Origin of the sequence: Undibacterium sp. Ji22W, from assembly GCF_049340305.1 — a bacterium.
Classification (GTDB): Bacteria; Pseudomonadota; Gammaproteobacteria; order Burkholderiales; family Burkholderiaceae_D; genus Undibacterium.
In genome coordinates, this window is the sequence record NZ_JBMPOU010000003.1 from 831867 (window position 1) to 1062552 (window position 230686).

At 46.5% G+C, this 230686-nt stretch carries 207 protein-coding genes (2 of these 207 only partly in view); 117 read left to right on the forward strand and 90 right to left on the reverse strand.

The window, feature by feature from the left end:
• The 24 genes from ACO0KW_RS16125 to ACO0KW_RS16240 all read left to right on the forward strand — a co-directional run.
• On the forward strand, positions 1 to 2378 hold the 3' portion of the coding sequence (locus ACO0KW_RS16125; RefSeq protein ID WP_423054331.1) for a DNA translocase FtsK. It extends 658 nt beyond the left edge of the window; 2378 of the gene's 3036 nt are visible here — the last part of the coding sequence; the start codon falls outside the window, past its left edge; the stop codon is at positions 2376 to 2378.
• Positions 2379 to 2681: 303 nt separating this feature from the next.
• Positions 2682 to 3041, forward strand: coding sequence for a hypothetical protein (locus ACO0KW_RS16130; protein WP_423054332.1), 360 nt, complete (start codon positions 2682 to 2684; stop codon positions 3039 to 3041).
• 169 nt (positions 3042 to 3210) lie between these two features.
• Complete coding sequence (locus ACO0KW_RS16135; RefSeq protein ID WP_423054333.1) at positions 3211 to 3414, forward strand: hypothetical protein; 204 nt, start codon at positions 3211 to 3213, stop codon at positions 3412 to 3414.
• Between the two features lie 159 nt (positions 3415 to 3573).
• Positions 3574 to 3792 carry a hypothetical protein gene (locus tag ACO0KW_RS16140; RefSeq protein WP_423054334.1) on the forward strand — a complete coding sequence of 73 codons (219 nt, stop codon included), beginning with the start codon at positions 3574 to 3576 and terminating at the stop codon, positions 3790 to 3792.
• Between the two features lie 336 nt (positions 3793 to 4128).
• Positions 4129 to 4776, forward strand: coding sequence for a hypothetical protein (locus tag ACO0KW_RS16145; RefSeq protein ID WP_423054335.1), 648 nt, complete (start codon positions 4129 to 4131; stop codon positions 4774 to 4776).
• Between the two features lie 128 nt (positions 4777 to 4904).
• A complete protein-coding gene (locus ACO0KW_RS16150; protein ID WP_423054336.1) occupies positions 4905 to 5483 on the forward strand; it encodes a hypothetical protein in 579 nt (192 codons plus the stop codon).
• Positions 5470 to 7521 (forward strand): phage terminase large subunit family protein, encoded by a 2052-nt coding sequence (locus tag ACO0KW_RS16155; RefSeq protein WP_423054337.1) that lies wholly within the window; start codon positions 5470 to 5472, stop codon positions 7519 to 7521. Before ACO0KW_RS16150 ends, ACO0KW_RS16155 begins: the two co-directional genes overlap by 14 nt.
• Positions 7521 to 7724 (forward strand): phage head-tail joining protein, encoded by a 204-nt coding sequence (locus ACO0KW_RS16160; RefSeq protein WP_423054338.1) that lies wholly within the window; start codon positions 7521 to 7523, stop codon positions 7722 to 7724. The genes ACO0KW_RS16155 and ACO0KW_RS16160 overlap by 1 nt, the downstream gene beginning before the upstream one ends.
• Positions 7666 to 9177, forward strand: coding sequence for a phage portal protein (locus ACO0KW_RS16165; protein ID WP_423054340.1), 1512 nt, complete (start codon positions 7666 to 7668; stop codon positions 9175 to 9177). Before ACO0KW_RS16160 ends, ACO0KW_RS16165 begins: the two co-directional genes overlap by 59 nt.
• Positions 9178 to 9244: 67 nt before the next feature.
• Complete coding sequence (locus ACO0KW_RS16170; RefSeq protein ID WP_423054341.1) at positions 9245 to 11362, forward strand: prohead protease/major capsid protein fusion protein; 2118 nt, start codon at positions 9245 to 9247, stop codon at positions 11360 to 11362.
• Between the two features lie 93 nt (positions 11363 to 11455).
• On the forward strand, positions 11456 to 11935 hold the full coding sequence (locus tag ACO0KW_RS16175; RefSeq protein ID WP_423054342.1) for a DUF2190 family protein: 480 nt from the start codon (positions 11456 to 11458) through the stop codon (positions 11933 to 11935).
• A 44-nt stretch (positions 11936 to 11979) separates the two neighbouring features.
• A complete protein-coding gene (locus ACO0KW_RS16180) occupies positions 11980 to 12291 on the forward strand; it encodes a head-tail joining protein (protein ID WP_423054344.1) in 312 nt (103 codons plus the stop codon).
• Complete coding sequence (locus ACO0KW_RS16185) at positions 12288 to 12710, forward strand: hypothetical protein (protein ID WP_423054345.1); 423 nt, start codon at positions 12288 to 12290, stop codon at positions 12708 to 12710. The genes ACO0KW_RS16180 and ACO0KW_RS16185 overlap by 4 nt, the downstream gene beginning before the upstream one ends.
• A 24-nt stretch (positions 12711 to 12734) precedes the next feature.
• Positions 12735 to 12944 carry a hypothetical protein gene (locus tag ACO0KW_RS16190; RefSeq protein WP_423054346.1) on the forward strand — a complete coding sequence of 70 codons (210 nt, stop codon included), beginning with the start codon at positions 12735 to 12737 and terminating at the stop codon, positions 12942 to 12944.
• A gap of 68 nt (positions 12945 to 13012) precedes the next feature.
• Positions 13013 to 14179 (forward strand): hypothetical protein, encoded by a 1167-nt coding sequence (locus tag ACO0KW_RS16195; RefSeq protein WP_423054347.1) that lies wholly within the window; start codon positions 13013 to 13015, stop codon positions 14177 to 14179.
• Positions 14180 to 14274: 95 nt separating this feature from the next.
• Positions 14275 to 14694 carry a hypothetical protein gene (locus tag ACO0KW_RS16200; protein WP_423054348.1) on the forward strand — a complete coding sequence of 140 codons (420 nt, stop codon included), beginning with the start codon at positions 14275 to 14277 and terminating at the stop codon, positions 14692 to 14694.
• Positions 14695 to 14768: 74 nt separating this feature from the next.
• The gene (locus ACO0KW_RS16205; RefSeq protein WP_423054349.1) at positions 14769 to 15068 is read left to right on the forward strand and encodes a DUF1799 domain-containing protein; all 300 of its coding nucleotides are present in this window, start codon (positions 14769 to 14771) and stop codon (positions 15066 to 15068) included.
• A gap of 46 nt (positions 15069 to 15114) precedes the next feature.
• Positions 15115 to 20679: a hypothetical protein gene (locus ACO0KW_RS16210; RefSeq protein WP_423054350.1), complete on the forward strand. Its 5565-nt coding sequence runs from the start codon at positions 15115 to 15117 to the stop codon at positions 20677 to 20679.
• A complete protein-coding gene (locus ACO0KW_RS16215; RefSeq protein ID WP_423054351.1) occupies positions 20676 to 21740 on the forward strand; it encodes a hypothetical protein in 1065 nt (354 codons plus the stop codon). The genes ACO0KW_RS16210 and ACO0KW_RS16215 overlap by 4 nt, the downstream gene beginning before the upstream one ends.
• 1 nt (position 21741) lies before the next feature.
• Positions 21742 to 24021: a hypothetical protein gene (locus ACO0KW_RS16220; protein WP_423054352.1), complete on the forward strand. Its 2280-nt coding sequence runs from the start codon at positions 21742 to 21744 to the stop codon at positions 24019 to 24021.
• Entirely contained in the window at positions 24021 to 24626 is a 606-nt protein-coding gene (locus ACO0KW_RS16225) for a hypothetical protein (protein ID WP_423054354.1), read from the forward strand. Before ACO0KW_RS16220 ends, ACO0KW_RS16225 begins: the two co-directional genes overlap by 1 nt.
• Before the next feature lie 7 nt (positions 24627 to 24633).
• On the forward strand, positions 24634 to 25170 hold the full coding sequence (locus ACO0KW_RS16230; protein WP_423054355.1) for a hypothetical protein: 537 nt from the start codon (positions 24634 to 24636) through the stop codon (positions 25168 to 25170).
• 149 nt (positions 25171 to 25319) lie between these two features.
• Positions 25320 to 26297, forward strand: a complete 978-nt coding sequence (locus tag ACO0KW_RS16235) for a hypothetical protein (protein ID WP_423054356.1) — start codon at positions 25320 to 25322, stop codon at positions 26295 to 26297.
• Positions 26294 to 26809, forward strand: a complete 516-nt coding sequence (locus ACO0KW_RS16240) for a hypothetical protein (RefSeq protein WP_423054357.1) — start codon at positions 26294 to 26296, stop codon at positions 26807 to 26809. The genes ACO0KW_RS16235 and ACO0KW_RS16240 overlap by 4 nt, the downstream gene beginning before the upstream one ends.
• On the opposite strand, the gene ACO0KW_RS16245 is transcribed toward ACO0KW_RS16240, so the two are convergent.
• A complete protein-coding gene (locus ACO0KW_RS16245) occupies positions 26802 to 27893 on the reverse strand; it encodes a tyrosine-type recombinase/integrase (RefSeq protein ID WP_423054358.1) in 1092 nt (363 codons plus the stop codon). The two genes, ACO0KW_RS16240 and ACO0KW_RS16245, sit on opposite strands and share 8 nt — an antisense overlap.
• Positions 27894 to 28333: 440 nt before the next feature.
• A complete protein-coding gene (locus ACO0KW_RS16250; protein WP_423054359.1) occupies positions 28334 to 29845 on the reverse strand; it encodes a leucyl aminopeptidase in 1512 nt (503 codons plus the stop codon).
• Positions 29846 to 29997: 152 nt separating this feature from the next.
• Here ACO0KW_RS16250 and lptF point away from each other — a divergent pair, with 152 nt between their 5' ends.
• From lptF to ACO0KW_RS16265, 3 genes are all read left to right on the forward strand, one after another.
• Positions 29998 to 31158, forward strand: coding sequence for an LPS export ABC transporter permease LptF (lptF, locus tag ACO0KW_RS16255; protein WP_423054360.1), 1161 nt, complete (start codon positions 29998 to 30000; stop codon positions 31156 to 31158).
• Positions 31158 to 32288 (forward strand): LPS export ABC transporter permease LptG, encoded by a 1131-nt coding sequence (gene lptG / locus ACO0KW_RS16260; protein ID WP_423054361.1) that lies wholly within the window; start codon positions 31158 to 31160, stop codon positions 32286 to 32288. The genes lptF and lptG overlap by 1 nt, the downstream gene beginning before the upstream one ends.
• 89 nt (positions 32289 to 32377) lie before the next feature.
• Positions 32378 to 32758 (forward strand): sirohydrochlorin chelatase, encoded by a 381-nt coding sequence (locus ACO0KW_RS16265; RefSeq protein ID WP_423054362.1) that lies wholly within the window; start codon positions 32378 to 32380, stop codon positions 32756 to 32758.
• A 5-nt stretch (positions 32759 to 32763) separates the two neighbouring features.
• Here ACO0KW_RS16265 and ACO0KW_RS16270 read toward each other — a convergent pair whose 3' ends face one another.
• The 8 genes from ACO0KW_RS16270 to ACO0KW_RS16305 form a co-directional block, all read right to left on the reverse strand.
• On the reverse strand, positions 32764 to 33198 hold the full coding sequence (locus ACO0KW_RS16270; RefSeq protein WP_423054363.1) for a bacteriohemerythrin: 435 nt from the start codon (positions 33196 to 33198) through the stop codon (positions 32764 to 32766).
• A gap of 125 nt (positions 33199 to 33323) precedes the next feature.
• Positions 33324 to 34082, reverse strand: coding sequence for a uroporphyrinogen-III C-methyltransferase (gene cobA / locus ACO0KW_RS16275; protein ID WP_423054364.1), 759 nt, complete (start codon positions 34080 to 34082; stop codon positions 33324 to 33326).
• Entirely contained in the window at positions 34075 to 35400 is a 1326-nt protein-coding gene (locus tag ACO0KW_RS16280) for a sulfate adenylyltransferase subunit 1 (protein ID WP_423054365.1), read from the reverse strand. Before ACO0KW_RS16280 ends, cobA begins: the two co-directional genes overlap by 8 nt.
• Entirely contained in the window at positions 35400 to 36335 is a 936-nt protein-coding gene (gene cysD, locus ACO0KW_RS16285; protein ID WP_423054366.1) for a sulfate adenylyltransferase subunit CysD, read from the reverse strand. The genes ACO0KW_RS16280 and cysD overlap by 1 nt, the downstream gene beginning before the upstream one ends.
• A gap of 43 nt (positions 36336 to 36378) precedes the next feature.
• Positions 36379 to 37098 carry a phosphoadenylyl-sulfate reductase gene (locus tag ACO0KW_RS16290; RefSeq protein WP_423054367.1) on the reverse strand — a complete coding sequence of 240 codons (720 nt, stop codon included), beginning with the start codon at positions 37096 to 37098 and terminating at the stop codon, positions 36379 to 36381.
• 5 nt (positions 37099 to 37103) lie between these two features.
• Complete coding sequence (locus ACO0KW_RS16295; protein WP_423054368.1) at positions 37104 to 37631, reverse strand: DUF934 domain-containing protein; 528 nt, start codon at positions 37629 to 37631, stop codon at positions 37104 to 37106.
• 13 nt (positions 37632 to 37644) lie between these two features.
• Complete coding sequence (locus ACO0KW_RS16300; RefSeq protein WP_423054369.1) at positions 37645 to 39351, reverse strand: nitrite/sulfite reductase; 1707 nt, start codon at positions 39349 to 39351, stop codon at positions 37645 to 37647.
• Positions 39352 to 39453: 102 nt separating this feature from the next.
• Entirely contained in the window at positions 39454 to 40227 is a 774-nt protein-coding gene (locus ACO0KW_RS16305; protein WP_423054371.1) for a sulfite exporter TauE/SafE family protein, read from the reverse strand.
• A 515-nt stretch (positions 40228 to 40742) separates the two neighbouring features.
• Here ACO0KW_RS16305 and ACO0KW_RS16310 point away from each other — a divergent pair.
• Positions 40743 to 41303 (forward strand): hypothetical protein, encoded by a 561-nt coding sequence (locus ACO0KW_RS16310; RefSeq protein ID WP_423054372.1) that lies wholly within the window; start codon positions 40743 to 40745, stop codon positions 41301 to 41303.
• 91 nt (positions 41304 to 41394) lie between these two features.
• Here the strand turns inward: ACO0KW_RS16310 and ACO0KW_RS16315 are convergent, their stop codons facing one another.
• Positions 41395 to 41931: a DinB family protein gene (locus tag ACO0KW_RS16315; protein WP_423054373.1), complete on the reverse strand. Its 537-nt coding sequence runs from the start codon at positions 41929 to 41931 to the stop codon at positions 41395 to 41397.
• Positions 41932 to 42046: 115 nt separating this feature from the next.
• Between ACO0KW_RS16315 and ACO0KW_RS16320 the strand changes: the two genes are divergently transcribed.
• Positions 42047 to 42718 (forward strand): ribonuclease HI family protein, encoded by a 672-nt coding sequence (locus tag ACO0KW_RS16320; protein ID WP_423054374.1) that lies wholly within the window; start codon positions 42047 to 42049, stop codon positions 42716 to 42718.
• Between the two features lie 311 nt (positions 42719 to 43029).
• On the opposite strand, the gene ACO0KW_RS16325 is transcribed toward ACO0KW_RS16320, so the two are convergent.
• Positions 43030 to 45117: a prolyl oligopeptidase family serine peptidase gene (locus ACO0KW_RS16325; RefSeq protein ID WP_423054375.1), complete on the reverse strand. Its 2088-nt coding sequence runs from the start codon at positions 45115 to 45117 to the stop codon at positions 43030 to 43032.
• A gap of 366 nt (positions 45118 to 45483) precedes the next feature.
• Between ACO0KW_RS16325 and ACO0KW_RS16330 the strand changes: the two genes are divergently transcribed.
• Positions 45484 to 48285, forward strand: coding sequence for a M16 family metallopeptidase (locus ACO0KW_RS16330; RefSeq protein ID WP_423054376.1), 2802 nt, complete (start codon positions 45484 to 45486; stop codon positions 48283 to 48285).
• A gap of 141 nt (positions 48286 to 48426) precedes the next feature.
• Here the strand turns inward: ACO0KW_RS16330 and ACO0KW_RS16335 are convergent, their stop codons facing one another.
• Entirely contained in the window at positions 48427 to 49089 is a 663-nt protein-coding gene (locus tag ACO0KW_RS16335; RefSeq protein WP_423054377.1) for a hypothetical protein, read from the reverse strand.
• Between the two features lie 134 nt (positions 49090 to 49223).
• On the reverse strand, positions 49224 to 50465 hold the full coding sequence (locus ACO0KW_RS16340; RefSeq protein WP_423054378.1) for a CaiB/BaiF CoA transferase family protein: 1242 nt from the start codon (positions 50463 to 50465) through the stop codon (positions 49224 to 49226).
• A gap of 42 nt (positions 50466 to 50507) precedes the next feature.
• Between ACO0KW_RS16340 and ugpQ the strand changes: the two genes are divergently transcribed.
• The 8 genes from ugpQ (at position 50508) to ACO0KW_RS16380 (ending at position 60150) form a co-directional block, all read left to right on the forward strand.
• Positions 50508 to 51260, forward strand: coding sequence for a glycerophosphodiester phosphodiesterase (ugpQ, locus tag ACO0KW_RS16345; protein WP_423054379.1), 753 nt, complete (start codon positions 50508 to 50510; stop codon positions 51258 to 51260).
• Between the two features lie 153 nt (positions 51261 to 51413).
• Positions 51414 to 51749 carry a hypothetical protein gene (locus tag ACO0KW_RS16350; RefSeq protein WP_423054380.1) on the forward strand — a complete coding sequence of 112 codons (336 nt, stop codon included), beginning with the start codon at positions 51414 to 51416 and terminating at the stop codon, positions 51747 to 51749.
• Positions 51750 to 52057: 308 nt separating this feature from the next.
• Entirely contained in the window at positions 52058 to 52843 is a 786-nt protein-coding gene (locus ACO0KW_RS16355) for a substrate-binding periplasmic protein (RefSeq protein WP_423054381.1), read from the forward strand.
• A gap of 148 nt (positions 52844 to 52991) precedes the next feature.
• The gene (alaS, locus tag ACO0KW_RS16360; protein ID WP_423054382.1) at positions 52992 to 55604 is read left to right on the forward strand and encodes an alanine--tRNA ligase; all 2613 of its coding nucleotides are present in this window, start codon (positions 52992 to 52994) and stop codon (positions 55602 to 55604) included.
• Positions 55605 to 55872: 268 nt separating this feature from the next.
• On the forward strand, positions 55873 to 56100 hold the full coding sequence (locus ACO0KW_RS16365) for a sulfurtransferase TusA family protein (protein WP_186940835.1): 228 nt from the start codon (positions 55873 to 55875) through the stop codon (positions 56098 to 56100).
• A 347-nt stretch (positions 56101 to 56447) separates the two neighbouring features.
• Positions 56448 to 57200 carry an electron transfer flavoprotein subunit beta/FixA family protein gene (locus ACO0KW_RS16370; RefSeq protein ID WP_423054384.1) on the forward strand — a complete coding sequence of 251 codons (753 nt, stop codon included), beginning with the start codon at positions 56448 to 56450 and terminating at the stop codon, positions 57198 to 57200.
• A gap of 92 nt (positions 57201 to 57292) precedes the next feature.
• Positions 57293 to 58222 (forward strand): electron transfer flavoprotein subunit alpha/FixB family protein, encoded by a 930-nt coding sequence (locus ACO0KW_RS16375; RefSeq protein ID WP_423054385.1) that lies wholly within the window; start codon positions 57293 to 57295, stop codon positions 58220 to 58222.
• Positions 58223 to 58359: 137 nt separating this feature from the next.
• Positions 58360 to 60150, forward strand: coding sequence for an acyl-CoA dehydrogenase (locus tag ACO0KW_RS16380; RefSeq protein ID WP_423054386.1), 1791 nt, complete (start codon positions 58360 to 58362; stop codon positions 60148 to 60150).
• Between the two features lie 80 nt (positions 60151 to 60230).
• Here ACO0KW_RS16380 and ACO0KW_RS16385 read toward each other — a convergent pair whose 3' ends face one another.
• On the reverse strand, positions 60231 to 60650 hold the full coding sequence (locus ACO0KW_RS16385) for an NINE protein (RefSeq protein WP_423054388.1): 420 nt from the start codon (positions 60648 to 60650) through the stop codon (positions 60231 to 60233).
• Between the two features lie 253 nt (positions 60651 to 60903).
• On the opposite strand from ACO0KW_RS16385, the gene rpsP reads away from it, so the two are divergent.
• The 6 genes from rpsP to ACO0KW_RS16415 all read left to right on the forward strand — a co-directional run bounded on the left by rpsP (position 60904) and on the right by ACO0KW_RS16415 (position 64937).
• Entirely contained in the window at positions 60904 to 61155 is a 252-nt protein-coding gene (gene rpsP, locus ACO0KW_RS16390; protein ID WP_186890295.1) for a 30S ribosomal protein S16, read from the forward strand.
• Positions 61156 to 61755 carry a ribosome maturation factor RimM gene (gene rimM / locus ACO0KW_RS16395; protein ID WP_423054389.1) on the forward strand — a complete coding sequence of 200 codons (600 nt, stop codon included), beginning with the start codon at positions 61156 to 61158 and terminating at the stop codon, positions 61753 to 61755.
• A 49-nt stretch (positions 61756 to 61804) separates the two neighbouring features.
• Positions 61805 to 62560: a tRNA (guanosine(37)-N1)-methyltransferase TrmD gene (gene trmD, locus ACO0KW_RS16400; protein ID WP_423054391.1), complete on the forward strand. Its 756-nt coding sequence runs from the start codon at positions 61805 to 61807 to the stop codon at positions 62558 to 62560.
• A 189-nt stretch (positions 62561 to 62749) separates the two neighbouring features.
• Entirely contained in the window at positions 62750 to 63124 is a 375-nt protein-coding gene (gene rplS / locus ACO0KW_RS16405) for a 50S ribosomal protein L19 (protein ID WP_315483658.1), read from the forward strand.
• 57 nt (positions 63125 to 63181) lie between these two features.
• Positions 63182 to 63892, forward strand: coding sequence for a CoA pyrophosphatase (locus ACO0KW_RS16410; protein WP_423054392.1), 711 nt, complete (start codon positions 63182 to 63184; stop codon positions 63890 to 63892).
• 91 nt (positions 63893 to 63983) lie between these two features.
• Positions 63984 to 64937: a CobD/CbiB family protein gene (locus ACO0KW_RS16415; RefSeq protein WP_423054393.1), complete on the forward strand. Its 954-nt coding sequence runs from the start codon at positions 63984 to 63986 to the stop codon at positions 64935 to 64937.
• Positions 64938 to 65013: 76 nt separating this feature from the next.
• Here ACO0KW_RS16415 and ACO0KW_RS16420 read toward each other — a convergent pair whose 3' ends face one another.
• The 4 genes from ACO0KW_RS16420 to gloB all read right to left on the reverse strand — a co-directional run bounded on the left by ACO0KW_RS16420 (position 65014) and on the right by gloB (position 68239).
• Positions 65014 to 65262 carry a hypothetical protein gene (locus ACO0KW_RS16420; protein WP_423054395.1) on the reverse strand — a complete coding sequence of 83 codons (249 nt, stop codon included), beginning with the start codon at positions 65260 to 65262 and terminating at the stop codon, positions 65014 to 65016.
• A 238-nt stretch (positions 65263 to 65500) separates the two neighbouring features.
• A complete protein-coding gene (locus ACO0KW_RS16425; protein WP_186890291.1) occupies positions 65501 to 66076 on the reverse strand; it encodes an elongation factor P in 576 nt (191 codons plus the stop codon).
• A 145-nt stretch (positions 66077 to 66221) separates the two neighbouring features.
• Positions 66222 to 67379, reverse strand: coding sequence for an elongation factor P maturation arginine rhamnosyltransferase EarP (gene earP / locus ACO0KW_RS16430; RefSeq protein WP_423054398.1), 1158 nt, complete (start codon positions 67377 to 67379; stop codon positions 66222 to 66224).
• A gap of 59 nt (positions 67380 to 67438) precedes the next feature.
• Positions 67439 to 68239, reverse strand: coding sequence for a hydroxyacylglutathione hydrolase (gene gloB / locus ACO0KW_RS16435; protein WP_423054399.1), 801 nt, complete (start codon positions 68237 to 68239; stop codon positions 67439 to 67441).
• Positions 68240 to 68266: 27 nt separating this feature from the next.
• Between gloB and ACO0KW_RS16440 the strand changes: the two genes are divergently transcribed.
• The 4 genes from ACO0KW_RS16440 to ACO0KW_RS16455 all read left to right on the forward strand — a co-directional run bounded on the left by ACO0KW_RS16440 (position 68267) and on the right by ACO0KW_RS16455 (position 72968).
• Positions 68267 to 69058, forward strand: coding sequence for a class I SAM-dependent methyltransferase (locus ACO0KW_RS16440; protein WP_423054400.1), 792 nt, complete (start codon positions 68267 to 68269; stop codon positions 69056 to 69058).
• The gene (rnhA, locus tag ACO0KW_RS16445) at positions 69045 to 69479 is read left to right on the forward strand and encodes a ribonuclease HI (protein ID WP_423054401.1); all 435 of its coding nucleotides are present in this window, start codon (positions 69045 to 69047) and stop codon (positions 69477 to 69479) included. Before ACO0KW_RS16440 ends, rnhA begins: the two co-directional genes overlap by 14 nt.
• A 176-nt stretch (positions 69480 to 69655) precedes the next feature.
• Entirely contained in the window at positions 69656 to 71113 is a 1458-nt protein-coding gene (locus tag ACO0KW_RS16450; protein ID WP_423054402.1) for a hypothetical protein, read from the forward strand.
• 43 nt (positions 71114 to 71156) lie between these two features.
• A complete protein-coding gene (locus ACO0KW_RS16455) occupies positions 71157 to 72968 on the forward strand; it encodes a diguanylate cyclase (protein ID WP_423054403.1) in 1812 nt (603 codons plus the stop codon).
• Positions 72969 to 73066: 98 nt separating this feature from the next.
• Here the strand turns inward: ACO0KW_RS16455 and tal are convergent, their stop codons facing one another.
• Together tal and selD are read right to left on the reverse strand one after the other, a co-directional pair.
• Positions 73067 to 74002, reverse strand: coding sequence for a transaldolase (tal, locus tag ACO0KW_RS16460; protein ID WP_423054404.1), 936 nt, complete (start codon positions 74000 to 74002; stop codon positions 73067 to 73069).
• Positions 74003 to 74042: 40 nt separating this feature from the next.
• On the reverse strand, positions 74043 to 75122 hold the full coding sequence (gene selD, locus ACO0KW_RS16465) for a selenide, water dikinase SelD (RefSeq protein ID WP_423054405.1): 1080 nt from the start codon (positions 75120 to 75122) through the stop codon (positions 74043 to 74045).
• Between the two features lie 413 nt (positions 75123 to 75535).
• Between selD and ACO0KW_RS16470 the strand changes: the two genes are divergently transcribed.
• On the forward strand, positions 75536 to 76747 hold the full coding sequence (locus ACO0KW_RS16470) for a cation:proton antiporter (RefSeq protein WP_423054406.1): 1212 nt from the start codon (positions 75536 to 75538) through the stop codon (positions 76745 to 76747).
• Positions 76748 to 76911: 164 nt separating this feature from the next.
• Here ACO0KW_RS16470 and ACO0KW_RS16475 read toward each other — a convergent pair whose 3' ends face one another.
• Positions 76912 to 78354, reverse strand: a complete 1443-nt coding sequence (locus tag ACO0KW_RS16475; protein WP_423054407.1) for a DEAD/DEAH box helicase — start codon at positions 78352 to 78354, stop codon at positions 76912 to 76914.
• Positions 78355 to 78908: 554 nt separating this feature from the next.
• Between ACO0KW_RS16475 and modA the strand changes: the two genes are divergently transcribed.
• The 4 genes from modA to ACO0KW_RS16495 are packed head-to-tail and all read left to right on the forward strand — an operon-like array spanning position 78909 to position 81674.
• Positions 78909 to 79691, forward strand: a complete 783-nt coding sequence (gene modA, locus ACO0KW_RS16480) for a molybdate ABC transporter substrate-binding protein (RefSeq protein ID WP_423054408.1) — start codon at positions 78909 to 78911, stop codon at positions 79689 to 79691.
• Positions 79688 to 80101, forward strand: coding sequence for a TOBE domain-containing protein (locus ACO0KW_RS16485; RefSeq protein ID WP_423054409.1), 414 nt, complete (start codon positions 79688 to 79690; stop codon positions 80099 to 80101). Before modA ends, ACO0KW_RS16485 begins: the two co-directional genes overlap by 4 nt.
• A complete protein-coding gene (gene modB, locus ACO0KW_RS16490; RefSeq protein WP_423054410.1) occupies positions 80098 to 80781 on the forward strand; it encodes a molybdate ABC transporter permease subunit in 684 nt (227 codons plus the stop codon). The genes ACO0KW_RS16485 and modB overlap by 4 nt, the downstream gene beginning before the upstream one ends.
• On the forward strand, positions 80778 to 81674 hold the full coding sequence (locus ACO0KW_RS16495; protein WP_423054411.1) for an ATP-binding cassette domain-containing protein: 897 nt from the start codon (positions 80778 to 80780) through the stop codon (positions 81672 to 81674). Before modB ends, ACO0KW_RS16495 begins: the two co-directional genes overlap by 4 nt.
• Positions 81675 to 81699: 25 nt before the next feature.
• On the opposite strand, the gene fabI is transcribed toward ACO0KW_RS16495, so the two are convergent.
• The gene (gene fabI / locus ACO0KW_RS16500; protein ID WP_423054412.1) at positions 81700 to 82482 is read right to left on the reverse strand and encodes an enoyl-ACP reductase FabI; all 783 of its coding nucleotides are present in this window, start codon (positions 82480 to 82482) and stop codon (positions 81700 to 81702) included.
• Positions 82483 to 83585: 1103 nt separating this feature from the next.
• Between fabI and ACO0KW_RS16505 the strand changes: the two genes are divergently transcribed.
• The 6 genes from ACO0KW_RS16505 (at position 83586) to ACO0KW_RS16530 (ending at position 90324) form a co-directional block, all read left to right on the forward strand.
• Positions 83586 to 84254 (forward strand): energy transducer TonB, encoded by a 669-nt coding sequence (locus ACO0KW_RS16505; RefSeq protein ID WP_423054413.1) that lies wholly within the window; start codon positions 83586 to 83588, stop codon positions 84252 to 84254.
• Positions 84255 to 84347: 93 nt separating this feature from the next.
• Positions 84348 to 85235 carry a MotA/TolQ/ExbB proton channel family protein gene (locus ACO0KW_RS16510; RefSeq protein WP_423054414.1) on the forward strand — a complete coding sequence of 296 codons (888 nt, stop codon included), beginning with the start codon at positions 84348 to 84350 and terminating at the stop codon, positions 85233 to 85235.
• Positions 85236 to 85350: 115 nt separating this feature from the next.
• Positions 85351 to 85782 (forward strand): ExbD/TolR family protein, encoded by a 432-nt coding sequence (locus ACO0KW_RS16515; protein ID WP_423054415.1) that lies wholly within the window; start codon positions 85351 to 85353, stop codon positions 85780 to 85782.
• 12 nt (positions 85783 to 85794) lie between these two features.
• Entirely contained in the window at positions 85795 to 86220 is a 426-nt protein-coding gene (locus ACO0KW_RS16520) for an ExbD/TolR family protein (protein ID WP_423054416.1), read from the forward strand.
• A gap of 217 nt (positions 86221 to 86437) precedes the next feature.
• Positions 86438 to 87688 carry a hypothetical protein gene (locus ACO0KW_RS16525; RefSeq protein ID WP_423054417.1) on the forward strand — a complete coding sequence of 417 codons (1251 nt, stop codon included), beginning with the start codon at positions 86438 to 86440 and terminating at the stop codon, positions 87686 to 87688.
• Between the two features lie 134 nt (positions 87689 to 87822).
• The gene (locus ACO0KW_RS16530) at positions 87823 to 90324 is read left to right on the forward strand and encodes a DEAD/DEAH box helicase (protein ID WP_423054418.1); all 2502 of its coding nucleotides are present in this window, start codon (positions 87823 to 87825) and stop codon (positions 90322 to 90324) included.
• A gap of 218 nt (positions 90325 to 90542) precedes the next feature.
• Here ACO0KW_RS16530 and ACO0KW_RS16535 read toward each other — a convergent pair whose 3' ends face one another.
• The 3 genes from ACO0KW_RS16535 to ACO0KW_RS16545 are packed head-to-tail and all read right to left on the reverse strand — an operon-like array spanning position 90543 to position 92807.
• Positions 90543 to 91436, reverse strand: a complete 894-nt coding sequence (locus ACO0KW_RS16535) for a pirin family protein (protein ID WP_423054419.1) — start codon at positions 91434 to 91436, stop codon at positions 90543 to 90545.
• Complete coding sequence (locus ACO0KW_RS16540) at positions 91433 to 91840, reverse strand: OsmC family protein (RefSeq protein ID WP_423054421.1); 408 nt, start codon at positions 91838 to 91840, stop codon at positions 91433 to 91435. Before ACO0KW_RS16540 ends, ACO0KW_RS16535 begins: the two co-directional genes overlap by 4 nt.
• Before the next feature lie 28 nt (positions 91841 to 91868).
• A complete protein-coding gene (locus tag ACO0KW_RS16545) occupies positions 91869 to 92807 on the reverse strand; it encodes a DMT family transporter (RefSeq protein ID WP_423054423.1) in 939 nt (312 codons plus the stop codon).
• Positions 92808 to 93060: 253 nt separating this feature from the next.
• Here ACO0KW_RS16545 and ilvD point away from each other — a divergent pair, with 253 nt between their 5' ends.
• A complete protein-coding gene (ilvD, locus tag ACO0KW_RS16550; protein ID WP_423054425.1) occupies positions 93061 to 94935 on the forward strand; it encodes a dihydroxy-acid dehydratase in 1875 nt (624 codons plus the stop codon).
• Between the two features lie 318 nt (positions 94936 to 95253).
• Here ilvD and ACO0KW_RS16555 read toward each other — a convergent pair whose 3' ends face one another.
• Positions 95254 to 96201 (reverse strand): hypothetical protein, encoded by a 948-nt coding sequence (locus ACO0KW_RS16555; protein ID WP_423054426.1) that lies wholly within the window; start codon positions 96199 to 96201, stop codon positions 95254 to 95256.
• 1 nt (position 96202) lies between these two features.
• On the reverse strand, positions 96203 to 96559 hold the full coding sequence (locus ACO0KW_RS16560) for a PadR family transcriptional regulator (protein ID WP_423054427.1): 357 nt from the start codon (positions 96557 to 96559) through the stop codon (positions 96203 to 96205).
• Between the two features lie 787 nt (positions 96560 to 97346).
• Between ACO0KW_RS16560 and ACO0KW_RS16565 the strand changes: the two genes are divergently transcribed.
• From ACO0KW_RS16565 to ACO0KW_RS16605, 9 genes are all read left to right on the forward strand, one after another.
• Positions 97347 to 98987, forward strand: coding sequence for an AMP-binding protein (locus ACO0KW_RS16565; RefSeq protein WP_423054428.1), 1641 nt, complete (start codon positions 97347 to 97349; stop codon positions 98985 to 98987).
• Positions 98988 to 99131: 144 nt separating this feature from the next.
• Entirely contained in the window at positions 99132 to 101525 is a 2394-nt protein-coding gene (locus ACO0KW_RS16570; protein ID WP_423054429.1) for a bifunctional salicylyl-CoA 5-hydroxylase/oxidoreductase, read from the forward strand.
• A gap of 1 nt (position 101526) precedes the next feature.
• The gene (locus ACO0KW_RS16575) at positions 101527 to 102312 is read left to right on the forward strand and encodes an SDR family NAD(P)-dependent oxidoreductase (protein ID WP_423054430.1); all 786 of its coding nucleotides are present in this window, start codon (positions 101527 to 101529) and stop codon (positions 102310 to 102312) included.
• Entirely contained in the window at positions 102312 to 102833 is a 522-nt protein-coding gene (locus ACO0KW_RS16580) for a MarR family winged helix-turn-helix transcriptional regulator (RefSeq protein WP_423054431.1), read from the forward strand. The genes ACO0KW_RS16575 and ACO0KW_RS16580 overlap by 1 nt, the downstream gene beginning before the upstream one ends.
• A 7-nt stretch (positions 102834 to 102840) precedes the next feature.
• On the forward strand, positions 102841 to 103695 hold the full coding sequence (locus tag ACO0KW_RS16585; RefSeq protein WP_423054432.1) for an enoyl-CoA hydratase family protein: 855 nt from the start codon (positions 102841 to 102843) through the stop codon (positions 103693 to 103695).
• A gap of 460 nt (positions 103696 to 104155) precedes the next feature.
• Complete coding sequence (locus ACO0KW_RS16590; protein WP_423054433.1) at positions 104156 to 105343, forward strand: acyl-CoA dehydrogenase family protein; 1188 nt, start codon at positions 104156 to 104158, stop codon at positions 105341 to 105343.
• Positions 105340 to 105759 carry an acyl-CoA thioesterase gene (locus tag ACO0KW_RS16595; protein WP_423054434.1) on the forward strand — a complete coding sequence of 140 codons (420 nt, stop codon included), beginning with the start codon at positions 105340 to 105342 and terminating at the stop codon, positions 105757 to 105759. The genes ACO0KW_RS16590 and ACO0KW_RS16595 overlap by 4 nt, the downstream gene beginning before the upstream one ends.
• 39 nt (positions 105760 to 105798) lie before the next feature.
• The gene (locus ACO0KW_RS16600) at positions 105799 to 106191 is read left to right on the forward strand and encodes a RidA family protein (RefSeq protein ID WP_423054435.1); all 393 of its coding nucleotides are present in this window, start codon (positions 105799 to 105801) and stop codon (positions 106189 to 106191) included.
• A 394-nt stretch (positions 106192 to 106585) separates the two neighbouring features.
• Positions 106586 to 108193 (forward strand): sensor histidine kinase, encoded by a 1608-nt coding sequence (locus tag ACO0KW_RS16605; protein WP_423054436.1) that lies wholly within the window; start codon positions 106586 to 106588, stop codon positions 108191 to 108193.
• On the opposite strand, the gene ACO0KW_RS16610 is transcribed toward ACO0KW_RS16605, so the two are convergent.
• The 3 genes from ACO0KW_RS16610 to ACO0KW_RS16620 all read right to left on the reverse strand — a co-directional run bounded on the left by ACO0KW_RS16610 (position 108190) and on the right by ACO0KW_RS16620 (position 112501).
• Positions 108190 to 109650, reverse strand: a complete 1461-nt coding sequence (locus ACO0KW_RS16610) for a pyridoxal phosphate-dependent decarboxylase family protein (protein WP_423054437.1) — start codon at positions 109648 to 109650, stop codon at positions 108190 to 108192. The two genes, ACO0KW_RS16605 and ACO0KW_RS16610, sit on opposite strands and share 4 nt — an antisense overlap.
• A gap of 150 nt (positions 109651 to 109800) precedes the next feature.
• Positions 109801 to 112059 (reverse strand): sensor domain-containing phosphodiesterase, encoded by a 2259-nt coding sequence (locus ACO0KW_RS16615; protein ID WP_423054438.1) that lies wholly within the window; start codon positions 112057 to 112059, stop codon positions 109801 to 109803.
• Between the two features lie 178 nt (positions 112060 to 112237).
• The gene (locus tag ACO0KW_RS16620; protein ID WP_423054440.1) at positions 112238 to 112501 is read right to left on the reverse strand and encodes a DUF2164 domain-containing protein; all 264 of its coding nucleotides are present in this window, start codon (positions 112499 to 112501) and stop codon (positions 112238 to 112240) included.
• Between the two features lie 228 nt (positions 112502 to 112729).
• On the opposite strand from ACO0KW_RS16620, the gene ACO0KW_RS16625 reads away from it, so the two are divergent.
• Positions 112730 to 113293, forward strand: a complete 564-nt coding sequence (locus ACO0KW_RS16625; RefSeq protein WP_423054442.1) for a peptide deformylase — start codon at positions 112730 to 112732, stop codon at positions 113291 to 113293.
• Positions 113294 to 113350: 57 nt separating this feature from the next.
• Here ACO0KW_RS16625 and ACO0KW_RS16630 read toward each other — a convergent pair whose 3' ends face one another.
• Both ACO0KW_RS16630 and ACO0KW_RS16635 read right to left on the reverse strand, forming a co-directional pair.
• The gene (locus ACO0KW_RS16630) at positions 113351 to 114667 is read right to left on the reverse strand and encodes a beta-propeller fold lactonase family protein (RefSeq protein WP_423054443.1); all 1317 of its coding nucleotides are present in this window, start codon (positions 114665 to 114667) and stop codon (positions 113351 to 113353) included.
• 264 nt (positions 114668 to 114931) lie between these two features.
• Positions 114932 to 115843 (reverse strand): LysR family transcriptional regulator, encoded by a 912-nt coding sequence (locus tag ACO0KW_RS16635; protein ID WP_423054444.1) that lies wholly within the window; start codon positions 115841 to 115843, stop codon positions 114932 to 114934.
• A 206-nt stretch (positions 115844 to 116049) separates the two neighbouring features.
• Between ACO0KW_RS16635 and ACO0KW_RS16640 the strand changes: the two genes are divergently transcribed.
• Both ACO0KW_RS16640 and ribA read left to right on the forward strand, forming a co-directional pair.
• Positions 116050 to 116832 carry an SDR family NAD(P)-dependent oxidoreductase gene (locus ACO0KW_RS16640; protein WP_423054445.1) on the forward strand — a complete coding sequence of 261 codons (783 nt, stop codon included), beginning with the start codon at positions 116050 to 116052 and terminating at the stop codon, positions 116830 to 116832.
• 317 nt (positions 116833 to 117149) lie between these two features.
• Positions 117150 to 117782 carry a GTP cyclohydrolase II gene (gene ribA / locus ACO0KW_RS16645; RefSeq protein WP_423054446.1) on the forward strand — a complete coding sequence of 211 codons (633 nt, stop codon included), beginning with the start codon at positions 117150 to 117152 and terminating at the stop codon, positions 117780 to 117782.
• A gap of 37 nt (positions 117783 to 117819) precedes the next feature.
• Here ribA and ACO0KW_RS16650 read toward each other — a convergent pair whose 3' ends face one another.
• The 11 genes from ACO0KW_RS16650 to ACO0KW_RS16700 form a co-directional block, all read right to left on the reverse strand.
• Positions 117820 to 118638: a DUF2726 domain-containing protein gene (locus ACO0KW_RS16650; RefSeq protein ID WP_423054447.1), complete on the reverse strand. Its 819-nt coding sequence runs from the start codon at positions 118636 to 118638 to the stop codon at positions 117820 to 117822.
• A 212-nt stretch (positions 118639 to 118850) separates the two neighbouring features.
• On the reverse strand, positions 118851 to 119360 hold the full coding sequence (locus ACO0KW_RS16655; protein WP_423054449.1) for a DUF1993 domain-containing protein: 510 nt from the start codon (positions 119358 to 119360) through the stop codon (positions 118851 to 118853).
• A gap of 117 nt (positions 119361 to 119477) precedes the next feature.
• The gene (locus ACO0KW_RS16660) at positions 119478 to 120224 is read right to left on the reverse strand and encodes a peptidylprolyl isomerase (protein ID WP_423054451.1); all 747 of its coding nucleotides are present in this window, start codon (positions 120222 to 120224) and stop codon (positions 119478 to 119480) included.
• A 232-nt stretch (positions 120225 to 120456) separates the two neighbouring features.
• Positions 120457 to 121299 carry a hypothetical protein gene (locus ACO0KW_RS16665; protein ID WP_423054452.1) on the reverse strand — a complete coding sequence of 281 codons (843 nt, stop codon included), beginning with the start codon at positions 121297 to 121299 and terminating at the stop codon, positions 120457 to 120459.
• Positions 121300 to 121393: 94 nt separating this feature from the next.
• On the reverse strand, positions 121394 to 122125 hold the full coding sequence (locus ACO0KW_RS16670) for a LytR/AlgR family response regulator transcription factor (protein WP_423054453.1): 732 nt from the start codon (positions 122123 to 122125) through the stop codon (positions 121394 to 121396).
• A gap of 50 nt (positions 122126 to 122175) precedes the next feature.
• Positions 122176 to 123234 (reverse strand): sensor histidine kinase, encoded by a 1059-nt coding sequence (locus tag ACO0KW_RS16675; protein ID WP_423054454.1) that lies wholly within the window; start codon positions 123232 to 123234, stop codon positions 122176 to 122178.
• A gap of 35 nt (positions 123235 to 123269) precedes the next feature.
• Positions 123270 to 123977: a LiaI-LiaF-like domain-containing protein gene (locus ACO0KW_RS16680; protein ID WP_423054455.1), complete on the reverse strand. Its 708-nt coding sequence runs from the start codon at positions 123975 to 123977 to the stop codon at positions 123270 to 123272.
• A 74-nt stretch (positions 123978 to 124051) separates the two neighbouring features.
• On the reverse strand, positions 124052 to 124408 hold the full coding sequence (locus ACO0KW_RS16685) for a LiaI-LiaF-like domain-containing protein (protein ID WP_423054456.1): 357 nt from the start codon (positions 124406 to 124408) through the stop codon (positions 124052 to 124054).
• Between the two features lie 193 nt (positions 124409 to 124601).
• Entirely contained in the window at positions 124602 to 125252 is a 651-nt protein-coding gene (locus ACO0KW_RS16690; protein ID WP_423054458.1) for an alpha-ketoglutarate-dependent dioxygenase AlkB family protein, read from the reverse strand.
• Between the two features lie 89 nt (positions 125253 to 125341).
• Positions 125342 to 126073: a flagellar brake protein gene (locus ACO0KW_RS16695; RefSeq protein WP_423054459.1), complete on the reverse strand. Its 732-nt coding sequence runs from the start codon at positions 126071 to 126073 to the stop codon at positions 125342 to 125344.
• A 40-nt stretch (positions 126074 to 126113) separates the two neighbouring features.
• Positions 126114 to 126485, reverse strand: a complete 372-nt coding sequence (locus ACO0KW_RS16700; RefSeq protein WP_423054461.1) for a hypothetical protein — start codon at positions 126483 to 126485, stop codon at positions 126114 to 126116.
• A gap of 230 nt (positions 126486 to 126715) precedes the next feature.
• On the opposite strand from ACO0KW_RS16700, the gene ACO0KW_RS16705 reads away from it, so the two are divergent.
• The 5 genes from ACO0KW_RS16705 (at position 126716) to ACO0KW_RS16725 (ending at position 132295) form a co-directional block, all read left to right on the forward strand.
• On the forward strand, positions 126716 to 127570 hold the full coding sequence (locus ACO0KW_RS16705; protein ID WP_423054462.1) for an HDOD domain-containing protein: 855 nt from the start codon (positions 126716 to 126718) through the stop codon (positions 127568 to 127570).
• A gap of 217 nt (positions 127571 to 127787) precedes the next feature.
• Entirely contained in the window at positions 127788 to 128555 is a 768-nt protein-coding gene (locus ACO0KW_RS16710) for a class I SAM-dependent methyltransferase (RefSeq protein ID WP_423054463.1), read from the forward strand.
• A gap of 87 nt (positions 128556 to 128642) precedes the next feature.
• On the forward strand, positions 128643 to 129386 hold the full coding sequence (locus ACO0KW_RS16715) for a hypothetical protein (RefSeq protein ID WP_423054465.1): 744 nt from the start codon (positions 128643 to 128645) through the stop codon (positions 129384 to 129386).
• 156 nt (positions 129387 to 129542) lie between these two features.
• On the forward strand, positions 129543 to 130022 hold the full coding sequence (locus ACO0KW_RS16720) for a (2Fe-2S)-binding protein (RefSeq protein WP_423054467.1): 480 nt from the start codon (positions 129543 to 129545) through the stop codon (positions 130020 to 130022).
• On the forward strand, positions 130019 to 132295 hold the full coding sequence (locus ACO0KW_RS16725; protein ID WP_423054469.1) for a molybdopterin cofactor-binding domain-containing protein: 2277 nt from the start codon (positions 130019 to 130021) through the stop codon (positions 132293 to 132295). The genes ACO0KW_RS16720 and ACO0KW_RS16725 overlap by 4 nt, the downstream gene beginning before the upstream one ends.
• Positions 132296 to 132426: 131 nt before the next feature.
• Here the strand turns inward: ACO0KW_RS16725 and ACO0KW_RS16730 are convergent, their stop codons facing one another.
• Positions 132427 to 133221: a phasin family protein gene (locus tag ACO0KW_RS16730; protein ID WP_423054470.1), complete on the reverse strand. Its 795-nt coding sequence runs from the start codon at positions 133219 to 133221 to the stop codon at positions 132427 to 132429.
• Positions 133222 to 133490: 269 nt separating this feature from the next.
• On the opposite strand from ACO0KW_RS16730, the gene ACO0KW_RS16735 reads away from it, so the two are divergent.
• Complete coding sequence (locus ACO0KW_RS16735; RefSeq protein ID WP_423054472.1) at positions 133491 to 133856, forward strand: nucleotide pyrophosphohydrolase; 366 nt, start codon at positions 133491 to 133493, stop codon at positions 133854 to 133856.
• Positions 133857 to 133869: 13 nt separating this feature from the next.
• The gene (locus tag ACO0KW_RS16740) at positions 133870 to 134352 is read left to right on the forward strand and encodes a WbuC family cupin fold metalloprotein (RefSeq protein ID WP_423054474.1); all 483 of its coding nucleotides are present in this window, start codon (positions 133870 to 133872) and stop codon (positions 134350 to 134352) included.
• A gap of 4 nt (positions 134353 to 134356) precedes the next feature.
• On the opposite strand, the gene ACO0KW_RS16745 is transcribed toward ACO0KW_RS16740, so the two are convergent.
• On the reverse strand, positions 134357 to 134791 hold the full coding sequence (locus ACO0KW_RS16745; protein WP_423054476.1) for a hypothetical protein: 435 nt from the start codon (positions 134789 to 134791) through the stop codon (positions 134357 to 134359).
• 554 nt (positions 134792 to 135345) lie between these two features.
• On the opposite strand from ACO0KW_RS16745, the gene ACO0KW_RS16750 reads away from it, so the two are divergent.
• The gene (locus tag ACO0KW_RS16750; protein WP_423054477.1) at positions 135346 to 135924 is read left to right on the forward strand and encodes an outer membrane beta-barrel protein; all 579 of its coding nucleotides are present in this window, start codon (positions 135346 to 135348) and stop codon (positions 135922 to 135924) included.
• Between the two features lie 98 nt (positions 135925 to 136022).
• On the opposite strand, the gene ACO0KW_RS16755 is transcribed toward ACO0KW_RS16750, so the two are convergent.
• The 6 genes from ACO0KW_RS16755 to ACO0KW_RS16780 form a co-directional block, all read right to left on the reverse strand.
• Positions 136023 to 136517 carry a hypothetical protein gene (locus tag ACO0KW_RS16755; protein ID WP_423054478.1) on the reverse strand — a complete coding sequence of 165 codons (495 nt, stop codon included), beginning with the start codon at positions 136515 to 136517 and terminating at the stop codon, positions 136023 to 136025.
• A gap of 12 nt (positions 136518 to 136529) precedes the next feature.
• Entirely contained in the window at positions 136530 to 136847 is a 318-nt protein-coding gene (locus ACO0KW_RS16760) for a hypothetical protein (RefSeq protein ID WP_423054479.1), read from the reverse strand.
• Positions 136848 to 137109: 262 nt separating this feature from the next.
• Positions 137110 to 138615: an aminotransferase class V-fold PLP-dependent enzyme gene (locus ACO0KW_RS16765; protein ID WP_423054480.1), complete on the reverse strand. Its 1506-nt coding sequence runs from the start codon at positions 138613 to 138615 to the stop codon at positions 137110 to 137112.
• 312 nt (positions 138616 to 138927) lie between these two features.
• Positions 138928 to 139365 (reverse strand): DUF6691 family protein, encoded by a 438-nt coding sequence (locus ACO0KW_RS16770; RefSeq protein ID WP_423054481.1) that lies wholly within the window; start codon positions 139363 to 139365, stop codon positions 138928 to 138930.
• 37 nt (positions 139366 to 139402) lie between these two features.
• The gene (locus tag ACO0KW_RS16775; protein WP_423054483.1) at positions 139403 to 139843 is read right to left on the reverse strand and encodes a YeeE/YedE family protein; all 441 of its coding nucleotides are present in this window, start codon (positions 139841 to 139843) and stop codon (positions 139403 to 139405) included.
• 508 nt (positions 139844 to 140351) lie between these two features.
• The gene (locus ACO0KW_RS16780) at positions 140352 to 141008 is read right to left on the reverse strand and encodes a pyridoxamine 5'-phosphate oxidase family protein (protein WP_423054484.1); all 657 of its coding nucleotides are present in this window, start codon (positions 141006 to 141008) and stop codon (positions 140352 to 140354) included.
• 159 nt (positions 141009 to 141167) lie between these two features.
• Here ACO0KW_RS16780 and ACO0KW_RS16785 point away from each other — a divergent pair, with 159 nt between their 5' ends.
• The gene (locus ACO0KW_RS16785) at positions 141168 to 142649 is read left to right on the forward strand and encodes a PLP-dependent aminotransferase family protein (protein WP_423054486.1); all 1482 of its coding nucleotides are present in this window, start codon (positions 141168 to 141170) and stop codon (positions 142647 to 142649) included.
• Between the two features lie 80 nt (positions 142650 to 142729).
• Here ACO0KW_RS16785 and ACO0KW_RS16790 read toward each other — a convergent pair whose 3' ends face one another.
• The gene (locus ACO0KW_RS16790; protein ID WP_423054487.1) at positions 142730 to 144232 is read right to left on the reverse strand and encodes an aminoacyl-histidine dipeptidase; all 1503 of its coding nucleotides are present in this window, start codon (positions 144230 to 144232) and stop codon (positions 142730 to 142732) included.
• Between the two features lie 138 nt (positions 144233 to 144370).
• On the reverse strand, positions 144371 to 145087 hold the full coding sequence (locus ACO0KW_RS16795; protein WP_423054489.1) for a GNAT family N-acetyltransferase: 717 nt from the start codon (positions 145085 to 145087) through the stop codon (positions 144371 to 144373).
• A gap of 101 nt (positions 145088 to 145188) precedes the next feature.
• Between ACO0KW_RS16795 and ACO0KW_RS16800 the strand changes: the two genes are divergently transcribed.
• Positions 145189 to 145965, forward strand: coding sequence for a hypothetical protein (locus ACO0KW_RS16800; protein WP_423054490.1), 777 nt, complete (start codon positions 145189 to 145191; stop codon positions 145963 to 145965).
• A 48-nt stretch (positions 145966 to 146013) separates the two neighbouring features.
• Here the strand turns inward: ACO0KW_RS16800 and ACO0KW_RS16805 are convergent, their stop codons facing one another.
• Both ACO0KW_RS16805 and ACO0KW_RS16810 read right to left on the reverse strand, forming a co-directional pair.
• Positions 146014 to 146619, reverse strand: coding sequence for a YdeI/OmpD-associated family protein (locus ACO0KW_RS16805; RefSeq protein ID WP_423054491.1), 606 nt, complete (start codon positions 146617 to 146619; stop codon positions 146014 to 146016).
• 5 nt (positions 146620 to 146624) lie between these two features.
• Complete coding sequence (locus ACO0KW_RS16810; RefSeq protein ID WP_423054492.1) at positions 146625 to 147908, reverse strand: DEAD/DEAH box helicase; 1284 nt, start codon at positions 147906 to 147908, stop codon at positions 146625 to 146627.
• A 367-nt stretch (positions 147909 to 148275) separates the two neighbouring features.
• Here ACO0KW_RS16810 and ACO0KW_RS16815 point away from each other — a divergent pair, with 367 nt between their 5' ends.
• A complete protein-coding gene (locus ACO0KW_RS16815) occupies positions 148276 to 150426 on the forward strand; it encodes a S9 family peptidase (protein ID WP_423054493.1) in 2151 nt (716 codons plus the stop codon).
• Between the two features lie 207 nt (positions 150427 to 150633).
• Here the strand turns inward: ACO0KW_RS16815 and ACO0KW_RS16820 are convergent, their stop codons facing one another.
• The 5 genes from ACO0KW_RS16820 to ACO0KW_RS16840 all read right to left on the reverse strand — a co-directional run bounded on the left by ACO0KW_RS16820 (position 150634) and on the right by ACO0KW_RS16840 (position 156972).
• Entirely contained in the window at positions 150634 to 151116 is a 483-nt protein-coding gene (locus tag ACO0KW_RS16820) for a GNAT family N-acetyltransferase (protein WP_423054494.1), read from the reverse strand.
• Positions 151117 to 151225: 109 nt separating this feature from the next.
• Positions 151226 to 151939: a substrate-binding periplasmic protein gene (locus tag ACO0KW_RS16825; protein ID WP_423054496.1), complete on the reverse strand. Its 714-nt coding sequence runs from the start codon at positions 151937 to 151939 to the stop codon at positions 151226 to 151228.
• Positions 151940 to 152187: 248 nt separating this feature from the next.
• Positions 152188 to 153363, reverse strand: coding sequence for a threonine aldolase family protein (locus tag ACO0KW_RS16830; RefSeq protein ID WP_423054498.1), 1176 nt, complete (start codon positions 153361 to 153363; stop codon positions 152188 to 152190).
• A gap of 238 nt (positions 153364 to 153601) precedes the next feature.
• Positions 153602 to 154021, reverse strand: coding sequence for a hypothetical protein (locus ACO0KW_RS16835; RefSeq protein ID WP_423054500.1), 420 nt, complete (start codon positions 154019 to 154021; stop codon positions 153602 to 153604).
• A 242-nt stretch (positions 154022 to 154263) separates the two neighbouring features.
• Complete coding sequence (locus ACO0KW_RS16840) at positions 154264 to 156972, reverse strand: ATP-binding protein (protein WP_423054502.1); 2709 nt, start codon at positions 156970 to 156972, stop codon at positions 154264 to 154266.
• A 491-nt stretch (positions 156973 to 157463) separates the two neighbouring features.
• On the opposite strand from ACO0KW_RS16840, the gene ACO0KW_RS16845 reads away from it, so the two are divergent.
• Entirely contained in the window at positions 157464 to 158603 is a 1140-nt protein-coding gene (locus tag ACO0KW_RS16845; RefSeq protein WP_423054503.1) for a carboxylate-amine ligase, read from the forward strand.
• Positions 158578 to 159858, forward strand: coding sequence for a hypothetical protein (locus ACO0KW_RS16850; RefSeq protein ID WP_423054504.1), 1281 nt, complete (start codon positions 158578 to 158580; stop codon positions 159856 to 159858). Before ACO0KW_RS16845 ends, ACO0KW_RS16850 begins: the two co-directional genes overlap by 26 nt.
• Before the next feature lie 10 nt (positions 159859 to 159868).
• On the opposite strand, the gene ACO0KW_RS16855 is transcribed toward ACO0KW_RS16850, so the two are convergent.
• From ACO0KW_RS16855 to ACO0KW_RS16875, 5 genes are all read right to left on the reverse strand, one after another.
• Entirely contained in the window at positions 159869 to 160705 is an 837-nt protein-coding gene (locus ACO0KW_RS16855; protein ID WP_423054505.1) for an alpha/beta hydrolase, read from the reverse strand.
• A gap of 424 nt (positions 160706 to 161129) precedes the next feature.
• Positions 161130 to 162065, reverse strand: coding sequence for a phytanoyl-CoA dioxygenase family protein (locus ACO0KW_RS16860; protein ID WP_423054506.1), 936 nt, complete (start codon positions 162063 to 162065; stop codon positions 161130 to 161132).
• A gap of 239 nt (positions 162066 to 162304) precedes the next feature.
• Positions 162305 to 163078 carry a DsbC family protein gene (locus tag ACO0KW_RS16865; protein WP_423054507.1) on the reverse strand — a complete coding sequence of 258 codons (774 nt, stop codon included), beginning with the start codon at positions 163076 to 163078 and terminating at the stop codon, positions 162305 to 162307.
• Positions 163079 to 163207: 129 nt separating this feature from the next.
• Positions 163208 to 164215: a hypothetical protein gene (locus ACO0KW_RS16870; protein ID WP_423054508.1), complete on the reverse strand. Its 1008-nt coding sequence runs from the start codon at positions 164213 to 164215 to the stop codon at positions 163208 to 163210.
• A 652-nt stretch (positions 164216 to 164867) separates the two neighbouring features.
• Entirely contained in the window at positions 164868 to 167135 is a 2268-nt protein-coding gene (locus ACO0KW_RS16875) for a TonB-dependent receptor plug domain-containing protein (RefSeq protein WP_423054509.1), read from the reverse strand.
• A 447-nt stretch (positions 167136 to 167582) separates the two neighbouring features.
• On the opposite strand from ACO0KW_RS16875, the gene ACO0KW_RS16880 reads away from it, so the two are divergent.
• Positions 167583 to 168329 carry a hypothetical protein gene (locus tag ACO0KW_RS16880; protein ID WP_423054510.1) on the forward strand — a complete coding sequence of 249 codons (747 nt, stop codon included), beginning with the start codon at positions 167583 to 167585 and terminating at the stop codon, positions 168327 to 168329.
• Between the two features lie 303 nt (positions 168330 to 168632).
• Here ACO0KW_RS16880 and ACO0KW_RS16885 read toward each other — a convergent pair whose 3' ends face one another.
• Entirely contained in the window at positions 168633 to 169175 is a 543-nt protein-coding gene (locus ACO0KW_RS16885) for a sterol desaturase family protein (RefSeq protein ID WP_423054512.1), read from the reverse strand.
• Between the two features lie 186 nt (positions 169176 to 169361).
• The gene (locus ACO0KW_RS16890) at positions 169362 to 170045 is read right to left on the reverse strand and encodes a YceH family protein (protein WP_423054514.1); all 684 of its coding nucleotides are present in this window, start codon (positions 170043 to 170045) and stop codon (positions 169362 to 169364) included.
• 360 nt (positions 170046 to 170405) lie between these two features.
• On the opposite strand from ACO0KW_RS16890, the gene ACO0KW_RS16895 reads away from it, so the two are divergent.
• Positions 170406 to 170987, forward strand: a complete 582-nt coding sequence (locus tag ACO0KW_RS16895; RefSeq protein ID WP_423054516.1) for an outer membrane beta-barrel protein — start codon at positions 170406 to 170408, stop codon at positions 170985 to 170987.
• 455 nt (positions 170988 to 171442) lie between these two features.
• Here ACO0KW_RS16895 and ACO0KW_RS16900 read toward each other — a convergent pair whose 3' ends face one another.
• Positions 171443 to 172726 carry a PQQ-dependent sugar dehydrogenase gene (locus tag ACO0KW_RS16900; protein WP_423054679.1) on the reverse strand — a complete coding sequence of 428 codons (1284 nt, stop codon included), beginning with the start codon at positions 172724 to 172726 and terminating at the stop codon, positions 171443 to 171445.
• A 549-nt stretch (positions 172727 to 173275) separates the two neighbouring features.
• The gene (locus tag ACO0KW_RS16905) at positions 173276 to 174856 is read right to left on the reverse strand and encodes a dipeptidase (RefSeq protein WP_423054517.1); all 1581 of its coding nucleotides are present in this window, start codon (positions 174854 to 174856) and stop codon (positions 173276 to 173278) included.
• Between the two features lie 466 nt (positions 174857 to 175322).
• Here ACO0KW_RS16905 and ACO0KW_RS16910 point away from each other — a divergent pair, with 466 nt between their 5' ends.
• Positions 175323 to 175607 carry a hypothetical protein gene (locus ACO0KW_RS16910; protein WP_423054519.1) on the forward strand — a complete coding sequence of 95 codons (285 nt, stop codon included), beginning with the start codon at positions 175323 to 175325 and terminating at the stop codon, positions 175605 to 175607.
• A 572-nt stretch (positions 175608 to 176179) separates the two neighbouring features.
• Here the strand turns inward: ACO0KW_RS16910 and ACO0KW_RS16915 are convergent.
• Entirely contained in the window at positions 176180 to 176797 is a 618-nt protein-coding gene (locus tag ACO0KW_RS16915; protein ID WP_423054520.1) for a DUF3667 domain-containing protein, read from the reverse strand.
• Between the two features lie 6 nt (positions 176798 to 176803).
• On the opposite strand from ACO0KW_RS16915, the gene ACO0KW_RS16920 reads away from it, so the two are divergent.
• Together ACO0KW_RS16920 and ACO0KW_RS16925 are read left to right on the forward strand one after the other, a co-directional pair.
• Positions 176804 to 176995 (forward strand): hypothetical protein, encoded by a 192-nt coding sequence (locus ACO0KW_RS16920; protein ID WP_423054522.1) that lies wholly within the window; start codon positions 176804 to 176806, stop codon positions 176993 to 176995.
• Between the two features lie 365 nt (positions 176996 to 177360).
• Positions 177361 to 177858 (forward strand): DUF1203 domain-containing protein, encoded by a 498-nt coding sequence (locus ACO0KW_RS16925; RefSeq protein ID WP_423054523.1) that lies wholly within the window; start codon positions 177361 to 177363, stop codon positions 177856 to 177858.
• Positions 177859 to 178001: 143 nt separating this feature from the next.
• On the opposite strand, the gene rsgA is transcribed toward ACO0KW_RS16925, so the two are convergent.
• Positions 178002 to 179075, reverse strand: coding sequence for a ribosome small subunit-dependent GTPase A (gene rsgA, locus ACO0KW_RS16930; protein WP_423054524.1), 1074 nt, complete (start codon positions 179073 to 179075; stop codon positions 178002 to 178004).
• Positions 179076 to 179618: 543 nt separating this feature from the next.
• A complete protein-coding gene (locus ACO0KW_RS16935) occupies positions 179619 to 180608 on the reverse strand; it encodes an integron integrase (RefSeq protein WP_423054525.1) in 990 nt (329 codons plus the stop codon).
• 148 nt (positions 180609 to 180756) lie between these two features.
• Between ACO0KW_RS16935 and ACO0KW_RS16940 the strand changes: the two genes are divergently transcribed.
• The 4 genes from ACO0KW_RS16940 (at position 180757) to ACO0KW_RS16955 (ending at position 183435) form a co-directional block, all read left to right on the forward strand.
• Positions 180757 to 181206: a hypothetical protein gene (locus ACO0KW_RS16940; protein WP_423054527.1), complete on the forward strand. Its 450-nt coding sequence runs from the start codon at positions 180757 to 180759 to the stop codon at positions 181204 to 181206.
• 506 nt (positions 181207 to 181712) lie between these two features.
• Positions 181713 to 182153, forward strand: coding sequence for a hypothetical protein (locus ACO0KW_RS16945; RefSeq protein ID WP_423054528.1), 441 nt, complete (start codon positions 181713 to 181715; stop codon positions 182151 to 182153).
• 87 nt (positions 182154 to 182240) lie between these two features.
• On the forward strand, positions 182241 to 182921 hold the full coding sequence (locus ACO0KW_RS16950; protein WP_423054529.1) for a hypothetical protein: 681 nt from the start codon (positions 182241 to 182243) through the stop codon (positions 182919 to 182921).
• 58 nt (positions 182922 to 182979) lie between these two features.
• On the forward strand, positions 182980 to 183435 hold the full coding sequence (locus ACO0KW_RS16955) for a hypothetical protein (RefSeq protein WP_423054530.1): 456 nt from the start codon (positions 182980 to 182982) through the stop codon (positions 183433 to 183435).
• 565 nt (positions 183436 to 184000) lie between these two features.
• Here ACO0KW_RS16955 and ACO0KW_RS16960 read toward each other — a convergent pair.
• Positions 184001 to 185593, reverse strand: coding sequence for a GAF domain-containing protein (locus ACO0KW_RS16960; protein WP_423054531.1), 1593 nt, complete (start codon positions 185591 to 185593; stop codon positions 184001 to 184003).
• Between the two features lie 309 nt (positions 185594 to 185902).
• Here ACO0KW_RS16960 and ACO0KW_RS16965 point away from each other — a divergent pair, with 309 nt between their 5' ends.
• Positions 185903 to 186442 (forward strand): PH domain-containing protein, encoded by a 540-nt coding sequence (locus ACO0KW_RS16965; protein ID WP_423054532.1) that lies wholly within the window; start codon positions 185903 to 185905, stop codon positions 186440 to 186442.
• A 43-nt stretch (positions 186443 to 186485) separates the two neighbouring features.
• Here ACO0KW_RS16965 and ACO0KW_RS16970 read toward each other — a convergent pair whose 3' ends face one another.
• The gene (locus tag ACO0KW_RS16970; RefSeq protein WP_423054534.1) at positions 186486 to 187052 is read right to left on the reverse strand and encodes a hypothetical protein; all 567 of its coding nucleotides are present in this window, start codon (positions 187050 to 187052) and stop codon (positions 186486 to 186488) included.
• A 610-nt stretch (positions 187053 to 187662) separates the two neighbouring features.
• Here ACO0KW_RS16970 and ACO0KW_RS16975 point away from each other — a divergent pair.
• Positions 187663 to 188736, forward strand: coding sequence for an endo-1,4-beta-xylanase (locus ACO0KW_RS16975; protein ID WP_423054535.1), 1074 nt, complete (start codon positions 187663 to 187665; stop codon positions 188734 to 188736).
• Between the two features lie 134 nt (positions 188737 to 188870).
• Here ACO0KW_RS16975 and ACO0KW_RS16980 read toward each other — a convergent pair whose 3' ends face one another.
• Positions 188871 to 190709 (reverse strand): putative bifunctional diguanylate cyclase/phosphodiesterase, encoded by a 1839-nt coding sequence (locus ACO0KW_RS16980; RefSeq protein WP_423054537.1) that lies wholly within the window; start codon positions 190707 to 190709, stop codon positions 188871 to 188873.
• 688 nt (positions 190710 to 191397) lie between these two features.
• Here ACO0KW_RS16980 and ACO0KW_RS16985 point away from each other — a divergent pair.
• Positions 191398 to 191634, forward strand: coding sequence for a M23 family metallopeptidase (locus ACO0KW_RS16985; protein ID WP_423054538.1), 237 nt, complete (start codon positions 191398 to 191400; stop codon positions 191632 to 191634).
• Positions 191635 to 191677: 43 nt separating this feature from the next.
• Here ACO0KW_RS16985 and ACO0KW_RS16990 read toward each other — a convergent pair whose 3' ends face one another.
• Positions 191678 to 193357 carry a methyl-accepting chemotaxis protein gene (locus ACO0KW_RS16990; protein ID WP_423054539.1) on the reverse strand — a complete coding sequence of 560 codons (1680 nt, stop codon included), beginning with the start codon at positions 193355 to 193357 and terminating at the stop codon, positions 191678 to 191680.
• Between the two features lie 820 nt (positions 193358 to 194177).
• On the opposite strand from ACO0KW_RS16990, the gene ACO0KW_RS16995 reads away from it, so the two are divergent.
• From ACO0KW_RS16995 to ACO0KW_RS17035, 9 genes are all read left to right on the forward strand, one after another.
• Entirely contained in the window at positions 194178 to 195047 is an 870-nt protein-coding gene (locus ACO0KW_RS16995) for an ABC transporter ATP-binding protein (protein WP_423054540.1), read from the forward strand.
• Positions 195048 to 195058: 11 nt separating this feature from the next.
• Complete coding sequence (locus ACO0KW_RS17000; RefSeq protein ID WP_423054541.1) at positions 195059 to 196633, forward strand: hypothetical protein; 1575 nt, start codon at positions 195059 to 195061, stop codon at positions 196631 to 196633.
• Positions 196634 to 196816: 183 nt separating this feature from the next.
• Positions 196817 to 197749: a TraB/GumN family protein gene (locus ACO0KW_RS17005; protein WP_423054542.1), complete on the forward strand. Its 933-nt coding sequence runs from the start codon at positions 196817 to 196819 to the stop codon at positions 197747 to 197749.
• Between the two features lie 294 nt (positions 197750 to 198043).
• Positions 198044 to 198721: a hypothetical protein gene (locus ACO0KW_RS17010; RefSeq protein WP_423054544.1), complete on the forward strand. Its 678-nt coding sequence runs from the start codon at positions 198044 to 198046 to the stop codon at positions 198719 to 198721.
• Positions 198722 to 199439: 718 nt separating this feature from the next.
• The gene (locus tag ACO0KW_RS17015) at positions 199440 to 199649 is read left to right on the forward strand and encodes a hypothetical protein (RefSeq protein WP_423054545.1); all 210 of its coding nucleotides are present in this window, start codon (positions 199440 to 199442) and stop codon (positions 199647 to 199649) included.
• Positions 199650 to 199997: 348 nt separating this feature from the next.
• Positions 199998 to 200177: a hypothetical protein gene (locus ACO0KW_RS17020; protein ID WP_423054546.1), complete on the forward strand. Its 180-nt coding sequence runs from the start codon at positions 199998 to 200000 to the stop codon at positions 200175 to 200177.
• Positions 200178 to 200308: 131 nt separating this feature from the next.
• On the forward strand, positions 200309 to 201094 hold the full coding sequence (locus ACO0KW_RS17025) for an SDR family NAD(P)-dependent oxidoreductase (RefSeq protein ID WP_423054547.1): 786 nt from the start codon (positions 200309 to 200311) through the stop codon (positions 201092 to 201094).
• A 21-nt stretch (positions 201095 to 201115) separates the two neighbouring features.
• A complete protein-coding gene (locus ACO0KW_RS17030) occupies positions 201116 to 201754 on the forward strand; it encodes an oxidoreductase (RefSeq protein WP_423054548.1) in 639 nt (212 codons plus the stop codon).
• A gap of 223 nt (positions 201755 to 201977) precedes the next feature.
• Positions 201978 to 202643 carry a TetR family transcriptional regulator gene (locus tag ACO0KW_RS17035; protein ID WP_423054549.1) on the forward strand — a complete coding sequence of 222 codons (666 nt, stop codon included), beginning with the start codon at positions 201978 to 201980 and terminating at the stop codon, positions 202641 to 202643.
• 188 nt (positions 202644 to 202831) lie between these two features.
• Here the strand turns inward: ACO0KW_RS17035 and ACO0KW_RS17040 are convergent, their stop codons facing one another.
• The 3 genes from ACO0KW_RS17040 to ACO0KW_RS17050 form a co-directional block, all read right to left on the reverse strand.
• Positions 202832 to 203485: a CBS domain-containing protein gene (locus ACO0KW_RS17040; RefSeq protein ID WP_423054550.1), complete on the reverse strand. Its 654-nt coding sequence runs from the start codon at positions 203483 to 203485 to the stop codon at positions 202832 to 202834.
• A 106-nt stretch (positions 203486 to 203591) separates the two neighbouring features.
• Entirely contained in the window at positions 203592 to 204260 is a 669-nt protein-coding gene (locus tag ACO0KW_RS17045) for a hypothetical protein (RefSeq protein WP_423054551.1), read from the reverse strand.
• Positions 204261 to 204418: 158 nt separating this feature from the next.
• Complete coding sequence (locus tag ACO0KW_RS17050; protein ID WP_423054552.1) at positions 204419 to 204808, reverse strand: HPF/RaiA family ribosome-associated protein; 390 nt, start codon at positions 204806 to 204808, stop codon at positions 204419 to 204421.
• Between the two features lie 626 nt (positions 204809 to 205434).
• Here ACO0KW_RS17050 and ACO0KW_RS17055 point away from each other — a divergent pair.
• The gene (locus ACO0KW_RS17055; protein ID WP_423054553.1) at positions 205435 to 206787 is read left to right on the forward strand and encodes an alpha/beta hydrolase family protein; all 1353 of its coding nucleotides are present in this window, start codon (positions 205435 to 205437) and stop codon (positions 206785 to 206787) included.
• 539 nt (positions 206788 to 207326) lie between these two features.
• The gene (locus ACO0KW_RS17060; protein WP_423054554.1) at positions 207327 to 208148 is read left to right on the forward strand and encodes a hypothetical protein; all 822 of its coding nucleotides are present in this window, start codon (positions 207327 to 207329) and stop codon (positions 208146 to 208148) included.
• A gap of 106 nt (positions 208149 to 208254) precedes the next feature.
• Here ACO0KW_RS17060 and ACO0KW_RS17065 read toward each other — a convergent pair whose 3' ends face one another.
• Positions 208255 to 208383, reverse strand: coding sequence for a hypothetical protein (locus tag ACO0KW_RS17065; protein WP_423054555.1), 129 nt, complete (start codon positions 208381 to 208383; stop codon positions 208255 to 208257).
• Between the two features lie 482 nt (positions 208384 to 208865).
• On the reverse strand, positions 208866 to 209780 hold the full coding sequence (locus tag ACO0KW_RS17070; protein ID WP_423054556.1) for a LysR family transcriptional regulator: 915 nt from the start codon (positions 209778 to 209780) through the stop codon (positions 208866 to 208868).
• 133 nt (positions 209781 to 209913) lie between these two features.
• Between ACO0KW_RS17070 and ACO0KW_RS17075 the strand changes: the two genes are divergently transcribed.
• Together ACO0KW_RS17075 and ACO0KW_RS17080 are read left to right on the forward strand one after the other, a co-directional pair.
• Positions 209914 to 210948 carry an NADP-dependent oxidoreductase gene (locus ACO0KW_RS17075; protein WP_423054557.1) on the forward strand — a complete coding sequence of 345 codons (1035 nt, stop codon included), beginning with the start codon at positions 209914 to 209916 and terminating at the stop codon, positions 210946 to 210948.
• Positions 210945 to 211664, forward strand: a complete 720-nt coding sequence (locus ACO0KW_RS17080) for a hypothetical protein (RefSeq protein ID WP_423054558.1) — start codon at positions 210945 to 210947, stop codon at positions 211662 to 211664. Before ACO0KW_RS17075 ends, ACO0KW_RS17080 begins: the two co-directional genes overlap by 4 nt.
• A 191-nt stretch (positions 211665 to 211855) precedes the next feature.
• Here the strand turns inward: ACO0KW_RS17080 and ggt are convergent, their stop codons facing one another.
• Positions 211856 to 213553: a gamma-glutamyltransferase gene (ggt, locus tag ACO0KW_RS17085; protein WP_423054559.1), complete on the reverse strand. Its 1698-nt coding sequence runs from the start codon at positions 213551 to 213553 to the stop codon at positions 211856 to 211858.
• Positions 213554 to 213942: 389 nt separating this feature from the next.
• Here ggt and ACO0KW_RS17090 point away from each other — a divergent pair, with 389 nt between their 5' ends.
• Positions 213943 to 215283 (forward strand): amidohydrolase family protein, encoded by a 1341-nt coding sequence (locus ACO0KW_RS17090; RefSeq protein WP_423054560.1) that lies wholly within the window; start codon positions 213943 to 213945, stop codon positions 215281 to 215283.
• 458 nt (positions 215284 to 215741) lie between these two features.
• Positions 215742 to 216584 (forward strand): hypothetical protein, encoded by an 843-nt coding sequence (locus tag ACO0KW_RS17095; protein ID WP_423054561.1) that lies wholly within the window; start codon positions 215742 to 215744, stop codon positions 216582 to 216584.
• A gap of 254 nt (positions 216585 to 216838) precedes the next feature.
• Here the strand turns inward: ACO0KW_RS17095 and ACO0KW_RS17100 are convergent, their stop codons facing one another.
• Positions 216839 to 218494 (reverse strand): phage tail sheath family protein, encoded by a 1656-nt coding sequence (locus ACO0KW_RS17100; protein ID WP_423054562.1) that lies wholly within the window; start codon positions 218492 to 218494, stop codon positions 216839 to 216841.
• 99 nt (positions 218495 to 218593) lie between these two features.
• On the reverse strand, positions 218594 to 219445 hold the full coding sequence (locus ACO0KW_RS17105; RefSeq protein WP_423054563.1) for a transposase: 852 nt from the start codon (positions 219443 to 219445) through the stop codon (positions 218594 to 218596).
• Between the two features lie 560 nt (positions 219446 to 220005).
• Between ACO0KW_RS17105 and ACO0KW_RS17110 the strand changes: the two genes are divergently transcribed.
• On the forward strand, positions 220006 to 222615 hold the full coding sequence (locus ACO0KW_RS17110; RefSeq protein WP_423054564.1) for an Ig-like domain-containing protein: 2610 nt from the start codon (positions 220006 to 220008) through the stop codon (positions 222613 to 222615).
• Positions 222616 to 222695: 80 nt separating this feature from the next.
• Here ACO0KW_RS17110 and ACO0KW_RS17115 read toward each other — a convergent pair whose 3' ends face one another.
• Positions 222696 to 222869 (reverse strand): hypothetical protein, encoded by a 174-nt coding sequence (locus ACO0KW_RS17115; RefSeq protein ID WP_423054565.1) that lies wholly within the window; start codon positions 222867 to 222869, stop codon positions 222696 to 222698.
• Between the two features lie 598 nt (positions 222870 to 223467).
• Between ACO0KW_RS17115 and ACO0KW_RS17120 the strand changes: the two genes are divergently transcribed.
• Entirely contained in the window at positions 223468 to 223962 is a 495-nt protein-coding gene (locus ACO0KW_RS17120; protein WP_423054566.1) for a hypothetical protein, read from the forward strand.
• Positions 223963 to 224109: 147 nt separating this feature from the next.
• On the opposite strand, the gene ACO0KW_RS17125 is transcribed toward ACO0KW_RS17120, so the two are convergent.
• Positions 224110 to 224466 carry a transposase gene (locus tag ACO0KW_RS17125; protein WP_423054567.1) on the reverse strand — a complete coding sequence of 119 codons (357 nt, stop codon included), beginning with the start codon at positions 224464 to 224466 and terminating at the stop codon, positions 224110 to 224112.
• Positions 224467 to 224580: 114 nt separating this feature from the next.
• The gene (locus ACO0KW_RS17130) at positions 224581 to 225120 is read right to left on the reverse strand and encodes a TlpA family protein disulfide reductase (protein WP_423054568.1); all 540 of its coding nucleotides are present in this window, start codon (positions 225118 to 225120) and stop codon (positions 224581 to 224583) included.
• Positions 225121 to 225623: 503 nt separating this feature from the next.
• Here ACO0KW_RS17130 and ACO0KW_RS17135 point away from each other — a divergent pair.
• On the forward strand, positions 225624 to 226895 hold the full coding sequence (locus ACO0KW_RS17135; protein WP_423054569.1) for an SGNH/GDSL hydrolase family protein: 1272 nt from the start codon (positions 225624 to 225626) through the stop codon (positions 226893 to 226895).
• A gap of 377 nt (positions 226896 to 227272) precedes the next feature.
• A complete protein-coding gene (locus ACO0KW_RS17140; RefSeq protein WP_423054570.1) occupies positions 227273 to 228031 on the forward strand; it encodes a substrate-binding periplasmic protein in 759 nt (252 codons plus the stop codon).
• Between the two features lie 200 nt (positions 228032 to 228231).
• Here the strand turns inward: ACO0KW_RS17140 and ACO0KW_RS17145 are convergent, their stop codons facing one another.
• Positions 228232 to 229101 carry a hypothetical protein gene (locus ACO0KW_RS17145; protein ID WP_423054571.1) on the reverse strand — a complete coding sequence of 290 codons (870 nt, stop codon included), beginning with the start codon at positions 229099 to 229101 and terminating at the stop codon, positions 228232 to 228234.
• 425 nt (positions 229102 to 229526) lie between these two features.
• Here ACO0KW_RS17145 and ACO0KW_RS17150 point away from each other — a divergent pair, with 425 nt between their 5' ends.
• Positions 229527 to 229856 (forward strand): hypothetical protein, encoded by a 330-nt coding sequence (locus ACO0KW_RS17150; protein WP_423054572.1) that lies wholly within the window; start codon positions 229527 to 229529, stop codon positions 229854 to 229856.
• A gap of 243 nt (positions 229857 to 230099) precedes the next feature.
• Here ACO0KW_RS17150 and ACO0KW_RS17155 read toward each other — a convergent pair whose 3' ends face one another.
• On the reverse strand, positions 230100 to 230686 hold the 3' portion of the coding sequence (locus tag ACO0KW_RS17155; protein ID WP_423054573.1) for a hypothetical protein. 214 nt of this gene lie beyond the right edge of the window; the window shows 587 of its 801 coding nt (coding positions 215-801); its start codon lies off the right edge, out of view — the gene reads right to left on this strand; it ends in the stop codon at positions 230100 to 230102.

Here is a 230686-nt window from a genome sequence, read left to right on the forward strand (position 1 = left end):
GCCTGCCTGTGACTGTGGCGTATGACGCTGGCAATATTATCCACGTGGCGAAAGCGATTCGCGCTGCGCATCCTGATAAGCACATTCTATTTCTGGCAGACGATGACTACTTGCTTGAGGCTCGATTCGTTGCTTCGATGCTGAAACGGTTCAAGGTAGCTGGTGCTGAAGATATTCCTATCGATGGGCAGACACACGAGCGTATTGCTAGTGATGGCGAGAGCGTTAGCGTCATGGCTAAGTGGGTATCGGATGCGCATGGATTGGCGTATATCGTTACTGATATCCGCAAGGGACGCCAAATCGCGAGTGTGCCTTTTCGCAATGCTGGCCGAACCAATTGTTTAGATGCTGCGGTCGAGGTGGGCAATGCGTCTGTTGTGTACCCAGTCTTTGACGACCGTAAAGGCGAAAAGCTTACGGACTTTAACGACCTGCATGTTGTTCAATCCATTGACGCGGTAGCGTCACAAATCAATGCTGCACTCGCTCGTGCTTTTGCGCCTGTCGATGATGGCACAGCCGGTGCAGCGACCGATGGTTTTTCCTCAGCTGCGCAGCAGCTCCATGATGAATCTCCCTCTCAGGAAGATGTGTTGTTTGATCAGGCCGTATCGATTGTCGTCAAGAATCAACGCGCCTCGATCTCGCTGGTGCAGCGTCATTTGCGTATCGGTTATAACCGCGCTGCGAGGTTGATCGAGGTGATGGAAGAGAAGGGGATCGTGACACCGATTCGCTCTGATGGTGGGCGTGACGTGGTGGGTATGGACGCGCCTACGCATTTGAGTTTGGTTGTCTCGACCGATTCCCCCGCGCCCCCTTTTGACGAGGTACCGGATTTTTTAGATGTGCCAGTGGAAGATTTTTCTTCTCCCCCGCCCCCCTCTGAGGAAGGTTCTGAGATTGTCGGTTTGGTGCCATTGAAATGGGCGCTAAGGCATTGCGCGTTGATCCAAGGCTCAACGGACGTTTGGGACTCAATCAATCAGGTGCGTATGAAGAAAACGGGCTTTGTGGCTATGGTTGGCAAGGCTACCGCAAAGGTGTGGGAGGCGCATGAGGATCGGCGCTCTATCAGTCCTCGAAATCTACCTAAGCTAATTCGCGGCGTTGCAAAAACAACGGGGGGCACGGGGGAGGATAACATCGTCTGGATGCTGGATCGTTACACTTTGCTCTACGGAACAAAGACGATTTGGGATGCGGATAAATGCATCATCATTAACTACGATGCGTTGCTGATAGCGCGTGGCGATCTGGCTACACGTTGGTTGCAGCATTCATTGCGTCGTGAGATTGACCACGACAAGCTGGTGTTTGATCCAACTGAGAAGGTGGATTTGACAACGCACATCAATATGTTTGAGGGCTTCAAAATAAAGGCAGTACATGACTTTGATAAGGCGTCGAAGGCTTTACGACTGCTTGAGAGTTTGTGTGCGACCGAGGATAACGCTGCTGAGGTGTTTGAGTGGGTGTTGAAGTGGTTGGCGTATCCGCTACAGCATCCGGGCGCGAAGATGCAATCTGCCTTGTTGTTCTTTGGTGAGAAGCAGGGCACTGGTAAGAGTCTGTTTTTTGAGGGCATTATCAAGCCGATCTATGGCAAGCATGGCGCGACTGGTAATCAGACGCAGCTTGATGCGAATTACTCAGCATGGCGTTCACAGAAGCTGTATGTCTTGTTCGAAGAGATTCTATCTCGTCAGGATAAGTACAGTTCGTTTGGACTGGTGAAGCATCTGATCACTGGCCGCGATACACCAATCACACAAAAATTTAAGGATGATCGTTTTGAGGATAACCACTTGAACGTGGTGATGCTATCGAACGAATTTCAGGCTGTGCCTATTGAGCCTGAGGATAGACGCTTCCAAGTCGTTGAGTCGAAGCAGCCATTGGACGATGCGTTGCGAATAGAAGTTACAGCAGCGCTTGCGGATGGGTTGGTAGAGGCGTTCTATGACTTCCTGCTTCGCTACCCATTGGATGGTTTCAATCCGCACACCAAGCCTTTGATGACGAAATCTAAGCAGCGAATGATTGAGTTCGGTCGGCCTGATTGGGAAGTATTCCTACTGGAATGGTCGGCTGGCAATCTCAATGCGCCGTATTGCACTTGCTTGGCCACCGATCTGTTTCTGGTCTACGAGAAGTTCTGTTCGCTCTATAACTTCCGCGCTCTAAATATCAAGAAGTTTTCTGAATTGATTGCTGGCCGCCTTGAGCGTGATCGCCAGTGGATCACGTTGGGCGTGAAAAACAAGAAGCTGCTGACGATCTTCCATGTGCCTGATGACGGAAAGAAGAACCATTCGCAGAACTGTGAAAGCTTCCGCAAAGCTGCTGGCCTTAAAGAAGAGGATCAGTGCTGATGTGCGCTTTGACTTTAACAGTATTAACACGGTGCTTGTTTGTGCCTGTTACGCGCGAAGCTATATGTGGCGCTGGGTTAACAGTGTTAACAGGGTTAACAGGGTGCCCCGCGCACGCGAGTGTATGTGTGTTGTTTGATTCTTGGTAGTTCTTGTTTTTTGCGTTTTTCCTCGCGTGAGTGTTTTTACTACGTTAACCCTGTTAACCCTGTTAAACATAATAACCATGCGGGTTTCAACGTAACAGAGCCAGTTAGTGAAGCTGTAAGACCACGTTAACCGTTGAAATGTAGAGGTGTTTGAATGAATTTGAGATCAGTGATGCCAGCGACAGCAGTGAAGATTGACTTTATGCGAGCACGGATGGGTGTGGTGATTGCAAATGAATTGATTAAGCGAGCGATGGCGGGTGAGGTTGGCTGTTTCTTCTCGATGGAAAACTTGCATACGTTTGGTACGCCTGACACACGAGTAACCAGCTGCTACTCGTATGACCTTAATGGCATGCAAGTGCGTTCTGATCCTCCGTGGATGGTTGATGCGATTGAGTTTGCATTGACGCGGGGGATTGAGATCAAGCGTGATGATATGCAGGACTATGAAGAGGCGCGGGAAGTGGCAGCGCGATTAAGATTGATTTTAACGGAGGCGAAATATGGGTAATGTTAGAAAAATTCCGGTGTATGACCATCGTCCAACAACACCGCTGGATCAGTGCTTGGAGACGTGGATTGATTCGTATCGGCATGCTGATCTTGATGTTGGTTGTGGAAGTAGCTCGCGTCATTTGAATAGTGATGCGCCTCCGTGTTCTGATCATTTGTATTCAAACTTGGATAATAAAGTTGCTGAAGCGGTGGATGCTGAGGTCGGAGGTTTACCAGCCCACATGCGTTGGGCGATCAAGAAATGCTGCGGTATCACCAATGTTTGGCGCTTTCAATCATTGGATTTTGAAAAGGTTGTGGTTGACGCGAAACACGAACTTGAAAACAAATTGAAGAAAAACCTTGCAACAAGAATTTTCTTTGTTTAATATTCGTTTTGGGCGGGCGGAACTCGTCCAAACAAAAGTAAGCCTCGCAAATGCGGGGCTTTTTTGTTTGTGCTTCCACCTGTTATTTCTAAGCCTCGGTTCATCCTTGAACCGGGGCTTTCTCGTTTATACGATCAATCTATCGATAAGGAAATTGCTATGGGCGTCCGTGCAAAGTTTAAGGTCACTTCGATCACTGAAGTATCGGGTGGCGCTAAAGAGATTAAATTGTATCCAGTGACTTCGGGTAGTGATGAGAACAAAGAGTTCTTCAAGTACACACCGTCTGGCGAGATTCGTCTTAGTGTATTGAATGAAGCTGCATCAAAGCAGTTTGCTGTTGATCAAGAGTTCTTCATCGACTTCACGCCAGCGTAAGTTGGCATGCTCTGAAGCTGGCTTAGTGCGAGAGTAATCAGTCTGCGGACTAGCACGTAGCGTCCGGTGGCAACGGACTAACAGACCAATTAGCCTTAACTTATTCTGTATGTGATGCCTCGACTTAGCAATGAGTCGGGGCATTTTGTTTTTGCTCGTTCGGTTTGGTATCTCGCTCCCTGCATAGCTAGAAGATATTGAAGAACTCGTTGATGGGTTGAGAAATGCCCACTTAACTTCTGAAATCATGGAGCGACTTGGCGCAATACTAGTATCAGCTCCCTGCATAGCGAGATGCCAATCGAGTGCAGACGTATGTAAACTTGGGTGCTATTTATGATCATCATGCGCACAGTTGGTGTTGCAGATTTGCTGAAAGGATTCAACTCCATTACAGCTGATCAAGCGCCATTCGCTGTGGCTAAGGCTTTGACGATGACCGTCCGCGATGCGCGAGCAAAAGTGACAGAGCATATCAAGCGTGACTTTGATAATCCAACGACATTTACGCAGAATGCAATGGCATTCTCTCCGGCAAATAAGCAGGAATTGAAGTCTAGTGTATTCGTTAAAGAAATTCAGGGGGCGTATCTCTTTGAACAAATCAAAGGTGGCGTCCGTGGCTTTAAGAAGTTTGAAGAGAAGTTTGGCTTCAATGAAGTTGCATTGCCTGGGTGGGGAGCTAAGCGCAACCAGTTTGGCAATATGAGTAAAGCGGAAATCATGCGGATTGCCGCTAACCTGAAAGATGCAAACAAAGGCAAGACATACTTCCGTAGTGAGTCAAAGCATAATCCGAACGTCACTGTTGTCTATCAACGAAGTAAGGAGACAGCGAAGTTGATTCCTGATCTTATTTTTGTTGATAAGGCGACGTATCAAAAGCGATTCATGTTTCAAGAGGTCGCAGAGAAAACAATCAACAACAATCTGTCGAAGAACATGCAACTGGCATGGCACGAGGCCATGAAGTCCCGCCGATAGTGGGCGGTTCCTTCCTGGAGTTCTGAGCCTCGTGGGTAATTCGCGCACGTGGCTCAAAGGCATAGTGATTTTTTTTTGGGTGGTCACTTGGGTGGTCGGTGGTCACTAGTATCTTTCAGAGTATTCCAATGGAACCAAACGAACAGATCGATGACGAGGTCAGTCTTCGCGCTTACGCACGTCATCGCGGCGTTGCGTTAAGCGCGGTGCAAAAGGCCATTGAGTCCGGGCGGATCACGAAGCAGCCCACCGGGAAGATTAGCGTTCGCTTGGCAGATGCACAGTGGGCTGCTAATACCGATGTCGGCAAGCGGGGTATGGATAAGGCATCGGATCTGGACGGTGACGATCTGGACGATGAGGAGGAAGCGGTCGTTCCACAGAATTCTGAGTACCAGCGACACCGGACGATGCGAGAAGAAACTCGCAGTATGAAAGAACGAATCGAGCTCGACATGCTGATGGGCTCGGTCTTGAAATTAGAGGACGCTACACGCATGGTCTTCACATCGTTTAGAACGATACGTGATGCGATCATGAACGTGCCAGCGCGTACAAAAGACTTGCTTGCTGCAGAAACTGATCCGTATCGCATCGAAATGATGCTGGAGAAAGAACTGGCGGCCGCACTTGAAGCGATTGATTTGAAATCCATGTTTAAAGATCAAAGCCAAGACCAAGAGGAAACGGAGGATGGGAGCTTGTGATGAATTCCTGAAGACGATTGCTGCGGCCATCAAGCCAGACGAGCGAATCGGGATTGCAGAATGGTCGGCGCGTTATCGCATCTTGCCTGAAAATAGCCCTGAACCTGGCAAGTGGCGTAACGAACGGACACCGTATCTGGTTGGCATCATGGATGCGCTGTCTGGTATACCTAGTTCTGTCACTCGATACTCACACGATGACACTAGGCCGTTCGACAATTCGTTTGTCCGATTGGTTAGCATGCAGAAAGGTCACCAGCTTGGTGGCTCAGCACTCGGTGAAAACTTTGTCGGGAAAAACATCACATCAGCGGCGGGCAATATGCTCGCCGTTTTTGCAACTAAGGACGATGCCGAAAAATGGGAGATGGATCGATTCGAGCCTATGCGCGAATCGACACCAGAACTGCGCAAGCGCATCCCAGCGGCAAATAAGAAAGGCAGCAACAACACACGGCTGCGCAAGAAGTTCCCCGGCGGGATGCTTAACTTTGCCAGTGCTACCCGTGCTGGTCGATTAAAGTCTTCCACGATTCGTTACGTGCTGCTTGAAGAAGTTGACGAATACCAGCTCAACGTCGATGGACAAGGTAATCCAATTGACTTGGCGCTTAACCGCACAAGCAACTACGGTCGCAGAGCGAAAGTTTTTGCCAACAGCACGCCGACGATCAAAGACAAAAGTCAGATCGAAAAGCTATATGAGCGTGGCGATCAGCGGCGGTATTTTGTTCACTGCCCAGACTGCAAACATCCCCAATTCTTTAAGTGGGATCACTTGAAATGGATCAATGATGATCCAGAAACAGCGCTGTATCACTGCGAGGGCTGCGCGGCTGGAAGTCCCGAGCATCTATGGAAAACACGTGGGTACGATGAGGCCTACTGGATGCCAACCGCCGTCGGTGACGGCGAGACAGCTAGTTTTCATCTAAGCGCGATGTATGCACCTCTTGGTTGGCGTCCTTGGGCAAAAGCGGTAAAGGATTGGATTGAGGCACAGACAGATGTCGTCAAACTGATCGCTTTCGTCAACAACTTTATGGCGGAATGCTGGCAAGACAAAAGCAAGGAAGTGCAATGGGAAAAAATCAAACGTCGCGCTGAGCTGTATCCAGTTAAATCGATACCAGTGGGCTGTTTGGTTCTGACCGCAGCAGTCGATACGCAAGGCGACCGTCTCGAAGTTGGAATCGATGGTTGGGGCAGGGGGATGAAGAACTGGACGATTGACCACGTGATTATACGTGGAGATCCGACAACCTCTGCACCTTGGGAAGAACTGGATAAGTTAATCGACAAACCGATCACTAACTCGTTTGGCATAGACATGCGCATCCAGTTATGTGCTGTCGATTCAGGTGGTAGTGCAACGCAAGAGGTTTATGACTACTGCCGACTAAGGCAACATCGCGGCGTTTTTGCTGTTAAAGGTGCCAAAGAGAGTCACAAACCGATCATTGGTCGACCATCACAGCAAGACGTGACCATTAAGGGTGCGACGTACAAAAACGGGGTGCAGCTCTGGAGTGTTGGGACAGATACGGCGAAAGACAAAATCTACGCTGCCTTGCTGGCCGATGATGCCGAAGGCTTGCCGATGTCGGCATGGCGGATGCGGTTCCCGGATGGTCTGGATGATGAGTACTACAAGCAGCTGGTTGCTGAGTACTACAACCCAGCCAAAGACCGTTGGGAAAAAATCCGCACGCGAAACGAGGTGCTGGACTGCAAGGTCTACAACTTGGCTTGTGCATACCATCCGCGCTTGCGTATCAATGTGATGAGCGAGAGCAATTGGTTGGAATTGGAGAACGCACTGGAGCCACGCATCGCCGATCTTTTCAGTGTCATGACGCAATGCATACAGGCTGTTGACGAAGCTGCAAAAGACCTCGGCTTGGTGGAGGAAGTCCCACCCACACAGCAAATCGTAGTACCTCCACTGCAGCCCATAGTTGAACCACCCAAGGCTACGGTGCCAGCAAAACAACCGTGGATCGCTAAGCGTAAAAATTGGATTAATGGAGGTAGATAATGGAGTTCACACAAGCAAATCTTGCGACGCTTAACAAAGCCATTGCATCCGGTCGATTATCGGTCGAGTGCGATGGCGAAAAGATCGTGTATCGCAGCTTGAATGAGTTGCTAAAGGCACGTGATCTCGTCAAGGCATCACTCAATGAGCAGTCAAGTACACCACGCACGCGTGGATCAATCGCAAGTTTTAGTCGAGGTTAAGATGAATTGGGCAGATAAATTTGTTGGCTATTTCTCGCCAATTGCGGGAGTTCAGCGAGCGACAGCACGACAAACGCTCGATGCGATTGCTAAGCGCGTGAATCGTGGTTTTGATGCGGCAAAAACAAGCCGTCGATCATCTTCATGGCAACCAGGTGGTGGCAGTATTAATGCTGAGCTCAACAACGGCCTACGCACAATACGCAATCGCTCACGAGACCTGATCCAAAACAATGGCTACATGAAGCGTGCCTTGAAGATCATGGTCTCCAATATTGTCGGCACAGGCATCATGCCCAAGTTCGCCAATGATCGACACGCCAAGATCTTTAGGACGTGGGCTGAAGGTGAATGTGACGCAGCAGGCATGCTCAGCTTCGGAGCGATGCAAGCGCAAGTGGTGAGAGCGGTATGGGCAGACGGTGAAGTGTTCGTGCGGTTCCGAGTGCGCAAGCTAGAGGATGGTTTGACGGTGCCGCTGCAGTTGCAGATTTTAGAAGCCGATCATCTCGATACAGAGAAAACTTGTGAAGTGGCTGGTGGCTTTTGTGTTGCTGGTGTGCAGTTCAACTATCTAGGTCAACGCACCGGCTACTGGATGTTCGACAATCATCCGGGCGATCAAGGGTTTTTTGCATTGGGTAATTCAAGTCGATTTATACCCGCGTCCGAGATCCTGCATGTTTTCGATGGGACTGGACGACCTGGACAGGTGCGCGGCTTCTCTGAGTTTGCAGTGTCGATTTGGAAAGCACGTGATCTTGATGACTATCAAGAAGCACACAGCGTCAGAAAGAAAATTGAAGCTTGCTTTGCAGCCTTCATCACATCACCAGATGATGCGTTTCGTGCTGGTGTAACACAGGCATCAGATCAGGCTGGGCGCAGTGTAGAAGAGCTTAGCCCCGGCTTGATTCAGTACCTACGGCAAGGTGAAACAATTGAGTTTTCATCGCCAGTAGCCAGCGATGGCTACGAAGAATCTGTGCGAGTTGAATTGCGGGTGATTGCGGCGGGTACGGGTGTGACTTATGAGCAGCTGACTGGTGACTACTCACAAGTCAACTTCACCAGCGGTCGTATGGGTAAGATGGAATTCAAGCAGATGATTGAGCAATTCCAGTGGCTCACCTTCATACCTGGCTTTTGTGCGCAAGTTACGAAGCGCTTTGCTTTGATTGCTTACCTATCCGGGGTCTTCGAAAAGCCTAACGTAACGCCTGAGAACTGGACTGCACCACGTATCCCAATGCTCGATCCCTTACGCGAGGCGCAAGCGTATCAAGTGCTGGAAGAAATTGGCGTGATGAGTCGGGCTGAGATCATTCGTGAGCTTGGCTACGATCCTGATGCTGTCACAAAAGAGATCGAAAGCGATTCACTCCGAAGTGCCAAGACAGCAGAAACGAAAGCAGCACAGAAGCAGCAGCGGATGAAGACACTCGCTGAGTAGATTTTCTTAGAAGTTAAAACCGAAGGCCACATGCGATGCACGTGGCCTTTTTCTTTTGGAGGGCACCATGCCTCAACCATTAACTGTAGAACGTAAGGAAGTATCAAGCGAACTCCCGCTTAGTACTTGGTCAGCACCGATTGTGAAGGTTAAGGACAATCGTACCGTCGACGTTATTTGGACAGCCGGCGCATCAGTTCGTCGTTATGACTGGCTGCGTGACCGCTACTACATGGAGGAACTTAGTCAGGATGCGAACGCAACACGGATGGCGCGTTTGCAATCTGGGCGTGCGCCATTCCTAGATTGTCACAATCAATGGAGTCTTCAGAATGTCCTGGGTGTCATCGAAAATGCAACGGCACCTAGCGATGGCGGTACAGCCACGGTACGTTTTTCAAAGCGCGATGATGTCGAGCCTATCTATCAAGATGTTCTCGATAAGATTCTGAGCTCAGTTTCTCTCGGTGCACGCATTCATCGAATGGAGATGATTGCTCCAGATGTCGAGGGCAATAAGGAGTGGATCTATCGAGCGCTTGATTGGGAACCATACGAAGTATCGCTCGTGCCGATTGGCGCTGATGTAGATGCGATTGTTCGCAGTGAAGATCCGAACGCACCAAAGCCCAAAAAACCAACCATGTTCGCTTGCGAAATGATCGAAGTAACCCGCAGTATTTCACCAACAGACGAAGCAGCTGCAACGTCTACCACTACGAAAGGCAACACAATGAAAACACCAGAAGAAATGGCGGCATTGCAGCGCGCAGCAGATGCAGCGTTGGAAGCGTTAAACGTCGCACGTGCGCAGCAAGGTACACAATCACAAGCGCCAGCAACACCACCAAACAATGCATCCCAATCGGATGCCTCTAGCACTGATGCCGCAGCCACAGAACGCCAACGCGTTAAAGACATCCGTGACACAGTACGCGCAAGCACACTGTCCGACAAAGATAAATTGATCGACGGCTATGTTGATCGCGGCTTATCGATGGACGCTGTGCGCGAAGATATTCTCAAGCGCATGGCAGAAGCAAGCAACGCAAACACGTTGCGCACGCAAGGCGGCGTTCGTATCGAGACCGTAAGTGATCAAACCGAAGTGCGTCGTGAAGCAATGATCAATGCGCTTTCTCACCGCATCGCGCCAAGCGCAGTCACTTTGACTGATGCAGGTCGTCAATACCGTGGCTTATCATTGCGCGAATTGTGTCGCGATGGTTTAGAGGCAATGGGCATTAGCACACGCGGCATGAGCCCAATGCAGTTAGCCAGTGCAGCATTAGGTATGTCGGATGTGACACGTGCATTGGGGACAACTGACTTGCCGTTGATCTTTGGTGGCGTCATCACACGCACCATGCGCGGCGCTTACGCAGGGGCACCAAAGACATTCACGCGCTGGGCGAAAAAAGGCACATTGTCCGACTTCCGTCCTGTAACACGTGTGGCATTCGACGCTGCAACGCGCCTTGAAAAAATCAATCAAGACGGTGAATACAAGTACGGCACATTGATGGAAGGTGGCGAAGTAATCCAATTAGCGACTTACGGCAAGATTGTCCCGTTCACACGTCAAATGATTATTAACGATGATCTGTCGGCGTTGCAGCGTATGCCGCAATTCTTCGGACGTTCAGCAGCAAACATGGAATCCGACATCGTGTATGGCATTCTGACTGCCAATGCTGCGCTGTCAGACGGCAAAGCATTGTTCCATGCCGATCATAATAATTTGGCCGCAGCTGGTGCAAAAATTACGATTGATTCTTTGTCGGCTGGTCGTGCTGCGATGCGTACGCAGGTTTCGCCAGCTGGTGAACCAATGAACGGAGCGCCAAAATTCCTGTTAGCACCAGCAGCTTTGGAAACAACAGCGGCACAGTACACCAGCAATGCGTACACACCAACAAAATCGGCAGATCAGAATGTGTTCCAAGGTTTGCTGGAGCCAGTGATTGAGAGTCGCCTCGATGCTGCATCAACGACTGCATGGTATTTGATTGGTGATGCGGGGGCATGCGATACAGTCGAGTATTGCTATTTGGACGGTGAAGAAGGTCTATTCACTGAACAGTCAGTCGATTTTGATAGCGATGGTCTCAAAGTCAAAGGCCGCATTGACTTCGCAGCGAAGGCAATCGACCACCGCGCAATGTACAAAAACCCAGGCGCATAACCAGCGTCAACCCAAGCACTGTTTTGCAGACGTCTGCAAAATGAAATTATTAAAACCAGCCTGACTCCGGTCAGGCTTTTTTTTGAGGTTTGTATGAAAAATCAAACGCAAGCAGGTGGCACGCTCACCTTAGTTGCACCAAGCAATTTGACTGCAGGTCAAGGCTTCCTAGTCGGTGTCATCTTCGCAATCGCATCTCAGAATGCATTAAGTGGTGAACAAGTGGAAGGTAAACGTATGGGTGTTTATACGCTACCGAAAACAAGCGCACAAGCTTGGTCGGTCGGCGACCGTATCTACTGGGATGCTACAAATAATCGCTGCGACAATGTTGGTACCGTTGGCTTGCTGATTGGTGCAGCGACAGCTGCAGCGACCAATCCAAGTACGGTTGGTAGTGTCGTCCTGTCAGGAACCTTTGCAGGTCTCTTTGAAGGCGCACAAACAGCAATCGCCGACATTTCGACAGCCAACGCCTCCGACCTGCCGACCGCGCAAGCACTCGCCAATTCTTGCAAATCAACGATCAATACCTTGCTCGCTGAATTGCGCACCATTGGCGTGATCTTGTAACCAATCCCTAACCAATGGAGGGGCAGCCTAGCTGCCCTTTTTTTATGGCTCTCGACAAAGACTTTATTTTTGATGAGTTGGCAGAGGAAGGTTTTCTATCCGAAGTGTTTGTGAAAACAGGCGATTCAGCAAATAAAACGATCTATGCCAAGTACACCGCGCCATCTGAGGTGGTCTTTGATGGTGTAGCACAGTCAACCGACCACACGCTGCGCTATCGCATCCGCGATGCCGTCTTACGTCGAGATAATCAGGTAGAGATCGATGGCAAAACGTACCGTGTCACTCGCCAACCCGCTGTGGTCGGTGACGGCAGTACGTATTGCCTCGCATCGTTGGAGACTTACAAACCATGACAAGTAAGCGCGAACAGATCCTCGAATCACTAAAGAGCCAGATCGAGGTGGCGTTGTCGGCATTGGGTGTCACGGTAACGCGCTCATTAACAGATGCTTATGAAGTGGACGATGCTGATGTGATTGTCGTTCATCGCGGCGTCAACAATATCAGTGAAGACATGCTGTCAGTAGCGGATCACACGATGCAAGTCATGATCAGCGTCGTCACCCGATCAGCAGTGCCAGATCGTCAAGCTGACACCTACTTCGTACCGATTCACCCGCTAGTTTTGCACTTTAGCGATTTTGACATTATCGACGTCTCCGCTGGTAAGACTGACGAACCAAAATACGGCGGTTCAGACGGTCGCGTCGCGATGGTCACATCGCATTTCTTCATTCAATACCGCACGGACGCAAACAGCATCGAAGCGTAACCGGCACAACAATCAGAGGTCAACATGAACACTCAAAACCACGGCTCCGGTGGCAGCTATGTCATCGGTGAGGACGGCGCACGAAAATTGGTCGAGCGCACTAAGGAAGCCCATGATCAAGATCAGCAACCTGAACAAGCACAACCTGCAGAGCAAAACACGGGTACGCAAATCGAACAGGCGAATATCGGCGCGGATGAAGCGTCGAAAGCCAATCGCCACCGTCCTCGTTAAATTCGTTTCACGATCAAAGCTGAGATCGTGACTCGCTTATCAAATCTAATTTAAGGGGGGTACTCAGCATGGCTGAACCACTAAAAGCAAAGAAGAAAGCACTGCTTTCTAAGATTGAAACCACCTATGGCGTTGATCCAGTGCCGACGGTAGGATCGAATGGTGTCATTATCAAAAATATCGAATTGACACCGATGGAAATGGATGCAACAGCGCGTGAAATGTATAAACCCTATTTTGGGAATGACGAAGATACTCTCGCGTTAGTGTATGCAAAACTCTCTTTCGAGACTGAGGTAACAGGCTCTGGCACTGCTGGCACGCCTCCACCAATTGCACACCTGTTACGTTCATGCTGTATTTCAGAAACAATTCTGGCAACAGCACACACGGCCACGGCCACGGCTGGCACCATCAATACAATTAGTCTTGGTGTCGGCGCATCGGCGACTAACGGTGCCTATGTTGGTCTAACGGTCTACACGACCGCAGGCGCTGCATTAGGCCAGTCGGGTGTTGTGAAATCGTATGATGGTGCAACCAAAATTGCTACGATGACCGCGCCTTGGGCAACTGCACCGGACGCCACAACTGTCTACGAAATTCCTGCGCAAGTGTCGTATCGACGCATTACAGACAATCCTGAGTCGATTACTCACTACGCGTTTTTTGGAAAAGTCTTGCATAAGTTGACTGGTGCACGTGGAAGCGTATCAACCCAGTGGACATATAAAAAAGCGCCGATGGCGAAGTTCAGCTACACCGGCGTATATGTTCCAGTGACTGATGCAGACGCACCAGCCGTGTCATTTACGGATCGTAAGAAGCCTTTAGCGGTCAATTCGACAAACACCAAAAACATTAAGTTGCATGGTTTTGCTGGTGTAGTTTTGTCTGATCTCAGCATCGATATCGCCAACGAAGTCGTCTTCCGAGCCTTACCTGGCATGCCAGACAGCGTGTCTATCACGGACAGTAAGCCCTCAGGTTCTATTACTCAGCAAGCCACAACCGTGGCAACAAAAGACTGGTTTGCTGCAATTCGTAATATCGATATTGGTGCCTTCACACTGACGCATGGTGTCGAAGCCGGCAATATTATTAAGGTTGACGCGCCTCGTGTGCAATTGACGAAACCAAGCTACAGCGAGGAAGACGGCGTGCAGATGCTCCAGTCCCAAATGAAATTCCTGCCAGATCTTGGCAATGATGAAGTGATCTTAACGTTCTTGTAGAGCGTTAAACAAACGAGTGTGTAGCACCTTTGGGGATCGGCATTGTTTGTCGATCCCTTTTTTTTATGTTCAAAATTTTCTAGTTGGAGAACCCTATGTTTATCGTTGTTGATGAGATCGATGATGTAATTGATTGGCCAGTGGTAGTGAATATGCCAGCCTCAGGTGGGAAAGTACGCAAGTACAAGTTTGTTGGCTTTTTCAAGCGACTCAGCGATGAGCAAAAAGCCGCTTTGCGTAAAAGTGAAGAAAACAAGCAAGAAATAATTGATATTGAGACGAAAAAAGCGTCCGTCAATGAAAACGATGAAGAGTTCATTGAAGACTATTTAGACCGGACGATGGCTGTGATGTCGGACTGGAGCGGTGTCGTGGATAAAGAAAAAAATCCACTGGAGTACAACCGAAAGAATTTCAAGCGCATGTTAAAAGCGCCAAGCGGTACCGCGATTATCCACGCCATTACCCGCGCAATTGGTGAAATTGAAAACGGTATTCAAGTAAAAAACTTATAGCCGCTGCAACAGCTTGGGCAAGCAGAAAACCTGTCTCGGAAGAGGGAGATCAAGATGTGCTGGATGATCTCCAAATGCTGAACGTAAACCCAAGCGAGTTAGGTGACTGGTTGGACGAAGAGGACGATGATGAACCTGAACCGATCCAACTACATCGCAATAATGTTGCAGCAATTAATGTATTCATTGCGACATGGACGCAATGGCGAGCTGTAGCTCGTGGTGATAGTTTCGTCTTTCTCGGTATTGACTATGCCGCACTCAGTGAAGTGTGGCAGAGGTTGTCGATACCTGAGAAGGAGCGAAACAGTATCTTCGAGCAGTTACAGCAAATAGAAAGAAAAATACTCCCGATACGAAACGGGAAATCATGAGCGAGTCAGAGAGATCTGGCTCGCTTTTTTTTGGGGAGTGTCCGCAATGGCAAACGGTACAAAAGTAGGTGAGTTGGTCGTAGACGTGGACGGCAACATCGCTGGTCTGCGCACAGAGATGCGTAGTGCAGTGGGGGTCGTGAAAGCTACTGCAGACGACATTCAAGCCAAAGCCAACGCGATGAAAGCGGGGATGGATTCCGTCATCAGTCCCATCAAATCAATTACTGGGATGCTCGGACCACTTGCTGCAGGTTTCGGTGCGATTCTCAGCATCAATGCTTTTAGCAATTTGATCAATCAAACAGCCGAAGCAGCGGGCAAGTTGCATGACTTATCGATGGCGACGGGTATCTCAGTTGAAAACTTATCGGCGATGGCATCGGTAGGAAAATTGTCTGATATCAGTCTCGATCAGATTGCATCAACGGCAAACAAGATGAGCAAGAATATTGCCGTTGCTAGCGAAGAAAGCAAAGGGGCAGCCGGTGCCCTGAGAGCGCTCAATATTGATTTGGGTACTTTCAAGAAAATGTCCCCGGATGAACAAATGCTGGCAGTCGCCAAGGCAATGGATAACTTTGCAGATGGCGGCGGCAAGTCTGCCGCTGCAATGGCAATCATGGGCAAAGAAGGCGCTGCCATGATTCCCTTCATGAAAGACCTCGCTGCTAGCGGCGAGCTCAACGCAAGGATTACCAAAGAACAAGCAGCGATGGCGGACAACTATGGCGACAACCTCGTCAAGATCCGTGGTGCCAGTGAAGCATGGAAAAAGCAATTGGCGCTATCGATGCTGCCTGTGATGGAAGAAGTCACAGGGGCATGGTTGGCAGCAACCAATTCAAACGATGGATTGGGTGGATCGATCAAGCGGCTGTCAGCAGACGGTACGTTCACCACCTGGGCGCGTAATGCGGTTATAGGCGTAAGTTATTTGGTGGATGTTGGCCACGGCTTACTGTCTCTTTTGCCGATGATCGGCAAAGGCATTGCTGGTATGGCAGCGATGGGTTCTGCTGCTTTTGGCGCGATCTATGACGCCTACCTCAAGATTAAAGAAGGTGACCTGAGTGGTGCATGGGATTCGCTGAAATCTGGCGCGAATCAAGTGCGCGTGGTCGCGCAAGAAACTGGGCAAGACATCGCGAGCATCTGGAATCAAGATCTACTCGGCGCAAAAATTCGTAAAGGAATGGAAGAAGTTCGTGCTGCACGTAAAGAAGCGGGCGAGGCTGGTAAGCCACAGGTCGATACATCTAAGTTTAGTGTGGACGGGGATGAAGAAACCAAGGCGACTAAAGCAAAAATTAGCGCCTATGACAATTTGATCAAAACGATCAACGAAAAAATTGCAGTGCAGTCGCAAGAATTGGAAAGTGGTCAGGCGCTGACTGATGCGGAAAAACTAGCCAGCAAAGTAATGGTTGAAATCCGCGATGGTGTACTGAAGCTTACCGATAGTGAAAAAACACACCTTGGTGCTTTGCTTGAAAAATTGTTATTGGAAGAAAAATCCAATACGACTCGCAAAGAGACATTGAAGCTGGGTGCTGATTTACTCAAATCTGGTGCAGATCAGATCAAAAGTTTAGATGCACAAATCGAAGCAGCGATCAAACAGAATGAAGAAATTGGGCTGACAAAGGAGCAGATTGACCAATTGGCGGTATCCCGTCTATCAATGGCAGCGGCTGCGGACGAAGAATTGGCTGCTAACTTGCGCGTCGGCGCGAACTATGCCGGGGATCTTAAAGATGCTTATTTGGAGTATGCCAATAGCCTTGACGAGGCCGCTAAGAAAAAGCGTGAACTAGCGAGTATCAGGACTGACAGTGCTGAACGCCAGTCCGCATTTGATGAAGAGAAACGTCAAATGGCAGAGCGCGTCAGCTTTTGGGAGTCGCTGGATAAAACTGCCCACGATACGTTTGTCAGTATGTGGGATAGCAGCAAGGATGCTGCGCAACGTATGAAAGATACGTTCAAAAATGTTTTCTTCGACTATGTCTATCAGGCCGGAAAAAACATCGCGATTAATGTGGCCTTAAAAATGTCAGGCGGTGAGTCTGGCACAAGCGGATCATCTGGTTCATCGAGCATGGTTAGCGCTGGTAAGACACTGTGGGATAGTTTTAGCAATGCTAGTTCAGTGGGTGGTGGAATATCCAATTTCCTTGGATCGTCGCTCGGCTCACTTGGCTCATTGCTCGGCTCCCAAAGCATCTCAGCCTTCGCCTCTGGCTTAAGTGGTACAGCAGCAGGCACAATCGCAGGAGCCGGGCCGACTCTCGCAGGATCTGCGACCGGCTTGGGTTCTCTGTCCAGTGCAGCTGGCATTGGTGAAGGCTTTGGCGTATTGGCCACGGGTGCTGAGGCTGGTAGTGCAGCTGGTGCTGCAGGTATGGGCGCTGGTATCTCTAGCGCATTGGCGGCAATCCCGGTATGGGGTTGGGCAGCGTTGGCGGCGGCAGCGGTCGCGGCAAAGTTTGGCGGGGGGAAAGACCGTGTGCTTGGCGATCAAAGTGTCTCTGGCACCTTGGGCACCAATGACATCTCGCGTAATGTGAATTGGACTAAGGACGGCGGCTGGTTTCATGGCGATAGTGCGGGAACGTGGAACTACAACCTCGCCAACAGCACAGCAGTCGCAAGCAATGGCCAGTCGTACCAAGACGCAGCTAATTTGGGTAACGATCAGGCTTTGCTGGCACAACTGAATGCGACGTATGACGCCGTTAAAAAAAGCACCGTAGAGTTCGCCACGGCGCTCGGCATCAACGCCGACAGCATCGCAGCGCGTAAGGACTCGATGCGTTTTGACCTGGGCAAAACCCAAGAAGAAAACGCAGCAGCGATGCGCACGATGTTCGGCGGCATCGCCGATCAAATGGCGAGCGACTTGTTGCCGAACTTTTCCGAGTTCGCGGCAGTGGGCGAAACGTCTAGTCAGACTTTGAGTCGTCTAGCACTGGAGTACAAGGCCACAGACGAAGCGTATGCGGCGATGGGCAAGACCTTTGCATCAACAGGCTTAGAGTCAATCAAAGCGCGTGAAGAATTTCTCGCGATGAATGGTGGCATTGGCCTGATGCAGCAAAACATGCAGGTCTATAACCAGATGATGCTGTCTGACGCGGAACGCCTCGCGCCGGTGCAAGAAGCTTTGCACAAGCGCATGGTTGAGCTGGGCTTTGGTGCAGTGACAACGTGGGAAGGTTTTAAAGATCTGGTGACTGGATTAGACCGGACGAAAGTAGAGCAGGCTGCGCTATACATCGAGCTCATGAAGTTGGCACCAGCTTTTCAACAGGTTGCGCAATCTGCTGGCTCGATCTTGGGCGGTGTGGAATCTGCACGAATCGCGGTAGAAGGTGCGCAGCATACTTACCAAGCCGCGTTGAATGCGGTCAGCGAAGGCTTACAACAGGCTTCGCAACGGGCAAACAGTGCAAGGCAGGCTGAGTTATCCGTGCAGCAGCGTATCAGCACGGCATATTTCAGCGCACAAGACGCGGTCGCATCAGCTCAGCAACGCATCATTGACTTGAATCGCGAAGCTGCTGATTCGATGACGGACTATGCAAGCAACTTGCGCTCGTTTATTGCCGGATTGTCAGGTAGTACCACTGGCAAGTCTTTGGCGTCGGCACGTAGTGAATTTTTGACGACAGCCGATGCAGCGAAGAACGGGGACGCATTGGCGCGTGAACGATTGACGTCAGTTGCGCAAAAGTTCTTACAGTTGTCTGAGAAGCGATCAGCAACGGGCTTTGACTACACGCGTGACGAAGCGATGGTGAAGTCGATGCTCGGTGATATCGCCGATACCTTAGACAAAAAAGTCGCTGATATGAATCTGCCAAAACTGACAGATCCAATGCAAACAGCGACCGCAGACTTGGCGATTGCGCAAGCTCGTTTGGCAGATTATGCGCAACTTGCTCAGGCCACTGGTTCGTCAATGGATCGGTCGTTGATCAGCGTGTCAGATTCGGTCGTGTCGTTGCTCGGTGAATATCGTCAAACACACGCAGACAACGTGCGTGCGCAAAACGATTACGCCACCGCGCAGCAAATGGCATCTGGATTGCTGACAACAGCACAAAGTTCGCAGGCTGGCTTCTTGGGCTTGCTCGATCAAGCGTTGTCCGCAAAATCGGCGCTGATCAAATCGCAGGCAGATCTATCAGCAGCGATCCTCAAGGTCGCTGATAGTTCGTCAGCATCTAGCGACGAATTTGTGAAATCGCTGGGCTTGACTGGGGAGAGTGCAGCGCTGTTATCCAAAGCGATGGCAGAAGCAAATCTGAGTACCGAGGCTTACAAAGCACTCATGGCCAGCACCGGCTTAACAGCAGTGCAGCTTGCAACTGAGTTGACTAAATCCGGTGCATCGGCGGCAGATATGGCCGTGATCCTAGCGCGGGCAGGTCTGGATGGCGGTCGATTCATTGATCGCTTGGCAGCAGCTGGAATCACGGTCGATGGCTTTGCTGCACAGATGTTAACGGGTGGCTTGGGTGCTGAGCAATTGGCAGTCATCTTTGGTGTCTCACATGCGTCGGCAGCGAGTTTTGCTAACGCGATGGGCGCACCTGGCACGGCAGCGCATACGCTCGCGCAAACCTTGCTGGAAAGCTCTGTGAGCACTAGCGAATACCAGTTAGATCTGCAGCGTGCAGGTGTCTCTGCACAAAGCTTTGAAGCGGTTCTGGGTAAGGCGGGATTGTCCACGCAAGAATTTGACGATCTAGTTGGTTTATCCGGGATCTCCGTCAAAGCACTGATCGCGGCGCTCGGCACCAGCGATACAGGCTTACAAGGCGCGGCGTTGATTAGCGGTGTCTCACTGCAAAAGTTCATCGCAGCGTCTGATTCTGCAGGCTTAACGGTCGGTGGTTTTAACGACCTGTTAAGTCGCAACGGCTTGACGGCCACGTCGTGGGACGGTCTCAAATCATTGACCAATTCGGATTCTGGTTTGCTCGCTGAGTATCTGAACTTGGCAGCAGAGTCGAGCCTGAGTTTGCCAACGGCGTTAGACACTCTTTCGGCATCATCGGTGGCGATGGCTGATTTGATGAGCAAGTTTCAGCTACCGCAGATCGATATTTCTGCGAGTTGGACTGGTGGGATTACGGGGCAAGGCGGTGCAGGCTCGCTCAATCAACAGATTGTTGAGAGCTGGTACAAAACCAACGTCAACGCCAACAAGAGTCCAGATCTGCAAGGTATCGCTTACTGGGTATCAGAGATTGAAAAGTCCGGGCTGATTGCTGCAAAAACAGCTTTCGCCGATTCGGTCGCGACGAACTCTGGAACGAAAGCTGTTGACATTAAAGACTTTGGAAATGGGTACTTAACACCAGCTCAGCCCGAGGTAATCACTGCTAGGGCATATAGCCCACCGCCGATGGTTGGCGGTGGTGGTACATCGAGCGCGTCGAATAATGCTGAACTTGTGGCAGAAATTCGTCGGTTACGTGAAGACGTTAAAGAGCTTCAAAAAGTCGCTGAGGTCGGAAACCAAAACGTGAAGAAAACCTACGACGTTTTGAACTACGTAACTCAAGGAGGAAATGCAATGCGGACGGAGGCAATTAAATGAGAGTGACGCCACCAGTAACAATTGCGGCGGATAAGTTAGTCAGTAGCAGCGCAGTCGAGCCAGCGGCGTTCCCAGCATATGTCCCTGGCTCGACTTATGGATTTGGCGAAATCGTGACTGTCGCGGCGGATTACCGAGTCTATGAGTCGCTACTGCCTTTGAATGTGGGGAATACACCATCCATTTCACCAGTTTGGTGGCGCCCAGTTGGCTATGTCGAGACGCCGTATAACCCGGCAACGAACTATCCAATTAGTGCCACGGTGTCGCGGAATAATCGAGTGTACAAATCGCTGATTCCTAACAATCTCGGACAGCCATTGCCCGTCTATCCGTCTAAGTCAACTGCAGCGTGGTATGACATGGGCGCTACAAATCGTTTGGCAGCCTTTGATTTATATCGTAGTACGCAAACGATTTGGCCAAGCCCACTAACAATGGTGTTCGCGCCAAAACAGCGCGTGAACACTATTGGGGTTCTCGGGATCTCAGCCAATCAAGCAGTTGTGAGTGCAACCTCGGTATTCGGCGGCGGCACTGTCTACAACAGAGTGATTGATCTAAATACTCGACTTGTGTCCGATGGCTATGAATATGCGTTTGAGCCTTTTTCTACACAGCCGTCATTTTCACTTTTTGATTTACCGCCGTTTTCGGACATCGTTATTACGCTCACGCTAAGTAGTACAAGTGGCAATGTCAAATGCGGTTCTGTTGTTGTGGGAACGTATATTTATTTAGGCGATATCCAATACGGTTCGGATAGTTCCGATTTGAATTTTTCGGTAATTGAACGAGATGACTTCGGAAATGCTGAATTAACACCACGTCGAAGTGTGCCAAAAAATAAGCATGTGCTTGAAGCACCCTCGTACAGAGTAAACAAAATTCGTGCAGCAAAAGAATCGCTTAATGCAGTCCCAGCTTTATGGACGGGGTTGGACGATGGGTCAAACGATTGGTTCGATGCCTTCACCATACTTGGTATTTATAAAGTGTTTGAGGCAAATAACAAAGATGCAAAGACGGCAAAAATCACGCTTGATATAGAGGAAATTTAATATGACAGTTAATGCCTTAACGGTATTTCCAAGTTCGCTACGTCCTACGACGTTTGCGCCGGAAATGGATCAGCACCTCTCGGAGTTAGAGCTGTTTCAGCAACAGCTTAACGAGCAAGGTAATGCTTTTGCATTGGGTGTTGCATCAATTAGTTCATCGTCAATAGCGATGGCTCTCGGTATTGTTAACCTGACGGTAGAGCCAGAAAAAGGATACATCCCCGGTATGGATGTCGTCGTAGCATACACGGCGACGCCTACTATGCGTATGTTAGGTACTGTGTTCAGTTATGATATTGTAACCGGGGCATTAGCCGTTGACGTTTACAGTAAATCTGGTTCGGGGACGTATACTGACTGGTCTATTTCGATGACCTCTGCTGTTGATGCCGCAGCGTTTGTTACTCCTACGGGTACCCAAACGCTTACCAACAAGACTTTGACAAGTCCTGTAATGAACGGTAACCCAACAGCACCAACTCCAGGGGCAGGAGATAATACGGCTTCTGTGGCAACGACGGCTCATGTCTATGCTGAGCGATCAAACGCTTACACGATGACAAATAAGACCATCAATTGGTCTAACAACACAATGGCGTTGACCTCTGGTCAGCTGTTAGCGGCATTGGCAAATAAAACAGGGACATCGCTAGCGGTATTTAGCGATTCACCTACGCTTACAGGTACTCCAATAGTACCGACGGCATCACCTGGTACAAATACGACGCAAATGGCGTCGTGCGCTTTCGTTATGGCTGCACTCGGTGGTTATGCACCAATTGCTTCGCCTAGCTTTACGGGAGTGCCTTTAGCACCTACAGCGGTGCTTGATACAAATACGACGCAAATTGCCTCAACTGCTTTTGTTCTCAATCAATTTGCAAACGGTACCTTAGCTGCAGGTCGCTATAAGTTCACTGCATCGGGTGCGATCGCCAAAGGTGATATCGTGGCCTTGAACTCAAACGGCACTGTATCGCCAATAGCTTCGTTATTTAGTGCAGGCTCAATTGGCGCTAAAGCTGCATACAACGCTGTCAACCCAACAACGATATTGCAAATTGTGAATGTACCAGGTACCGATAAGGTAATTATTCTCTATAACGAGAATGGAACGATTAAATTGTTTGCAGGTACAGCGGTCGGCGCAACAACTAATACGTTTACCATTGGGACGCCGATCACAGCGCCAACAAACACTTCAATTACGTCATTTTCTATGACTTGGAATGTGACCGAGGGGGTATTGGTACTGACGTATATCAATACGACAATGTATGCAGTCACAGTGAGCCTTAGCGGCACGACGCTGACAGCGAATATACCTAACAACAGTACACTTACACCGAACCTAGGTTATACGTGCTGCGAATATAATACAGTTCAGAATAAGACTGTGGTTGCTTACACTACTGCCGGAAGCCAGTGGGCGCTATCACTTACAATATCCGGTGCCTCTTACGCATGGGGAACTGCCTTGCAGTTATCTGCGATAGCCGGTAACTACCTGCCTACAGGTGGAGTTCAATTAGCAGGCACCTCTATCGTAGCTTTTGGCTTCAGTCCTGGAGGATCTACCACTCCTTATGTCTACTTGGTGAGCATTAATGCTGGCACATGCGCACTAGTCCAAGCGTATGCTGCAACTACATATTTTGGCACATCTGTACAAACTATAAAGCTTGGCTACCATCAAACAGCAGGCTTCTTGTTTGTTGGTAGCAGCCTCGGCACCGCGTTCACTGGTAAGACCAGTGGAGCAACAATGACGAATCTAGCGTCAGCTACGTTTAGCAGCATGACAAAGATCCACGGATTCAGTTACGACACTGCAAAAAATGCATTGATTGTGACCGGTGCTGATGTCAATGGCTACGCTGTTGCAGCTAACTTAAGCATCGTGGCGAATGCCTCAGTCACCACTAACTATACAACGATCAACGGTACGTCATCGAACTCTGTCATAGGCGCTTACAACGCAGCCCAAGACCGGATGGTCATAGCTTTTATGGACATTGGCAATCTCAATTACGGTACAACACGGGTATGGCAAACAGGTGCGTCGTCAGCTGATCAATGGATCGGCATCGCACAAGCAGCAATTAGTAATGCTGCTGCAGGTTGGATCTGGACAATTGGAGGTTACTGTGATGCGTACACCGGATTGACTGTCGGAACAACTTACTACGTAGATGATTCTGGCGCGTTACAAACGACTGGCAATCGAAAAATCGGCGTGGCTTTGGCTACAAATCTGTTGTTTTTGAAAGGAAATGCATAATGAGAATCGTAGCTGAAAGAGCGACCGGATATGTCCTTTTTGCATTTGCTGATGATGTTGAAGTTGTTATAGATGGCTTTTTAACGAGACCATCAATTTGCTTTGACGTGACAAATGCTACGCACGAAATATTACAGGTAGCCGACAATACTGAGTTTGTTGCAGGCTATTGGCGCTATCGTAACGGCGCGTGGATTGTGATTAATCAAGCTGCTTTTGATGCCTATAAGGCCGAGCTTGATTCCGTAAAACTTGCAGAATCAAAATCCACGAAACTAGTAAAAATTAACGAATGGCGCTTGCAGGCCAATGAGATAAGTTTTACGTTTCAGGGAAAACACATCGCAGCAGATCTTATGTCGAAACTGGATGCCATCGTGACGCAGAATGAGATTGTGAATCAGGGTGGGCTCCCTCCACATTGGATCGGTAAATGGAAAGCCCTTGACAATAACTACGTCGATATTTTGGATGTGGCAACGTGGAAGCTATTTCACTCGGCACTGTTCAATCAAGGATTAACGAACTTTATTCATGCGCAAGGATTGAAAGAGCAAGTTCTCGCAGCCACTACGATTCAACAAGTTGAATCGATCAACTGGTAGGGGATTTATGAGAATCGCATTTTATAAAGGCACACGACCTGGCATCGCGGGTGTTTATAACCGTGGTGTACGCGTCGTCACCAAGGGAAAGTATTCACACTGCGAGGCGATTTTCAGCGATGGTATGAGCGCATCAGCATCGTTTGCGGACGGTGGTGTGCGTTTCAAGCGCATTGACTACGATCCTGCGCATTGGGATTTTATCGAGATGCCAGAAGTCTTCGAACGACGTGTACGCAAGTGGTTTGAAGACCACGAAGGCGATCTGTACGACTTGCTGGGTAACGTGCACTTCCTAGTGCCATTTGTCGGTGACAGTAAGTTCCGCTGGTGTTGCTCTGAGGCGTTGGGGGCGGCGATTGGCTTGGTCGATGCGTGGCGTTTTCACCCTAATTCGCTGTATGCAATCTTGAGTAGTTTTAATCAATTCAATCAGTTGGAAGGACTGGCATGTCAAACACTGGAAAACATATCATCGACGCTGCAAGCATTGGTGGAACCATCGCAACCCTTGCCGGTTGGCTGCCACCTATCGCAGCGCTAGTGTCGATCTTGTGGATCTGCTTTCAGTTCTATCACTCCGATCCTGTAACCAAGTGGCGTAAAGAAAAGCGGCGTAAGTCTTAACCATAGCAAACCAAAAGACGACCTCGACAGGTCGTCTTTTTTTATCAAAAACTTGAGAGGCACAAAATGAAAGACCTATTCAAAGAACTTCTAAAACGCCCGATTCTATGGGGCTTGGGCGTGGCTGCTGCGTTGTTTGTTGGCGTGTTGTTCTACACTGATCCTGATCGTGGCGAATCGACGCAAGGCATGCTGTTAAACCTGTTTAGCGTTGGTTTAGCATTCACACTGGCCGCGATCATCACCAAGTTCACCTTCGACAAAGTCAACTTTCGATTGCATGCGAAAAAAGCAGAAGATGGCAGTCTGCCCTCGGCAATCGTCATCGTCGGTTATATGGCATTTCTAGCAGCGGCGGCGTTCATCTTCTCGCCACGCGCTCATGCCCAAGATGTGCAGACGTATGTACCAGCGGGTGCTTTTAAGTATTGTCCGATGCTACAGGTGGAAAAGTCCAAGCTCTGGCCAACGCATATCGCACCGGCTGCACTGTGTAGTTTGGTTGAGCAAGAGAGCTGCATTAATCTCAAACATCCGCGATGCTGGAACCAAAACGCACGACTCAAAACAGATCGAGAAGAGGGCGCGAGCTTCGGCCAGATCACACGCGCCTATCGTGCAGACGGCTCGATCCGCTTTGATGCCCTAAGTGCAGCCAAGCAGCTCGATCCCTCGCTGCAAGAATGGTCGTGGGACAACGTCTACCAGCGACCGGAGCTAGCGCTACGCGCCATCGTCTTGATGAACCGCGATTGCGTCAACCGGCTATCACGCATGGTCAAAGATCCGCACCAAGTGTATCGAATGTGCGATGCGGCATACAACGGCGGCTACGCAGGCATGCAATCGGAGCGCCGTGCCTGCGGCCTGCGCACCGGCTGCGATCCGCAGATCTGGGACGGCCACGTCGAAAACGTCTGTCTAAAGTCGAAAACAAAGTGGCGCGGGTACGGCCAGTCAGCCTGCGAGATCAACCGTGAGCACGTCAAGATGGTGTTTGATGTGCGGTATGAGAAGTACAGACGTTTTGTGGTGCGAACATGATGACCGCAGTTTTGCCAGCGTGGGCGCGTCTCGGTTTCATCACAATGGCGCTGCTGATGGTATTTGGTCTTGGTGTCCGTCATGGTGAAAATCGAGAAGGGCAGAAGCACCTCGATTACATCAGCGAACAAGCAACGGCATCAATCAAGCTGATGCAGCGCCAGCAAGTGGTCGTCACGAAAATTGAGACCAAGTACCGCGACCGAATCAAAACGATTTACTTAAATGGAGAAGAAATTGAAAAATCAGTTAAAGACTTTATCTCGCCTGTCGCTGATGCTCGCTGCATCGTTAACACTGGCTTCGTGCGCATCCACGATGCAGCCTGGACAAACACCCCTGCCGGAGATGTCGCCAGTTCTGATGGAGAACCCTCCGGAGTTTCGCTTGTTGAAGTCGGAGAAGCAGAAGCCCACAACGCAAAAGCCTGTTTCGCTTGGCGAGAAAAAGTCTTTGGATTGAGGGAGACATACGAGAAGTTAAAAGCCTTACAGGATACTGGCATCAGGTAGAGCATCGATCGACAAAACTAGCCCAAGTTTCCAGTGCGTGAATACGCTCTGGAATTTCTTCTCGGACATCATAGATGCCCTCAATTCCAGTCATCTTATGGTTAAGCGCTAACTCTGACGCTTCGCGAGATATTCCTAAATTACGCATATGCCCCTTGGCCGTACTGCGGGTGTCATGCGGTGTGAATTTTCGAGTTTCAATTTGACCTCGATTGAAGGCGCGGTTGATTGCAGCCCATAAGGTCGTACCGCCGATATTAATGTCGCCACCATGCTTTTCTAATCTAGCTTCTGTTCTGGCTGGCAAGACAAATTTAGATTCACCGGCTAAAGACTTCAGTTCTTTAACCCAGCCCACAACTGTTGGTGTCATCGGCACTAAAATTCCAGTCCGAGTCTTTACGGTCGTGTCAGGGATCGTCCAGACTTGTTTTCCAAAATCGATATCCGTCCACTGCGCTTTTATTAGTTCAGATGTTCGTACGCAGGTCACTAATAAAATTTTAAATGCAAGCGCGTTTTCATGTCCAAGATCGTCAATATTAGCTAGCAGCGTTTTCAGTTCACTTTCGGTCAGCATGATCCGCTTCTTAACCTGGGGACGTGGTCCCATCAGTGCATTAAGCTTAATGCCTGCGGTTGGGTTAATCATGATCAAGCGCTTCGCAATTGCGTGATCAAAGACTTTCGATATCGATGTCAATATTCGTTTGTTAATCAACCAGCTGCGCTTAGTCGATTCAATCACTGATACGATGTCCATCGGTGTGACGGTTTGAACGTCAAGGCTTCCTAGCTTTGGTTTAATAACGTCATCGATATCAGCTTGTCTGTAGTAGATCGTGCCTTCAGCATAGCTTTCTTTGACTAGACTTTTTTCTCGGTAATCGGTAACCAAGTCGTTAACTGTCCAAGCATTGACCGTCCGCATTCGCTCGCGTTTCTTATCTGCGGCCGGGTCTTTTCCTTGGTCGATATCAACGCGCTTCTCCCTGGCTATTTTTCGTGCTGCCGCTAATGTGAGATCTGGGTAGTTCCCGATCGTTAGTTCCTTGGGTCGTCCACCGCGCATGTAGCGCAGCACAAAGGTTGCTGTGCCTGCTTTTGATAAAGTGAATGTGGACCGCCACCGTCTGATTTTGCAACAGGATCTGCTGCTGCAACCCAGCGCTTGATCTGTAGGTCGTCTAATAAGTTAATGCCGCGTTTTGCCATGTCTTGCCCTAAATATTTGTAGCTAGCCTTCAAAACTTCGGCTAGCTACAAACCTAGCTACAAATTAAACATGCGCTGCAGCGAGACGAAGTGAGACATTAAACTACAAACAGTGGCGCGGCGTATAGGGGAGAGCTGAAAAAATGAGACATCGTGAAACTGCGTGAGTCACTGTTTGAGATTGCAGGTCACTAATTTCATATTCTGTCTCACACAAAAGCGCTCTACGTTAAAAATGCGTTAAAAATGCGCTAAAAATAAAAACGCGCTCAATGCAAGCAAAGAGCGCGTCGCATTAACCCTGACAGCTTAGCCTGCGCGGTTCATCAAGAAAGTCGCCAACATCGGTACTGGGCGACCAGTAGAACCTTTTGCCGCACCCGATTTCCAAGAAACGCCAGCGATATCCAGATGCGCCCAAGTGTATTTCTTGGTGAATCTTTCCAGGAAGCAAGCTGCCGTAATCGAACCGGCCGCAGGGCCACCAATATTCGCGATATCGGCAAAATTTGATTTGAGCTGCTCGTTATACAGTTCACCAATCGGTAAGCGCCATGCGACGTCATTCGCCTGTTTACCGGCAGTGAGCAATTCTTCAGCCAGTTTGTCATGTGTATCATCATGGCGGGTGAACAGGCCGGTTGTGTGATGTCCGAGTGCAGTAATGATAGCGCCAGTTAATGTCGCAACGTCGATCACAGCAGCCGGTTTGAAACGTTCAACATAAGTTAATGCATCACATAAAATCAAACGACCTTCTGCATCTGTATTCAGAACTTCTATAGTTTGACCAGACATGGAGGTGACGATATCACCCGGACGCGTGGCGCTGCCTGAAGGCATATTTTCGCAAGTTGGTATTACGGCGATCACGTTCAATTTTAATTTCATTTCGCCGATGGCGCGCATCGTACCTAATACAGAACCAGCACCGCCCATATCGTATTTCATCTCATCCATGCCTGCGCCTGGCTTTAAAGAAATACCACCGGAGTCAAATGTAATGCCTTTGCCGACTAATACGACTGGCGCATCTTTGACCTTGCCGCCCATGTGTTTTAATACGATAAATTTTGGTGGTTCATCGGTACCGGCAGAGACCGACAAAAAGCTATTCATCTTCAACGCTTGAATTTGCTTACGTTCCAAAACTTCTACGCCCATTTTGAATTCGGTCGCGATTTTTTTCGCGGTATTTGCCAGATGCGTCGGCGTGCAGAAATTGGCGGGCATATTGCCCAATTCTTTGGTCAATTCCATACCATTGACCAAGGCGATACTTTGGGCTAAAGCGAGCTTAGCGTTTGCAGCTTCACTCGTAGCGACATAAATTGCCACTTTTTTGATATTCGCCGGAATCGTGTCTTTTTTACTCTTGTGAGCGTCGGTGCGGAACACGGCTTCTTTGAAGGCGATGACCGTTTGGCGGATCGTCCATGCCAAATCACGTCCATCAACCGCTGGCAATATGACACTGACGTCGCTACCACCCAGACTATTCAAAGCACGTGCTGCACTTTGTAATGCGCTGTTGTAGGCTTTTTCGGATACTTTGGCTGGATCATCGCCCAAACCAACCAATAACACGCGCTCGGCGCTGACATCGGCGATGTTGCGTAATAATATCGAAGAGCCGATTTTGCCAGAGATATCGCCGGATTTCAGCGCAGCATCAATTGCGCCTTTTTTGTTCAATTGCGTGGCGGCGGTCGATAATTTCTTGTTTTCAAATACCCCGACGACAATACAAGCGGTCTTGATGGTGCTGGCATTGTCTGCTGCTGTGCTTTTGGCTGCTAGTGTTTTTATGCTAAAGTCCACGTCTTGCTCCTTATTGTCGATCAGCGATGATCTTTTGAATTTCGCTTAAATACGTAAAACGACTATTATAACCCCTTGCTGGGGCGACATAGCTAGCCAAAGTGATGTCTAATAAACCTGCTTCTCTACTTACCTTTTAGATCAACTCAATTATGATTTTTCAACGTGCGCTCAGACGAGAATTATTTAGTGCTGCCAGCGCTGTGTTTACGACTCTCTTCACCATTACGGTGACGTTTATGCTGATCCGGATTTTGCGTGATGCCGCCGGGGGCAAAATTGCTTCTAGTGACGTTTTGATATTGATTGGTTTCTATTCGCTCGATTATTTTCCGATTTTGTTGATCTTGACTGGCTTCATTTCTGTGTTGCTAGTGGTCACTCGTGCATATCAAGATTCTGAAATGGTGGTTTGGTTTGCGTCCGGTTTAAGTTTGACGCGCTGGATTGCGCCGATTTTAAGTGTCGCTTTGCCCTTGACGATGTTGGTGGCGAGCTTGAGTTTAGTGGTGTCACCATGGGCCAATGAACAAATGCAAGAAGTCAGAAATCGCTATGAAAAGCGCGAAGATATCGCCAAAGTCGCACCGGGTAAATTTCAAGAATCACGCGGTGGTGGTCGTGTCTCTTTCGTAGAAGAAGTGTCGGGCGATTTGAGTAAAGTCCAGAATATTTTTACTAGCATGATGAATGATGGGCGTTCGAGCGTCATTGTTGCAAAAGAAGGCAAAGTTGAAATCGATGCGCACGGCGATCGCTTTCTGGTAATGAGCCAAGGCCGTCGTTATGACGGTTTGCCAACTGAAGGTGATTTTCAGATGATGCAATTTGAGAAATATGCAGTCTTATTGTCAGCGCAAAGTAATCTCGATGCGAACAACAAATCTGCCAAAGCTCTACCTTTGCGGACCCTGATTGATGACCCTAATCCCACACGCGATGGTGAATTATTATGGCGCGCTTCACTACCATTTATGGGCTTGTTGTTAATGTTGTTGGCAATTCCTCTCGGCTATGTGAATCCGCGTGTAGGGCGTTCGGCAAATATGATTGTGGCTTTGATTTTAGTGGCGGTTAATTTAAATATCTTGAATATGCTTCAGCTCGCTGTGGTTCAGGGAAAAATCAGTTTTTGGCGAGCGTCCTGGCCTATGCATGTCGCTGTAGCCATATTGACAGCACTCTTTTTCTTATGGCGCCTCAAAGTGAATAGTGTCTGGCACCCAAGCAGCGTGTGGGGTCGCATCAAATGTCGCTTGTATCGAAAAAAGAATCAGCAATGTGTTGATCATCAACAGATGGTGGGTAACTGATGAAAGTGCTGCAACGTTATTTTGGTAGCGAAATTATTCGCGCCGTCTTGTTTGTTTTGTTTGCGTTGTTGGTCTTGACTTCTTTTTTCGATCTGATGAAAGAGCTGGCGGCGATTAACAAAAATGGCTATTTGTTGAAACACGCTTTGTTGACTGTTCTATTGAATGTCCCAGGTAATGCCTATGATTTCCTACCAATTGCAGTATTGATTGGGACCATTTATGTGTTGGCACAATTTGCTAGCAATTCGGAATTTACGATTATGCGCGCGGCTAGCATGTCGTCTTGGACGGCCGCCAAAATGTTGGGAAACATCGCTATCGTATTTATTTTGTTGACCTACTTATTAGGTGAGGTGATCGCCCCAATGGCGACAAAATTATCGAAACAAATCAGCATGCAGGCCGCTTCGTCGCCTTTGACTCAAGGCTTTCGTAGTGGCCTGTGGACCAAGGACTTAATTCGCAGTAATGATGTGGGTGGCACTGTCATTGGGACGCGCTTTTTGAATGTACGTGAAGTTTCGCCTGAACGTGATTTACTCGGCGTCAAAATATACGAGTTTGATACCAACTTCCAATTGCTACGTGAAATCAATGCGAAACAGGCGGTGTATGTGCGTTCGCATGTTTGGCAATTACGTGAAGTGGTAGAAACCAGCTTTCCCAAGAATCTGGCAACTGAGACCATGATAGAGTCCGACACGCATAAGTTAGCGACTAAAGATCTGATATCGGAAATTACACCAGATATTTTATCGGTCCTGTTCACAGAAGTGGATCGTATGTCGGCATTCGAGTTGGCTTCATATACCAAGCATCTGGCAGAGAATAAGCAATCGACTGAGCGCTACGATATCGCTTTTTGGAAGAAATTGACGTATCCGGTTTCTATCTTGGTAATGATGGCACTGGCATTGCCATTCGCGTATTTGCATGCCAGAGATGGTGGGATTAGCTTGCGTATTTTTAGTGGAATTATGCTCGGGATGGTGTTCTATCTAGTGAACAGTTTGTTCGCCTATTTGGGGCAAATTAATACCTGGCCCGCGTTGGTGACCGCATTATTCCCTAGTCTTATTTTTTCTTTGCTGGCGTACGCCGGATTACGCTATGTTGAACGGCACTAGACGTAACGCCATCGTGCATCTTTAATTGATCGCCTCCAAATCTTCGCTTAAGTTTGGGGTTTTATTTTAGCCTTAGTTTGAATTTCAATATGTCGAAAAAAGCCTTAATCTTGTTTGCCCACGGCGCTCGTGCTGCTAGTTGGGCGCAGCCATTTCAACGTTTGCAGAAATTGACGCAGGAGAGTTTGCCAGACATTAAAGTGGAGCTGGCATTCTTGGAATTGATGCAGCCACAGCTGCCAGAAACGGTTGAGAATCTGCTTAGGCTCGGCTACGAGGATTTCACGGTTACGCCGATTTTTCTAGGACAAGGCGGACACGTTCTACGTGACCTACCTCTGATGGTCGAAGAATTGCGCAGCCGTTTTCCGCAGATACAAATTAAGCAAGTTGTTGCCGCCGGTGAAGATCCCGGTGTCCTGAATGCATTGCGAGATTATTGCTTGCGCTCGATTGAACAGACCATATAGCCGGTTTACGTTGACGACAGATTTTCAAGCCTTGTTTGTGTATTGAGTTGATGGAGCGTGTCAGCAAATTGTTTATCGCTTAATAATATATGCGATGTCAGCCAAAACCGTAGCAATTCGGCGGTTTCAAGTGCAACTAAAGTGCGCGCATTCTCTAACTCATGTTTAAGATCGTTTACGCGTTCCAATAATTTTCTATGTTGCTCTCGATGAGCTTTGAAGTCCGGATATGCACTTGCTCGCATGAGGTCTTCCTCCCGTTGAAAATGGTCTTGCGTGTAAGTGGCTAAGCGCGCGAGAATTTTCGACAGGCTAAGGTAATCTTGGCCCACATCAGCGGCATCATGCAATTCATTCACCATACCAATCAATGCTTGATGATCTTGATCTATCAGCGCATCTTGCACGCTTAAGTTGTCATTCCATTCAAAATAGCTCATGCACAGCCTTACGGTCATCAATTGATTTAGTCATTGAAGCCAAATATGTTAGTGAGTCGAGATTTTAAGGGAATTGTGGCTAGATAAACTTGTTCTATCGCAAGTTTTCACACATGTAATGTGATTTATTCCGCTAATTTTATTTGTCGTGATCGCATCGCTTCACCCATCATGACTAATACTGGGCCATCGCATTCAGGCAAGCCGTGTGCGAGCTCTGCTAGCGTTAGATGTAAATGCTGTTCATCCTGACGACTGCAACTTTGAACGATCACAATCGGCAGACTAGCAGAGAAGCCTTTTGTCAGCATCCTTTGTGCTGTGAGTGTGGCCTCTTTACCGCCCATGTATTGAATCAGGGTGTCGCAATCAGGAATGCGCGTTTCTGCAGTTTCGCCAGGCGCTGTGCTCGACGTGAAAAGGGCGACACTGCGTGCCACCCCGCGTTTGGTCAGTGGCAGTTGCACGCTGGCGGCAGCCGCCATCGCAGTCGTAATGCCAGGCACAATTTCGAAATGAATACCTGCTTGCTCCAACGCTGTCATTTCTTCATCGGCTCGGCCAAACAGCATTGGATCGCCACCTTTTAGGCGGATCACGATCGCATGCTCTTGTGCAGCCTTGACTAGTTGTTGATTAATATGTTCTTGTGCAGCAGAGCGTTGTCCGCTGCGTTTGCCTACTGAGACTTTAATAGCTTGCGGACAGAGCGCTAGCATTTCGGGAGTGACCAAGGCGTCGTGCAAAACGATATTCGCTTGCGCTAAGAGCTTGGCACCACGCACCGTAATCAAATCTACTGCACCCGGACCGGCACCGACTAAATAGACGATACCTGTCTTATTTTTAACGGAGGGTGTAGTTGATTCAGATGAATTAGCCAAGACGTATCATTCCCGCTGCGACAGTTTGATGGGTGACTTCGTCGATCAAAATAAATGCTCCCGTAGTGCGGGTTATGTCGTAAGCATCAGCTGCCAGTGCTTGCTGTACATTGATATTGACACGAGCGATGTCGTTCAATTTAAGTGTATCAGTTGCACGGCGTTCTTGGGTATTGATATCTAACAAAGTGTCGACCGATGCAACACGTGCTGCGACTTGACGTGTCGTATGTTTCAGCCAATATTTGCGACGTACATCTAAGGCGTCTTCAGATAACCAGCACAAATCGGCACTCAGGGATTTTAATACGGTCGCAGGACGATCAGCACCCGCTAACATATCGCCACGTGAAATATCCACGTATTCATTGAGCAAAATAGTGACCGATTGACCAACCACCGCGGTTTGCAAAGATCCATCTAAAGTTTGAATATCTTTGATGGTTGCAGTTTGACCAGACGGTTGTACCACGATGCTGTCGCCGACGCTGATTTTACCTGCTTCAATACGTCCCATGTAACCACGGAAGTCGTTTGCTTCGTGACCATTGTGGCGAGCCACTAATTGAACAGGAAAGCGGAAAGGTTCGTCATGGCATTCATCGTAGACGCTTAAGGATTCCAATAACTCGATTAAAGTCGGACCTTGGTACCACGCTAAATTTTCGCTATTGGTGACGACGTTATCGCCTGCCAATGCGGATAAAGGAATTGGATGTACGTCTTTCAATCCTAGTTGCGCTGCGAATTCTTGATAGGCACCGACGATACGGTTGTAGACGGTTTGATCGTAATTCACCAAATCCATTTTGTTCACGGCAACGATTACATGTTCGATTTGCAGTAAATGCGCAATGGTGGAATGACGCTTAGTTTGCGTGAGGAGTTCGACGCTGCCATCATCACCCAGTTTCACCTTAGACACGTCAATCAAGATGATGACCGCGTCGGCAGTTGATGCGCCGGTGACCATGTTGCGTGTGTATTGTTCGTGGCCCGGTGTGTCAGCGATGATGAACTTGCGTTTTGGCGTGGCGAAATAACGGTAAGCGACGTCGATTGTAATGCCTTGTTCGCGTTCCGCTTCCAAACCGTCTGTTAGCAAAGATAAGTCAATCGTATCGCCCACTGTGCGCTTGTGTTTAGCTTTAGAGATAGCATTTAACTGATCAGCAAAAATGCCCTTGCTATCGAAAAGTAAGCGACCGATGAGCGTACTCTTACCATCGTCCACGGAGCCGGCCGTGATGAAGCGCAGCAAGCCGCGCTCACGGGCGACATCGATAGTAGTGGCGGTTTGTTGTACCTGGGTGCTCATTAGAAATATCCTTCTTTTTTACGTTTCTCCATCGATGATTCAGATGTCTGATCATCCATGCGTGTTGCGCCGCGTTCGGTAATTTGGGTGACTGCGGTTTCTTCGATAATCGCTTCTACGGTGGCAGCATCAGATGAAACTGGGCAAGTGCAAGAAATATCACCGACAGTGCGGAAGCGCACGACTTGTTTTTCTACCGTTTCCCCAGCGCGTGGCGGCGTTAAATCTGTCACTGGAACCAACAAACCGTTGCGCGGAATCACTTCACGTTCGTGTGCAAAATAGATCGGCGGCAGCTCCAATTTTTCACGCGCGATGTATTGCCAGACATCGAGTTCAGTCCAGTTGGAAATCGGGAACACACGCATGTTTTCGCCGGGATGAACGCGGGTGTTATACAGGTCCCACAGTTCAGGGCGTTGCGCTTTCGGATTCCATTGACCAAATTCATCTCGGAAAGAAAAGATGCGTTCTTTGGCGCGGGCTTTTTCTTCGTCGCGACGTGCACCACCGATGCAAGCGTCGAATTTATGTTCTGCAATGGTTTCTAATAAGGTCACGGCTTGCGCTGCATTGCGTGAATCGGTTTTGGGATTACGCAAGCGCACGGTGCCTCGATTGATTGAATCTTCGACCGAGCCCACGATCAGACGTTCGCCTAATTCGGCAACGCGTTTATCACGGAAAGAAATCACTTCAGGGAAATTATGTCCGGTATCGACGTGCACTAATGGGAATGGGAACTTACCAGGACGAAAAGCTTTTTCTGCGATGCGCAATAACACCACGGAATCTTTACCACCTGAAAACAGCAGGGCAGGGTTAGTACATTCGGCAGCCACTTCACGCATGATGTGGATGGCTTCGGATTCCAGCCAATCGAGATGGCGATTGCTCGCGGCATCAATGAAGTGATTTTCGACTACGGTGTTCATGCTATACCTTTTAATTCGGTTTAATTCGGTTTTGATTTTCAATTTAAATTGATTTGATGCGGACTAATTTCCCATCCACTACATGCAAGCCACATTCTTTTGATTCAGGATTTTCCCACCACCAGCGTCCGGCGCGTACATCTTCACCTGGCTGTATCGCGCGGGTGCAGGGTTCACAGCCGATGGATGGATAGCCTTTGTCATGTAAAGAATTGTAAGGCACATTATTGCTGCGAATATAGTGCCAAACATCATCTTCCGACCAATCCGTTAAAGGATTGAATTTTTGCATAGCATGCGCGACATCATCTTCTTGCACTGCCAATTCAACACGAGTCGCAGACTGGGCGCGGCGTTGCCCTGTGATCCAAGCTTTGTTACCTTTTAAAGCGCGATTCAGCGGTTCTACTTTGCGAATTCTGCAGCATTCCTTACGCATTTCTACGCTATCGTAAAAAGCGTTCACACCATGCTGTCTGACATAATCTTCGACCGCTGCAACTTTTGGTTTGAATAATTGGATTTCAACGCCATAAGTCTCCTGAATGCGATCCAACATCGCTAAAGTTTCTTTGTGTAAACGACCCGTTTCCAAAGAGAAAATTTTGATATCCAGTTTGTTGCGCAAAATTAAATCTGTCAGCACCATGTCTTCAGCTGCAAGGCTTGAGGCAAAAACCGCTGGCGCATATTCGTTGGCGATCTTTTTTAAGATGTCTAATGTGTTGGCTAAGCGTGCCGCGAAATTACTCGTTTCGTCCATAGAAATTAACTACCTGTTCTTGCTACACGTCGGAACAAAGGGTTTTTTTCATCGACCGACGTTTGATATTTCTCGCTGAAATCGGTCAATCCTTTAATCGCATCAATGATGTTTTTATCTGCCCGCACGGCAAAAGAATTAAAGCCCACACGTTGCATATAAAATAGTTGATCACGCAGTACGTCGCCAATCGCACGAAGCTCGCCTGTGTAGTTAAAACGCATACGTAAATTATAGGCAATGGAGTAGCCGCGACCGTCTGCAAATTTCGGAAAATCGACTGCCAGTAAGTTGAATAATTGCAGATCTTGGTGCAACTCTTTTGCTTGTTCATTGCTGCTAAACCACACTGCGATATCGTGACGTTCTTTGGTGCGTTGGACCAATTTTTCGCGTTGAAATTGCCAGACTTTTAATGGCACAATCACTTTTCCTTCAGGTACTGCGATGGCATCAGCGGTATCGTCTTCGGACAGTTGTAGGATTTCCCAATCGTCGTTGATTATCGTTCTATCTTTAATAATTTTAGTCATATATTTCTCCCCCTTAGTACACTACTGCAGAGCCGGCATCCTCTCCGTGATGCTCGATCGTTTTTACTGGTGTTGCATAAACATATTCTTTGAATGGTGCAATGCCTAAGCGCGTGGCTGTATCAATAAAACGTTCGCCATCGATACGCTCGCGCAAATAGACTCGCACAATCCGATCTATCACCTCGGGCATCTGGCCTGCAGAAAAAGACGGGCCAATAATTTTGCCAATAGCGGACTGATTACCTTGCGCGCCACCGATAGAAACTTGATACCACTCACTACCATCTTTATCGACACCGAGAATGCCGATATTGCCCACATGGTGGTGACCGCAGGCATTAATGCAACCAGACATATTCAATTCCAGCTCGCCGATATCGTGCAGATAGTCAAGATCGTTGAAGCGGTCAGTAATATCGAGTGCGATCGGGATCGATTTTGCGTTTGCCAATGAGCAGAAATCACCGCCTGGACAACAAATTATATCCGTCAGTAAGCCGACATTTGGTGTGGCTAGGCCATGAGCTTTCGCTTCTTTCCATAATTCAAATAACTGACTCTGTTCGACATCGGCCAACACTAAGTTTTGCTCATGTGTTACACGAATCTCACCAAAACTATAACGATCTGCTAAGTCCGCAACAAAATCCATTTGATCCGCATTGGCATCACCAGGAGGTACTCCAGGTTTCTTAAGTGACAACACAACTGCATTGTAACCTGTGACCTTATGCTCTTTGACATTCCGCTTGACCCAATTAGAAAATGCCTTATTTTCTTGTTGTAATTGCACAAAATTGCTATCTGTTGCCGCTAAGTCAGCATAAGCAGGGGCTGTGAAGTAGGCAGCAACACGTTGCAATTCTGCTTCAGTCAGCGTTGCCGGACCATCCTTGATGTCTAACCATTCTTCTTCAACTTGACGGGCAAATTCGTCAGCGCCAATAGCCTTCACCAAAATCTTGATACGCGCTTTGTAAATATTGTCGCGACGGCCAAATTGGTTGTAAATACGCAATATCGCTTCGAGATAGGTCATCACGTGCTGCCATGGTAAAAATTCACGAATCACGCTACCTAAAATCGGTGTGCGACCCATGCCGCCACCAACCATCACTTTAAAGCCAACTTCTCCTGCTTCGTTGTGAACAACTGTTAAACCGATATCATGGACGGCAATCGCGGCGCGATCTTCTTTAGCACCGTTGATCGCTATCTTAAATTTGCGCGGTAAGTACGCGAATTCAGGGTGAAACGTGGTCCACTGACGCAAGATTTCAGCATACGGACGTGGATCGATAATTTCATCCGCAGCGACACCAGCGAATTCATCTGACGTGATGTTGCGCATGCAGTTGCCAGAGGTTTGAATTGCGTGCATTTCTACGCTCGCTAATTCAGCCAAAATGTCTGGCGTATCTTCCAAATTGATCCAGTTGTATTGAATATTTTGACGCGTGGTGAAATGACCATAACCACGGTCATACTTGCGTGCAATAAAAGCGAACTTACGCATCTGTGTAGATGACAGCAAACCGTAAGGAACCGCCACGCGTAGCATGTAAGCATGTCGCTGCATGTATAAACCATTTTGCAAACGCAAAATACGGAATTCATCTTCCGTCAGCTCATTGGCTATGCGACGGCTTACTTGATCGCGAAATTGAGCAACGCGCTCTTGAACGATTAAATGATCATGTTGGTCGTAACGATACATCTGCGAACTTCCTATTTAAAACGTCGTGCCAGACTATCTGGTATCGACATAATCAACGTATTGAGGTTATTGAAAGAGTGCCTGCTGGTTAGTCGAAATTTTTTACAGAACCAATTTGCAGGCGACCAGTGTTAGGGTTGTGGCCAAAATGCCCCGTAATAATTTTTCGGGCACTGCTTTAGCAGCGAGCGAACCGAGCGTGATGCCTGGTACTGAGCCCAACAATAAAGAGCCTAATAGTTCCCAATTGATGGAACCTAACCACCAGTGTCCAATTGCAGCGATCGCCGTCAATGGTACAGCGTAGGCAATATCAGTTCCTGCAACATGCGCGGCTGGCATTTTAGGGTAAAGTAAAACTAAGATCGTCGCGCCAATGGCACCGGCACCTATGGAAGAAATTGTCACTAATACGCCCAACACAGCACCTGCAGCGACAGTAGCAAGAGCCAGTTTTCTTCCATGCAATTGACGCTCTGGATGCGCATTAATCCACGACATCAATTTACTGCGATAAAGAATCGCGATTACGGTCAAAAAGACTGACGTAGCGATCGAGTAACGAATTATTTGACCGAGCTCTTTGCTCAATCCGCCGAAGTATTTGAGTGCTAATGTGGCGAGCAGCGCGGCAGGTAAAGCACCGTAACAAAGCAGACGTACGACATTCCATTCAACCGTGCCACGCAGTCTGTGCGTGAATGTACCTGCGGCTTTGGTAATTGACGCGAATGCGAGATCAGTTCCAACCGCGACGGCTGGTGAAACACCAAATAGCAAGGTCAGAAGAGGTGTCATCAATGAGCCGCCACCGACACCGGTTAACCCAACCAGGGTGCCAACTGCAAATCCAGAGATGATGTAGGTAAGTGTCATAGAGCCTCATACAAAGTAGCATGCATGATAAGTGCGAGCCACTTTATAACCAACTACTTAGTATTTATTTGCTTATATGCAGTTTGACTATATAGAAATACGGTTTTTCGACTTGAGTCTGATTGTCTGCACAATTTATAAAGGACTTAATTTTATATTAATTGCTAATATTAAAAGCTTCTTTTAAGTGACCATGTGGGCTGAGCCGATGTACCCGTTCCTCTTAGGGGGAAACTATCAGTTTTATCCTGTTGAAAATCTTCGGAAGTGAACTTGTCGTTTCATTTATTTTGTAAGCAATTGTAGTCAAGCAAAGAATCGTGGCCTGAGATTATTTTCCACAAAACAGCACGTTTTCATTCTGATTAGTTCGTTAGCGTGGCCCCTTACTACTGTATTGATTAGTACCTGTTAATGTTTCGGATTGTATCGTTTGGAACAAGGACGAATACTTCGCAATCATTTACCTAAGCACTTCCGCTATCATCGCGACGACTTATTTAATGGAGCGATTTATGTTTGGAAAATTACTGCCGTGCGCTAAGAGCATGATCAAGACTTCTATGGGAGCGGTTCTGATGGCATGCATGTTCTTAGGAGCTCATGCACAAGCGATCGATATATGGGATTTTCGAGCACAAGATGTTTTGCCTATTTTGGGTGAGTTTAAAAATAATGCGAATTTCACGCTGAATCAGCAAGGTTTGTGGCAACAAATCGAAGCGCGCACCAAAGCGATCTTACGCGTGCGGGAAGACAGACGCCATGAAATCCAACTCAGCATTAAAAAGCGATTGCAGACAAAAGCGCCTGAGCTACGTGATCTGGCGCAATTGATGGATCAGGATGACACTTTATCTAAGCGTGAAAATCAAGAGCTGCGAGAATGCTGGATGACGATGTACGACGCGTTGAGTGATGTACAACGTGATGCCTTAGTTGGGTTGATGAGCGATCAGTTAGCGCGAGTTGCGGATAGACCGAAGGAAATTCAGCATGCCGGTGAAAAAAACAATGGTGGAGCGCATCGTGGTGGAAAAGGTGGAATGGGTGGCGGCCGCCCGGGCATCAACTAAATGATTGTCAGCTGAGAGGAGCGAGCCCGAATCGCTCCATTTGCTTACTTGATTCGTGTGCTTGGGGTTGCATCTGGCCCCTCCTGATGCTCTAGATAAGTTCAGGAATAATTGCATTTAAATCAGTTACACCAATATCGATGTTCGCTTGACTTAACAGCGTCGTGATTTGGCCACGATGATGGGTCTGGTGATTAAATACATGCATCAATAGACTAAAAAATTCCTTTGTATGTGGATTTCCTTTTATATCGGTATAGTGCAGTGGCGCCATCAACGTCTGTTCATCGATTTTCTCACTGATTTGCAATAACAGGTGATCGACTCCTTCTCGATATTGGCGCAGTTCAGCAAGTTGATCAAATAATTGTGTGTCGAGAGCATGAATAGTTTGCAGATTTTCGATACCCGTGAGGTTCCATTGCGTTGGAAATAGGCCGCTCAGGCGTTTTAGCCATATGGTGTCTGCGACCGCGATGTGATTTAAGGTCGCAAAGAGGGAACCAAAAAATGCACCGCGTTCTTGCTTTAATTCGGCTTCATCCATTCCTGAAACTGCATCATAGAGTTTTTGATTCATCCATTGATTGTATTGCGCCATGATTTGCACATGCTTCGTGAGCGACATAGAGAAGTCCTTATTCTGTGGTGGTGTTAAATCAGCGATTTCATCATTCTGTATAGTCTACAATAGTCTACTTTGTAGCGCCTATCGACAAATTATTATGCCGAATTTCAAATCAATGGAGAACTTTTCTGTGCATCGGGAACGTGTTGCTGCGCGCCGTTTGGCACAACGCGAAGGTATCAGTGTGCCTCTGGCTTTAGAGCGGATATTGATGGAATCCGCGCATGGAGGTGATTTGGCCATGCTGTTAGAAAATCGGCGCAAGCAGGTGTCGCTTTTGAATGAAATCAAGCAGAAAAAACACGCAATCTCGAAACAAAAACATCGCTTGAAAATGGAAGCAAAACAAACATCGCAGAGCACTTGGTGCGGCTGGTTTGATGGTTCGGCAAAACCTAATCCCGGTCTTTGTGCCATCGGCGCAGTATTGTCGGCGCCTGATGGTCGACGTTGGGAAATCAACCGGACTATCGGCTATGGGAACAGTAGTACGGCGGAATATCATGCTTTGCTCGCATTGTTGGAATTAATGCGCGAACAGGCTTGTCAAGATGCGGTGATCTACGGCGATAGCCGGGTTGTAATCGATGATCTTCATGCGGATGCAATCAAGACGGCTCACAGCCTGACAGATTATCGGCTTCAAGCTAACGCACTCATACAGCAATTACCGGGAGTACGGATAGTGTGGATACCCCGCGCCAGAAATCACGACGCAGACGCGCTTGCTGAATTGGCATTCGCCAAGTCAATGCATAACGTAAAGGACGAGAAGGTCATAAATTAGCCGAGCGGGACTTTGGTTTGAACAATTCCCTGCGAAATCATCGATTTCAGTTTCAAATCACCAGAGAAAGGACATACGTGATGTGACTTATCTTTGAATATGCCATATTGAATGTTCAATGCAGTCTCTTTGTGGAAGGCTCAGCGCAACGACAAATAGAGTGTTCTTCGGAAGCGTCAAGCGACACCTTGTTACGGGCTTCATGAAGTAAGCTCAATGCAATGAATTGCCCATCTAGATATTGTTATCTGGGAAAAAAGCCAGGAGTGGCACAAGGCTTCCTGGCTTTTATTTTTGAAATGAATCGAGAATTATTTTTGCAAATATTTTCCCATCCAATCAAGCACGGTGTGATGCCATAACAGCGAATTTGCTGGTTTCAAGATGTGATGATTTTCATCAGGGAAAGTCAGTAATTGACTGTCAATGCCACGGCGTTGCAAGGCGGTGAAAGCGCCGAAAGATTGCGTACTTGGAATTCGGAAATCCATTTCACCTTGCGTGACCAACATCGGCGTTTTCCAGTTTTTCACATGACTAACCGGATTGAATTTCTCATGCTTGGCAGGAACGTCGTAATAAGTGCCGCCATTTTCCCATTCGTTAAACCACAGTTCTTCAGTGGAGTAATACATGGCACGGGTGTCGAATACGCCTGCATGATTCACAATACATTTGAAACCGTCGTTCCAATTACCCGCGATCCAGTTCATCATGTAGCCGCCATACGAAGCACCGAGTGCACAGGCATTTTTACTGTCAAGCCATGAGAACTGTTTGGCTGCAGCCGCCATACCGAGTTTCAGATCAACGAGTGGTTTACCACCCCAATCCTGGCTGATGGAATCCGTAAAGCTTTGACCATAACCGAGAGAGCCGTGGAAGTCGATAAACACCACCGCATATCCAGCCCCCGCATAGGTTTGCGGATTCCAGCGATAACTCCAGCTGTTGGCGAAACTGCTTTGTGGTCCACCGTGCACGATGAAGGCGACTGGATATTTTTGCCCCGCTTTTGCATTCCATGGCTTCATTACGTAGCCATACACTTTTTCACCTTTTGCTCCGGCGTAGCTAAACTGCTCGTATTCGCCGAAACGGACATCGGCTAAAGCTTGTTTATTGACATCGGTGATAGGCTTCCATGCGGCTTTGCTGATATCCGAATAGAAAAGTTGCGCGCCCGATCCGAGATCGGCTTTGGCAATCACCGCAACGTTGCCACGGACATCGTAGCCAGAGACTGAACCTTTATCGTTCAAAGCTTTGACGGTGCCGCTATTCGCATCAATCGCGAACAGGCGTAATTGACCCAGATCAAATGCGCTGGTGTAAAGTGTCTTGCCATCTTCCGACCAAGTCAGATTCGTTGCAGAACGATCCCATTTTTCAGCCAGCGCACGTTTTTTGCCTGTTTTTACATCCATTAGCATGATTTGGAAACGGTCTGCTTCAAAGCCAGGACGTTTCATCGCCAGATAAGCGAGTGTATTGCCGTCGGGTGAAAAAGCCGGTTTCGCATCCCACGCTGGGTTTTCGGCAGTGAGATTTTGTGGCGCAGCTCCGCCTGTTGCAGGCACTTTGAAAAGATCGAAGTTGGTTGACCAGGATTCGGTTTTGCCGGCGACGCGTGCTGAGAATACGACGTTATTGCCATCCGGTGTGAAGGCGTAATCTTCCTGATCGCCATCGGGTTTGGAATGCACATCGGCTTCTAAAGCACCCGATAAACTGACTGGCGTTTTGCTCGCAACATGATTTGCATCCAATGCTGCGGAATACAAGACATTACGGCGACCATCAGCCCAAGAATCCCAATGGCGGATAAAAAGTTTGTCATGAATTTTTCCCGTCGCTTTGACTTTGGATTTCGCTTCTAATCTATCTTTCGTGCAAGTCAAATCAGCGCAATCACGGAATACTTCTATCGACATAGCTATACGATTTTCTGTAGGCGCGACTTTGAAACTTTCTACGTCGAGTGGCAAGTCCGTGACTTTTTGTGCTTCGCCACCAGCGATGGGCAAACGCCATACTTGACCGCTACCAGAACGGCTGGAGACAAAATAAATCGCGTCACCTTTGGTAGACCATTGCGGACCTGAATTATTACCTTCGCTACTGCTCGCGACATTCGTGAGTTTTTTGGGTGTCGGTGTCGCATCAGTCAGATTGATCATCCACAAATCCCAGCGACCCCGATTTTTTTCCAAATCTGTCGTGCGTTGCGCATACACAACCAGCTTGCCATCTGGGGATACAACTGGACTGGTAACGCGCTCCATCTTGACCAAGTCTTCAACCGTGAAGCCACGCTGCTCGGCAAGGGCAACGGAACTCATGCTAATGCTAGCCAATGCTAGGGCGGCTGCGCTCAAAACAAAATTTCTTATTTTCATATTTTCTCCTGTGGGAATACTTGCTCGCCGCTTATAACAAATTGTGCGACGTCGAGTGCAAGATACAGCATTTTATCCCTAAGCCTGTTGCTTGTATTGTTGATTTCCAAAGTCGAAATAAGCGTGGATAATTATTTGTTCGTCGGATGATTCAAGCTGTTCGGGCATTGAATCGCTAGAAATCGCCGTTTGATCAGAGATTTTTGAGTTTTCGTCGCATGCCGCACACAAGGCATATCTATTTTGATATGCTGCCAACTTCGTTTTATTACTGTAACGATAAGAATTTTATTTATTGTTGTGAGGCAATAAATAAGTAAATACTCTATTTATTTTTGATGTGTGCCTTTCTTTTTTGGGAAAAACATGAAATTGAAACCTATTTGTGTCGCTTGTGCGCTTGCTTTTGGCACGATCGCTTTTACTGCCCCATCTTTCGCACAAGACGCGAAATCTTCCGCGGCTAAAACGGTGAAAAAAGCTGGTGCTGCGCCTGCGGCCAGTATCTATACCTCTGTTGAAGGCATTACCGAATATCGCCTCGCCAATGGGTTGCGTGTTTTATTAGCACCTGATGCCTCAAAGCCAACTACTACCGTTAACGTGACTTATCTGGTCGGTTCACGTCACGAAAGTTATGGCGAAACTGGGATGGCGCATTTGTTGGAACATTTGCTGTTTAAGGGAACCAAGACCAGCGGCAACTTAATGGATCAATTGAGTAAACGCGGCATGCAATTTAATGGTACGACTTTCTATGATCGCACTAACTACTATGAAACTTTCCCTGCGAGCGAAGATAATTTGCAATGGGCGTTGAGTATGGAAGCGGATCGTATGATCAATTCCAAAATCGCTCGTAGTGATCTCGATACTGAGTTTTCTGTTGTGCGTAACGAAATGGAAATCGGCGAAAACAATCCTTTCCGCGTGTTGTGGAAACAGTTGGCTGCAGTCACATTTGACTGGCACAACTATGGCAATAACACGATAGGTGCGCGCGCTGACGTGGAAGGTGTCAAGATCGACAATCTTCAAGGCTTCTATCGTAAATTCTATCAGCCGGATAACGCTGTGTTGATGGTTGCTGGTAAATTTGACACAGACAAAACTCTCGCGTTAATTGAAAAGACTTTTGGTGGTTTGGCCAAGCCTGGTCGCCAATTGGAAAAAACTTGGACGCGTGAACAAGCGCGTGACGGTGTGCGTGAAGTCACTGTGCGTCGCGTGACGGACCAGCAAATGGCAGCTGTGTTGTATCCAACTGCACCAGGCAGCCATGCTGACGCCGCAGCTTTATCCGCTTTGGGCGATATTCTGGGATCTGCGCCAAACGGCCGTTTACATAAACAATTAGTTGAAACTAAACAGGCCGTTGGCGTTGGTAATATCGTATTCCAATTGGCTGAGCCAGGTTATTCAATGTACCTGACGATGTTGAGTAAAGATCAAAGTGTTGATGCCGCGAAGAAGACCTTGATTGATACCGTAGAAGGTCTGAGCGCGAATCCAGTGACCGAAGCGGAATTGAAGCGCGCCAAAACGACTCTGTTGAATGATTTGGAAAAAACGATCAATGATCCACAGCGCTTGTGTGTAAGCATGTCTGAATCTATCGCATTAGGTGACTGGCGTTTGTTCTTCCTGCAGCGCGATCGCATTGAAGCTTTGACTTTGGCGGATATTAACCGTGTCGCGAAGAATTACTTTAAAGCGGATAACCGTAGTTTTGGACAATTCATTCCCGTCGCGACACCTGATCGTGCTGAAATTCCTGATGCACCAGACGTCGCTAAATTAGTCGAGGGTTACAAGGGGCGCGCTAAAGTCGCTGCTGGTGAAACCTTTGATGCAACGCCAGCAAATATCGATAAGCGTACGGAAAAACTCACCTTGGCAAATGGCGCGAAAGTCGCTCTGTTAAGTAAAAAAACGCGTGGTGAAACCGTTAGCGGTCGTTTAAGTTTGCATCTTGGCGATGAAAACTCTCTGTTTGGAAAAATGGTTCCTTCAGATCTTGCGGCTGACATGTTGATGCGCGGCTCCAGTAAATTCACCCGTGCAGAACTCGATACCAAATTAGGCGAACTGAAAGCCAAGTTGAATATTTCTGGATCTGGCCAGAATTTGACAGTCAGTTTTGATACTGTGCGTGCGAATCTGCCAGCCCTGTTGGATGTGTTGCGCGAAGTATTGCGTGCACCAAGTTTTGCGGCTAATGAATTTGACTTATTGATCAAAGAGAATTTGTCTGCATTAGAAAGCTCACGTAGTGAACCTCAAACAGCGGTTGCTGAAGCAATGAAGCCGAAGAAAAATGCGCCTTACAAGAAAGGTGACATTCGTTATTCTTCGACCATTGATGAAGGTATTGCAGAATACAGTGCGACCAAACTCGATGCAGTAAAAGACTTCTACAAGAATTTCTACGGTGCGAATGCAGCAGAATTTAGTTTGGTAGGCGACTTTGATGCTGCGGTGGTGAAAGCAAAATTGGCCAGCGTCATCGGTGACTGGAATAGTCCGGCGAAATTTACACGTGCGCCAAGCTTGCCATTAGCAGCAGCGAGTGCCAGCGTTAAATTGGAAACACCGGACAAGGCGAACGCCATTTATATGGCTGAATTGACGTTCGCGTTAAACGATCAAGCGCCTGAATATCCAGCTTTATTGGTCGCTGATAATGTCCTTGGTGGAGGCATCAAATCCCGTCTGTTTGGACGTATTCGCCAAAAAGAAGGTATTAGCTATGGCGTTGGTAGTTTTGTATCGATTCCAGCTTTGGATAAAACGGCAAATTTTGGTATCTCGGCGATGTTTGCACCGCAAAATTTGGAACGCTTGCAAAATGCAGTGAAAGAAGAATTGGCGCTATTTGTGAAAGACGGTATTACCGCTACCGAACTGGCAGATGCAAAATTGGCCTTGGCACAAACTTACACTTTGCGTCGCGCTCAAGATCCAGCTTTGGCGGGTGCTCTGCGTAATCAATTGTATTTAGGTCGTAGTATGGCATTTGACGCGGATATCGATGCCAAAATTGCGGCTTTGACTGTAGATCAGGTGAATGCGGCGATTCGTCAATTTATTAAGCCTGAAAATATGGGCCACTACTATGCAGGCGATTTTGCAGGTGCAGCTAAGAAAGCCGCGGCAGCTGCCAAGTAGTGTAAGTGCAGTTTTTAACAAAGTTTTAAAATAGTTGTAAATCAAATGAAAATGCGGTGTGAGAAATCACACCGCATTTTTTATAGACAACTGAAAATTAGCGTTTCTGTACATCAGTTGTTAATGCAAACTTCCGTGTTTTTACAAAATAATCCAACGGCCATTTTGCATACCAACTCGCACCCTGTCACCAATTCGAAATTGACCGGAATTATTCATCAATACAGTTTGTGTCCTGCCATTGGCGAGGCGTAGAGTAATTTCAGTCGCGTTGACCTGCTCGGTCGCTGAACGATCCACCTCATTACCGATGATCCCGCCCAAAATGGCCCCGCCAACGGTTGCTGCGGCGCGTCCGGCGTCGTTACCGCCATGGGAGCGAGTATCATACTGACGACCATAACCTCTACGCTCGTAGCGTGAACCGCGTGAACCGTTACTATCGTCACGTCCTAATTGATTACCAATAATGCCACCTAAAATGGCCCCAACAACTGCGCCACCGCCATTACTTTCACGAACTTGCGAAACATTTCGGATATTCACGATTTGCGCGACGTCGGTATTGTTATCGTAATTGGAATTGTAGTTATCTTGATACTGGTAGCGATCTTGGTATTGACCTTGTTGCGGTGTTTGTTGCGTATTATAGGAGCCAGCATATTGTCCATAAGCCTGATTCGAATAAGTCGAGCCGTAGTCGTTGTTGTAATTTCTTGCGTCAGAAGCACGATAACGATGTGCAACACAACCACCTAATTGCGTCAAGATAAGTGCGGCGGCAATAATGACAAGTTTTCGCATGATTTTTTCCTAAGAGAGAAGCGAGATAGCGCGATAAGCACATAACGCGCTCGCTATGACAGCAGTTGACGCGCACCTGGTCTTTCTCCCTACGCTAACTTGCACGGTACTGCGATACGCACCGCACGGTCTTTTCAAATAACCCCTATCGCCTTTAAATTGGCAATTTTCATATCATCGAAATGGAGCAGGGTGCGTAAACAATGTTCAGTATGTTGTCCTAGTAATGGGGGGGGCTGTACGTATTGGACAGGTGTTTTTGATAATTTCATCGGACTCCCGACTAAGCGCACGCTACCCGAGGAAGGGTGCGGCATATCAATTTGCATATGCCGCGCCTGTACTTGAGGATCGTGAAATACTTCGTCCAAATTATTGATGGCCCCACAAGGAACCCCGGACGACTCTAGCGTTGTGATCCAATCAGTTTTTGTTTTGGTCTTTACCATGTCAGCCAATATAGGCACTAGTACATCGCGATGTTGGACTCTCAATGGATTTGTCAGAAATCGTTCGTCATCAGCCAATTCTTCGCGACCGCCAATCTGAACAAATTTACGATATTGCGTATCGTTACCCGCCGCGACGATGATATGTCCATCGGAGGTGGCAAAAGTTTGATACGGGACGATGTTCGGATGCGCATTGCCCCATCTTTGCGGCGCTTTGCCGCTCTGTAGGTAATTGGCGCCCATATTTGCGAGCATGGCGACTTGAACATCAAGTAATGCCATATCTATGTATTGACCTTCACCCGTTTTGTCTCTGTGCGTCAGTGCTGCTAATACTGCAATCGTGGCATACATGCCGGTCATCAGATCGGTAATGGCAACACCCGCTTTTTGCGGTCCGCCTCCGGGCAAGTCATCGCGCTCACCTGTTAAAGACATTAAGCCTCCCATCCCTTGGATGATGAAGTCGTAGCCAGCACGCTGGGCATAAGGACCATCTTGTCCAAAGCCGGTGATAGAGCAATAGACGATGTCAGGTTTGAGTTGCTGCAAAGACCTGTAATCAAGGCCATATTTACTCAGCTGGCCTACTTTGTAGTTTTCCAACACAACATCAGATTGTTGTACCAAAGCTCGGATGATCTCTTGCCCTTCTGGTGTGGAAATATCGACGGAAATCGCCTGTTTGCCGCGGTTAGTTGCTAGGTAGTAAGCTGCTTCAGTGGTGTTATTTCCGGTACCGTCTTTAAGATAAGGTGGTCCCCAACTACGGGTGTCATCGCCGCTGCCAGGTCGCTCAACTTTAATAACTTCTGCGCCCAGATCCGCTAAATTTTGTGAGCACCATGGACCTGCAAGTACCCGACTCAGATCGAGTACGCGGATATGTCCAAGAGCAGTCTTGTGTTGAGGGGAGTTCTGCATATATGCTGTCTTTATTTCACTTGATAGTTAAGGGAGAATCTGATGTGGCCTTATCCTAAAATTGTAGCGCACCGTGGTGGCGGTAGTTTGGCGCCGGAAAATACTTTGGCTGCGATGCAGTGTGGCTTAAATTATGGTTTTAAGGCGGTCGAGTTTGACGTGATGTTATCAAAGGATGGGATCCCTGTGCTCATGCATGATCCAGATTTTGGCAGAACGATTGCCGGAACGGGTTCGGTGGCAACAACTTTAGCACGAGATTTATTTCAAATGGATGCGGGGTCTTGGTTTGATTCGCGTTTCGCGGATGTGCATGTGCCTAGTTATGAAGACGTTTTTTCGTTTTGTCAGGCACATCAGATATGGATGAATGTCGAAATTAAACCAGTACCCGGATTTGAACAAGAAACTGGACACACAGTTGCCCGTCTGACGCAAGAGCTATTTCGAAAGACTGGCGAGGAGGCAATTCCACCATTGTTTTCTTCATTTTCTCTGGAGGCCTTAATGTCGGCTAAAGACGCTGCGCCGGAGATTGCGCGCGGCTACCTGCTCGATGAGTTTGATCCAGGTTGGCGTGAAACTTTGGACAGCTTATCGGCGGTCGCATTACATACAAATCAAAAGTACTTAACACCAGTATGGGCAAAAGAAATCAAAAACGCTGGTTTCGGACTATTTTGTTATACGGTAAATGCGCCTGCACGTGGCCGAGAAATCTTGCAATGGGGCGTTGATGGGTTTTGTACTGATCGCATTGATTTGATTGGTGCTGACTTCGCTGAAGATAGTTGAAGTCGAGTAAAACTATCGATCTTTCGTGTGGTTACAAATGCTTACCATCCTTACATATTTAATGTCGTCAATTGTTTTTGCTTTGCGTTATATTTCCTGAGCACGACGCTCTTCTAGCTACATATTTTGATATTGATCATAAAAGGAATAAAGATGAAAACGATCTACATTAACGCCGCGTTAATTTCCATCATGTTGTCTGCAGCAATTGCTACGCCGGCGACTGCACAAAGTACGGCTACGCCGAACGTGAGTAAGCGTCAAGTGCTACAGCAAAAGCGTATTGCAGACGGAGTGCGGTCCGGAGAATTAACTGCTAAAGAGACGGCAAATCTGGAAGCGCGCGAAGCGAAAATTCAGGCGGATAAGCATGCAGCAAAAGCGGACGGCGTTGTCACGACCTCTGAGCGGGCGAAATTACAAGCAGAGGAAAATCGTGCGAGCAGAAAAATCTATCAAAAGAAACATAATGAACGGACTACCAAGTAGTTGCAGATAGGGTAGCCAGTGGAAACTAATTGCTTCCCCGGTATTAAAGTATTGGCTTTTATATTTTGCGGAGATTGTCCGCACCATCGAACACAAACCAGATCTCTTTGTCGTGGATCTGGCTTGTCTCGAGGCTCTTAATTGATTTTCCTTGATTAATATCAAGTGGAATACCATTTTCTATTTTTAAGAAAGTACAATAAATTTACAAGCTGTGGTTCTTTGATGCTCTCATGCAATATTTCGTTTGATAATATAAAAAAACAGTTCATACTCCCTGCGTCGCGTCAGATATGAACTTTTTTAATATGTCTAATTTTTGCTTTTTACGTGTCTGGCTATCTCTTCTATTTTGTATTTTGAGTCTCTCTTCACAAGCACAGTCTGTACGTCATGTGAAGTTGTTCTATCCAGAGAATATCGATACGAAGGGAAAGCAAATACCGCTTACGCCTGAACAAACTAAGGTATTTCAATATTTTGAAAAAGAAGCAGCGCTGAAATTTTCGATTGTTATCTTGCCTTGGAAACGTGCACAGTTGGAGGTGGAGCGCGGCAACGGCATCATCTATGGCTTTTCGAAATCGTTAGAACGCTTGGATCGTTATAGATTTTCTCTGCCTTTCCTGAATCTACCTGTGTGGGCAATTTCTTACGGGCCAGAAAATGCGCAGATTGCCGAACTAAAGGACTTAAAAGGGAAAATCGTTGCAACAAGCGTAGGGATTACCCATGGCATAGAATTTGAGCGGGCGCGTGAGACCGTGTTTACGGTGACAGAAGATTTTTTGTCATATCAAGAACGACTCAAGAAATTGATTGCTAAACGTAGCGATATAATTTTAGTGCCCTACAATCAGCAAGTTAGTCGCGAACAAGTCGAATTTACGATTAATCGTAAACTGATTCCCGGATTTGATGACCCTGAGTTGAACGGCCGTGTGTTCAATGTATCCATTAATCCAATTTTTATCGATACCATTCATTTTGCTAGTTCAAAAGAGCATTGGAGTGAGGTGGTAGACAGAATTGATAGTGCGATTGAACGAGGTTTGAAAAACGGCTCCCTATCAAAATTATTACTCAATTATTAAGATCGCGAAATGTAAGTTGACGATTTTCTCAACCCGCTTGTGTGACTGCACTAAGCGGGTTTTTGTTTTTAGCGCAAAAAAATCAGGCAGTCACGTATAATCAAAGGTTAAATTCACTTTTTGCATGGCCTTTACCTCTATATAAACTATGAACTCGTCAGAAATTCGCGAAAAATTCCTCAAATTCTTTGAATCTAAAGGGCACAGCATTGTCCGTTCTTCCAGTCTGATTCCAGGCAATGATCCAACCTTGTTGTTCACCAATTCGGGCATGGTGCAATTTAAAGACGTGTTCCTGGGGCAAGACAAACGTAATTACACGCGTGCAACGACGGCGCAACGCAGCGTACGTGCTGGCGGTAAGCACAACGATTTGGAAAATGTAGGCTATACAGCGCGCCATCATACTTTCTTTGAAATGTTGGGCAATTTCTCGTTTGGCGATTACTTTAAACGCGATGCGATTAACTACGCTTGGGAATTGTTGACGGTCGTATATGGTCTGCCTAAAGACAAACTGACTGTTACCGTCTATCAAGAAGACGACGAAGCTTACGACATTTGGAAAAATGAAATTGGTGTACCCGCAGAGCGTATCATTCGCATCGGCGACAATAAAGGCGCGCGTTACGCCTCAGATAATTTCTGGCAGATGGCAGATACCGGCCCTTGTGGTCCTTGCAGTGAAATTTTCTATGACCACGGTGCTGAAATTTGGGGTGGCCCTCCAGGTTCGCCTGACGAAAATGGTGATCGTTTTATTGAAGTATGGAACTTGGTATTCATGCAATTCAATAAAGATGAGCAAGGTGTCTTGCACCCATTGCCAAAACCTTGCGTCGATACCGGCATGGGTCTGGAGCGTATCGCTGCGGTTTTGCAACACGTACATTCCAATTACGAAATCGATACCTTCCAAGCTTTGATCAAAGCGGCTGCTCGTGAAACTGGCTGCGCTGATTTGAACAATAACTCTTTGAAAGTGATTGCCGACCACATTCGTTGCGCGGGCTTCCTGATTGTTGATGGGATCATTCCAGGTAATGAAGGTCGCGGTTATGTATTGCGTCGCATTACACGGCGCGCATTGCGTCATGGACATAAACTCGGCCAAACCAAACCCTTCTTCTTCAAGTTGGTAGCTGATTTGGTGAAAGAGATGGGCGTTGCTTACCCAGAATTGGCAGAAGCAGGTGAGCGCGTTGCACAAGTCTTGAAGCAAGAAGAAGAACGTTTCGGCGAAACGCTGGAACACGGGATGAAGATTCTCGAAGCAGCGCTGGCCAAAGATAGCAAGAATTTGGATGGCAATACGGCCTTCACTTTGTACGATACCTACGGTTTTCCACTCGATTTAACGGCTGATATTTGCCGTGAACGCAATGTGGTGTTGGACGAAGCTGGTTTTGATGCAGCGATGGCAAATCAAAAACAAATGGCGCGTGCAGCTGGTAAATTCAAAATGGGCACCGCGATTGAATACAACGGTGAAAAATCGAAATTCGTCGGTTACGAGCAATTGAGCTACGACAGTAAAGTGATTGCTTTATATGTCGATGGCGCAGCAGTGCAAAAAATTGAAGCAGGTCAGGCAGCGATTGTGGTATTGGATGTGACACCGTTCTATGCTGAATCCGGTGGTCAGTGTGGCGATGCTGGTATCTTGCAAGCCGCTAATGGCGTGGCTTTTGACGTCGCTGATACACAAAAAATTCAAGCTGACGTGTTCGGTCATCATGGCGTATTGAGTGCTGGTAGTTTATCCATTGGCGATGCCGTTAATGCACAAGTGGACAAAGTGTTGCGCGGACACACCATACGTAATCACTCCGCTACGCATTTGATGCACAAGGCTTTGCGCGAAGTGCTCGGTGCGCACGTTGCGCAAAAAGGCTCTTTGGTTGATGCGGAAAAAACGCGCTTCGACTTTAGTCATAACGCACCAATGACTGCCGAAGAAATTCGTCAAGTAGAAGTCATCGTCAATCGTGAAATCTTGGAGAACGTCGCGACACAAGCGCATTTGATGTCATTTGATGACGCCGTCAAACATGGCGCGATGGCCTTGTTTGGTGAAAAGTATGGCGATGAAGTACGTGTATTAGATATCGGTACTTCACGTGAATTGTGCGGCGGTGTACACGTGCATCGTACTGGTGATATCGGGTTATTCAAGATCGTCGGTGAGGGTGGTATCGCCGCTGGTATTCGCCGCGTTGAGGCAGTCACAGGCGAAGGCGCATTCAATCTAGTGCAAGATATGGATGCACGCATCAGTCAGGTTGCGGCAACGATGAAGGTGCAGCCAGAAGATATTGGTTCACGCCTGAATCAGTGGCAAGATCAAATGAAGTCACTGGAAAAAGAAGTGGCTGCATTGAAATCCAAATTGGCCTCTAATCAAGCCGATGCGATGTTGTCACAAGCGACAGAGATTAATGGTGTGAAAGTCTTGGTTGCGACCTTGGATGGTGCTGATGCAAACGCCTTGCGTGATTCCGTCACACGTCTCAAAGATCAACTGAAGACAGCGGTAATTGTTTTAGCCTCAGTGATTGATGGCAAAGTGAGTCTGACAGCCGGTGTAAGCGCAGATTGCACCGCCAAAGTCAAAGCTGGTGATTTGGTCAATTTTGTGGCGCAACAAGTGGGTGGTAAGGGCGGCGGTCGTCCTGATATGGCGCAGGCAGGTGGTACGATTCCAGAAGGCTTGCCAGAGGCTTTGGCGGCGGTTCCTGACTGGTTGGCAGCGAAACTGTAATTCTAGCTGTATGCCGAAGTGCCTAATGCAACGTTAAGGATAAAAAGGGGGGGGGGCTTGAAGAACGTGCGACCACAAGTATTCAAGTTGTTCCTTGCATTAATCGTTATTGTTATTACAGTTAATGTAGGGTCAAAGCAAAAGTAAAACATGTTTTGCTTGTTGCGTTGCACAATTCACAGAAATTTCCGGTAGAATTGCTTGCATTACGTTTTAGCAGTTCATTGTTTTCTTAGAAGCTATTATTACTCTTGTAACAGGTAAAATCATGCAATTCAATAAAGAACTGGATGCTCGTGGATTAAGTTGCCCGCTTCCTATCTTAAAAGCAAAAAAAGCTTTAGCCGAAATGATCACGGGCGAAGTTTTGCGCGTGATTGCGACTGATCCCGGTTCTGTACGTGATTTCAAAGCTTTTTCTAAGCAAACTGGCAACGAACTTCTGTCGCATTTAGAAGTCAGCAATGAATTTGAATATTTCTTGAAGCGTAAATAAGCCATGCGGCTTACACAGAGTTTCTGTTTAATATTGAGTTTGCTTAGTGTTTGAAATCGGCTCAAAAAGACAAAGTCTTAAAAAACCACAAATATTTTTGTGGTTTTTTTTTATCAAAACCGTGAGATTTCATAGAAGAATTCATCAGTTTTCATAAAAAAGAACGAACGTTCTAAAAAAGCAGACGCGTTTCCTGTTAACATCTATAATCATCTACTTTACGTTTACGTCAATTAGCGTGGTTTAACCCTATGTTGGCGTAGACTGGCAACAGAATTCTTTGGTTTTATTATTCGTTTTTTATCTTAGTTATTTTTATCTTAGTACCGCACAATAAAGGCAAAACTATGAAAGTCTTAGTACCAGTTAAGCGCGTGGTTGACTATAACGTTAAAGTCCGCGTCAAATCCGATGGCTCTGGCGTTGATGTTGCTAACGTCAAGATGTCTATGAACCCATTCGATGAAATCGCTGTAGAAGAAGCGACACGCTTAAAAGAAGCTGGTGTCGTGACCGAAGTAATTGCGGTGTCTTGCGGCGTGCTGCAATGTCAGGAAACACTGCGTACAGCGATGGCAATTGGTGCTGATCGTGGTATTTTGGTGGAAACGGATGCAGAACTACAACCTTTGGCAGTTGCTAAATTACTGAAAGCTTTAGCAGATAAAGAGCAACCACAATTGATCATTTTGGGTAAGCAAGCGATTGATGATGATTGCAATCAAACAGGTCAAATGTTAGCTGCGTTGTTAGGTTGGCCACAAGCGACATTCGCTTCTAAGGTCGTAGTCGCCGACGGTAAGGCAATCGTTACACGTGAAGTTGACGGTGGTTTAGAGACTTTGAGCCTGACTTTGCCTGCAATCATCACGACAGATTTGCGTTTGAATGAGCCACGTTATGTGACTTTGCCGAACATCATGAAGGCCAAAAAGAAAACTTTGGATAACGTCAAACCAGCGGATTTGGGTGTCGATGTGACTTCTCGCATTAAGACTTTAAAAGTCGCTGAACCAGCAAAACGTTCCGCGGGCATCATCGTGCCAGACGTTGCGACGTTGGTCAGTAAGTTGAAAAATGAAGCCAAAGTCATCGGCTGATTTTTTCTGCTTGCAAAATTTTTCGTTATTCATTTCAATCAAATTTTTAAGCAAATTCATTTGTGAATTTGCGGAAACAAGTGGAAACCATCATGACTACACTCGTCATCGCTGAACACGATAATGCTAGCCTGAAAGGCAGCACACTCAACACGATTACCGCCGCAACCCAATGCGGTGGTGACGTACACGTTTTAGTTGCGGGTCACAACGCTGCAGCCGCAGCACAAGCAGCAGCACAAATCGCTGGTGTGGCAAAAGTATTGCATGCTGATGCAACTTACTTCGCAGAAGGATTGGCAGAGAATGTAGCAGAACAAGTTTTGACAATTGCTTCTGGCTACAGTCACATTTTGGCACCAGCAACAGCCTACGGCAAAAACATTTTGCCGCGCGTCGCCGCTAAATTGGACGTCGCGCAAATTTCTGAAATTACGAAAATCGACAGCCCAGATACTTTTGAACGTCCGATCTACGCAGGTAACGCGATCGCTACTGTGCAATCGACTGACTCTGTGAAAGTAATTACAGTACGCACCACAGGCTTTGATGCTGCAGCAACGGGTGGCTCTGCTGTAGTTGAAGTGCTTGCAGCTGTTGCCGATAGCGGCAAATCTGCTTTCGTCTCACGTGAAGTCGCAAAATCTGATCGCCCAGAATTAACGGCCGCGAAGGTTATTGTCTCTGGTGGTCGCGGTATGGGCTCTGCCGAAGCGTTTAAAGTGCTGGAACCATTAGCCGATAAACTCGGTGCGGCGATGGGCGCTTCGCGTGCTGCTGTTGACGCTGGCTACGTGCCGAATGATTGGCAAGTGGGTCAAACCGGTAAGATCGTCGCCCCAACTTTGTATATTGCAGTCGGTATCTCCGGCGCGATCCAACATTTAGCTGGTATGAAAGATTCTAAAACGATCGTTGCGATCAACAAAGATCCAGAGGCACCGATCTTCTCAGTTGCTGATTACGGCATCGTTGGCGATTTGTTTGATATCGTGCCACAGTTAGTGACAGAGTTAGGCTAAGCGCTAGCTACATAATGTTGTTGTGATTTTCTATCAATGAAAATCGTCGATCGTAGAGGGCGTAGAGAAATCACTGGAATTCTCTGCGCCCTTGGTATATCTGAGCACAAGAATGATTTGAGATACTGGGAGACTGTATGAGCTACGTAGCACCGATCAAAGACATGTTATTCGTGATGAACGAATTAGCAGGTCTGACTGAAGTAAATGAATTGCCTGGCTGTGAAGATGCCACCCCAGAAACAGTGGAAGCGGTGCTGGGGGAGAATGCGCGCTTTACTAGCGAAGTGATTGCCCCTTTGAATTGGGCAGGCGATCAAGAGCCTAGCTACTGGAAAGATGGACAGGTATTTACAACGAAGGGCTTCAAAGAAGCCTTCAAGATGTTCGCTGAAGCGGGTTGGCAAGGTGTGCAACACCCAACAGAGTTTGGCGGTCAAGGCTTACCAAAATTGGTAGCAGCACCTTGTATCGAAATGCTGCACTCAGCGAACTTGTCTTTCGCTTTGTGCCCATTGTTAAGTGACGGTGCGATCGAAGCTCTGTTGACAGCAGGTAGCGACGCCGACAAAGCCACTTACCTTGAGAATTTGGTATCAGGTAAATGGACTGGCACCATGAATTTGACCGAGCCACAAGCGGGTTCGGATTTGGCGATGGTGCGTACCCGCGCAGTGCCACAAGATGATGGAACTTATAAAGTATTCGGTACGAAGATTTTCATCACTTATGGTGATCACGATATGGCCGAAAATATCGTGCATCTCGTGTTGGCGCGCACACCTGATGCTCCGGAAGGTGTTAAGGGCATTTCCCTGTTTATCGTGCCGAAATTCTTGGTGAATGCAGACGGCAGTCTCGGTGCACGCAATGATGCACATTGTGTATCGATTGAGCATAAGCTCGGTATCAAAGCGAGTCCAACGTGTGTATTGCAATTTGGTGATAACGGTGGAGCAATCGGCACTTTGGTCGGCGAAGAGAACCGTGGCTTGGAATACATGTTCATCATGATGAACGCAGCACGTTTTGGGGTTGGTATGCAAGGTGTGGCGGTGGCTGAACGCGCGTATCAAAAAGCGGTGCAATACGCGAAAGACCGCGTGCAGTCGCGTGATCTGGCCGGTTCTGCAGGGCCGGTGAGCATCATTCATCATCCCGACGTACGTCGTATGTTGATGTCTATGCGTGCGCAGATCGAAGGTTCACGTGCTTTGGCGTATGTCGCTGCTGCGATGAGTGATAAAGCGCATCATCACGCAGATGCAGAGGTGCGTAAGCAAAATCAAGCAGCTTATGAATTCTTAGTACCTATTGTTAAAGGCTGGGCAACCGAGTTGTCTTTGGATGTGACGTCGACTGGTGTGCAAGTGCATGGAGGCATGGGCTTCATCGAAGAAACTGGTGCGGCACAATATTATCGCGATGCGCAGATTTTGACGATTTATGAAGGTACGACCGCGATTCAAGCAAATGATTTGGTCGGGCGTAAGACCTATCGTGATGGTGGTGCAGTGGCGAAACAATTCATTGCACAAGTGCGGGCGGTTGAAGCGGAATTGAACGCGACTGGTGATGAAAATTTGAAGGCCATCGCAGCGCAATTAGCAATCGGTGCCAAAGCGATGGAAGATGTCGTTGACTTCGTCGTTGCTAACTTTAAATCTGATATCAAAGCAGTTTTCTCTGGCAGTGTGCCATATTTGAAATTGGCAGGCGTCGTATTGGGTGGTTGCCAAATGGCGCGTGCGGCTCTGATTACACAAGCAAAACTGCAAGTGGGTGAGGGCGATGCTAGTTTCAATCAAGCTAAAATCGCGACGGCACGCTTCTTCGCCGATCATGTCTTAAGTGCTGCACAAGGTTTGCGTACCTCTATCGTCGACGGTAGTGCTGGTGTGTTGGCCTTGAGTGAAGAGCAATTCTAAGATTTTGCTTTGGCATGATTAAAAAAATAGCGCGAAGTTTTTTACTTCGCGCTATTTTTACTTTCAAAGTCTGAGGTTTTTCAGCCGTAGGCGCCACCAGTGTACAGCAGGTCAAAACCACGCGCCAATACAAACAGCAAAGAAATAGCACCCAATCCCACACTAAAAACTAGCAGCAATGCGAGTGGCCAAGAAGACTCGCTGTGGTGACCAGATTGAGAATTAAATTGCGCATCCCAATGTTCATCCGATTTTAGTCCGAGAATCAGACACATTAAGATGCTGATTAGGAATGACAGCATCCATGGCGCATAGGTAACAAAGAAATTTAAGTTGAAATAAAGTTTAGATAATAGAAAAGACAGCGGTAAGCTGATGAAATGCAGCCAAGCAAAATTGTCGCGTTTGCCATAGAGGTAAAATCGATGTGCGCCGAGACTGCCAAATACCAGGCAGATCAATACTGCGAGCGTTTTATTTTTATGTGAACTTATTGTCATGTTGGGATTTTTGATGCTTTTGAGTAAATAGTCATTTTATCGGATTTGTTGTACGCCAAGCTTATTCATTGTGTGTCGAGATCAAAAAAGCCAAACCCTCAAATTTCTTTAATTGAAGCTATAAATTAACGACAGAAATCGGGTAAAATGCTTGGTTTTACAAAGCCACTATTGAATAGTTCTTGCGGAGATTCTGCTTTGCGGGCTATAATTTGCGGCTTTTTCCGTCCTTTGACAATTTTTTGGAAATATTATGGTCGTTATTCGTTTAGCTCGTGGTGGTGCAAAAAAGCGCCCTTTCTACAATATCGTTGCAGCTGATTCACGTAATCGTCGTGATGGTCGCTTCATCGAGCGTATCGGTTTTTACAATCCAGTAGCAACTGGCAATGCTGAAGAAGTTCGCGTTGCGGCAGATCGTTTGGCTTACTGGCAAGGCGTAGGTGCACAATTGTCACCAGCTGTTGCTCGTTTGGTTGCTCAAGTAGCAAAAAAAGCAGCTTAATTGTCTGCTTTAATTGAAGTAGGGCAGGCAGTGCAAGTATCTGCAAATCAATCTGCTCCTGATGATTTAGTCGTAGTTGGCTATGTCTCAGGGGCATTTGGTCTTCAAGGGTGGGTGAAAATTCGCCCTTACTCGAGCACTGCTGATGCTTTGCTGGAAGCGCCTCTGTTCTGGTTGGAAAGTGCTGCACAAGCTGGTGTTGTTCCGAATCTGCGTGAAGTTAAGCGTCTGAGTTCGAAGATACATGGCGAAGATGTGGTAGCAAAATTAGATGAAGTGCCAGATCGCACAGCTGCAGAAGCCTTAAAAGGCACTGTAGTGAAAGTCTCGCGCCAGGCGTTTCCTGCGCTTGAGCAAGACGAGTTCTATTGGGTCGATCTGATCGGCTTAGCAGTACAGAATTTACAAGGTGAAGACCTTGGCGTTGTCCGCGCATTGATGGATAACGGTGCACAGTCGATTTTGCGGGTCGCGGCCAGCGATGTCCCAGAAGCAGAATTGATGAAGCATGAACGCTTAATTCCTTTTGTCGATCATTTCGTTAAAGAAGTCGATCGTGAAGCGAAAAAAATCGTGGTTGACTGGGGTAGTGATTATTAAGTCCCAGTTTGTAGAGAATCGCAGTTGTTCGGATTGTGGAGCGTGATGGATGCAATTTGATGTCATTACGCTGTTTCCTGAAATGTTTGCTGCGATTACTGAATCTGGTGTGACGCGAAGGGCATTTGAGCAAAAGAAATGCGCCTTGCAGTTTTGGAATCCGCGCGATTTCACTACAGACAAGCATCGTACTGTGGACGACAGGCCTTATGGCGGTGGCCCCGGTATGGTAATGATGGCCAAGCCTTTGCAGATGGCCTTGCATGCGGCAAAGGCGCGCCAGCAAGAAATCGGATTTGCAAAGCCTAAAGTGCTTTACTTATCGCCGCAAGGTAAGCCTATGAATCACACCCGTGTGATGGAATGGGCGAAGCAAGACGGTTTGGTCTTGTTGTGTGGTCGTTATGAGGCTGTTGATCAGCGCTTGTTAGACCGAGAAGTCGATGAAGAAATCAGCCTTGGCGATTTCGTTTTGTCCGGCGGTGAATTGCCCGCAATGGCCTTGATGGATGCGGTAATTCGTCAGTTGCCAGGTGTTTTACATGATGAAGCTTCGGCGGTTGAAGATAGTTTTGTAAATGGTTTGCTAGATTGCCCGCATTACACCAGACCAGAAGTTTTTGAAGATCAATCTGTGCCGACGGTCTTAATGGGCGGTAATCACGCAGAGATCGCAAAATGGCGACGTCAGCAATCCTTATTGGTGAGTTGGCAGAAGCGCCCAGAATTAATTGAGCAAGTCCGCAAAGCGGGTTTGCTAACTAAGGCGGATGAGAAGTTCCTGAAATCGCTGAATCCGTTCTGATCGATTTTATCGCTTAGACCTTAGTAAAGAATTCGTTACTTTTTGTACGAATAAAACATGCAAATTTTTTGCATGTGTTTAGAGTGAGCTGAAGAAACAATGAGTTCACATGTTTAACCCCATCCTCTACTGAGCATGCTTGTGTAAGCAAACTTTGGCGTCAGCAAGATGGTATCTGGAGTGATAAAAATGGATTTGATCCAAACATTAGAGCAAGAAGAAATTGCTCGCTTAGCTAAAAATATCCCTGTGTTCGCGCCTGGTGATACAGTCGTTGTTAACGTTAATGTCGTTGAAGGCACTCGTAAGCGTGCACAGGCGTACGAAGGCGTTGTTATTTCCCGTCGTAACCGTGGTTTGAATTCGAACTTCATCGTTCGTAAAATCTCTTCCGGTGAAGGCGTTGAACGTACATTCCAATTGTACTCACCATTGATCGCTTCTATTGAAGTGAAACGTCGTGGTGATGTACGTCGCGCTAAGTTGTACTACTTGCGTGAACGTTCAGGTAAATCTGCTCGTATTAAAGAGAAATTACCAAACCGCAAAGCTGCAGCTGTTTAATTACAGTAATGTCTGTTTTGTGAGTCTTAAAAAAGGGGTGCCAGTGGCATCCCTTTTTTGCTTTTACCCACCTTTATTGTCCTGACTATTGTGACTACCAGCTTTAATCCTCAGTTGTTGGCAATTCATTCTTACGCAGATGAGCCGGCTTTGTCATTGGCTAGAATTTCCACGGATTTTTTGCGCCTTCGTTTTCAGCAAGATATCCTCTGGTCGCCTGAAAACACAGAAGAATCCAGTTTATATAAAGGTGATGTATTTAAACCGGCTTCGGTATTGGTGCCAATTATTGCGCGCCCGCATGGATTGCAAGTCTTGCTGACTCAAAGAGCGGCGCACTTGCATCACCATGCTGGTCAAATTAGCTTTCCTGGCGGTAGGAGGGATGCGACCGATACTTCTGCGGAGCACACAGCTTTACGGGAGGCGCAAGAGGAAATAGGCTTGGCTGAGCGTCAGGTTGAAGTATTAGGACGCTTGCCTCAGTACTATACGGGTACCGGATTTGCAGTGATGCCGGTGGTGGCACTGGTGCATCCTCCCTATGAATTTATTTCTGATCCCTTTGAAGTCGCATCGATTTTTGAAGTGCCTCTGAGTTTTCTGATGGATCCACGTCACCACCAGCGCCGTCAGATTGATTTTCCAGATGGACGTGGCTCACGCAGCTTTTATGCGATGCCTTATCAGGAATATTTTATCTGGGGTGCCACTGCGGGTATGCTGCGTAATTTATTCCATTTTTTACGCGCTGATCTGCCAGAATGAGGGCGTGATCTACTTCATAAACAGCCCAAATCAGTTTACACTGGTGCTCTTTTCTAAGTCAGCCCTCAACCGGGAAGTTTGAAGACCCTCTATGACATTTCTCTCCATACTCTTCGCGCTCTTGATTGAGCAACTCAAGCCACTGAGAGTGGATAATCCCGTCTACACCCAAGTTCAGCATTTTGCCGCGAAAGTTGAAGCATGGTGTAATGCGGGTAAGGCGCACCATGGTCGCACTGGTTGGTTTATCGTCGTTGGCGCATTGACTTTGCCTACTGCCTTGGTGTATTGGTTGTGTTTGCGCTTGAACCCCTTTGCGGCATTTATCTGGAATGTCATCATCGTCTATTTGACCTTGGGTTTTCGTCGCTATAGCCACTACTTTACCTCGATCCAAATTGCTTTAAATTCGGGTGATGATGACGCCGCTCGTAAATATTTGTCAGACTGGATTAACAAAGATTGTTCCGCTATGGATGCAACTGATATTGCTCGGGCTGCGGTTGAACGTTCTCTGATCGCATCGCATCGAAATGTATTCGGCGTATTCTTCTGGTTTTTGATGCCAGTCGGGCCAGCTTGTGCGGTCATGTATCGCATGTCTGAATTCTTATCACGTGAATGGTGTGAGCCCGAACACATGCAGAATGAAGAGTTTGGTCAATTTGCGAAAAAAGTTTTTTATTGGATCGATTGGGTGCCAGCACATTTGACTGCTGTGGCATTTGCGATTGTCGGTAATTTTGAAGACTCTATTTATTCCTGGCGTAATTATGCGAGTCGCTGGACTGATGAGTTGCTAGGCATTATTTTGTCTGCCGGTGGTGGTGCAATAGGTGTGCGTCTGGGTGAGCCGGAAACTAAAGCACTGGTTGTTTTAAATGCGGATGCTAGCGCTGTCGATGTGGATAGTCTTGAACTTGAAAGTCAGCCTGGGATGGAAGCTAGTCCACGTGCTTTGCAAAGTGCGGTTGGTTTGGTTTGGCGTGCCTTATTGCTGTGGATGTTGTTGCTTTTGTTGTTATCCTTTGCAGTTTGGTTGTAAATTTATTAAGCGTTAGGCACAATGAAAAAGCCCACTTTTATTTGAAGTGGGCTTTTTTGTTTTTGTGCTTTTGATCTTAAGCACTTGTGTTGATTGTGCCGCCGGTAATTTCTCCGCGAGTATTTGGTACGGGAGTTGGTTTTGGCTCTGACGCAGGTTTGGCTACTTGCTTGGTTTCTTCTGTGTCGCGTGCTGCCTTGATCTCGGTCGTTTTATTAACAGCATCATTGACTTTATTCTTGGGAGCAAATGATTTCAACTCTTCATTTCTATTGGAAAAGACTTGGTCTCTTGCAGCAGTTGAAGTGATTGGTGCGGTTGCCATGATAGTTCCTGACTAAAGATGTTTTACTTTCGTAATGCTCACAATGAAGAATAGATGAGTTTTGATGATTCTTCAAGACGGATTGTGAAAGTTTATTATGGGCTTAAATGAATCTAAGTTTATGTAGCAGCAGGCGTCGTTGTTGTCGCAGGACTTTGTTGAAATCATGCAAGTGCAAAAGCGGGCGAAAAAAAACGCTGTTTGGTATAAACAGCGTTTTTTATGAATCAGAGGGCGATTAGTTGCGAACTACGCGCTTGTATTCATTTGTACGAGTATCAATTTCGATAACGTCATCTTGGCTCACGAATAATGGCACTTGCACAGTATGGCAATGCGCTTCGATGGCGTTCTCGATTTTCGCTTCTTTCAAAACGTTACCGGAAGTGTTGCCTTTAACTGCGGGCTCAGAGTAAATAACCAAACGAGCGATAGTTGTTGGCAATTCTACAGAGATTGCTTTGCCATCGTAGAACACCGCTTCGCATTCCATGCCGTCTTTCAGGTAATGCAATGCATCGCCCAAGTTTTCTTCTTCGATTTCGTATTGATTGTATTCTGTGTCCATGAATACGTACAAAGGATCTGCGAAGTAAGAGTAAGTTACTGGCTTTTTATCCAATACCACGACGTCAAATTTGTCGTCGCCACGGAACACGTTTTCCAATGGGCTGTTGGTCAACAAGTTTTTCATTTTCCACTTGTAAGTGAAGCCAGTACGGCTAGAACCGTTGACGTCAGAACGCAGAACGATCATTGGTTTGCTGTCGACCATAATAATGTTGCCAACGCGAATTTCTTTTGCAGGTTTCATAGTAATTGATATAAAAAGTAGGTTGCTTAAAAATCATCTGTTGCCTACTGGAATATTAAAAATATTGCCCTGCAAGCTCAGCTTTGATTGAATCGAAAAATACATTAAAAATTAACCGCATATTTTAACCTATTTTCAGGGGCTTTTATCGTTTCGCGTTGATGAAGCTCAATAAATTCGATGTCATGTCGCCAATGTCTTGCATTTGCTGCCGCCAGAGTGCACTTTGTCCTCGTATGTCTGGTAAATCCCGACGTAAGTCTGTCCATAATCCGAGCCAATCAGGGGTGGAGGAAGCATCGTTCCAAGCTAGCGAGAAGGCCTGACTGGCGGCACTAGAGGCAGTATGTCGCTCCAAGAATGCACGTAATTTTTTGTGATGTAGACTCTCATCTTGCGGATAGATGTGCCAGATAAAGGCTTTTTGTGCCCATTGTGCACGTACAAAAGAATCCTCACCTCTTACGAAGTTCAGATCACAACTCCATAACAACTTATCGTAGTCGTGTTGCGGCACAAATGGAATGATCCGTACACTTAAATTACCGCGCATTGCTTGCGCACCTGGTTTGGCTTCTTGTTGCAAGAATTTTTCGATGACCTCTTTTGCTACGCCAACCGGCACCAGACAGGTAATCGCTTCTGCACCACTCTTCCATGTTTCAAAAATCTGTTCGACAGGCGCATGGGGATAACAGAATAGGGAAATCGTGAACGTATCTAACTCTTTCGCACTGACACCTAAGCTAGTTAAGAATGCGCTCCGAGTTTGCGTAACTTGATTAAATTCAAGATGCTCTTGTGCTAAATTTTTCTCGCGTAAAAGCCCGCCTGTTTTCGGCGTAAAACCCGGGAAGAAAAAATATTTCGTCAGCGGGTATTGTGGATGTGAAGATGGCAAAGTATGGCAGCCCTCAACCCATTCTTCTGCGCTTAAACCTTCTAGATTAATCCAGGCTGGTGGAGGTTGGCATCGCGCCATGGTGGCGATATAGGCCGGTGGAATATCGCAACCAAAAAATTCAATAACGATGTTGGCAATATCATTGACGTCAAATTGACCGTCTTGATCTCGCCAATGTCGGATGCGTATATTGTGGATGTCTTGTTGCTCTGCCTTGATGTCTATTTCAGGGCAGATTTTTTTGAAGCTGACTAAATCATCTACCCATAAGGTGACCGTTATCTGATGCTCTTGTTCGAGTTGCCGTGCAAGGCGCCAGCAGATGCCTATATCACCGAAGTTATCGACAACTTTACAGAACAGGGCGAGGCTGGTAGTGACGCTTTTGAGATGGTTCATGGACTAGAAAATACGACTGAAAATTCAGTCAATAAAAAAATAGAAATAGACTTATAAGATTAACGGAAATTATTTTTCCACTCGCGCAAAGCGCCAAAATTGGTCGCTTCGTCTTGTCCAGCTAAGATTTTTCCAGTACTCACTAAACGTTCTACTATTGCCGAAACCCGTGTACGCAGGAACGGATTGGTTTCAATTTCTAATCCAATAGTCGTTGGCACGGTCGGCACATTGTGTGATCGTTTCTCTTGTTCACGTATCATACGCTCTTGCAATACGGTGCTTCCTGGCTCAACTTCGAGGGCAAATTTTAAATTGGATAAAGTATATTCGTGTGCACAATAAACAGCGGTAGCGGCAGGCAATCCGGCTAACCGATCGAGTGAGTTGAGCATTTGTGCCGGTGTGCCTTCAAACAGACGTCCGCAACCGCCAGCAAAAAGCGTATCGCCGCAAAAGACCGCCGCGAGGGTTTCAGAATAATAGGCTATATGCCCAAATGTGTGACCCGGTACAGCAATGACCGTGAATGTTAAATCCAGACTGTCGATGGTGATTTGATCTTCATCATCTAAAGGAATGGTCACCGCCCCAATGCCATCATGAGCTGGGCCGTAAACCGGTACTTGAAAATGTGTGAGTAGTTCTGCAACACCACCAATATGATCGCTATGATGATGTGTAAGTAAGATAGCCTTGAGACTTAAATTGTGTTGCCCAAGTGCCTGTAAAATAACGGTTGCATCGCCAGGGTCGACGACGATGGCGTCCCTACCATTGTGAATTAACCATAGATAATTGTCGTCAAACGCAGGTACAGTCAATATACTAAGGGCTTGCTTGGTGACTTGCTGATTCATAGTAGCTTATCCTGATTTTTTAGAGAAATGAATGAAGTGGACGCATCAAATTCTACGCAATCTGCCATTATAGACTTAGGTGATTGGCTCATGCAGCCGGCCGGAACTTATATCTGTGCATGGGAACAGGCGCAGTTCGATCTGTTGACGGCGGATATTTTTGGTTTTCATGCAGTGCAAATTGGTTTGCCACAATTGCCGGCCTTGACTGCGAGCAGAATGCCACACCAATGGCAGACGGCGCATCAGGTACCAGCAATGAATGCGGCACTGCGTCAGCAAGTGGTGCTAGTACATGATTTTGCAGAATTGCCATTTGATTCACAGAGCATTGATTTAGTAATCTTGCCGCATGTGCTGGAATTTGCGAAAGAGCCACATCAAATCCTGCGTGAAGTCGATAGAATTTTGATTCCCGAAGGCCGGGTAATCATTAGTGGACTGAATCGCGCTAGTTTGTGGGGGGCGCGGCAAATGATGGGGAGATTAGCGCACAGACCTTTTTTGCCGGAAGAAGGTGAATTTATCAGTGCATATCGCCTAAAGGATTGGCTGAAATTATTGAGTATGGAAGTGAGTCAAACGCGCTTTGGTTGCTACGCAATGCCAGTCGATAATGCGCAATGGTTAGAAAATTCCAACTTGATGGACAAACTGGGACAACGCTGGTGGCCACGACTTGGCGCGGTGTATATGATAGAAGCGATCAAAAGAGTCAGAGGCATGCATTTAATCGGCCCTGCTTTAAAACAAAAACGTGTACGACAAGCGAACGCGGTACCTGTCGCGAACAAGATAAAAGAACATGGACAAAATTAAGATTTATACCGATGGTGCTTGCAAAGGAAATCCTGGTAGAGGCGGTTGGGGAGCCTTACTGATCGCGGGACATCGCGAGAAAGAATTATTCGGCGGCGAAGCCGAAACCACAAATAATCGTATGGAGTTGATGGCGGTGATTCAGGCGCTCGGTGCATTGAAGCGTCCGTGTGAAATTGCGCTGCATACCGATAGTCAATACGTACTCAAAGGGATTACTGAATGGATAGACGGATGGAAAGCAAAAGGCTGGAAAACGGCGTCAAAATCACCCGTAAAAAATGTCGATTTGTGGCAACAATTAGACGCGGCACGTAATTTGCACACCATTGAGTGGATCTGGGTGCGAGGTCATGCGGGTGACGCAGGGAATGAACGCGCTGATCAATTGGCAAATCGCGGTGTCGAGACCGTGAATTAGCGTCTGACTTCCCCAGCCTATGTTGTTCGCTGGCGAGCCTAATTAGTGTGTTCAGTATCAGGCGTGAAATATATTATTTGTCAAAAGCGCAGTTTGAATAGAAATCGATGTAGAGAAATTGGTGTCCTTGGCATGAATGCCGCGCTGAAGTTGATTCTATTTTTGGAGACAAATGCATGTGTCGATTTCACCGGTCACGGTTCAAAAACAATCTGCCCTTTCGAGCATGCGTAATTTTTCTTTTCTCGCTGGCTTCTCTCATTTTCTTAACTAATTCAGCGCAAGCAGCTACGCCAGGCAATCGTGCCGAAAATACCCCTAATCCCTTTGTCGGCGCACCTTTCATAAATAATTTTGATGCCAAAGTGTATAAGGCACATGGGCAAAATTGGGTGACGGTGCAAGATCGTCGTGGCGTTCTCTACTTTGGCAATTCGAACGGCATACTTGAATTTGACGGACAGCGTTGGCAAGCTGTCGCGATCACTGGCAACCCCATGGTACGTTCGCTCGCAGTGGCCAGTGACGGGACTATTTTTTATGGCTCGGTTGGTGACTTTGGTTATTTGCGCGCCACCGATACTGGTCAAGTCACGGCTGTTTCTTTACGCGATAAATTGCCGAAAGACGAAGGAGTCTTCAATGACGTCTGGCAGATAGAAAATACTAAACAAGGCGTCGTGTTTTTGACTCGTGGTCGGATTTTCCGTTTCGATCAAGGGCAACTTACTGCGATTTCTGGGCGTTTTGCATCTTCGCAAGCAGCGGTCATCAATGGTACTTTAATTTTCGCTGATATTGATCGCGGCATTAGCTTGCTTGACGGTGATAAAGTCGTTCCAATCCCGCAATTAGCAGGTGTTTTTAATCGCAAACGAATAATGATGGCGGCATTTGGTGCACATGAACTCTTAGTGGGACGTCTCGCTGGAAACTTCTGTTTAATTGATCTCGCCCCTCTGTGGAATGCAACGAAGCGGTCTTACGATGTGAATCGTACGGCAAACAATCTGGTGCGTCCTATGCCCACGGAGATTGATGCTTTGCTCAATGAAAATAATATGTTTTTGTATAAGGTAATGCCCATAGATGGCAATACCTTCGCTATCAGCACTGTGAAGGCGGGCATTATGATCTTAGATCGTACTGGCAAGGTTTTGCGGTCGATTAATAAGAACACCGGTTTGATGGATAACACAGTCGCAGGTATCATGCTGGATCGCCATAAGAACTTGTGGGCGGCAACAAACTCCGGTATTTCCCATATTGAACTGAGTGTGCCGCAGATGTTATTTGGCGCAAAAAATGGATTGGAAGGCACTGTAATTACGGTCGCCTACTATCAAGATCGGTTTTATGTCAGTACCTTTCAAGATATCTATTCACAATCTGCGTTTAAATACAGCCTCAAACATGACGTCCCACAATTTATTCCTTTGCGTGAAGGTACAAGTGAAATCTGGCAATTTATGGAAGTTAGTGGCGACTTGATGGCAGCCTCTGGCCGCGGTTTATACCGGATACGTGGTGATCGTGCTGAATACATCAATGAGTCGTCAGGGAATGCGTATTGTCTCGGTACGACGCCACGTTGGCCTGATCATTTATTTGTCGGATTAATGGGGGGGCGTTGAAATTTTTAAGCGCCATGATGGACAGTGGCAGCGCATCGCGCGAATGGATGGCGTCAAAGATAATATTCGTCGTATTACCACCGATGTGAATGGCGATTTGTGGCTCAATACCGAGGTGCAGGGACTGCTTCGGGTGCACTTTGAAGGCGACAAAATTAATCAGGTAAAAACCCACAGAATAGGCTTGGAACATGGCTTGCCAGATTTGACTGCGGGTCGCACCATCGCCTTTGGTAAGGACCTGATGCTAGTGACGCCAAAAGGGATCAAGTCAGCTCAAATAGCCCCATGGCAAGAGGGCGACACGGATGCGACGCGATTCACATCCGATGCACGTTTTGGATCGCAATTTAGCAATGGTTCATTGGAAGTGAGCGATCTGATTGACGATCACGTTGGTGGGGTTTACTTGAAGACTTCCGATGGCATATTTGCCGTGCGTAGAAAGAATCTTAAGGATAAACCTGGCAAGTCAGAGGATCAATCGGCAGTACCTTATACCTTCGATGGAAACGCATTCAGAGGCGCAACTTCTGCTGATGATGGCCTGTTTGCGCACCCCCAAGGCGGTGTCTGGATGCCCAGTGAGGTGTTAACGCGAGTAGAACCAGACGCAAAGAAAAATTATACGCAAGATTTTCTGGCCTTGATTCGTCGAGTTACAACAAATGGCAAGCATGTGATTTTTTCCGGTAGTTTTGCAGAACACGGAAGTGGTATCCAGAATGCAGCAACGGTGTTCCAAACTCAGCAGAATAAGTCGCAGATATTGCAATTGCCGTACGAACAAAATGCCTTAATATTTGAATTTTCTGCCCCCTTTTTTGAAAAACCGGGCACTTTGCGCTTTCAATATCAGCTTTCGGGTTTCGACAGTCAATGGAGTGAGTGGGATAGTGCCACTGCCAAGGAATACACCAACATTCCAGAAGGACAATATCGGTTTAAAGTAAGAGCAAAAAATATCTATGGAGTGCAGACGCCGGAAGCGATTTATGCCTTTCAAATTCTTCCACCTTGGTACCGTAGTTGGTGGGCATATATGCTCTGGATCGCTTTAGCTGCATTTCTGATCTGGTGTATTGCGCATTTCTATTCTTTGCGATTAAAGCGTGAAAAACTTCGTTTGGAAGAATTGGTCGCTGAACGTACCCAACAATTGCGCGAGGCTTCTTTGACCGATCCATTAACTGGATTGCGCAATCGACGCTTTCTATCAGAGGTATTGCAAAACGATGTACAAGCTTTTATTAGCTACAAAAATTATGTGCTGCAAGCTTCCATCAATCGCGCCAGTATGACGGGGCGAGAAGTCTTTGCGCTCTACTTACTCGATATGGATCATTTCAAGCAAATCAATGATACGTATGGGCATGAAGCGGGTGATATGTTACTAAAACAATTCTCGCAAATATTAAATGAGGCAGTGCGCAAAGATGACGTTGTTGTCCGTTTGGGTGGAGAAGAATTTTTGGTGGTCTTAAAGAAAACGGATCCAGACTATATTCATCACTTTGCGCAGAAATTATTGAAGAAAGTTGCTGATACCGAGTTTGATTTGGGTGCCGGAGTACGCATCCATAAAACTTGCTCGATAGGCTATACCGTATTTCCGTTTTATGCAGAATTTCCTGCACTCGTTAGTTTTGAACAAAATGTGATGCTAAGTGATATGGCGATGTATTACGCCAAACATCATGGTAGAAATCAGGCGGTGTTCATGTCCGCGACTGCCAAAGTGCCTGCGAGCGATGAGGCGATCCGCCACATGGTTTCATCCTTCGAATTTGCCTCGAAACAAGCCTATGTCACGATCGAACAAGTGCGTCAAAAAAACGAAGAAGCGGCCAGCTAGATTAAAAGAGAACCTCGTAAACAAAAAATAAATGCCGCATATCGATGCGGCATTTATTTTTTAATTGATATCACCGGTGGTTGATATCGTCGCCTCTATTAGCGCATACCCGCAATGATGCCTTCCAACTTAATCGTGTCTGCACAAAACAGACGAATTCCTTCGGCCAATTTTTCGGTCGCCATGGCATCTTCGTTCAACATGAAACGGAAGGATTTTTCGTCGATACTCAACTTCGCCATATCAGATGCCATTGCCGCTTCATGATTCAGCTTAGGTGGTACTTTGCCATCGGCTTCACTGAGTTTTTGCAATAGATCTGGGCTGATGGTGAGCAAATCACAGCCGGCCAATTCTAAAATTTGTGAGGTATTGCGGAAGCTAGCGCCCATGATTTCCGTGCTGTAACCGAACTTACGGTAGTAGTTATAAATGCGTTTTACCGATAACACGCCTGGATCTTCAGCACCGTAAATTTCTTGCCCGGTTTGTTTTTTAAACCAATCATATATACGACCTACAAATGGGGAAATTAACTGCGCGCCAGCTTCTGCGCAGGCGGCTGCCTGAGCCAAGCTAAACAGTAAAGTCATGTTGCAGCGTATGCCTTCTTTTTCTAAAATTTCTGCGGCCCGAATGCCTTCCCAGGTGGACGCAATTTTGATTAAGACACGTTCGCGCGGAATGCCTGCTGCCTCGTATAAGGCAATCAATTGACGGCCTTTTGCGACGGTCGCTTCCGTGTCAAACGACAGCCGTGCATCCGTTTCAGTGGAAACGCGACCAGGCACGATCTCTAAAATTTTCATGCCAAAACTAATCAACAATTGATCAATAATGTGATCAGTAGATTTGCCGGCGTTCTGTGCCACTGCTTGTGCAAGCAGTGGTTGATATTCGGGTTTCTGCACTGCTTTCAAAATCAGAGAAGGATTGGTGGTCGCATCACGCGGCGTGTAGGCCTGCATGGATTGAAAATCGCCGGTGTCAGCAACTACGGTTGTGTATTGTTTCAGTTGTTCGAGTTGGTTCATGATGGTCGAGAAATGAGGTTAGCAAAAGTAAGCAAAAAATTTAGTTGGACAAGACTTGAATTTGCGCAGTGCCAGCGACGATCTCGCCTATCACTGCAGCATCTTGAAAATCACTCTTATGAAATATTTCCAATACTTGCGCAAGTGCTTCAGGTGCGCAGGCAACTAAAAGTCCGCCGGAAGTTTGTGGATCGGTTAATAAAGCTTGTGTAATGGCATCTTCATGGCTAAAACGCACGTCCTCACCATAGGCAGCGAAATTGCGGGCAGATGCGCCCGTGATGCAGCCTGCTGCTGCCAGTTCTTTGACTTGCGGTAGAAATGGGATATCAGCGACGCGCAGCGTGGCACCAACTTGTGCACCACGGCAGATTTCTAATAAATGTCCAAGCAAACCAAATCCAGTTACGTCCGTCATTGCGTGCACAGCATCGAGTTGTGATAGCGCCTGACCTGGCTTGTTGAGTTTGGTGGTATTGGCAATCATGCTGGCATAGCCATCAGCATCCAATTTTTGCTTCTTTAAGGCAGCAGAGAGAACACCCACACCTAGCGCTTTACCCAATACTAATTGGTCGCCAACGCGTGCACTGGAATTGCGTTTAACCTTAGACGGATGGATCAAGCCCATCACGACTAAGCCATAGATCGGCTCGACTGAATCAATGCTATGACCGCCAGCAATCGGAATACCGGCTTCGCGGCAAATACTTTCACCACCTTCAATGATCCTGCCGATGACATCGAGAGGAATTTGATTGATAGGCATACCAACCAAAGCCAGTGCCATAATCGGTGTGCCGCCCATTGCATATACGTCGGAGATCGCATTGGTCGCAGCGATACGGCCAAAATCATATGGATCGTCAACGATGGGCATGAAGAAGTCTGTCGTGGCGATTAAGGCTTGCTCGTCATTGAGCTTGTAAACTGCGGCGTCATCCGAGGTTTCAATGCCTACCATCAGTGCAGCAGGAACGGGGAAGCCAGTGGATTTTTTGAGTATCTCAGCTAAGACACCAGGCGCAATTTTGCAGCCACACCCACCACCATGGGAAAACGAAGTCAATCGAATGGGGCTTGTATTAGTGCTAATGTCGGTGCCGGTGCTATCGTTCATGAATGTGTCTGACAGTTGGTTGTGAATGGATGATTATAGAATACTGCCGAGAAGCTGGAAGCCTAATTTGAGCTATTGGCTTCGTTAGTCCTCGATGCAAATAAAAACAGGTTGAGCAATTTTTGACATGAAATCTGCTAATGCAATTGTAAAAATTTCAAATACCAATAATTTTGTGTAGGCTTATGGCTTATCACTTATGACTAAAAAGATTTGTCATCTCAAGTTTGCTATGCATTAATAGTGCTGTTTGTTTTTTATTCGTTTGCATTTCAAAATAAATGCTGATTTAATGTGGAATCGTTTCCAATTGTATTTTGGGGAAGACCATAGCTCGCTAAAAATTAGCGAAGCATAGGCAAAAGCCAAGCAAGAGCAGTGAATAACAATTTAAGAAGATGGGAGAGCCACTTATGCATCAAACTATGACGACTACTGAGATCTTTTTATTGGCAATGCTGCTAATTTTCACCATACCTTATCTGATATGGCGAGTTTGCAAAACCGATTATTATGCGCCACTAGTTGTCGTTCAAATTATTACTGGTATTTTGTTGGGGCCTGGCGTCTTAGGTGCTGCTTTTCCAGAATACTATCAATTCGTTTTTAACCCCGCTGTCATTCAATCTTTAAATGGTATTGCGTGGTGGGCAGTGATGATTTTTGTGATGATCGCCGGTATCGAGCTGGATCTGGCTAAGGCATGGGAGCACCGCTTCGAAAGTGGTGTTACTGCTGGCTTGGCTTTGGCAATGCCGCTGATTTTTGGTTCAGCGGTAGCGCTTGGAATGTTGGGTTTTGCTGGGTGGATAGGGGCGGGCGCGCAGAGTTGGCAATTTGTTCTGGGCGTGGGGATGGCGTGCGCCGTTACCGCTTTGCCGATTCTAATTCTGTTGATGGAGAAATTAGAAATTTTGCGTCAGCCTATCGGACAACGCATCTTACGTTACGCCAGCGTAGACGATATTGCAATTTGGGGCGTTTTGGCTTTGATCATGTTGGATTGGGACAGGGTCACACGTCAAATTGGATTTTTGCTGGTGTTTGCGGTGGTGACGATCTTTTATCGACGCATTATGGTCTGGCTGCAAGAACGCGATCGCTGGTACGTTGGTTTGATTTGGTTAGCTGCTTGTAGCTTTGGCGCTGATTGGGCCGGTTTGCATTTTATGGTAGGTGCCTTCTTGGCAGGTGCAGTGATGGATGCGCATTGGTTTAATCAAGAGAAAATGGATTTGATGCGCCATCATGTGTTGTTGGCGATTATGCCGGTGTTCTTTTTAAGTACCGGTTTGCGCACCAACTGGGCGATGGGAGGATCTGTCGTTTTTATTGTCGCAGCAGTGCTCTTGGTGGCATCGGTCAGCGGTAAAATAATTGGCGTGCAACTCGCAGGAAAAATTTTGAAGTGGGAAAAAGGCGAGGCGAGCATTATTGGCTGGCTGTTGCAAACTAAGGCCTTAATTATGATCATCTTCGTGAATATTTTGCTCGATAAAAGAATCATTACCAGTGAAACTTTTACCGCGCTATTGCTCATGGCGATTGCGAGCACGATGTTGACGGTACCTATTGTTGCGCCGAAATTGCAGCGCATGAAAGAGATCATTTTCCGATCCAAATAGACCAAAAAAAGGGAAGTGGTTCCCCCCCACTTAATCTGGCGCCATGATGATGGTGTTGGTGGCACGGCTTGATCATCGCGCCGATTGTCGAATAAGAGGATAGCCATAAAAAAAGCGACCTAAACAGGTCGCTTTTTTAATTCTAATCAGCTATAGCATTGAAATTAACGATCGCCGAAACTACGACGATTGCCATTCGCGTCACCAAAACGTGATTTTGCAGCACCGCCGCCGAAACCGCCACCTTCACTGCGTGGAGCAGCGTTTGGCTTGCTGAAACTACGTTGAGCTGGCTTGCTGCTATTGCCGAAACTATTGCCTGTCGTGCGCTTGTCACCTGGTTTCCAGCCACTTGCTTTACGTGCTGGTGCACGTGCTGCCATAGCGGTTTTCTTAGGTTCAAAACCTTCGATGACATCGACAGGGATCAATTGTTTAGTAAAGCGTTCGATGCGCTTTACGTTCATGCTTTCTGCATGATTCACCAAGGATACTGCTAAGCCTTTACGACCAGCACGACCAGTACGGCCGATACGATGTACGTAATCTTCTGGGAACTTCGGCAAATCGTAGTTGAATACGTGCGTAATGCCAGGAACGTCGATACCGCGTGCAGCGACATCAGTTGCTACTAAAACGCGCACTTGACCGCGACGCAGGGAATCTAAAGTACGGTTACGTGCACCTTGATGCATGTCGCCATGCAAAGCTGCCGCAGCGAAACCAGCGATATTTAAACGATCCGCAATCGTATCTGCATCACGTTTAGTCGCTGTAAATACTACGGCTTGATCCAAAGATTCATCACGCAACAGATGATCGAGTAAACGGTTCTTGTGGGATAAGTCATCAACGAAATGTACTTTTTGTTGAATGTTTTCGTGTTTAGTTGCAGAGCCAGCGATTTGAATAACCATTGGGTCTTTTGTGATGCGACGGGCCATGCTACCAACGACACCATCCAAGGTGGCGGAGAACAACATGGTTTGACGTGTTTCTGGTGTCGCTGCAACGATTTTTTCGATATCGTCGATAAAGCCCATATCCAACATGCGATCTGCTTCGTCTAATACCAAAATTTCTAATTCTGAAAAATCAATCTTTCCAGATTCCATATGATCGATCAAACGACCTGGTGTCGCCACCAAGATTTCTGGATTGCGGGACAAGAGTTGCATTTGTTTTGGGTAAGGCATACCACCCAAAATGGAGACTGCTTTGACGCGACGTGAGTAGGCGCTATATTTATCAGTTGCAGTTGTTACTTGCAAAGCCAATTCGCGTGTTGGTGTCAATACCAACATTTTTGGCTTTGCTGCTTGAAAACGTGGACGATCGCCACGGGCACGAGCTGCCTGACGTTCTTGATTCGGTGTTTTAGCGGAGGCGTTAACATCCATTACTTCTGCTGCTGCAGCAAACTTGTGCAATGCAGGTAACATAAAGGCGGCAGTTTTTCCTGAGCCTGTTTGTGATGACACCAGTAAGTCACGACCTGCGATAGCGGCAGGAACTGCTTGTTCCTGAACTGCTGTTGGTGTTGTATAGCCAGTATCAGCAATAGCGCGCAGAATGGACGTGTGGAGGCCTAGTGATTCAAAAGTCATTTAATCTATCTTTCGTTGTAATTCAAATAGCTTATTGAAACGCCCATTGCATTGCACAGCTTTCGGCTATGCAGCAGATGATCGCGTTTTGAATACGCTCTGAATAAATTAGCGCTAAGCTAAAACCTAGCGCGCTAAAAAGCAGCGTCAACCAAACGAAATGAACAAAGAAAACCAGTACCAAGATGGTACGAATGAGGTATACGATGAAATTTCGGCACAAAAGCTTTGCGCCGGGACGATGTCTATGTGTGTAACCAGACATACAGGGCGGGAGGGCTTTACATTGCTGTATCAATAACTCACGATACGCAAGGGCTACGGTGCTACCTACTACTTAAACTTGCAAAGCAAGATTTATATTGCAGTGCAAAAACGAGACTATACAGCATATTTCGGCTTCACGCATCTAAAAACTCTTTGGGTTTAAATTTACGCAAGGAAAACCCAATTTGATTTGTTAATTTATTTTTAGCCTGCTTGATAGGGAAAGAAATGAGCGAAAATAAGCGAAATTTACTTTTTTTATCAATTTCGATGGTGTTTTGAGAGATATGACAACGCTTAGAATTCGCTTTGATCAGTTTTATACATGGTTTGCAATCGTACTTATCGGTTGCTTGGCCACGCACAGCAGCCGAGCCGATACGCTGAGTGTTGCAGTGGCAGCGAATGTACAGTTTGCATTTAATGACCTGAAAGAAGAATTTAAGAAACAAACCGGCCATGACTTAAAAGGGGTATTTAATTCGTCGGGTAAATTTGTGAGTCAAATTGCCAACGGCGCACCGTTTGATGTGTTTATGTCGGCAGATATGGATTTTCCTAATCATCTTCATCAACAAGGCTTCAGTGCGAGCGTACCTAAAATTTATGCCTATGGCTCTTTGGTGTTGTGGACGACCAAGAACTTGGATTTGCAGTCATGGCAACGCTTGTTGCGAAGTGAAAAAATCCAGAAAATTGCAGTCGCGAATCCAAAGACTGCGCCCTATGGCAAGGAAACAATTCGTGCACTCAAGTTTTATAAATTAGATGCGGCCATAGAGTCGCGATTGGTCTATGCAGAAAGTATTTCACAAGTGAATCAATATGTTCACTCAGGCGTGGTTGACCTAGGGTTTACCGCAAAATCGGTGGTTGTATCCGCTGAGATGCAAGGCAGGGGACTGTGGATAGAATTGCCCGTCGATAGCTATACACCGATCGCACAAGGCGTCATTGTTCTTAAGCACGGACTTGAAAACGCGCCGCAAGCGAGCCAGCAATTCTATGACTTCTTATCGAGCGCGAAAGCCAAAGCTATTTTGCAAAAAAATGGATATGCCGTACCGTGAATAAATTACCTGGAAAAATTATTAGCGTAGAAACTGAAGGTAGCATTGCACTGATTGAAGTTGCTGTCGGCGAACTTCGATTGAGTGCAACTTTGATGGGTACAGCTGAGGATTTTTTGGCGTGGGAAATGAATCAAGAAGTTGATTTGGTTTTCAATGAAATGGAAGTTGCTATCGCAAAAAGCTTGTCGGGTCAGATCAGCTTGCGTAATCGTTTGCCAGGAAAAGTCGTTGGCTTGGAAATTGGTAAAGTGTTGGCGCGCGTTGTATTTATAGTTGACCACACTTACCTACTTAGTGCCGTTATTACACGTCGATCTGCGCTTAAATTGGAACTACGTTTGGGCGATGAAATTGAAGGACTGGTGAAGTCCAACGAAATGAACTTGATTCGATCAGGAGTCCTATGAATCTCGTTGAATATGACTTGCAGCCGCTCTGGCTCAGTTTTAAACTGGCCTCAATGACGACCACGATTTTGTTCGTTATCGGATTGCCGATCGCCTACTACTTAGCATTTTCGACGAGCCGTATCAAACCAATGTGGGAGGCATTGATCAGTATGCCTTTGGTGCTGCCACCTTCAGTGTTGGGTTTCTATTTATTAATAGCTTTCAATCCGCAATCTGGTTTCGGAGCATGGCTGCTTGCACATTTCGATCTGCGCCTCAGTTTTAGTTTCCTCGGTATTTTGTTCGGCTCTATTATTTTTAGTCTGCCATTTATGGTCCAGGCACTCCAAGCTGGATTACAAAGTTTACCACTAGAATTACGCGAGGCGGCTTACACCTTGGGGCAGACAAGAATGCAGACTTTGCGCAGGGTTCTTTTGCCAAATATGAAGTCTTCCATATTAAGTGGATTGGTTCTGAGTTTTGCCCATACCTTGGGCGAATTTGGTGTCGTGTTGATGATAGGTGGGAATATCCCCGGTGTCACTAAAGTTGCATCGATAGCGATTTATGATGAGGTCGAAAGTCTGCATTATGCAAACGCACATTTTTATTCACTGGTACTAGTTCTGTTAAGTTTTCTCATCTTGATCGCGGTGTATTTAAGTAAGCGACAATTTCCGGAGAAAAATTCATGAAGAACGTGGCATCCTTCGATGTGCAGGTTCAAAAAAAGCTGAGTGGAACCCAAGGAAATTTTGAGTTGGATCTGGCATTTCAATCTGAGGCAGGCGACTCGATAGCCTTCTTCGGACCTTCTGGCGTAGGCAAAACTAGCGTGTTGCGGATGTTGGCAGGTCTGGCATCGCCCGATCATGGGCGTATCGTATTTGATGATCAAGTTTGGTTCGATTCTCTGCTTGGCATAAATCTGCCAACACGCGCCCGCGCTATCGGCATGGTCTTTCAAAATTATGCTTTATTTCCGCATTTGAATGTGCGAGACAATGTCGCGTTTGCAGTAGATAAGAACGAAAACGCCTGGATTGAACATTTGTTGGAAATGAGTGATTTACAAAATCTACGATTTCAGGCAATTCAACAATTGTCCGGTGGTCAGAAGCAAAGAGTCGCCCTAGCCAGAGCACTCGCGCGTAAGCCAAAATTGCTGTTGCTGGATGAGCCCTTATCCGCATTAGATCAACATGTACGCATGCAGATGCAAGATCATTTATTGATGATGCATAGAGAGTTCGGTTTTACGATGATGTTGGTAAGTCACGATTTGGCTGAAGTCTTCAAGCTTACACAAAAAGTCATACAGCTTGATGCTGGTGCTGTTGTGCGTAGTGGCAGTCCTCAGCAGGTATTTTTGCAGCAAACCACGCAAGGAAAATTGCATTTGCAGGCGCAGGTTTTGGCAATTCGCTCAGAAGAGATTGTGTATATTCTCTCGCTGTTGGTGGGGCAAGAAATTATCGAAATAATTGCTTCACATGAAGATGTAAAAAGGCTGAAAGTTGGTGACAAGATTGCGATCTCGACCAAAGCTTTCAGCCCGCAAATTACGCGACTAAATCCAATTAATTAGGTTAGTCCTTCACTCATTCGAGTGCTTAGTCAGGCGTCAAGCCCATGACATGAGAGAAACCGCCGTCAACATATGTGATTTCACCAGTAATACCACTGGCTAAAGGCGACAATAAGAATGCTGCAGTATTGCCAACTTCTTCAATGGTGACATTGCGGCGCAGCGGTGCATGTTCGGCAACGAAGCCCAGCAAAGTACCGAAATCTTTAATGCCACTCGCCGCCAGTGTTTTGATCGGGCCAGCAGAAATACCATTGACACGAATACCTTTTTTACCCAAATTTTCAGCTAGGTAACGCACGCTTGCTTCCAATGAAGCTTTCGCTAGCCCCATAGTATTGTAGTAAGGAATTGCGCGGATGGCACCCAAATAGGACAGTGTGAGCAAAGATGAATTTTCATTCATCATAGGCAATGCAGCTTTCGCCAACGCTGGAAAGCTATATGCAGAAATATCGTGAGCTATACGGAATGCTTCACGTGAAAAACCATCTAAAAAGTCGCCTGCAATTGCTTCGCGTGGGGCAAAACCAATTGCATGTACAACGCCATCTAGTTTTTCCCATGATTTTGCCAAGTCAGCAAATACAGCATCAATCTGTTCGTCGCTGCTGACGTCGCAATCAAACACCAGTTCGCTATTGAATTCTTTTGCGAACTCGGTAATGCGATCTTTGAAGCGCTCTCCAACGTAGGTGAATGCTAGTTCAGCGCCTTCGCGATGGCATGCTTGTGCGATGCCATAGGCGATAGAACGGTTTGACAATAAACCAGTAATGAGAATTTTCTTGCCTTGCAAAAATGCCATATCAACTCCAGGTGTTAGCGCATATCAATGATTTTCCTTTGTCTGCACAAAAAGGCGAGGATCCCGCCATATCACGATTACGCTAAGGTTTTTTAGACGAATGTTACTGCGCTGATTAAAGTGAATAGCAATCTTAAAATGACATAGCATTCCATCGATTTTGAATACTTCAAAATTGCGCAATACTTATGTAATTCAAGCGAATGATTCAAATTTATCAAGACGCAGAATTTACTGACAGGTCGGAATTGTAGTTGCTCGGAACGGATAGGGCAAATAATAACTAAGGCGGAGGTAATTCGGCTTAGTTATTCTTGCTCTAAATAAAATGATTAGATTGCCATGTTTTAATGAAAAGTGATTGATTTTTGGGCATGGAAATCACGTTTTTGTTGCAGAACTGCTTTAATTTGCTGATCTTTGTCGCTACTTTCTCGGATAACTTGACACTTTCCAAGTATTTCCCATTAGAATCGTTGCCTCAAGAAAAGAAGTTAAATATATTGGAATTGAAATTTGGAACGATTTGCAAATTTCGTGATGAAAAAATTTAATTTTTTTAAATGATTTTGTTTTTACTTGTGATTAAATAGATCATGTAAAGATGAAGGGAATGTCTTCGTGGTAATTTAATGTTGCAAAGCAGCATAGAAGCAACTTCCATTCATTGCTTTACTTGTGTCAAAATAGACGCTGTTTTTCGCAAAGATTTTAAAAAAACATTGCTTTGTTGGAAGTGATTTTAAGGAATGGTTTAAATTGCTTCAGCAAAGCAGCCGCTTCAATTTTCGATATATCTTCAAGATATGTTTGAATTTGACGATTGTAGTAAAGGTAGGCTATGCAGTCGTCTGAAGGTGACTAAACGATTTGTAAGTAAATAGTAGTACCCACATGAGTATGTTGAAACCACGGTTCTGACAGTTCAGCGTGAGTATGGGGGCGCAAACGGTGAGTCGATAGTAGTTTATTGACGAGCGATTGCTTGTTGTTTAAGTGGGTCTGGATAATTTGTTTTCAAGCATATTTTTCGGATTTATTTAAGGCTAAAGTTTCGCGCGTTTGAACCTAATTGAAATTGTTGTGGTATTGGAGGAGTAGGTATGGATTTTTCAGGACGCCAACAGGAACCCGGAAAGAAATTTTTTGGTTTAGGTTTGGTAATTGTTTTTCACATTATTTTAGGCTGGGCATTAATGAACGGCTTAGGTAGCAAGCTCGCTAAGTTTATTCAGAAGCCGATGGAAGCCGTGGTGAAGGAAACTCCACCGCCACCACCACCGCCACCAGATACGCCGCCACCGCCGCCACCTAAATTGATGACGCCGCCGCCACCGTTTATTCCTCCACCAGAGGTTCAGGTTGCGCAGCAGACTCCGTCACCGAATGCTATTTCAACGGTTTCAAATGTTAAGCCAGATAGCAATGTGATGACAAAGACAGTGGCACCTGTAACTGAAGCACCGAAAGCAGCTGCAGGGCCGGTTGTTGTACCTGGTCGTGTTGACTTTCAACAGGCGGGTTGTACGCCAGAGTATCCTCGTGCATCATTGCGTAACGAAGAAACTGGTGTGACACGATTGACAGTTACTATTGGTGCGGATGGAGCAGTCACTGATGTAGTAATCGCAAAATCTAGTGGATTCAGGGGTCTAGATAATGCAGTGCGTGCCCAGTTGTTGTCCGGGTCGTGCAAAAACAAACCTGGAACAGTGGACGGCAAGCCGCAGGCTACCACGACTCAAGTTGAATACGTTTGGAAGCTTGATTAAAACAGAGCCAACATGTAACAAGAGTCATAAAAAAGTATCGTTTTACTCACAACCAACGTAAGTATTAAATTTTTTTTTAAAGGAAGTATCTACATGAAAACCCGCGCTAAAGTAAGCACATTCCTGGCGGCAATTTTGTTTGCATTGACAGCAACAATGGCAACCGCACCTGTATTCGCTCAAGAAGCTTCCGCGTCTGCTTCTGCAGCAACTGAAGCGGCAGCTGCCGCACCAGCATCTGCTGAAGCAGCTGCACCAGCGCCTGCTGCTGATGCATCAGTACCGGCTGCTGAAGCACAACCAGAAGTTGTTGATCAATACAGCTTGGCTCACTTGATCAAACACGGTACATTGGTTGATCAGGCAACTTTGGCAATCATGTTGATCATGTCTATGTTCAGCTGGTACATTTTGATCACTAAGATTGTTGATTTGGCTAAGTTGAGTGGTCAAGCTAAAGAAGCTCGTAAATTCTGGAAAGCAGCAAACGTTGCTGCTGGCCTGTCTACTTTGAAAGAAGGCAGCCCATATCGTTTCATCGCTGACTCTGGTATCAGCGCTAGCGAACACCACGAAGGTGCTTTGTTAGAACAAATCGATTTGAACTCTTGGGTAACAATGTCTATCCAACGTTCTGTTGATAAAGTGCAAAGCCGTTTGGGCGAAGGCCTGACATTCTTGGCGACTGTAGGTTCTACAGCACCATTTATCGGTTTGTTCGGTACAGTTATGGGTATTTACCACGCTCTGGTAGCGATCGGTTCTACTGGTAACTCTTCAATTGATAAAGTTGCGGGTCCAGTTGGTTCTGCTTTGATCATGACGGCGATTGGTTTGGGCGTTGCGGTTCCAGCAGTTTTGGGCTACAACTACTTGCTGCGTCGTAACAAGTCTGCAATGGAAGACATCAATGCATTCGGCGCTGATTTGCACTCTGTAGTTTTGTCTGGCGCAATGAGCAAAGCTAACTCAAATAAGTAATCTGAGTAATAAGAAGCAAGTTGTTTTTATTACGATAAATTCTTTCGCTACAAGTAGGCTCAATTACGAATCTACTTGTAGTACAGCGAAATGAATTCACTAAAGAGAAGATATTATGGGAATGCAAATCGGCGGTGACAGTGGTGAAGACCAAGTCAACAGCACCATTAATACCACGCCACTTGTGGATATTATGTTGGTTTTGTTGATTATCTTTATCATCACATCACCAGTAGTTTTAGACTTGACAAAAGTTCAGCTTCCAGCTGAGAAGAACGAAGATTATCATCCTGATGCAAAAAACGTAATTATCACTGTCAGCAAAGATGGCGATATTTACTGGGGTGGTTTGCGTACTCCAGTTGCTTCTGATGACGCTTTGTTTGAATTGATGGCGAAAGAAGCCGTAAAGGTTCCGCAACCTGAAGTGCATATTCGTGGCGATCAAAACGCGCGTTACGAGTCAATCGGTAAAACGATTTTGACAGTGCAACGTGCAGGCATTGCAAAAGTTGGTTTCGTACTTGAACCACCACCAAAAGGCTAAGAGGAGAATCGCATGGGCATGAATATGAGCTCCGGTTCTGGTGGTGATCCAGAACCAATGATGGAAATGAATATGACACCAATGATCGACGTAATGTTGGTTTTGATCATTATGTTTATTACGACACTTCCTATCGCAAATCACGCAGTAAATTTGAATATGCCGACGGGTCCTAGCACTCCTAAGACTGAAGAGCCAGTAGTTGTGAAGATTGATGTGGATTTTGACGGCACCATGACTTGGAATGGTGAAGTTGTTAGCCGCACACAATTGGAAGATAAGTTGACTGCTGCTGCTGCAATGACTCCGCAACCTGAGATTCATTTGCAACCAAATCGTCTGGTAGCGTACAAAGCTGTTGCTGCGGTTATGGCATCCGCACAAAGTCGTGGTATCACGAAGTTGGGTATGGTCGGTAACGAACAGTTCTTGAAGTAATGCAGTTCTCAACATTTGGTTTGAATTGATTTACGTAATTTAAATGAGTTCAAACAATTGTTAAATGAAAGAGGGCAGGGATATCCCTGCCTTTTTTTGTATTGTGAGTTCTGCTTGGTCAGGCTATGATAACAGCCACAGACGACTCTGTTTTCCTTAGTTTGTTAGGCTCAAAGTTTATTAATTTTATTGATTTTTATTGATTGAGAGATCAAATATGAAGCACCTACGCTTATCACAACTAGCTATTCTGATCGCCGCTATGGGCTGCGCGACTATTCCTGAATTAACCGGTATTGCTGGTAATACCGCAATCGCGCAAGAAGCGATGCGTGCGGAAATTGGCAAGGTGGTTCAACAAGCTGGCGAGTTATATAAAGCAAAAAAATATCGTGAAGCATTGACTAAGTTGCAGGAAACAGATCGTGTTGGCAATAAGAGCATGAACGAGACTTTCACGATAGAACGTATGCGTCTTTCTGTGGCTTCTGCGGCAGGCGATAATGATTCTGTGATTCGTTCTGGTGAATTGATTGTTGCTGCCAATAAATTGCCAAGTAAAGATCAATTGCAGTTAATTCAGGTCTTGGCAAATGCTTATTTTAAAGCGAATAATTACGCTAAAGCAGCCAAGATGTATGAGCGCTATTTTAGTGAAGGTGGTACTGATAGCTCTTCCCGTCAGTACATGATCCAAGCAAAATCAATGAGCGGCGACAGTGCCGGTGCACTGAAAGAAACCCGTGCTGAAATTCAGGCCGCCGAAAAAGCAGGTCGCGTTCCAAGTCAATCGACTTTGGAAACCTATGCGTACGCTGTGCAAAAAAGCGGTGATAAGGCGGCCTATCTGGCCACTTTGGAAAAGCTGGTTATGCACTATGGAAAAAAAGAATATTGGGTAAACTTACTCAATAGCGTTGAGCGCAAGCAAGATTTCTCCTCACGTTTATCGATGGACTTGTATCGTTTGAAATTGGCAGTCGGTCAAATTTCTAAAACCGGCGATTTCATGGAAATGGCGCAAATGGCTATCCAGGATGGAAACTCTGGTGAAGCCTTGAAAATTATCGATCAAGGTTATAAATCCGGCGCATTAGGTACGGGTACTGAAGCGGCTCGTCATGGTCGTTTGAAAGACTTGGCAACTAAGCGCGCTGCCGACGCGAAAGCTGGCTTTGCTGCTGCAGAAGTAGAGGCGCAAAAAGCGGCAGATGGTACTGGTTTGGTGAATCTTGGTTTCTCTTTGGCGACCAGTGGTGAGTTCGACAAAGGTATCAGCTTGATGGAACAAGGTATTAAGAAAGATAGCTTGAAACACCCAGACGATGCTAATTTGCATCTGGGTATGGCTTACCTGTTGGCTGGTAAGAAAGCAGCTGGCTTAAAAGCATTGAAAGCAGTTCAGGGTAAAGACGGTACTGCGGAATTGGCGCGTTTCTGGACAATTTACGCAAATCAATCGAAATAATTTTCGTTGATTAAATTAAAAGCAGCGGTTTTCCGCTGCTTTTTTTTTGAAGCTTTACTGAAATTGTATCCGCTCAAGTTGTTGAATAACTTACCTTGTTTGCCTTTTTTTGCTGGCATAAAAAACTTTTTCTAATGCCTCGAATTTCTACTCAAGCAGCTAGCTTCCAACCCCGCATTACTTTGCAGACTCTGCACCGAGGCGATGGTTTTTTGGGTATGAAACCCACCGGTACATTCGGCCCGCGTGGAGGCAGTGTCACTGTTGTGCAGATTGACTGGATTTACACCACAGAAACCGGTGTGAGTTGGGCAACTCCTGCACCCATAACACTCTTAAATCGCCGACCACATCCTACACATTTAATCGAAGACGCACTTGGAGAGCCAGTGGTTTTGGTTCGCGACTTGGGCGCCGAAGCGGATGCCTTGGACAAGGTTTGGGATGTGAATTTACAACCCGTGCCTGCGAATTGTTTGCAGTGGCGCGGTGAGGATGTCGCGTTGCAGTTTGGACCCTTATGGAGTTTGCCGCAGGAAGATTTTTTTGCTGATTTTTGGGCGGAGGAACTGCCGCGTTTACAGGCACTCGGATGGCGCGTGGTGGTGCGTCCGGGCTTCGCGCATGAGAGCGTGACGGTCGATGCATGGCATTTGCTAATTGATCCTGTCAGCGGTGAAGTGCTAGGTAAAGAAGTTGCCACGCCTATGTGTGGCTATGCGCCGATGATTGTGCCTTTGGGGTTGCCCGCGCGTGAAGGTTCGTGGTTATTGAGTCTGGGTGTGGAAATTGAAGGTGAGATCCTTGATCTTGTGCCTATGTTGGCGAATCTATTGCGACGTGATGCTCGTTGGCTAAACGCGCAGCAAGTGGCGGCGATTGATGATCTGGCGGTCATACAATTACGTGCGCCGGGTGGTAAGCGCATTGATGCCTTGGCTGCGCCTTTGAAAGCGATTGTCACGCACATGTTGGAGTTGTTGACGGATGCGCAGCGCTTGCACGATAAAATCGCTGGACCTTTGCATTTGTCGTCTTGGGATGGCTATCGACTTGAAGCCTTGCGTCAATCTTTGCTCGATAGTCAGGCTGTACGTGCTGGGGAACATGGTGGATGGCAATTGCGTGGTGAGGTGGGTTTGCGTGAATTGGCGCAGCGATTACAAATGGTAGGGACGCTTAAGCCAGTTTCAGCGCCAGCTGGTTTCGGTATCACTTTGCGGCCATATCAATTGCATGGTGTCGCTTGGCTGCAGTATCTGCGTGAACATCAGCTTGCGGGTATTTTGGCCGACGATATGGGCTTGGGTAAAACGGCGCAGGCGCTGGCGCATATTTTGATCGAGAAGCAAGCTGGGCGTTTGGATAATCCTGCTTTGATTGTGCTACCGACTTCGCTGGTGTTTAACTGGCAGGCAGAAGCACAGCGTATGACACCGAGCCTGCGCGTGTTGGTACTACTGGGTGCGCAACGTGCTGAGAATTTTTCCCAAATGGCTGAGGTCGATATCGTATTGACGACCTATCCTTTGTTGTGGCGTGATTTGCCCGTTCTAGAACAAAAAACTTTTCATCTTCTCATTTTGGATGAAGCACAAACCGTGAAGAACGCTTCCAGTCGCGGAGCAGATGCGGTGCGACGTTTGCGTGCACGGCATCGGCTATGCATTACAGGTACACCCTTGGAAAATAATTTAGGTGAATTGTGGACACAGTTTGATTTTTTGATGCCAGGCTTTTTGGGCGACATACGTAGTTTTACAAGACTTTGGCGTAAGCCTATCGAAGTGAATGGTGAAACGCTGCGTGCGCAATTATTAGCGCGGCGGGTGCGACCTTTTATCTTAAGGCGACGTAAAGATGAAGTCGCGAGTGAATTACCCGCCAAAACGGAGGTAATTAAACGCTTGCAATTGCAGGGGCAGCAGCGTGAATTATATGAAAGCGTACGTGTCGCAGCAGATGAACAAATCAGAAAAATATTACAGCGCAAAGGATTTTCTGGCAGCCAGATTACGATACTCGACGCGCTCTTAAAACTACGCCAAGTTTGTTGTGATCCTCATCTACTAAAAGGCGCGAAAATGTCAGAGAACATGGAGCGTGCGAAACTAGATTTGTTCAGCGAAATGTTGCCAAGCTTGGTGGCCGAAGGCAGACGTATTTTGGTCTTTTCTCAGTTCACCGAGATGTTAGATTTGATGGCGGTACAGCTGGAAAAATTGGCTTTGCCGTTTCTGAGCCTGACCGGAAAAACACCGGTAGCACAACGTGGTGCGGTGGTGGCACGGTTTCAAAATCAAGACGACGACAATGCGCCGCCAATCATGTTGATCAGCTTAAAAGCCGGTGGCGTTGGTTTAAATTTGACAGCGGCTGATACGGTGATCCACATGGACCCATGGTGGAATCCCGCAGTCGAAGAACAAGCCACCTCACGCGCACATCGTATCGGTCAGGACAAGAAAGTGTTCGTGTATAAGCTGGTAGTTGAGGGCAGCATAGAAGAACGCATACTTGGTTTGCAAGAGCGTAAAGCAGCGTTGGCCGAAGGTGTGCTGGGCAGTGATGGGGCGTTTTCGGCGAAGTTTAATGTTGATGATTTGCAGGCGCTGTTGCTGCCTTTGGGCTTGTAAATTGTCCTTAGTTTTTTTATCTGATGCGAACACACTCCCTACTCTCATGCCGGGCTTGATCCGGCATCCAGTGTGAGAAGCCTAAAAGTGAATTCTGGATGCCGAATCAAGCTCTGTATGACGATTAAAACGACAAATGTCTTTAGAAATACCCTATTTCATACTTGTGTGAATCAAGTGGCCTGCTTGCGACAGGAGAAAGTTTCATCGACTTAATACTAACGCTTAGGCAAAGGAATCCGCTCGGTTTCGCCATGCACTTGCCCCATTCCCAAAGCACGATCACCAGCCTCCCATGCCAGAGATGCAGCCTCGATATCTTCTTTGTCACTAGCAACAAAATTCCACCACATAAATCGATGTCCCAAAGCCTGACCACCAACTAGTACGAAACGTGTTGGACACTCACCGCTGCTAATACTTTGTTCCTGATCGATGACTAACATCGTATGCGATTCCAATGCTTCGCCCGCGACTAAGACTTCACCCTCTATCGGATAAATCGCTTGCTCGTCCGCCAGCATCGGTAGTTGCCATTGGCTATTTGGTGGCAATTGAATGTCGAGATAGAGTGTTGGCGACAAAGTTGGTACGGGCGAGTTGGCACCAAATGCGCTTCCAACTAATACACGTATCGTCGCATTGCCATTCGTGATTTCGGGTATGGCGGATGCGGGTGTGTGGCTGAATGAGGCGGGGATTTTTTCTTTTTCTTCCGGTACAGCGATCCACAATTGTAAGCCGTGGTTGACGTAGGTTTTATGCTTCTGTTCTTCGGGCTTACGTTCTGAGTGGACGATGCCATTTCCCGCGATCATCAAGTTAATCGCCCCCGGTTCTATGCGTTGGGTGTACCCGAGATTATCCCTATGCAGAATCACGCCATCAAATAAATACGTTAATGTCGCCAAGCCTATGTGAGGATGGGGGCGGACATCGTGATTGTCTTCCGGTTTAACAGTCACGGGGCCGAAATGATCGAAGAAAATAAACGGGCCAACCGCCTGCCGCTTCGCTGAGGGTAGCAAACGATTGACGACAAACCCGCCGCCTAGATCTTTAGCATGGGCTTTGAGTACTTTGGACGGATCAAAAACTAGAGAATCGCTCATGCGGCACGCTCGACTTTCGTGGAAATTTCTGTGGTTACAGAGGTCATTAATTTGTGAACTGGGCATTTTTCTGCCACCGCGCTGAGTTGATGAAATTCTTCTTCACTGAAATCTCCATGAATGATGAGACTGGTCGTCAATTTATAGATGCCTTGTCTTTCTTGACTGTCATCTCGAGTGATATGGGTGTCAATATGGAAAACCGATATGTTCTTTTTGCGGGCAAACCACATGACGGTCAAGGCTTTGCAAGAGGCGAGTGCTGCGTCGTATAAATCGTGAGGACTGGGCCCTAGATTTTCTCCACCGTCAGACACAGGTACATCCGTGGTCAGTTGATGTTCATCCATATACAGGGTCTGCGCTAACAGCGTATTTTCTTGACTTGCTAATCGTATTTTCATGATGGTCCTTTATTGAAGTGGGACGGGCTTATGTTGATGTTGCGTCGCGCGGTGCAGTGCTGATCGTACGCTGTTGAGATGAAATAATAATCCCTGCAACGATCAAGGCAAACGCGACACCGTGGTACCAATCTGGTAATTCTCCCAAGATGGCGGCAGATAGAACGGTTGTGAAAAGCGGTGTGAGGTTAACAAAAAAACCGGCAATATTTGGCCCTGCCTGTTGTACCCCGGCACCCCAACAACGAAACGCGATCAAGGCCGGACCAATAGCGACAAAAATGATCGCAGCGATTAATTTCCATGACCATACAATCTGGTATTGAATGAGAGTTAATTCGCCTACAGTAAATAATCCCGACCAGAGTAAACCGAAGCTAATCTGCGCCATCAGAAAAAAGGTCCAGCGCGGTCGCAATTCTTGAAACCGATTTTGATCGGCGAGTAACCAGCTGTAAAACGACCAAGCGATTGTGGCAGCGATCATGAGTAGATCGCCAGCGACTAAGTGTAAACCCAGTAAGTGTTCGAGTTTGCCTCGGCTTAACACGAATAAGACACCGATGATGGAAAGCGCAGCCCCGACAATTTGTTGCGAACGAATTTTGGCACCAAAAAACAGGAGGCCGACTAACATCATCCACACTGGCATGCCGGAGGCGACTAAGGTGACATTGATGGGGCCAGAGCTTTGTAATGCAGCGTATTGCAAGGCGTTGTAGAGACCAATTCCCAGCAGCCCCAAGTAGGCATACTGTTTCGCGTCTCGCCACAAGCTACTGTTAGCGCGAAAGATGGGATAGGCGAAAGGCAGCAAGATTGCAAACGCGCACAGCCAGCGCAGAAAATTCAAAGTGACTGGCGGGATGTCGTGATAGATCAAACGTCCGACGATGGCGTTCGCCGACCATAACATCGGTGGGATCGTGAGCAAGATGATGGTATGCAATGAGAGTTTTGAGCGCATTCGAGTGTGTTATGTTGTGAGGGCCTTAAATACCTATTGGTTCCTATTATGGTGGATGGCAGGTGGTTTTGCTTGGCGTCTTTAACTTGTATGCATTAAGTTGATTCATTCCACGAATAGTGATTGAGTTCTATTTATAGCTTCATCGACCTAATAATAACTATTTTAAATATTTGACATATTAAATCGATTGCGTCACTCTGATGTTTACGTTTCGATTTTATCCGTCTATTTTATTTATTGAGGTGACCCCATGCCTGTATATCGTTCCCGAACCACCACTCATGGCCGCAACATGGCGGGTGCCCGCGCTCTGTGGCGTGCTACTGGAATGAAAGATGGTGACTTTGAAAAACCGATTGTGGCGGTGGTTAATTCCTTTACGCAATTTGTTCCCGGTCATGTGCATTTGAAAGACTTGGGTCAAATGGTGGCGCGTGAGATTGAAGCGGCTGGCGGTGTGGCGAAAGAATTCAATACCATCGCGGTGGATGATGGTATCGCGATGGGACATGGCGGTATGTTGTACTCATTGCCATCACGCGAATTGATTGCTGATTCGGTCGAATATATGGTCAACGCGCATTGCGCCGATGCCATGGTATGTATTTCGAATTGCGACAAAATTACGCCGGGCATGTTGATGGCGGCGATGCGTTTAAACATTCCTGTGGTGTTCGTCTCTGGTGGTCCGATGGAAGCCGGTAAGGTGTTAGAGACCTTGCATCCTAAACAAACGGGCGAGCAAAAAATCATGAAGATCGATCTGGTCGACGCCATGATTAAGGCCGGTGATAGCAAGGTCAGCGATGAAGAGATCGGTCGTATCGAGCGTTCTGCCTGTCCTACTTGTGGCTCTTGCTCTGGCATGTTCACAGCTAACTCGATGAACTGTTTGATGGAAGCCTTAGGTTTAGCTTTGCCAGGCAATGGAACGATTTTAGCGACACACGCTGATCGTAAAGAATTGTTCTTGCGCGCAGGTCGTTTGATCGTGGATTTGGCGAAGCGTCATTATGAACAAGACGATTACACGATCTTGCCACGCTCGATTGCGAACAAAGCGACTTTTGAAAACGCCATGGCGCTGGATGTGTCGATGGGCGGTTCTACCAATACCGTTTTGCATTTATTGGCTGCCGCGCATGAAGCCGGCGTCGATTTCAAAATGGCGGATATTGATCGCATTTCGCGCAAAGTCCCATGCTTGTGCAAGGTCGCACCGATGACCGATAAATATCATATCGAAGACGTGCATAGAGCTGGTGGCATCATGGCGATCTTAGGCGAACTGTCGCGTGCAAATTTATTCGATACCACTCGCCCAACGATTCATGCAGCGAGTTTTGCCGAAGCGATCGCGCATAACGATATCGCGGTCAGTGATGATGCAGCAGTCAGAAAAATGTTTATGGCAGCGCCGGGCGGCGTACCAACGCAGACCGCATTCTCGCAAGATAAACGATTCGATAGCTTGGACGTAGATCGCGCCGAAGGTTGTATCCGCGATTACGAACATGCCTATTCCAAAGACGGTGGTCTTGCGGTGTTGTACGGTAATCTGGCGGAAAAAGGTTGTATCGTAAAGACTGCAGGCGTCGATGAAAGTATCTTGACGTTCAGCGGTAAAGCGCGTGTCTTTGAAAGCCAAGATGATGCGGTCGCTGCGATTTTGGGTGATACCGTGCATGAAGGCGATGTCGTGATTATTCGCTACGAAGGTCCGAAAGGCGGCCCGGGTATGCAAGAGATGTTATATCCAACTTCGTATATCAAATCCAAGGGTTTAGGCAAGGCTTGTGCTCTGTTCACTGACGGCCGTTTCTCTGGCGGTTCATCTGGTTTGGTGATTGGTCATGCTTCACCTGAAGCAGCCGAAGGTGGTGCAATTGGTTTGGTTGAAGAGGGTGATCAAATCTTGATCGACATTCCAAATCGCAGCATACGTTTGGATATTAGCGATGAGATATTGGCAGCACGTCGTGCAGTGATGGAAGAGAAAGGTTCCTTGGCATGGCAACCTGTGAATCGTGATCGTTATGTCTCGCAAGCTTTGCAAGCTTATGCAGCATTGGCCACATCGGCGGATCGTGGAGCTGTGAGAGATATTACACAATTGCGTCGATAATCAAGGGATGCTGCTACCTAACATCCTAGGTATCTGCACAAGTGCAATAGCAAAATAACTTGCGCACGTACTCCCTTCTCCCGTAAGCGGGAGAAGGGTCGGGGAGTCAAAGCATGCTTTGACGGGCGTTCAGATTGGATTGCTGATATTTGGAAATCTAAACAACGCCATCTATTCAACACTTCGTCGTATGAAATGGCAGTGCAGTTTCTGAACTACCCTCACCCTAACCCTCTCCCGCTAGCGGGAGAGGGGATTTCATCTCCATGTCGACTTGTTAAGTTATCGATGCCCAAACATCGGCGAAAGAAATTCCAACTAAGCTTGTAGACCTTGATTTGGCCTCGGCTTCACCTGCCGCACTAATTCCGCTACCATAACCAACAGCGAAGACGCCACAATCAATCCCATGAAAAACTTTGCGGTGGAATCGCTGACAGGAGACATCATGATGGCACCATCGACGATTGCCCAAGTCATCACTGCACAAGTGAGCAGGCTTAATCCGGTTTCAAGACGTCGCAGTAAAGGCGACCAGCGACCTTGAATCATGACGGCAAAGAAGAACGGTATGTTCAGTACCACCAGTGTAAATAGGAAAGGTGCCTGACGCTGTAAAAAAGACTCGGTGTAAGTTAAAGCTGTATAGGCAGCCGGTGCCGCTTTGCCACTCCAGATAACATCTAAGATCCACGTCGGATTTATCAGCAAATAGATACCGCACAGCATGGCAGTTAATCCTAATGCAACCGCAACTCGCCCCCCTGTAATCGCGTCTTGCGCGCGCGGTTGCCATGTGGATTTGATGGGGGAACGTTGACGCGCCCACGATGCCATGCCAAAGCCGACCACCAAAACACCAGGCCACCAAAATGATGGAATGACTGTTTTCCCCCACCATGAACTGAGTGCGCGAATGAAGTCTGTTCCGGAATGGATAGGCTGGCTAAAATTAGCTAACAATCCTAAACTCCAGATTAGTACCAAGCCGATCATGGTGAAGCGTAGGAATTTGCCGCCATCTGCCGGATCGATAATGTTAACAGCGGGTTGATAACGTGCAGCGACTTCGTTCGGATGCCCGAAACCTTGTAAAAAATCAACTGCTAATCCAACGTCAAGTTGGCGACCCGTTTCTTCTGCTTTTGCCTGACACTCTTCCAGTAATAAAGCACGCAATTCAAATGCCACGTCGTTGCGCTGCTTGCGTGGCAATTGCAATGCGACTTCATTGACATACGATGTGATGACATCATTGGCGTTCATATTAGTCCTCCTGTAAAAGTCGTCCCATGACATCGTTCATGCCTTGCCATGACTCTGTCAGTCTCTTCAATAATTTCTTGCCATCCGCATTGAGTGAGTAGTAGCGCCGTGGCGGGCCGTCTTCTATCTTCCACTCACTTTGCAGTAGGCCCTGTGTTTCTAATCTGCGCAGCAGAGGATATAAAGTGCCTTCCTCGATTGCCATACCTTGTTCGGCCAAGGCTTGACGCAGCTCATACCCGTAGCGCGGTTTGCGCAATTGCGAAAGCGTGGCAAGTACCACCACGCCGCGCCGCAGCTCGAGTTCTAATTTTCCGAAAGTATCTGTAGTGACCATGTGGCGCACTGTACTGTGCATGACACAGTATGTCAAATAGTTTTTTTGTGTTGCGTTTTTTTTTGCATTATTTGTGGTCGTCAAGAAGGCGTTTGATATTGAGAATGCAAAATGGCTCCCTGAAGTCCAACCGCAGCGAAGAAATTATTTTGTATTTGAAAAGAGCGCTAAAGCAGTCATTCCTGATTGCATAGCGAAAGGAACTACTCCCAAATTAGGATACGACTTGCTTAAGGGTTTGCTCGCAATTCCGGCTTTAACAACGGCGGCGATGGGGGAGGTGTAAGTAAAGTTAGCTTTGTCGCTCAGTACTTAGGTCTACATGACGGAAGATATAGAAAAATTTGATGCTTGCTATGACCGCGTCAGCTGATTTCCTTGCCCTCTAACAAAGAAGATAATCGCGCAATACATCTTCTTAAGTCTGACATTGACTCAATTGATGTTGCTCCATTCGCACTTTGTTCCCGTCTTGTATTGACATCATTTTGACGAAAGACCTACGGTTTGCAAGCCTATTCGCAGGATCGTAACTAACGCTGTCGACTCTGTTGGTAGTGCTGTCAGTCTCCTGCCTGGACTCTTTGCTTAAGACCTTTGATCTTGAGTCTTTCTTGTCAATATGCAACGATCTTGTTGTCATCACGTAGTTTTGGGTACATGCAATATAAACCCACCTTATTTACTTTACCTTTAAATAGTTTAGGTTTAAAGTATTTCTTTGTTGTGATGCGCAGTTTAATAAAATTCGAACAAAAAACGATCAACAATCGAAAACATTACTCAATTACCGTATGGAGACTTCTTGATGTCTATTTGTTTTCCGCAGTCTGCGCATGTCGATACTTTCACCTTTGAACATTTACCGCCGCCTGAACAATGGCCAGAGTTGCTGTTTGATTTGCCTGAACTACAGTACGCCGAACGCCTCAATTGTGCGACAGCTTTTTTAGAAGAAATCGCGACTCAAGGGTTTGCCGACAAAGTGGCGATACGTAGTGCCAGCATTACATGGACTTACGATGAGTTATGCACGAAAGTGAATCAGATAGCGCAGGTCTTGGTCGATGAGATGCACCTAGTGCCAGGCAATCGTGTGTTATTGCGCGGTGCGAATAATCCCATGATGGCAGCTTGCATTCTGGCGGTATGGAAAGTTGGTTGCGTCGCAGTGCCGACCATGCCTTTGTTGCGCGCCAAAGAGTTGAGTGTGATTATCGATAAGGCGCAAATTTCTGCAGCACTGTGTTCTGCTGCTCTGCAAGAAGAACTGGAGGCAGCGCAGAAATTGAGTCCGGTGTTGCAGCAATTTAAGACCTTTAATACCGATGTGGCGGATTCAGTCGAACAATTGATGGCGTCCAAATCAAGTACTTTCACCGCTGTCGATACACACGCTGAGGATGTTTGTCTGATCAGCTTTACGTCTGGCACGACAGGTAAGCCGAAAGGCACCATGCATTTTCATCGTGATGTGTTGGCGATTTGTGATTGCTTCCCGCGTTCGATTCTGCAGTCACAAGCGAGCGATACCTTTATTGGTACGCCGCCTTTGGCATTTACTTTTGGCTTAGGTGGACTTTTGCTTTTTCCATTGCGTATCGGCGCGACTGCCGTGCTGTTGGAAAAACTCACGCCAGAAAGCTTACTCAAAGCGATCGATGAATATCAAGCGACAGTCTGTTTCACAGCGCCGACTTTCTACCGTCAGATGTTACCTATGGTGCCCAATTTTTCACTGAAGTCGCTGCAAAAGACGGTCTCTGCTGGTGAAACTTTGCCAGCAGCGACGCGCGAGGCTTGGCAAGTTGCGACGGGCCTAATCATGATCGATGGCATCGGTGCGACGGAGATGTTGCATATCTTTATTTCGGCAGCGGGTGAGCAAGCGCGTTCAGGAGCGACGGGTAAAGCTGTTCCGGGTTATCAAGCTTGTGTTCTTGACGAGAACGGTAATCCTGCGCCTGTTGGAGTGACAGGCAGGCTGGCCGTAAAAGGTCCGACCGGTTGCCGCTATCTGGCTGACGACAGGCAAAAAAACTATATCTTGAATGGCTGGAATCTGACTGGTGACGCTTACGAAATGGATGTCGAAGGCTATTTCCATTATCGCGCCCGCACAGACGACATGATTATCACCGCTGGCTATAACGTGGCAGGTCCCGAGGTGGAAGAAATCATTCTTAAACATCCGGACGTCGCTGAATGCGCGGTGGTCGGCTTACCCGACGAAGAACGCGGTCAGATCGTCAAAGCCTTTGTGGTCTTGCGCGATGCATCGAAGGTGCGTGATCCTTTGGCGAGCCAAGCTTTGGTCAGCGATATCCAGCAATTCGTCAAAGCAAATGTCGCACCTTATAAATATCCGCGCTGTATAGAATTCAAAGACGCTTTGCCTCGTACGGAGACTGGCAAAGTGCAGCGGTTTAAGTTAAAGCTGACCAGCTAATTTTAGTGAATGAGATCGATTGGGTTGTAGGGCGGGTGAAACCCGCGCCGGCAACACACCGAACATCTGAGCAGCGCGGGTTTCACCCGCCCTACGAGATCTAAGTTGAAACCAAGTTTGCACGAAAGAAGAATCGATAAAAACATGAACATACTTTGCATAGGCGGTGGCCCCGCAGGCCTGTATTTTTCGCTGCTGATGAAAAAGCAAAATCCGGCACATCGTATTGTGGTGGTCGAACGGAATCGTCCTTACGATACCTTCGGTTGGGGCGTGGTATTTTCCGATCAAACCTTGGGTAATCTGGTGAAGGCCGATGAAGTCACGGCTAAGACTATCTTGCAAGCCTTTAATCATTGGGATGATATTGACGTGCACTTTAAAGGCCAGGTCGTCACTTCGGGTGGACATGGTTTTTGCGGTATCGGTCGTAAACGCTTGCTGAATATCTTGCAAGAACGCTGCGAGCAACTCGGCGTGGAATTGGTGTTTGAAACCGATGTGCAGGATGATCAGGTTTTAGCGCAGACCTATGACGCCGATTTGGTGATCGCCAGTGATGGTTTAAATAGTCGAATTCGCACGCGTTATGAAACCACTTACCAACCCGATATCGATACGCGCAAATGCCGTTTTGTCTGGCTGGGTACTAAGAAACTTTTCTCCGCCTTTACTTTCGCATTTGAAGAGACAGAACATGGTTGGTTTCAGGCACATGCATATCAATACGATGGCGATACCGCGACCTTTATCGTCGAGACCCCAGAAGAGGTGTGGTTGAAGGCTGGCCTTGATCAAATGGATCAGGCCCAAGCGATCGCATTTTGTGAAAAATTATTCGCCAAGTATTTGGATGGTAATGCCTTGATGAGCAACGCCAGCCATTTGCGTGGTTCTGCGAGTTGGATCAAATTCCCGCGCATTATTTGTCAGCAGTGGGTGCATCAGAATCAGATTAATGGCAAAACCGTACCTGTGGTCTTGATGGGTGATGCGGCGCATACCGCACATTTTTCCATAGGCTCAGGGACCAAACTAGCGCTTGAAGACGCGATCGAACTCGCCAATTGCTTCGCGCAACATGGTGCGTCTGGTATGCAATCCGTGATGGATGCGTATCAAGAAGTGCGAGCGATTGAAGTGCTGAAGATACAAAGTGCAGCACGCAATTCCATGGAATGGTTTGAAAATGTGGATCGATACACGGCAATGCAAGCTCCCCAATTTGCGTACTCTATGCTGACGCGCAGCCAGCGCTTATCACATGAAAATTTGCGGCTGCGTGATGCGAGTTATGTACGGAGTTTTGAAAGTTGGATCGCGGAGCAAGCCTTCGCTAAAGCTGGTATAGCTATGCCCAAAACCAAACAGACTATTCCGCCCATGTTCACACCTTTCAAAGTGCGCGACGTGGTCCTGAAAAATCGCATCGTGGTGTCGCCTATGGCACAGTATTCTGCCATCGATGGTGTGGCTGGTGATTTTCATTTAGTGCATCTCGGTAGCCGTGCCATGGGTGGTGCGGGTTTGGTATTCGCGGAAATGACTTGCGTCACGGCAGAGGGCAGAATTACACCGGCTTGTCCCGGCCTATATGCACCAGCGCATACGCAAGCATGGAAACGTATCGTTGACTTCGTACACGCCAACAGCGATGCCAAGATCGCGGTGCAGCTTGGTCATGCGGGTGCCAAAGGTTCCACCAAACGTGCTTGGGATGGTATTGATCAACCGTTGGATTCAGATAATTGGCCTTTGATTTCGGCCTCTGAACAGCAATATTTGCCCGGCGTTTCACAGGTTGCTAAAGCAGCGACCAAAGCGCAAATGATGCAAGTCTTGAATGAATTCGTCGCATCGACTATTGCGGCTGATCAGGCTGGTTTTGACTGGTTGGAATTACATTGCGCACACGGCTATTTCTTATCGAGCTTTATTTCTCCATTGACCAATCAGCGCACTGACGAATACGGTGGCAGCTTGGAAAATCGTTGTCGTTATCCTTTGGAAGTATTTGCAGCAATGCGTGCCGTTTGGCCAGGGCATAAGCCGATGTCGGTGCGTATCTCAGCGCATGATTGGGTAGCAGGCGGTATCACGCCTGACGATGCCGTGGCGATTGCTAGACTGTTTAAACAAGCGGGTGCAGATATGATCGATTGCTCATCGGGACAGGTCAGCAAACAAGAAAAGCCGGTGTATGGACGTATGTTCCAAACGCCGTTCTCAGATCGAATCCGCAATGAGGCGCAGATTGCTACCATTGCAGTCGGTGCGATTTTTGAAGCTGATCATGTGAACAGCATCATTGCCGCTGGCCGTGCTGATTTATGCGCTATCGCAAGACCGCATTTGGCTGATCCCGCTTGGACTTTGCACGAAGCGGCCAAGTTAGGATACACAGACATCAGTTGGCCACAACAATACGTCGCAGGTAAGTTGCAATTGGAACGCAATCTAGATCGTGAACGTCAAGTCGCAGCAGCGAGTCGCGGGATGAGCCCGCAAGAAATCGCCGCAAAATTATTAGAGGGCTAATATGAATTTCTTTCATCCCGCACTAGTTGGGAAACACGCTTTGGTCACTGGCGGCGCGACAGGAATAGGCTTGGCCATCGCCCAGGCATTGCTAGCACAAGGCGTCAAGGTGACGATCACAGGGCGCACTGAAGCGAACTTGCAAAAGGCAGTGCAGTATTTGAATGATGCTGGATTGATTCAAGCGCTTGTGATGGATGTCAGCGATAGTGCTTCAGTCAGCGCTGGATTTGCGCAAGCCGTTGAACAATTTGGTACGGTCGACATCTTGATTAACAACGCAGGACAGGCAAGCTCCGCGCCATTTCTAAAGACGACGGAAGCGCAATGGCAGCAAATGCTGGCAGTCAATCTCACGGGCACCTTCCTTTGCACACAACAAGCTTTACCGACGATGCTAGCGCAGTCCTGGGGACGCATCGTGAATGTGGCGAGTACCGCAGGGCTCAAAGGCTATGCTTATGTCGCTGCTTATGCAGCCGCGAAACATGGCGTGATTGGCTTAACTAAGTCATTGGCATTAGAAGTCGCACAAAAAGGGGTGACGGTTAATGCAGTGTGTCCCGGTTATACCGAAACGGATATCGTGCGCGAAGCAATCTCCAATATCATGGCAAAGACTGGTCGCAGTGAAGAACAAGCACGTGCAGAGCTCGCGGCAGGCAATCCGCAAAAACGGCTGATTCAGCCTGAAGAAGTTGCCGATGCCGTGTTATGGCTCTGTTCGCCCGCGAGTGCATCGCAAAACGGCCAATCGATTGCGGTTGCTGGTGGTGAGGTGATGTGATGAGTGAGCGAGACGCGACTACTTACCCTACGGATCCTATTGATCTGGAAACCCGCTTAACCAAAGACCATCATCTCTCTTTGAAATTGTGGCTGCGCATGCTGTCGACCACGGTCATGATAGAAAATGAAATTCGCAATCGCTTGCGTGCAGAATTTGATATTACTCTGCCGCGCTTTGATCTAATGGCGCAACTAGAACGTCATCCCGATGGTTTGCGTATGGGCGAATTATCCAAGCGCATGATGGTCACCGGTGGCAATATCACGGGTATTACCGACCAGTTAGAACAAGAAGGCTTGGTCATGCGTGTGATCGATAAACAAGATCGACGTGCATACAGCGTGAAACTCACCCCAGCAGGGCGCAAGGCATTTAAGGCTATGGCTAGCGTGCACGAAGCCTGGGTGGCAGAATTATTTTCTGGTGTAGATGCAGAACAAAAAAGTCAAATGATTAGCTTGTTGTCGAGCGTCAAGTCAGAATTGAGTTCGGGTGAAAAGCAAAACGAAAAAGAATGAGAACAATATGAACTACCTCAATGGAAACGCCAGCGACCTACCTGGCAATCATCAAACGCTAACCAATTATCAGGCCACGCATTTTGCTTATCAGGTCAAGGACAAAGTCGCGACGATCACTTTAAATCGACCTGAGCGCAAGAACCCTTTGACCTTCGACTCTTACGCAGAACTGCGTGATTTGTTTCGCAATATGTGCTACGCCGACGATATCAAAGCGATCGTGATCACGGGGGCAGGTGAGAACTTTTGTTCAGGTGGCGATGTGCACGAAATCATTGGACCATTAACGCAACTCGATATGCCAGGTCTGCTGCGATTCACGCAAATGACGGGTGATTTGGTCAAAGCCATGCGCGCCTGTCCACAGCCGATCATCGCTGCCGTTGACGGTATCTGCGCCGGCGCGGGAGCGATCATCGCGATGGCGTCAGATATTCGCATAGGAACGAGTCGCAGTAAAACGGCGTTTCTATTTGCCCGTGTTGGACTAGCAGGTTGCGATATGGGCGCATGCGCTATTTTGCCACGCATCATAGGCCAAGGTCGCACTTCCGACTTATTGTATAGCGGACGCAGTATGTCAGGCGAAGAAGGCGAGCGTTGGGGATTTTTTAATCAATTGATTGAACCGGATCAAGTGATCAGTGCAGCACAAATCTACGCTAGCAATCTCGCGAATGGCCCAACTTTCGCCCATGCGATGACAAAAAAAATGCTGCACGAAGAATGGGATATGAGCGTTGATCAGGCGATTGATGCGGAAGCCAAAGCGCAGGCGATTTGCATGATGACGAATGATTTTCATCGGGCTTATCATGCGTTTGTGAATAAAGAAAAGCCGAAGTTTGAAGGTAACTGAATTTAGGCTGATGCTTTTAAGATGTAGGGCGGGTGCAACCCGCGCCGTCAGAACGTAGAGCGCGGCAGACCGACCTATATGCGGCGCGGGTTGCACCCGCCCTACAATTTGTAACGGTCATGATCGACCTTGAAATTGAATTTTTCTGCGTAGGTTGGTGGATGATTTAAGCCCCTCTCCCGCAAGCGGGAGAGGGGTTGGGGTGAGGGACGTTTAGATTAGTAAATCGTCTGTGGAGTGTAAATTCTCGAATATTGAATTGATGGTGTCGTTTTGATGTTTCGATTTTTTTCGACTTATTTTTTCGACTTACTTATTTGACTTACTCAAACACCCTCATCCCCGACCCTTCTCCCGCTTGCGGGAGAAGGGAGATTAGCGTCTTGAACTAGAATTGATTAGAAATTGATGAGGAAATGATGAGTAAGCATTTCTCTATAGAACAAATAACAGGAAACACATGTCAAACACTTCCCACCTAAACTGGCCCTTCTTCAACGAAGAACATCGCCAATTACAAACGCAATTGGATAGCTGGGCGAGCCACAATATTCACCAAACGCACGGCAAAGACGTTGATCAAGAATGCCGTGACCTAGTGAAGCAATTGGGTGAAGCAGGTTGGCTGAAGCATGCAATTGGTGGCAGAGCTTACGGTGCGAATCAAGACGTGATCGACACCCGCGCAATCTGCCTCTTGCGTGAAACTTTAGCGCGTTATTCAGGCTTAGCCGACTTCGCTTTTGCCATGCAAGGCTTGGGTTCGGGCGCCATTAGTTTGTTTGGCAGCGAACAACAAAAAGCCACTTACTTAGAAAAAGTCGGGCAAGGTAAATTGATTTCGGCGTTTGCATTGTCGGAACCCAACGCTGGTTCCGATGTCGCCGCTATGCAATGTGCAGCAACTTTAGTTCACGATGTGCAAGGCGATTACTATGTACTCGAAGGTGAAAAAACCTGGATCTCGAATGGCGGCATCGCTGATTTTTACGTGATGTTTGCAAGAACGGGTGAGGCGGCAGGCGCACGTGGAATATCCGCTTTCATTGTTGACGCTGATATTGATGGATTCGAAATTGCTGAACGTATTGATGTGATCGCTCCCCATCCTTTGGCTCGTTTGAAATTCAATCAATGCCGTATCCCCGTCAGCCAGCGTATTGGTGAAGCGGGCCAAGGCTTCAAAGTGGCGATGGCGACGCTCGATGTATTCCGTACTTCGGTGGCGGCGGCAGCTTTGGGTTTTGCGCGCCGCGCTTTAGATGAAGCAATGGCACGTGCCACCAGTCGAAAAATGTTTGGGCAGACGCTCGCTGATTTTCAACTAACCCAAGCCAAGTTGGCGCAGATGGCCATTACGATTGATAGCGCGGCTTTACTTGTGTATCGCGCGGCCTGGCAACGTGATCAAGGAGAGCGTGTCACCAAAGAAGCAGCGATGGCTAAAATGGTCGCGACCGAAGGTGCGCAACAAGTGATCGATGCGGCGGTGCAGATGTTTGGCGGCATGGGTGTGATGAGTGAAGTACCGGTAGAAAGACTGTATCGCGAAATCCGAGCACTGCGTATTTACGAAGGGGCGACTGAGGTGCAGCAACTGATCATCGCCCGTGAAATGTTGAAAGACTATAAGGAAGCGAATTCATGAGCCTAGTATTTAGCGCGCCGATTAGTATCCGTTTCGCCCATTGCGATCCCGCCGGCATCGTGTTTTATCCGCGTTATTTTGAACTGATGAATGGCGTGGTAGAAGACTGGTGTGCACAAGGCTTGGGTATGAGCTTTCATGAAATGCATATCGTGCAAGGTATCGGTTTGCCGACCGTGCATATAGAAACTGACTTTGTGAAGACCAGTGTGTTGGGCGATGAATTGGTCGCTGAATTGCGTGTAATCAAGCTAGGTCGGGCGTCAGCTACAATCGAAATCCGGATGGTTGGGCAGGAGCAAGATTTACGATTAAAAGCCCAACTAGTCCTAGTGATGGCGCATGTGCAAGAACGCAGAGCAATCGCTTTGCCAGTGGCGCTGCGTGAGCAAATGCGGAAATATTTGACAGCGTAATCCCGCTGAGTCTGCGAATCAATTTTGAAAGGAAATACTATGGATTTTTTACAACCACCAGGCTGGGTCAGACCTCGCGGTTATTCAAATGGCGTCGCCGCGAAGGGACGCACGATTTGTGTTGGTGGCATGATAGGGTGGGATGGCCAAGAGCAATTTCATTGTGATGATATTGCAGGGCAAACGCGTCAGGCTTTGAAAAACATCGTCGAGGTCTTAGCAGAAGGTGGTGCCAAACCTGAACACATCGTGCGTATGACCTGGTATGTGATCGATAAAAAAGAATATGTCGCAGCGTATAAAGACATTGGTACTGCATATCGCGATGTTATCGGCAAACATTTTCCGGCGATGGCGGCAGTACAGGTTGCTGGCTTAATCGAAGATCGGGCGCGAGTAGAAATTGAAGTTACTGCTATCGTGCCAGATTAATTCGCGTTTCTATTGAGGTAGTGTTAGCTGTCTTGTATCGCTTGAAGTTGTACGCTTGTATGATTACACACAAGGAAAATGTCGTGCCTGAAGAGTAAAGTTGCTGTTTTTTGCAACAAAAGCGCTGCAGAATTGCTTCGAAACTTATTATTGTCATAATCCTTGATTATTCTTAGCTTAGAATGGGGCTGTTTGGAGATGCTGTTTCGGTTCTTATCGACAGCTTGCATCGAGTGAAAAATTCAAACGTGGAAGTTCTCAGTGGTGGATTTTTTTTGCATGTAATAATTGCATCGACTGCTTTATTGGTTGAATGACTAGTTTCTGCCGAAAGTTTTCATGGTGTGTTTACAGTAGTAGCGCATGAACTTTGATACACGCATATAAATTGACGATGATGCGATCCCTATTGCTACGGTTTTTCTCCACCATTACTGGTCAATTTACTGCCATTGCTTTCATCGCTTCTGGTCTTCTGGTCGCCAATGTGCTCTATACCGGCAATCGCACCTTAAATGCTGCATTGTTGGAAAACGTCAAAATTAGTGTGGGGCAAACGTCTCAATTACTCAACCTGACGGTATCTACTTACGCCAGCAATAATGACTTGCAGACTGTACAAACTTTTTTAGATGAGATTCTCAATAAAGAAGCGAAGAATGGTTTGACTTATGTGTTGGTTGCCAACTCTCAAAACAAGCCCCTGATTTCGACTTTATCACTCAATGCGGTGGTGCCTGCACCCGATATAGCCAGTAGCTATGAAAAAGCAGCACGTACTGGAATTATCCATGTTCGAAATCGCTTACTGCTACCCGGCAATGATGTGGGGTTTTTACAGTATGGCTTATCAACCGAAAATATTATCGCTGCCACCAACAGTGAACGTATGAATTCTTTAGCACGTACACTGGTTGTCGTGGCGCTCACTTTTTTTGCCATTGTATTTCTAGGACACCAAATTACCAAAAGACTGCAACAAATGATTTTGGCAAGCCGCGAAATCGTCGCTGGTAATCTTCAAATGCGTATTGCAGTTTCTGGTAGCAATGAATTGGCGTTGATGTCAACACACTTTAATCGCATGGTCGATGCGGTGCAGGCAAAAATTAATGAGATAACCGAACTCAATCAATCTTTGGAATCTCGCGTGCATAGCCGTACGCTAGAGCTGGAAAATTCAAAACAACAATTAGAAAATAATTTGATGCAGCTTAAAGAAGCGCAACGTCAATTGATCAGCAAAGAAAAACTTGCCAGCCTCGGTTCTTTAGTAGCTGGTATCGCCCATGAATTAAATACACCAATTGGTAACGCTTATACTGTCTCGACGACAGTGAGTGAAAAGGTCGAAGAATTTGAGCAAGCGCATACGGATTTGAGCATTAAAAAATCAACCTTGAATCGTTTTTCTGCGGATATGAGTGAAGCTGCCGATTTGTTGACAAAAAATCTCAGACGCGCGTCCGAATTAATTACCAGCTTCAAGACGGTTGCAGTTGACCAAGCGAGTGAAAACCGGCGCAAGTTCAATTTGTTACGCACCATGGAAGAGCTAGCAATAACATTGCAGCCGCAAATTAAGAAACGGAAAATTCTTTATCACTTAGATATCCCTGCAGATATTGTCATGGATAGTTATCCAGGTCCATTGATTCAGGTCATTTCGAATCTGTTCAATAACGCGGTGTTGCATGGATTCGATGGGCGCGAGAATGGAGAGTTGGTATTGACCGCACGAATTGACCCCAATGACAAACGGTTTGTGCAAATTCAATTCAGCGATAATGGCGCTGGCATTCAAGCGCAGAATCTCGATAAAATTTTTGATCCATTCTTCACCACGAAGTTTGGTCAAGGCGGCTCTGGGCTTGGTCTGAATATTTGTTATAACATTGTCAGTGGCCTATTGCGTGGTCAAATAAGTGTGCAGTCTGAGGTGGGTGTTGGTACTCGATTTGTTTTGTTGTTACCCTTGCTTGCCGCAGACATGTCGTTTTAGTTTTTTTCGATTTGTGAAACTAAGCCATTCGCGACATCACGTATAACATTAAGCAGATAGTCAATCGAGGCTTCACTTTTTCGATGATTAATGATGCAGGCGCGTAAGACGAATTCTCCATTGAGTTTGGTGCCTGTAATAAAAATGCGACCATCCGCTTCTAACGCGGGGATTAAGTCTTGATTGACTTGAATAATTTGTTCCGGACGCAATCCCGCACCGATATAACGGAAGCAGGCAATCGCCAAATCACTGCGCGATTTCAATTCAAAATCTGGCGATGCTTGTACTTGTTTTTCCAGATACCGAGTCAGATTCAGATCTTTTTGCATCATCGCTTGAATCTGTGTAAAGCCATAAGCCTTCAATGACATCCAAACTTTGAATGCCTTGGCGTTGCGCGACAATTGGAAATAATGTTCATTGAATTCTAAACGGTCGGTTTTGATTTCTAATGAAGTGTCCAGATAATCAGCCTGCTTAAAATACGATTCACGCAGCACTTCCCAATTGCGCACCAGCGTGCAACCAATTTCGAATGGTTGATACAACCACTTATGGAAATCGAGTGCAATGGAATCGGCTAGCTCCATTCCCGCATATTTGGTTTTTAACTCGGGTAAGGATGACACCAAACCGCCATAAGCACCATCGACATGAAGCCACATGCCATAGTGCTTGGCGATTTGTGAGAGCGCAGTTAAATTATCAATGGCACCCGTATTCACCGTGCCAGCATTGCCAACAATACAGAAGGGCGTAAAGCCGTCGGTGATATCTTGTTCGATTTGTAGTTTAAGTTTATCGAGATCGATTTTGAAGTCAGTGTCCGTCGCAATACGGCGCAATTGATTGGTGCCAATACCGAGTAAGGATACGCTCTTGTCGGTACTACTATGCGTTTCAGTACTGCAGTACACGGTGAATGGCTTCATGCCAAACAGTCCATTCTTATTGATGTTGTGTTTGCGCCAGAAAATATTGCGTGCCACTGTTAAGCCTGTCAGAGTCGCAGCCGAACCCCCGCTAACCATCACGCCGCCAGCGTCTGGTGTGTAGCCCACCATCTCGGCAGTCCATTTTACGACGCGCTTTTCAATCTCTGTCATTGCTGCACCGAGATGCCACTTGGTCGCGTTTTGATTAATGGTCGAGCAAAGAAAATCGGCGATGGTCGATATTTGGTTTCCGCCTGCCATTACATAGGCATACATATTCGGGCCAAGATTGCCAGTTGCGGTATCTAAGACCCGACGTTTGACCAGATCTAATAAGCTAAGTGCATCGCTGCCATTTAACGGTAGCGGTTCATCAAACCAAGAGGCAACTTCTGCTTGCGGCACATTATGAAAGCCATCCTGTTGATCGATTTTTGCATATTGGTCTAGCACCAGCTCGGTGGTTTTCTGCAAAATGGCACGTAAGTCTTGTTGGCTGTAGTCGAGGCTATTGTTCATAAGAGTCCTAATTTGTGACACGAAGTAAATGCGCGAAATCACGCCAACTTGTCTGACAGCTTCCTCATCGATTAAGGCATTATTTCAATTTGCCATCCTCTCAAAGGCCAGTCATCGTGACAGCGGCGGTCGGCTGTGAGCGACCTCGATCTAAACGAAACTTTGGATGGAGACGGGTTTTGGCGATAATAGTTGATCAACCGGTACCGGATAAGCCACCGCGTAGCCTTGGGCATAATGCACACCTAAGCCCTTGAGCAAGTCTAAAATGGCCTGATTCTCAACAAATTCGGCGACAGTTTTCTTTCCCATCAGCCCAGCAATTTCGTGAATTGATTTCACCATCGCCAAACTAATTGGGCTATTTGCGATATCGCGGACAAACTGACCATCGATCTTCAGGGTATCAACGTCGAGATTCCGCAAGTACGCAAAAGAGGATAGGCCGCTACCAAAATCGTCGAGAGAAAAGCGGCAACCCCGCGCGCTTAATTCTTGCATGAAGTCTTGAGCCAGTTCGATATTCGCGATTGCTGCAGTTTCGGTAATTTCGAAACAAATTTTTTCGCAATTGAGTCCAGAGTTGCTGATCTCCGCATTCACAAAATTGAGAAAATTTTTATCGCTTAAACTTTGCCCCGATAGATTGATTGAGCACAGTTCTATTTGATCTTGATTGAGGCGCATCCATGCTAAAGCATGCTGTACTACCCAACGATCCACCCGCGCCGCTAAATGATAGCGTTCGACTGCAGGCATAAATGCGCCAGGTGGGATGATGCCACCTTTTCCATCTTGCATGCGCAACAAAAATTCACAATGCAGACGACCTGAATATGCACCATTGATGCTTAGGATTTTTTGACCATATAAGACAAACAGATCTTCAGCTAGCGCGTTTTCGATACGACTGACCCATTCCATGACACCATAACGTTGAGCCAGCGCCGGATCGTCACTCGCATAGACATGAATTCTGCCTCGCCCAGCATCTTTGGCGACATAGCATGCACTGTCGGCCGACTGTAATAAGGTGCCTACACTTTCGCTTTGCTCATTCAATACGACCATGCCTATGCTGACGCCAACAGCGAAAGAACGGTCTTGCCATTGAAATCGAAAACTCGTCAACTGTTGTTGTAATCGTTCGGCTATCTGTAATGCCTGATTAACATCTTGATGATGCAAGATCATACCGAACTCATCACCGCCGATACGACAGAGGTGATCCTCTGCTCTCAAAACACTACTAAATTTAAGTGCGACCTGACGTAATAATTCATCTCCGGCAGCATGGCCGCAAGTATCATTGATGACCTTAAATTCATCTAAATCGAGATAGCATAAGACGTGTTGCTGTTTTTTTTGACGAGTTTGTGCAAATAAATTCGTCAAAATTTGCTCGAATGCTCGGCGATTTCCTAGGCCCGTCAATTCATCATGTGTGGCTTGGAACTTAATCACATTTTCCGCTGCTTTACGCTCTGAAATATCTTTGACAGTCGCGATAAAATTGATAATCTGCCCGTCTTTGTTGCGGATGGCGGACGGGTTAATCGTCACTGGAAACCGTTCTCCGTTTTTACGCTTGAAAATGAGTTCTAGTTCTTTAAAGTCACCTAGCGCTAATCCATCAAACGCGTTTTGTATCGCCGGTAATTCCTCCTCTGGCCAATACAAGAATGGAGGTTGGCAGCCTAAGAGTTCTTCCCGGCTAAACCCAGTCATCTTACAAAATGCTGGATTAACCTCAATTTGTATACCGTTCGGACTTAACACGGAAAATCCGTCCTGCATTGATTGAATCATGCTGTTCGCAAACTCAACCGAGGTCTGAAGCGCATCCTCAGCTTCCTGCCGGGCGCGCATAAATTTGACCCGATCCAAGGCAACGGCGACATGTCCTGCCATGGTCTGCAAAAATTCTAACTGCCAGGGCTTTGGTGGACGAACACCTTCTTCGTCGCCATAAGTTCCCATTCCTAGAGTGCCTAATTTTTGTTCTGCAAGCACTAAAGGGACGTTGATAATCGTACGATTGTGCAGCAGCGTAACCATTTCTTTATTCGTACGTGGGTCAGTGCGCGCATCTTCAACGACAACGATGTGATCAGTCTCTAATATTTCCTCAATCATGGCATCGCCTTTGATAGGAATATCAATTGAACGCAACAGACGAGACGTATCTGATTCAACGCCTCCGCTTAGATGCGTAATAATTGAGGTGACACCAATATCGATTTTGAATAATGCCAGCCACACATGTGGATAATTGAGAATTTCTATCGCAACGGGTGCGTAGGCGTCCAGAATATCTTCAACTTTCCAAGCACGTTCTAGCCGCTTGCAGAGTTGCAGCAATGCTTTATTGAGCTGATCAGAATCAAATTCTTTGGGAGTGCCTGACATGATGCAATCACTTGACTGATAGGGACGTTGTAGGAAAAAGGCACTCCATGAGTATTCCTCACCAAGCTTGGGGCGTCAAGAACTGCGTCGACTATTTTCGATAGTTTCCAGATAAATGTGTTTTTAATCAAAGCATCCGTAATTGATTTAATAAGTCTCTTGTCATCATTTGCAAAATTTAGGATCGCTTTTTTTGCTTGTTCCAATAAGCAAATTCTTCCGCATGTACATCAATATCAAGCTCTTGCACTCGGGTTTGCAGGTGGTTTTGTGCATCATTGACAGCTTGGTTGTAAATGCTGGGTCCAATCTCTTCTAGTAAGTAATCTAACAATGATTCAGCCTGCAAATTACCTAATTTTTCTTCCATATTGAGATCGAAATAACGTTGTAATGAGGTGATTGCTTGTTTGCGGATATCGGACTTAAGTTGAATTGCCATGGTCGTTGAGGTAGTTAAAAGAACACTTGTAAGTGTAACGTATGTAGCGGCATTTTTTGAGTGGTGCTTGACGGCATATCTTGAGCCAGTGTTCTAGGAAATTACGGTAAGTTAAATGTGTCTTATGTACAGCGTTCTGATCGGAGTCTCAAATTTTTACTGATTTTTTTCGTTTGTCATGCGATATTGCAGAACCTTTGGGCCCCCTTTTTTATCAGCCAATTTCGCATGAATACACAAGTACTTTCTACCGTTTTATCTATAGGCGATCAACGCCTACGACAAACTTGTGAAGAAGTTCATAATCTTGATGACCCACAATTTCTGCAAGACAATCAGCGCTTGCAAGGGACATTGAATGTCTTTCGTGCGCAGTATGGATTTGGTCGCGGAATAGCTGCGCCGCAGTTAGGTATTGCGCAACGATTCATTGCATTAAATTTAGGTGCGGGAACATTTAGCATGATCAACCCTGTCATCACCTGGCGCAGCGAGCAGACCTTTACTATGTGGGATGACTGTATGTGCTTTCCCGATTTGCTGGTGAAGGTGCGTCGGAATGTTTCGATCTCAGTACAATTTCTCGATGAGCAGGGCAATCTGCAAAGGTGGGAGCAGATAAAGCAATCCGTCGCCGAATTGCTACAACATGAAATCGATCATCTTGATGGTGTGCTGGCGACCGATTTGGCACTCGATAACGGCAGCATTATTCAGCGTAGCGATTTCAATGCAAATCCGGAAAAATTCAGTCAGCAAGTTGATTACGTGATTGTGCCGATACTCGGGTAACAAAGAATTATCGGCTTAGATCAATCCAAACGTGCATGATGGCAAACGTCAAGTGATCTACTTGGTCGTTATGATCGTAACCGGATTTTTGCCGCTCGCAACGGGAGTGCCGACAACGCTTAAAGCACCTGTGCCAGCGTTGATCGCGTATGCCAAAACAGTATTTTCTATACCGTTTGTTACATACACAAATTCTTTTGTAGCGCTTATACCGAGCGCTCCATTGACGGTGGTGATACTTGCGTTGCTGAGGGCGCCAGTGCTGCCGTTGATGGCATAAGTGATGACACTATTATCAGCTGCATTAGTGATATAGGCGAATTTTCCGTTTTGCTCAACGGTGATCGTGCTTGGCAGATTACCTGCTGCGACGGCACCGATGTTGTTTAAGGCGCCGGTGCTGGAGTCAATGCTGTAGGCGTAAATGGAATTGCCAGACCTATTTGTGACATAAGCATATTTCCCATTGGGAGCGATCGTGATCGCGCTGGGGAACGTGCCAGTTTGAGTGGTCGTACCTGTCGCGGTTAATGTGCCAGTACTAGAATTAATAGTGAAAATGGATACTGTATTGGCAGATCTGTTCACCACGTAGGCAAATTTCCCACTTGGCTCTACCTCTACCGAGCTGGCTCCCGCACCTGCTGCAATTGCTGCGCCTAAGCTTTTTAATGCACCAGTACTACGATCGATACTAAAGCCCGATACACTGCTATCAGATTGATTCGCAACATACATAAATTTGCCACTCGGATCAATTGTCGCCGCGGTCGGTGCCGCTCCAGTTGCGACACTATTACCTACGCTACTCAAGATGCCGGTAGTCGCGTTAATGGCAAAAGTTGAGACACTTTGATTTGCCGAGTTCACGACATACAGATACTTCGAGCTTGGATCGATCACCAGCGCACTTGGTGCAGCACCCGTGGTCACTGGAGCGGCGATGCTAGTTAAACCGCCAGTTACATTATTTATGCTGTAGGCTGAGATTGAATTTTCACCATTATTAGCGACGTAAGCAAAACGTGCCGAATTACTGCACGTTAAAGTAATATTGATCACGTTGGCGGTAGCAATTGTTCCACTGGCATTGCTCAAGGTGCAAATTTGAGCTGGCGTATTAGGTGCTGTCAACACGGTTACTGCATATTTGGAACCGTTCTCGTAATAGGGTGCAAATCGGGTAACCCCGTTAGAGTTGATTGCCAAATTATCACCGCCATTATTTTGCAAGATCAAACCGGAACCGTTCAGGCCACTCACTGTCACGTTGACCTCGTAACGGGTAGCAAAGCCACTCCAACCGCAGCCTGCAACAAGCGCAGAGAATCCGAACAAAAAAGCGGTGGCGAATCGGAATTTGATTGAGTGCATGGAGCGCCTTTAGAAGATATTGAAATTGGTTGGAAAACCTGCGGCGAATGAGCCCCAAGCAAAGCTCAGTGAATTCAACTTTGAATTTCTCCGAGGCTAAAAATGGTTGCGATTAAACCATAAATAAATATTAACGACAATGTGTGGACGTAAGCCTGTACGCTCGACCAGCACCTCTACATTTTGATGCGGGCCAACGTCGACTTGATTTGTCACGTTTTAAGCTGGCCAATGCCGCTGGCAATATTTTGTCGAAAGTACCTACTACTCTGACGAACTTTGCAAATGTGGGGCCAGCGTTTGCGCCATCCATTCCATTAATTTTCGTGTGCGTTTTGCTAAGTGACGCCTATCGGGATACAGCAAAGAGACAGGCATACTGTGAGCGCGACAGTCGGGCAGAATTTCTACCAATTTGCCTTGTTCCAGTAAGCTCTTTGCACCGATTTGTGGTGCCTGAATAATGCCGAACCCTGCTAGGCAGGCGGCTTGATAGGCATCGCTATTATTGACAGTAAGCTTGCCCTTCATTTCCAAAAATTGTGATTTGCCATTGACCTGATATTCAAAACCCTGCGATTTAGCTCCAAAATTACTAGCATAGTGCACCAGAAAATGCTGTCGTAAGTCATCAAGATTCATCGGCACGCCCCATAGCTTGAGATAGCTTGGACTGGCCAAATTTATCTGGCGCAAAAAGCCCAAAGGGCGTGCAATGAGATTGCTATCTTGGAGAGCGCCAATTCGCATGACGCAATCGAAACCTTCACGTATGACATCAACGCGTCTGTCAGTGCAACTTAGTTCTAATTCTATCTCTGGATGTTGTTGCAAAAATTCCGGCAGGGCGGCGATCACAATATTCTTGGCGACACCAACAGGAAGGTCCACACGTAAGCGTCCATGCAAGTTATTTTTCTCATCCAGAAAGAGACCATGCAACTCTGCCATATCACTGAGTAAATCTTTGCTACGTTCATAAAATAATATTCCGTCTTGTGTCATTTGTACGCTACGCGTCGTGCGTTGCAAAAGCCGGGTGCCAAGAAAATTTTCTAGCTGCTTCACGGATTCAGAGACATTTGCTTTCGGCAATCCCAAACTATCGGCCGCCTGGGTGAAGCTGCTAAGTTCTGCGACACGCAAATAGATATGCATAGCCTCAAGTTGATTCATATAGATTCCTATTTGCGAAAAGGGAATGGTACCGTGACAGGTATTTAATTATTCGATATTTCTGAACAGTTTAAACATAAATGTCACCTTTATGGTGATTTGCTGGATAGGTAGACTAGCTCTATCGCTGCAAGAGAACCTCAAAAGACAAAAGAAACGTAAGAGTTTTGAACGCGGCGGCCGATCAATCAAAGTGAGGAATCAACATGAAGACTAACAATGTCAATGCAGGTAAACAAAAAATCGCTTTAATCACAGGCGGTAGTCGTGGTCTGGGTAAAAACACCGCCCAACATTTGGCGCGGAAAGATGTCGATATTGTCTTGACCTACCACAGCAAACAAGACGAAGCTGCTGCTGTGGTAGCAGACTTGCGACAATTGGGTAGAACGGCCGTCGCTATACAGTTGGATGTTGGTAATGCAGCGAGTTTTTTAGGTTTTAGCCAGTCCTTAAGCCAAGTCTTGCAAGACAATTGGGGGCAACAACAGTTTGACTACTTATTGAATAATGCTGGCATAGGGAGTCACGCCCACTTTGCTGATACCAGCGAGGCCCAATTCGATCAACTGATGAACGTACATTTCAAAGGGGTCTTCTTTCTGACGCAAAGGCTGTTACCGTTGCTGAAAGATGGCGGTCGGATTTTGAATGTTTCTTCAGGGTTGACGCGCTTCGCTTTACCCGGTTACAGCGCTTACGCAGCGATGAAAGGTGCCGTCGAAGTGCTGAGTCGATATCAGGCGAAAGAGCTTGGCTCGCGTGGTATCAGTGTAAATGTCTTGGCACCAGGGGCAATCGAAACTGATTTCGGGCATGGCGCGGTGCGCGATAATGCTGTGCTGAATCAATTTGTTGCTGAACAAACCGCTCTCGGACGCGCTGGCTTACCTGACGATATCGGTGGAGTCGCTGCAGCACTGTTGGCGGGCGATACGGGCTGGATTAACGGTCAGAGGATCGAAGCGTCAGGCGGGATGTTTTTGTAAGAAACCCGCGCTCGAGTAGAACTCTTTTTTCGCGCTATCACGACAATGTCTGCATTTATTGTTATGCATTGATTGGTTACATCTTCCAATATCAGTGAGATGAAGCAATATTTAGTGACCCAGCTCAAACCCAGTTTCGACCGACTTGCCTCGACTCGTTTATACTCTTGGCTTTGGGGCCTTATACAATTAATAGATAATTAGTACGTAATTACAATTAAATTATTATTTTTATAATTCGTGTTTTTTGCACTGTTATGTTTGCGCCCGCAAGTTTGTAGTCTTTGCCATTGTCAAAGACAGACCGTGAGAAAATTATGTCGAGTATGGAATTGCCTGTAAATTCATCGGAACAGGCATTGGAATTTGTTGATTCGTGTGCATTGCCTACGACCTGGGCCAACTTTACTATGCACGCTTTTATCGAACCCAGCACGGGTAAGGAGCACATCGCTTTGAGCTTGGGTGATGTTGCAAGTGGTGAGCCGGTGCTAGCGCGTATTCATTCGGAATGTCTGACTGGGGATGCTTTGTTTAGCAAGCGTTGTGATTGCGGTCCGCAATTAGAACTAGCTATGCAAAAAATCGCTGCGGAAGGGCGAGGCGTCATCTTGTACTTGCGTCAGGAAGGTCGTGGTATTGGGCTGTTAGCCAAGGTGCAGGCCTATCATTTGCAAGATGAAGGCGCGGACACAGTAGAGGCGAATCAACGCTTAGGATTTGCCGCGGACTTGCGTAGCTATAGTTTATGTGACCCTATGCTTAAGCATTTGGGAATAAGTAGTGTGAAGTTGATGACGAATAATCCACGCAAAATCGCGGCTTTGCAAAACATGCAGGTTCATGTTGATGAGCAGATACCACTGATCATTGCGCGTAATCCGTATAATGAACGTTATCTGGCGACCAAGGCGACTAAGTTAGGTCACATGCTTTCGCCAGATCTATAAGTTTTTTGCTGCTATTGGGCCGCGGGTTTGCGGTAAGTTAGCGATGTAAGAAGCTGGGATCCCAAATGGGGTCTGGCTCTTTCGAGATGATGAACCTGGCATTTTCATTCTGGATTGCCATTACTTCAGTCGCCACATGCTTAGGCAAGCCGCGACGCTTGATCGGGCGGTTTTGTACAAATAACGATTCCAAATAGTTTTTCAAATAGCCTGGATCGCCTGCGAACAAACAGATTTTTTTCCAAATGTGCGGATATTCTTTCTTAAGAAAACTTTCTGGCGTAATCCGACCGAGCGCTGCGAGCGACAAGGCATTCGGATTGCCATGTTCAACATAGGTGAAGGCTTTTTCATGCAAAGTGGCGGGATCGTTTAAGTCTTCTTCTGAAAAGAATTTCCCTATCGTTTGCATACTGGTTTCTGCTTTCGGTGCATCTAATTCTGAGTAGGGCGCCAAGGTCCGCAGAATTTGTTCAGCATTTGGTAATGCTGACCGACTCCAACGTATGCATTTGATGCCAGCACTTTTCAACAATTTGCGGGTTGGGTATTCTTCATCTTTCGGCGCTTCTTCGGCGCGTTCTAGCTCTACCACGCACAATAGAGTTAAGTCCTGACTGAATATGCCAAAATCGAGGTGACGTTCGCGTAATTTTTGGCGCATGACTTGACGCTTCTTATCATTGCTGACATGAGCTTCTAAGATGGAAGCTAATTGCACGTGCGGGAAAATCAGACAATTCGGCAGCGCTTTTTGTATGCGTTTGAAGAACAGCTCTTCTTCGGCGTCAAAGAATTTGCGCGGTTCACATTCGGGGATAGATTTATCGCCTTTGTCGAGAAATTGTGAAAACATCTGACCACCTGTACATTATGCGAATTTCAATGATTTAAATATACGTTTAATTCACAATAAAGCAAGTCAATTGTTGCGGATCTGCGTTCAATGGTATTGATGATCTGACGAACGGTGATGGGGAGTCTATTGAATACTTCTGAAAAATCTGTCCGCCGCATTTTTGGCGAGCAGATTATCCGTGGTGGATGCCATCCACGGATAGTCATAACTTAGTAGTTGCCCATGTAGTCACGTTTGCCTAATTCCACACCGTGATGGCGCAAAATGGCGTAAGTAGTCGTTACATGGAAGAAGAATTGTGGCAAGCCATAACTGAGTAAATAGCTTGTACCAGTCATTTTTCTCTCTTTCGGGGTACCTGGGCGCAAAACGATTTCACGATTTTCACTACCTTCAAATTGTGCGGCATTCAAGCTAGCGATGAAATCTAAGGTTTTGCTCAAGCGTGTTTGTAATTCTTCAAAACTGTTTTCTGTATCTTGATAATCCGGTACGTCAACCCCGGCTAAGCGAGCTGAAATACCTTTCGCGAAATCTGCCGCGATTTGAACTTGGCGAATCAGGTTGAACATGTCTGGTGATAAACGCGCTTGCAGAAAAACTTGATCTTCAATTTTCTTTTCTGCTGCATGGGCCTGTGCTTTTTGCAAGATGACTTGCAGGCTACCGAGCATTTGTTGAAATACAGGCGCGGAAGTGGAATACATTGTTGTGGACATAATTACCTTTAGAAATTGAGCCAAATATGAAAAACGCACCAAGCATACAGTAAGTAAGCAAGATGCGTTTTTTGAAAATCAAATCATCCTATGGATGGAAGATTCGCTGAATTTACATTAAGCAAATGCTGGCAGTTGATAGCCTTCGATGTTCGCAGCACTGACCAAGTTGGCGAGGTAGGCGTGGGTTGCTTTGCGGCCTTCCATGTCGGTCAGATAAGCCTGCAAGCGTTCTTTGACTTCGTCAAAGCTGACCAGATCGCCGCCATTACGTGCGGTGACTTGAATGATGTGATAACCAAATTGCGTTTCAATTAATTCAGGTGTGATCTTGCCAGGTTCTGTACTGAACACGGCTTGTTCGAATTCAGGCACCATTTGACCACGGCCAAACTCACCTAATGCGCCGCCTTCTTTGCCGGATGGGCAAGCAGAGTGTTCGCGGGCCAGTGCCGCGAACGCAGCAGGATTTTGTTGCAGATCTGCCAGAATGCCTTCTGCTTTTGCTTTCACTAAACTCGCTGCCAAGCCTTCGCCTGGCGTGAACAAAATGTGGCTTGCTGCTGCCATTTCACCTTGTTTGAAGCTGGCGCTATTGTCGTTGTAAAAAGCTTGGCAGGTCGCCTCGTCGACTTCGGCGAACTCAACTTCTTGTTGCAATAAAGTGCCGATGATTTCTTCTTCGTTACCGACATTGATGTCGAGTTTGGCCGCTTCTGCCAACATCAAATTGCGCAAAATCAGTTCTTGAATCGCGCTATCGCGTAATTGTTCGCCTTCTGGATGGCCAGCAGCGCGGGCACGGTCCATTTCAGCATTGATGGTTGCTTCGTTGATTTCGGTGCCGTTGACGCGAATAGTCATGATGTTCCTAACAGATGAATTAAAAATTAAAAATAAGTTGCGATTAAATTTGACTCACCGTTTCATTTTGACGCTAATTAAGCCCGCGTGGTGAATACAGTGAGGTGCTGAAATTTTAAATCTCAGCGTAATTATGGGCAAAATGGGCAATTTCAAGCCCATTTTGCGACATTTAGACAATTTTTAGAAAAATTGAGCGCGCCTTTAGGCGCGATTTCTGTACTTTATTTATCTATTGGGCCTGAACTGCAATCAGCTGTGCAGTCAATTCGGCGATTTGTTGCTTCAAAGTCTGATTTTCAGACCGTAAACGTTCGATTTCAGATGTTTCTTCAGGTGTTGAAGCCGATGTACTCTGTGAGCTGGAAACCGCTGCTGACTCCGTTGCCCCACCATTAGCATCAGCGCTAGCGGCTGTCGCTTCGCCACTGACGCGTGGTGTGCGGACTTGTCTCAATTGACGCGCAGCTTGTTGCAACTCCTTTTTGCCACCAGCGACTGCGGCTACTTGCTGCTCACTCGGGAGCGATGAAATCGTGGCGGCAGTGTTGATGGAAATCGTGCCAGCACGCACCGCTTCAACTAATTCAGGCGTTGCGGCTTTACGGATTTTTTCAATTTGAGCGACAGCGGGTTTGCTTAATCCTGCCACTTTGGCAATGTCGTCACGAGTTTCGACCGAGACTGGATCAGGTTCTTTTGCTGCCAATTCAGCTTCTGCGGCTTTTTCTTTGCTGCTTTTGTCTTTACGACGGGTAGTAATAATTTCCTTTTTGCGCAACGCCAACACACCGCGCTGAAAGCTAGAAACACTGCGACGTGCTAAATGATTGTCGATCATCCATAGCATCACATCTTCAACACTTTGAAAAGTGTCATTCTGTTTAGTTTGAAAAGGGATGTGATGTTTTTGACAGATCGCATAACGGTTATGGCCGTCGATCAAGGTTTCTCCCCATAAGACCAGTGCATCGCGGCAGCCTTCTTTTAACAGGCTGCGTTCGAGTGCCAGGTATTCATGGGTTGTGAGTGGATCGATGTAGTCGCGTAGTTCTTGATTGATGATGATTTGCATGGTGCCTCACTCAGATTGCGACGTCAGGCAAATTTATTGCGACGTCACAATGCTTGAGTTTCTAAAGGTGGTCTAAATACGAAAGACCAGCACTTTACAGCATTCCCTTGATACGGTCATAGCCAGAACGGCTAATCGGAAGAATAACACCATTCAGCATAACTGCTTGATAACTGTCTTTGCTTGCACGTTCTAAGCATTTTAGTGCTTGTAGCCGGATGATAGTCGAGCGGTGGATGCGCACAAAAAGTGTTGGATTGAGTTGTTTCTCTAAATCCGAGAGGCTTTGTGTTTTGAGTAGTGATTTTCCATTGAAATGAATTTGCACATAGTCATCTTGTGCTTCGATATAGTCGATTTGGGCAATCGGGATGACATGAGTCTGGCCCCGATCTCTGACAGTCAGACGTTCTGGCATGGCATTAGTGTGTGCAACTAAATCGATTACTTCCGTCGACGTTTGTCCAAGTAACTTGCGAGCCTTATTCAAAGCATCGTCAAAGCGTTGTTGCGAGTAAGGTTTGAGTAAATAGTCGACGGCATGCTGATCAAATGCCTTCAATGCGTATTGATCGTAAGCAGTGGTGAAAATGACACCCTCTCTGCGTCCCGTTGCTTCCAAGACTTCGAAACCATTTAGTTTGGGCATTTGTATATCAAGAAAAATCAAGTCTGGCTGCTGTGCTGTAATTGCTTCAATGGCTTCCAGACCATTTTCGCATTCGCCGACGATGTCGATGTCCGCATGTGAACGTAAATATTCTTTACTGAGACGACGGGCTAATTCTTCATCGTCGATAATTAGGGCGCGTAGTCTGATGCTCATGGTTTGTGTGTATATTGGTGATCGGTGGTTTGTATGTTGTTGCGGGCTTTTTACGCCCGTTCTAAAGGTAAGGTGAGTTCTACACGAAACAGGTTCTCTGTTGCTTGCCATTCGACTCGGGATTTGTCGCCATACAAACTGCGAATCCTTGCTTGCATGTTTTTGAGCCCGGTTCCAGTTCCCGGGGCTGGGTGTGCGTGTGCGTCAATGGGATTGTCAATCGCAATAAATAACCAGGGAGCACGTACTTTACTACTGACTCGAATCGTACCGCCTTCAACCAGATCTCGAATCCCATGTTTAATCGCGTTTTCTAATAGCGGCTGTAATAGCATGGGCGGTATCAGGCAGTTTTCAGTATCGTCGTCGAGGTCCATCTGCACTTGTAATTTTTTCCCAAAACGGATTTTTTCAATGGCGAGAAAATGATTGCAAAGTGCGATTTCTTCAATCAGTGGAATTTTTTGTTTTTCTGACAGTGCGAGCGTTTGTCGAAAAAATTGTGCCAACTCGATTGTCATCGTGCGCGCACCTGCTGCATCTATCGTAGTTAAAGCGCTGATCGAGTTGAGACTATTAAACAAAAAGTGCGGGTTGATCTGCGTACGCAGTACTTGCAATTCTGCTTCGCGGGCGAAAACCTCCGAAGCCGCTTCGCGTCTTTCCGCATGGCGTACATTGTCGAGCGCTAGCAAGACGTCATAGATTAAGATGGAGAGCAGATACAGTAAAGTACCGCCGATAAACAATAAACTGGTGAGATGTTGATTTAATACAATGCCAGCCCAGTTTTCATCAAAGAATACACTCAATTTATTCCATAGAAAGCAGAGCAAAACCCAAAGGGCACCATACAGCAAAGCAGATCCGCCAAAAACGCCAGCAACCATCATGAAGCGTCGGTTTTTGAGCGGTAAGGCGCGGCCAACATAGTAGGCGGATGCGGCTATGCTTCCAAATACCAAGCTCATAGGAATGGCGAAGAATAGTGCATTGCTCCAAGGACTACTATTCGTCAATACAAGTAGCGTAGCGAGTAAGCATCCTACTAATAACCAAATGGCGTAACTCAATGTGATATGACGCAAATTGGATAAGATAGGATTCATACTCGCTGGTCTCCGTTTTCTATTCGCGTAGGCGCTTAGTTTTTAATTTCAACGCCACCCATGACAGCAGTGCCAGTGAGGATAAGACGTTTACTTGCGTTCATCGTTGGCACACTAGAATCATCAATCCCGCCCAAGAATGCAAAGCCATTATTGACAACAGTCCAATCCGCTGGAATTTTTAATGCGATACCCCCCCAAAACGCTGTGACGTTCAATACAGCTTCAGTTTGAATCACCGCATTGCGCAGGTCAAGTTCAACACCGCCCATGATGGCAGTGATCGCACCACCACGAAAATCCGACGAAGCAATATTACCTTGATGGCCGCTCATGATTGCCACGATATCGAGTAAAGAATCGTTGGATGTTGCACTGTTTTGGGGAACCGCATTGCGATTCAAACCGTGAATCATCGTCGTTGTCTTATCTTTGAAGATGACCAATAAGCCAGCACCGATTAGAAGTACCGGCCACCAGTCACGCATGCGAATGCTGACGATGCCGAGACGGTTGAGTGTCATTACCGTACCTGCTGCGATTAATCCACCGCCCACGATGTATCCAGAACGGGTGTTTGCCTGAGATAACTTAATAGCACCGGCAATAACAAACACTGTGGGCCAGAACTGTAGCAGATCGCTGGTGTTAAATATGCGAAGATTATCGAGTAGCGCTAACGCACCGATGACGACAATGAATGCACCAAGTAGAAGGCGCTGTTGCGGGTTACCGTTTTTCATGATTTTTCCTTTGTTTGCAGGATGGCGAAATTAGGGGGTAATGAGGATCGAATAAAAATTGCGTAGTGTGCGAATCAGGTTTTAGGTTTCTCTGCAAAATACTTGATCACGATATTGATGCCAATCGCGATAATAAAGAGCGGCCAGCTATTCGACCAAGTCAGACCATATAGGTGCTGAGTCACTGCATACAGCCAGGCAGCTATGCCGATCTGCATAAAACCATCGAGTACTTCTGGTAGTTGGCTTGCGCGTACCACACAGATCACGCCGGACAATGCAATAAGCGCGGGCCAGTATTGATAGTATTCTCGGGCATTGATCATATTGAGCCGATCCAGCAAAAAGAAGCTGCCGAGGACGATTAAGACGATACCGAAACTGATGTTATCTTTGCTGTTATAGCCATTGAAGCGATTTCGATTTGACATGATGTTTCCTTTCGATGTTTGCGCTAAACCCAGCTAAAAACTGAATTTTGCCTGGGCGATTTATTCGTTTGGCACACGATGTCGTGCGCCACATCGATAAGATAAAACAACATGATTAGGAAGTCATGCCGTATTCGGCGAACAGCGGACTCGAGTCGGTGAATGACGAAATGCGGGCTTCTTTGCCGCAACTTCACAGAATTTTTCTAGGAAGAATCTGCCGGAATGTTAAGTTAATTCGAGCATTGCAAACCTGTGTTTCTTTGGCGATCGCGTGCAACCAATGTTTTTGTGTATTGCCAGACATGATTAAGAGGCTACCGTGTGCTAAAGAAATTTTATAATTCAATTCTTTACGTTTTTTGTGTTTCAGCGCAAAGACCCGACTGCCACCCAAACTGAGTGATGCAATCACTGGTTGTGCTCCCAACTCGGTTTCATCATCACTGTGCCAGCCCATACTATCATGTTGGTCGCGGTAATAATTGAGAAGAACACTGTTGAAATAAGAGGGTGTTTGCAGTCTAAAAGTATCTGCGACGACGTGGTCGATATTCTGTTTGATGTCTAGTAAAAGAGGTGTCCAGACTTGTGGAAATAAATGTAAACCGGAGTACGTATATGTCGCTTCGGCATCGCCGAACCAGGCACTCAGGCGTGGTTGAAGACGCTGTATCCCAGCAATACGAATTTGTTCTTGTCGCCACGGTATTTCTCGTTGCAACGCTGTGAGTAGTTCATCTGCTTTCGTTTGTGTGTAAAAGTTCGGGAAATAATCTAAGCGTGCGTTATCGAGCTCAATCAGTTCGCCTTCTTGTGGTGGATCGAAGAGAGATGCTTGCATATCGGTGGATTGAAAATGAACGGAATTTTGTAAATGGGGGAAATTTATTTGAATTTTTGTGAGAATACTTTTCAAATGGGTTTTCTAAACTATTTCCCCAATAAGCGATGCCGCTCATACTCAATATGAATAATCGTTCGTTGTACTGCGATATCCATAGCGCGTGGCAAATCAACAAAACTAAAGCCGATTTGATAGCGCAGGCCTTTGTGTTTTTCGATTTGCGTAATGTGCCTGACGATGACAGCGCAATGCAAATTGGTTTTTGGTGATAGTGTGATCCAGACGCGGTGTATGGTGTCACCCACTTTAAATTTAGGCTCGCCATCAATGACAACGCCAAAGCCCCCGACGCTTAGATCATGCATAGGCCAGTTGGCGATCAAATCGCCGTCTTGATCGCTGAGTTTGGCCCGAAATGGGTTCGCAATTGGTAATAAATTGCGATAATTTTCTCGTCTTTGCAGACGAATAATTCTGGTAGGTATTGGTACCCAAAATGCATCTTGATCGCCCCAGCTGAATCGTTGTGGGTTAAAACCGCTAAACTGCACCCGGATCCCATCGGGAAACGCCATAAATACGCATTGCTCTGCTTTTTCTAATAAGGCATTTGATTTGGGATCGCCGCCTAGGTCAAATACCAGACCATCAGGGCGAGCAGATAGAATTAGGCTCAAAATGAAATGTTGACCCCCATTAAAATAAACAGAAACCGCCTCGCGCTTGTGCGCGAGATCATTGAGCGTACTGAGAATTTCTACCTGGCCGAGCAGAAAATAACGATCCTCGATTTGTTCATTGCTTAGCGAGGCCGACATGAACTTCCTTTACTTTGTATTCTTTGAAACATTAAAAACTCTACTGTAATAACTGAATAAAATGTTCTGCGCTACGGATAATTGCTTTCGATTCCATGCCAAATAGATTGCGCGTCTCTTGGACGACATAGTCGTTGGTTCCCTTGGTGCAATATAGAACGCCTTGAAAGTTAGTCCCTAAATAAGTGAACGGTGTTAACTTGGTTTTCACCGGTACATCGCTCGCGAGCAGAGCGCGTAATTTTTTTTCAACATCGTATAGACTAGTTACTTCAATGGTGACCGTGCCGCCTTTCGGATTCGGGAAGCTCGTCGAAAACACGGGATTTTGTCCCATCGGGTTTTTGACTGTGATGCGCACACCCAATCTCAAGAACTTACTGATCGCAAAAAAGTCGTCTTCGGTAAACATACGGGTTCTCCCGAGCTGATTTAGTGTTGCTAGTGAGGTTACCAGAAAGTTTCTCCTGCCCCAATGGTAAGCCTGTGTTTTTATACAGATTTTGAGTTCTTGTGTGGTGATTATGGAATTTTCCACAAAAAAAGCAGCTTCTTACGATAATTGGACACCAAGCGCAGCATTTGTTTTACCATGGCAACTTCAAAAAACAATGTTACCAACGGAATTTTTTACTCTTAGCAATGAATCAACGAGAATCAGAATTTGAATTTATAAAGGGACTCAGCGCCGAATTGTCGTCCCGGAATTTGGTATTTCCAACTTCACTCAAAACGACGATGAAAATTCGTCAAGCCTTAGACGATGTGAATATGCCGAGCGACCAAGTCGCGCGTATCATCAGCACTGAACCGGTATTGTCAGCACAAATTTTGATGTTGTCGAATACCCCGATGTTCAACCGTACCTCGAAAAAAATTGAAGAATTGCGGGTCGCTGTGACCCTGCTTGGATTCGGAGTGGTCAGAAATATTGCCATTTCTGTTGGTATGAAACAATTAAAAGATCAGCAGCAAGATACATCGATGTCAGAGCCGATGGAAGGCCTGTGGACGCGTAGTATGCGAGTCGCGGCGCTGTCGTTCGTTATCGCCAAAAATCGCACAAAGTTGAGCCCAGATAAGGCGATGGTGGCAGGGCTCTTGCATGACATTGGTAAATTTTATATTTTAAGCCGAGCACACAATTATCAAGGATTATTTAGTTCGAGCGAAGCCTTGTGGGATTTGATTGATCAATGGCATGCCGACATCGGTGTCGCAATTCTGGAAAGCTGGGAAGTGTCTGACGATATTCGGGACGCGGTAATGAATAGAAAGCGTCAGGATTTACCCGAGCACAGCCGTCCCACATTGACCGATGTCATTGCGGCTGCGGATTTTCTTGATGTGAGCTTCGTCAAACAATCTTTGCTTGATATCGACTGGAGTGCGATGCCGATTGCCTTGAAGAATCTCCAATTGGATGAAAAAGAGACGGAGCGATTGATGATCGAGACACGACAAGAAATCGCACAAATTTTGAAAGTCATTGCCTAGCATTGTCGGTTTGTGCATAGGCCTTAGAGTTCGATATCAGACGGCTGCGTAAGAATAGGATAAGTGTTTTTGAAATCGCTGAACTAATTGCAAATTGTTTGCTCTAAGAAGGGCGATTTCTATTTCTGGAGAATACCGATCATAACCACAGGAGTAATCCGTGGGATGTTGATGATCATTTCTCTCAAGATGTTCAACTTAATTCACTGGAGTAGCTATGAAAAAAATATTAGTGGCGTTGGCAATTGTTGCTGCAAGTAGCCAAACTGTTCTTGCCAACGATGACTTGAAGACCGCCATTGCCAATCAGCAGCGTAGTCCTGAGAATGTGATGCGCGATGCTGCGCGTCATCCATATGAAACTTTGAAGTTTTTTGGAGTTGATGCGAAATCGACTGTCGTTGAATTAGCACCTGGCGGTGGCTGGTATACGGAAATTCTTGGCCCATATTTGCGTAAAGACGGCAAATTGATACTGGCAGGCGCTGGCGCAAAATTGAAAACCAAACTCGAAGCTCTGCCTGCGCTATATGACAAAGCGACCTATGGCGATTTCGCACCGGGTAAAAAAATTGATTACGCGCCTAAGAACAGTGTGGACGTGGTGCTCACTTTCCGTAATGTGCATAATTGGATTGCCATCAATGACAGCGCAGTGAAAGACGTATTTCAAAGTGCGTTTGACGCATTAAAACCAGGTGGCGTGTTTGGCGTGGTTGAGCATCGTCTGCCGACCAGTATGACGCAAGATCCGAAAGCCAGCACGGGTTACGTGCATGAAGCTTTCATCATCAAACTGGCCGAAAGCGTGGGCTTCAAATTGGCTGCAAAATCAGAAGTGAATGCGAATGCCAAGGACAATGCCAACCATGAAGGCGGTGTCTGGGCATTGCCACCCGTGTTAGCGAACAAAGACAAAGATAAAGAAAAATACACAGCAATCGGCGAGAGTGATCGTATGACTTTGAAATTTGTAAAGCCATAAATTTTTGCCAGTATGAAGAAAGCCCATTCATCACATCTGTGCTGTATGGGTTTTTTTATTTCGTGTTCTGAATGGAGTAAAAGCCTTATGCCGGCGCGTTTTCTGATTGCTTCCATGATGATTGGAATTATCCTCAGTCTGCTCACTGTGCGTGCGCAGTCGCAAACGATGTACCGTTGCGGTAGCAGCTATCAGGATAAACCTTGTGCGAATGGTCAGCAGGGCGTTGTCATAGGAAATAATCAGGCGCGCACCCAGAATTCTACAGATGTCACCGAGGTAGTCGATCCAGTTTGTAAGCGACGTGGTGATGAGGCTAAGAAAATTATCTGGATGCGTGAGGGCGGTGCGCAAAAAAATGATTTACTGGCGAAATCTAGTAGTGATGAGCAAAGCCAATTGATTTCCGATATCTATGCAGTACGGGGCAATTCGAATGATATCCGTACCAATATAGAAAAGAATTGTATGCAAGAGCGAGCTTTGCGTAGTGATCTCAGCAAGCGTTTAGGCGTTGTGCCCGATGCCGAGATGTTGCAAGCGCTTCGTAAAGCGCAACAAGCTATGCAAACGACGGATAAATCGGCGGACAAGTCGAATGGTAAAGTAACCCAACAGGACAAATCTACCGTGACAAGTGCCGCTGAGAACGCCGCTTCAGACGCAGATAATGTCGGTACGAAAAAGCGTTTGCCATGCCCCAATCTGAAAACGCAGTTAGAGATAGTGAGCGCCAATTTACGTGCAGGTGCCGATGTCGCGACCATGCAGAGCCTGCAACAACAAAAACGCAGTTTAGAAAAAGACATAGCACAGGCATGTGGTAAGTAATATGTGACAAGTAGCAAGTAGCAAGAAGCAAGTCATAAGTTGCGCTTTGCGATCTGTGCACTTCGCCTCATTTCTATCGACTCACCATGCCTAATAGTTGAAATGAATTATCAGTACTTCCATCGCAGAATGAAAGCCCGATCTTAAGGAGTTTGTATGAGTAAATATTCACTGAGTGTTAATGGCGAGATGAAATCGCTCGATGTCGTTCCGGACACGCCTTTACTATGGGCACTACGAGATTCTTTGAACTTAGTCGGTACTAAATATGGATGTGGCGTCGGTCAGTGCGGTGCCTGCATGGTACAAATCAATGGCGTACCGACGCGTTCTTGCATGACGCCAGTGTCCAGCGTTGGTCGCCAAAAGGTGACGACGATAGAAGGTGTTGATCCCAAGGCTGCTACGCCTTTACAACAGGCTTGGCAAGAGCTGGATGTGCCTCAGTGTGGCTATTGCCAGGCTGGGCAAATTATGAGTGCAGCCGCTTTGTTAAAAGATAATCCGCAGCCGAGTGATGCTGATATTGATGCGGCAATGGGCGGCAATCTGTGTCGCTGCGCAACCTATATGCGGATACGTGCTGGGATTCATCGTGCAGCTGAAATTGCTCGTACTCAGAAAGGTAAAAAATGAAAACGACTCATATGAATTTTGCGTTGCCAATCTCGCCTGTCGAGAACTCTTCGCGCCGTGATTTTTTGCAGCAAACTGGCGTCGGTGGTACGGCTTTGGTGTTGGGGAGTTTTTGGAATTTGGATCTCCATGCAGAACAAGCGGTAGCGAAACCAGTTGAGGGGAGCGCTTTTACGCCAAGTGCATTGATCAAAATCAGTAGTGAGGGCAGCGTCACTTTGATTTCTAAGCAACCTGAAATCGGACAGGGCATTAAGACCTCATTGCCTATGGTCATTGCAGAGGAATTAGAAGTTAATTGGAAGGATGTGAAGATAGTACAGGGTGATTTAAATCCGGCCTATGGCGGTCAGTTCGCAGGAGGATCTTTATCAACCCCTTTAAATTATGACGAATTTCTAAAGCTTGGTGCATTGGCTCGTACTATGCTGATTACCGCCGCTGCACAAAAATGGCAAGTGCCTGTAACTGAATGCCACGCTGAAAAGAGCAAAGTCATTCATGCAGCGAGTAAACGTCAGGCGAGCTATGCCAGTCTGGTGAGTTTGGCCGCAGCGTTGCCTGTGCCCGATGTAAAGACGGTCAAGTTAAAAGATCCCGCCAAATATACTTTGATTGGTAGTCGCATCGGTGGTGTCGACAATAAAGAAATCGTCACTGGTAAGCCCTTGTTTGGAATCGATGTCAAAGTACCTGGCATGTTGTATGCAGTCTATGAAAAATGTCCGGCTTTCGGAGGTAAAGTAGTTAGTGCGAATCTTGAGGCGATTAAAGCCTTGCCCGGTATACGCGATGCTTTCATTATCGAAGGTACCGAGAATTTGAATGGGCTAATGTCAGGCGTCGCGATCATTGCAGAGTCGACCTGGGCTAGTTTTGCGGCACGTAAACAATTGAAGGTGGTGTGGGATGAAGGCAAAGTCGTCAATGAAAGCTGGGATGACTTTAGTAGCAAAGCACAGGCTTTATCAAAACAAGCGGGTGCGATTAATTTGCGTAAAGATGGCGATGTCAACACCGCGTTTGCAAACGCAGCCAAGACTGTAGAAGCCAGTTATAGCTATCCGTTTATTTCACATGCAAGTATAGAACCACAAAATTGTACGGCTTGGTATAAGCCTGAAGATGGCAGCTTGGAACTGTGGGTGCCGACGCAAAATCCGGCAGCGGGGCAGGCTATCGTCACCAGTGTTTTAAAAATCCCTAAAGAAAAAATCACCTTGCATATGACCCGCAGCGGCGGTGGTTTTGGACGTCGTTTGAGCGCGGATTATGTGATCGAAGCTGCGGCAATCGCGATGAAAGTGAATGCGCCAATGAAACTCACTTGGTCACGCGAGGACGATATGCGCCATGACCATTATCGTGCAGGTGGTTTCCATTTCTTGCGTGGTGCGGTCGATTCCAAAGGCAAACTGACCGCTTGGCACAATCATTTCGTGACCTTCGCAAATCGCATCATGCGTGATGGTAAAAGCATCTTGCAACCGGGTAGTGGTGCCAGTTTATCTGGCGAAGAATTTCCCGGGCGTTGGGTAGAAAATTGTTTGCTCGAACAAACCCCAATGGAAACTGGGGTGCCGATGGGGCCTTGGCGCGCGCCAGGCAGTAATGTGTTCGCCTGGGTATTTCATAGCTTTATTGACGAGCTGGCGCATGCCGCTGGGCGTGATCCGCTGGCATTCCGCTTAGAAATCTTGGGTGATAAAGACATCATGCAAGGCACTGGTGAACGTGGTCAACCCTATAACGTCGGTCGTATGCGTCGGGTATTGAAAGAAGTTGCGGAGAAATCGGGTTGGGGTCAACGGAAATTCCCACGCGGTCAGGGGCAAGGTATCGCTTTCCATTTCAGTCATCGTGGCTATATCGCTGAAGTTGCAGAGGTGACAGTATCCAAAGATGGTCAATTGAAAGTCGACCGGGTCGTGGTCGCAACCGATATTGGTTCGCAGATTGTGAATTTGAGTGGCGCGGAAAATCAGGTGCAAGGTTCAGTGATCGATGGTATCAGCACGCTCATGTTTCCAGAGTTGGACATCCAACGCGGTCGGGTAGTACAGGGTAATTTCAATGAATATGGCTTGCTGCGCATGCCCGACTCACCAACCAAAATCGATGTGCATTTTGTGAAAAGTGATTTTCCTGTGACAGGATTGGGTGAACCAGCATTTCCACCGTTAGCGCCTGCAGTGTGCAATGCCATCTTCGCCGCGACTGGTAAACGCATTCGTCAATTACCCTTGTCACGCAGTGATTTGCGCTGGTCTTGATAGGTGATTAAGTTCAAGCTAGTGTAGAGTATGATGGGCAACAGCTCAAAAAAACCCCGGCAATCTTAGTGATTGCCGGGGTTTTTACTTTATTCACCGCACTGTCAGATGATCACTGGACTACCGAAAAATTACTGACGAACTCGTTTCTTCGCGCCAGTCGCTTTGCTGCTCTTTGCTTTGTAACCTGGTTGTCCTGCTGCACCTGCGAAACCTGATTTAGTCGCGGGTTTGGATGGCAAGCCAACTACGGCAGATTTTTTGGGAGACGTGGCGGTTGTTGCTGCAAGTGCTGCAACAGTCTCCGCTGCTTCCGATGCGGTAGCGGGCACTTCATTGGTCGGATTGACCTCAGTTTTTTTTGTTGATTTCACTTGGCGAGCCTTTGGTGTTGGTGTGCTGCTGACAGCGTCAGTAATCGATGCGACTTTTACTGCGGCGGCACGGGGTTTTCGTTGAGTTGTTTTGGGTGTGACTGATGCGTTGACTGGATTTATATCTTTGAGCCGCACAGTGCTTGTTTGCTTCACTGATTTCAATTCAACGGATTTTAATTCAACCGATGGGGTGACTTCAACGATACTATTTAACATCATAGGGGAAATTGTCTTGCCCAAGGCAATAAATTTTTCTTGTATTTGCTGATGAAGAGCGACCACAGCGTGCATATATTGCTGGCTCTGCGCAGCAAACGTATGGGCTTGATTGCTACTGCGAATGAAAAACTCTTGTGGGGCTTTAATGAAACCTAAGTCACTGCAATACTCGCCCCAACTTTCCCACGCCGTTTGCACTGTTTGTGCTTGTAATTCGGTGGCGCGATCGAATTCTTCGCTGAGAGACTGTGTCAGATTATTATAAGCGGCAAACTGTTGCTCAAAGGCTGGCGTCGGTTTTGCAGTGAGCTGGTTTGAAACAAAAATCATATTTCCTCCTTCGCGTTTGGTAAAGTTCATCAACCTAAAATGGTGATGCTCGCGTTAAGTATCCATGCATTCAGGTCAGATTGGGGTTTTGGGTTGTGGCATTGCAGCATTTCGGATTGTATTACCAGACGAGGGAAATGGCGAGTCTTCGCGGCTATATTTGCTGCATTGCGATATTTAAAAGCCAATTTCTTGTCCACCTGCAATTTTTAGTTTGAGTCAGATCAATACCACGTAAAATACTGGCCTAGGTCAAGATGGAAGAAATTATGTCAGCAAAAATTCAAAATTTGCAGGAATTACGAGATCAGTTGCGCGCCTTTGTAGCAGAACGCGATTGGCAACAATTTCACACGCCTAAAAATCTGGCCAGCGCGCTTTCGGTGGAGGCAGCCGAATTGTTAGAACCTTTTCAATGGTTGAAAACCGGTGAAATTGATGAATTAAATGTTGAAACACATACTGCGATCCGGCACGAAATGGCCGATGTCTTAAACTATCTCGTCATGTTAGCTGATCACTTAGATGTTGATTTGTTGGATGCTGCCACAGAGAAAATTCAATTGAACGCCCAAAAATACCCAGTGCAAGCTGCACGGGGATTGGCATTGAAATACACAGAATTAAAAAAATAGAAGGTGAAGTGTAATGACTGCAATTCAACGCATTGACCAACAAATGATAAAAGCATTGTCGGCACAGGCAAAAGAAAATCCGCGTCTGCGTAAGAATTTAAATTTTCATGCCAACAATGAAGCGTCTTGTCATCGGTTATTGAATGCCTTAGAACCAGGCACCTATGTGCAGCCGCATTGCCATCTGGCGGCCGATAAAGATGAAACGCTGGTGGTGGTCGCAGGGTGTATCGGTGTTTTGATTTTCGATGTGGTCGGTGCTGTGCAACAAAGTTTGGTGTTAGCGCCGGCTAGCGAATGCTTCGGCATCCATATTCCATGCGGCACATTCCACAGCATGGTGGCCTTGAGTTCTGGTTCGGTATTCTTTGAAGCTAAGGCAGGGCCCTACGTTGCTATTACAGAATCAGAACGTGCCGTTTGGGCACCAGCCGAGGGTGATCCAGCAGCGCTCGATTATCTTCATACAATGCTCAGCTATTTTGTGATCGCATAGAAGTCTATGGCATCTTGGTTCTACGAATAAATTCGTGATGTGGATATTCGTCTGCGCGAATCGCAAACCCTTTGCTGCATAACCACTCACACGCTTGTGTCAGGTTGGAAAAGTAGGCAATGCGGTCTTGGCTGAATTCGCCAGTTTGGTGTTGGTGAATTTTTTTCTTAAGTTCGCTCGGGACAACGATAGCTAAAGCGGCGCAGTTATTGGCAAACGCCCATTCGCGCATGCCAGGAAATAATTGCAGGCTACTAGCCCCTGACATCTCCCAGTTTTCCGCGTTGGTCAATCCAACCCAAGGCGCCGAAATAGGTGCTTTTTGTTGCGTCTCTTGAAAAACAGCACGCGTGCCTTCTTCGTTAAAGACGCCTGCCGTACTCCGGATTAATATTTGCCGAATGACCGTGATTTCCCATTCGCCATGTATCTTCATCATAAATTTCTTGAACGCGCCTTAATAGCTTAAAAAGAGTGGAGCTCGCACAATTTCTTGTGGCGATAATGGGTGCAAAATGACTGTTGTGCCAGCAGTTAGAGCTTGCTTGACTGATTTTAAGCGAATATCACCGTAAATAAGCTTATTGGACGTAGGTCGGGCTGTAATAAAGTCGCCGTGCCTCACAACATAGTGTAAAAACCACGCTAAAAACACATAAGAACTTCAAAAATATTTGGTTTAAATAGTACACGATACCTGCACAAACAGCGTATGAATTGAGCAAGAAATATTGAAATAACAGGTGTTGATCTTGGTTGGCTAACCCGAAAATTTGTTTATTAGTTCCCATAGTTCTTGGTATTTCGTAAGGTATTGTTTATCGGTACCACTCAGATTATAAAAGGCGACTTGATAATTCAGGCTGTGGTTTTCTTTCTGCGATCTCTAGACTCGCGCTCAGTTGTGAACCTCTTGCGGTACACAATTAGAAGCAAAGTGCGTTTTTATTTTTATGTCTCTACATTGTTGGAGACAGATACCCAGAGGTTGATATGTTGAAGAAAAAATGGTTTGTATCCTTGATGCTATTGGCAGGCCTGACGGTAGGTGCTAGTGTATCTGCACAAGTCTACGTCGCTGGCACGGTTGGTCAGGCAAAATGGAATGCCGATTGCACTCAATCTGGTGTAAGTTGCGACAATACTGGTAGCTCCTATAAAGTAATCGGCGGCTACAATTTGGACAAAAATTTTGCACTCGAAGCGAGTTATTTTTCGTTAGGTAAAATGAGAGCGACCGCCAACTTAGGTAGCATTTCTGGCGTAGCTGAAGCGAAGGGGACGGGCTTTGAATTTGCTGGCGTTGTAAAGCGTGATTTTAATGAAGACTTTGCTGGATTCGCAAAATTCGGTCTAGCTCGTGTGTCAGTCGATACCACTGCGAGCGTTCCGTCGCTAGTGAAGATGGATACGGATACAAATTCGACGCAACCTGTTTTTGGTTTGGGTTTGACCTATAAAGTCAGTAAAGAAGTGGCTTTGCGTGGTGAAGTTGAAACCCGTCGCGTTAAGATAGGTGATGAGAAAAGTGCTGTGAATAATTTCTCGGTTGGCGTGCAATATACGTTTTAATAGTGATTCCTGAATACTGAATAGATCTTACCGGTTGAGCGCGCGATCATGATGCGGTTTGCAGCAGACTGTATTTTGATCGCGCGTTCTTTTTTTGCTTAATCTGAGCTTAAACGAGCAAAGTCGTTTTGTATCCAATTCAAAGCGGATGCCTGACTGAGTTTGAAATCAGGACGCACTTTGACCTTAGCAATCTGTTCGTCGAACATTGTGTATGCACTCAAGAATGCACTCGCACCTTCGTCATCGGGAATGATCTGTAAGCAGATTTTGTAGTCGGTGTCTATGTGACTGAGGATCAGACTCTTATTTAAACTCGCATGCAATTGTTGCTCATGCCGACGCACAAATTCACTCGCGGTTTTAACCAACGTATTAAACGCATTATGGTCGAGAGGTTTAGGGTTTTTTTTATCGCGACCCATCGTCCACGGGCCAATTAACGCTGGCTCGGCTTCGCCGTCTTTATACATGGCTACCGCCCAACCGTCGTCGTCCTCATTCTTGATGACGCGCGCAGTCCAGCTTTTGGCTTGCCATACACGCGCCTCTTGAATCAATTCGGCATCATCTTGCATATCGATATCGCTCATGCAAATGATCTCTTAGTTTTTAGTTTTAGCGTTAAATACTTTGACGATACTTAAGCCTTCGCTACCCGTATTGCATGTGTAGACGCCATCTTTTAATTGAATAAATTGTTCTGCTTCTAAGTCAAGTTCTTGCCCATTCACCGTTAGTGAGCAACTGCCAGCTAAGACATACAGACGAAATCCATGGGACGCCTTAATGTCGATCGTTTGATTGGCGGCATAAGTATTGCTATAAAACTTAAAATTATCGGCCGGTTTGTGCTGTTGGCGTACACCGATTTCTGAGATGCCAGTGGTCGAAATATCGGCCCAGGAAAGTACTTGTGACATGGAGTTCCTTGATAGAGAGTTAGAGCTTAAAGCTGGCCTGGCATGTTGGCCAAAGAGTTCGGATGCTTATATTGGTCGCACTGATGGTTTGAATAAAATATCTTTTTAGCATTCAATGCGAAGAGAGAACGTAGTATACGCGAAACTAGGAGTTTTGGAATTGAGGGGGTCACCGACTGCTAGAAGATTAACAAGAAATTAGCCATCGATCCTCGGAGTCGATTAGAAGTCGATGACTAAATCACTAGGCTAACTGACTTTTTTAAGTTGCAAACCAAGTTGCAACCATCGTAGCTTCAATTGGCTTAGCTTCTTTGTGAATAAACTCATTGCTGCTGCAATCATAACGATAGGCATCTGCCCATTCTTGATGGTGCGCTGCTAATTGTTTGATGCCGTCGCACACAAAAGCAATTTCTGCCGATGTCGTTGTCGGATGGATAGACATGCGTATCCAGCCTGGTTTGCTGGTGAGGTCGCCAGAGCTGATTTGATCGGTCAGTTTGTGCGAAGTTTCTTGATCTACATTCAGCAAATAATGTCCGTAAGTCCCCGCACAGCTGCAGCCACCACGCGTTTGAATACCAAAACGGTCATTTAATAATTTCACGCCCAAATTGAAATGTAGATCATGAATAAAAAACGAGATCACGCCCAAACGGTTTTGATGTTGTGGCGCGAGTATACTCAGATTTGGTACTTTGCCCAATTCTGCGAACACATAGTCGGTCAATTCTTTTTCGCGCGCCAAAATATTCGCAACGCCCATTTTTTCTTTTAGTTGAATTGCTAAAGCAGTTTTGATGACTTGTAAAAAGCCTGGCGTACCGCCGTCTTCCCGGCTTTCTATATTATCAATGTATTGATGTTCGCCCCAAGGATTGGTCCAAGTCACCGTGCCACCACCCGGGCAATCTGGCACCATATTGCGATAGAGTTTTTTGTTAAAAACTAGCACGCCTGAAGTACCGGGGCCACCCAAAAATTTGTGCGGCGAAAAGAAAATCGCATCTAGGTAGCACTCAGGATCTGTAGGATGCATATCGATCTCGACATACGGACCTGAGCAGGCGAAATCGACAAAGCACAGGCCGTTTTGTTGGTGCATGAGTTTTGCGACTTCGTAATACGGCGTCTTAATGCCAGTCACATTTGAGCACGATGTGATAGACGCAATCTTGATCGGACGATCTTGATATTTGAGTAGCAGGGTTTGCAAGTTCTGTACGCAAAATAAGCCTTGTTCATCGGCGGGAATCACTTCCACGTCAGCGATCGTCTCTAACCATGAAGTCTGATTCGAGTGATGTTCCATGTGCGAAATGAAAACGATAGGGCGTTTTTCTTGTGGGAGAGAAAAGTAGTCTTTCAATGATTCCGGAATTTTAAATCCCAAAATGCGTTGAAACTTATTCACGACTCCGGTCATTCCGGTGCCGTCATTGATTAACACGTCATTCTCGTTCGCGTTCACATGCTTTTTGATAATGTGTTTGGCTTCATGATAAGCCATCGTCATTGCCGTGCCAGAAATGGTGGTTTCGGTATGTGTATTCGCGACAAAGGGACCAAACGCATTCATTAGCTTTTCTTCTATCGGACGATATAAACGGCCGCTGGCGGTCCAATCGGTGTAAACGATATTTTTGATCCCATACGGCGATTCAAATTGCTGATCAACACCAATTATCTGGGTTCTGAACTGTGCGAAGTGTTGCTCTAAAGCACTGACCGGCTGCGATTGACTTGATGTTGTTGCATTATTCATTGCGGTGTTTCTCGTATTGAAGAGGCTATAAAGAAAAAAGCGATAAAGAAAGCAGCGATGTTAACATAAGCTTATACGAGCAGGGAATTTACAAATTACGAGAAAGTCTGTTGAATTTTAATGAAAAGTACGGTTAAGTTGACTTATTTGACATAAAAAAGCACCGTCTGACATTTTTTTGAAAAAATGTTCGGGGGCAGATCAGCATGACAGACAATTTTTTTTGAGGGGATTTGAGCGTTATTTTAAAAAATAAGCAGGCGGATCGGCTTAAAAATTGAAAAAAGTTATGTGGCAAATTCCGATCAAAAATTAGTCGTCGCCTAAGCTAACTGCAGCACCATTGAAGCGATCTGCCAGCCACATTCCTATGCACATCATCAGAACAAAACCAGCCCCTTTAGCAAGGCCAGCGCCGAGTAAAATAATGGCAGGGCCAGGACAAATTCCAGCGATGCCCCAGCCGATTCCAAACAATAAACTACCGCCAATTAAGCGCCAATCGATTTCGGTTTTTTGCGGAAAACTGAGTGTTGCGCCAGACCACGATAGCTTCTTCTTTTTCAATATTGTGAAAGGCAGAATCGCTAAGCCTATCGCTGCTGCCATCACTAATGCTAAGGAGGGATCCCAGCCGCCAGCAAGGTCTAGAAATGCACTGACTTTAGCCGGATTTGCCATGCCTGCGATTAACAAACCGAGGCCAAAAATAATGCCGCTGCACGCGGCGATAAAAACTCTGAGTATCATTTCTTATTTCTCTTTTTATTGAATCACTCTTGCATGATTACATTACGTGACGAATCAGGTAAGTCGTGAGGAAGCCCGCGCCCATAAAGGCTAAGGTGGCGACGATGGAACGTGGCGATAAGCGTGAAATCCCACACACACCGTGCCCACTAGTGCAACCAGAACCAAGGCGAGTCCCAAAACCGACGATCAAACCTGCCACCAACAGTGCGGGCCAATTGGCTTGAATATTCATCTCTGGTAAAGGCGTGAAAACGCTATACAGCACAGGGCTGATTAACATGCCCAATAGAAAAGTAACACGCCACCATGAGTCATATTTCTTGGCGTGGAAGAAGCCATTGAAAGCACCAGCGAGGATCCCCGTGACACCAGCAATGCGGCCTATACCAGCGAATAATAAAACTGAGGCAGTGCCAATTAAAAGACCACCAGCGATTGCCGTGTACGGCGTAAATTGTTCCCAAGCGATAGGCATTCTTGATCCTAAAAAAGCATGTAAAAAAGTTCGACCTTAACTGACTGATTTTTAAATTAAATTTTTTCTGTATGGATATTTTGCCGAATAAAAATCGGAAAAAATTAGTAAAAAAATTTAATAGAGAGTCAGATGGAAATCAGATTAACCCAACTGCACATGCTGTTGATGAAACAGGATTCATCATGACAAGGCAGGTCAACCAAATAGTTTTTCTGTGCCCAGCATCCACTATTTTTTAAAAACCGAAAATAATTATAGGGCTAAAGTCAATGTGTTGTATTAGCTGCTTTATTGATTTAAGGTTTTGAACGGCGTAGATGGTGGAATCACATGCCGGTAGGTGGGAGGAGAGTGCAGGGAGTAATCGAAAGTATCGGGAGGTACCGGATGGTAAAGAAAAGCGATTCAATTCCGGCAGGACTAGTGTCGGAATTGATTTATTTTGTTTTTTAGAACTTAAGTAAACGCGCAGCTTTGATTGCGGTTGATGTCAATTTAGGCGGAGTTACTTCGATTGATACCAATTGCGCACATAATCTGGCGCCGCTTGGGTATTGCTTTCATGGGCAATCGGCGCCAATGTCTGCCGGGTAAATGGAAGTACACCTGTCCACACATCGAATGCCATATCCTCCTCATCGTCATTGGGCCCACCGCTACGCACCTTGCAGGCCGCCTCGGTCAGCGCAATTCGCATCACTGTCGTGCCAGCCAGCTCAGCGCGATTACCAGGACGGGCCTGCTGTTGGCGTCCTAGCGCTAATTTATCCATGAAAGCTGCCATAGAGGCGGCCTTATGTTCGTCTTCGACGCGTTCAAATACGCCATAGATCATTGCAGAGCGGTAATTCATTGAGTGATTAAATGCGGCTCGGGCTAAGACTAGTCCATCCAGATGCGTAATAGCGACACACGCTGATGCGCCATTAACTAAAATTTTTGCTAAACGGCTTGGATTGGCAGCATGAATATACAAATAATTTTCTTCACGCCAACAAGCAGTGGGAATGCAGTGACTGCCCTTATCGTCCGCAAATGCCACATGACACAGGTAAGCGTCATCAATGATTGCATATAAGGTGGCGCGTTCATAATCGGCATTTTCGGCAATGCGACGGACTTGTGTACGTTCGCTCGGGGCAATTGAAGTAGCTTTGTTCATAGTCAGGATTTTAAATGGGTAAATGAATTGATTATTGGCGTCTGTGCGTAATGCGTGCTGAATATTTCTTCGAATACTTGATTTGCGTTGAACACCACTATAATGTCCTTATGGTTCCTCAACAAGATCCAGTAATGGTAATATTTTTAGGACTACAGAATGGATTATGCACTTTTGCTCGAACGGTTTTCGTCCAGCGTTCAGAGAACATGGTCGGCACAAAGAAGATTGCATGCTGCGTTAAGAGCGGCAATTCAAGAGGGTGAGCTAGCGCCAGGAAGTCGCCTGTTGGCGAGTCGGGTATTGGCGCAAGAATTAGGTATTGCCAGAAATAGCGTCGTGTATGCGTATGAACAGTTGCTCAGTGAAGGCTTTCTTAGCAGCGATAGGCGCGGGACCGTCGTCAATCCGATTGCGCAAGTCGCTAAACAATTACAGTTGCCGACGACCACGCTCCTATCTGACTTTTGTTTAGCAAATCGTGCCGAACGGGTGATGCCTTTGCCGGTCGCTGCTGAATTAACGACGGGATTTGCGCCTGGTGTGCCATCACTAACGGATTTTCCCAAGGCTCTGTGGCGCAAATCTTTAGATGCTAGTTGGCGCCATCTTACAGTCTCACAGTTAGGTTATGCGGATGCTGCTGGAGAACCGCTATTACGTGCAGCAATCGCAGACTATTTACGAGCTTCACGTGGTGTCATTTGTGATGCTGACCAAGTGATCGTGACGGATGGTACGCAAAGTAGTCTGGATTTATGTGCACATGCACTGGCAGACGCCGGCGACAAAGTCTGGATGGAAACCCCCGGGTACGTTGGCGCCCAGATTGCTTTTCGGTCAGCTCAATTAAACGTCATTGGAATCACGGTTGATAAGGATGGCATCGCCCCAACTGAGCACGACTGGCAAACGCATCATCCTAAATTCGTCTACGTCACACCTTCGCATCAGTATCCGACGGGACAAGTATTGAGCCTGAACCGTCGACTGGAATTGATACAACATGCACGCAAGCATGGCACTTTATTGATTGAAGACGATTACGATAGCGAGTTTCGACACGGTGGACCACCTTTAATCGCGATGCAGGGTTTGGTGCCAGATGCGCCAGTGATTTACTTGGGGACATTTAGTAAAACGATGTTCCCCGCGTTGCGGATTGCGTATTTGGTACTTCCAAAAAATCTTGTGCCGGCGATGCATAGCTTGGTCGCCAAGACATCTTTGCGCGGACGTTCGGCCGACCAGATTTGCCTTGCCAAATTCATTCGTGATGGACATTTTCTAACGCACTTACGGCGTATGCGCCGGCTCTACAAAAATAGGCGTGATGAGTTAGTTCGTCTATTGCAAGCGCAATTAGGTGATGTTGCGACCGTGTATGGCGATACTGCGGGTATGCATTTGTCGCTGTGTTTTCACAATACGAGCTGGGATGATGTGACCATCAGTGAACATGCTTTGACGTTAGGGGTGGTCGTGCCCGCCTTGAGTCATCATCGTGTCGGTCGGCGACTGCATGCATGGTCTGGCCTGATGCTTGGTTATGCGCAGGTCCCCATTGAGTTGATGCCCGCATTAGTTGAGCACTTAAAAAGCAGCATAGATTGGTATAGAAACGAAATTGATTCAACTTGAAGTGAATCAATTTCTTGTGTCGATGTCGGTTAGCTACCAATCCGAGCGATAAAATAAACGGAAGCGAAAAAATTCACTGGCTATTTACGAGGGATATTTTCCAAGACCGCTAACAATAGTGTCCAGTATTGACCAACCGTTTGGATATTCACCATCTCATCAGGGCCGTGTGGAAAGCGTATGGTCGGACCAATTGATACCATGTCGAGGTGCGGATAGGGTTTTTTAAAAAGTCCACATTCCAGACCTGCGTGGATCACCATGATTTCCGGCTCACGCTGATAAATTTTTTCGTAGGTCGCCTTGACGATGGCCATCACTGCAGAATTGTTGTCTGGCTTCCAGCCCGGATAACGTCCTTCAAATTGCACACTGGCACCAGCTAAGTCGCACAGTGACTGTAACTGACTTTCTATGTAAGAACGACCACTATCAATCAGTGAACGCACCATGCAAATGATGTGGATGCTATTTTCTGACGTGTTGATGACACCGACATTCAGTGAACTTTCGACCACGCCAGCGACTTCGTCACTCATACGCATCACGCCATTCGGGCAAGTATTGATCAGGTTGATCAATTGCTGTTGCGTCGCGTCTTGCAATACACGTTCTGGCGCAGTGCAATCACTTAACATGAATTTCAAAGCAGGTTCGGTCGCGGCGAGTTCGCTCTTTAACATATCCTGATATTGCAAGACGCGTTGCTGCAATAAATCAAGTTTTTCTACGGGAACTGTGAAACTACATTGTGCTTCGCGCGGAATTGCATTCCGCAGCGAACCACCTTGAATATGGCTGATAGCGAGCCCTAATTCAAGCGCGTGTCCGGCTAAAAAGCGTGCCAACAATTTATTGGCATTGCCGCGACCAAGGTGAATATTCACGCCAGAGTGACCACCTTTTAAGCCACTCATACTCAAGGTGTAAGCGAGGTGATCTGCTTGTGCTTCTTGCCATTGTGCGGATAAATTAATTTTGGCATCGACACCGCCAGCGCAACCCATGTAGATCTCGCCTTCTTGTTCTGAATCGGTGTTAATTAGAATGTCGGCTTCCAACATGCCTGCTTGTAATCCGAACGCACCAGACATGCCGGCTTCTTCGTCAACTGTTAACAGCACTTCCAATGGACCGTGCTTAATATCGGAAGAACCTAAAATAGCCAATGCCGATGACATACCGATGCCATTATCCGAGCCTAAGGTCGTGCCACGTGCTTTCACCCATTCACCATCAATCCAGGGCTCGATGGGGTCAGTCAGAAAGTCGTGCACTTTATCGGCATTTTTTTGCGGCACCATATCGAGATGCGCCTGAATCACAACCGTCTTGCAGTCTTCCATGCCTGTTGTGGCGGGCTTGCGAATAATTAGATTGCCTATAGTATCTACTACAACTGGCAATCCTTGCGCGCGCGCCCATTGTTGAATATAAGCGCTGAGTGCGGCCTCATGTTTGGATGGATGCGGAATCGCACAGATCTGTTCAAACCATTGCCATAAGGCCTTAGGAAATAATTGGCTAATGCTGTCAGATTGCTGCGTTGTATTTGTGCTTGAATTTGTGCTTGAATTTGTCATGGCGCTGACGTCGGGCGTCGATTAATTTCAGAGGGCGACAGTTTATCATAGCGGATGCTTGAATTCCTTTTGCTGTCCCAGCTGGCGATTGCATACTGGCTGAATTTGCGCTGAATTTGCGCCGCTATTATTCAAGCATTATGCTAAGTTGCTATCGACGCGATAGACCACACGGACCGGCGTTTCGCAATAATCACGAAATCCCATCCGAAGATACAATTCATGCGCCGCCGTATTACTGCTCATCACGTGCAAGAAAGGAATCTCCTGCGCTAACAACTGGCGGCGAATAATTTTATGCATCAGGCGTTTGGCTAGCCCCCGCCCTTGAAAATCAGGATGCGTACAGACGCCACTGACTTCGCGATACGGTGGGGCAAAGCTTCGTTCTCCTGCCATCGCGATTAGGCGTTCACTTGAGTGTTCTCCTGAGCTTTCACCGTCAAAGCATCCCAGATATTCTCCCAGCTCTATCGTACGCAAACCAAAGGGACCAGGATTGGTTAAGCGTGCCAAGGCGACTGCCTGTTCTGCATCGGCCTGCTGCAAACGGCGCGGCTGAAACGCGCCATCTTCTGCAGGCATCACACCATTCCACACCATGCGATACATGCTACTCTCCGCATCAATCTGCCAGCCAGCTGGCACTGCTCCTGTCCAGCCGCCTACGTAAAAATGTTCGCCGGGTTCACAATCATTTTCCAATAAACTAAAGTCAGGATTTTGGGCATCGGCAAATCCCAAGATAGGTGAAAAACCCTTGGCATATCGACGCGCGCTACCTGTGCCAGCAGCAAAGCAAGCTTGCGCGCCAGATAAACTGTACCAAAAAATATTATCAAGTTGCTGTGTCATCGTGTCCTGACGGGAAAAGTAGAACGAGGATATAGGGTGATCTTTAGTTTAGCAGAGACCATCAGAGCTTGGTTACAATAGCGCTTTCTTGTGAAAATGTGATGAAAGTAAGTTCACTCATGAATCCTTATCAAACAATTTCGTCGCCGATTTTGAATCAAGCGGGTTTAAATTGTCACGCAGTATTTGAAATCGCGCAATTGGCGCCAGAACAGCGTCAACATTTAACTGAGCAATGTCCACAAGCTGTCAATTTTAAACAATTGATTTTGATAGGGCATGGTGGAACGACCTTGTGGCAAGCGATTCAAGAAGCAAATCGTGCGCATCAAATTGAAACCAAGATCGACAGGAACTCTGACGAGCATCCGATAGACACATTTTCTATCGCGACCGTACAGCATTTTTTGCAAACAGAATGGGCCGGGTGCGATTATGAAATTCTGTATCCGGGTAGCCGCACGATAGGCTTGCAGTCTTTAGGGAAGCAAGCGGGTTGGCATCATCCGTCGCCGTTTATGGTCGGTATCAATGCGTATTTTGGTTCGTGGTTTGCCTATCGTGTTGCCGTGCTAGCGAACACCCAACTACCCTTGACAAGCAAAGTGGAAACTGTCTCACCGTGCAGTAGTTGTCGTGACAGAGTTTGTGTCACGGCGTGTCCTGCGCAAGCTCTGAACGACGGACAATTTCATCTGGAAAAATGCTTGGACTACCGTCAGCAAGCTTCATCGCTTTGCGAAAAAACTTGCCTCGCCCGCGTCGCTTGTCCTGTAGGGGACGCGCATCGCTATACTGATGCGCAAATGAATTACCACTACGGACGTTCGATCAACATGATCAGAATCTGGCGGCAGACAAAAATACAGAAAGCATAACGGGGTTAGGTGACGTACGAACTTAGTTAAACGTAGTCTTGAATAGGTTCAGCAATTCTCATATTTCCAATTGCGTCGTTTGCCTTCAGCCATCCACTCTATCGCCTGCGCTAAGCGTTTTTCTCGGGTTGCATCGGTTTTTGCCTCGCAATACCAGGCGACATATTCTTTCTGATTCGAATACGAAAAAGCGTCGAAGGTCGCGTAGGCGGCCGTGTTCTTTTTCACCGCACTCTGAAATTCGGCGGGAATTTCCAACTCTTTTTTGTCTGTATTGGGTTTTGCTCTGGCGGGGAGTTTTGCCCCACTATCATGCAACGTCATAGCGGTTTTGAGCAGGTTCGCAAATTCTTTGTCACTGGGTAAATCTTCGAGTGAAGTAATACGGCCAAAATCGCCCATCGCCTTTTTTAATGTACTATCAATTTCTAAGAGTGCACCTAACCAGAATCCTATCGCGCAATGTTGTTTGAACGCGGCGAAGTGACAGAATATGCTGCCCTTGTATTCAAAGTGCGGCATGCTCCATTTGATCGTTTCCGTGGCTTCCGGACAATGTTGATGCACCATGCTGCGAATATGACGCAAAATAGGTTGTGCAAATGCTGCAGATGTGTCGATGTAAGCGTCTATACGTGGGTCGTGATTGGGCATAGTGTTTATTCCTGCATAATTGTTTTATTCTGCAATGCGCGTAACTTGTCTTTCTTATTGGGACGTTTGCCTTTGACGCCACCATGTGGATCGGTTGGCATAATCGTTTGTGTTTGTCTTAGGCTAATTTCGTCTGGAATAAAGCCTTCAATTTGTTCACGTGCAATTTTGATTCCGTGACGTTTTTCTATCAAATGGAAGTGCGCTTCATTCGCAGCATCTGCACAGATAAAATTGACCGCTAAGCCAGCTTCACCCGCACGTCCGGTACGACCTATGCGATGGGTGTAATCATCGCTGGATCGAGGTAAATCAAAATTGACGACGACTGGTAATTGATCAATATCGATACCCCGCGCTGCGACATCGGTCGCCACCAGAATTTTAACGCGTGAGGCTTTGAAATCGTTGATGACTTGGGTGCGTTTGCCTTGCGTTTGTTCTCCATGAAAAGCTTCTGCACTAATGTGCGCACGACGCAATTTGGTCGACAATAAATCGGCTGCGTATTTTGTTGCGACAAATACTAAAACTCGTGACCATTTTTCGGTTTGGAAGAGGTGACGCAATAATTGGGTGCGCTGCGTTGCTTCGACGAGGATCGCTCTTTGTGTAATATCCGGAGTAGATTCATCGGTGTCTGGAATATTGATACGAACCGGATCGCGCAAGATTTGCTCAGCTAGTTCCACCACAGCGGGAGCAAAAGTCGCCGAGAAAAAACCATTCTGGCGTGACGCTGGCAATAGCGCCAGAATTTGCTTGAGCTCTTCTGCGAAGCCGAGTGCCAACATGCGATCTGCTTCATCGAGAATCAGACTTGCAACTTGGTCTAATTTGATCGCATTTTTGCTAACTAAATCGAGCAAGCGGCCTGGTGTTGCAACCACAATATCTGCTCCACCGCGTAAATGTAGCATCTGTGGATTGATAGAAATGCCACCAAATAGTACGGCGAGTTTGGCTGGATGGCTGTGACCTTGCCCAAGACTACGCAAGGTATCGCCCACTTGCACTGCTAATTCACGGGTTGGGACTAAGATCAAGCTCTGAACGTTACGTGTATTGTGCTTGGGCTGTTTACTTGCTTGCGCACGGATATAGTTTTCCAACAAGGGTAGACAGTAGGCGGCCGTCTTACCAGAACCTGTTTGCGCGGTCGCCAGAACATCACGTCCAGACAGCATGACCGGGATCACGTCTTGCTGAATTGCGGTTGCTTGCAAATAGCCACGAGCCTGAATTGCGTTGAGTAAGGTACTGGAAAGTCCGAGTTGGGAGAAGGGCATAGTGCAATGTGAAAAGAGAGAAGGGCAAACCAAAAGCCGACAACTGCGATTTTAAACGATATTTCAGATGAATCCTTAGCTGATCGTGTTTGGCGACTCAGAACCGGTTAAATACCAAAAAGTGTATTTCGCCTAGAATACTCAAGCTGCACTTGCTAAAGCTGCCAGGCATTCTAGTCATTTAGACAGCGTACCAAATAGAACACAGTAATGCTGATTTTCGTGAACTTTTGAGGAAGTTTGAACACTTTTTTTTGTGCATCCTTGTTGAGTACACCTAATAGTATTAGGCTGCAGTTTGTCTTCAGCCAGCATCTTGTTGACGGTTTTTGCAGGGACTCCGACATTTAATTTGAGGAATATAGAAATGCGTATAAAAACAGGCTTAAAAATAAAATGTGGCGATGGTCCCGTGCGATCTAGTTGGCGTATCGTTGCTGTCATGGTCATGCTCGTATCTGGTTTCGGCATGCATCTAGGTGCGTTCGCCGATGACACGAAATCTGTCTTAACACCGCAGGCACTTTGGGCCATTAAGCGCGTTGATAATCCGGTCGTGTCGCCCGATCAAAAGCAAATCGCGTTCACCGTACAAACTTGGTCAGTTGAAAAGAATCGTGCACAAAATCAAATCTGGTTGATGGACGCGCAAGGTACAAATCAGCGTCGCCTCACTACCGCGGATGCGAGCGACAGTGCGCCGGTATGGAGTCCTGATGGTAGTCGTATCGCTTTTACTTCACGACGTAGCGATGATGAAGCTCCGGCTTTGTATGTCTTGCGTCTTGATGGCGGCGAAGCGGAAAAAATATTGGAATTGCCGTATGGCGTCGTAAATCCGCAATGGTTGCCAGATGGTAAGGGACTGGTACTTGGGACGAATGCAATTCCTGCATTGAAAGGCGCTTGGAGGTTGGAAGACCTCGCTGCGATGAAGAAGGAAATTAAACGTCGGCGCGAAAATAAAATGACCGCCAAAGTCACGGAAGACCGCGTGTATCGTTTCTTTGACCATTGGTTGACAGACGAATTGTCTAGCCATTTATTGAAATTCGATCTCGAAACAAAAACATTGAAAGATCTGACGCCTTTCTCTCAATCTTTGTTTAGTAGTTCTGGTTCTTTTGATTTTCAGATCGCACCAGATGGTCGCACTCTTGCGTTGAGCTTAAATACCATCCCAGCACCGCATCAGGAAACGGATAATAACGATGTGCTACTGATCTCATTGGACGGTGTCCATGGCGTAAAAAACATCACCACCGACAACCGTGGTGCAGATAGCGCGCCAACTTTTTCTGCCGATGGCAAGAGCTTGTATTACATGCGTACCAATACGCCGATTTATGACGGCAGTTCTGTTAAATTGTGGCGCTATGATGTAAGCAACGAGAAAAACATCGCTGTGACCGAAGCGCGTGATTTTTCGGTTGCTGAATTTCAGGTCAGTAAGAATAATAATCAACTGTGGATGGCGGCTGAAGATCACGGGGAAACGAGCATCTTTAGTATGAAGCCGGACGGTGGTCTATTTGAACGTGTTATACGCGGTGGTGGTATTGGCAAGTTGAAGCAAACGGCAACGCATCTGTTCTTCTTGCGTAGCACCTTTGATCGCCCTAACGAAATATTCTCGCTAGATCTAATGACCAAAGTAGTACGCCAACTCACACACTTTAACGATGATCTGATGGCGAAATTTACCTTAGGCAAAGTAGAAGCTTATAGTTTTAAGGGGGCGAATGATGATCTTGTGCAGGGCTGGCTTATTTTTCCACCTGACTTCGATAAAAACAAAACGTATCCTTTGCTGCAATTGATGCATGGTGGACCGCACACCATGGTCGGGAATGCGTTTAATTTTCGTTGGAATGCACATGTCATGGCGGCGCCGGGTTATGTCGTTAGTTGGGTGAATCGCCATGGATCCACTGGTTTTGGCGAACAATTTGCGCGCAGCATTAATCATCAATGGGGGGAGAAGCCGACGCAGGACGTATTGCGTTCGACCGATTACCTGTTACAAAAATTTCCGAATATAGACAGCAAGCGTATCGCCGCTGCTGGCGCTAGTTATGGCGGTTATCTAGCGGCTTGGCTCGCGGGCCATACTGACCGTTTCGCTACCATCGTTGATCATGCTGGTGTGAATGACCTTGTCGCACAATATGGATCTGATTCGACGAATTATTCGTTTGAATTGACTTTAGGCGGCAATCCCTGGAGCAATGCAGATGTGATGCAAAAAAACAATCCGATGAATTACGCGAAAAATTTCAAAACGCCGATGCTGTTGACGCATGGCGAAATTGATTATCGTGTTCCTTACGTGAATAGCACGGCACTGTATGGTGTTTTGCAAGGAATGAAGATTCCGTCTCGCTTAGTGATTTTCCCGAATGAAAATCATTGGATATTGTCGCCACAAAACGCGATCTATTGGAACTGGGAAGTACAAAGCTGGCTGCAACGCTATATTGGCGGCACGCCAACTTTGACGCAGCCAAAGTTTAATTAAACGCTAACCTCGTTTTGGCAATAGTAATACCGGTCATGGCCTAAGTCGGACCGGTATTTTTTTACATTAAGCGAGCGTTATCACACTTGCTTTTGGGAGAACTCTCAAGACATTGGATTTGCTACCAGTATTTTTTCTGAGTTTGCATTCAAATGAGTGACTCAGTGCATCTAAGTTAAGATTAATCTCGTGTCTAGTTTATCGATACTATTCATACAAATAGGACAGCAAGACTTCATCTAAATAGCGATTTTCGCTTTGCAGGTAAGTGTAACGACGCAAGATTCCCTCGCGCACAAAGCCGCTTTTTTCATATAGGCGTATGGCACGCACATTTTCTACGCTGGTACTTAATTCTATGCGTGTTAATTGCATACTTTGACCGAGAGCAAGGATCTCGCTGAACATCGCGTAGGCATAACCTTGTCCGGCCATTGTCGGGTCAATTGCGACTCCTCCCAGATAGGCGATATGTGCGGTTCTGTGTTTTAGTCGAATGAGCTTAAACATCCCAATATCACGCTCATCTTCGCTAAAAATGTACAACACACCAGCATTCAATAATTCAGAAAAAATCGGTACAAAGCTATCTTCATCCATGTCCTCGTACAGCAAGTATGGATTGACTTGTGGGTGCATATAAAGGTCGTAAATGAATTTGAAATCGCTTTGTTGAACTGGTCTGATCATGATCGTTTTGATGCAATAGTTTGAATAATTTTTTTTGAAGATACTTGAAATTTGTTTGTAATCGTATCCGTGCAATGTGCCGATTAGACGCCCGGGCGAAGAGTTGCTGTTACTCCCGATATTGATCGAAAATCCGTGTCAATTCACCCTTTTTATCGAGCATCAATAGCGCATCGTTAATTAATTTGAGCTGCTCTGAAGCTAGGTTTTTCCTCACGCCCAAATAAAATTTTTCCGACAGCATTGGTTGATCTAGCAAGCGAATTTGCTTCTCAAAACCCGCGCTTTTGATCGCGGCTTTCATGCCTGGCGAGCGATGACAATAGAATCTGCCACGTGCTGCTAATAATTTTCTCAGATTGGATAGGGACGAAGTTGCTCCCGCATCGATTTGTAAACCGCCTAAATTGTGCAAGATGTCTACAATGCCAAAACCGTGTATTGCCATAATAATGCCTTCTTTACCAAGGCGACGAATATCATCCCAACTTTGCGGGTTGATTGGATCGTCGACTCTTACGGCCAGTAAATAGTTGACTGTAAAAAGTGGTGTCGGTAAGAGTTGATAGTGCTCCGTGTTACGGGGTAGATTTTGTACTCCGCAGATGACATCTATCTGATTGTTGCGAAAATGGGCATCGATGCGCATCCTTGGCATCCACACTTGGTCGCCTTCGAAACGTAGGTTAGTCGTGAGTTTTTCTATCGCTCGGAAAATATCCACACAAATTCCACCGATTGCTGGCTTGTTATATTGGTTAAGTGCGATGAATTTGGGTTCAGAGGATTCTTGTGCCGCTGTACGTAATACGATTGTGGCCATGCTTGAATACGGGACACTTAAAAGCAGGATTACTAAAACGTATTGCGTCAGACGCATGGGACTTCCTTATGGTGGCCGGAGAAATTGGTATCTTTTCGCCGTTTTCAATGCTTCCTGAACTAACAGGATTGTACCTGTGAATCCGGTGAATTAGTCTGGCACTTTAACTTGAGTTGGTAGAGCGCTGTGCGCGAATTATCTCGGTCCTAAACAACCGGCTGAGAAATTCATTGCTGACGATGTATTGCTCAGTGCATTCCAGTCAGTGCTGCCACCATGTAGCCAGTGTCGCGGCGCAATAAGCTCTCATTAAACTGTATAGTGAGCCTGCCATCGACCACTTTCCGGGTTTTGATATCAGCATCTTTGAGTCTTTGCTCCAATCCCACTAAGCGCGTTGGCGAAAATGCGAGCGTGGCTATATTGCTGCCTTGCTCAACTCTGTGAACTGTGATCCCATCGATTTTCTCCAAGGCGGATAATAAGTATTCCCCTGCCTGCCGCACACTCGCAAATCGTTGCTCCACGCCTTCGAGTGCATCTAAGGCGGGCAATGCTGCCTGCCATCCGCTCGACTGCGTGCCGCCAAAAATATGACGCAGTTCACGCGCCTTATTCATTTGTATTTTCGAGCCTGACAAGATTGCGCCATACGGTGCGCCCAGATATTTATACAACGAAACATACACGGTATCAAAAAACTGGCAATACGATTTGACGTCAAAGCCTGGCATACCGCACATCAACAACAAACGTGCGCCGTCTAAATGCAGGGGAATTTGTTTGCTGCGCGCAAGCTTGGCGATTTCATTGATCTGTCCATTGCTCAGCGTACCGCCCTGAGTACGTCGTACGGGGCTTTCTAAAGAAATAGCACCGACTTTGATCGGATAAGGTCCAATTTCAGCACGTTGAATTGCGTCGCTAAGTTCCGTTAACGTCGGTGCGGTTTTTCCTGCAGCAAGTGGGACGAGGTTGATGCCGCTCAAAGTCGTCACACAATTGCTTTCATCGCGGTAGACATGGCTCTCTTGCTGCACTAAAGCATGTTTCGCTTCACCACATAAAATGCGGATGGCAATGTGATTAGCCATCGTGCCTGTCGGCATGAAAACGCTGCTTTCTTTACCGAGTAGTTGAGAAAATTTTTCCTCCAGTGCGGCGACTGCACCACCGTTTAAATATGAATCAGAGATGGCGCGATGTTTGTTTATTAATGCTTGTAGGCGATTGGCATCGCCTAATGGAGAAGACGGTAAAGAATCGCCAGCGAGTACGACTTGCGTATCCGCATCGGTCGTGGTCGTATAGTAAGGGGTGGGGGGATTTGGGCTTGTCAGCTCAGATGCAGCCAAACTCGTACTTGATCCTAATGCGACCATTGGCAATGCAGAACCTAGAAATTGACGGCGATTAAATGTCATGGTTTGGCCTTTTCTAGCAAGTTGTTGCCCTGATTTGAGCGTATTGATTGTGTCAAAAGAAGATGTCCGGAGTCGCGACGACAGCATTATTCTGGCGCAAGCGGTAATCCTACTTCCTGCTTTCAGTAGTAGGAAATTACTTGATCAGTTTATGCAGCATAAGTTCCTTACTTTCATGACTGCAGGAAAAATTATGTCGTGGAACCTGTATTTTGCTGGATGAAAAGTGACTGACAGCTTAGCCTACGCGATCACGAATCGCTAACTTTCCCGCTATGTACGCCATTGGAATATACGCCGCACCTATATCAACGATGATAAACCAAAGTGGTGCCGGCAACATGAATGCGCTAGCGATGCCGCCAACAAGAAATAAGCATCCTATCCCATACGCGAATCGTATTTTATGATTCGCTGCAATCAAGGCGGCGAGGAATGCACCAACGAGAGTCCCAAGAGCGTGAGCCAGAAATGGAAAAATAAAATGCTTGGGTTCGAATAAATGCATCGATGCCTGCAAGCCTTCTGTCGTCGTGACGATCGCTCCCGCTGGCGGCGGAATTATGGTCGCGCTCACAGTGATGAGCGCCATATTAACGATGCTGCCAATCACAGCGCCAGCGATGACGGCGAGGATGTTTTTGAGTAATGATTGCATACTATGCTCCTGATCAAATCAAAAAATGGGATGTGCTGATCAGGCTGCAAAATCAGACACGGTTTTCTCGGACCATACATGACACATATATTCTGAGGTTGGAACTAAGTTCGATGGATTCGCACTGGTAAGTAAGTTGATAAGTAAGCTGGTAAGTAAGCTGGTAAGTAAGCTGGTAAGTAAGCTGGTAAGTAAGCTGTTAACTAGCGTGGTGATTGAATCCAGTACAGCTTGCTTTGCGGTCATGGCGCACACAAAGGCAAGCAAATTTCAAATCTGGTGCCACTGCCTAATATACTTTCCACGTGAATGTTGCCCCCTAATACTGCTGTAATAATGTTATAGCAGATATGCAATCCTAGTCCACTACCGCCTTGCCCCATACGTGTTGTATAAAATGGTTCGAATATATGACTCAAGTGTTGTTCTTGTATTCCACAACCATTGTCCGAGAAAATAAGCTTAATGCTATTCGGTATGCGGCTGCCAGTTTCAGGGTTCTGGCTACGGGTTCGCTCGCACGAGATCGTTATTTTCCCTGCCCGGGTTTGGTCAAATGCGTGAAGGATTGCATTCATCATGAGATTAGAAATGACTTGGCCGTAAGGTCCTGGAAAGCTATCGAGCTCAATATTTTCGTCTATACGAATTTCCAATTGATGTTCTTCACGACGCAGTCTGTTTTCTAAAGTCAGCGCAACTTCGTGGGTCACCTTAGAGAGATTGAATAGTCGTCGTTGGTCTGACGTTTGATCTACTGCAATTTGTTTGAAGCTGGTAATGAGGTTAGCTGCGGTTGAAAGATTCCGGATTAATAGATCGCATGCGGTTTTGGCATTCGCGCTATATTCTTGAAGGGCGGAGCGGCGCATTTGACCTGTTTCTACTGCTGCCATGGTTTGGCTGGTCATATCGGACAAAGTACTGGCTGCCAACAAACTATTTCCGATCGGTGTATTGAGTTCGTGGGCAACGCCCGCAACAATGGATCCCAGTGCAGCCAATTTTTCTTGCTCGACCAGTTTGTCCTGGCTTAGTGTTAAGCGTTGATAGGCAAGTGCATTATCGAATGCAACGGATGCATACGCCGCTAATGATCGTAAAATGATCAAGTCCTTTTGCTGGTAAGCATAGACTTGTTGATTTCCAATGCTGATGATGCCGATGACCTGTTGGTTCAGCATGAGCGGGACGTACAACAATGATTGCAATTCCGACGTCAGTAGTACGTCAGTAGCACTCAGAACACAGTGGGCGTTTGCTTGTTCTGATGTCAGCGGCGAATTTGCTGCACCATCCGGTGCTGACTGCTCAAGACTCACAGTGTAGGGTTTAATCTGCATACCGTTTTCGTAGGCAAAGTTAAACCTGATGATACGTCGGTTCCAGTCCAGCATGCCGACGCTAAACGTATTGCAAACCATCAGTTTTTGCACATGCTCGTAAAGCTTTTCTTCGATGGAAGAAATGTTTAATGAAGCAGTGATTTCGCGCCCCATGTCGCTGAGTAGTTCGATATCATGGCGCGCTCGCTCTGCTAATTCACTTTGTGCGACGACCTCTCTGGTTCGCAGAGTGACGGTGTTTTCCAGATTTTCCGTGTGCAATGCAATTTCTTGTAAATATGCATTTCGCTCCTGTGCTGTGGCCGCAACGAGTTCGAAAGAAGGAACCCACGCCTTTGGCACTGGCGGTGAAGTCAATGAAGGATTGCCCGATAGTCTGACCAAAAAGTCGACTAGCTTTAAGGATGGGAGCGCAAAGTAATATGAAATCAAACCAGTCGCCAAGCATAATAAACCTAGCAGGCCTAGCACTATCCATAGTGTATTGCCTGCCTCACTTGCCGCTAGTGCATTCAGTTCCTGCGCCGAAAAATACACAATGAGACTCCACTGACTTCCTCTTAGCGGCATACTTAGCCAGTACCAGTTTCCGGCATGCTGCATCCTATTTTTGGGTATCGTGCGATGGTCTGCCAAGTGCGCATATAAGCTCTTCGGTAATACTTTATCGAGCATCAAAATTGTTTGTCTGCTTTCTACTTGTCCACGATCATCGGCGATCAGCTTACCTGTCTCATCAATTGCAATGAAATTTCCTAAGTTGTGGCTATTCTCTTTCAGCACTTCACCAAACATCTTTAATGTTATATCCGTTCCAAGAACACCAGCGAATTTCTGATCGACATATTGTGGATGAAGTAAACTGACCATCGCGCCTTTGCCGCCAGAATCGTAGTAAGGCGCTGTCCATTGTTGCAAATGCTGTGGGTTATTCTGTGGCCCCAGCTCTTGCAACATTTGTTTAGCTTGTGCATTAAAAATTTGCGTGAGTATGTCTTCTTTCGTCTTGCTTCCCGTGGTTTGTTGAAGATCTTCTTCAGAAATATAGGGATAGACTGCCAATAAATCTTCTCTTGCTGAGTAAAACGAAGTCCATTGAAAATAAGGATAGGTTTCGTGCGCTGCTCGTATTGCCGGAAAAATTGTCATCGACGCAGCGAGTTCCCGCTGGAACAATGGATTGGAATCAGACTGCTGGCGTACATAAAGCGCGCCAAAACGTGCGCGCCACCAAGCATCTAATTGCGTACCAACTAATTCACCGTTACCATTTTTACGCACACCAAGTTTATTAAGATTTTTCCAATGGAGATCATTGATCGCGAATTCGGGCTTCTCTAAGGCATCCGTAAATTGGATACCTAAGCGTTGTACATGTGTCGTTGCAATCTGAATAAGCTGTTCAAATGCTAATTTTTTGTGTTGTGTATTGGCGGTGACCTCCGCGAATAGGCGTGTTTCTACTGTCGTTTCCGTATATTTTTGATAGAGCCAGATGATGGCTGCAACCGGAATGAAGATGGCGAGCAAAAAGAGCACAAAATGTCGCTGCAAGCGTCGTAATTGCAGGGGGGATGTTGACGTTGTAAGCTGGGCCTTCTGCATAGTGATAGAACCGCATAATTGCTTGTTAAGTTACATGAAAATCGTGAATAGATTTCAGCCAGCGGTCATAGACACAGAAATTTGTACAATATTAAACACTAGGATCAGCACACGAGTATCCTCTGCGTTCAGCAAATTCTAACTGAAAGCACTGCGCATCTGTACGTCATTTTATATTCCTGCTGAATTCAGCATCATTGGCGCGGACCCGCTTTCAATAAATTCATACACCTTCCGAGACAGCTGTTTTTATATCGCTGACGATCAAATCCTCAAATTAGTACCTATATTGCCTTCTAATGCACTAATTGAATGAAGGCAACTTTCACTACACTGTTGTCATGGCGATGTATCAGTTTGTCAATGAATGTTGTTAATTAAAATCGATAAGGAAAATCAATTTTTGTTAGCAACAATAACCCGTGGTCGACTTCGACGAACTGGAGTGCAACACACAGTGGCGGTACCAACATTTTTTAAGGGCGCAAGGCATGGCGAAATTGATTACTTTGGGTGCAGAAGAGGAATTGCAAATTGTTGACCAACAAAGTCTGGAGTTGGCGGCACATGATTTTGAGCGTGGCCAACACGACTTTCCTGACCGGAACGGCAGCTCTTCGTGTGAACTTCATAAAGCGGTGGTTGAATTGCAAACACCAATCTGCAATACGCCGGATCAGATTGTTGCCAGCGTGGCCGATATGCGTGAAATTATTCGTCTCAGAGCGCAAGCGCAGCAGCAACGAATTTTGTCTGCGGGTGTGCATCCTTTCTCGAATTGGAAAGAGCAGGAGATCAACAAAGATCTGCACAAACATCAGCATTACATCCGCCTCGTGGATGAATATGCTGACATCATGCGCAGCTTGGTGTCGTATGGTTTTCATGTGCACTTAGGTTTGCCGAAAGGGATTCCAGCAATGGCGGTATTCAATTCGCTGCGAAATAGCTTAGCACCTGTGCTGGCGATTTCATTGAGCTCGCCATTTTATGAAGGCCGCGATACGGGTATGCAAAGCTGGCGTCATTCTATGTTAGATCGCTTACCACGTATGGGCACGCCAGACATCTGGCGCTCTGAAGAAGAATACTTCCAACATATTCATTTGTTGCGTAAAGTCGGTACTTTGGAGGCGCAGCATGGCATGTGGGAGGACCTTCGCTTACATCATCTTTACCACACGTTAGAAGTAAGAATTTGTGATGCGACACCGTCGTTAGAACATATATGGTTGATCACAGCTTTGCTGCAATGTGAAGTGGCTACTTTGGTGGAGGATTATCAACGCGGACGCTTGCCGAAGCCGTTATCCCGTGCCTGTCTAGAAGAAAATAAATGGCGTGTACGCCGCCGTGGCCTGGCGGCTACTTTGATCGATTGGAATAGCGAAACGCCTGTTAGCTTGTACGATTATTTTGAACAATGGCTGACACGCTTGACACCTGCTGCGCAAGAGCTGAATTTGTTAGATCGATTGCGTGAAAAAATACAAGCTTTGTTTATTCAAGGTGCTTCTGCCGATATTCAACGCGGAATATTTCAGCGCTCCGAGAACTATCAAACACTAGTGCAGCATTTAATCCATGAGACGGAGGACGCGCAATTTGCATCAGCTCGCTACCTCCAATAATGTTGTGAAGCCGGAGCGCTTGGCGCAATTAGCTGCGGTCACAGATCATCTAAATCATCCGTTCCACGCTTTGACGTTTGAGCTGCAACACAGCGCACCACAAACAAAACAGCGTATGCATGAATTGTGGGCGCACCGCGCAGCAACGCCACATGTGCCAGTACAGCCCGTGCTGTTCTCTGAATGGCCAGTAGTCGCATCGCATCGATTGCAAGATCAATTGACACGCAGAGCACACGCTTTATGTGAAACATTGAAGCCCTCTCTAGAAGCTGAACGAATGCAAGCACAGGGCTGGCAATACGCTAGTCGTGCGGATGTGCTGACGGTCGATTACGCGATTGTTTGTGACGACTTAGCCGATGATGCAGCGAGCTGGGATATCCGCTTGGTGGAGTTCCAGGCCTTCACTTCCTTATTGACTATGGGTTATCGTTTGCATCAGGTACACAGTCAGCTATGGCCGCAACTGGCAGATTGTCCTCCCTGGCAGAAACTGAGCAACGAGCAAGCATGGCTAGACCATGGTCGTCACTGGCTGGCAGGTGGTGATAACCCCGCATTATTGGAGTATCAACCATGGCAGCGCGGAACTCTGTTTGATTTGCACGCAGCGTCGATCTTATGGAATGTGCCCATCATAGAACCTGCGCAGTTAGAGATCGACGCCACTGGTCGTTTGTTTTCAAAACAGTGCGGTGTACGGCAACCGCATGACAAGATTTTGAATCGTCTGATACTCAGCGAACTCGATGATGAACCGCAATTGTCGTCACCGTTGTTAGCGCAATTAAAAACAGCGAAACTGAATTGGCATAGTCATCCCGCCTGGTATTTTTTAGTGCAAAAAGGCCTGGCAGCTGATATAAAAATTCCGTTTGAACCAGAAAACGTTAAAGGTCATCAATGGCGTAATTTGAATTTGCCAGCACAGAATTTAGTAGCGAAAAATATCTATTCTTGTGGCGGAAAAGATTTGCATATAGGGCCTGACGCCCAGACCCTAGATCAATTGCAGAATCCGGAGCAATGGCTAATACAACCGCGTTTTCGACCCTATCCGGTCATGCGCACCCAATCAGGCTCACCGGTTTATGCAGAAGTGCGTTTAATTCTGCAATTGCAGGAAGCTAATGAAGCACGAATCGCTATGCAAATAGTTCGCATGTATTGTGCTGAGCAAGCCTCAGCGAGCTTTTTTCAGGGGCGCGAGGGCGAAGGTGCGAGTATTTTACATACGCCGCCGGGTATTTAGGTCCACAGATCTAATACTGCCCATTTAAAAATTCTCGATAAGCTTTGATTGTTGTGGGTTTTGACATGGCATTCATGTGCCCTGTGCCTATGGATTTTTCGTAGCGTTTATTGGGCTTTTTTAAACTAACAAATAATTCATACGCTGACGCTTCAGGTGTTTGTGTGTCACCATCGCTATTGATGATGAAGATAGGCGCATCGACGTTTTGCAAGGCAGTACGGTTGTCGATGGCACTTATTTCACTATCTAAGTTGATATGCACAAACGGCTTAGCAAACCACGGCACCATATTGCTGGCGTACGCATCAGCACTGGTGCAAGTACCTTCAAGCACTAAACCATCAAGTGGTCTGAAGCTGGCGAGTCTGGCTGCAACAAAGCTACCAAATGAATGGCCGTGGACCACTAGTTTTCCAGCGACCATCTTACGAACATGGTCGTAGAGCGCTAAGGTGTCGGTTTGTAGCTCCTTTAAACTATGAGCTTTTCCAAACGAATCGCTGCGACCAAATCCCCGGTAATCAAAACTAATGATGTTTGCATTAAGCTGGGTAAGTGGTTTTGAAAAGTAACTCCCATTCGCATCGATGCGAACTCCGCTTCCCATGAAGTAAAGAACAGTCAGTTCTGCGCCAGGTTTGTGGATGTATACACCACGGCTTATTGCGCCATCACTTTGCACAAATTCTAAATTGTCGACTTGATACTCGGTGGCGTTAGAATTAAAAAGAGTGATCTTGTATTCATCGCGCGGAACGAATTGCTGCGCCGTAAAATTGATTGTGGTACAGCCACTCAGTGCGAATATGCTCAACAGTGCGCTTGCAATAAGATTTTTTTTCATTTTATGTGTCAAAGTTAACAGATAGATTTAAGGTGAAGACGCGAGCCGACAAAAAACATTTGGGTTAGCAATAAAAAGTAAATGAGGAATCATAGTGGAATAATTTCTGGATGGTGTAACTGTTTGTTAAAAAATAGTCATATCAGTGGTGAAGTGAGACTGCACGCCAGATTCTTTCATCTCATAGGATGTATGGGTATTTAAGGCGGCAAAGTCCTTGAATTGAGTGTCTGATCTGAATAGATGTGATGATCGCGGCATTCGCTCGATAGATGATCATAGTCTCAGCGGCACAGATAAACCATTTGACCACTCGCTTCTGTTGTGCAGCGTTTGCATGCCGATCGTATTTTCTGCGCCAGCGAAGGTGCAAGTTGACTTTGTAAAAACTAGCGCAACCAATTGCTGAAACTAAACGCAGCAATTAAATCCACACCGGATTTTCTGTATCACCTTCAGGAATATACGTCAGGTATTGCACCATTCGTGGCGTTTGCCCCTGATTCGGTGTGGCGCAATGAGGTAAGGCTTGATGCCAGATCACAAAGTCTCCGGCTTTCCCTGGCACCGCTTGCGCTTGCAGGGTTTGCGCGGCGATGCGGCGTGCATCATCGCCGGGTTTTAGTTTGCTCAACCAACTGGAAATCGCGTGCTGAAAACCTGGTACGCAATGGAATGCGCCTTCGGATGCTGTACAATCACTCAAGTACAACAAGCCTTGATAACGCTCAGGGATTGGGATTGCGAGGCTCACATCCCAATGTAAGTTGTTACCGCGAAAAGTAAAATTCTGAGTTTCGGGAGGATTGAAACTCAGATGATCGATGGTTTTGTAAATCGCTTGATGGCCATACAATTGCTCATAGGCTGCGCGAATACGTTTGGAAGCGCGATTCGTGTTTAAACGTGGATGGTTATACAGCGGCAGCATCAATCCTTGTTGCGCAAATTGGGAGGTATACCAACTAGATGGATCGTGCAAGCTAGCACCCAAATATGTCCAAATGACATCGCAACTTGCTGCACATGCATCAGTGTCGATGACTTGCGGCAGCACTAAGTAGCCATTCGCATCCCAAAAATCCATTTGCTCTGGCGACAGACGAAAATCAATGTCTTCAGAGTCGTGCGCCTCTTCTAGCAAAAAATAACTGTCTCGCGCATGCTCTATCCAATTGCGAAAGCCTTGTAAGGTTGGGCGTTCTTCAATTAGAAATTTAAGTGCTACCGGGTGCGCAATATTATTCTCATATAATTTCTGCACCTGCCGTCGCCATAATTTCACGTCCAGATCACTAGTTTGATACGAAGGATCACATTGTCGCTGCCAAAGCTTTTCTAAAATTGACCAATCTTGCATGTGTTATTCTGCGTGTCTGAGATTTGAAAAAATTATTTGAATAAATTTTACTTCAGCTGAGAGCTTACCTGTACATATCAGATGTGACAATCCGAATTGCGATAGTGATTCACTTGATGTGAATGAGCTGTAAATCGGTTAAACGAAAAAAGAGGGTTTTGCCAATTTTTTCAATGTAAGGGCGGCGGCTGATGTTGATATTCGCAGATTGTCCGTTTTCATAAGTTGGCTGGGCGATACTATTTGATACTGATAAGTTTTGCCTCCAGCGCATTGGCATCGTCAAAACCAGCGGCGCGGCTTCCATCGGAAAAGTAGATAGTAGGTGTCCCTTTAATTTTCAATTTTTTTCCCAGTGCTAAGATTTTTTCGTGCGGTGCGACGCAATCGCTTGCGGTTTCTTGGACTAATGTGATGCCTAGCATTTGATTGTCCCAAGCCTTCCGTGGATCGCGTGAGCACCATATTTGGCGGGAGATTGCCGCTGAATCTGGGCTTACGATATTGAGTAAAAAAATGAAGATCGTTACATTGTCTATTTTTTGCGTGATACGGTGCAAATTCTTGCAATAAACGCAGTTGGGGTCGGCAAAGATTGCCATGACGCGCTTCCCATGACCTTTGATTATCTTGATCGCGGAGTCGAATGGCAATTCTGAAAAATTGATTGCATTGATTTCTTCTACCCGTGCTTTGGTCAGATCCTGATAGGTCTTTGTTTCGACGACGCGACCTATGATCAGGTAATCAGTTTTTTCATCTGTATAAAAAATGTCGCCATTCGTACGTACTTCAAACAGACCCGCGTAAGGCGTTTTCTTCACAGAATCGACCTGAATATTTTGTCCCAATTTGGGCTGCACCATTTTTCTGATCCGCGCTTCTTGTGGCGTTTCTGCTATGGCAAAAACGCCGAGTAGACTTAGTCCGCAACAGATCAAGAGCTTGCACTTGTGCACCATGGTTCCGTAAATAATATGAGGTTGCGTTGAGTGTGTTGAACGTGTTGCCATGAGATTGGGTATCGATGATCGACTACTTACAGCAATTTCTCATGTTGGAAAATGACGAGAGCGGCCAAAATTGTGATTGAAGGCCGCTCTTAGGGAAATTACTACTTAGCTATTAACGTGATGAATAGTTCAGTTAATTGTGCGTGCGCCATTCAAATAGCACTTATTGTCTACGTTTGACAGATTACGTTGAATTAAATAATTTTTCGATCCGTTTATCGTATTTAAAGTCAAATTGTACGAAGCGCCTTTGGCATCAGTTTGTTGTGCATGACCAAAAGTCCACGAGCACTTATCTGCGTTTTCAGCACCATTGGCATCAACCCAAGTCGCACCGACGACAGGATCGGTCAATGCTTCTTCAAGCTCATGTGCCATCACAGACAGCATACCATCTACACCAGCATTCCCATTCGGGCTCACTGTTTGTGCCGCACAGCTAGAAAGGCAGCGGTTAGTGTTGAAGACGAAGCTGTATTTGATTTCAGCGTTTTGAATATTGGCGGCGGTATGCCATCCACAATATTTTGTACAAGATCCAGACAGTTCTGCAACATCAGAAGATGTTAAGACATAGTAGAGCGCTGACGTATCTTTCTGGCCGCTACTGGTTATGTAATCAGAAACGATTTGGGAGATGTCCGCATCACGTAAACGTTTGCCCTTAGTGTAACCAACATTTGATTCTTGTACAGTACCCAACAAACCGCTGACCTGTCCATTTGAACCTGTGTAGGTACTATTAATTGCAAGGTAAGGAGAGTTGCCTATCCCTGACATAAATTCGCGCACAATCTGTTGACCAGCCGCAGTATCACTTCCATTACCTTGTGCCCAATTACCATACCAAATCAAATGAATATTCGGTGCGCCCGTCATCACTTTACCGCCACGAGATGTAATTGGCGACTGAGTTGCTGTATCACCAGTAGCCGCTAATCCTATTGTCGGGTGACCCGGATTGATTTTGTGTTGTACTTTGTTTGGAATTGTTTCTTTTTCCGAATTCCCTTGCGCTGACGCTGCGGTGCTAGTGAGTAGGCCCAAACTAAGGGTTAACAAACCAACAGCAATCGATAGTGATCTTTTTTTCGTATGCCCAGCGTCAGTGCCTATCTGTATTTGATTAATTTTCATTTTTTTATCCCCCAATTGAATGTAAGTAATTGGCTCAGCGTTTTTTCGCATGAACCTAATCGGCTAAAACTTCCCCTAAAAGATTGTAGATTTTTGCTGCGATCTTTTAGAGGCACGGAAAATCATTGAATCGTTTTATACACAATGATTTTGCACGTCGGTTATGGATATTTTTTTGAGAGGACAAAGTTTTACGCTCATCTCACCGGAATGTTTTTCTGAAAATATCGCTAAATTGCTGCTTGCAATACGAGGAGGAAATCGGTGTATTGCTCACCGACACAATCCGCTGGTACTGTAATTTGCTCACTGATATTTCTCGGAGCGTATAAGAGGATTATCGTTTCAATTGAAAGAGACGAGCTATGGCGAAAACGTGAGGAGCTATGTCGGTTTTATATAGGAAGGGTGAGTGGCTATACTATGCTCTGGGATAAGTAGACGAATGTGACTTACGGTGGGCGATTCTAAGGGACTCTGTCGTGCAAATTGGCAAAGCCAGACTTGGAAGCCTGACGATGGTGCGATCACTCTATCTCAACCAAGATTGATGTGGCAGAAGGGAGAATCCTCGGTGGGCATATATGCCCACCGTGATTTCAAGACTGACTATGTTAACTCACGATTTTGAGCGGGAGTTAATGATTGTTTATCAGAACTTATGTTCAAAACTCAGGCTCACATTTCGTGCCCGATCAACCGCGGTATGTAAGGTGCTGATATAGCCTGGCACGTTGCTGCGGCTGGTGGCGTCAGTCATTTTGCTATTGGTGATATTGTTAATCGCCAAGCGCATCTGATTTTGTTTATCAAATTTCCATAATCCAAACAGGTCGAGAGTGGCTGGTGATTTGACATACTCGCGATCTGTCAGACTGATTTGCTGCCAATGGGAATCTTGTAACTTTGCGTTCATTCCCATGGTGAGTGGTAAGTCCTTCATACGATAATTTAGATTCAGCGTGAATTGATAGGTGTAAGGATTGAGTTGATTAAATGGTTGTGGCAAGCCTTTCACGTCTGACCAGAAGTGCATATACGTCATGCTGACATCGACATCCGGTGCGTCTGTCATAAAACGCTTGAGTGGAAATTGCGTGCTTAATTCTAAACTCTGTCCAACCGCGCTTCCGGTATTAATGTACTTCTTCCACCATGCATTGTTTTCAAAATAGATGGTGTCGCGATGTAAATCATCGACTTGTTGGACTTTGGCGCGAACCGCGTAGTTCAATCCATCTTTACCATTGTGCTCAAAGGCCGCATCCAAACCCCATGCCAATTCAGGACGTAATTTTGGATTGCCCACAAAATTAGGATTTTGAATTGAATTATTCACCGAATAAATTTTAGGTGACACTAGATAAAAATCATTCGGTGCTTGGTAAGTGCGCGCTAAACCTAAGCGTATCCGGTCAGTATTCTGTGGATCGAGTTGCCATAGAGTTTGAACAATTGGGCTTAAGACACTGGTTGAATATTTGGATTTATCTTGCGCAGATCCTTCACTATTGATACCTAAGGATTCCCAGCGCAAGCCAAGATAAACGGAAGAATTTTTTTGAAATTTCCACTCATCTTGTGCATACAGTGCCGACTTAAACAGTTCGTTGCGTGCACTTTGCGGTAAATAAATTGGTTGCGCACTGCTAGCGTAAATATCGGTTTGATTTCGATCAATATGTACGGTGGTACCTGACCCTGTCCATCCAATGACTAGATCATGTTCGGTATTGGTGGGAATACTAACTTTGCCGCTGGTATGAGCACCTAGAACTCTCACGTCAGTATCGTAGTTTCGTACAAAGCTGAGGTCGCCATTAGTATCGTTACCGGTCTTAAAGTTTTGCGAGCTCTGCGAATTTTTCATGTGACTAGCATGGAATCCACCCGAGATATCTAGTTTCCAATCAGTACCAATATTGGCAGTCGCCCGTATCGTGCTATTTAAGTTGGCTCGTTCATTCGTGTCGCGATATCGTATTTTTGCAATGTCTAAAGGTGCCCCTTGTAAGAAATCATATTCTTTGGTGCTGTCTGCCTCACCACTGCCATAGGCAAACATGGTGGTAGAAGTTAAGTTGATATTCGAATCCGTTTTGTATTGCAGTCGGGGAGAAATGCGGATATCCCGATCCGTCATACGGCGTTCAGTGAGTGAGTCGTATTGTTGCAATACTTTCCCTGTACTATCTGCGATAGTTTGTTCCGTTTTGGTATCGCGCGGTACATTCGCGCCGGCCGAGTTCAAGCCTGCAGTGACCGCTACAGCGTGCGAAAAATTGCCTTGTTTGCCGGAGTTATTCCATTCAACGCTACCTTGTTCGCGCTGCACATGACCGACCGTGACTTTGATTGATTGCTGTGCAGTGGATGCCGTCCGTTTCAAAATAATATTGACCGTACCACCAACCGCTTGCGTACTAAATTGGGCATTCGCTGTGCGATAAATTTCTATGCGTTCTATCATTTGCATAGGAATATCTTCCACATTCACGCCGCGTGGAGGTTCACCATCAATCAAGACCTGCGTGTAATTGGCGTTCATACCCACCAATTGAATTTTATTGTTATTCACTTGCACGCCAGGTACGCGCCGCATCGCATCGAGTACATTTGTGTCACCAAATTTTACCAAATCAGCGGTGCCAATAATGGTTTTTGCCGCAGCGTCTTGACGTGCTAGTTGTGTTTCGTTGCGGGCTTGTATTTCTACGCGTTGTGGTTCTGGCTTTTTTGCGGGCACTTCTTGTTTTACCTGCACCTGTGTGTCAGTGGTTTGTTGGGCATGTGCGCTGATTGCCAATACGTTGCACAACAAAAGTGTTATGACTGAGCTAAGTGGCGCTTTCAAGGGAGCTTTCAAAGACCAGACTTTTGCCGACGACGTTTTCGAAAATGGTGTGTGCATAGTGTGCATAGGGTGCATATATTCCTCAATAAAAAGTGTGTGCCGTGATGTCTGTGGCAAACAAAAAAACCTGTGATTTCAAAGTGGATCGAACTTTATCGAAAACGCAAAGCGTGCAGTATCAGTTTGCGATGAAATGCTGTTTTGTTGGCGCGAAAGGAGGAAAGGATCAAATGAGTGATTGAAATCTGCGTATCGAAACAGGATGTGAAAACGCAAATGAAAATCAATATTGCAATCGCTCATAGCGAACGATGAAATAGGCGCGAATGATCCATTTTTCGATCAATAGGGGACGCCATGCGATTCTCTGCGCGAAAATAAGCGCACGATAAGTGCCCTTTATCAGCGGGGTCGGTGGTGTGATGGGATAGCATGCATGTGAAAATTATTAATAACTTTTTTAATTTTTATTTTATAATTTTTAGCTATCCATCAATTACCTCAGAACAAGCTATGAAAACAGTGAAACTTGCCGTAGTTCTCGTGTTAACAACGCTTTTTGTCACGCTGCATGCGCAGGAAAGCACCGTCGAAGACCATACTAACCGGGTCGAGATCTCCTCTTACAAAGGACCAGAGTTGCGTTCTTATTCGCAAATGCTCAAAGGATTAATCGCCTACAAGGAACAACATCAACTCGCGCCAAACTCGGAGCTCTATTTCATCTTAATTCCAAAATCCAAGAGCGCGGATGTACGGGGCCTTACGATGCGCCTCGCGAGCGACGATGCCTCGATTAATATTCCTATCGATGCTAGCGGGAAATTTCAATTGCCGTTGATTGAACTCAAAAAAGAAGACGAGTACGATCTAATGTTAAATAAGCCTAAGGGCCAGTTTTACATCAAGCCCTATGTGAAAAGCGCCAATCTCGCAGAAGATGCTAAACGTTTGGGTGATCTCCGGCTGGAATGTCAGGTGCGGTGGGCAATTGAAAAGCAGGACGTGTCGGTCGTGTTTAGTACTTACGTTAAGTTGTTGGCTTCAGGTAATCCCTGTACTTCTCGAACTGTGGCAGTACATTTTTTCGCGCCAGCTGGGATTGACGCGGTTACGCTCGAAACACCAAAGTCAACTCTGTCATTTAAGATGAATGCCGATAATCAATACGTATTGCCGGTGTGGGATACCGACTTAAACGACAATGCCCTCGTCAAGTATGCGCGGCGCGCAGTGGCGAACATCAAACAAGAGAACTAAAATTTACAATGCGCGCAGCTCACTTCTCTGATTGTAGGCGTTCAACAGTACGGTACTGAATTGCTGCCGGAAACACGAAGCTTATTTGGTAATTGGTTAATCATCGTCGGGAATTAAGTGCCAAATGCAATGAAGATTTTCAAACTGTCGCGCCATTGGCCGCGCGTCTTGGTTTGGCGTATTTGTACCTTATCGATGATCATACCGCGGACGCTAGTTCGGGCAATGAAGTGGATAGAAAAGCTGCAGGCGAGATCATGCAAAACCTTTGGAACAATTCGCGAATGTCCATAATTGAATTGTTCAATTGCTGCGAAAAATACTATCCCACAGCTTGCTGGTGACGCCGTAACGTCCGGGTTCCTGATGATCATGATGGAGACCATGCCAGTGCTGTCGACGTTTTAGCCATGCATTCTGTATGGCCGAATGATGAATGGCGTGATGGGTGACGGTGTAAATGAAGTAGCCCAACAGCATGCCTAAGGTGAGGGCACAAGCACGCCAGAGATGACTACTAAACAGTAATGCGGGGAAAAAAACCAGTGCTAAAATTAAGCTAGCACTAAGAAGAGTTGGCGTACGTATCAATGCAGCTGGTCTTCGATGATGTTCGTCGTGCCAACGTTGAAATGGCTGTACGCCATGCAATATGAAACGATGTATGAGGTATTCCACGGCGGTCCAGACGAATACGCCCGATACCACTAGGCCAGTCAATTCCAGCGCTTGAGCTCGAGGGCCTGCAATCAACAAGAACAAGGCTAACATCAAGATGGCGATGCCATAAATGAGAAAATCAGCGAAGTATGCCGCCTTACTGTGCTCTGGCATAAAGATTTTCATCACTCTCCCTAAACGTCGACTTCAAGAATTTTGTCTGTGAACTTGTTCTAGTATAAGTGTTCACCACAAGCCTATCTGTGCGCTTCCATACGCATTCGCGCACCAAAGAACGATTAGGAAGTTGATGCCCGCGCATTATCTTTACCCCGCATCATTGAATGCAAGCGGGGTTGACGACTTATAAATTTATTCAAATTGTTTCTTGAATTCCGCGAATTGCGCTGTCAATTCCGTCACGGTATTGCGCAATTGTGTCACTTCTTCCTCCAGGTGGGCTAATCTGTCCTTGTGCATGGATGATGGTGCGGACGTCACAGGCGTGTTCGCTTGGTGCTGTTCGATAGCAGCTTCATCGCAAGTCAGTAAATGTGCGTAGCGTGGTTCTTTAGTACCTGGTGCTAATGACAGTCGACTCACTAAGGATGGATATTTATTCATCAGGAAATCCAAGGACTTCTCAACGTCGGCCACATTGGTAAATTCGTGTAAGCGTCCGGCACGACTGCGAATTTCTCCTGCAGTTTGCCATCCCCTCAACATCAAAATCGTTAGTGCAGCTAATTTGTCCTGCTCTAGCATCCACTTTAAACGCATCCGATGTTCATACTTGGCAACCCTGGCACCAGCTTGGTGTGTGATGCCAACGAGCTTTCTGGCGGCGAGCCGGTCAAGTGCGTCGTTCACTTGTGATTCGCTCAGCGACATGACGGGGTCGCGACTAGTGAGCTGATTGCAGGCATTCACCAATGCATTGAGTGAGAGTGGGTAATTGTCGGGTGTGGTTGCCTCTTTTTCGGCAAGCGAGCCCAAGACACGAACTTCAACTTCATCGAGAAATTCATTATTTGTGGAGTTCAGTTCGCTGGTCATAATATTGCTTTCGTGAGTTCACTATCAGGATACATAAACTTATTAGAGATGAGGGCATTGCGCTCGGCTATTGAAATGAAGCGATTGGCCCGAGGATACTCAATAGTCGGTGCTTTGGTCAATTGTGGTTACACATTCGGAACAGTGTATGGCTTACCCGAATGTTTAGCTGTTTTCGATTTTATGCCTATTTACGAGGTTTCGGCGATGTAGAGTGTACTTACCGATTTTAATATTTAATAATGAATTACAATGCGCACCAAACTTCATGTCGGTTTGCGTTGAAAGCTAATTGAGGTTTTTTCGAAATCGTCGTTTTATAAGTTGCTTATCCATTTTAAATTATTGAAAATTAGATACATGAAAAAATTATTCTCAGTTGTCGCGGTCGCATTGCAGTTGACCGTTGTTGGTCTTGCCAGTTTGAGTGTCGCGCAAGTCGCACATGCACAGCAAGTGTACGTCGGAGCATCTGTAACGACTCCGGGAGAAGGAAATTGGACTTATGCGCCCGGGAAATCGATCGCGGATTATGATCATTCACTCTCGAAAAAATTCTATGGTGGCGTCGAACTCCAGCGCGATGTAAGCATAGAAGTAGGTTATCTTGACTGGGGATATCGTTTTCAAGTACCGGCGGCTGGTAGTCAGAAAACTGAAACCCTGCAGACTCAGGTGAATATGACAATGCTCTACACGGCGGCCAAATTCAATATGCCAGTCAGTGACCATTGGGCCCTCTTTGCAAAAGCTGGTGTTGCCAGAATTCAAGCTGATTTTGGCGGACAGCGGTCTGATGATCACCTGCGTGCACTGGTCGGCTTTGGTGTCGAGTATAGCGTCACAAAACAATTAGGTTTACTGATCGGATTTGATCGTGCCGGTTCTATCGGTGGAACACCTCAGCAAAAACTCGAAGCTGGTATCAAGTGGCGTTTTTAAAAGGGTAGTTGAAACCTAAAGTACAATCGCGTGCCACATATCACGCGATTGTGGTCCCATCAGCGTCAATTGAAACCAACAATCACATGAAGGATTGTGATTGTCGCGGTGACGTACTATTTTTAAGAGACATGGCGAAATGTCGAAGAAAACCTAATTTTTAGAGTTCGCTTTCTTTGACGATCTTTTTTGCATAATCGTCGTGTTGCTTAATTTCAGCAGCTTGCGTACTCTCGTTTGGTGTTTCAGAAATATGATCGACGCTTGTCACGATCTTCGGTCGTCCCACGTCCTGCGGCGAAGCTAGACGGGAATGCCAAAATTGGTGATCGAGTTTTACCAACACGCTAAAACTTCAGTTGGTTTTGGTCCCGAAAGAAGTTACACCAAATACGCGAGGTGAAATTAGATACTTTAAGGGCATGAGTATCAATGGAACCGTGTGCATGCAAAGTTCATCGGGCTAAAGACTTTGTCGTAGCCGCGACTCGCCAGATGATATTACCGACATCGTCCGCAACTAATAAGGCACCATCCTTCGCGACTGCGACCCCGACCGGTCTGCCTAGTGCGTTGCCCGTCGGACTAAGAAAGCCTGTGAGTACATCTTCGACTTCTCCCGTCGGCTGACCCGCTTTAAAAGGAATAAAAATCACTTTGTATCCGCTGTGGGGATTACGGTTCCAAGAGCCATGCTGACCGACAAAAGCTCCGCCATTGTAATGTGCTGGTAGCATAGTCCCGCTATAGAAAGTCAGGCCTAGCGAGGCGGTATGGGCTCCAACCGCGAAATCTGGGATTCTGGATTTTGCCACCAGATCCGGTCGGGGCGGCTGCACTCGTTGATCGACATGTTGTCCGAAATAGCTGTATGGCCAGCCATAAAAAGCGCCATCGATGACCGATGTCATATAGTCCGGTACCAGATCGCTACCAATTTCATCACGCTCGTTGACGGTTGTCCACAGGGCACCACTGTAAGGTTCCCAGGACAATCCAACGGGGTTTCGTAGACCAGTCGCGAATAGGCGCGAATGACCATTGGCGATATTGATTTCCCAGATCGCGGCGCGCTCGAACTCATTCTCCATACCGTTTTCAGCGACATTACTATTTGAGCCAACTGTCACATATAAGCGCTTACCATCGTGGCTCGCCAGAAGATTTTTGGTCCAGTGATGATTGATGGTACCCGCTGGAAGCTCAATCAATCGGATGCCAGAGGCGGCAATACTTGTATCGCCAGTTTGATAGGGGAAGCTCAATACTGCATCGGTATCGGCAACAAACAATTTGTTGCCGATCAGGGCCATACCGAATGGTGAATTCAACCCAGTTAGAAATGTAGAGCGAAATTCAGCACTGCCGTCGGGCTGTACATTGCGTAGCAGCGTGATGCGATTGGCGCTGGGTGTTGCGGCACCTGCGCTTTTCATCACCATTTTCATGATCCAACCCTTGATCCCTTTGCTGTCATCGGGCTTGGGAGGCGCATCGGTTTCTGCAACCAGCACATCACCATTTGGAAGTACGTAGAGCCAGCGCGGGTGTTGAAGCTTTGTCGCGTAGGCGCTGACGGTGAGACTCGCAGCAACGATAGGCATTTCACCCGCTTTCCAGCCTTTGGCAGGCGCAATATTGACAGTTGGGATGAAAGTTGCGAGAGGCGGGGGAAGTACCGGATTTGCGCCAAATCCAGCCTGTGCTGGAACAGTCGCGAATTCTGCGCACCCTGTCATTGTGAGGAATAGTAAGCAAACACCGAATGGTAAATAGTTGGTATCTCTCAATTGTTTACTCCCTGTTTGCGTGTGCTTTTTGGGCCTTCACTGATAGCCAGTGATCGACGATGGAAAACTGCGCTGGATTACGTACGAGATTGGCTACCGGATTGCAGGCATGGTCGGCAAGTTGTGCAAGAGGGTATTCCGGCTAGTCTCGACTTGCCTGCATGTTGTTCGCATTCAACTGTGTCGATATGATCAGGGAACGACGTCTGCACTTCTGTGCGATGACCGACATAGCAGGTGCACGTTTTGCCAATGGGTATAACAGCAAGCATGCGTTGCTGACACAAAAAATTTTTTAATCTTAGAAAGCAGCGGATCGTTAGCAGTGACGAAAGTGCGAGTGTTAAACGGAAAAATTTCCAACGCCCCAAGATTCACGAGTTTCAGGAGTAAAAGCAATGCGGGCACACGTGCTCACATTGCTCTCATTGCTTTCATCACATTTTGAACTTACGTAATTTCTATTTCTATACCTGAGCGCTTGTAGTGGCGACCTGCTTACTTAGCCAATTCGACCAGCACAGCGGTATACATCTGCAAGTTTAATAATAACTGTTTGGTCGTGATAAATTCGTGTTCTGAATGCCCTGAATACACCATGCCGGGCATGGAGGGTCCAAAGCTCACAGCATTTGGAAACATGCGTGAATTGGTACCCCCACCGACGGCGATAGGTTGCGCATTTTTGATACCAGTATAGTGTGAAAAAACTGACAGCAATGTAGGAACTTGCGGCGCATCTTTGCGTATCCAAGGATCACTCAATTCGACGGAAACATTGTGTAAAGGCACGTGTTTTGCCTGCCAAGCCGTGAGGGTTTCCTGGATTTCTTGCTGTAATTGCGCGCTTTCTTTTCCTTGTGGGCGGCGGATATTGATACCTAATTGAATACCCTCAGTTGTCTGTTTGATGACCGTCGGTGCCATACTCATAGAACCCATAAAACTGTCGTGATAGGCAGCTTTACCAAATTTTTCGCCATATAAACTCGTACCTAGTAATTCGTTGATCAGGTTCACCATGCTTCCCGCAGTGGTTTCCTGCCAGGTGCGAAAATAAAGGGCGTCGGCCAACATCGCAATCGCATTGACACCATCTTCTGGTTTTGACGAATGCGCGGAAACTCCACGTGCCTTAATCCGCAATTCGTGTTCGTGCCAACTAAACGAATACTGCATTTTGTCTTGCTTTGCCGCGCGTTGTTTGATTTGTTGCTCGATAGCGGGAGTGGCGTTGCGAATGCTGACGTACGCATCTTCGGGAATCTGGCTGCCAAAAAAACCACCACCGAAAGCGCTCAAGTGCACCTCATTAGTTGCGATTTTTGGGTCTTGCGTTGGTACCGTAAATTGCACGGTACCATAACCTTTTTCCGCAATTACGACAGGATATTCAGCATCCAAAGTAATATTCATTTGGGGCGGCGTATGTGTCTTTAAATAGGCTTCTAAAGGTGCCCAGTCTGACTCTTCCGCCATGTACACATACAGCTCTATGCGCTTACGTAAAGCCAGCTTTTTGTCTTTAATCGCCTTCATCGCATATAAACCACTGGCAATCGGTCCCTTATCATCTTCCGTGCCACGACCCAATAATCGTCCGGGCTCACTCTTGACATTGAGCTTAAATGGCGATTGCTTCCATTTACTAGGATCGACAGGCTGTACGTCACCGTGCGTAATTACGCCAACACGTTCATCGCTGTTGCCGTAGCCAATTACCACAACATAGCCATCATCTTTGAAATCAAAGCCTAAGCGTGCAGCTTCCGATTTCAAATACTTCTTGAAGCCCAGATGCGCAGGGTTCTTCTCAAAGGCGATGGCGGGATTGGCGACGGTGTTAAAGCTCACCATGCCGGCGAGTGTTTTCAGAATATCTTTATCATATTTTTTCACCGCATAGCTGGCTGTCTGTTGCGCGACAATGCTGGGTTGATTGTTGGCGTCGCTGGCGGTCGCACTGAGCGTTCCGGCAAACACAGCAGCAATTAAACTCAGACGCATGACATTAAATTGAGGCAGGTGAACCGCGGCAACTGGGATTTTTCGAGCAGGGCGAGAAAGTAACTCTAACATGGTGACTCTTTGTGATGGAAGGTAAGGAGAAACAATAGTGTAGCCCAATCGGGGCGATGGTTGACCCCAAGTTTAGGCGCGTTTTCGAGTCTATCGTGAACTAAATGTGATGTATGTGAGCCGAGCATAGAAACACGGTCTGAGCCATTTCACAAATTTCCTCTACGTCACGTATTCAAGCAAACACACCAGCGCGGTTATTTGTCCTATTTAAGTTTAGTGACGATGGGAATAAGCAGATATGGATTTAGATTGGTAAATTTAATTGTATTAAATTTCAAATGTAAAATTTACATGTGAAGCTTGAGTGAAATTCCTTTTGGATGGAATTTGACGCCTTATTTTTGGAATAATGATCATTTATGGGGTGGCATAGAACTTGCGAAAAGTGTTATCGGCAAACCTGCCAATCACACTGCTCAATTCAATTGAGGTGGTGTTCTACTTTTACTCAAAAGGAAAAATCATGTCAGCTTTAACAGTCAACTTCGCGGTCTACGGTGCTTTAGCAGGTGGTAATGAAAATTCGACACAGGCAATCGATGTAAAAGCGGCCTTACAAAGCGCGATCAATGCTACACAAGGAATTGTTAACATTAACAACTCAACGATGGGGCAAGATCCATCGAAAGGGAATACCAAACATTTTGCCGCATCCGTCTCGCTCGACGGCGTTGCACAATCATACGCCTGTCAAGAAGGTCAAAATATCGATTTTTACCACTGGATTGCACCAACGACGCAAAGCTAATCTAGGCCTTGTTATGTTGAGTAGTACGGGTGTCGTCGCGCTGTTGCGGTAGATAATTGCAGCGCGAGCGTTATCAAGCTAAGTGAATTTAAAAGCAGTGAACAGTGTGAATTGGGAAGAGCACAATGAAGTCCATGATTTCATTGTGATCTTCATTTTCTTAAGCTTGACGTAACTCGATCAAGAAATTCGCCATTTCAGTGGGGGGGACCCACAAACCTGCAGCAGCTTGTTCTGGATGATTGTGCCAACCGCCCGTAATCATTTTGCCTTGTGTGGTGTGACCGCGTGCAACGAAGGCGAAATATGCCGTTGGTATAGCTGGGTAAATTCAGCTCGCTTCATACTGAAAGGTGTTAGCACCCAACTTTGCATCAACTGATCAAACGGCATCGCAAAGCGATCTTGCAAGGTGATTTCGAGCACCGTGTAGCCACCGCCCGAAGCTACCGCCTTGCGTTAAGTTTCCCCACGCGGCACTCTAGGCCAGCTTACCCTGATGAATTACCGCAACCGACAAGGCTAATGCTTTACTTTTGGTGAGGCGAGTTTCAAGCGGAACTGGTTGCGTTTCATCGCATCATCGCATCATATCCAAGACCTAGCACCCATGTACTGGCGCTAAAGGTCGCAAAACCCAAGGCATACGCGGCGCCTGCTTTTAATAAGCTTGCCAGCTTTCTTGGATCAAAAAATTGACCGATTGACCAAGACAGATAAATGAGTGTGATCAGACTAAATACAGGCATGAGCTTCAATCCCGTGACGCCATTTAAGACTGCTGCGAGAGCGAGAAAAAGCATACCGATCCCCATCACAAAAGAAAGCAAAATGGAGATTTCAAAGAAATTCACATCGTGCTTTCTAAAAAAAATTCTCAGCCAACAAGCGATGAAAAATCCCATAATAATATTGGCGTAGCCATAGTGACTGTGCACCCAGTTTGAAATTGCATCAAAGGTGGGTGAGGTGCTATCACTGATTTTGAAATAACCTTTTTCTATATGAAAGAAGTGTTCTGCCAGTGTATAAATTAAGGAAGTGACGATAATAAATATGATTGGTTTGACCAACCGGCTACGATTTTCAGAAATGTATTCCCTGACGCATTTTCCGGGACGAAGCAACAATTCTCTAATCGTGAAAAAGAGCCCTTTCTCAAAATGCAAAACATGTTCGATCTCATGCAAAATAAAATGACCGTCAATTCTTTTGAGCTGACTAGCATTGCCGCATTGAGCGCAATAGTTGCCATGAATTTTACTCGTGCAGTTTTTACAGTTCATATTCAGTTGCTTGTGAAAAAAATGAGCGGACTTCGCCGCTATGGGCCAAGGATCTTCGGGCGCGAAATTGAGATGCAATGCGAGCCACATAGTGAAGTGTGATGTATTTTTTATTGAGCGTCAAAAATAGTTTCGACTAGTCCAGTTCATCTACAGCGCTCAAAGAATGCGATTGAGCCTTAGTGCAATGAGATTGTTGATGAGATTGTCAATGAGATTGTCGATGAGGATGTCAATTCAGGCGCCAATCGCGATAAGATATTTCCGTGGTAACAGCTTGAGTTGTTCACATTTTTTGTCATATGCGCCTAAATGATCATGTCGTGCCAGTTTGCATCGTCAGCTTCAATTTAGTGAGCACGAAGTCTCACGTGTGACTTTGAGTAAATTACATGTCCGATTTCAACCATGTTTGGGAAGTGACTAGGCTTAAGATACAAGTTCCCTCAAAAAAAATTTACTCGACTATGTCAATCAATTCTTTTTACCAAATTATTCCTATCCGAATGGACTTCCTTCAACGTGTGCGCGAACACAAGATTGATGATTTAAATCAAACGGTAGTGCGCCTGATTGCACATGGCGGTGAACCTTGTCGCGACGTACTCCGACGTGCGAACCCGGGTGAAGAATTGATACTCGCTAGCTACTGTCCTTTTGAATTAGCGGGTCCGTACAGAGAATACGGACCGGTTTTTGTTCTCGCTAATACTGATTTAATAAATGGACCCGTGACAAGTTTTCCCGCGTCGCAGGAAAATCCTTATTTTGCTCAACAGTTTGTACTGCGAGCGTACTCACAAGAAGAACGTATTGTCGACGCTTGTCTTTCTTCACATGAGCAATTCGAGTCGGATTTAACGTGTTTCTTTGCGCGCGATGAAATTACTTTTGTCTTAGCACGCTTCGCTGCTTACGGTTGTTATGGCTGTCGTATCGAACGTGCCGTCAATTTTTCTACCTAACACACGCAAGTTCGGGTCGCGACCGATATCCTCACGACTGTCATAAACGACAAAACAGATTTTGAATATCAGTCGCGGCCTCAGGGTTCCTTATTATGATTGATGGAATAGCTGACAAGCGTCTATTCGCGATGCGTCGGTTTCTAACTTCGTTTTAATTTATCCCTTTCCTTAACAGAGCGCATCAATACTTTCCATTTCGATCTGACTGCAATTTTATCTAGTGGCGATTGTTGGTTGCGGCGGGTTTCGCGTAATAGTTTCTGGTAGTTCTTGAGCCTGTCTTCATCTATGGCGGCGCGGACGGCGCAACCTGGTTCGCTTTGATGGCTACAGTCACGGAATTGGCAAAGACCCGTTAAGGCATCAATATCAGCAAAGCTCGCGCTCAGTGCTCCTTCATCCAGATTGAGTTGCAAGCTACGTAAGCCTGGCGTGTCAATAATGCAGGCACCACTTGGGCATTGGTGCAGTGTACGCGCGGTGGTGGTGTGATGACCCCGATTGTCGCCAGCGCGCACGGAGCCTGTCGCTTGCCGACTGCTTGCCAGAGTATTAGTCAGTGTGGATTTTCCAGCGCCCGACGAGCCCAGTAAAATCAGGGTTTGCCCTGCGGACATCCATGGCGACAGCAGTTCCGCAGTGCTAGTGCTTAGTCCGTTAATGGCAAATACGGGAACGCTGGCAGAAAGACGTTGTACTACCTCTGCTTCGCGCGCTGCGGCATGCGCATGCATATCGGCCTTGGTCAATAGCACAACCGGAGTCACGCCTGCGGCCTGTACTAGCGCCAGATATCGTTCTAGCCTTCGCAGGTTAAAGTCATTGTCCAGTCCCATCACGAGCAAGGCTGTGTCGATATTGCTGGCTAGCGCTTGCAATCGTCCTTCATTATCGCGTCGCGCTAAGTGAGTTAGGGCAGGCATGCGGGCGATGAGTTGGTAGTTCGTATCTGCAGTGCCACTGAGTAAACCCCAGTCACCCACAGCGAGGCTTAGTTCATCGGCTGCCAGATCATGCAAGAGACGTGGCAGGGCGCGTGCTTGCAAACTGATATGGCCATTGTGTAGCACTAGACTTTCGCGGTGTATTTCGGAAATGCGTGCTGCTTGCAACGTGGTGTCTTCAGTAAAGTTGGCTGCCAGCGCATGTAGTTGGTTGGCGATAGCAGGGCTTAGGCCGATCAGGCGTAGTGAAGCGAAATCAAAATTGATCATGAGATGTGTTTATCCAAATTCAAGCTGCGCAAGTTTTGTAGAAGCGCAAAGTAATCCTGCAGACGTGGCAATACCACGACGTGTAGGAACGAATAAAAGAAAATGGAAGTCGGCGCGAGATCAGACGCGCATCAACACACTAGCGATAATATTTTAAAAACTCAAATAGAGCTAGAAGATGACGTGGGTGGCGTTGGAGATAGATCAAGCAGCCGACAGGAGGGCTATATCTTTAGTTTTCATGCTTATTCTCCTTTGGACATTGATAGAGTTGAGAGTTTGGCAGTAGCGCCGCACAGCGTCAAGTAGCGGGCAGATTCTTGCAACATGTCTGTGTAAAAATTTCTGTGAGTATTGGCATCAAATGAGTCAACAAGTTGCATTTAAAATGAGCCATTCTATTGCATGGAAAAGCGCCATGCAGTTGCAAGCTGCCTCCACGTTTGGACTAGCGCTTTTAAAAACCTAGGAATGCATCACGGTGAGGGGAGATGCAGTTTGTCTATCAGGCAAAAACGGCAAAACAAAGGGTAGCCAACGAGCTTATTTGTAGAGACTATCCAAAGGACTGCGAGTATTGCCATGAATGCTGCCTACATGTGTGTAAATCATCGTGGTGCTCAGGTCAGCGTGTCCCAACAGTTCTTGAATCGTACGAATATCGCAGCCAGATTGCAGCAGATGGGTGGCAAACGAGTGGCGTAAGGTATGTGGCGTAGCGGCTAAGTTGATGCCGGCCCGTACTTTTGCAGTCGTAAAAGCACGTTGAAAACTGCGATCAGTCAAATGCTCGCGAACGTTCCTGCCGGATGCCGCATCTATCGTATAGCGTGCCTGTGGAAAGACCCAATACCAAGGCCAAGTTTGCCCCGCCGTCGGATAGAGACGAGCGATGTTCGCGGGCAAAGCGACCTCGGCTACATTACCGGCACGATCTTTGGCCCAAATGCTATTGGCAAACGCCAGCTGCGCATTGAGCAAATCCAACAGCGCAACTGGCAGCATTAAACTGCGATCCTTCTTCCCTTTGCCCTCTCTCACGGTAATAGTCTGATTCGGAAAATCCAGATCTTTGACGCGCAAGTTAAGCGCTTCATTGAGTCTCATCCCTGTACCGTATAACAGCGTCGCCAACAACAAATGCACGTCAGACAAATGAGAAAACAATGTGCTTATATCTTCCTTAGACAGCACGATCGGCAAGCGATGACTCGCACGAGGCGTACCAATCGCATTGAGCCAAGGCAGATCAATGCGAAGAACATGTTTGTATAAAAATAGCAGTGCAGCGAGTGCTTGTTTATGCGTCGATGCCGACACTCCTTTCTCATTGGCGAGATAACTCAAAAACGCTGTCACCTCTACCGATCCCATGTCTTTTGGATGCCTAAGTTGATGAAAGCGAATATACGAACGACACCAATACACATACACTTGTTCAGTGCTGGCACTATAGTGCTTATATCGAATTGCTTCCTTGACTCGATCCAGAAGCTTGGTAGAATGCAAAGGGATTGTAGTGACGGTTTTCATAGAAAATTTAATACTGATTAAATATACAGTATATCTATGAAAAACCTTACTACAAAAGGGTTTTAAGAATATTTTTTAAACTTTTTATGCGAACTGTGTCGGTTTTATTCGACGAACGGTCGCGGAAAACACGTTAGTCCTTAAAATCATGCAACGACTTTCCATATTTCTCGTGCTAATCCTAGCGCTACTCGCTAAAGAGGCGATTGCTTGCAAGCTCGCACCAAAAGGTTATGACTTGAAAGTTTTTCTTGCGAGTCGAGAGCCCGGACAGGTTGTCTTCCTAGGAAAAGTTATTTCAATTGATCCAATACCGTCCTCTAGTTCATCAATTTCAACTCAGAAAATTAGCTTTCAAGTGAGCAGATGGTGGCGTGGACAAGCGCGTGATGTTGTTATTGCGATAGGTGTGCAGGGTTCGGCAAAGGGCACAAGTTGTGAAGGTGTTTTCGATTTCAGCGCTAAAATAGGACAAGAATTTCTCGTTGTTGGTTACGAGGAGAATGGTGAAATTCGACCATCGAAGCAGCTCAGCAAAGAACTCGAAGGCGACAAGCTAACCAAAGATATTTTGGCGCTATTAGGGGAAGAAAAGTGAATCGTCGACCGTTGTCTTATGGACTAACTGGACAATCGATAGGGAATCGCAAATGAAAATTTCAGTTCTATTTTTATCCACGAAGGCGATCCCTTCATCTCAGCGTTAAGTCTCTTTTCTTGGGGTGGTTTTGGCTAATCTGGGCTGGGTGCTTCCTGCTGGTTTGGAGATGGTCATTTGCGGCAGCTAGTGGTTGCGCAAGCGCAGTGATTACTGAGGAGGCGCGGAGTTTCAGAAGTGAATCTGGGGCTGACACACGAATCGCACCAACCGTGTTTTTTGGCGCAGAAGTGAAGTAGAATTCGAGCGGTTCAATACGTCCGCATCTTGGACGTTTAGTTTTTTCGTAGCACTCGTAGGTGATAGCTTCGGCACAGCCAACCCGACTTAACAGGGCGGTCGTCGGGGAATCGCCGATGACCGCTTCACTTTGATTTATATTTTCCGTGGCGGCGACCCCGTCACCTCTGACGTTAAGCGTCCAATAACCCTGCCACAATCAAGCTATGCGTTCATTAGAAATACTCGTCACTCAATGGACTAAAGAAAATGTTGCACCCTTGCCGCCTGTTAGCGCTAGTGTCGTAAGTGAGACATTTGCGCGTCTTAATGCAGTAGCCACATCGGATATCCTTTATCTGTATTCGTTGATGGGCGGTATGGAGAACATGACGGGTGACCTTTGGCGGCACTGGTCGATGGATGAAATCTTGGCTGAAAATATTGAGCCCTCCGAATTCGGAGTGCTCTTCGCTGACTACCTTATCTCGTCATGGTGCTATCGTGCCAAAGCGAAACTTGACAATACAAGTGCGGTATATGTCGATCACTTCGACGAAAAAGCCCCTATATTGGTAGCGGATAGCCTTGAGGAGTTCTTCGATCATTACCTAAAGAGTTCGGGAGAAGCACTACACAATCACTACAGGCCAAATAATGACGCTTAACAGGATGGTCGATCGGACTGGCCGCGATGCGGCTCAGTATTTTATTTATCCGTGTGCGGCCATCCGCTCACCGTTGCGTTAGCTTACATGACCAACTATCGACTTTCTGCTGGGACCGACGTTGCTGAAATGGCTTTGTTCGACACTGAGGCGATTCCTCAATCTCGTCCACTAAACGAAAAAGGGCTTGATGACCTTGAAACGAGTAAGCATCTTATTCGTCTTCCGACAGGTGCGGATGGTGGTTACCTTTTGCACTTGTACGTCGATGAGTCACCTCCAGAAAAGGTCATGGAGTACTGTCTAACGGAAGATAAGTTGACAGGCAAGTTCAGCTCTTTGAATGGCCGCGTTGCGTTTGGCGGAGTTGAATCGACCTTCCGAGAGTTCACACCAAATCCTCTCATTCGCGACGATGTAGTCATCCCTGAAGGTAATTATGCTTTCACAGCGTATCGAACCGACATCCCCGACGAAGTCGTCAATCAAGCTATTCAAGTGGCTAGCACGTCCAGAGAACGTTGGCTGGATAGAGCGCCATTAATGGTCACATTGATTACTCTCGGGATCGCCATTGTATTCGCGGCGTTTAAGAACTTCCTTGCCGGAGGGTTGGTTTTGGTCTTAGGCCACGTTTCCTTCAAATTGGTTAAGCGTCTCCCAGACCAAGGCGCGCTAGCGGCACGTCGTGATAAAGCGCAAGAGGATTTTCCAAGCATCGTCATCGAGTTGCGAGCTAACATAGCGGTGGATCGGGATCGCGAATGAAGCTTCATTTTTATATATTTGCGGTGGTCGCGTTCCGATCACCTAGACGTTAATCATCATGAAAATTACAGTTTTCTTAGCCAGCTTGGCGCTGTCATATTCAACAGATGTATATGCACAATCAAAACTCGAGTATCTTGAATGCCAAAGTGATAGATTGAATTTGACTCAGCCAACAAACGCGGAGCAGAAAGCAAAGCGCGATAATTTAAAGCGTTCGCCAAACTTATTTGTGGATGAATTTCTCTGGCAAGAGCGGCAAAAGGAACTTAAAGCGAGTGATTGGCCTGTCACTGTAAACAAAAAACCGTATGAGGTAACTTGGGAAGAGGCGAAAAAATTAATTCTTCGTGGTGTGGTTACACATATCATGCAAAATCACGATCGATCTGTATATTTGATTACGAATCGCGGTTCGCACTTTGTGACGAAACAACCGACAATTGATAACATCTATCTAGTTGTAAGCTCAGTCGATCCTTGTCACCTCTATATTCATGTGTTAACGGAGTAACAAGGAACGAAATGATTAACTCAACAATCGACAAGGGCGCAAATTTGCGCCTGTCATTTCAGCGTTAGCGCCCATATCCTCACAAACCTTCGCCGTTCCGGAGTCACTCAGAAGTCTGGTTCTGATGCAAAAGGGGCAGGTCTTGCGTACGGCGAGAGATGTGGCTCGTACAGAGCTTTCTTCAGCTGGTGTCCGCGAGGGTTGCGAACTGCACAGCTTCTTCTCCAAGCTTCAAATCGGGTTCTTTAAGTGCCATTCTTCGGACGAAGAGCTTTGCGATATTTGCGAGCCAACGCCTGAGATTGCAACTGGCTATTGAATAATAAATTATTCGGTTTTAAATATTAGTAATATGAGTGCAGTGCGTCTAACTCTTCGCAGTTGAGAATGGCGATAATCAATCACAACATTCTGCGGATGTTCGATACCGAGTTCTTGTGTTCCATAGACCAGCATATTGCAGCTTTGGTTCACCAGCATGCGTCACAAAGCCGACTAGATGTCACGCTTTTTTCAGTGAAGCTTCAAACGTCGGACGGAAGTAGCATCCCTTTGTCGATAGTCGTCATGTTGGCCAGACATGATCCAAAAAGAGATGAAACTCACGTGAGCTCGTGATCCGAAACAGCGCCTGATTGTAAGGATATAGACGCCGAATCATGCCGTATTTTTCGACCATTCCTGGATTTAAGCACACGATTGCTACGCCGAAGTGATCCTTCTCCAAAGGCAGAAATTCGTATTTTTCAAAAAAGCTGCGAGGTCGGCCGCAAAGTAGTTCCGTCGGTATCGTCAGTCCTGTGCGATATGCTTCGTAAGGCACGCAATAATGACGCGCTAGCGCACGTCCGAGGGCAGCGAGACTAAGTTTAAATTCCTCGATCAAGACAGTTTCGATGTCAATCTGATGTCGGCGCGCCCACGCGATGGCCATATCAAGTTCCGCACTGGATACCGCACCATCGGCAATCAGCGCATCGTATTTTGAGCGCAACGGCGGTGCCCTTAGTCGTTGAGCGAACGCGATCGCGAGTGCCTCGCATAAGTCACACAATCCTTCTTCGGCTAGTGCCGAAAACTCACCACCTTCGCGGTCATTGATGAGTTGGATGACGCCTAATAGCGCGCCATGTTCGTTATCGAGTATCGGTTGCACCATCATTTGGCGCGATGTGTAACCAGTAATTTCATCAATCTTGCGACAAAAAACCAGGCCGCGTTGAAGCTGATTTAACTCCTCCGCGTCATAGACATTATTGATGCGCACCCCTAGCTTGTTGAGCGCGACGTTTCCCGCGATACTTTGAGAACCGATAGGCAAGCTCAAATCCTTGCTTGAATGTATTCCTGTCTTTATCTTAGAAAAGATAGTCTTCCCATCGGCGCTCACTGCATACAATGTTAGACGGCTACAGGCGAATAGGGCACAAATATCAGGGGCTAATTCCAGCATGATGTCTTCGATGAGCTGCGTGGCGTGAATACGGTTGCTCAGGTTTTGTAACTGTTTGGCAAAACCGCGACGGTTGTTCGCTCCATCGTCTTGCGAGTGAGAAATCGACTCTTGTCGCACTTTGCTAAGTTCATGTTGCAACAACTTACGACGTTGCCGTAAGGCGATCGCCATAATCGTGCACAAACTCGTCAAGCCCTCGTGCGCAAAACTGGCAAATGCCTTGTGTGTGACATGATTGACTAATTGAACGACGCCGAGCAAAACGCCATCGACCTGCAGGATAGGCGCAGCCATCATTTGCGTGCTGCAATAGCCAGTGAGTTGATCTACTTTGTCACAAAAACGTAAATCGGGGTCAATTAGCCCGAGTTCAATTTGATCGTGTACGTCGGCTATATTGATCGTGCTTTTTGATTGCGCCACAAAGCCAGCGATGCTGTGTTTGTTGATGGGCAAAGTTAAGCTTTTGCTTGAATTAATGCCAGTTGTAATGATGGAGCGTATGGTCTTGGCATCGTCGCCCAACACATACAGCGATAGGCGATCGCACAGAAATAAGTCGCAGATGTCGCGCGACAATTCAGGCAAGATCTCGTCGAACCGATTGGCTCCGTGTATTTTATTGCTGATTGCCTGCAGTCCATCTGCGAAGCGAATACGTGCTTCCAGTTCATCAATCTGGAAATCCAAAAAATTATTCATTGTCTGGCCTTGTTCATGTCGTTAGCGTCGGGGCTGCTATCCAGTTATTGGGCTCTCTACATTGTGGCGCAAAAGCAGGATCGTGCGATCCAAATGTGTGACCAATTCTAGCGTAATTCTGGAATAAGTCATTATTACTGTGCAGTTCGCGGAGTTGTGCTACCTCACGAATAAGGAGGTCCGACCGATTCAACATGGTTGGCGAAACAAGCTAACCCGCAATAGCGTGATTGCCAAGCGAATCACCTATCGGCCGTACTTTATGGCAGACTATACGCTTTGCATAGTTCAAAGAGACAATAAGACATCATGAGCACCAACGATACTCCCGACAATCGCGATACCAAAGACTGTCCAGTTTGTGGCGAAACTATTAAAGCAGTTGCGATCAAATGCCGTTTCTGCAATACCGATCTACAGGCGCACATGATACATGCGGAGCATGAGGCAGAAAAAATTCTGTTTGCCGGTCATCCCGCTACCATTTTTAGCGCGTGGCAATGGATCATCGTCGTACTGACACTGGGTATCGGCTTTTTATACTATTGGTTCAAGGCGCGTGATCTTCATTATGAAATAACGACACAAAGGGTAAAGCTAGAGCGTGGCATTTTTTCCAAAGTAAAAGATAACGTCGAACTCTTTACGATAGAACATTTTGACTTGAAGTCGCCGTTTGGCATGCGCCTGATGGGCTACTGCATATTACAACTCAGATCATCCGACACCAGCTATTCGCAACTGCATCTGTACGGCATTAAAAATTTAGAAGAACTTGCAGATACGCTACGCGAATGCTCTATGCGTGAACGACAACGGCGTCGAGTCACTGCGATTATTCAACCCTAAAAGTAGCCGGCAAATTGGTGGGAAGGTGAGTCTTTGAGAATGGTCAAGCGCCATGTCTATATCGTTTACCTTGTTCGTTTCTTCGAATAAGTTGCAGCGCACGCTCGATTCGGGGTCTGTTATATCGCTGTAGTAAAACGGGATAAAGATTGAAAAGAACATTGAAGATGATTAACCACATCGCATCGCGCAGACCGCGATTCACCGCCACCACCACGCTCACGACCAGAACGATCAAAAAAATGATCAGATGACCGAGTTCAGATTTTTTCGTTCTGAGAAGATTGTGCTCTAAAGCTTTTACGTTTTTCTCGATCGGATTCGATTTTTTATTCAGCTTTTCCCATCCTATGATGACCAACATTTTTCTGAATAAATTAATCCCTAAATAGCCATACAATTTTCCTTCCCTTTCCCATGCCTTTGCTGTGTAGTAGGGTGAGGTGAGCTCCTTGGTCTGAGTCTCAGTGAAGATAGACACCCAAAACATCAGTAGAAAATTGAGTGCCCAAGCAAAAGAAAGACTCTGCATACGCATCGAATACGCAAGAAATATCGTTGATCCTAGGGCAGCAATCACGATCAATAGTGGTAGAAAGATCTTTTTCATAGCGCATTCTGTTTCGTAAGATGAGGTGCTGCATTTTGACCTAGGTTGAATAGGAAATGCAAACAGCTCAAGATGCACAAAAAGTGTTTGACTGGTATATGAGGCGTTTCTATAAACATGTTGCGTCAAAACTTGAGGCTGTTCGTGCTTGTAGCTGATCAAGAATTATCGTCTTATTCTGCCAAAGCTTCCTGCGCACGAGTTTTAGCATTGCCTTGAGCATCTTCATGGCTTTGTTCCGACCAACCAAGACGCCTCACGGTGATTTGTTCATTCTTCGTCGGGTTTTGATTGAGGTTTCTGCCCAGAAGCTGGGGATTAGCATGGAAACATCCTCTTAGTTTGCGTGCTAAAAATTGTGAAGTTTTAATTCTAAATGGAGAGCCATCGTCGTGCGTCCTTTCAATTCTAGGCTCATTCTAGGCTCGATGGCGCGAAGCGAGCTATATCCAATTCATCTCTATGCGTTTTCTCAAGAATTATGTCGCTGTCGCGACATCAGAACTATCTTGGTTCGTGCACCATGAAATTCCCTTAATGCCACGCGCCGATGAAATTTTGATAGCGATGATGTAGGATAGGCACTATTACAAATAGAATGCCAAAAAACATGTCTTTCCGTTCGACCGCCACCTTGCTCGCTTTGATAATCAGTTTCTGGCAACCCGAAGGTAGGGCGCAATCTATAGCACCTTTGCCCGCGTTGAAAGACAGTGCTAAATTTCTTGTAGGGGTCGCATTGAATGTGGGGAATGAAGTAGATGATTTGGTCGACATCAAGGAAAGCGCCGCACTGATTTCTACACAGTTCAACAGTATCGTTGCAGAAAACGGCATGAAAATGCGTTTCTTGCATCCCGCTGTTGACACTTATGATTTTGTGGCCGCTGATGCCCTCGTTGAGTATGCACGCGGACACGGGATGATTATGCATGGACATACTTTGATTTGGCATCATGATTCTCAGTTGCCGGACTGGATGAAATCTTATCAAGGTGACTGGCAAGCGATGTTGCGTGATCATGTACAGCAAATTTGCAGGCATTTTGCTGGCAAAGTTAAGAGCTGGGACGTCGTCAATGAAGCGATCGATAACAGACACACAGATCAATACCGCGCTACATTATTTCTCGATAAACTCGGGCCTGCTTATATAGAACAAGCCTTTATCGCCGCCCATGAAGCAGACCCAGCGGCAGTCCTGTATTACAACGACTTTGGGATGGAGTCAAAGGCCGAAAAATTGCAGTTCATGCTAACTATAATAGATGATTTCCAGCGCCGTCGTATTCCTCTGCATGGCATAGGTTTTCAGATGCATGTCAGAGTCGATAGCCCAAACATCGCGCAGATTAAAAGTGCGTTGCAGGCAGTGGTTGCACGGGGTTTGCAGGTACGCATTTCAGAGTTAGATGTCAGTCTAAATCAAACACGAAAGGTGGCAAATTTAGATCCCGCTCTGACGCAACTGCAAAAAAACAGATACCGAGAAATTGTCAGCGCCTATCTGCAAAGTGTGCCACCCGCCCAACGCGGAGGCATCACTTTCTGGGGTTTGTTGGACAAGGATTCATGGCTCGTCGAAAGCAAACCTTACCCCGATTGGCCTTTGCTGTTTGACGATCAAGGGCAGGCAAAGCCCGCTTTTTGGGGCGTGTTGGAGGGTTTGAAGGAGTTGCAATAGTTGGAAAGTGTTGGCAACTGTTGGCAACTGTTGGCAACTGTTTCTGGCACCGGACGCTGTAGAAAAATTGGTAGGTAAAAGTCTTGTTACCGCGCATCGGTAATTTCACGTCTCAGTCATACTGGGCGGCGATTCTACGATTGATTTGACACTGCAGCGCGATTAGATTTTCCATTAAGTGAATACCATTCCAGTAGTTCGTCACTCGGCATCGCACGTGCATACAGCCAACCTTGAGCGAATTCGACGCCTTGGTCTTTCAGAAAAGTCGCTTGCTCCTGCGTTTCCACGCCTTCAGCCACGACTTGCAGTTCCAGCTCACGCGCCAAATGGATCATTGCTCTGAGGAGTTTCTGTCCCCTGGATACATTTGCAATATCTTGCACAAAAACCCTATCCAGCTTTAACACTGTCAAGGGTAGATCTTTTAACCGGGATAATGATGAATATCCAGTTCCAAAGTCATCTAGGTGGATGCCAAATTTTAAGTGACGAATCTCGGTGATTAGCTCCAAAAAGTGCGGCTCGTTACTCATGAAGCAGCTCTCTGTTAATTCAAAATCCAGCAATCCGCCTGCCGTAGTTTGGGCATCCCGTAACTTTGAAAGTAATTCGGGATCACGCAATTGTTGCACACTAATATTGATCGCAACGCGCATGGGGCAAGCTTGTGCGTTCCACGTTGCAGCGTGATTCGCCGCAGTCGAGATGATCCAATTTCCAAGTGCAATAATTAGTCCGTTGGATTCACAACGGGGAATAAATTGATCGGGTCTAACATTGCCAGCTTCAGGATGCGTCCAGCGAATTAAGGCTTCTACTGCATTACAGCTGCCGTCTCTTAAATCGATTTTGGGTTGGTAGTGTAAGGCAAACTCATTTCTTTCTATGGCCAAGCGAAGGTTATGATCGAGCCAATGAAGGTGCTGACTCTTTTTGACAAGTTCTTCGTTAAATCGGCAATACACAGGCTCATCCAATTGCTCTGCTTCGGTAAGCGCTGTGTAAGCATTGCGGATGACATCACTCAAAGAAACACCGTCGGCGGGATAGGCAGAGGATCCAATAGAAACTTGAACCACGATGGCAGCATCTTCTAGTTGAAATGGTATCTTCAGTCGTTCCATGATGCGGCTGGCAAAACTCGCGATGGATGCATCGCTAATATCACCGGTTGCCAAGATAGAAAAACGCATTCCCAAGGACCTTCCGAGCCGATATCCTGGGGGCATAATTTCTTTAAGTGCCAATACAAATTCGTTTACAACCGCATTGCTTTGACGCATACCAAAATTACTATAGAGCTGAGAATAATTCCGAAGAAATATTCCAATGATCACATAGGGTGTTCCTGCCTCAGTCAACTCCTTGGCCCATTCTAATTGCGCCTGTCGGGTTGGTAAGCCTGTATCTGCATCGATGTAAAGCATCTTGCGGATGACTTCTTTGGACTCATTGAGCGCATCAACTGTTGAAATTATTTTTTCCCTGGACTGTGCAAAGCCAACAGCAAAAATCATCATGCCGACAGCAGTAAAAGGCACGGATAACAATTGGTCTAGTTGTTCAGCGCTGATATGACTACCAGGCAAGCGCAGCGGTAGGTAAAGAAGTGGATAGGTGAAAAATGCGATTCCGATCAGGTTGTAACCGCCCGAAGGATCTGCCTTGTGCCTATTCAGTCCCCGAATGCCACAAGCTGTGGTAAGTAGCACGATAACGGCATCAACACTGATGCTGAGGTCACGGCTAACAAGTGCGGCGATCGCAGCGGAAAATAGTGTGAAAACCAGAAATTTTCTTTCAGGTTTCCAACTTTGTCCTGGGTTCTTGGTCGTGTGCGCAAAACCAATGAGTAGAAGTGCTACGCCTATCAGGCAAGGCACCGCGGTAATCAAATCGCTGGAGTCGCCTTTAATCTCAAGTTCTCCCCAAAATACAGAACCTGTCCATGCAAACGCTCCGAGAGCCATGGCAGCGGCAAGAATGCTATACCCGCGTATATTCCACCTGCGATTCTCGCGCCAATAGATCAAGGCTAGCGCAGCACATAAAGCGCTACACGACACAGCTACACCATCAAAAAATGTTAGGGCGTGATTGTGCATAGATAGGATTTTAGTTCGCACTTTTTTCAATTTGCACTGCGGAAGGTGCCATCAGACATCATTCACAAGCCCTTGCGATTGAATGAATGTGGTCTAGCGAATAGATTCTAGTCTCGTGAAATATGCCGAGTCAATTTAAATCAATAGGTGCGAGGCTATTTGTGTCGGCTCTGACTAGCCCAACTGAGGCGCTAGCCCCTAGTTTTAGACTTAAGCTTAGGGAGTTTAAGTTCTAAAGGGAAAAATTTGGCGCAGCTAAAAAAATTCAACAGACATTTCAATTTACGACTTTTTCCTTGAAACGACTGACGATTGATGTTCTTTAACGAGGAAAGATTTTGAGTACCATCGCTCAAATAAGGTAATTGCATGCCTAGACTTGCGCCTCCAATTACTCGTTCACCTTTTGGCATAAACTAGCTGCAGCTTATGCCCTTAGTTCGTCATCCTTTCGTAGCGTCACCTTTCTGTGAATTGCTCTCAGCTATAGTCGCGCACCGCTTATCCAATAATAAATATGAAAAGCGCAGCGCCACTTAGTAAGACGTAGCGTGTGAAGAAAGGGCAAGTCATCGCCAGAGTAGGTAACTCTGGCGACTCACGCTGGCCGCATTTGCACTTTCAAGTAACGACAAATCCAAGCGTCCTCGAGAGCGAAGGGCTACCTTTTGTTATCGATCAATTTCGAATGAAGATTGCGAATGGCGAATGGATGACGCGAAGTAATGAATTTCCGTGGGGCGACGAAATATTGATCGATTTCAGCGAGGATAAAGCTATAGCAAAATGATCAGCATGTGCCCCTCAAATTTTAACGCGACGCAAGTAGGGAATCATGCAATTAGCTTCATGGAAGGACTACGTTTTTTGCCAATCTTTGAGGTGGAACTAGCTGGCCGCGGCTTGGTTGTCGCTCCAAGTGCCGCAGTCTGCGTATGACTTAACTTAAACACCGCGACTGTTTCTGCTAACTGACTCGCCTCGTCGCGCATCGATGCTGCCGCAGCTGCAGCTTCTTCTACCAAGGCTGCGTTTTGCTGTGTGACTTGATCCATTTGATCGATAGCAAAATTCACCTGTTCGATGCCGGTGCTCTGTTCTACGCTCGCAGCCATGATCTCAGCCATGATGTCGGTTACTCGTTTTACACTAATAACTATTTCGTTCATGGTGCTGCCAGCAACTGCTACTAGCTTGCTTCCGGCATCGACTTTCTCCACTGAATCACCTATCAGCGTCTTAATTTCTTTGGCTGCTGCGGCTGATCGCTGTGCCAGATTGCGTACTTCGCTGGCCACTACGGCAAAGCCTCGACCTTGTTCACCAGCGCGAGCAGCTTCGACCGCAGCATTCAACGCAAGAATATTGGTTTGGAACGCGATACCATCGATGACGGCAATGATATCGACGATTTTTTTAGCAGAATCATTGATCGAACTCATGGTGTCGACGACTTGAGAGACCACCTCGCCACCTTTAATCGCGACACCTGAGGCTGTCACTGCTAGTTGATTTGCCTGTTTGGCGTTGTCGGCATTTTGTTTTACCGTCGAAGTTAATTCAGACATTGAGCTCGCGGTATTTTCGAGAGAGGTTGCTTGTTGTTCTGTACGTACAGACAAGTCTTGGTTGCCCGACGCGATTTCCGAGGAGCCAGTCGAAATTGTTTCTGTAGTGCTGCGCACACGTCCCACTATACTGACCAAACTATCACGCATCTCCTTCATCGCTGATAAAACACTGGTCTTATCTCGCGCATCGACATCGATCGCAATACTAAGATCACCAGCGGCAATACTGCGGGCAATCGCACTAGCTTCGCTCGGCTCACCGCCGAGTGCTCTTGAAATATTACGTGCTATCAAAGTAGCGACCACGGCCCCCAAAACAAGTGCAGCAAAGCAGGTAATCAACATGAGTGTTTGAAAACCACTGGCCGTTGCGCGGGCCATCGTTGATTCCTGGCGATTCAGGTTTTCTTCAAAATCAATCAACTTATTAATTCGACCTAGCCACTCGATAAAAGCCGGACGTGCTTCGCTCAGCATGACTTGCTTAGCCTGATCCGCATCACCAGCACGACGTAATTCGATAACTTTCTTGATCATCGGCAGCGTACGTGCCTCAGTCTCTTTGATGCTTTCTAAGATGTTCTTTTCTTCGTTGCTGACGTCTTTGCTCTCACTGAACATCTTATCTAAGGGTGCTGCCGACTTTTCATAATCAGCCGATAAGTTAGCAATGGTAGCGAGGACTGGGTCAAGTTCTGCATCGCTTGGCACCAAAATCACATCACGCAATGCAATCGCTCTGTCATGCACACTGCCTCGAAAATTGATCGCATAGCGTTGCTTGACACTATTTACGTCCCCAATGGTCGTTAATCCTGTTGAGATCGAATTGACCTGTCTAATACCAATAATGGTCAAAGCGACCATCATTAATAGAACCAATGCAAATCCCAATCCAATGCGCGCCTTGAGGGTGAGATTACTAAATACCTTGGCATTCATAATGCCTCCAAATTATTAAAAGTTTTGTCGTAAGAGCCAGATTTACACATCAGGATTGACTCTCCGAGATGCACTTGAGGTAGGGATATTGACTAAGCTAGCTTCTAGGACAAGCTTGAAAATAACAATGTAGGCTAAGATTTTTCTAACATGCTTTCGATAAAAGACTTTTATCGTGAAATTGCAGTACGGCAATGTAACACCATTACCAAAGCTTTGCTGACGTCGGTCGATTTGGTGAATTGGGGAATAGGCTATTAGCAAGAGACCTAGTGACAACATGAGAAAAGAATGGTGTTGATACGCCAACTTCTCACTGTTGGCAACAAACATTGTGCGGAACTCTAGGATCAAGTTTTGACGATCAATATTACTGTCTACCCAGCACAACCTGGTTCATCACATGGTGACGCAAATCTAAATTACGACAGATCTTGGCCAAACAAAATTGACACTGTAGCTATGCGCGTTGGATTTCTTTATCTTGATTCTCTTTCTAAATCTCAGTCTCGCTTAGAAATTGAGCGTGCAAAGTAGGGCGATCGAATATGTGTTGCACACAAGTGGCTTCACCAAATTTTTTCTAGCCTTGAATATACGGACACAGAGCCTTGAAGAATCCAGTGCCGTCCCAAAGCCTTTCTTCTTTGACTTGATCCTAAAGACAAATCTCGCAAATTCTGAACAACTCAACCCTCTCATTTTGCAGTTCATCGGTTTTCGCCGATAGACTTTACCGAAGTCATTTACTGTGACGACATGGACAACCGGCTTACACGCCAATCACCGGTCTTTGTGAGTCAATCAGTAGGGGAAAATCATGTTAGAAATTCAGAATGTCGTCAAAACTTTCGGTAAGGCAGTGACGGCGGTGGACAATGTCTCGCTGTCGCTAACCCGGGGTGTCGTCGGCTTAATTGGTCACAACGGCGCGGGTAAAACGACGTTGATGCAAATGATCGCAACGCTGACAAAACCCACGAGTGGCGAGATTATTTTTCAAGGCGTCAATATCATCAAAAAACCTGATGCGATTCGGCAGCGATTGGGTTTTCTACCGCAAGACTTTGGGGTTTATCCCAATTTATCTGCCCTCGAATTTATGCAGTATTTTGCCGCGCTGAAAGGCGTCAAAGATCCGCGCCGTATTAAAGAGTTGCTCGAACTGGTGAACCTGCAAGATCACGCAAATCGCTCGGCAGCTGCTTTCTCAGGTGGTATGCGTCGACGCTTGGGAATTGCACAGGCCTTGCTGAATGATCCCGATATTTTGATCGTCGATGAACCAACAGCCGGACTCGATCCAGAAGAGCGTCTGCGCTTCCGCAATCTGTTAGGTGATATTGGTCATAGTAAATTGGTGATTATGTCCACGCATATTGTGTCCGATGTCGAGAGTGTAGCGAGTGAATTGGCGATTATGCGTTCGGGTAAATTGATCGGATTCGATACCCCCGACAACATGATAGAAAACGCGCGTGGCCAAGTCTGGTCGGCACAGGTTTCACTAGCAGAATTAGAAGAATTGCGCGCTCGCACCAACGTATTGCACATGCAGCGCCAAGGCGAGGTCGTGAATGTTCGTGTAGCGCATCCGCACTCACCATGTGTGGGTGCTGTATTGGCGACACCGAGTTTAGAAGAAGCGCTGATGGCACAGCGTTACGCCAATCATGACAGCATTTTGTGAGGTGGATGAGCATGTCGACACAGCAAATTCTCGTCATAAAATCCTTGGTGATGAATGAAGTCCGACTGCGTTCACGTCGCTTCAGCACCTTGGTTGTACTTGTATTGATCGCACTACTGGCGCGTTTGATTTTTGGCGCAGGTGACGGCAAATTGAGTATCTTGGTGATCAATCAAGCGCGTACCATCTACAATAGTTCCTCACTTGCCTTGGGCACTGCCTGTCTGTTTTCGCCCTTACTCGGGTTATTGAGTTTTTACTTAATTCGAGGCCGAATCGCGGAGGATGCACGTTGTGGAATTGGTGCAGTGATTGCCACCACGCGAATCGGCAATAGCACCTTTATCTTCAGTCGTTGGTTGGGAGCGGTGGCATACTTACTCCTCATTCTTGCGGCATATATGATAACGGTCATGGGCTTGCAAATCGTGCGCGGTGAAAGTGCATTGCAGCTGATGGTTTATCTGAAAGTGTATGGCCTAGTGCTGCTTCCTGTAATCTTTTTTGGCGCGAGCTGTGCAATCTTGTTCGACAGTGTTCCGCTTCTCATGGGCAAAGCGGGCGATGTGATTTACTTCTTCATTTGGGTATTTCAAATATCGATGCTCGATAGAGTAGGGCACGATCGCGTCACTAGCATGCCGCCGCTCATGATCCTAGAAGGATTAGGAATGACGATCGTCGATCTGATGGTTCGCACACAATTTACGGTGCATAGCATTTCGATTGGACTTGGTACCTTCAATCCAAGTTTGACAGCCAATGTTGTCGAATTGGCGGCGTTTCCCACTACCATATTGCAGTATCGTGCCGTCACGACCTTGCTGAGTTTTATCCCTATGTTGCTCGCGATTCCGCTGTTTCATCGCTATTCGCCTGACAAAATAAAATTGTCGAATATCAGAAAACGTAGAACACCCTTTGAGATCGTCAACGCATGGCTTCGCCCGGTTTCGCGCCTTGCGAAACCGCTCTTCGGTTTCGCAGCGAAGACCCCCAATTTCGCCGGGCAAGTAGTCGCGGAAGTCGCAGTGACTTTAGTCAACTCACCGCTCGCTATTATTGCAATGATTGGGTTCTCGCTTTTCGCCGCACTCATGAATGTGAAAAACCTGCCAGGTATCTTGGTCTTTGCCTGTGCTTTGTGGGGAGTCTTGATTAGTGATCTGAGTACGCGAGATCATCAGGCGCAGTTGTGTGCCATGGGCGACGCGGTGAGTGGTGGCGCAGATCGTCGCTACCTACGTCAATTTGCGGCCAGTGTGTTGTTAGGGTTCATGCTGTTCGGTATCGTCTTGTATCGTTGGAGTTTTCAGGCACCACATTTCGCTTTGGCACTATTCGTTGGCGTACTTTTTATGAGTGCTTTGGCATCCATGTTGGGGCGATTGACCCGCACGTCTCGTGCCTTTCTCGGGCCATTCATGTTTTGGTTTTACCTTGCGATTCAAACCAAGGGTGCGCCTTATTTTGACGTGCTGGCGTTCAATGAATCTGCAAGCAATAATTCCATTTTGTTTTACAGTGAAATCGGACTTGCCGCTTTGGTATTGGGATTTGCTTATAACCGAAATCAAGCGCGTTAAGAGGGTGACTTTAATCTTATTACTTGCACGACTCTGTGCTTCGTCAAGTCAACGTCAAGGCCATGGTCGCGCAAATTGCATGTCTTTATTGGCATTCTGTCATAAACCGAAATAGTGATCGGAACATTTTTTGTACGATGTTTTCCTTTCACGTACTAACTACAAGCTTAAGAAAAGTAAATCATGCGAACCAAGATCACAAAAAATCCAAATGGTATGTCATCACGTCGACAGTTTTTAAGCATCATCGCGGCAATTTCCGCTACGGCCGGTTTCGGTCTGTCTGGTCGTGCAGTCGCGGTGGAAAAGGATTTTCCTGCAGCGGCAGTATGGCCATTGTGGCTGGTGGAAAAAGCCGGGAGCACGGTATATTTAATGGGTGAAACCCCAGCCCGTGCTAACGCTTGGAGTGATGCGCGCGTTGAAGCCTTGGTCAAAACCTGTGCTGAAGTGTGGACTGAAACCAATCAAATCCGTCACAAGAATCCTAAGGAGTTGGTTGCAAAATATGGACTTGATACCAGTAAACCAATCACTGAAAGACTCAGTGCCAATGATGTGGATCGCCTCAAACAAGTCGCCGAACTTGCCAAGTTTCCAATGGAAGCGCTTGCACCGATGAAGCCTTGGTTGGCGGCGTTCACGATTGAGTCTGCCTATTTTGGATCACTGAAATTGAATGAGGAGGGCACTGCGGAACGTGTATTGTTGCGCAGTGCCAAGGCACTGAATATTCCGCACGCGAGCGAGTTTCGATCACAGGATGATCTGATCGAATTCATGGGTGGTATGACTCCTCAGGAAGATAGTCAATTCCTCCAGTACACACTGGATCATATTTTGGCAGGACATGCAGAGAATGAACGTATCTACGCGGCTTGGGCACGTGGTGATAGTGGACCCGCAGACGCGTTTGTTTCCAATGTGAAGCGAGTACAACCTGATCTCTATGCCAAACATATGGTGGCCCGCAACCGCAGTTGGTTACCCAGATTCGCGGCGATGCAGAAACAGTCCAAACCCTCGTTGGTGATTGTCGGCCTGTACCACATGGCTGGTCCAGATAGCTTGCTGGAACAACTCAGAGCAGATGGTTGGCATGTGCGGGCGGCGTAGAGAAATCAAGGGGAAGTGTTTTGTCGATGTGCTTTAGTAGGTTTGTGAATTTTAGGGGGGAAATCAGAGCGTAAATTTTGCGATAGTGGATTCATGACGACAATATTGCATGTTCAGATTTCCCCCCGAGTCTGCAGGGCAATCTTCTCTCATAAGGCTATCGAAAGCATCTCAGAGGTGTTGCGGCTGCGCCTCATTATTTAGGATCACTCAACTATTCAAAGGCAAAGCATTTGCCAAGTACCTGCAATTCAAACAAACTTAGCGTCTTATATTGAGTTGTTTGGAGCTCCTATGTATAGGCATGCGGTTTATTATTTCAGCTTAGTGCTGATGATAGCGGTAATCGGTTTTTATCCCTCTTATTTCGGCAACCTGCCAAATGCCGATTTGGCGCATCATTTTCACGGTATCACCGCGACGCTTTGGATGCTGATGTTGATCATCCAAGCATGGTTTGTACGGACGGGGAAAATAAAAGTACATAGGATGGTGGGACGTACTTCGCTAATACTGGCGCCACTATTTTTGGCCTCTGGCATTCTGATGATTAAGGCGATGGTGACGAGCTCATCTGGGTTTTCTCAAGCCTTTGGTAGCCTGCTTGCTTGGATTGATACCATCACCCTGATCACTTTTGTCGTGGCTTATGTGTCCGCGATTTACTATCGCATGAATATTCAGCTCCACGCACGGTTTATGGCGTCAACAGCCATTCTTGTTTTGCCACCAGCACTCGGACGCATTATGCCAAGATTGGGGGAATGGATTACTTCATTTGAAATGGCCGTGCACTTGTCATATGCGATCTGTATTGCCATCGTACTCGCCTTAATCTACGATGATTATCGTAAAGGAAAATTGCGCGCGCCCTACCTTATTCTTTTATTTTCGGTGAGCCTACAACAATACGGCTTTTACGCATCCACTGGTTGGTCTTGGTGGACAAATTTTATTTATTTGTTGAAGTAAGTTGGCTAGGATGTTTTTTATCATAAGCAGAAAATGCGTGAAAATACGGGGTCAAGTCTTGACATGCATTTTCAAATAAACAAAGCGTTGGTCAAGAAACGGAGAATGAGGTATTTCAGAATCTTCTTTGGGGAGGACAGTATGAAATTCAGAAAAGAAGTTCTAAGCAAAGATTAGTATATTTTTACTTCCGAGTAAATAATGATGAATTCTGTCTGGGTAAGAAGAATTCTTGGAGCAAACTTGTTGCAGTCAATGGTGATTGACAGTGTGACTCAAGATAAGATGAATAGAACGTGCAGTGATTGCGCGCAGAAATACAGTTCAAGTCTCTCTGCGCAACAAGTTAACGGATAGAGAAATTGCTGCGTATCGTCATCGTCAAGATAGCACGCGATCCGAGCGTTAGCGCGCGAGGTGATGTGAGAGAGGATATCGAGGAAGCTTAGATGCAATGTTCTGATCATTGGGATTAGTCTTGTTCAGAAGTATGCTATGCCATGACTTGGCCCCTTTGTTTTCTTTGTTCTAACCGAACGAAATAAAGTGAAAATGAAGACGAAAAAAGTAGGGCGGGTGCAACCCGCGCCGCCAGAATGTTCAAAATATCGGGAAGGTGATTTGATGCTTGAAAGCAGATTTGAACCATAAATCGGTGTGATGATTTACAGCGCGGGTTGCACCCGCCCTACATGGCTATATGACGGTGGCATTGCGCGTGAATAAGCGCTTCCATGCCTTGGTGGCACAAGCGCGGTCTGATGGCGCTTTAGCCCCAGAAGTGCCAGATGATGTGTTGGTGTTTACGTTGTATTCACGAGCTTGTGATCCGACGGTCGATTTTTTGTTGCGTGACAATAAGCTGAATCAAGAACAGATTGTCAATGCGATGGTCCATGCCACCATGGGCGGGTTTCTTGCGCGCTAAGTCATTGGAAAATAATTTAACAGATCTAGCTACTAGGGACTGAACCATGATTTGGAGCACAGTCTAGCGAGTGACGATTGTTGTAGTTTTGTGCTCAGTTCTTGCAATAACGTATCAGTCGGTTTCGCATCTCAAGACTTGATAGTCATCTAACCGCCTCCCTCCAATAGCGTATGCCGTTGGAGTAAAGTTGAGTTGCGAAACGAAACTTTAACGGGGAAAACGGTATGTTGTTTGCGGCGTAGACCTATATCCGAACAATAGTGTTGTGGTTACTTTGGATGAATCTGACAAAGTCATATACAGCAGAGGCATCCGAATAGTGTAGACGAGATTTGAAGCGCATTAATGCCATATCAATCGCAATCAGCGGACGTGGTGGTGGCGTCAACTTTTAATTGGTATTGGTTGGTGGATGGCTCGCAAGCACAGAGTTTTCGAGTGTGCCTTGCCAACACAACTGCCATCAAACAATCTGACGAGCCAAAGCATCATGGCGACGAATCCGATGCACGTCATTTGGCTTAATTAGAAAACCATCACAAATAATTTAACTTGACCATTCAACCGAATTTTTCTAAAATTCAAACCATAAATGACCGCAGGTCATTTTATTTTTTAAACATGATGACCGCTGGTCATTTGAGCCAAAGAAAAATATGCAAGATTTAAAAGATACATGGGCATTAATTACGGGCGCTTCTAGTGGTCTAGGAATTGATTTCGCCAACTTGTTGGCAGAACGAGGTGCAAACCTGGTGCTGGTGGCACGTCGCCTTGAGCCTATGCAAGCCTTAGCAGTAAGCCTACAGGAACGCTATTCAATCAAAGTGAAGGTCATTGAACTGGATCTCAGTAAAGATACCTCTGCATTGAAACTCAAGTCGACCCTTGATCAAGATCGCATTCATGTCGCCACCTTGATTAACAATGCCGGTTTCGGTTTATTCGGCGAGTTTTTAGAGCAAGATGTGGTGAAAACGAGTGAGATGTTGGCTCTGAATATGATGACACTGACCCAGCTAACACATGTATTTGCCGAGGATATGCGGCAACAAGGTGGTGGGCAAATCTTGTTGATCGCTAGCATAGGGGCATATCAGGCGACACCGACTTATGCTGCTTACTCAGCATCGAAATCCTACGTGCTCTTATTTGGTGAAGCGTTGCACCATGAACTAGCAAGATACAATATCAAGGTGAGTGTGCTATCACCAGGCATTACGGCCACCAGTTTTTTACAAGTGTCAGGGCAAAAGCCAACTTTCTATCAAAGAATGGTGATGATGCAGTCTCGTCCAGTTGCTATCATTGGCTTACAGGCTCTCTTTGCTGGCAAGGCGAGTGTGGTGCCTGGTTTGATTAATAAATTGACGATATTCTGCAACCGTTTTGTACCGCGTCAGTGGCAGACAAAATTAGCGTATCTCTTGATGAAAAACTAGAATCTACATGGAGGAGTCAACATGCGTTGCATCATTTTGGGAGCAAGCGGATTGGTCGGGCAGCAATTACTTTTGCAAGCCTTGGAAAACCCTCGTGTTAATCAGGTAATTGCACCAACCCGCACAGCCTTAAACCAGCATCCTAAATTAGTGAATCCGGTGATCGACTTTGCCAACGTACCGACGGATGCAGAATGGTGGCATGCCGATGTGGTGTTATGCGCATTGGGAACGACAATGAAACTCGCGGGTTCACAGGAACGTTTTTTCGAGATCGATCATGACTATGTTCTAAAGACTGCGCGAGCAGCGAAAGATGCTGGAGTGCAGAGCTTTATTTACAATTCCTCGCTAGGCGCTGCTAGCAATGCATCGTCGTTTTATTTGCGAGTGAAAGGACAGGTTGAGCTGGATTTGGAAACATTAGGTTTTACAAAACTTGGGATTGTGCGTCCATCGTTTCTCGATGGCGGACCGCGCCGTGACAAGCGACCGGGCGAATCTGCAGCGATTTTTCTGGCAAAAATATTCGCACCGATTATCCCGACAAAATATCGTGCGGTCAGTACCAGCAAGGTAGCAAAAATGATGTGGCGATTGGCTTTTGAGAATAAACCAGGAAAGCATATCCTTGAATCGGATGCGATTTATGATCTTTGACCGACATTTTCCATTGAAATTTGAGATGATGACGGATGTATTTTTCGTGGCAGTGTTGGCGTGAATGAGGTGCTCCTAGCTAGCCATAAGCAATGAAGAACGCCAAAAATAACCGAAAATCCGCGACCAGAACGCAAATCGCGGCTCTACTGTACCTAAGGGAAAATCTCGTTTGAAGTTGTACAATGATCGTATTCCCGCAACATCGCAATTCCACTGAAACATGAAGACACGCGCACTGACTAGTGACGACAAATACATCAAACGCAGCCTTATTCTTAACGCCGCGCGTGAACTATTTCTCGCAAACGATAGGCAATTGCCCGCAGTTGCTACGATTGCGAATCAAGCCGGCTTGGCCAAGGGCACGGTCTATCTTTATTTCAGTACTAAAGAAGAGATTTTTCTTGCCCTATTAGCAGAAGAGTTCGCTGGGCTACTTGGAACAATTCATGCTTTTCTGGGTAAGAATATTAGCCATAAAAAAGCCTCAAAAGCACATCGCCAAGATCTAGCGAATGGCTTGATTCAAGAAATTGTCATTTATCTCAAAACACATCCTGAGTTTTTACGACTCGATGCGATGTCCTACAGTGTGCTGGAACAAAACCTGAGTGATGAATTTTTGTATGCATTCAAGTTTGAATTGACCCGAAGCTTAGTCGAGACCGGAAAATTACTGGAAACAGTATTAGCACTTGAAGATGCTCGTGGCGCCAGTCTCTTACTGCGCACTTATGCCTTAATGCGGGGATTGTGGCAATCACTCGATTATCCAGAACACCTTCAGAAGCTACTTTCAAAACCTGTATTCGCACCGATACGCCCCGAATTTCATGGCGAACTGACAGCCACGCTAACCGAGTATTGGCGTGGTGCTTTAGCCTAATGGATATGCCAAGTCTTTGGAATGAGGTAGGCCTGTAGCGCACGATGTTGAACAAATTCGCATTCCGATCCCATTACTGGCGCGGCCCTATGTTCGGCTTAGGTGCCTAGATTCAGAATTGGAGTTGGCGGCGCGCCGTGTTTGCTATTGGATCGTTGAGGCCTCGTTCGTTTTACGTCGCGCTAGCATTAGCACCAAAGACTGAGTGGCGGGTCTTTCATCATCACCCTTAGCATGTCGCTACGTGAAATAAAACCGACCAGTCGTTCTGAATCATCGACAATGGGCACGCCATCAACCTCAAAATCTAGCATCACACGTGCAATGCGACGGATATCGGTCAGCGGTGAACTGGCGACAACAGGCGTACGCATGACATCACTCACACACCGATCTAGTACATTGGTCATGCCATTTTGTGTGAGATTGAGACTGGTGAGTAAGTCGCGCTCACTGACAACACCAATGAGTTTAGCTGCGTTGTTGAACACTGGCGCTTGATGAATGCTGCTTTCTCGCATGAGTTCCCATGCGTCAGATACGGAATCATTGACGTTGACAGTAATCACTTTGGTTTGCATGATCTGCCGCGCATGAAAGAGCGGGCCACGTTCAAATTCGATTGGTAATGTCGACCGGTAGGCATTGATTGCACGTTGTTCCGCCGCAGTCGGTGCCAAGGTTTTTGCAGGAATTGGGCTGGGAATAATATCGGTACCTAGTTCAAATCCGTCTTCCTGCACTGTGCGGCTCCGTCGTGTTTGACGGACTTGGTTGACACGACTGATGCCTTCAAATGAGCCTGAATACACTTGCCCTGTGACGCCATATACCGAAAACATAATAACTCCTTCATTCTGAACACGCACCGAAGCATCGAACGTACAAGCTATGCCACTCGTCACCTTCTAGACTGCGGGATATTTGTGGATCACAGTTTCGCGCTTGCTAACTACTTTGCATCGTCATTTTTTCAATTTTCAATTGCACGACCTTAGGTGATTTTTGCGTGGTCGTTAACTTGTAGCGATCTTTGCCCTTCAGGTATTCTTGTACCTCGGTTTCCTGAGTTGCTGAGACGATCGTCTCTGTATATCCTTGCTCGATAAACCCAGTGCTGTAGTGATGACGAACTTGCTTGAAGTCGGCTTTGCCTTCATATTGAGCGATACCTGATTGATCCCATGCAATGCGTACCAAACCATCGTACCGGGCGACAGGAGCGACATCAGTTCCACTGACTTCGCGTTGCGTCGATCGTTTTAAGTCTAAGCCGCCCAGCACACTCTCCAGAGCGCCAGTTGCCCCTGGCACGACACCTTCTACTGCTTCTTTTGCTTCAGGTATCGCACCTTCGAGTGTTTTCTTCGCTCCTGGCATCACTTGTTCTACTTTTCCTAAAACGGTCTCAGATATTTTTGGAGCGTCATTGATCAGATCGACTGCAGCATCCTTGCCTTGATATAACAGCCATTGTGCCGAAGCAATGACAGCCCAAATCAACAACACTGCCACCGTTAAGACACTGCCGATTATCCAGTACAAGGCCTTGCGAGAAATGCCAAATCTCGGTCGAGAATAGCCGGATACATTTAAAAATGGGGTACGTGAATCCATAATTTACTCCTAGTAATAAGTCACAGTGACGACCCGCCAGCCATGATCAAATGCTGGCTTTTTTGCGATGCAAAGAACGATGAAAGGAACGATGAGCGAGCCGTTTTAGGTGTTTGTGATGCTTTGTTTTTCTATCTTGCCGAACGGTTCTATTGTCCTCAAGATGGCATCATTTTCAGATTCACTTTGGCTAAACGTGTCGGCTTCACTTTCGTCCCCTGATGCTCAAACCAATGAGAATCAGCCTCTCTAAATCTGCCAAATTTTCGAACCATGACACGCGCGATACGATCAACCGCTTTATCAACCGCAGCGTTCACATCACTTTCACTATCCTCAGTTACAACGACTGGCTTGTTGGACAAGGAGATCTGAATCAAGCAACGCGTGGTATGGCATCGATCGAAGCGGTCAATTTTAGAAAAACGAACATAAATCGTCTTAACATCATCGCTTGCCCAATCCATTGCGCCGTGCAATCGATGTAAAGTATGCTGACGCAGATCGTCGTCAAGTTCTAATCTGTTTGATTGAATATCAACGTACATGGATCCTCCAAGGTCTTTAAAATGGTCGGTACGAGTCAATCAGCAGTTGGATAAAAGTAGGTCTCACCATTTAAGATCTGCTATCTTTGTACAGGTACCGTGAAATCATTATAAGTAGCTGGGATACCTCTAACAAATCGAATTATTTGTGCATTCACATCAATTATTTAGAGGTGTCTCGTATGCGGAAGTAACAGTAAGCATAGGTGAGCATTAGTGAGCATTAATGAGCCTTAGGGTCTGGCCTCGCTATAACGTGTCGCAGAGTCTGTGTTGCATCTCATGATTTGATCGTTCGTAGCATGCACGATTCCATACTGCGCAATACGCTTCGCTATTGACGCACCACGACAAGATTGCGTCTTACCGAGTTCGTTCGGGCGGCGTCAGGGGTTTTGGATAGATGTCTAGTCGCCCAGCTTTGGAAGGCTTGTTGATCATAGAGACAGGTTTTTCAATCGCGGATGGATGAGGACAATACCGTAACTATCCCCACGTACCACTTTTTAATGATTCAATCCTGAAATTCTAGACTTTAGTCCTCACATTCCCTTGTTCGTCGGAAGTGAAAGGGGGACGTTAATCGACGTCGACTACTATCCCTGTGAGCTATTTCAACAGGAGACATGATGCACACATTGATTCGATTACTGATTGTCGAATTCTTGACCGTAAGTTGTATTGCTTGCGCCGCGGACTTAACAAGCGATCCTAGGTCTATGCACACTGCGATTCGTCAGCATCGCGAATTATCGACAGATAAAACTAATGCGGATTTTGGTTTGCGGCAAGCTGAACTCTGTCAGACCGGCATCTTTAGAAAGCATGGATCGACTTTTGTTGCGCTTACCAAAGCGAGCCGAGGTTTTGACTATACATTTAGCGACGGCATTGTTGGTAATACCTTAGATGCCAATTCGCTAGTTGTGTGTGGCGATGCTGCTGTGATGGTTCGAAACAAAGAGACTTGGGCGAAAGCAGGCATTGTTGAAACTGATACGCGTTTTGAGTCGAATGGTATTTGGCTCGCAGGTCGTCTAATCGAACCGAGTAAGGCCGATAAGTATACGCCTCTCGTAGTTTATGCGCATGGTTCTGAGGATGGTGCTTGGATTGATTATGGGAGAGATCCTTATCAAATGGTGGGACGTGGCGTGTCGGTTTTTGTTTATGACAAACGTGGCACTGGATTATCTCAAGGAAAATATACACAGAATTTCCCTATCTTAGCGAACGATTTGGTTGCGGCTGCATACGAAGCCAAACGTTTGGCGGCTGCTCGTTATGGTCGCTTTGGTCTGATTGGTTTGAGCCAAGGTGGGTGGATCGCTCCGCTCGCCGCAGCGCGCGCTAAAGCAGATTTTTTGGGCATTGGGTACGGTCTCGCGGTGGATATTGCTGAAGAAGATGCGGCACAGGTGACGAAGGAGCTGGAAGAACGTGGCTACGGCGCAGACGTTTTCGATAAAGCGCGAATGGTCACGGACATTACCGCACGCATCGTCAAATCTACTTATAAAGACGGGCTCGATGACCTTGATTCGATCAAAAAAAGTTTCGAAAATGAGCCTTGGTTTTCTATCATCAAAGGCGCTTATACCGGCGTGCTTCTGAGTATTCCAGTCAGTGTACTTCGTAGCGATGGTGTTCCGCATTTGGATAAATTCGATGTCGATTGGTCGCAAGATCCGATGCGCGTTTTGCGAGCGGTTGATGTCCCACAGTTATGGGCATTCGCGAATGAAGATCGGCAAGCACCGATTGCACTCACTGTGGAGCGTCTACAGAAATTGCGAGGCGAGGGAAAAAATAACTTGATGTATATTTTCCCCAACACCGAGCATGGCATGTGGCGTTATGAGCAGGCACCTGATTTCTCACGCACACACACTAGTGTGACGCCAGGGTTTTACGATTTGATGGCTGATTGGGCGAAAGGACGATTGAGGAAAAATTATGGGCAGTCGTACCGAAGATAATAACCTAGCGTATTGCATGTTTTGCGAATCAACTGGGTCGAATCAACTGGATCAGCCTCGGTTTTGTAATTGATACTAGACCCTGTAATTTTTTGATGTTAGCGCTGCGGTAGTTGGACATGAAATTACGATAAAAGAGATAGAAGCAGCAAGCTTATCTTGAACGAAATAAATTGAAAATCAAGATGGAGAAATGTAGGACGGGTGCAACCCGCGCCGCCAGAATGTTTAAAAATACCGAGATGATGATTGGATACTTGAAAGAATATTTGAACGATAAATCGTTGGGATGATTTACAGCGCGGGTTTCATCCGCCCTACATGATTGATGAATGCATCTTGAACCGGGGAAATCCACTAGGAAAATAGAAAATTGTACTAGCGACAATTCAATCAGTGTGGAATACTTTGGTTGGGTGGCTTTAAATTCCTATCCTTCTTTGGTTCAGAACTTATTTAAGCATCTCATCTTCCGCGAAAAAGGCGATTTAGCTTTTTTAAAATGCGTCCACGTAAAGTTTAACTTCGAATCATCCAAAATGAAGCTATTTCCAGCGCAATTAATCATCGCCTTAAGCATTAGCATCACTGCATGTGGCGGCAATGAATCACCGACCAATGCGAATAACACAGTAACAAAAACCGTGAACGTAGAAGTCCCGGCTAGTGCGGTTGGCATCTACGATGTGAACTTTGGTGGTTTTCTTGGTGTTTACACTTTGCTTGACGATGGTCGGTTTTCGGGCATCCATTATGTGAATAATTTCAGCATTGTCGGTAGCCCACATAGCAATTTAGCAGTTGCAATCACTAATGACACGATTTTGCCAATTACGTGGTCCAACTTTGCTGCCGGCGGGGGAATGGGATTATTTGAACGAGGATCTCGCATTTTTCGCAGTGTCAACAATGGCACCTTGACGTTCGAACTTTCAAGCAATGATTTAGGTACTTTCACTGCAGAAGCGAAACGGCAGAAATCCCACGACACCACCTCATCAAAAACACTCTATTTCGACCCAATTCCTATGCCTGCATTAGCGGGCAATTATAATGGTGAGGGACGAACCGTAGGCTTTCAGGAAACGGTACAACAAGTAAATGATTTTTTGCTCGACAGTAGCGGCAACTTTACGCTGACCTACGGAAAATGCGGGTTCCAAGGTCGTTTGGTACAACATGGTGCCACCGGTGTATTTAATGTTCTAGCATCGAGCAGTGGCGGTGGATGTCAATTTATAGGTTTGCTGAATGGTATTGTGACGCCAATTTCCTTTAGCGAGAATAAACCCCGCCTAGGCTTACAATTGACCACGACAACGCTTTCGCATTCGGCGGTATTTATACTGCTAAAAAAATAGTCACACCAGAAAAATATCTCTAGCAATTCGCTTGCACGGTAATTCTAATTTGACATTTACAAGTTCGCTTTTGTTGGGCACAAGAACCGTGCATATCCTGCATGGCCTATTTCCCAGCCGCTTCACTAACTGCTGGCCGACGGTCGACAGCGCCTTTAAGCAGATTCTCTTTCGCATTCAATATGATCACTTCGGCGGCACCTTGGCTGCCACCTTCCACCACTTTATGCCCCATCGCTTTAACCCAGAATTTCCATTAGGATTTGAGACTATGGTGGATGCACTTTTCGAGGCAGTTTTTACGTGAATGAGGCGAATTTAGCGAGCTATTTGCAACGAAGAACGAAAAAATGACCGAAAATGCTCCGCCAGCGCTCAAATAGCGTCGAATACGCCTAATGGAAAATCTGGGTTTAAGTAGCTTAATGGTGTTTGCAGAGAAGCCATAGCGTTCAATAGTCAAGGTATCCGGCACCCATTGGTGAGATGGTTGGTGTCATGCTGGAAGACAATCTGACTGTATTCGAACAAGTGAGATTCGTGATGAAGGTTGGAGTTGTGGTTAAGCCTTAAAACATTGCGCAACTAGCGCTCAAAAAGCGTTGTTGTTAGGTCTTGCTATAACACATCGCTGAATTTATGTTGCATGTCAAGACTTTACCATGCCTACCGGTTTAATGGTGATCGCTTGCTGTAGCTTTACTTTGACCGCAGTGCTCAATCCAAAGTAAATAGACTTACCAGTTTATTTTGCCATCCACTGGCGACGCTGGGACGCCAAACTAGCCAGCATTGTTCGACGCATTCGTAGTCGCAATCCGTGACATGCAAACGTACTAGACTTGGATCGTTTAGGGCGAAGTCTGGCAGGTAGGCGAGTGCCTGACCCGAGCGAACTAGACTCATCAATAGTTGTAAATCATCGAGCCAGAATCGGATTTTTCGTGGCAGTTGATCATCACGCCATCCGTCGGAGCGTGTGCCTCGATCTATGCCGCAAAACAGGGAGCGGTCGGGGCAGGCAAAATCGTAATTGAGAATTTGCGCGGTATTGGACTTGAATTTGCGCATGGTGGGTTTGGCATCGCTCATTGTCTTCACGAGTGGGTGTCGAGTGCCCGCTGCTAAGTGCATCGTCAAATTTCCAATCGCCACGGCTTCTAGACCAAGAGGCAGCGAAGTGTTAATCGCAGCTTGGGTTACTAGAGCGAAATCGGCTGCGCCCTTGCTCAAAGCACCAAGGGCGGCGTCTTCGAATTGCGAAACGAAGGCGATGCCGCTGCCAGGATAGTGTTTCTGAAGTAGTTCGGAGAATGTCGCTCCATAGCGCCATTGTAAGATGGCAGGACCGACAATGCGACAGTGTAGATGCTGACGCTCCCCGCGAAATTCCGCTTGTGTTTGATCGGCAAGTGCAACTAATTGCTCGGCACGTTCACGCAGATGTTCCCCCTGGCTATTGAGTCTCAAACTCTTACCAATACGATCAAAGAGCGGCGTGTTGAGCGCCGTTTCTAATCGCTTTATCGCCTTGGACAAAGCGGATGGACTTTGATAAAGCTCAGCTGCCGCGTTACGCAAGTTGGCATAGCGCGCGATGACTAAGAATGAGCGTAGGTCGTCGATCTCCATTGCATGTTCCCTCTCGATTGCTCTCGATTATTTGATTCCTATAAGTGCACAGATAGGTATTTTAAGTTGCTTGGTAGGATATAGCAATGTGATTACACTATCACTTCATCATGATTAGACTTAAGAGGAATACATGGTAAACATACGAGACGTGCTTAATCAACAATGGATTTACACGAGCCATCCGGATAGCATAGTGGGACCCGAACATTATGCGTTGCGCGAAGAGGTGCTCGATACCACGCTATCCTCAGGTGAAGTTTTGGTGGCGGCCAAATACATCAGTGTCGACCCCTATATGCGGATCAATCAATCGCGCAAACCTACTTTTAATGAACAGCCGCATGCGCTCAACACGGTGCAGACCGCTGGGGTAGTCGGAGAAGTTCTAGCGTCGAGTGTGCCTCATCTGCAGGCAGGTGATATGGTTGAAGGCATGTTAGGTTGGCAGACTCACGCACGAGTACATCACAGTATATTGCGTAAATTAGATACCAAGATAGCGCCGGTTAGCTCGGCACTCGGTGTGTTAGGCATGCCGGGGCGAACGGCATGGTTTGGCTTAACCGAAGCGGGTAGACCACATGCAGGCGAAGTCGTTGTTGTCTCCGGCGCGGCCGGAGCGGTCGGGTCTTTGGTTGGTCAATTTGCGAAGCGTCATGGTTGTAAGGTACTTGGCATAGCTGGAAGTGCGGAGAAATGTGCATGGCTGCTGGACAGACTTGGGTTTGATTGGGCAGTGGACTACAAATCGCATTCCTCGGCCGACTCGCTTGCCGCAGAAATCAAGTCATTAGTTGGCGGCGTTGACGTTTATTTTGACAATGTAGGCGGCATGGTTAGTGATGCGGTAATTCCCTTAATTAATCGTCGTGCTCGTATCGTCATTTGTGGCAGTATTAGTCAATATTCTGAAGGCTTGGATCATGTGAAAATGGGACCACGTTTTCTGCATCACATGCTGTATCAACGTGCAACCATACAAGGTATTTTGGCGCGAGATTACCTACATCGCATGGATGAAATGCTGGCTCTGGTCGGGCCTATGGTGAGTGCAGGTGAAATCGTGTTTGAGGAGACCGTGATACACGGTTTCGATCAATTGCCATCTGCGCTCAATAGCTTATTTACGGGCGGTCACCGTGGAAAATTGTTGGTGAAAATATGAGATTGAAATGCTTTCATTTGAACGTCACCAGTAAGCTATGGTTCGTATTGTTACTTTTCTTTTCCATCTCCGCAGGTGCACAGCAAACAACCAGCTCGATGACAAAGTCGATGAGTTTTGGTAAACACGGCATGGTTGTATTTGGTGGCCTTGAAGGTTTATACGCGTCGCACATGCCGATGTTTCATGCTCCACATGACTATCAGGTGCTGATTCGTTTTCATTTGGTAGATCCTAAAGTTGATCAGCAGTTACGCCAGCGGTTGTCTCGTAAGCCAACGCTTTGGTCACTTGATCCGGAAGATTTTGAACTGTCACGTCTTGGACCTGAGCATCCGCAAGCCTTACAGCAATTCACGGCAGTTTTTTTCGAGGGACATTTTGAACGTGATGGCAAAGCGCGTTATGCAAAGCAGATGGTGGTGATTGATGAAGTTCTCATGTTTCGACAGCTCTCGATGCAAGAGCGTAATCACACCGACGGGCACTATCGGGTGATAGGCCATGGACATGAGCGATTCCTGATTAAGGAAATAGACAGGCGTCCGGACTTTGACGTCATTATCGCATTGAGCAAGAAAACGAGACAATTTCAAGATAATGCTCTTGTATTGCCAAGTGACGCGATGACAATACCCAGCGCTATTTTGACTTTGCTTAGTGAGCAAGGCGGCTCGGTAAAGGTTTTATACTTTGAAACAGGTGATCTTCAATAGCGATCACAGTGTGGAACAACTTGTGGCGTTTTGGGTTGGGCACGGCGTCATTGTGCCCATGAGTTGGTATTGAAGAAAAAATGAAATATTGCCGATTCCAAGTGTTTTTTTGACCTGAGAATAAGGAGTGTTGCCAGCGCAGATGGCAAACCTAAGGCCCATCTGCAATTAGAAATACATCAGAATTCGGCCTATTTCCCAGCCGCACCACCATCTGCTGGCCGACGGTCAACACCGCCTTCAAGCAGATTCTCTTTTGCATTCAATATGATCACTTCGGCGGCACCTTGGTTGCCACCCTCGACCACGTTATGTCCCATCGCTTTCAGTAGCTTGATGGTGTCAGCAGAGAAGCCGAAGCGTTCAATAGTCAAGGTGTCCGGCAACCATTGATGATGCATGCGCCCGCCATCGACTGCTTCTTGCGCGTTCATACCAAAATCAATCACGTTCAGGATGGTGGTGAGCACCGTATTGATAATCGTTTTGCCACCCGGTGAGCCGGTCACCATAAACAATTGGCCATCTTTGGTGATGATGGTCGGCGCCATGCTGGAGAGCATGCGCTTGCCGGGTACGGCGAGATTAGGCTTGGTGCCTATCTGGCCACGCTCAGTCGTCAAACCTGGTCCGGCATTGAAATCGCCCATTTCATTGTTCAATATAAATCCAGTGCCCGGTGCCACGATGCGCGAGCCGTAAGCGTATTCCAAGGTATAGGTCAAAGAGACGGCATTGCGCTGTGCGTCGACCACAGAAAGGTGGGTGGTTTCTAGCGATTCTGCCGGCCAGCTGAACGAAGTTGGTGTGGATTTTGAAGCTTTAGTTGGGCTAATGGTCTTGCGTAAGTTGGTCGCATACTCTTTCGATGTTAAGCGGGCGATGGGCATGTCGCTCACAAAATCAGGGTCACCCAGATGCTGTGCCCGGTCTGCAAAAGCACGACGCATTGCCTCGGTAATTAAATGTTGATTCTTGGCAGAGCCGTAGCCGTTGGCTTTTAGATCATAGCCTTCCAGCAGATTGAGCATCTCGACCAACGCGACTCCGCCCGAGCTCGGTGGCGCCATGCCGATAATGTCATAGCCGCGATAATTTCCCTTGATCACATCACGCTTTTTGGCTTGATAGGCTTTCAGATCTTCGCGTGTGATGAGACCGCCATTGGCCTTCATGTCTTGTTCGATTAAGAGCGCGGTTTCACCCTCATAAAAACCAGCGGGGCCTTGCTCGGCAATGCGTAGCAAGCTGCGTGCAAGATCGGCTTGTTTCAGCGTTTCGCCTGCTTGATAAGGCTGTCCATTTTTAGAAAATTGTGCCAGCGTTGCCGGGTATTTTTTAAAAGAGGGCAATACTCTTTCTAAGGAACGCGCCAAGCCATGCGAGACTTCAAAACCATCCCGCGCCAAGATGACGGCAGGCATCACAAGTTCTTTCCACGGCTTGGAACCTTGCTCTTTCCATGCCATATGCAAACCTGCAACTGTGCCGGGCACGCCGACTGAACGATGGCTATTGTGGTGTAAATCGTAATCGTATTTACCGTCTTTTAACCACATCTCAGGAGAGGATCCACTAGGTGCAGCCTCACGAAAATCATACGAGATAGCTGCCCCGCTAGTCGGGCGATACACCAGAAAACCACCACCACCGATATTGCCCGCCGTAGGATGCGTCACCGCCAGCGCGAACGCTGTGGCGATCGCCGCATCCATCGCATTACCACCATTTTTGATAACCTGAAAACCCACTTCGGAGGCAATATCGCTTTGCGACACGACCATACCCAGCTTGGCACGGGCTGGCGTCGATCCAGCGTGTGTGGCTGGTGTTACAAGGGCAAGCATAGAAAAGGCAGAAACAAGGACGAGAAGCTGACGGCGTATCATGAAACATCTCCAGAAAGAGGGAAGATCTAAACCAGTAAATCAAATGTATACAAAAGTGAAAAGCGCACTATTACGCTGAATAGGTAGAACTATACCTTTATTAGGTGCTGACCATGAAAACTCAGTGAGGAATTTTGGTTTGTTACTTATCGACTGTCATCGATAGATTTAACGATTTTGTCTAAAAAGCAGTAACGTGAAAAATGTAGGGCGGGTGCAACCCGCGCCGTCAGCATTTTAAAATACCGGAAGGGTAAATAGATACTTGAAAGAAAATTTGAACGATAAATCGTTGAGCCGAATTTTTGTGGTGCTGACAAAAAGCAATTCTTTACCTTATTGATCTTTCGTTACACAATTGCCTCTTCTTTTGTAGAGGGAGGTAATTGATGAGATTGCGTTTTTTGTGTGCGTCCTTAGCGCTGGCAACGCTGACATCAGCATGTATCGCCAATAGTGCGGGTCTTTTGTTGCCCGCAAATGATGATAGTGAAATCACAGCGCTCAAGGCAGCGCGTTTGTTGGATGTGAAATCAGGGAAGATCGTGAATAATCCGATCGTCTTGGTGTCGAAAGGCAAAATCACGGAGCTTGGGCAGAACATTGCGATCCCCCTCGGCGCCAAACAGATTGATCTCGGCGATGTCACTTTGATGCCGGGGTTGATCGATGCTCATACGCACTTGCTACAAAATCTCTCGTTTGAAACTTCTGCGCGCATACGTGAGTCTGGCAGTATGGTGCACACACTTTCCACGATGTCTGATGCGAAGCGAGCATTGTTAGGCGCGACAATGGCACGCGAAGATTTGATGTCAGGCATCACCACGGTGCGTGACCTTGGTAACTCTGGTACAAATGCCGACGTTGACTTGCGCGATGCCATTAATCAATCTTGGATACAGGGACCGCGCATGTTGGTATCGACGCGTGCCTTGGCGCCGATTGGCGGACAATTCAATAAGTTGGCGAAAGAAACCCACGCCTTGATCGACAAGGAATACGCAGTCATCAGTGGGCCCGAAGAAGCTCGTAAAGCGGTTCGTAATGCCATCTTTGACGGCGCCGATGTGATTAAAGTGATTGTCGATGCAGAGTCGCGCTTATTGACACTCGAAGAGTTGCAGATGATCGTCAATGAAGCACATCGAGTAGGAATCAAAGTCGCTGCGCATGCAGGCACCGAGCCCGCAGGAATGCTTGCAGCGCAGGCTGGTGTGGATTCGATAGAGCATGCGTATGGGATTTCCGATGAACTTCTAAAATTAATGGCAAAGAAAAATATCGCCATGGTTGCTACGGATTCTCCTGCATGGTATTACCTCGGGAAGTCCAGCGAAAAAGAAATCAGTGAATCTGATCAAGAGCGCTTAACCATGTTTAAGTATGGCGAAAGATTCGCGTTGGAGAGAATTGCTAAAGCTAAAGCGGCAGGTGTCAGAATAGTCTTGGGCAGTGATTCCTACTACCAAGCTGGCAATTTAACACGCGGCCAAAGTTCACTCTTGCCATTGCGTGTTTATGCGATGGCCGGTTTGAGTCCTGCGGAAGTGATTCGCACAACTACCATCCACGCTGCTGAACTCCTAGGATGGGGCGGGAAAATTGGCAGTCTAGAAAAATCGAAAATTGCCGACATTATTGCCGTGCCGGGCAATCCATTAGATAATCTGCTGGTATTAGAACAAGTGAAATTTGTGATGAAAGATGGGGTTGTGGTCAAGCCTTAAAATAAGGCACAACTAGCGCTGAAATCGAGGTTTGCATTATTACGTCATGCAAACAATCAGTGAGTTCGGTGTGAGTAGCGAGCACGCGATAGGCACCCGAAATTGCGGTGCTGACAAAGTTGATTGTGTCATTGGGGGCAGATCTTGCTATAACGCATTGAAGCGACAATGTTATATGTCAAGACTTGGCCCCATACTTTCGTGACCCAATAATTTCGTTAGCGCGTTCAATCCTTTGAAGTTTCAAACAATGCCAAGTTGGCCCGGTCAAAATTTGTAACTTGTCAAGTTTTTCCATCGCAGAAAGAAAAGATCAATCGTCTGTGTTGTTTTTTATGAAAACTTTCATAATTAGTTAAAAAGCCTTTGTAAGTTACGAGGTATATTTATAGCAATTGTTATACGAAGAATTTTGACCTTTTTGACCTGCGTTAATTCTAGCCGCGGAGGAGATATTGATGAATAGTGTGATTGAAAAAGAAATTTCCGAATCCATGAGTTCTGTGGCGAGTCAACATTCACAATGCCAACTATTCGTGCAAACTTTTTTGCTCTCTGTTACAGGTCTCTTTGCCGTCGCAGCGTTTTTTAGCAAAGATAGTAAGCTGACGCTGCAAGCATCATCAGTCGGAATTGTTTACTCATTGTTGGTTTTCTTCATGGGCTGGGTTTTTTTGTCTGTTATTGCACACAAGGTGGCAATGATACATATCCTGTATAAGCACATTGCGGCGATGAGAGCGTTTCGTGTTAGTTTGTTTCCTATGTTGCGAAATACTTATGTTCTGCCTATCGGGCGTGCCACAGCAAAGTATGGAAGTATGATCAATCAACTTCCTTATCTCTTTTTTGCCTTTAACTTCGTATTATTTGCTGGCGCGCTATCGTTTTTTCTTGCACCGCACATACAGTATCATCAGAATGTAGCGGTTGTAATAGCCGTATGTACTGTTCTTGGGACGTTCTATCCTATCGTCTGCATTTCGTTTAATAAGCACCTCGAATGCGCTCGAAGAGCGAAAGATATGTTGCATAAAGAGCGACTAGAGAAAGTTTGGACACAATCAGTAAGAAGTAAAAAACGAAAGTTTCGTTGGCCGCGGATTCTCTTTCTTATACTTTGCAACTTTGGAGCGATTGCAATAGCTGTTCTTTCATTTGACCCCTCCCATTTTCTATCTTCTCGGCAAATTATTGCCTTTAGTTATGGCGGCGCGCTCGGTTTTATTTTTTTGAGGTATGCCGTTGAAAAATGGCGAATTAGGATCGGAATAGAGTCTATCAGTAATGAGGAAAAATGAAATTGGGGGAAGTCCAGGAAGCATCTTGGCGACTTGATCGGTAATTCAAAGTGAGTTTCCAGATTAGCGATTGCTTGAGTGATGAAAAGATCGCTATGCTCAAGTTTTTGTGGAGGGTGTAAAAATTCATTGGGCTCAGATCTTGAATTGACGTTTTAGTGTGTTGATGTTGCATGTCAAGACTTGAACCCATACTCTTTCGCGAGGTCGGCCAATTTTGTTGTACGTTTTGATGCATTTAGTTGAAATCAGTTTTAAGGTTTTTGCATTTGTTGTTCGAACGTGATTTCGATAAATTCCGATGGGCGATTTATTGCAACCAAGACCGTCACACGCAAAATGCCTTCTAAGATATCTTCTGGAGTCATTGTTTCGCCTAAACCGACATACACACTAAATGCATCTTCTGTAGTAGCACCGACTAGGCCGCCGCTTTTCCAAATGTCATTTAAGAACTTGCTGATCATGCACTTGATCGTCACCCAAGTGCGATCGACGTTGGGTTCAAATACATAGAGTTTGGTTGCCAAGCGTATTGATTCCTCTAGCATAATCATCGTCCGACGCACGTTGATATAACGCCAGTCAAGGCTATTTCCATCTAAAGTTCTAGCGCCCCAAACTAAGGTGCCTTCACCGATAAAGCTACGGATTGAGTTGATGGATTTACCCGCGGTAGTGACGTTCAAATCTTCTTGATCGACATGTGTGATATCAACGCTTGGTTTAACAACGGCGGCTAAGGCTATGTTGGCGGGTGCCTTCCACACGCCGCGCGTATTGTCGACGGCCGAGTAAACACCGGCCATCGCAGCAGCGGGTGGCAGTAAGTTCAGTTTATTTTGCAATGAGACCAGTATTTCATTGTACAAGGGGCTGATGAGCGATATGTTTTTGAGCAGTCTACTTAGACCTAATACGGTATTTGCATACGCAGCGGATCTTTCAGCATTCTTTTTTACCTTCCCCTTGTCGTCGGTCAATTTTGCAGAAGTGCCGGTCGATACTGCTTTCGTTGCTAAGTCGCTAGCCGCTTTCAATGCAGATGGAATCGTCTCTATTATCGCGTTGTAATCGCTCTTTTTTTCATCCGATAAATTACTTTGATTCACTTCCATTTTCAACACCTTGACTAAGCTTGCACCCGTCTCGTCGGCAGCGTTGATATTGGCGATATAACAAAAGTTCATATCATCGAATGGCACAATAGATGTATGCAACCACGGATAATATGCAGCAGCAAAGCTAAGAAAATCGCGATTCAGAGCGTTTCTAAATTGAGCGATGCAATCAATATCGGTGATGCGATCTTTATATCCATCGTATACGTCTAGAATGGCGAAGCGATTTTTCATTCTACTGCCACAATGCTCGATGCTTACATGTTGCAGGGCGATACAATCTTCTTCTGACAGAGACATTGCGTCAGGAATGATGACCATGGTTGGCTCTTGCTCCTTCAATAGTTCGTCAAAAGCACTTTCTAGTTTTGATCGTTCTATTGTTCCAGCGGTGTAGTCGCCAATTGATACGATGTAGCAAGCACCACCTCCGTTTTTAAAAAATAAGATCATGCTGTAGTACAGAAAATATCTAGGAGATTTGTGAAGTAATTGAAACTTCTCATTACCAACACAAAAGTCACTATTTTCTAAATTTTTGATATTTTTGTCTTTGCTGGGGAATACATCGATTACGAATTTGTCTTCAGGTGCGCCTCCAAAAAAATGAATAAATTCCGACATCGATGAAATACGCCAAGGTCTTTTCACCAAGGTGTTACCTTTATTCTCTGCTTTTTCTGTGTAGCCAATAAATGCCGGCACAGCAGTCGCTACACGAACGACAGAATTGGGGAAGGCATTTTGTTCATAGATATAAACACCAGGTTCTTTATTCGTTCCACTCATCGTGGTTCCTTTAAAAAATTAGCGGTATCGAGTCTTCGCGATATCTGGAAATTGGATTTCTATAATAGACTATTTAGATGAAAATCATGACACACAATATCATCGTTCACCGCGCACAACTCGACTCACGGTAGAGTAGTGCAAATTCAAGTAACGACCAATTTCAGCTAGGCTATAACCGCAGTCGAGATGCGCGAGTCGGATTTGTTTGTCTCGTTTTACTTTATTGATGTTTCCTTCGATATCGAACAGTGCCTGCAGAGAAGGGCGGTTGAGGAAACGTTGCGCACGTGGGACTTCATCTAGTTTCTTCGCATCTCGAATGTACGGTTGTAAGGTCGCAACGAATTCTTCGTTACCCAACAGTACTTGTCCCTTGAGTTTGCTCCATGGTGAATCTTGTCCGATTCCTTGCAAAACAAATTGCTGAAAGCGTTTTCGTGCGGTGGATTTTTTGTTGGAAAACTGACTAAGTAACCAGTCTGTGCTGACAAAAGAGGTGTCTTGCTGCACGCTAACAGTTTGTGCATAACTAGACCAAAGATAAAGTTCAGGCAATGTCACCATATGGGCACGCACAGGGTTGAGCACAATGTAGCGACATAACTGGAGTAGGTAACTGTCTTTATCGACCAGTATCGCTTTATAGCGCCCCTGAAAAACATGGCCGACGTGAGCATGCCTACGATTGAATTGTTGGGTGTACACGCCATTGAGTTGCCGCATCCCCACTTGTAAATTGGCGTCTGGCGTCTCGATTAGCAAATGGTAGTGATTGTCCATCAAGCAGTAAGCATGGCAAATCCAGTTGAACTTCGTTATGCATTCAGCCAGCAGGTCGAGAAACCCACGTCTATCATCGTCTCCAAGATATATAGCCGAGCGCGCATTGCCACGCGAAGTGATATGGTAGATGGCACCGGGGAAGCTTAGGCGTAATGGTCTGGACATGGGGATTAGTCTAGTTCATAAGTGTGTCATGTCAAGACTTGACCCCATTTTTTCAGGCATCACATTGGGTGCGGGCGAAGCGGTTCGCAGAATCGGATCGCCGAGTGTAATAATTGATGATTGACTGCTCAAAAATAGGAATGCAGATTCGTGCATACTCCAGAAGAAATTTTGTGTTGATGGCTAGAGAATTTTTCAGATTCTGCAAACCACTAGCAAAATCAAATCTCTTTGAAGTTGGTTAAATGACTCACTCCTAAATTTTTTGTTGAAGTCACCTACATTCATGGAGACTTAACCCAAAAAAACTTAGATAATGAAGACAGGTATTGCGCGCTGTTCATTTGATGGCTAAGGCAAAAAATCACGCACCTCTCAACCCGACTAATCGAAGTACGATGTGTTAGTCCCACATTTATCCCAATAAATTGATATGTAGTTCAATCAATGTTCGACTCAGCTGTATCGTTTTTGTATTAATCAAAATCAAGTTTTTTATGCTTTTAAATTTAGTACTGAAAATCTGAATGTAGTTAAGAATCTTTTGAAAGGTACCAAGTATGAATAACAAACGCATCAGTACTGACACGCGCAGTATTACCGAGGATCTTGACCACTATTCTCTATCTGACTCCTTGGCATTTTTTAATTCATCGATGCCGATTGAGACAAACAATCCACAAGTGATTTTGCCGATGTATTCATTTGGACCTATGTATGCATCACCTCCGGTCGCAAGTACGTTTAATGGCATATTAACGTCCCTCAGCGACGTTGCTGCTGCAAACACCTATCTTCTCAGCGGAAACGTCATACTTACGATCAATCTGGCTAGTGCAACTTCTGGAACTTACGCTATCGATCTAACAGGATTTGGCGTTGGGGACATGTTGAATATCGTCTCCGCGAGCACCGGGATGTCGGTGATCACCAATCCGTCTGTGTATCCTGCTACATATTTAGATTCTTACTACGATTTTCCAGATGACTATGAAATTCAAGAGAATGCCACGTTGAGTGGCACGACACTGATACTAGAACACCTCTACACCCATTATATTGCCCTTGGTCCCGCTACCTATGACGATCACGTACCCCTCTATCGGCTTACCGTGACAGGTTTAACAGGCATCACGGCTGATGCAATCACTTACACCTATAACGATGTCACGCACCCAACACTTACAATTAGCAGCGATATTGCAAGCGTCAAATCTGGTGATACTTCAAACATCACTTTTACTTTTAGTGAAAATCCTGGTGATACTTTTACCTGGGATGGAAGTTCCGGTGATGTCGTCGTCACAGGCGGGACGCTAGGAGCAATTACGGGGAGTGGCCTAACCCGAACCGCCACCTTTACCGCAGGCACTGGATCGAACACGGCAAGCATATCGGTAGAAGGCACCTCTTATACAGATGTATCAGGCAACGGAGGTGGTGCCGCAACAACTTCCTTGGATATAGTGCTGAATTCATCACCCACCGGCAGCGTCACTATCAGCGGCACTGCACGTGAAGGTAGAACCTTAAGCGTCACCAACAATCTTACCGACGCCGACGGCATAGGAACGATCAGCTATGTATGGAAAGCCGATGGCAATACTATCGACGGCGCGATTGGGACAACACTATTACTCACCCAAGCCCAAGTCGGCAAAGAGATTACAGCGGTTGCTTCATATACAGATTTAAATGAGACTCTTGAGATTATCAGCTCTGCAGCAACGGGTGTTGTTGCTGATAATGCGGTGCCATCATCGACAAATAAAAACGTTACGATAAGCGAAGATACCTCGCTCACTTTAGGAATTGCAAATTTCGGTTTCAGCGACAGTGATAGCGGAGATACGCTACAAGCAGTGATGGTAACCAGCTTGCCTCTGCAAGGCAGCCTACGTCTGAACGGAAATAATGTTTCGGAAAATCAAAGTATCAGTGCTACTGATGTTCTTGCTGGTCGCTTAGTGTTTACCCCGGTCGCCAATACCAATGGCAATGCATATGCAAGCATCGGGTTTAAAGTAAGTGACGGAATAGACGTATCGACCAATAGTGCCAACCTGATGGTGAACGTCGCCAATGTCAACGATGCCCCCACCGGGCTTGTAACTATTTCTGGCAGGCTCATCGTAGGACAAGTCCTCACCGCGAGCAATACTCTTGTCGATACAGACGGCTTAGGATCGATTACTTACGTTTGGAAGGCAAACGGTATCACGATTAAAAGTGAGAATCTCGCCGCCTATACTTTGCGTAGCACTGATACCGGAAAGAACATCAGCGTCAGTGCCGTATATACCGATCAAGGCGGTAACTTCGAGAGTATGAGTTCTGCTGCAACCGGCGCAGTTCAAGATAATAATCACGCACCAACAGGCTCTGTGACATGGAGTGGCATCAATCGACAGGGTGAGATGCTGACGGCTAGCAATACACTTGCCGACGTTGATGGCATGGGAGTGATTACTTATCAGTGGCGCGCGAATGGTGTTGACATCCATGGCGCAACCAACCCAAATTTTACAATGGGTCAAAATGAGGTTGGCAAATACATCTCCGTATCTGCGATTTATATTGATCAGTTAGGCAATGCTGAGCGTGTCAATTCTGGATCAACACTACAAGTCGTCAATGTGAATGACGCACCAACGGGTAACGTAACACTATCTGGCAATGCTAAGGTGGGACAGGTTTTGAGTGTCAATAGTACGGTGAATGATCTCGATGGGATGGGGACAATCTACTACCTTTGGATGGCAGATGGTGTCAAAATTAAAGGCGCAAGTTCACCCACTTATACGATAAAGGCTGCCGAACTCGGGAAAGCTATTTCAGTCAAGATTTATTATACTGATTTGCTGGGAACTAACGAGAGTGTCACTTCCATGCCGACCACGGCGGTAGCGCCATCAAATGGCTTATTGGCATTCGGCTTAAGTAGCTCTGGCGCGGAAAGTGCCTTGCGCGATTTAAGCAATTCATGGATGCCAACACCCAAATTTTCTCAGCAGGTAGCAGGTCTGAGTATTTTCGAGGCGGAGTCTCTACACCAGTCTAGCAACAGCTCTGTCGGTGTTGAAGACATAAACTGGCATTACCCTGTATCCGATTCTCTTGCAGAATTGGTCGTTGTCGGACATTTGAATCACACCATGTTTTATTCCTAAATTAAAGGACTGTTCTTCATATCATTGAAACGCTTCGATGACCTCCTGTTCGGTGTCCGGTTCAAATATGACTGTGCAACTCATATCGTCATGCCGAGTTTTTGTACGATTTGATCAAGCCTGACACGAACGGGTTTTTCCGATGAACGTTTTGATAAGCGACGACCAAGCTCCGCCTTTTGTGCATCTGTAATTGGGAAGTTAGAAGTCCGGGCAGCAACAGAATACGGGGTCAAAGTCATTGGGGTCATCATTGTGGTCAGGTCTTGATCTTACGTTTTAGTGTGTTGATGTTGTATGTCAAGACTTGACCCCATTTTTTGAGTGGGGTCGCACGTGAGTGGGGTCAGGTCTTGAATCGACGGTTTTCGCGTAAATATTGCATGTTAAGACTTGAACCTTTATCTCACAAGGTGGGGAGAATGTTGTATGGCAAGACTTAACCTCATATTTCTATAAATGTGTCATGTCAAGACCTGACTCTATGTTTTATTTTTTTGAAAAAGCAGTAACGTGAAAAATGTAGGGCGGGTGCAACCCGCGCCGCTAGCATGTTCAAAATACCGAAAGGGTAATTAGATGCTTGAAAGAAGATTTGAACGATGAATCGTTGATGTGATCTACAGCGCGGGTTGCACCTGCCCTAAATGGCAGAACCCAGTTAATTTTGATCAGACCTTATTGGGCTGAAGCTTACACTTGGGATTACAGGTTTAAGGTAGAATACTTCGCATAGATCGCTTGAATTTTCTATCCGTTTTTAGGTACATACTAGAGAATAAGAATTTCCGGGTTCTAACAGAAGCAATGGGGACGCATTCGGATTTATTTTAACTAATGAAAGGAAAAACTATGCTCAAAAAATTCGGGTTTCTCGTTGCACTTATCGCGCCTTTGACTGGGTGCGGGAATGAAAATAAAACCGTCAGCGCGGAGAGTAGCAAGCCTACACCGCCGTTAGTTGGTTGTTATTCGGATGCAGAAAAATTACCAATGGGCGGTAATGAGTTAATCACCGTATCCGCAAACAATGGCGAATACAAAATAACTTATGGGAAAGATGGAGAATTCCGCGATGGAAAGGCATCTGTTTTCAAATTATATGAAGGCGCACAGAACATCGAAAACGGTGCTAAAGAAAATTTATCAGAGCCATCAACAGCCGAAGAAAAGGAAGGAATTAAACAACTTGCAAGCGCAGTAGAACGGGCGTTATTTGAGCAAGTCAAAGATAGCGGATATATGTTTTTTGAAGTTAAGGCGGAAATAGCAAAAGAAAAAGGCGCTCATTACTTCCTTCAATCAAACATGATCTACCCACTCAAGAAAATAGACTGCCCAAAATAAATTTAGCTCTTTGGCAAATAAAAAGCGGCATAGTATGCAGCCATTATCGGCTGCTCCCCTGCCACACCATCCGGCATGTGGAACCCCGCAACAAAATTCATTGGGGTCAGGTCTAGAATTGACGTTTTAGTGTTTTGATGTTGCATGTCAAGACTTGACCCCGAGCCTTGTTCTATCTTTATCGACCAGAATGGCTTTGTATTTTCCTTGAAAAACATGGCCGACGCGAGCATGCCTGCGATTGAATTGTTGGGTGCACACGCCATTGAGTTGCCGCATCCCCACTTGTAAATTGGCGTCTGGCGTCTCGATTAGCAAATGGTAGTGATTGTCCATCAAGCAATAAGCATGGCAAATCCAGTTGAACTTCGTTATGCATTCAGCCAGCAGGTCGAGAAACCCACGTCTATCATCGTCTCCAAGATATACAGCCGAGCGCGCATTGCCACGCGAAGTGATTTGGTAGATGGCACCGGGGAAGCTTAGGCGTAATGGTCTGGACATGGGGATTAGTCTAGTTCATAAGTGTGTTATGTCAAGACTTGACCCCATTTTTTCTTAAATTGATGCTGACCCATTTGTTAGAAACCTAGGTTGGGCTCCCCCCTACAACAAATTTTATTTAGCGGCAGGGACGGCGTGTGGCGCAGCGGAATTTATGGCTTGATTCAGATCGGCGACGATGCCATCCAGACTGCTTTCACCATAGCCGCGGTAGACCTGAATAATTTTGCCGTCACGTCCAATAATTACTAAATGCGGAATGCCTTTGACTCCAAAACTTTTTGCGTAAGTTTCATCGGGATCATAGGCAAGCATCATTTTAAGATCTTTCAGTGTTCGCGAGACTCTTCGAAAAACGTCGCGCTCTTCAGTATTGACCGCAATGACCTGAACTCGTTCTTCGCCTGCAAGATTTTGTATGTTTTCCAAGATGGGCAATTCCTTCAAACAGTACTTACACCAGGTTGCCCAGAACGAGACCACCACGACTTTCCCTGCAAAGCTCGACAGCGTAATGACTTTGCCATCGAGTGTTCGACCTAATTCATTGGGGGCAGGCTCTCCCACCCCATTCGCAGCAAATGATTCTGCACTTAAGAGTAAAGCGAAAGCTGCAAATACAGGTCGTAAAACAGAGTTGGAAAACAAACGCATTTTTATTGTTCCTAAAAATTTTTATGAAATGATATTTCGTTATTCTAACTATTTTTTTCTTCGGTTTACAATAAAAAGCGGGTAGGTGCTGAGTTTTACTTTGCTTCGGATCAAACGCCGACAAACACGCCGCGATTTGGTCTGCATTCACGAAATCCGGCAGTGCCAAATAAATTCATTGGGGTCAGGTTTTGAATTAACGTTTTAGTTTGTTGATGTTGCATGTCAAGACTTGAGCTCGAGCTTTCCTGGCGCAGCTTAAATTGCGGGAAGAACGTATCAAGAAATTCGATCAAGAACAGAATTTTTAGACGCATATTGCAAGATTGAAATGGCATTTACCTGCAGATTTCCTTGTAAGTGACGAATTGCCGTGCTGTTGTGACGAATGCTTTTGGCAGCTTGGTTATATGTTCAATAGTCGGCATATACTCCACAGCATCACTATCGTATTTATCGCATTCCAGTTCGGGAACGATAAATGAAGTTTTCTAGGGAATTATATGTTTAGCACTTCTAAATCTCGCCCGCAGCAATACGTCGCAGCAGTTCTTTCTATAATGCTAGTGGGCCTATTAAACACGTCATCAGCCATAGGGCAAATGGCCGCTACGGCTTCCGATGCTTCAAGTAAAACACAGTGGATCTCTACCTGGGGCGCAGCCCCCGATTCACCAGGGCCAGATTTATCTGCACAGACCATACGGCAAATCATGCGCGTGAGTGTTGGCGGTGATGCTGTACGTGTGAAAATTTCCAATGAATATGGCAACAAACCCCTACACATCCATGCCGCTTCTGTCGCACAACATGCGCAGGGTGCCGCAATCGTCGATGCTAGTCGTCATTCATTAACACTTGCGGGCAAAGACGACTTCACGATTGCGGTGGGTGACAGCATCGTCACGGACGCAGTCGACATGCCGGTAAAGGCCTTGCAAGAATTAGCAGTGAGCCTGTACTTTGCTGAAGGAACTGGCGCGACCACGATCCACAGCACAGGCATGCAGACTGCTTATATCAGCAATGGTGAGGATCAAACAAAAATGATCAATCCACGCGTCGATAACAAAGACGACAGCCGTTATTTTGTCTCTGATATTCAAGTGCGCACAGGGGAAAAAGTACGTACGATAGTGGTCATCGGTGATTCGATCACAGACGGCATCGGTACAGCTGATGATAGCAACACACGGTGGCCAGATCAGTTGGCCGATAGACTCCAAACGCACAAACATCTGCAGGATATTGCTGTCGTCAATTCTGGAATTAGCGGCAATCGTATTTTGAACGACGGGTTTGATCCGTTTCTGGGACCAAGCACACTCAAACGTTTCGATCGCGATGTGTTAGGCAAAGCAAATGTGCAATGGATCATTCTTCTACAAGGCAGCAACGACATTACCGCCAGCGGTATGTTTGACGACGCAAAACAAAAAGTCACCACAGATCAAATCATCGCTGGAATGAAAATTGTAATCGCGCGAGCGCATGAGCATGGCATCAAAATAATGGGCAGCACCATCCTTCCACGCGGAGGCTCAACAGGCGCTCGCGCTGTCACTCCAAAAATGAACGCAGAGCGCGAACTAGTTAACGCTTGGATACGCGGCGAGAATCAGTTTGATGCGATCGTTGATTTCGACAAAATTATGCGTGACCCAGTGCAACCAAGTCGCCTGTTAGCGGCTTACAACAGTGGCGACTTTACCCACCCAAATGCAGCGGGATATCGCGCGATGGCGGCGGCAATCAACTTGAAACTGTTTGAGTAAAACTTAGAGCGCATTTACATAGCGCCAAGTACTTTGCACAGCTATCGTCGTCTTCACCGGAATTTATTGGGGGCAGGTCATGAATTGACGTTTTAGTTTGTTGATGTTGCAGCTCAAGACTTGGTCCCATTCTTTCCTGTCGCCTCAGCACAAGCTCACATTGGTCTCATGGCAGACCATTAATGTGCGATCAATGTGAGCCATCGCCGGGAGAAAGGCAAGTGGCCTGTCATCGCTTGAGCGCCGCAGGCAAATAACGGATCAATGTATGTTGCTAGGCTAGCGCCATTAGGTCAAAGTGTGAATGAGTGCTTGGGTTGTCAGTCAAGTATTTTTGCACTAAGATACTTCTACCTACTTGGAGAGCAGGAAATGCGATGCGCTGGTTTCTTATAAAGACAGTTGTGGCATTTCTCGGACTGCTCCCGCTCTACAATCTGGCTATGGCTCAAGCGTTAGAGCCCTTAAGGCTTATGTACTACGAACGCAAGCCTTTCAATTACATGGACAACGGTGGCAATGTAGTTGGTCTCACAGCTGATCCAGCGACCAAGATCTTTGCAGCGGCCAAGATTCCAATCGCCTGGCAGGTACGCTCCGCAAATGCTATCCTAGATGCACTACAGAACAACACAGCGGCCATTTGCTCTCCGGGTTGGTACTACAGCGCGGAGCGTGCCAGCTACGCGCAGTACACACAGCCCATCTACCGCGAGAAACCGCTGGTGGGCCTGGCAAATGTGAACTTCAAATACCAAATGGGAACCACCGCAAAAGACCTGTTGGGGCGTTCAGATGTTCGACTCATGATCAAACAGAACTTTCTGTACGGCCCGTACCTCGACAACATCATCGCCAAAATGCCGGTCACACAGTTGATTTCGGAGGCTGCGGAAGTGTCGGACATCGTGAGACTGATTCACAAGGGTCGGGCAGATTTGTCTATCGTGACGCAAGAAGAGGTCGAGCTGTACGTTGCCAATGCACAACTCAAAATGACCGATTTCAATATCCTCAAGTTCACGGACATTCCCGCAGTTGAAATGCGCTACATCCTGTGCAGTAAAAAAGTGCCTCCCGCCACCATCGACGCATTGAATGCGGCGATTGCGAAAACAGTACAGTTGGGCCGTTAGTAACCACGGTGCTCTGTAGACGTGTAAAAGCTTGACGTTGCGCCCATCGAACTCCGAGCAATTTAGCGGCGCACGGCGTATGCCGAATCAAATGGGTCAGCTTCGGTTTTGTTTCGATGCTGACCAAGATTGTTTATTTATTGCTTGATGTTGGAATGTTGGAGCTGACCCTGTTAGTGCGATGACTAAGCTTTCGCGTATCAAAAATTCGGCGTGTTCGCGTTAGGTTTAGGCAATTCCGTTACTGGTTTCGCGTACGTCGTTTTAGGATTGTTTTTCAACATAGTCGGCATACTCAACATTTGCTCAGGGGCGCTGCTCAAATCCATCAAAATCATCTCAGTTTGCGTTGCATAAAAATTCAACTGAGAACGCTCATGCAGATTCGACACCCAAAGTGCTTTGCCGCATGACTTCCACTTATTTGCTCTGTTAAGACTAACGCCACTGCGATCTGTCAGACTCTGATAGATCTCTTTGGGATTATACGTATCCGTAAAGTAAGTCGACATCTCCGCCCAGCAGTAAGGATAGGGCGTGACCGTGCCGAAATCTCCAGGAGAAATATAATGCCCTTGCACATAATTTGTTCCAACCAGACTGAGTCCCGGCAGCATGCGATCTGACCACATCGTACGATCTTCAAATTGTGTGGTGTCGTCATACACAAAATAGCTAAGCTCACCAAATTTCTCTTTTAAACCGACATGGATGTCCGCTGTGGTTTGCTTTCTCGGCACATAGCGAATGAAGCGTCGAACCGCAATCACCGTGTCATCAGGAAGAAAACTCAGACGCAAATTATCTTCGGTAATCGTAGGCTTCGTGATGTCGAGACTAATATTGGTTTGTGCATCGTAGATCAAATCGGCAGTGCCTATCGTCACTTCTTTGCTGACATTCTTCAACTTTGATTTCGGAAATTTCTCTTTAATGATGGCCATGACTTCGGTTTTCGACATGCCGATGCGAATTCCCAGAATGTCTGGATTTTGCATTTTGCTGGATTGCGCCAAGGCCAGATTCGACATCAATATGGCTGCACATGTTGCGATGACTTTCATTTTCATTTTGCGATTCCATTGCTATAAATTTGGTTTAACTTTTTAAGGGAATCCCACCTTGTGCCGCCAGATCCTTTTGCGTGAACAAAATAGGCGTTAGACTTTGGCGCAGGAAGAGAGCAAAAGTATGGGAAGTTGAAGCCACCAAAGCGAAGTATTTTACCCCAGAAGAAAGGGGGCAGATCTTGAATTGACAGTGTTCTTATAAATATCGCATGTCAAGACATGACGCCATGGTTTACGAACCATTTTCTGACGGGCAGCAACATGAAAAAAGTAGGGCGGGTGCAACCCGCGCCGCCAGCATGTTCAAAATACCGAGAGGGTAATAAATATTTGAAAGAAGATTTGAACGATAAATCGTTGAGGTGATTTACAGCGCGGGTTACACCCGCCCTACATAGCTGTTGGCACGTTCAGATGTTCGACTCATGATTAAACAGAATTTTCTGCACGGCCAGTACCTCGACAACATCATTGCCAAAATGCCGGTCACACAGTTGATTTCGGAGGCTGCGGAAGTGTCGGACATCGTGAGATTGATACACCTAGGGCGGGCAGATTTGTCTATCGTGACGCAAGGAGAGGTCGAGCTGTACGTGGCCAATGCACAACTCAAAATGACCGATTTCAAGATTCTCAAGTTCACGGACATTCCCGCAGTTGAAATGCGCTACATCATGTGCAGTAAAAAAGTGCCTCCCGCCACCATCGACGCATTGAATGCGGCGACTATGAAAACAGTTCAATTGAGCCGTTAGAAACCACGGCGCTCTGTAGACGTGCAAAAGCTTGACGATGCGCCCATCGAACTCCGAGCAATTTTGCGGCGCACGGCGTATGCCGAATCAAATGGGTCAGCTTCGGTTTTTAATGCGAAGCTGACCCCTTTAGTTTGCTGCTTTAATTATGGTGCCATGTCAAATGTAAGGCCTGACCCCGCGCTTCAGGATTGGCGGTTTATCACATTGATATTGGATATCAAGACTTGAACCCTTTCTCTGTTACTTTTCGATTTCACTAAACTCTCTCTCTAGGCAATTACCAACTACCCAAACTAATGATGCTGGCAAAATCCACAAGAAAGTGAAAAGCGTAAAATATGCAATAGTCTGATCTTCGGTGATGCCAGATGCTTCACAAATTTTTCCTAGCGAATATAGGAGCACGGTAAGTACTATCTCAAGAGTGACAATAAGAAATGAATTGCCATGCTCTCTCATATGCTTGTAGGAATCAACGATTCCACCTTTTGCCTTACTTCGTTTCTCGGTTAGGGCTCTGTAAAATGCGTACATTGCTGAGCTATCCAAGAGAATTTTAAATATCGTCCGAAGTTGATTGAATAAGAGAAAAAAAGCGACGTAAGCTGTCAATCCAAAGAAGAAAGTCAATCCGTTCGCGCTATTAAGATTCTTTAGTTTGCAATACACGATAATGGTAGGAAAAAGCGGTATAAAAACTAATCGCAGTAGACCTAACCATTTCGCTTCGGAATTTCTGAGTACTAGAAGAAATCGTCCTGCGTGAAAGACAAGAATTGGTGCACTTGCGATGTAACAAAAGGTAAGACCGTATGCGATTAACAAAA

Excerpts from the sequence above, each read along its gene's own strand:
- ACO0KW_RS16130 (WP_423054332.1), top strand. The coding sequence starts at position 2,682 with ATGAATTTGAGATCAGTGATGCCAGCGACAGCAGTGAAGATTGACTTT.
- ACO0KW_RS16140 (WP_423054334.1), top strand. The coding sequence starts at position 3,574 with ATGGGCGTCCGTGCAAAGTTTAAGGTCACTTCGATCACTGAAGTATCG.
- ACO0KW_RS16145 (WP_423054335.1), top strand. The coding sequence starts at position 4,129 with ATGATCATCATGCGCACAGTTGGTGTTGCAGATTTGCTGAAAGGATTC.
- ACO0KW_RS16150 (WP_423054336.1), top strand. The coding sequence starts at position 4,905 with ATGGAACCAAACGAACAGATCGATGACGAGGTCAGTCTTCGCGCTTAC.
- ACO0KW_RS16155 (WP_423054337.1), top strand. The coding sequence starts at position 5,470 with ATGGGAGCTTGTGATGAATTCCTGAAGACGATTGCTGCGGCCATCAAG.
- ACO0KW_RS16160 (WP_423054338.1), top strand. The coding sequence starts at position 7,521 with ATGGAGTTCACACAAGCAAATCTTGCGACGCTTAACAAAGCCATTGCA.
- ACO0KW_RS16165 (WP_423054340.1), top strand. The coding sequence starts at position 7,666 with ATGAGCAGTCAAGTACACCACGCACGCGTGGATCAATCGCAAGTTTTA.
- ACO0KW_RS16170 (WP_423054341.1), top strand. The coding sequence starts at position 9,245 with ATGCCTCAACCATTAACTGTAGAACGTAAGGAAGTATCAAGCGAACTC.
- ACO0KW_RS16175 (WP_423054342.1), top strand. The coding sequence starts at position 11,456 with ATGAAAAATCAAACGCAAGCAGGTGGCACGCTCACCTTAGTTGCACCA.
- ACO0KW_RS16180 (WP_423054344.1), top strand. The coding sequence starts at position 11,980 with ATGGCTCTCGACAAAGACTTTATTTTTGATGAGTTGGCAGAGGAAGGT.
- ACO0KW_RS16185 (WP_423054345.1), top strand. The coding sequence starts at position 12,288 with ATGACAAGTAAGCGCGAACAGATCCTCGAATCACTAAAGAGCCAGATC.
- ACO0KW_RS16190 (WP_423054346.1), top strand. The coding sequence starts at position 12,735 with ATGAACACTCAAAACCACGGCTCCGGTGGCAGCTATGTCATCGGTGAG.
- ACO0KW_RS16195 (WP_423054347.1), top strand. The coding sequence starts at position 13,013 with ATGGCTGAACCACTAAAAGCAAAGAAGAAAGCACTGCTTTCTAAGATT.
- ACO0KW_RS16200 (WP_423054348.1), top strand. The coding sequence starts at position 14,275 with ATGTTTATCGTTGTTGATGAGATCGATGATGTAATTGATTGGCCAGTG.
- ACO0KW_RS16205 (WP_423054349.1), top strand. The coding sequence starts at position 14,769 with ATGCTGAACGTAAACCCAAGCGAGTTAGGTGACTGGTTGGACGAAGAG.
- ACO0KW_RS16210 (WP_423054350.1), top strand. The coding sequence starts at position 15,115 with ATGGCAAACGGTACAAAAGTAGGTGAGTTGGTCGTAGACGTGGACGGC.
- ACO0KW_RS16215 (WP_423054351.1), top strand. The coding sequence starts at position 20,676 with ATGAGAGTGACGCCACCAGTAACAATTGCGGCGGATAAGTTAGTCAGT.
- ACO0KW_RS16220 (WP_423054352.1), top strand. The coding sequence starts at position 21,742 with ATGACAGTTAATGCCTTAACGGTATTTCCAAGTTCGCTACGTCCTACG.
- ACO0KW_RS16225 (WP_423054354.1), top strand. The coding sequence starts at position 24,021 with ATGAGAATCGTAGCTGAAAGAGCGACCGGATATGTCCTTTTTGCATTT.
- ACO0KW_RS16230 (WP_423054355.1), top strand. The coding sequence starts at position 24,634 with ATGAGAATCGCATTTTATAAAGGCACACGACCTGGCATCGCGGGTGTT.
- ACO0KW_RS16235 (WP_423054356.1), top strand. The coding sequence starts at position 25,320 with ATGAAAGACCTATTCAAAGAACTTCTAAAACGCCCGATTCTATGGGGC.
- ACO0KW_RS16240 (WP_423054357.1), top strand. The coding sequence starts at position 26,294 with ATGATGACCGCAGTTTTGCCAGCGTGGGCGCGTCTCGGTTTCATCACA.
- lptF (WP_423054360.1), top strand. The coding sequence starts at position 29,998 with ATGATTTTTCAACGTGCGCTCAGACGAGAATTATTTAGTGCTGCCAGC.
- lptG (WP_423054361.1), top strand. The coding sequence starts at position 31,158 with ATGAAAGTGCTGCAACGTTATTTTGGTAGCGAAATTATTCGCGCCGTC.
- ACO0KW_RS16265 (WP_423054362.1), top strand. The coding sequence starts at position 32,378 with ATGTCGAAAAAAGCCTTAATCTTGTTTGCCCACGGCGCTCGTGCTGCT.
- ACO0KW_RS16270 (WP_423054363.1), bottom strand. The coding sequence starts at position 33,198 with ATGAGCTATTTTGAATGGAATGACAACTTAAGCGTGCAAGATGCGCTG.
- ACO0KW_RS16280 (WP_423054365.1), bottom strand. The coding sequence starts at position 35,400 with ATGAGCACCCAGGTACAACAAACCGCCACTACTATCGATGTCGCCCGT.
- cysD (WP_423054366.1), bottom strand. The coding sequence starts at position 36,335 with ATGAACACCGTAGTCGAAAATCACTTCATTGATGCCGCGAGCAATCGC.
- ACO0KW_RS16290 (WP_423054367.1), bottom strand. The coding sequence starts at position 37,098 with ATGGACGAAACGAGTAATTTCGCGGCACGCTTAGCCAACACATTAGAC.
- ACO0KW_RS16295 (WP_423054368.1), bottom strand. The coding sequence starts at position 37,631 with ATGACTAAAATTATTAAAGATAGAACGATAATCAACGACGATTGGGAA.
- ACO0KW_RS16300 (WP_423054369.1), bottom strand. The coding sequence starts at position 39,351 with ATGTATCGTTACGACCAACATGATCATTTAATCGTTCAAGAGCGCGTT.
- ACO0KW_RS16305 (WP_423054371.1), bottom strand. The coding sequence starts at position 40,227 with ATGACACTTACCTACATCATCTCTGGATTTGCAGTTGGCACCCTGGTT.
- ACO0KW_RS16310 (WP_423054372.1), top strand. The coding sequence starts at position 40,743 with ATGTTTGGAAAATTACTGCCGTGCGCTAAGAGCATGATCAAGACTTCT.
- ACO0KW_RS16315 (WP_423054373.1), bottom strand. The coding sequence starts at position 41,931 with ATGTCGCTCACGAAGCATGTGCAAATCATGGCGCAATACAATCAATGG.
- ACO0KW_RS16320 (WP_423054374.1), top strand. The coding sequence starts at position 42,047 with ATGGAGAACTTTTCTGTGCATCGGGAACGTGTTGCTGCGCGCCGTTTG.
- ACO0KW_RS16325 (WP_423054375.1), bottom strand. The coding sequence starts at position 45,117 with ATGAAAATAAGAAATTTTGTTTTGAGCGCAGCCGCCCTAGCATTGGCT.
- ACO0KW_RS16330 (WP_423054376.1), top strand. The coding sequence starts at position 45,484 with ATGAAATTGAAACCTATTTGTGTCGCTTGTGCGCTTGCTTTTGGCACG.
- ACO0KW_RS16335 (WP_423054377.1), bottom strand. The coding sequence starts at position 49,089 with ATGCGAAAACTTGTCATTATTGCCGCCGCACTTATCTTGACGCAATTA.
- ACO0KW_RS16340 (WP_423054378.1), bottom strand. The coding sequence starts at position 50,465 with ATGCAGAACTCCCCTCAACACAAGACTGCTCTTGGACATATCCGCGTA.
- ugpQ (WP_423054379.1), top strand. The coding sequence starts at position 50,508 with ATGTGGCCTTATCCTAAAATTGTAGCGCACCGTGGTGGCGGTAGTTTG.
- ACO0KW_RS16350 (WP_423054380.1), top strand. The coding sequence starts at position 51,414 with ATGAAAACGATCTACATTAACGCCGCGTTAATTTCCATCATGTTGTCT.
- ACO0KW_RS16355 (WP_423054381.1), top strand. The coding sequence starts at position 52,058 with ATGTCTAATTTTTGCTTTTTACGTGTCTGGCTATCTCTTCTATTTTGT.
- alaS (WP_423054382.1), top strand. The coding sequence starts at position 52,992 with ATGAACTCGTCAGAAATTCGCGAAAAATTCCTCAAATTCTTTGAATCT.
- ACO0KW_RS16365 (WP_186940835.1), top strand. The coding sequence starts at position 55,873 with ATGCAATTCAATAAAGAACTGGATGCTCGTGGATTAAGTTGCCCGCTT.
- ACO0KW_RS16370 (WP_423054384.1), top strand. The coding sequence starts at position 56,448 with ATGAAAGTCTTAGTACCAGTTAAGCGCGTGGTTGACTATAACGTTAAA.
- ACO0KW_RS16375 (WP_423054385.1), top strand. The coding sequence starts at position 57,293 with ATGACTACACTCGTCATCGCTGAACACGATAATGCTAGCCTGAAAGGC.
- ACO0KW_RS16380 (WP_423054386.1), top strand. The coding sequence starts at position 58,360 with ATGAGCTACGTAGCACCGATCAAAGACATGTTATTCGTGATGAACGAA.
- ACO0KW_RS16385 (WP_423054388.1), bottom strand. The coding sequence starts at position 60,650 with ATGACAATAAGTTCACATAAAAATAAAACGCTCGCAGTATTGATCTGC.
- rpsP (WP_186890295.1), top strand. The coding sequence starts at position 60,904 with ATGGTCGTTATTCGTTTAGCTCGTGGTGGTGCAAAAAAGCGCCCTTTC.
- trmD (WP_423054391.1), top strand. The coding sequence starts at position 61,805 with ATGCAATTTGATGTCATTACGCTGTTTCCTGAAATGTTTGCTGCGATT.
- rplS (WP_315483658.1), top strand. The coding sequence starts at position 62,750 with ATGGATTTGATCCAAACATTAGAGCAAGAAGAAATTGCTCGCTTAGCT.
- ACO0KW_RS16415 (WP_423054393.1), top strand. The coding sequence starts at position 63,984 with ATGACATTTCTCTCCATACTCTTCGCGCTCTTGATTGAGCAACTCAAG.
- ACO0KW_RS16420 (WP_423054395.1), bottom strand. The coding sequence starts at position 65,262 with ATGGCAACCGCACCAATCACTTCAACTGCTGCAAGAGACCAAGTCTTT.
- ACO0KW_RS16425 (WP_186890291.1), bottom strand. The coding sequence starts at position 66,076 with ATGAAACCTGCAAAAGAAATTCGCGTTGGCAACATTATTATGGTCGAC.
- earP (WP_423054398.1), bottom strand. The coding sequence starts at position 67,379 with ATGAACCATCTCAAAAGCGTCACTACCAGCCTCGCCCTGTTCTGTAAA.
- gloB (WP_423054399.1), bottom strand. The coding sequence starts at position 68,239 with ATGAATCAGCAAGTCACCAAGCAAGCCCTTAGTATATTGACTGTACCT.
- ACO0KW_RS16440 (WP_423054400.1), top strand. The coding sequence starts at position 68,267 with ATGAATGAAGTGGACGCATCAAATTCTACGCAATCTGCCATTATAGAC.
- rnhA (WP_423054401.1), top strand. The coding sequence starts at position 69,045 with ATGGACAAAATTAAGATTTATACCGATGGTGCTTGCAAAGGAAATCCT.
- ACO0KW_RS16450 (WP_423054402.1), top strand. The coding sequence starts at position 69,656 with ATGTGTCGATTTCACCGGTCACGGTTCAAAAACAATCTGCCCTTTCGA.
- ACO0KW_RS16455 (WP_423054403.1), top strand. The coding sequence starts at position 71,157 with ATGGATGGCGTCAAAGATAATATTCGTCGTATTACCACCGATGTGAAT.
- tal (WP_423054404.1), bottom strand. The coding sequence starts at position 74,002 with ATGAACCAACTCGAACAACTGAAACAATACACAACCGTAGTTGCTGAC.
- selD (WP_423054405.1), bottom strand. The coding sequence starts at position 75,122 with ATGAACGATAGCACCGGCACCGACATTAGCACTAATACAAGCCCCATT.
- ACO0KW_RS16470 (WP_423054406.1), top strand. The coding sequence starts at position 75,536 with ATGCATCAAACTATGACGACTACTGAGATCTTTTTATTGGCAATGCTG.
- ACO0KW_RS16475 (WP_423054407.1), bottom strand. The coding sequence starts at position 78,354 with ATGACTTTTGAATCACTAGGCCTCCACACGTCCATTCTGCGCGCTATT.
- modA (WP_423054408.1), top strand. The coding sequence starts at position 78,909 with ATGACAACGCTTAGAATTCGCTTTGATCAGTTTTATACATGGTTTGCA.
- modB (WP_423054410.1), top strand. The coding sequence starts at position 80,098 with ATGAATCTCGTTGAATATGACTTGCAGCCGCTCTGGCTCAGTTTTAAA.
- ACO0KW_RS16495 (WP_423054411.1), top strand. The coding sequence starts at position 80,778 with ATGAAGAACGTGGCATCCTTCGATGTGCAGGTTCAAAAAAAGCTGAGT.
- fabI (WP_423054412.1), bottom strand. The coding sequence starts at position 82,482 with ATGGCATTTTTGCAAGGCAAGAAAATTCTCATTACTGGTTTATTGTCA.
- ACO0KW_RS16505 (WP_423054413.1), top strand. The coding sequence starts at position 83,586 with ATGGATTTTTCAGGACGCCAACAGGAACCCGGAAAGAAATTTTTTGGT.
- ACO0KW_RS16510 (WP_423054414.1), top strand. The coding sequence starts at position 84,348 with ATGAAAACCCGCGCTAAAGTAAGCACATTCCTGGCGGCAATTTTGTTT.
- ACO0KW_RS16515 (WP_423054415.1), top strand. The coding sequence starts at position 85,351 with ATGGGAATGCAAATCGGCGGTGACAGTGGTGAAGACCAAGTCAACAGC.
- ACO0KW_RS16520 (WP_423054416.1), top strand. The coding sequence starts at position 85,795 with ATGGGCATGAATATGAGCTCCGGTTCTGGTGGTGATCCAGAACCAATG.
- ACO0KW_RS16525 (WP_423054417.1), top strand. The coding sequence starts at position 86,438 with ATGAAGCACCTACGCTTATCACAACTAGCTATTCTGATCGCCGCTATG.
- ACO0KW_RS16530 (WP_423054418.1), top strand. The coding sequence starts at position 87,823 with ATGCCTCGAATTTCTACTCAAGCAGCTAGCTTCCAACCCCGCATTACT.
- ACO0KW_RS16535 (WP_423054419.1), bottom strand. The coding sequence starts at position 91,436 with ATGAGCGATTCTCTAGTTTTTGATCCGTCCAAAGTACTCAAAGCCCAT.
- ACO0KW_RS16540 (WP_423054421.1), bottom strand. The coding sequence starts at position 91,840 with ATGAAAATACGATTAGCAAGTCAAGAAAATACGCTGTTAGCGCAGACC.
- ACO0KW_RS16545 (WP_423054423.1), bottom strand. The coding sequence starts at position 92,807 with ATGCGCTCAAAACTCTCATTGCATACCATCATCTTGCTCACGATCCCA.
- ilvD (WP_423054425.1), top strand. The coding sequence starts at position 93,061 with ATGCCTGTATATCGTTCCCGAACCACCACTCATGGCCGCAACATGGCG.
- ACO0KW_RS16555 (WP_423054426.1), bottom strand. The coding sequence starts at position 96,201 with ATGAACGCCAATGATGTCATCACATCGTATGTCAATGAAGTCGCATTG.
- ACO0KW_RS16560 (WP_423054427.1), bottom strand. The coding sequence starts at position 96,559 with ATGCACAGTACAGTGCGCCACATGGTCACTACAGATACTTTCGGAAAA.
- ACO0KW_RS16565 (WP_423054428.1), top strand. The coding sequence starts at position 97,347 with ATGTCTATTTGTTTTCCGCAGTCTGCGCATGTCGATACTTTCACCTTT.
- ACO0KW_RS16570 (WP_423054429.1), top strand. The coding sequence starts at position 99,132 with ATGAACATACTTTGCATAGGCGGTGGCCCCGCAGGCCTGTATTTTTCG.
- ACO0KW_RS16575 (WP_423054430.1), top strand. The coding sequence starts at position 101,527 with ATGAATTTCTTTCATCCCGCACTAGTTGGGAAACACGCTTTGGTCACT.
- ACO0KW_RS16580 (WP_423054431.1), top strand. The coding sequence starts at position 102,312 with ATGAGTGAGCGAGACGCGACTACTTACCCTACGGATCCTATTGATCTG.
- ACO0KW_RS16585 (WP_423054432.1), top strand. The coding sequence starts at position 102,841 with ATGAACTACCTCAATGGAAACGCCAGCGACCTACCTGGCAATCATCAA.
- ACO0KW_RS16590 (WP_423054433.1), top strand. The coding sequence starts at position 104,156 with ATGTCAAACACTTCCCACCTAAACTGGCCCTTCTTCAACGAAGAACAT.
- ACO0KW_RS16595 (WP_423054434.1), top strand. The coding sequence starts at position 105,340 with ATGAGCCTAGTATTTAGCGCGCCGATTAGTATCCGTTTCGCCCATTGC.
- ACO0KW_RS16600 (WP_423054435.1), top strand. The coding sequence starts at position 105,799 with ATGGATTTTTTACAACCACCAGGCTGGGTCAGACCTCGCGGTTATTCA.
- ACO0KW_RS16605 (WP_423054436.1), top strand. The coding sequence starts at position 106,586 with ATGATGCGATCCCTATTGCTACGGTTTTTCTCCACCATTACTGGTCAA.
- ACO0KW_RS16610 (WP_423054437.1), bottom strand. The coding sequence starts at position 109,650 with ATGAACAATAGCCTCGACTACAGCCAACAAGACTTACGTGCCATTTTG.
- ACO0KW_RS16615 (WP_423054438.1), bottom strand. The coding sequence starts at position 112,059 with ATGTCAGGCACTCCCAAAGAATTTGATTCTGATCAGCTCAATAAAGCA.
- ACO0KW_RS16620 (WP_423054440.1), bottom strand. The coding sequence starts at position 112,501 with ATGGCAATTCAACTTAAGTCCGATATCCGCAAACAAGCAATCACCTCA.
- ACO0KW_RS16625 (WP_423054442.1), top strand. The coding sequence starts at position 112,730 with ATGAATACACAAGTACTTTCTACCGTTTTATCTATAGGCGATCAACGC.
- ACO0KW_RS16630 (WP_423054443.1), bottom strand. The coding sequence starts at position 114,667 with ATGCACTCAATCAAATTCCGATTCGCCACCGCTTTTTTGTTCGGATTC.
- ACO0KW_RS16635 (WP_423054444.1), bottom strand. The coding sequence starts at position 115,843 with ATGAATCAACTTGAGGCTATGCATATCTATTTGCGTGTCGCAGAACTT.
- ACO0KW_RS16640 (WP_423054445.1), top strand. The coding sequence starts at position 116,050 with ATGAAGACTAACAATGTCAATGCAGGTAAACAAAAAATCGCTTTAATC.
- ribA (WP_423054446.1), top strand. The coding sequence starts at position 117,150 with ATGTCGAGTATGGAATTGCCTGTAAATTCATCGGAACAGGCATTGGAA.
- ACO0KW_RS16650 (WP_423054447.1), bottom strand. The coding sequence starts at position 118,638 with ATGTTTTCACAATTTCTCGACAAAGGCGATAAATCTATCCCCGAATGT.
- ACO0KW_RS16655 (WP_423054449.1), bottom strand. The coding sequence starts at position 119,360 with ATGTCCACAACAATGTATTCCACTTCCGCGCCTGTATTTCAACAAATG.
- ACO0KW_RS16660 (WP_423054451.1), bottom strand. The coding sequence starts at position 120,224 with ATGACTATTCGCGTCAACGGCACCGAAATCAACGAAGCAACCATCAAT.
- ACO0KW_RS16665 (WP_423054452.1), bottom strand. The coding sequence starts at position 121,299 with ATGCAAATCATCATCAATCAAGAACTACGCGACTACATCGATCCACTC.
- ACO0KW_RS16670 (WP_423054453.1), bottom strand. The coding sequence starts at position 122,125 with ATGAGCATCAGACTACGCGCCCTAATTATCGACGATGAAGAATTAGCC.
- ACO0KW_RS16675 (WP_423054454.1), bottom strand. The coding sequence starts at position 123,234 with ATGAATCCTATCTTATCCAATTTGCGTCATATCACATTGAGTTACGCC.
- ACO0KW_RS16680 (WP_423054455.1), bottom strand. The coding sequence starts at position 123,977 with ATGAAAAACGGTAACCCGCAACAGCGCCTTCTACTTGGTGCATTCATT.
- ACO0KW_RS16685 (WP_423054456.1), bottom strand. The coding sequence starts at position 124,408 with ATGTCAAATCGAAATCGCTTCAATGGCTATAACAGCAAAGATAACATC.
- ACO0KW_RS16690 (WP_423054458.1), bottom strand. The coding sequence starts at position 125,252 with ATGCAAGCATCTCTCTTCGATCCACCACAAGAAGGCGAACTGATTGAG.
- ACO0KW_RS16695 (WP_423054459.1), bottom strand. The coding sequence starts at position 126,073 with ATGTCGGCCTCGCTAAGCAATGAACAAATCGAGGATCGTTATTTTCTG.
- ACO0KW_RS16700 (WP_423054461.1), bottom strand. The coding sequence starts at position 126,485 with ATGTTTACCGAAGACGACTTTTTTGCGATCAGTAAGTTCTTGAGATTG.
- ACO0KW_RS16705 (WP_423054462.1), top strand. The coding sequence starts at position 126,716 with ATGAATCAACGAGAATCAGAATTTGAATTTATAAAGGGACTCAGCGCC.
- ACO0KW_RS16710 (WP_423054463.1), top strand. The coding sequence starts at position 127,788 with ATGAAAAAAATATTAGTGGCGTTGGCAATTGTTGCTGCAAGTAGCCAA.
- ACO0KW_RS16715 (WP_423054465.1), top strand. The coding sequence starts at position 128,643 with ATGCCGGCGCGTTTTCTGATTGCTTCCATGATGATTGGAATTATCCTC.
- ACO0KW_RS16720 (WP_423054467.1), top strand. The coding sequence starts at position 129,543 with ATGAGTAAATATTCACTGAGTGTTAATGGCGAGATGAAATCGCTCGAT.
- ACO0KW_RS16725 (WP_423054469.1), top strand. The coding sequence starts at position 130,019 with ATGAAAACGACTCATATGAATTTTGCGTTGCCAATCTCGCCTGTCGAG.
- ACO0KW_RS16730 (WP_423054470.1), bottom strand. The coding sequence starts at position 133,221 with ATGATTTTTGTTTCAAACCAGCTCACTGCAAAACCGACGCCAGCCTTT.
- ACO0KW_RS16735 (WP_423054472.1), top strand. The coding sequence starts at position 133,491 with ATGTCAGCAAAAATTCAAAATTTGCAGGAATTACGAGATCAGTTGCGC.
- ACO0KW_RS16740 (WP_423054474.1), top strand. The coding sequence starts at position 133,870 with ATGACTGCAATTCAACGCATTGACCAACAAATGATAAAAGCATTGTCG.
- ACO0KW_RS16745 (WP_423054476.1), bottom strand. The coding sequence starts at position 134,791 with ATGATGAAGATACATGGCGAATGGGAAATCACGGTCATTCGGCAAATA.
- ACO0KW_RS16750 (WP_423054477.1), top strand. The coding sequence starts at position 135,346 with ATGTTGAAGAAAAAATGGTTTGTATCCTTGATGCTATTGGCAGGCCTG.
- ACO0KW_RS16755 (WP_423054478.1), bottom strand. The coding sequence starts at position 136,517 with ATGAGCGATATCGATATGCAAGATGATGCCGAATTGATTCAAGAGGCG.
- ACO0KW_RS16760 (WP_423054479.1), bottom strand. The coding sequence starts at position 136,847 with ATGTCACAAGTACTTTCCTGGGCCGATATTTCGACCACTGGCATCTCA.
- ACO0KW_RS16765 (WP_423054480.1), bottom strand. The coding sequence starts at position 138,615 with ATGAATAATGCAACAACATCAAGTCAATCGCAGCCGGTCAGTGCTTTA.
- ACO0KW_RS16770 (WP_423054481.1), bottom strand. The coding sequence starts at position 139,365 with ATGATACTCAGAGTTTTTATCGCCGCGTGCAGCGGCATTATTTTTGGC.
- ACO0KW_RS16775 (WP_423054483.1), bottom strand. The coding sequence starts at position 139,843 with ATGCCTATCGCTTGGGAACAATTTACGCCGTACACGGCAATCGCTGGT.
- ACO0KW_RS16780 (WP_423054484.1), bottom strand. The coding sequence starts at position 141,008 with ATGAACAAAGCTACTTCAATTGCCCCGAGCGAACGTACACAAGTCCGT.
- ACO0KW_RS16785 (WP_423054486.1), top strand. The coding sequence starts at position 141,168 with ATGGATTATGCACTTTTGCTCGAACGGTTTTCGTCCAGCGTTCAGAGA.
- ACO0KW_RS16790 (WP_423054487.1), bottom strand. The coding sequence starts at position 144,232 with ATGACAAATTCAAGCACAAATTCAAGCACAAATACAACGCAGCAATCT.
- ACO0KW_RS16795 (WP_423054489.1), bottom strand. The coding sequence starts at position 145,087 with ATGACACAGCAACTTGATAATATTTTTTGGTACAGTTTATCTGGCGCG.
- ACO0KW_RS16800 (WP_423054490.1), top strand. The coding sequence starts at position 145,189 with ATGAAAGTAAGTTCACTCATGAATCCTTATCAAACAATTTCGTCGCCG.
- ACO0KW_RS16805 (WP_423054491.1), bottom strand. The coding sequence starts at position 146,619 with ATGCCCAATCACGACCCACGTATAGACGCTTACATCGACACATCTGCA.
- ACO0KW_RS16810 (WP_423054492.1), bottom strand. The coding sequence starts at position 147,908 with ATGCCCTTCTCCCAACTCGGACTTTCCAGTACCTTACTCAACGCAATT.
- ACO0KW_RS16815 (WP_423054493.1), top strand. The coding sequence starts at position 148,276 with ATGCGTATAAAAACAGGCTTAAAAATAAAATGTGGCGATGGTCCCGTG.
- ACO0KW_RS16820 (WP_423054494.1), bottom strand. The coding sequence starts at position 151,116 with ATGATCAGACCAGTTCAACAAAGCGATTTCAAATTCATTTACGACCTT.
- ACO0KW_RS16825 (WP_423054496.1), bottom strand. The coding sequence starts at position 151,939 with ATGGCCACAATCGTATTACGTACAGCGGCACAAGAATCCTCTGAACCC.
- ACO0KW_RS16830 (WP_423054498.1), bottom strand. The coding sequence starts at position 153,363 with ATGACATTTAATCGCCGTCAATTTCTAGGTTCTGCATTGCCAATGGTC.
- ACO0KW_RS16835 (WP_423054500.1), bottom strand. The coding sequence starts at position 154,021 with ATGCAATCATTACTCAAAAACATCCTCGCCGTCATCGCTGGCGCTGTG.
- ACO0KW_RS16840 (WP_423054502.1), bottom strand. The coding sequence starts at position 156,972 with ATGCAGAAGGCCCAGCTTACAACGTCAACATCCCCCCTGCAATTACGA.
- ACO0KW_RS16845 (WP_423054503.1), top strand. The coding sequence starts at position 157,464 with ATGGCGAAATTGATTACTTTGGGTGCAGAAGAGGAATTGCAAATTGTT.
- ACO0KW_RS16855 (WP_423054505.1), bottom strand. The coding sequence starts at position 160,705 with ATGAAAAAAAATCTTATTGCAAGCGCACTGTTGAGCATATTCGCACTG.
- ACO0KW_RS16860 (WP_423054506.1), bottom strand. The coding sequence starts at position 162,065 with ATGCAAGATTGGTCAATTTTAGAAAAGCTTTGGCAGCGACAATGTGAT.
- ACO0KW_RS16865 (WP_423054507.1), bottom strand. The coding sequence starts at position 163,078 with ATGGCAACACGTTCAACACACTCAACGCAACCTCATATTATTTACGGA.
- ACO0KW_RS16870 (WP_423054508.1), bottom strand. The coding sequence starts at position 164,215 with ATGAAAATTAATCAAATACAGATAGGCACTGACGCTGGGCATACGAAA.
- ACO0KW_RS16875 (WP_423054509.1), bottom strand. The coding sequence starts at position 167,135 with ATGCACACTATGCACACACCATTTTCGAAAACGTCGTCGGCAAAAGTC.
- ACO0KW_RS16880 (WP_423054510.1), top strand. The coding sequence starts at position 167,583 with ATGAAAACAGTGAAACTTGCCGTAGTTCTCGTGTTAACAACGCTTTTT.
- ACO0KW_RS16885 (WP_423054512.1), bottom strand. The coding sequence starts at position 169,175 with ATGAAAATCTTTATGCCAGAGCACAGTAAGGCGGCATACTTCGCTGAT.
- ACO0KW_RS16890 (WP_423054514.1), bottom strand. The coding sequence starts at position 170,045 with ATGACCAGCGAACTGAACTCCACAAATAATGAATTTCTCGATGAAGTT.
- ACO0KW_RS16895 (WP_423054516.1), top strand. The coding sequence starts at position 170,406 with ATGAAAAAATTATTCTCAGTTGTCGCGGTCGCATTGCAGTTGACCGTT.
- ACO0KW_RS16900 (WP_423054679.1), bottom strand. The coding sequence starts at position 172,726 with ATGACAGGGTGCGCAGAATTCGCGACTGTTCCAGCACAGGCTGGATTT.
- ACO0KW_RS16905 (WP_423054517.1), bottom strand. The coding sequence starts at position 174,856 with ATGTTAGAGTTACTTTCTCGCCCTGCTCGAAAAATCCCAGTTGCCGCG.
- ACO0KW_RS16910 (WP_423054519.1), top strand. The coding sequence starts at position 175,323 with ATGTCAGCTTTAACAGTCAACTTCGCGGTCTACGGTGCTTTAGCAGGT.
- ACO0KW_RS16920 (WP_423054522.1), top strand. The coding sequence starts at position 176,804 with ATGACCGTCAATTCTTTTGAGCTGACTAGCATTGCCGCATTGAGCGCA.
- ACO0KW_RS16925 (WP_423054523.1), top strand. The coding sequence starts at position 177,361 with ATGTCAATCAATTCTTTTTACCAAATTATTCCTATCCGAATGGACTTC.
- rsgA (WP_423054524.1), bottom strand. The coding sequence starts at position 179,075 with ATGATCAATTTTGATTTCGCTTCACTACGCCTGATCGGCCTAAGCCCT.
- ACO0KW_RS16935 (WP_423054525.1), bottom strand. The coding sequence starts at position 180,608 with ATGAAAACCGTCACTACAATCCCTTTGCATTCTACCAAGCTTCTGGAT.
- ACO0KW_RS16940 (WP_423054527.1), top strand. The coding sequence starts at position 180,757 with ATGCAACGACTTTCCATATTTCTCGTGCTAATCCTAGCGCTACTCGCT.
- ACO0KW_RS16945 (WP_423054528.1), top strand. The coding sequence starts at position 181,713 with ATGCGTTCATTAGAAATACTCGTCACTCAATGGACTAAAGAAAATGTT.
- ACO0KW_RS16950 (WP_423054529.1), top strand. The coding sequence starts at position 182,241 with ATGACCAACTATCGACTTTCTGCTGGGACCGACGTTGCTGAAATGGCT.
- ACO0KW_RS16955 (WP_423054530.1), top strand. The coding sequence starts at position 182,980 with ATGAAAATTACAGTTTTCTTAGCCAGCTTGGCGCTGTCATATTCAACA.
- ACO0KW_RS16960 (WP_423054531.1), bottom strand. The coding sequence starts at position 185,593 with ATGAATAATTTTTTGGATTTCCAGATTGATGAACTGGAAGCACGTATT.
- ACO0KW_RS16965 (WP_423054532.1), top strand. The coding sequence starts at position 185,903 with ATGAGCACCAACGATACTCCCGACAATCGCGATACCAAAGACTGTCCA.
- ACO0KW_RS16970 (WP_423054534.1), bottom strand. The coding sequence starts at position 187,052 with ATGAAAAAGATCTTTCTACCACTATTGATCGTGATTGCTGCCCTAGGA.
- ACO0KW_RS16975 (WP_423054535.1), top strand. The coding sequence starts at position 187,663 with ATGTCTTTCCGTTCGACCGCCACCTTGCTCGCTTTGATAATCAGTTTC.
- ACO0KW_RS16980 (WP_423054537.1), bottom strand. The coding sequence starts at position 190,709 with ATGGCTCTCGGAGCGTTTGCATGGACAGGTTCTGTATTTTGGGGAGAA.
- ACO0KW_RS16990 (WP_423054539.1), bottom strand. The coding sequence starts at position 193,357 with ATGAATGCCAAGGTATTTAGTAATCTCACCCTCAAGGCGCGCATTGGA.
- ACO0KW_RS16995 (WP_423054540.1), top strand. The coding sequence starts at position 194,178 with ATGTTAGAAATTCAGAATGTCGTCAAAACTTTCGGTAAGGCAGTGACG.
- ACO0KW_RS17000 (WP_423054541.1), top strand. The coding sequence starts at position 195,059 with ATGTCGACACAGCAAATTCTCGTCATAAAATCCTTGGTGATGAATGAA.
- ACO0KW_RS17005 (WP_423054542.1), top strand. The coding sequence starts at position 196,817 with ATGCGAACCAAGATCACAAAAAATCCAAATGGTATGTCATCACGTCGA.
- ACO0KW_RS17010 (WP_423054544.1), top strand. The coding sequence starts at position 198,044 with ATGTATAGGCATGCGGTTTATTATTTCAGCTTAGTGCTGATGATAGCG.
- ACO0KW_RS17020 (WP_423054546.1), top strand. The coding sequence starts at position 199,998 with ATGCCATATCAATCGCAATCAGCGGACGTGGTGGTGGCGTCAACTTTT.
- ACO0KW_RS17025 (WP_423054547.1), top strand. The coding sequence starts at position 200,309 with ATGCAAGATTTAAAAGATACATGGGCATTAATTACGGGCGCTTCTAGT.
- ACO0KW_RS17030 (WP_423054548.1), top strand. The coding sequence starts at position 201,116 with ATGCGTTGCATCATTTTGGGAGCAAGCGGATTGGTCGGGCAGCAATTA.
- ACO0KW_RS17035 (WP_423054549.1), top strand. The coding sequence starts at position 201,978 with ATGAAGACACGCGCACTGACTAGTGACGACAAATACATCAAACGCAGC.
- ACO0KW_RS17040 (WP_423054550.1), bottom strand. The coding sequence starts at position 203,485 with ATGTTTTCGGTATATGGCGTCACAGGGCAAGTGTATTCAGGCTCATTT.
- ACO0KW_RS17045 (WP_423054551.1), bottom strand. The coding sequence starts at position 204,260 with ATGGATTCACGTACCCCATTTTTAAATGTATCCGGCTATTCTCGACCG.
- ACO0KW_RS17050 (WP_423054552.1), bottom strand. The coding sequence starts at position 204,808 with ATGTACGTTGATATTCAATCAAACAGATTAGAACTTGACGACGATCTG.
- ACO0KW_RS17055 (WP_423054553.1), top strand. The coding sequence starts at position 205,435 with ATGATGCACACATTGATTCGATTACTGATTGTCGAATTCTTGACCGTA.
- ACO0KW_RS17060 (WP_423054554.1), top strand. The coding sequence starts at position 207,327 with ATGAAGCTATTTCCAGCGCAATTAATCATCGCCTTAAGCATTAGCATC.
- ACO0KW_RS17065 (WP_423054555.1), bottom strand. The coding sequence starts at position 208,383 with ATGGGGCATAAAGTGGTGGAAGGTGGCAGCCAAGGTGCCGCCGAAGTG.
- ACO0KW_RS17070 (WP_423054556.1), bottom strand. The coding sequence starts at position 209,780 with ATGGAGATCGACGACCTACGCTCATTCTTAGTCATCGCGCGCTATGCC.
- ACO0KW_RS17075 (WP_423054557.1), top strand. The coding sequence starts at position 209,914 with ATGGTAAACATACGAGACGTGCTTAATCAACAATGGATTTACACGAGC.
- ACO0KW_RS17080 (WP_423054558.1), top strand. The coding sequence starts at position 210,945 with ATGAGATTGAAATGCTTTCATTTGAACGTCACCAGTAAGCTATGGTTC.
- ggt (WP_423054559.1), bottom strand. The coding sequence starts at position 213,553 with ATGATACGCCGTCAGCTTCTCGTCCTTGTTTCTGCCTTTTCTATGCTT.
- ACO0KW_RS17090 (WP_423054560.1), top strand. The coding sequence starts at position 213,943 with ATGAGATTGCGTTTTTTGTGTGCGTCCTTAGCGCTGGCAACGCTGACA.
- ACO0KW_RS17095 (WP_423054561.1), top strand. The coding sequence starts at position 215,742 with ATGAATAGTGTGATTGAAAAAGAAATTTCCGAATCCATGAGTTCTGTG.
- ACO0KW_RS17100 (WP_423054562.1), bottom strand. The coding sequence starts at position 218,494 with ATGAGTGGAACGAATAAAGAACCTGGTGTTTATATCTATGAACAAAAT.
- ACO0KW_RS17105 (WP_423054563.1), bottom strand. The coding sequence starts at position 219,445 with ATGTCCAGACCATTACGCCTAAGCTTCCCCGGTGCCATCTACCATATC.
- ACO0KW_RS17110 (WP_423054564.1), top strand. The coding sequence starts at position 220,006 with ATGAATAACAAACGCATCAGTACTGACACGCGCAGTATTACCGAGGAT.
- ACO0KW_RS17115 (WP_423054565.1), bottom strand. The coding sequence starts at position 222,869 with ATGATGACCCCAATGACTTTGACCCCGTATTCTGTTGCTGCCCGGACT.
- ACO0KW_RS17120 (WP_423054566.1), top strand. The coding sequence starts at position 223,468 with ATGCTCAAAAAATTCGGGTTTCTCGTTGCACTTATCGCGCCTTTGACT.
- ACO0KW_RS17125 (WP_423054567.1), bottom strand. The coding sequence starts at position 224,466 with ATGTCCAGACCATTACGCCTAAGCTTCCCCGGTGCCATCTACCAAATC.
- ACO0KW_RS17130 (WP_423054568.1), bottom strand. The coding sequence starts at position 225,120 with ATGCGTTTGTTTTCCAACTCTGTTTTACGACCTGTATTTGCAGCTTTC.
- ACO0KW_RS17135 (WP_423054569.1), top strand. The coding sequence starts at position 225,624 with ATGTTTAGCACTTCTAAATCTCGCCCGCAGCAATACGTCGCAGCAGTT.
- ACO0KW_RS17140 (WP_423054570.1), top strand. The coding sequence starts at position 227,273 with ATGCGCTGGTTTCTTATAAAGACAGTTGTGGCATTTCTCGGACTGCTC.
- ACO0KW_RS17145 (WP_423054571.1), bottom strand. The coding sequence starts at position 229,101 with ATGAAAATGAAAGTCATCGCAACATGTGCAGCCATATTGATGTCGAAT.
- ACO0KW_RS17150 (WP_423054572.1), top strand. The coding sequence starts at position 229,527 with ATGATTAAACAGAATTTTCTGCACGGCCAGTACCTCGACAACATCATT.